The organism is Bradyrhizobium sp. Ec3.3 (assembly GCF_000472925.1).
In the GTDB taxonomy this organism is placed as follows: domain Bacteria; phylum Pseudomonadota; class Alphaproteobacteria; order Rhizobiales; family Xanthobacteraceae; genus Bradyrhizobium.
Map to the genome: position 1 here is coordinate 109,029 of NZ_AXAS01000006.1, position 192,433 is coordinate 301,461.

The window sequence follows — 192,433 nt, forward strand, 5'->3', positions numbered from 1 at the left end:
TGACCCGACCGCAAGCGAAGCATCGGTGGGCGACGTTGCGCCCCTGTTCTTCGGCCGTGTCGTTGGCATGCCCGACGACCTGGACGGTGAAACGGTATCTCTGCGCTTCGATGCGCGGCCGGAAGACTTCGAAGCGCAGAAGGCGGCGCTTGCGGCGGCCATGAAGGTGGCGCCGTATTGGGTCCCGGAGTGGTTCTCTGAAGCCGCGCGGAGCGATCCGGATAGCGTGTTAGAGTCCCGCCCGCAGTTGTGGGCGATTGACCGGACCACGTTGCAGGTGTCCGCGTCCGACATCACCAACGGCGAAGATGGTACGATCACCTTCGATGAAGATAGCGTGTTCTATGACTCCGTGCGCGTGTCGTACGAAGGCTCGCCGCTGCGCACGGTGAACATCACCGCAACGGTGTCATGGACGCAAGCGGCGGCTGGCGAAGTGAACTTATCGCAGTACTGCGGACACGGCGCCGGCTACTCCATCGTGACCTACACGGGCGACGAATTGGCCAAGAACTGGCCCAAGGCGGGCGCGAGCTTCGGCGGCGGGTGGAAGGTCGGGTCTAGCTCCATCGAACAGGTTGGCGGCGGCAAGTCGCTGTGGGCGTGGGGCAACGACGTAGTTACAGGGCAGTTGTTCGAGCCGTGGGACGGAAAAAACGTCCTGTGCCCAACGTGGGCGTTCCCGCAAATCGTGTTGGCCACGAGGTTCCCCGGGCGTTACCTCCGCGTGGCAAAGCAGGTGTGGAAGGGCACACTTACGGCGGCATATGACGCTAGCCGGGACAAGAGCGAAACACTGACATTCTCGATTTCCGCCGACGTGCAGAAGGTGCTTACGGAGCCCGACGACGGCGGGGTGTTGAATTTGTCGTTCCAGTCATCGGATATCGCATCGCCCATCGATCCGGGCGGCGCTCTCCCGATTGGCTCCGTGGTGAAGCGCGACTTTTTCACAAGAGATCGGGGCACGCCTAGTATCGAATTCCTTATCGCCCTTGGGCGCTCGCGGCTGATCGCAGCCGCGCGCTGCGTCCGCGTTAGCTTCGAAGTGTCGTTTCGGGATGCTGTGGACGCACATCTTTCGATGCGCAAGAGCGGCGTGCTTCACGACTCGCGGCTCCCCGGGGGGCTCGCGGGCGGCAAGATTGTCGCGTATCAACTCACGGGCAACGGCGACAGCGGCGAGTTCAAGGGCGCCGTGACGCTCGCGTGCTCCGTCGGCAAGGGCGGCGCAATCGAAGCCGTCGCGGGCACACCTACCTATGTTGAAGAAGGCGTCCTGGAGCCGGGAATTCAGCGCTACGAAGGGCAATACGTGCTCCCCTTCGCGGGCGATGTTGCCTACTCGCCGATTTTGGGGATTCCGCCAGATGACGACGGCTTCGACTTCGAAAAGCTCACTGCGTCCTTTATCGTGAAGCACGTTACAAAGACGCACACGTTTACAGAGCAAGAGGCAATCATTCCGGTATCGGCAGACAAGCCGGAGGAAGTCTTCACCATTCTGAATCAGTACCCGTGCACGTTCCAGATCGATTTGAAGCCGATTTCGTCGGGGCCGTTCGCTAGGAATCTCGGTATCCTAACCACGGACCTGAAGATTGCAAAGACCATCGATCTCGAAGCCGACATGGTGTCGTCATGAGCTTAGAAAAAGTAGTCCGGCCATTCCAAAGCGGTGATGTGTTCTCACCGCGCGTGTTGCCGCCGACGCAGCCCGCTCAAGTCGTCACCGAAACCGACCCGTCCACGCTGGCTTGGAGCGGTGGCAATAGCGGCGACTATGATCAAGGCCCGGACCCGTGGGTGTCGGGCTTTACTTCAAAGTGGATTGAAGACAAGTCGCGGCGTGTAACGGAGCAAGTACGCGTGGAAAACCCGGACGATGCGGAACAATACATCGAAGTGAAGCGCATCAAGCAAGCTGTGTTCAAGCGGCAGGCGACGGGCGAAGAGATCAAGATCGGCATCGATGATTGGGACTGATGATGGTCAAGACATACAAGGGCACGAAAGAGGACCCACTCAAGTTGGACCTGTGGCAGAAGGTCGTAAAGGTCCACTGGGCAACGAAGGGGAACATGTCCCTTAGCGTTAGCGCGGGCATCCATCAGGTGGTGAGCCCGACTCTTTCCGTGACTGTTGGTGGCGTCACGCTTCCGAACGTGCCTGATCCTAGTTCCAAGAGCCTTGGCGCGTCTATGCATACTTCGGACCTTCGGCAGTGGCTACAAGATCACGGTGGCACTTCCGGCGGAGGCGGCGTGTCTATCAACATTTCCGTTCACGGCACATCCCGCGCGGAAGACCCGTTGGCGGGGCCGATTGACGCGTTTTGGGAGTGGTTTATTTCGGCCAACAACGGGGTCAGCTACTCCTATGGGGGCAACGGCGGCTTGTCGGAAGGACACCCCGTCACTTCGCCGGGCGTGGCTCTCGGCACGAATGCCTCACGCACCATCCCTTGGCTTCCATGACGCGGACGTGTCGCGGGCAATCGTTACTGGATTTGAAGGGCAAGAGGCGGTTGGAATCCTCACATTCTCGAAAAGGAATGTTGAGCTATGCCGTATACGCCCACCCTTGTGTTTCGTACGACGGACCCCGACAAGTGGGGCTCCGGCAAAGGCGCCCCGCTGGACGCGGCGGAATTCGACAGCAACACCTACGAACTCAAGAAGGCGATTGAGAGTGTGACGGCGTTGGAGCCGCACGAAATCCAAGCCATCAACCAATCGCCGGACGGCACGCAGATTACTATCGTCCTTGACGGTGGAGCGACGTTCGGCCCGTTCACGCTCCCGGTTGCGTCACTTCATTTTCAAGACGCGTGGCAACCCGATACGGACTACACGAAGAACGACTATTTCATCGAAGCGGACGCCCTGTATTTGGTGTTGCAGAACCACACGTCCGAAGGCGTCTTTTCGCCTACTGCGGGCAGTGGGCTGGGGCCATACTACAAGCTGATTATGCAAGGCGCTTCCGGCGGACGCGGTTCGCTTTGGTATCACGGCAGTGGTGCACCCGGCGCCATCTCCGGTGAAGCCGACAACGACCTGTACTTGGACGATGATTCCGGTGACGTATACACATTCGAAGCCGGGTCTGAATCAGAATCCGGGGCGTGGGTCCTGATCGGCAACATCAAGGGACCCGTTGGACCCAACGGTGCGGCGGGCGCGGACGGAGCCGACGGCGCCAACGGCGCCGATGGTGCGCGCGGATCGCTATGGTACGAAGGCGCGGGCGCGCCCGGCACGATCACTGGCCAAGCCGACGGCGACGTGTATTTGAACACGACCAATGGCGACGTTTACAAGCGGGCATCGGGCGCTTGGACGCTCACGGGCAACATCAAGGGGCTGCAAGGTGACCCCGGCGATCCCGGTGGCCCGGTCGGTCCGGCAGGTGCGGACGGCGCTCGCGGATCGCTGTGGTACACGGGGAGCGGCGCGCCGGGCACCATTTCAGGGCAGGCCAACAACGACCTTTACTTGGATGAAGACACGGGCGACGTGTATGCGCTCGCGTCCGGTACGTGGGGCCTTATCGGCAATATCAAAGGACCGGAGGGTAGCTCCGGAAGCGGAGGCGGCGGAACGGTCGTCACTGACATTCTTTCGCCCGATAAGAGGACGGGCACTCTGCTATCGCAAAAGACGGAGTACAAGAGCGTTGCCGGTTCGGCGACAGTGACGCTTGTTGATTATGCGGGCGAAGGCTATGTGGACACGCTCCTTCTTGCGGGGATGTACAGCAACGTGGCGAGTCTGAGCGGCGGCACGCTGAACGTCTACATTGACGGCAACAGCACGCCCGACATCTCCGTGGGCTTGGACGTGTTTTTCCAGTCTATGTATATGTACGGAGCCGCGACGCCGAACCGCTACTTCCAAAGCAAGTTATTCGGGGCCAACACCGACGGCGGCTCCGTGATGTCCTATATGTCGCGCCTTCCGATTCCGTTCTCAACGCATGTCAAAATCGAAGTCGTCAACGGCTCTAGCTCCGCTATGACGCTGTGGAGCACCGCGACGATTCAAACAGGCGTCACCAACGATTGGCCTCGCACGCGTCGGCTGCACGTTGACACGATCTTGGTCAACGCTCCGGCTGCGAATGCGACCATGATTCCAGTCAATGCGATCGGCAGGGGGCGGCTTGTTGGCATTTGGGCGCTACAGGATGACTTCCCCAACTCTCTGGCACCAAAAGGCGCGGCGTGGGAGGGCAATTGGCGCTTCTATATCGACACCGCCACGAAGGTGTGGAAGGCGTCCACGGCGTTCGCGGCCGGTGACAAGATCATCGACGGCAACGGCAATTTACAGACGGTCACTACTGCGGGCAATAGCGGAAGCTCCGCGCCCACATGGAATCAAGCGGCGGGCGGTACGACGGCCGACGGCAGCGTGACGTGGACGCAGACTCCCGGCGCACCTAATCAGGTGTGGCGCGCGTCGGCGGGCTTCGCTGCTAACATGGCGGTCATTGACTCCAACGGCAACGTGCAGCGCGTTACAACGGCAGGCACTAGCGGAAGCTCCGCGCCAGCGTGGAATGCTACGGTTGGAGGCACGACGGCCGACGGCGGCGTGACGTGGACGAACCAAGGGAACGTGTTTCAAGCGGCAAAATACCAATCCAGCGGCGGCGAAGACTACTTCGGCATGGGCTTCTACGGCGCGGGTTGGGACGCTATGAAGACATCTAACGGTGAGATTGGCACCGGCTTCTGCCTTACGAGTCCGCTCGCGGCTAGTTCGCAGACACGTGCCTTCTACCGCTATCACCTCACGGACCCAATCACTTTCGATACGTCGTTGGTGATCACGTGGCAGGCTGGCGATACGTCGCAAGTGGCGTGGACCGGTGGCTCGCCGAAGATTTGGATTACCGTCTACTACTATACCGAATAGTCCGGGCCCAATCGTTACTGGAATCACTCACGGCGTCGCGTCCATAGTCGCTACGAATTTAAGAACGTAGCTCCCATTTCGCAAAAGGGATTTCGACTATGGACGCGACCGAACAGGGCCTCGCCGTCATCCGTTCATTTGAGGGCCGCGCGCTGAAGGCGTATCGCGACTCCGTGGGTGTTTGGACCATCGGTTACGGCAATACGAATTTCGACGCCTTCGCCGTGCAGTTCCTCGGACAGAAGATCGGCGCCGGGCTCACCATCACCGAAGAGCAAGCGGAGTTCTTGCTCCGGGAATCGCTCTCGCGCAACTACGCTCCCGCCGTCGCAAAGGCGATGCCGAACGCGAAGCCGAATGAGAACGACGCGGGCTTGTCTTTCCACTACAACACGGGTGCCGTCGGCCGCGCCGGATGGGTCGCGCGCTGGCGTGACAAGGCGGCCGATGCCGCGATCCGCGCGGGCCTGATGTCCTGGAACAAGGCGGGCGGCAAGGTGCTGAATGGGCTCACCCGGCGCCGCGCTCGCGAAGCTGACATCATCCTGAAGGGTGATTACGGCCCCGAAGGCCGCACTAAGCCGCCCGTGCTCAACGCCGACGGCCGCGTGATCAAGTCTTCGGAGCCGGATCACCCCTTGGCCGGAACGCCCGGCATGCTGCGCAAGGGCGACACGGGGCCGGACGTTACGGACCTGAATGACGCGCTCGAAGCACTCGGCTTCAGGATTCCGGATCACACGACCTTCGGCGATGCGACCGAACAGGCCGTGTTGCGCGTGCAGACTTCACACCCGCAGTTGTCGGTTGACGGCATCGTGGGGCCGGCGACTCGAGCGGTAATCAACCGCGAAGCCGACATGAAGCGCAAGGTGGCCAACACCGTGAAGACGGGTGGCGCTGGCGGCGTTGCTACCGCTGCGGCCGACGCGGTGAGCGGAGGCGGCGTGCCGGCGGGCGTCTACATCATCGTGGGCGTCGTGGCGCTTGTTGTCATCGGCTACTTCGCTTGGAAGTACCGCGACGAAATCACGGCGATGGCCAAGCGGTAGGGGCGGGACAATGAAGTACAGGATCGTTTTTGAAGTCGAGTTCAACGGCCCGGAGACATTGACGCCGTTCGAAGTCAGCGGCGGCATTGACGCCGTGGAGAGCGCTATGAACTCCGCACTGGACACGCTGACGGACATCATGCCGAAGGCCCCGGCAGATGCGAAGGTGCGCGGCGCCCTTGTTCGCGTCGGGGAGGGGTAGACATGGCCGCGCTAGTTCAAGAGATGTCCAGCGAGGGCGAGGTGCACGGCGGGCCTTGGATGCTGCGCATGTCGTGGCGCTTCGGCCATCGCGTCTACCTGTTCTTGCGGGCGATGGTGTGGCTGATCCTCACCGGCTTGGGCGCGCTCGCGGATCAGTACCAGTTGGTGGACGTGCAGAACTTCGTACGGACCACGTTCGCCAGTAGCACGAAGCTCACGCTGATCGTGGTGGCCGTGACCGTTCTGTGGCTCGCGGTCACGCATCTCACGCGCGGCCAAAAGGGCTTCTCCGCGAAGGGCAATCTTGACGAAGGGGAGTGAATGCGATGCTCTGGGGGCTGGCCATTGGATTCTTGAAGTCGGCGATTGGTCCGGTCTTCGATTTCCTCAACAAGCGCGTTGACGCCAACGCGCGCATTCATCTTTCCGATAACGAGACGCTTCAGCGCGTGGGCTCCACGGTGATTGACGGCGCGTCGAAGGCGGACGAACTGAATGAGAAGCTTCGCGAGAAGGAAGGCCCGTTCTCGCCGATGGTGGTGTGCTCCATTCTTGGCTTCCTCGCGCCGTTCGCGTGGCACACGTGGCAGGTGTGCTTGGATTCGTCGCGGTGGCTTCCGTCCTACGACTTCCTCTTCGGCTTCATCCCCTATCCGGCCGTGTCGGTGCACATCGTGGGGTCATGGCGTGTCGCTGCGCTCCCCGGCCTTTTCGAGACCACCGAACACGCGGTCATTCAATCGCTCTTCATCGGTGCCAGCACCGCCGCTGCGGGCTTCGCGCTGATCAAGGCGGCGCGGCGATGACGGCGAAGCGGAAGAAACCCGCGCCGAAGATTGACCCGGAGGTTATGCGCGCGATCGAATCTGCGGCGGAGAAGGCCGCAAAGCGCGCTGTTAGCCGGGCCATGAAGCAGTTCATGCTTCAGCTTGGCACCAACGCGTCTACGCCTGAAGGCATCCAAGCGAGCCAAGCTGACTCCGCTTTCCTCCACCGTATGCGCGTGACGGCCGAGTCAGTGCCGGGCAAGCTGGGGCTCGCCGCGCTTGGCGCGTTGCTCTCCTTTGTCGGCGGCGTGCTCCTCTATTTCTTCAAATCGTATTTCGACACACATTTTAATTGGAAGTGAGTTTGCGACATGACGCCCGAAGTACCCGTCGAAGAACTGCGGAAGGATGTTGAAGCCTACGTGCAATCCGGCGGCAATCGGTCCGCCGCCGCGCGCATGCGCAAGCTTCCCCGCAAGACCTACACGTATCGGCTAGAGTTGGCGCAAAAGAAACTTGGCATTCAGCTAGGCAAGATCGTGGACGGCCGCGTGGATTACGTGAAGGCCGCGAAGCGCCCGCTCCCGAAGGGCAAGAGCGTCGCGCGCTACATCCTGTCGTCCGTGCAGAACAACACGCATCCGCACCCCGGCTTCGCGAACTTGGAAGCATACGCCGAATGGCTCCGGAGCTTCGGCACGTGCGAAATCATCTTGGGTACGTACTCATACGCCATGGACGCGTACGGCGCGAAGGCCGTCAAACGCGGCACGTATGAGAAGGCGGCGGAGCGCGGCGCCCTTGGCAAGCTGTGGTACGCGCCTGAGTTGGTGCCGTACATCAACGACGACTCCTTGGAGCTTGCGCCGGGCTTGGTGTGGTGCGGCGAGATGAACATCTTGCCGACAGCCACCAACCCGCTCACCGGTCTCGAAGACTACAACGGCCGCAAGTCCAATATCATCCCGCACGCTAAGCACGCGCTCGAATCCGTCGCATCCCTCGCCGACGAACCTACGAAGTTCAACTACGCAACCGGCACGGTCACGCAGCGCAACTACATTCAGAAACGAATCGGCATCATGGCCGAACGCAAGCACAGCTACGGCGGATTGCTTGTCGAAGTGGATGCCGAAGGCAATTGGTACGTTCGCCAACTTCAGATTGGTGCGAAGGGCGAGGTGTACGACATCGGCCCGTCGGGCTACCGCGGCGTGCGCATCGAAGGCGGCAAGGTGGAAGCGATCAAGATCACCGAAGCGTCGTCGCGCTCCTTCCTTGAGGCGATCACGTGGGGCGACATCCATGCGGCGGAGATGGAACTCTGGGTGCGGCAACTCGCGTGGGCGAAGGGCGGCATGCTGGACCAACTCGCGCCGCGAAAACAGTTCTGGCACGACGTGTTTTCAATGCGCAGCCGCAGCCACCACGAAATGCGCAACTTCCATCGCACCTTTGAAAAGTGGGTGAACGACGAAGGCAACGTCGAAGGCGAAATGTTGGTTACGGCGGACTTCATGACCGAAGCCCATCGGCCTTGGCTCGAGTCCGTCGTCGTGCGCTCCAACCATGACCGTCACTTGGACCGTTGGTTGAACGAAGCCCGCATCGAGCGGGACCCGGAGAACGCGCGCTACTATTCCCTCCTTCAGCATCAAATCCTACAGGCCGTCGAAGACGGGGACCGCGACTTCAACGTACTTGAATGGGCGCTCCGCCAAAAGAACATCCCCAAGGCAATCCGCTTCCTGGGGGAAGATGAATCCTACGTGATTTGCCGTACCCGCGACTTCGTGGGCATCGAATGCGGCTTGCACGGCGATCTTGGCCCGAACGGCTCGCGCGGCTCTACGCGCTCCCTGAAGAAGCTGGGACGCCCTGCGAACAAGGCCCACGACCACAAGGCAACGTGGATGGACTCCACGCTGTCGGCCGGTGCGTGCTCCACCAAGTTTCCGTACATGAAGGGGCCGGGCGCGCATTCCGTCTCACACATCGGCAGTTTCGAGAACGGCGCCCGCCAAATCCTGACTTTCTGGCAAGGAAAGTTTCGCGCATGAGCGATCCCCTGAGAGCATATCGCTACGGGACGATAATCGCGGCGCTTTGCATCGTCGTCGCGCATTGCATTTGGCTTTTCGGGTGAGAGGCATGAAACACATGTTAAATGATAGGCAGGTTGCGGCCCTTCGAATTGGCGAACAGGCAATTGAGGATTTGGACTTCCGCGACCGTGACGGTTTAATCGCCAAGGGGCTTGCCGTGAGAGCATGGCCGAAAGCTACTGGCACCGACTGGAAAACATGGCTTACACCAGCCGGTGCGCAGTTGCGCTTGGAACTGTTCAGCCCGTCCGGCGAACCCCGCGCGTGATCCACCGGCGGCCGAAGGTTCGGCCCCGGTGGATTGGGCTCACAAACCCGCTTACCGTCTTGGTGCTGTGGGTGCTGATCGTGAGCGAATTCCGGCGCCATAAGAAGCCCGTGGAGTGGTCGTCCGCTCTGCGGGCTCTTCTACCCCGACGATTCGGAATACCGCATGACGGGGCGCGCTGCGCGCCTATTTGCGCGGCCTGTTGCGTCGCTCATGGACCAGCACAAGGAGGCAAACGACCTACGTCACGGAGTCCGGGTTGACCTTTAGCCGCTCCATTAGCCGCAAGAGGCGGGCCACTGGCTCCGGGATAGTCCCGCCGTTCGCGTAGCCGTTGACCGTACGTAGGGTAACGCCGATGACGTCGGCCGCGTGGCTTTGGTCCCGGAGCTTCAGTCGCTCGCACAGTTTGTTGAATTCGTCGGCGGTCATTGTTTCGTACGGTACACGTGGGCGGAGTGGCGGCCCTTAGGCCGCCTCCTCTTGCTCTTCTCGCCTCTTTTCGATCAGCGCCCGGTTGAGCCTCTTATATTCCTTCTCCATCTTCTTGGGTGCTTTGCGGTAGCAGGCCATCTGGCGGCTGAGGGAATGGAGGGTGTCTTCGATGTCGTAGCTGGTCATCCGCTGTCTCCGTTGTTGATGCGAAGACACTACTACGCAACTTTTGCGTACGCAACGGTTGCGTAGATAGAAGGTTAACGGAGCCCTAACCGGCGGACCTTCCGGCGCCAAGTGACCACACCCCACGCGGTCGCGATCGGCGCGAGCACGACCGCGCATTTGTAGATCGTGAACCACTCCGGTGTGGAGACATCCAGGATTTCAGTCGCGGTGCCCCATAGCGACAGAGCCTCAACCGCCGCGTCGAATGCGTGTAGCTTCATTTGTGTGCGCCCCTGCTTTCTTTTGGGTCGTAGTGCACCGCGTGGGGCTTAACGGCCCGTTAAAGCAGGCTCGCGCCAAAGGTGGGGAAAAAGGTGGGGAAGGATAAAAAACCCGCCAAAAACCCGGGAAACAAGTAAGGCGCGACTGGCATCACCACAGTCGCGCCCTACGTCGCCGGTTTATGGGGCAGGGGGGAATAACCGGCTGCCATGATGACTCCGGCGCACAAGAGTCGTTCCAGGGCGCCGCAAATTATTTTTGATCCCAGTATTTCTCTTGCCTGTCTCTTTTTCGCACACGGTTAAGTGATCGTGACGCCTGAGAACCCCTGACAATCCGGCAGCGTTGTTCCAGTGATCGCCATGGGGCGAGGGACGAACAACCATGTCACAGATCAGCAAAGCGTTTTTAGGCGCGGTCGCCATCTCGTTGACGGTTGGTGCCGTGCAGCTGGCGTCGGGCCACGATCTCGTGCAGCGCTGGCAGGCCGTCGCCGATGAGCCGGGCCACATCGTCAATCGCGCCGGCAAGGCCGACCGCATCGCCAATCCGAGGCCCGCGGCCGTTGCGACCCGCACCGTGTCGATGCGTCTCAACGATCTCGCCGATACGTCAGTGCTGCTGCGTGTTCCCGCGACGATCGAGACCGGCAATGCCAGCCATGCCAAGCCGCCCGTCTTGCTGCAAAAGCAGGGGCGCAAGCCCACGGTCGCCTGCGAGCCCGTCGTCAGCTCGCTGACCGAAATCGCAAAGCTGCTCCAGCCCGGCCGTTGCGTGACCTGATCAGTTCGAATTTTGCCCGATAATTATTCGGCCGGCTCGGGCGAGGCCTCCTCTTCGGGTGTCCCGGCCCGGCTTGCCATGATGCCGAGCGCCACGCCGCCGATCGCAAGGATGGGAAGCAGCCGCTTGACGCCGATGGCGCGGACGATCTGCAAGCCCGTTGCGATCAGCATCGGATCGGACAGCATGCTTTGGGCTGCGGATCGCGCGGCTTTTTCCGCTGCCTGTCGCGCGCGCTTCTCGGTCTCTCGCTTGTAGGCGATGTAGCTGCCGGCGGCGGCCAGCGTGAGCAGGAAGAACACGCCGGCCCCGGCGAGGCATGCCTGCACCGGACCATAGTTTTGCAGCACCAGGATGAAGACTGCGGCGCAGAGAAATGCCGTGGTGATGAAGAGCGCAAGCGCTGCGGCTGCCGCAAGCGAGGTCAGCCGCAGGGTCGTACCCGTCGAGGCACTGATCCCATCGATTATCCGCTGAAACATCGCCCTCGCTCCTCAATCCCTCCCGCCAGCACGGCGATGAAGTTCGGTCCTCTTCGTGGTCTCGGCTTTTAGCGGCGCCAGGCAATGCCGATCAGGAAGCCGATACCGAGCGCAATACCCACGGTCGCGAGCGGGCGCTGCGTGATCGCATCCTCGAGCGTTTCCTCCAGCGAGGTCGCTGCGTCCTGTGCCGCATCCATCATCGCGCTGCCGCGCTCGGAGGCATCATCCATGGCCGAATCCATCTGCTGGCGCGCCTGCTTGTAGCCGCGCCGGGCTTGCTTGCCCGCGGAGTTGGCAAAGGTATTGAGGGCGTCAGTGATCTGTTCGGTGAGGGCGGCGATATCGTTTTTCACGGCTAGGACATCCTTTTCGAGGCGTTCGCGGGTGGCCTTGTCGGTCCAGTCTTTCATTCCTGTTTCGGCATTGGTCATTGACATCGAAAGCTCCGGATCGTTGGCGGTGAGCTAGCCGGAAAAACGTTCCGCCGTGACGGAAGTTCCCCTTGTGGAAACCACTCAGTCGCCTGGTAGTTGCGGCGCATCGGGAGGAAGGAGATGCTCTTTCAGAATGAGCGCGACGATCAGAAGCGGCGATGACAAGAAGGCCCCCATCGGCCCCCACAGCCAGGTCCAGAAGGCGAGCGCGAGGAATACCGCCAGTGCATTCAGTGCCAGCCGCCGGCCGATGATGGTGGGCGTGACGAAATGTCCCTCCAGGAAGGTGAGGCCGCCGAAAGCGACCGCTGCCATCAATCCGCTGCCGAGGGTCGGAAAGGCGATCAGGCCGACCACGACCAGCACGACGAACATCGCGATCGGTCCGATGATCGGGATGAAGTTCAGCGCCGCCGCCAGCGCGCCGAGCCCGGCCGGATTGGGCATGCCGGTCAGCGCACAGACGATCCCGGTGGCGATGCCGACGCCGATATTGATGACCGTCACCGTCACGAGATAGTTGCCGAGATGGACCTCGATCTCGTTGAGGATCCGTAAGGTGCGCAGCCGCGCGTCGCGATCGCTGAAGGTCATGATCAGCGCGCGCCTCAGGTCGCGCCAGCTTGCGATGAACAGGATCAGGGTCGCGAAGAACAGCAGGAATTCGGTGAAGGTCGGCGACAGGAATTCCAGGGTCGGCTGCACCCATTCGAATTTCGGCATCTGGAAGCTCGGCAGGCCTTCCGAACCGCCAACCATTGCTTGCAGCTCCTGCCACAGTGCCAGCGGCCGGTCGAACAAATGCAGCTTGTCCTTGAGCCGTGCGCCGAGCTCCGGCAGGCGGGTGCTCCATTCCATGACCGGCGAAGCGATCAGGGCGACGACGAAGGTGACCATCGCGGTGACCGTGACCACGATCAGCACAGCGGCCAGCGCACGTGGCACCCGTTGCCGTTCCAGTGACGTTGCCGCCGGCGACAGCATGGTGCCGGTGACGAAGGCCATCACGACGGGAAGGAAGAACGGCTTGCCGACATAGAGCACGGCCACGACCGCGATCAGAAGCATACAAGCGAGCGAGAAGGCAACGAACTCGGTGCGCCGGATCACCGGCGGCAGGTCGCTTTTGCTGTCGGGAAGCGGTGCGCCTTCGCTGTCGTTGGAAAGCAGACGTTCACCGGGAAGGACGTGCACAGCCATTCTCCCGCACGAAGCTCACGCTCCGCGCGCGCAAGACTGCTGAAGAACGTGCCTCTGACTGGAAGGTTCCGTCGCGGACTCGTGAAGTTGCCTTCGCTTGACTGTGACCGGCCGGCTGCGCGAGCGCGCGGAACTTGAGTCGTCGCAAGCGCGTTTGTTCGGCCAGCGCATCACCCTGATGCACTTGGATTCAAACGGGGCAGCACATGACACAGTTATCTGCATCCCACCGCCGGCCTTCGCCGCGCGCCTTCACCGCGTTTGCCTTTGCGTCAGCATTGCTGTCGATGCCACTCGATACCGCGAGCGCGCAGACGCTCGGCTTTATGCCAATGCAGCCGCAGGCTTTTCCGCAGGGTTATGCGCGAGGCTATGTAACCGGGCAGCCGCAGGCCTCGGATGATCCGGTCGCCTCGGACGATTCCGTCCTGCCCGAGCGGCTGCGCCGGCAGATCGTCAGCTTCGACGGCAGCCAGCCGGCCGGGACGATCGTGATCGATACCGGCAATACCGTGCTCTACTACGTGCTCGGCCAGGGCCGCGCCATCCGCTACGGTGTCGGTGTCGGGCGCGACGGCTTCACCTGGTCGGGTGTGCAGGCGATCAGCCGCAAGGCGGAATGGCCGGATTGGCATCCGCCGGCGGAGATGATCGCGCGCCAGCCCTATCTGCCGCGCTTTGTCGCTGGCGGCCTCGGCAATCCGCTCGGCGCGCGTGCGATGTATCTGGGCGCGAGCGAGTATCGCATCCACGGCACCAATGACCCCACCACGATCGGGAAGTTCGTCTCCTCGGGCTGCATCCGCATGACCAACGAGGACGTCGTCGATCTCTTCAACCGGGTCAATATCGGCACCAGGGTCGTGGTGCTCCCGAAGAACGCGCCGCTGCTGGCGCGTGGCGGCGATCAGTCGCGCAAAGCGGCGCGCCCGGCCGCGGCGACACTGGCCTCGGGACGCCAGGCGCTCAATCTTTCGCCCGTCTCCCTGAACAGTTCGGCGCCGAGGTAACATGATCGGGCGTTCGACAGTCAAAGTGGCCGGCGGCGCGGCGGTGTTGCTGTTCGCTTCGCTCAGCCTGGCGCTGACGTCGTCGGCGCGCGCGGAGGATTTCCTCTCGGCGCTGTTTGGTGCGTTCGGCGCCCGGCCGCCGCCACAGATCAGGATGCCGTTCCCCACCGACGACATGCCGCGCTACGAGGCGCCGCGGGTGCGTTCCTATGGCGGCGGGCAGGCCTGGTGCGTGCGCACCTGCGATGGACGCCACTTTCCGGCGCAAGGCAACGACAGCGAGAGCAAGGCGCAGAGCTGCAACAGCTTCTGCCCCTCAGCCGAAACTACGCTGGTCTATGGCAGCGACATCGACGAGGCGGTTACGGAAACCGGGCAGGACTATTCCGACCTGCCGAATGCCTACCGCTACCGCAACGAGCTCGTCGCGGGCTGTACTTGCAACGGCAAGGATTCCGTCGGCCTCGCCGCGGTCAAGGTCACGGACGATCCGACCTTGCGCAAGGGCGATATCGTCGCGAGCCCCGGCGGATTGGTGGTCGCCAATCGCAACGCCAGCGACAGGCGTGGCGTCACCATGAACTTCTCGCCGCTGCCGGATTCCGTGCGGGCGAAATTCCGCCACTTGCCCGTGGTGGCGCGGGAGTAGTGCCGATATCGGCGCGCTGGGCTGGTCTCGTGCCCGGCGAGGGCGCGATGATGGATCTCCCCTCTGATTTGCCCGACGCGTTAAACGCCCCTGGCGTCGTTTGAGAGGTCCCGGCTACTTTGCATGGGGTTGTTTTCGACATTTTTGTTGGCACGCCCCGGCTTGTGGGATCATCCCTGCCCCAATCCCGTCATTGCGAGCGAAGCGAAGCAATCCAGAATGTCTCCGCGGCGGGATTCCGGATTGCTTCGTCGCTTCGCTCCTCGCAATGACGGCAATGAACGACATCGAGTGCGCAGCCTACGCCGCGCGGATCTTGCCGAGGAAGTCGGTGACCTGGTGGCCGAGCTGACGGCTCTGGGTCTCCAGCGTTTCCGAGGCGTGCTTGACATTGTCGGCTGCGGCCGCGGCGGCATCCGCATCGGCCTTCACGCCCGTGATATTGTCCGAGACGTTCCTGGTGCCTTGCGCGGCAAATTGCGTGCTGCGTGTGATCTCCTGCGTCGCCGCGCCCTGCTGCTGGACGGCGGTGGCAATCGCGGTCGCGACCTCGTTGACCTCGCCAATGATGCCACCGATTGCCTGGATGGCATTGATGGCATCGCCCGCGACCTTCTGGATGTCGGAGATCTGCTCGGAGATCTCCTCCGTCGCCTTGGCGGTCTGGCTCGCCAGCGACTTCACTTCGGAGGCAACCACGGCAAAGCCGCGGCCGGCTTCACCGGCGCGGGCGGCTTCGATGGTCGCATTGAGCGCGAGCAGGTTGGTTTGCGCGGCAATGGTGTTGATCAACCCGACAACCTCACCGATGCGTCCGGCGGATTTGGCAAGGCCCTGCACGGTGCCGTCGGTCTCCCGCGCCTGGCTGACCGCGCGGCTGGCGATGCCCGCGGCGTGCGCCGCCTGCTGGCTGATGTCGTTGATCGAGGCGCTGAGCTCCTCGGCCGCTGCCGCCACGCTGTCCACGCTCATCGAGGCGTCGTTGGAGGCCTTGCCGGCGACCTGGACGCGGTCGTTGGTCTGGCGTGAGACGGCCGAGAGATCGCCCGAGGTCTTGCGCATTTCTCCGGAGGCCTCACCCAGCTCGCCAAGTGTCTTGCGGATGACGCCCTCGAACTCGCCGACATAGGTTTCGACCGCGCGTTGACGTGCCGCGGCACCTGCATTGCGCTCGCGCTCCTGCGCCTCGATGTTCAGCTTGTCATTGGCCTGCTGCTTGAAGGTTTCCAGCGCGCCGGCGAGCGCGCCGATCTCGTCCTGCCGGTCGAGATAGCCGCTATCGACGGCGAGATCGCCGCCGGCGACCTTCAGCATGGCATCGCGAATATTGACCAGCGGCGTGATGACACGGCGGGTGACGAGCATGATCGCTCCGGCGGTCAGTGCCAAGGCCAGCACCAGGAGCGTGAGCTGCACGATCAGTGCGCGCTGGGCTGCGATGCGCTGCTCCAGTGTATGGCTCTTGGCGGCGTCGAGCGCGGCTTCGGCAACGACGACGGCGCTCGCGAGCCGCGCCACCGTGGCCTGCGTCCACTGATTTGCGGTTAGTTCGGGCTTCTCGCCATTGGCCGCCGCGTTGGCGAGACGATCGCGCAGCGCGAGGTAATCGGGATCGAAATAGGCGGCCTTGGCAGCGGTCATCGCCGAGACGAGTGCCGGCGGCAATTGCATGCCGGAGGTCGACAAATCCAGCGCTTTCCACATAGCGGCGATGCCGCCGACATATTGGATGTAGGCGATTCGGGTCTCGGGCGCGAGACGGCCGGCGCCGATGCCGTTGGAGACGATCAGCGACGCCTCGCCACCGGTGTTGCGAAGCAGCCAGGCATTCTGCTTGATCGCCAGCAACTGGTCGATCATTGCATCCTGGTGATTGACGCTGGCGGCGAGGATATTGGAGGTCTTGTCGAGCGTCTCCAACAGGCCTTGCGTCGTCTCCATATATTCCTTGGCGAGGCTTGTCCGGCGCTGCTCCTTCGGCTTCACCACCTCGTCCCAGAATTGCTTCTGCTCGTCGCCGAGCAGCTTGAACAGGCGGGCAAGCTCGGGCACCAGCGTCGTCGATTGCGGGAAGTCCATGGTCGGCAGCAGCTCGAGCGCGCGTGCCATCGCCGGCATCTCGGCCTCACGCAAGTCGCGCAGGTATTTGTCGATCTCGGCGTCCATCGGCTCCGTCGCGTTGAGGAGCCGCGAGGTCGTCGAGCGGTCGGTGCGCAGATTGTGCATCGCCTTGAAGAGATCGGCGGACGCGTCGGCAATCCGCGAGATGCGGTTTGCGGTCCTGAGACGCTCCCATGACTCGAGGGCGGTGAGGGACAGTGCAATCACCACGCAGACCGACGTGATCGCGATCACCGCCTTGAGCAGCACGGATACGGTCAGACGATTGAGCATCGAAGTCCCCCAATTCCTATTTCAAAGCTCGGAAAGCAGCGCCCCGACAATCGAATCAGGAAGGAGCGGTCTTCAAATCGGCAATGCCCGCCTGCGGCGCGGCGCAAGCGCTTCGGCATTTGGAAGGAAAAGGGTAAAGTTTTAATCAGTAGCTCGGCTGGTAGAAGTACGTATTTACTAGAAGTTGCAACGGGTTGCTTGAATGGAACCGAAGGGCGGGCGCGGCGTTAGGAGTTCGTTAGCAATTTGCCTGAAGGGGGCCTTCCGATGCTCGTTGGCGTACTCGTCACCTTTCTCGTCGTCATCCTCGTTCTTTATCTCATCAACATGCTGCCGATGGACGGCCGCGCCAAGCAGATCGCGCGCGTCATCGTCATCATCATCGGCATCGTCTCGCTGTTGAAGTACCTCACGGTGTTTTAGCGGGGCCCGTTATCCATCTACGGATCTCGCAAAAAACCCCGGCGCGAACCGGGGCTTTTGACGTCTGACAGGCCAGCCGTAATTAACCGGCGGCCTTCGCCTCGCGGCGGCGTGCGGTGAGGATGTATTCGGTGTAGCCGTTCGGCTGCGTGCGGCCCTTGAACACGAGGTCGCAGGCGGCCTTGAAGGCGACGCCGTCGAACGACGGCGCCATCGGCTTGTAGAGCAGGTCACCGGCATTCTGCTTGTCGACGACGACGGCCATGCGCTTGAGCGATTCCATCACCTGCGCTTCGGTGATGACGCCCTGGTGCAGCCAGTTGGCGAGATGCTGGCTCGAGATGCGCAAGGTGGCGCGGTCTTCCATCAGCCCGACGTCGTGGATGTCAGGGACCTTGGAGCAGCCGACGCCCTGGTCGATCCAGCGCACCACATAGCCCAGAATGCCCTGGCAGTTGTTGTCGATCTCCTGCTTGACGTCATCGGGCGCCCAGTTCGACTTCGACACCGGAATGGTGAGGATGTCGGAGAGTTTTGCGCGCGGCCCGCCCTTGGTGAGCTCCTGCTGGCGCGCGATGACGTTGACCTGATGGTAGTGCAGCGCGTGCAGCGTCGCCGCCGTCGGCGAGGGCACCCAGGCGGTGGTGGCGCCGGCCTGCGGATGGGCGAGCTTCTGTTGCAGCATGTCCGCCATCTTGTCGGGCGCCGCCCACATGCCTTTGCCGATCTGGGCGTGGCCGGGCAGGCCGTCGATCAGCCCCATGTCGACGTTCCAGTCCTCATAGGCCTTGATCCATGCCTGCGCCTTCATCTCGTTCTTGCGGATCATCGGCCCCGCTTCCATCGAGGTGTGGATCTCGTCGCCGGTGCGGTCGAGGAAGCCGGTGTTGATGAAGACGATGCGCTTGGAGGCCTGCTGGATGCAGGCCTTGAGGTTGACGGTGGTGCGCCGCTCCTCGTCCATGATGCCGACCTTGAGCGTGTTCTCCGGCAGTGCGAGCATCTGCTCGACGCGGCCGAAGATCTCGCAGGTCAGCGCGACCTCGTCGGGGCCGTGCATCTTCGGCTTGACGATGTAGACCGAGCCGGTGCGGCTGTTGTTGCTCTTGGAAAGACCCTTGAGGTCGTGGATCGCGAGCAGGCCGGTGACGGCCGCATCTAGCAGGCCTTCCGGAATCTCCTCGCCGGTCTCGTCGAGCACCGCATCGGTGAACATGTGGTGACCGCAATTGCGGATCAGGAGCAGGCTGCGGCCGTGCAGCTTCACCTCGCCCTTGCCGTCCGGCGTCTTGTAGCTGCGGTCGGTGTTGAGTGCGCGGGTCAGTGTCTTGCCGCCCTTCTCGAAATCCGCCGACAGCGTGCCGTTCATTAGCCCGAGCGTGTTGCGGTAGACCAGCACCTTGTCCTCGGCATCGACCGCGGCGACGGAGTCTTCCATGTCGAGGATGGTGGAGACGGCCGCCTCCATGATCATGTCGGCAACCCCGGCCGGATCGTCCTTGCCGATCGTGTTGCTGCGGTCGATCTTCACTTCGACATGCAGGCCATTGTTCACGAGCAGCACCGCGGAAGGCGCCGCCACATCGCCCTGGAAGCCCGCGAACTGCGCAGCGTTCTTCGGCGCGGTGGCGTTGCCGCTCTTCAGCTTCACCGCAAGCTGGCCAGCGACCACGCTATAGGCGGTGACGTCGGTGTGGCTGCCGGTCGCGAGCGGCACGGCGGCGTCGAGGAATGCCTTCGCTTTCGCGATGACCTTGTCGCCGCGCGCTTTGCTGTAGCCCTTGGCGGTATCGGCAGCGTCATGCGGGATCGCATCGGTGCCGTAGAAGGCGTCGTAGAGCGAGCCCCAGCGCGCATTCGCTGCGTTCAGCGCGTAGCGCGCATTGGTGAGAGGCACGACGAGCTGAGGCCCGCAGATCTTGCCGATCTCCTCGTCGACATCAGCGGTCTCGACCTTCTGCGTCGCAGGCTCGGGCAAGAGATAGCCGATCTCCTTCAGGAAGGCGGTATAGGCATTGATGTCGAATGGCTTGCCATTGTTCGCGCGGTGCCAGTCGTCGATCTTGGCCTGCAAGCTGTCGCGAACCGCGAGCAGCGCGCGGTTCTTGGGACCCAGATCCTTCACGATCGCGGCAAGCCCAGCCCAGAACGCGTCCGGTGCGATCCCGGTCTTCGGGGCCGCTTCCTTCGCGATGAAGTCGAAGAGAACAGGGGCGATCTTCAAACCATGGGCGTCGTGGCGTTTCATGAGGGGCTTTCTTGTTGGAAATGGCGTTTTTTGGCTGCCTTTGACCCGTCGGCAGCAAAATGCGCCCATAAAGGGCGGCTTTCGAGGCCCTATTAGCCTCAAAACTGGGGCCGTGAGAAGACCCCTAAAGGTCTGTCAAAATGTCAAGATGAGGTGGGTGCCCCACGCACCGTTGTCATTCCCCGCGAAGGCGGGGAATCCAGGCCGCTGCCGCTTCTCCGTATCCCATCGCTGTCTCTGGAATACTGGGTCGCCCGGTCCCGTCTCCGCCAAGGCTCCGACGAGGCTCGCGAACTCTGCTCGCCGAAGCTTCAGCGAAGGCGGCAAGCCGGGCGACGACTTGGAGAAATAGGACAGGCTCAAATATTCGCGGCGAGGTCGACGACCTCGTCGAACAGCACGCCGCTTGCCTTCAGCATCTGCTCGATCGCGTCCGTCGCATCCGCGACCGTACGCGTCGAGGTGTCGATGCTCAGCTCGGCGCCTTGCGGCGTCTGGTAGTCGTTGCCGATGCCGGTGAACGACTGAAGCGCGCCGGAGCGGGCTTTGGCGTAGTGGCCCTTGGGATCACGGCTCTCGCAGACTTCGGCGGGCGTCGCGACGTAGATCTCGCGGAACGTCGTGTCGGCGATGCGGCGCGCGGTGGCGCGGTCCTCGCGCGCGGGCGAGACGGCGGCGACGATCGCGATGTGACCGTTGCGAGCAAGATGCGTCGCGACTTCCGCAAGCCGCCGGATGTTCTCGCTGCGATCGGCGGCGGAGAAGCCGAGATCGCTGTTCAGGCCAGCGCGCAGCGTGTCGCCGTCGAGCAGGATCGGCGAGCCGCCATTCGTGAACAGACGCCGCTCCAGTGCCTTTGCCAGCGTCGACTTGCCGGAGGCGGGAAGGCCGGTGAGCCAGACCACGGCGCCGTTGTGCTGATAGCGCGCGGAGCGCTCGTCGGGACGGAGTGCGGATTCCACCGGCACGATGTCGACCGGCACGGCGCGCTGGCCGGCATCGACCGACAGCACGAGGCCGCCGCCGGCGATGCGCCCTGAGACTTCGATCACCAGCCGCCCGGTGCGCGGGTTCTCGGTATAGGGATCGGTGGCAATCGGATTCGAAAGCGAAATATCGATCTCGCCGACATGGTTGCGGCCGATCGCCTTGTTCTCGCTGCTCTCGAGCTCGCCGGGGTCGACCGCCTTCTCGATCGCAACGACCGTGGCGCGGCTTTCCTTCGGCCCGCAGCGCACCAGGAGCTGATCGCCCTTGGCGAGCGGCTTGTCGTGCAGCCAGAAGATGCGCGCGCGCAGACGCCGCGTCTCACGCGGCGCGGCGCCGGCATGCGCGATGATGTCGCCGCGCTCGACGAACAGCTCGCGGTCGAGCGTGATGCCGACCGAGCGGCCCGCGCCCTGGCGGGTGGCGACCGGCGTCACCGGCCAGCTCTCGACGGTCTTGATCTTGGCGATCTTGCCGGCCGGCATGATCACGATCTCGTCTCCGGCTTTCAGGCTGCCGGATTCGATGCGGCCCGCCACGATGCGGCGATCGTCGAACTTGTAGATCGCCTGCACGGGCAGGCGCAGCGCCAGCGTCTCCAGCGGCCGCGCCGGCTCGAGATGATCGAGCGCCTCGACGACGGTCGGGCCCTTGTACCAGCCGATGCGGTCGGTTCGCTCCGCGACACCGTCGCCGTCGCGAGCCGATATCGGGATCACTGCCGTCGGCGTCACGCCGAGGCCCTTCAGATGCGCTGAAATCTCGTCGCTGATCTCCTTGAAGCGATCGGCGCTGAAATCGACGCGGTCCATCTTGTTGACGACGATCGCGACCTGCTTCACGCCGAGCAGATGCAGGAGATAGCCGTGCCGGCGGGTCTGGTCGCGCACGCCTTCGAGCGCATCGATGATCAGCACCGCGCCGTCGGCCTGCGAGGCGCCGGTGATCATGTTGCGCAGGAATTCCGCGTGGCCGGGCGCGTCGATCAGCACGATGTCGCGCGAATTGGTGCGGAAGCGGATCTGCGTCGTGTCGATGGTGATGCCCTGGTCGCGCTCGGTCTGGAGGGCGTCGAGCAGGAACGACCATTCGAAGGGCATGCCGCGCCGCACACTCACGGCCTTGAGCATCTCGAGCTTGCCCTCGGGCAGGCTGCCGGTCTCATGCAGGAGGCGGCCGACCAGCGTCGACTTGCCGTGGTCGACATGGCCGACGATGACGATGCGGACCTGCGGACGCGTGGTGCCGTTCGGAGTTGCCGGCGTAGCAGAAGTGACGATCATGTTCATAGCCGCGTTGCGTCCTCAGGGATCAGAGATAGCCGGCGACGCGCAGACGCTCGAAGGCGTCCTCGGTCTCGTGGTCGAGCGCACGGCCCGCGCGCTCCGGCACCTTGGTCTGTTCGAGCTCGATCAGGATCTCGTCGATGTTCGACGCAGTCGAATTCACCGGATTGGTGATGTCCTGATCACCCAGCGAGCGATAGCGCTTGCCGTCCTTGGCAAGATACAGCGGAATGATCGGGATGTTCTCGCGCTTGGTGTAGGCCCAGATGTCGGCCTCGGTCCAATGCAGGATCGGGTGGATGCGCAAATGGGCGCCCTGCGGCGGCGAGGCGTTGAAATGGTCCCAGAACTCCGGCGGCTGGTCGCGTACGTCCCAATTGCCCTCCAGGCCGCGCGGCGAGAACACGCGCTCCTTGGCGCGCGTCGCCTCCTCGTCGCGGCGGATGCCGGCGATCAGACCGTCGAAGCCAAATTTGGCGAGTGCCATCTTGAGGCCTTCGGTCTTGCGCGCGGCCGAGCGTGCGGCAGGCGGCAGCGTCGGATCGACGGCATCGATGGGCGGGCAGGGCTCGACGCGCAGGTCGAGATCCCATTCCTTTCCGTAATGATCGCGGAAGCGATACATCTCCGGAAACTTCTTGCCGGTGTCGACATGCAGGGCGGGGAACGGCATGCGGCCAAAGAAGGCCTTCCGCGCAAGCCAGATCATGACGTTGGAGTCTTTGCCCAGCGACCACAGCAGAGCGATCTTCTTCAACCGGGCGAAGGCCTCGCGGAAGATATAGATGCTCTGCGCTTCCAACTGGTCGAGATGGTCCATGCTGGGCGGAAGATCTGCAGAAAATTCTTGCGCGCCGACGCGCCCGATGAGGGCCGGGCTGCTCACTCCGACAGCTGCGGAATCGTCCTTGAGAAGATGCATCTCTGCCACTTTGCGTTTGGAGGCGAAAATTCTATAGTTGCGGCGCGGGAGAGAAGAAAAAATTTTCTCTTTGCGCGCTCGAAATGAGACATATATAGAAAATAATTCCAGTCAACCCCGTAATTGGGGAAGCGAGTACCGTATGCGCTTCTTGCCGGTGTTCCTCGACATCAAGACCGGTCCGGTGGTCCTCATCGGCGCCGGCGAGCTGCTGCGCGCCAAATTGCGCGTGCTCGCGGCCGCCGGCGCGCGTATCCGCGTGCATGCGACGGACAGCAATCACGACCTCAGCGGCGTCGGCGCTGATGATGCGCAACGCGTAACCTTTCTTGCCGGCGATCCGCTGACCGCTGATCTGACCGGCGTCATCGCCATAGTATGCGCAGGCGCGGGTGACATTGGCGTGGCGATGTCGGCGCGCGCGCGGTCGCTCGGGCTGCCCGTCAACGTCATGGACGATCTCGAATATTCGAGCTTCATCTTCCCCGCGATCGTCGACCGCGGCGACGTCGTGGTGGCCGTCGGCACGGGTGGCGCCTCGCCGGTCGTGGCGCGGCGCGTGCGCGAGAAGATCGAAGCGCTGCTGCCCGCCAGAATTGGCGATCTCGCCGAATTCATCGGCGGCTTCCGCAAATCCATTCATGCCGCGATTGCCGAGTTTCCGCTGCGCCGCCGCTTCTGGGAGCGCGTGATCGATGGTCCAATTGGCGCGCTGGTGCTTGCAGGCCGAAAGGCCGAAGCAGAAGCCGCGCTCAAGGCCATCGCCGATCCCTCCGCATTCGCGCTGGCGGACAAGCCGGCGGGGAACGTCGCGCTGGTCGGCGCCGGCCCCGGCGATCCCGATCTCCTCACCATCAAGGCGCTGCGCGCGCTCCAGGATGCCGACGTCGTTTTCTATGACGAGCTGGTGTCACCTGAAATCCTCGATCGTATCCGTCGCGACACGGCGCGCATTCCGGTCGGCCGCCGCGTCGGCAAGCCCGGCATCGGCCAGGACGCCATCAACAAATTGATGATCGAGGCCGCGCAGTCCGGCCAGCGTGTGGTGCGCCTGAAGGGTGGCGATTCCTTCGTATTCGGCCGCGGCGGCGAGGAAGTCGAAGCGCTGCGCGCAGCGGGCGTCGCCTATTCCATCGTGCCCGGCATTACCGCTGGTCTCGGCGCCGCTGCGGATTTCGAGGTGCCGCTCACCTATCGTCACGAAGCGCTTCGCATCACCTTCGTCACCGCGCACAAGGCGCGCGATGCCGAGACCGTGGACTGGTCGACGCTGACCGACACCAGGATGACGGTCGTCGTCTATATGGGCATGACCGCAGCACCCACGGTGCGCGAGGGTCTTCTGGCCGCCGGCCGCTCGCCGGAGACGCCGGTCGGCGTGTTCGCCCGTGTCACGCGCCCCGATGCGCAAGGCGCGATCGGCACGCTTGCCGAGTTGCCCGAGCTCGTCAAACGCCTCGACGGCGGTCCCGCCATTCTCATCATCGGCGATGTGGTCCGGCATGCCGGCGCCTTTCGCCATCAATCCCCCAGGCAAATCATCTCCGAGCTATTGGAAGCTGCCCAATGACCTCTCCGCTTGAACAAAAGAAAATCAAGATCGCCGGCCCCTCGGTGGTGACCGCCAACCGCACCTGGGATGGCATCGTGGTCTATCGTACCGCCGCCAAGGGCTGGTCCGTGGACCTGTCGGATGCCGCGATCGTGCGCAACTCGGATGAGGCCAAGGCGTTGCTAGCAGAGTCGGTAGCCGATGACGTCGGCGCAGTCGGCGCCTATATCGCGCCTGTACAGGTCGACGAGGAAGGCAAGATCCTCCCCGGAAACCTGCGTGAGCAGATCCGCCGCACCGGTGTGACCATCGGATCGCAGGCCCAGGTTTAAGGCACTCTCGATGTACGCTTACGATGAAATCGACCGCACGCTGGTCAACGAGCGGGTCTCGGAATTTCGCGACCAGGTGAAGCGCCGCCTCTCAGGCGAGCTCACCGAGGACGAGTTCAAGATCCTGCGCCTGCAGAACGGCGTCTATCTGCAACTGCACGCCTACATGTTCCGCGTCGCGATCCCCTACGGGACGCTGTCGTCGGAACAATTGCGCCGCCTCGCGCACATCGCGCGTCGCTACGACCGCGGCTATGGCCACTTCACCACGCGGCAGAACATCCAGTTCAACTGGATCAAGCTCGCCGAATTGCCGGATGCGCTCGCCGATCTCGCCGAAGTCGGCATCCATGCGATGCAGACCTCCGGCAACAACATGCGCAACGTCACCTCGGACCAGTGGGCCGGCGTCGCGCCGGGCGAGATCGAGGATCCGCGGATCTGGTCGGAGCTGCTCCGCCAGCACACCACGCTGCATCCGGAGTTCTCGTTCCTGCCGCGCAAATTCAAGATCGCGATCACCGCGTCCGATCACGACCGCGCCGCGATCAAGATCCACGACATCGGCCTGCGCCTCGTCAAGAACGAGAAGGGCGAGACCGGATTCGAGGTGCTGGTCGGCGGCGGGCTCGGCCGCACGCCGTTCATCGCCAAGACCATCAAGCATTTCGTTCATGGCCGCGACATCCTGAGCTATGTCGAGGCGATCTTGCGCGTCTACAACCAGTACGGCCGCCGCGACAACATCTACAAGGCACGTATCAAGATTCTTGTGCACGAGCTCGGCATCGAGAAGTTTTCGCGCGAGGTCGAGGACGAGTGGCAGCACATCCGCAACTCCTCGCTCCAGATCGACGACAGCGTGATCGAGGACATCCGCTCGCGCTTCACCTATCCGGCTTACGAGAAGCTGCCGCATATGCCGGACGAGCTCCGCCAGGCCGCGGCCGATCCGGAGTTCGAGGCGTGGCGGAAGAACTCGGTGGCTCCGCACAAGGTCCAGGGCTACTCGATCGTCACGATCTCGCTGAAGCCGACCGGCGGACCTCCGGGCGATGCCACGGCCGAGCAGATGGACGCGCTCGCCGACCTTGCCGAGAAATACTCGTTCGGCGAGATCCGCGTCGGCCATGAGCAGAACCTGGCGCTGCCGCATGTCGCCAAGCGCGATCTGCCGGCCCTGTGGAAGGCGCTCGACAAGCTCGGGCTGGCCACGCCGAACGTCAACCTGATCACCGACATCATCGCCTGCCCGGGCCTGGATTATTGCTCGCTGGCGAACGCGCGCTCGATCCCGATCGCGCAGGAACTGACGCGCCGCTTTGCCAATCACGAGCTCGCCAACCTGATCGGCCGGCTGCACATCAACATCTCCGGCTGCATCAATGCCTGCGGCCATCACCATGTCGGTCATATCGGTATTCTCGGCGTCGAGAAGAACGGCGAGGAGGTCTACCAGATCACCATCGGCGGCCGCGCCGACGAGAGTGCGGCGCTCGGGACCCTGATCGGGCCCGGCGTGAAGTTCGACGAGGTCGCCGACGTCATCGAGGATGTCGTCGAGGCCTATCTGGCGCTGCGTGAGCGGCCGGAAGAACTCTTTATCGATACCGTGAAGCGCCTCGGCGTCGAACCATTCAAGGAGCGGGTTTATGCCACTCGTTAAGGGCGGAAAGATCGTCGAGGATAGTTTCGTCAAGCTCGACGTCGATGCGCCGCTGCCCGCCGCCGGCGATATCCTGGTACCTGGCGATCGCTTCCTGAAGGATGCGGCCGCCTTGCTCGCGCGTCCCGGCAAGGTCGGCGTGATCTGGCCGAACAACCGCGACATCGACGAGCTGGTGCCGTATCTCGGCAAGCTTGCCGCGGTCGCGCTGGTCTTCCCGACCTTCCGTGACGGTCGCGCCTACAGCCAGTCGCGGCTGCTGCGCGAACGCCACGACTATCGCGGCGAGCTGCGCGCAACGGGCCAAGTGCTGCGTGACCAGTTCGTGTTCATGCTGCGTGCCGGCTTCGATAGCTTCGAGGTGAAGAAGCAGGCCGATGCGGAAGCCTTTACGCAGACCGTGAAGCGCTATTCGGTGTTTTACCAGCCGACCGGCGATGGCCGCATCACGGCGCTGCATCGGCGCATGCAACTGCGCCATTCGGAAGGTGTCGGCACATGAGCGCGATCGCGCCTCAGGAATCATTGCCATCCGCGCCGGCGCTGCCGTCCACCGACGAACTGGATCGCGCGTTGCGCGATGCCTCGCCGGGGGAGGTCGTTGCTGCGGCATTGAAGGTCGTCGGCCGCGAACAATTGGCGGTCGTGTCGTCGTTCGGCACTGAGTCGGCGGCACTGCTCAAGGTGGTGGCCGACGTCGATCCGGCGATCCCGGTGGTCTTCCTCGATACCGGCTGGCTGTTCGAGGAGACGCTCGCCTATCGCGATACATTGATCGCAGCGCTCGGCCTGAAGGATGTGCGCTCGATCACGCCTCTCGAGGAAACGTTGACGCGCGAAGATCCCGACCGCGATCTCTGGTTCTCCAATCCCGACGCCTGCTGCCGGATCCGCAAAGTCGAGCCGCTGGCGCGGGCACTAAAACCGTTCGCCGCATGGATCAACGGCCGCAAGCGTTTTCAGGGCGGCGAGCGTGCCGAGATTGCGGTCGTCGAGGATGACGGCGCGCGGTTGAAGTTCAATCCGTTCGCCAATGTCTCGCGTGACGACATCAAGGCGATCTTCGCGCGTGCCAAATTGCCGCAGCACCCGCTTCAGGCCTCAGGTTTCCTGTCGGTTGGGTGTATGCCTTGCACCAGCCGCGCCGCCGAAGGCGAGGACGAGCGGGCGGGTCGTTGGCGCGGTCGCGCCAAGACAGAATGCGGCATCCACACGATGAAGATTTCGTAGCACAGCCGCGCTACGTCGCCGCAAACAAGAAAATCCGGTTCCGTTGACTTAAGAGCATTTCGACCCGAGTTATGCCCGCATGCCATCGATGACGCCGATGTCGTCGAGGTAAATGGAGATGGATATGATCCGCCGTATCGTTCCGCTCGCGGCAGGCCTCCTCTGGGCAAGCTCGGCTTTCGCTGCTGACATCAACCTCTTGAACGTGTCGTATGATCCGACGCGTGAGCTCTATGTCGAATTCAACAAGGCGTTTGCGACCGCCTATCAGAAGGAGACCGGCAAGAGCGTCGAGATCAAGCAGTCGCATGGCGGCAGCGGATCGCAGGCGCGCGCGGTGATCGACGGACTGCAGGCCGACGTGGTGACGCTCGCGCTCGCCTACGACATCGACGCGATCGCGGCCAAGGGGCTCACCGCTGCCGACTGGCAGAAGCGCCTGCCGCAGAATTCCTCGCCCTATACCTCGACCATCGTGTTCCTGGTGCGCAAGGGCAATCCCAAGGGCATCAAGGACTGGGACGACTTGATCAAGCCAGGCGTTGCCGTGATCACGCCGAACCCGAAGACTTCGGGCGGCGCGCGCTGGAACTACCTTGCCGCCTGGGGCGATGCGCAGAAGAAGTACGGCTCCGTCGACAAGACCAAGGAGTTCATCGGCAAGCTTTACCAGCAGGTGCCGGTGCTCGACACCGGCGCCCGCGGCTCGACTGTGACTTTCGTGGAGCGCGGCGTTGGCGACGTGCTGCTCGCCTGGGAGAACGAGGCGTACCTGGCCCTGAAGGAATTCGGCCCTGAGAAGTTCGAGATCGTGGCACCGCCGCTCTCGATCCTCGCCGAGCCGCCTGTCACGATTGTCGACAAGGTTGCCGACAAGAAGGGCACGCGCAGCGTGGCCGATGCCTATCTGCAATATTGGTATACCAAGGAAGGTCAGGAAATCGCCGCTCGCAATTTCTATCGTCCGCGCGATTCCGAAGTCGCGAAGAAATACGAGAATTCTTTCGCAAAAGTCGAGCTGTTCACGATCGACGACGTTTTCGGCGGGTGGACCAAGGCGCAGAAGGAACATTTCGCCGATGGCGGCGTCTTCGATCAGATCTACAAGAACTGATCGGGCGCTGTCGCAGAGCATGATCCGGAAAAGTGTGAAGCGGTTTTCCGGAAAGATCATGCTCAAACAACAACCTAAAGCGCGATGATGATTCATTCCAATCTCATCGCGCTTTAGGAGGCTTTAGCAGGGGGCCTGGTGAGCGCAATCGCAACACGACGACGGACATTGCCGGGCTTCGGTCTCACGATGGGACTGACGCTGTCCTGGCTGTCGATCATCATCCTGATTCCGCTCGCAGGCCTCTTCCTGCGCACGCTCGAGCTCAGCCCCGAGCAGTTCTGGGCCATTCTCTCCAGCCGCCGGACCCTGAACGCGTTGCGCGTCTCCTTCGGGCTCGCCTTCGCTGCGGCCTGCGTCAATCTCGTGATGGGCAGCATCATCGTCTGGGCGCTGGTGCGCTATCGCTTCCCCGGCCGGCGGCTGTTCGATGCCATCGTCGACGTGCCCTTTGCACTGCCGACCGCGGTCGCCGGCGTTGCGCTGACCTCGCTGTTTGCGGAGAAGGGCTGGCTGGGTGCGCCGCTCGCGGCGCTGGGCATCAAGGTGGCGTTCACGCCGCTCGGCATCTTCATTGCGATGATCTTCATCGGCATCCCCTTCGTGGTGCGCACCGTGCAGCCGGTGCTGCAGGACCTCGATCCCGAGATCGAGGAGGCCGCCGGCAGTCTGGGGGCAAGCCGCTGGCAGACCATCATCCGCGTGATCCTGCCCTCGCTCGGGCCGGCGCTGCTGACGGGCCTGGCGCTCGCCTTCGCGCGCGCCGTCGGTGAGTACGGCTCGGTGATCTTCATCGCCGGCAATCTGCCGAACGTCTCGGAGATCGCGCCGCTCCTCATTGTGATCCGGCTCTCCGAGTTCCGCTATGCCGATGCGACCGCAATTGCGGTCGTCATGCTCATCGTGTCCTTCGTCATCATCTTCGCCGTCAACCGGTTACAGCGCTGGGCGCAGGACCGGATTCCGGTGCATTGAGGGCTGATACGATGACGATGCAGATTGCAGATTCAGTTTCGCTCTCCACGCCCGACGCGAAGGCGCGCCTGCATGCGGTCGCCGCGCGCGAAAACCTTCGTACCGAGCCGAAGGCGGTGCGCATCGCGATCATTTCCGTCGCGGTCCTCTTTCTCACCGTCTTCGTCGTGCTGCCGCTGGTCGTCGTGTTCGCGCGGGCTTTCTCCAAGGGCATCATGGCCTATCTTGCCGCGCTGTCGGAGCCGGAGGCGCTGGCCGCGATCCGGCTGACGCTGCTGGTGGCGGCGATTTCGGTCGGCCTCAATCTCGTGTTCGGTCTGGTCGCGGCCTGGGCGATCGCCAAGTTCGAGTTCAGGGGCAAGACCTTCCTGATCACGCTGATCGACCTGCCGTTCTCGGTCAGTCCCGTGATCTCGGGTCTCGTCTTCGTGCTCCTGTTCGGCGCGCAGGGCTATTTCGGCGGCTGGCTGCGTGACCACAACATCCAGATCCTGTTCGCGGTGCCCGGCATCGCACTTGCGACCACCTTCGTGACTTTCCCGTTCGTTGCGCGCGCGCTGATCCCCTTGATGCAGGAGCAGGGCACGCAGGAGGAGGAGGCTGCGATCTCGCTCGGCGCCTCGGGCCTGCAAACGTTTTTCCGCGTCACCCTGCCGAACATCAAATGGGGCGTGCTCTATGGCGTGCTGCTCTGCAATGCGCGCGCGATGGGCGAGTTCGGCGCGGTCTCCGTCGTCTCCGGCCATATCCGCGGTGAGACCAACACCATGCCGCTCTTGGTCGAGATTCTCTACAACGAATACCAGTTCGTTGCCGCGTTCGCGATCGCCTCGCTGCTCGCGATGCTGGCGCTGATCACCCTGATCGCCAAAACCATTCTCGAACGTCAGCTGGACGAAGGACACGACGCCCGTGACCATTGAAGTCAGGAATCTCGTCAAGAAATTCGGGAGCTTTGCCGCGCTCGACGGCGTCGACCTCAAGGTCGACAATGGCGAGTTGCTCGCGCTGCTCGGGCCGTCCGGTTCCGGCAAGACGACGCTGCTTCGGATCATCGCGGGCCTCGACTGGCCCGACTCCGGCGAAGTCTCCTTCAATGGCGAGGACGCGCTGGCGCGGGGTGCGCGCGAGCGTCATGTCGGTTTCGTGTTCCAGCACTACGCGCTGTTCCGCCACATGACGGTGTTCGAGAACGTCGCCTTCGGCCTGCGCGTGCAGCCGCGTGCGGTTCGGAAGGATGAGGCCGCCATCCGCGCGCGCGTAAAAGAGCTGCTCGATCTCGTGCAGCTCGACTGGCTCGCCGACCGTTATCCGAGCCAGCTTTCGGGCGGCCAGCGCCAGCGTATTGCGCTGGCGCGTGCGCTCGCGATCGAGCCGCGCATCCTGTTGCTCGACGAGCCCTTCGGTGCGCTGGATGCGAAGGTGCGCAAGGAGCTGCGCAAATGGCTGCGCTCGCTGCACCATGAGATCAACGTCACCTCGATCTTCGTCACGCACGACCAGGAGGAGGCGCTCGAAGTCGCCAACCGCGTCGTTGTGATGGACAAGGGCAGGATTGAGCAGATCGGCTCGCCCGATGATGTCTACGACAATCCGGCCACCGCCTTCGTCCATGGTTTCATCGGCGAGTCCATCGTGCTGCCGGTCGAGGTGACGGGCGGCGCGGTACGGCTCGGCGAGCGCCAGCTCAACCTGACAGCCGGAGCGACGGCGTCTGGCGCGTCAAGGCTGTTCGTGCGGCGACACGACATGCTGGTCGGGCCGCCCGGATCGGGCGCCTTCGACGGCGCCGTGCAGCATGTGCGAAATTTTGGTCCCGTTCAGCGGGCCGAGGTTTCCCTGTTCGGTGGCGAGACCATCGAGATCGACGCCCCCCGCGACAAGGAACTGCGACAAGGCGACAGGATCGGCCTTGTACCCCGCCGCTACCGGATCTTTGCGGGTTAGGAAGCCCGTCATTCCTGGGCGTGAGCGCGAACCCGGAATCTCGTGCCACAATCTCGAGATTCCGGGTCTGCGCGTCGCACAGCCCGGAATGACGTCGGTATAATTCTCTGCAAAATTCACCTTTCAGCCACGGTTGGTATGCAACAACGGCCCGTCTTTTTGGGGGCCCTGATTCATGCGCGCTGCGGCCGCAATTCTCATCGCTTTGCTTCTCGCCGGCTGCGCGGGCAACGAAGCGCCGGTCGAACAGCCGTCGATGTATGCCGACATGGCCGTACCAGGCGCGCGGCTCGATGCGCAGGCAGCCGCCGTGATGATCTCGCAGTACCGCCAGAACAACAGCCTCGGTACCCTCATCATCGATCCCGACCTGATGAAACTGGCCGAATCCCAGTCCCAGGCGATGGCGGCCGCCAACAAGATGGACCACGACGTCCGCGCGCCGCTCGCCAAGCGGCTCGCCGCCGGCGGCTATCCGGCGACCGTCGCGGTCGAGAACATCTCGGCCGGCTATCATACGCTGGCGGAAGCATTTTCCGGCTGGCGCGACTCGCCCCCGCACCGGGCCAACATGCTCAAGAGCGGTGTCACAAAATTGGGCATAGCGGCGAGCTATGCTCCGAACACCAAATACAAGGTGTTCTGGACGATGATTCTGGCATCTACCGAGCCCCGATAAGCCAGTCTTGATCCCCAAAACATTGACGCCGCCGTGAACTGGGGTCACGGTGGGCCGCCCTCATTCCATTGATCCCCTCATGACCGATCATCAAGGCCCGGCATCGAACAGAATCCCCGCCAATGCGCAGCGCGTCCTGGTGCTCCAGGGCGGTGGTGCGCTGGGCTCCTATCAAGCGGGCGCCTATCAGTCACTGTGCCATTTCGGCTTCGAGCCGGAATGGGTTGCCGGCATCTCGATCGGCGCGGTCAACGCCGCCATCATTGCCGGCAATGAGGGCCAGACCCGCGTCAAGCGGCTGAAGGAATTCTGGGAGATGGTGTCGGCGCCGGTGCCGTGGAAGCCGATCGGCAAGAGCGATCACAGCCGCGAGCTGTTCAACTCCACGAGTGCGGCGCTGATCGCGACCTTCGGCGTGCCCGGATTCTTCATCCCGCGCGTTCCGCCCGCGCCGCTCTGGCCGCCGGGCCATCCCGAGGCGGAAAGCTATTACGACACCGGACCGCTGAAGAAGACGCTGGAGCGGCTGGTCGATTTCGACCGCATCAACGATCTGAAGACGCGCCTGTCGGTCGGCGCGGTCGGCGTCACCTCCGGCAACTTCCGCTACTTCGACAATTACGAGTTCAAGAAGCTCGGCAAGAAGATCGGCCCTGAGCACATCATGGCGTCCGGCGCGCTGCCGCCAGGCTTTCCCTCCGTCATCATCGAAGGCGAGCATTACTGGGACGGCGGCATCGCATCCAACACGCCGCTCGACTACGTGCTCGATGCCCAAATCGATCGCGACATGTTGATCTTCCAGGTCGACCTGTTCAGCGCGCGGGGCGAATTGCCGACCTCGCTGCTGGACGCCGCCGAGCGCGAGAAGGACATCCGCTATTCCAGCCGCACGCGGATGAACACCGACAAGAACAAGCAGCTGCACAATGCCCGCAGGGCGGTGCGCGACCTGATCAGCAAATTGCCGGATTATCTGAAGAACGATCCCTCCGTCGAATTCCTCGCCAAGGCGGCGCGTGAAAGTACCGTGACCGTCGTGCACCTGATCTACCGCAGCAAGAACTACGAGTCCTCGTCCAAGGACTACGACTTCTCGCATGTCGCCATGGTCGAGCATTGGGAAGCCGGTGTGCGCGACGTGCATCTGTCGATGCGCCACAAGGATTGGCTCGAAAAGCCGCAATCCGGCGAGACCATGGTGACTTACGATCTCACAGGGGACGTACCCGTGCCCCCGGCCTCAACCAGGAGTGAATGATATGGGTAGCTTGTCAGGCAAGAACGCTGTCGTGACCGGATCGACCAGCGGCATCGGGCTCGCTTATGCGCGTGCCTTTGCTGGCGCCGGCGCCAACGTCGTCATCAATGGTTTCGGCTCGCCCGAGGATATCGAGAAGGAGCGTGCCAAGATCGAGTCCGATTTCAAGGTGAAGGCGATCTATTCGCCCGCCGACATGACCAAGCCTGCCGAGATCGCCGAGATGATCGCGCTCGGCGACAAGACCTTCGGCTCGGTCGACGTCCTCGTCAACAATGCCGGCATCCAGTTCGTCTCGCCGATCGAGGAATTCCCGCTCGAGAAGTGGGACCAGATCATCGCGATCAACCTGTCTTCGGCTTTCCATGCCATCCGCGCCGCGGTGCCCGGCATGAAGAAGAAGGGCTGGGGCCGTATCATCAACACGGCGTCGGCGCATTCGCTGGTCGCTTCGCCCTTCAAGTCGGCCTACGTCTCGGCCAAGCACGGCATCGCCGGCCTCACCAAGACCGTGGCGCTCGAAGTTGCGACCCACAAGATCACCTGCAACTGCATCAGCCCCGGCTACGTCTGGACGCCGCTGGTCGAGAAGCAGATTCCGGACACGATGAAGGCGCGCAATCTGACGCGCGAGCAGGTCATCCACGACGTTCTGCTCGATGCGCAGCCGACGAAAGAGTTCGTCACCTCCGAGCAGGTGGCGGCGCTGGCGCTGTTCCTGTGCAGCGACGATGCCGCGCAGATCACCGGCACCAACCTCTCGATCGACGGCGGCTGGACGGCGGAGTAAATCCACTCTCTGTCATGCCCCGCGAAGGCGGGGCATCCAGTACGCCGCGGCCTATCGATTCAATCACAGCCGTCTCGGAGTACTGGATCGCCCGGTCCCGTCTCCGCCAAGGCTCCGACGAGGCTCGCGATGCAGGCGCGCCGAAGCTTCAGCGAAGGCGGCAAGCCGGGCGATGACAGCGAGAGTTGTGCGGCCGTTCTGTGTTCAATGCGTCCAGGCCAGCGCGGTCACGATCGCGGACGACAGGTTCAGCTCGGCAAACATGATCTTGCCTGAGACCACGAAGAGGACGCTGGCAAGCGTCAGGCGAAGCACCGTCTCCGGCACGCGCGTCGCGCTGAAGCTGCCGAGCACGATGCCGGGCAGCGAGCCCATCAGCAGCACGCCCATCAGCGCCCAATCCACGTCACCAAGCGCCCAGTGTCCGGTGCCGGCCACCAGCGTCAGCGGGACGGCGTGTGCGATGTCGGAGCCGACGATGGTCGCCATCGGCAGGCGCGGATAGAGCAGGAGCAGCACGGTCACGCCGACCGCGCCGGCACCGACCGACGAAATCGAGACCAGCACGCCCAGCACGGCACCGGTGACCACGGTCGCGATCGCGGTGGCGCGGTCCTCGACGCGCTCGAGCGAGTGGCGCCAGCGATCCATGATCGTCTTGCGGAAGATCAGCGAGGTTGCGGTGAGCAGCAGCGCGAAGCACAGCACCAGATTGACCAGGCTGCGCTCGGTGTCGCTCTTGAGATCGAGCTTCCAAAGCACGAACAACGTCAGCGCACTCGCCGGAATGCTGCCGCACGCTAGCCGCAGCACCGCGGGCCAATGCACGCTGCGCGACCAGCCATGCACCACGCTGCCGCCCGTCTTGGTGCCGGCGGCGTAGAGCAGGTCGGTCCCGACCGCGGTCGACGGGTGGACACCGAACAACAGGATCAGCAGCGGGGTCATCAGCGAGCCGCCGCCAACGCCGGTCATACCGACAAGCAGGCCGACGCCGAATCCTGAAGCGACGTAGAGCGGGTCAATCATGTCTTGGCGAGTCTAGGTTTATCTCGTTGGTCAAGCAATACGCGTAGAATAAAGTTGCTGCTGACGGCAATGCACCGCGGAAAAATAAGAAGAAACCGTGCGTGGATTGGAGATTGGTGGTGATTTTTGCCCAAATGTCCCCTCCCCACGAAATGACCGTTTTGCGGTGCAGGGCCAAGTCAAACGAAGAAGGGGCTGAAAAGGTTCCGCTCGGGAGAGGCGTTTTTTGCCGTCTATCGGCCGAACGCCAGCACGTGCAGGCCGAGCCGCTGCCGCACGATCCAAAACAACAGCACGGTCTCGAAGGTGAGGGAGATCGAGGTCGCGGCGGCCGCGCCGTGGCCGCCGAAGCGCGGCACCATTGCGATGCAGAGGATGACGTTCATCACGAAGGCGAGCGCGTAGGCGAGCGCGCAGATCTTCTGGTGACCGAGCATGTTGAGGAGACGCTCGACCGGCCCGATCGCGGCGCGTACCACGAGCCCGATCGCGGCGATGAACATGATGTCGTAGCCGATCACGAATTGCGGTCCGAACAGCCAGAGCAGCGGCTTGCCGAGCGCCAGAAGCACGGCGGTCGCGGCGAGCGAGGGCCAGAAGGTCCAATTGATGGCGTGCGTGACATAGGCCGACAGGCGCGTCTTGTCGCCGAGCGCGTTGTATTCGGCAAAGCGATGCGCCGTCGTTGCCGACATAGCGTAGTGGATGAAGGACACCAGCGCCAGCGTCTTCACCACGGCGAAATAGACGCCGACCTCGTCGGAGGGACGGAATTGCTGGAGCACCAGCACGTCGGTGTAGGACAACAGCAGGTAAAAACTCTCGACCAGCAGGATCGGCAGCGAGATCGCAAGCCAGCCGCCAACGTCGTAGGCCTTGGGGCCGTCCTCGACATGATCGGCGAGCTTGCGGTTGAGCACCACCATCTGGCCGGTCATGGCGATCCACACCGCAGCCGCACTCGCCACCATCGCGGCGGTCGCGCCGAGATGAAAGCCGAGCAGGAAGGCGGACGCGGTGATGCCGATGATCAGCGCCTGACGAATGATGAATTGCGGCATCAGGCCGAGCTGCATCCAGTCATGCGCGCGCGCAATGCCGTCCTGGGTGTTGGCGACCACGAATGCCGGCAGCGTCATGCAGCCGATATAGAGCGGCAGCCGTGCGGCCGGATCGATCCATGGCGAGAGCAGGAGGACGACGCCGGCGAGCGCAAGCGAGACCAGGGCCGAGACCACGAAGGTCAGCCAGCGGCTGCCGGAGAGGAAGCCGCGTAGCAGCGCGTGTTCGCCGCTGGTGCGGTATTCCGGAATGATTTTCTGTGCGGAAGCCGAGATGCCGAAATCCATCATGCTGCCGAGCAGCAGCACCCAGGTCCAGACATAGACATAGACGCCGTAGTCGGACGTGCCCATCCAGCGCGCCAGCAGGATCTGCGAGAGATAGGCAAGACCTGCGCTGATCACGCGGATGAGGAAGATGGTACCTGCGAGCCGGCGCGTCAGCGACGCCTCGCTGGTGCCGCCGGTCAACTTGCCGCGCAGCCGCGCAATCAGGCCGGCCGGCCCGGTCCTTGCGGGTTCTGCGTCCATCACGGTCACGTCGAGATCCCCAGGCGTCCCGCATGCTGCGGCAGCCTTCCGACTAGCAACCATTCGTTAAGATTTGGTTGGGTGGCCCCCGCGTGGTCGTCCTGGCGCAAACCAGGACCCATTACCCCAGGCAGAAGTTATTGGAAGGGAGATAACAGCCACCGTGCCGTCAAGCTGCCGCCGGTGGTAATGGGTCCTGGATCTGCGCTCCGCTTCGCTGCGCTTGTCCAGGACGACGCGACGGGTCAATCGAGGTTGATATTGAACTCGTACGACTTCTCCGGCCCCACCAGCGTGAACTTCAACGCGGCACCGTCGGGCTTGGCGCCGGGCGGCAGGCCGTCGAGTTCGAAGGCGAAGCGCTTGACGCCCGCCGGGCTATGCTCAACGGGTGAGGGGACCGGCAGCGCCCAGTCGGGCGTCGGCCCCTCCACGAACAGGTTGACGTCGCGCCCATCGGGCGTGGCCACGTCGACCAGCACCTTCGTCGCGCCCTCGCGCTTGACGTCGCGGATGGTCAGCGGAACGGGATCGCCGACATTGGCGGGCTTCGGCACCGTGTCGAGCGCCGCGAACAGCGCGCCGTCCTCGGTCGAGGCGACGCTGTTGAAGCCGAGCTCGGCGCTGGCCTCGACGGGGATACAGAGCTTTTCGCAGACCGCGTAATTGATTTCGGCGCGCAGGGTCACGGGCTTGTCCGGGACCTTGGCGACGATGCGCAGCGGCAGCACGATCTGGTCGTGATAGCCGATCGAATGGCCACCGGCGCCATCGTCGAATTTCAGCGGCGCCGGCCACAGCACGGTCACAGCTTCGACATTTTCGGACTTGGAGAAGTCGAAACGCGGCGGAACGCCGGAATCGCCAGGCGTGCGCCAATAAGTCTTCCAGCCGTGCTGAAGCTGGAATGCGATGCCGCCGAGCAGCACCGGGCCGCTGCGCGATCCCGCCAAAAGGCGCACGGCGGAATGGCCGTCGCGCTGCCAGGGCGAGGCGTCGTCGGCGCGCGAGGGCTGCGCGGACACGAGCAAGGTTACGGCGACGATGGTCGCGGCGTGCTTGGGAACCATGGTGAGCATAGCACGTCTTTACAGGGTCGGTCCGGCGCAAACCATTGAATTGCTTGTGATGGACGCATCGGAATTGGCTTTGGAATTTGGCTTGGGAGTTAGGCTTGGGGAATTCGGTCCATGCAAGCCTTGATTTGACAGCGGGCAAGCCCGACATCAGGATATGAACCGAGAGGGGAGTGCTTCACCGATGGGTTCTGCAGGCAAGAGAACTGGCGACAGCACCCCGGCGACCGGCCCCGCCGTCCCCAATTCGGCGGGCTATCTCGACGGGCGGCTCTTGATCGCCATGCCGGTCATGGGCGACCCTCGCTTCGAGCGCTCGGTGATCTATCTCTGCGCCCATTCGGCCGAGGGCGCGATGGGCATCATCGTCAATCATCCTGCTGGCAGCATCGATTTTCCGGAGCTGCTGGAGCAACTCGGTATCATCAAGAAGGGCGCGCAGATCGAGCTGCCGGAGAACGCCGAGAGCATGAAGGTATTGCGCGGCGGCCCGGTCGATACGGGGCGCGGCTTCGTGCTGCATTCCAGCGACTTCTACATCGAGAACGCGACGCTGCGAATCGATGACGGTGTCTGCCTCACCGCGACCGTCGACATCCTGCGCGCGATCGCCAACGGCTCCGGCCCGAAGCGTGCCATCCTTGCGCTCGGCTATGCCGGCTGGGCGCCGGGTCAGCTCGAGACCGAGATCCAGAGCAATGGCTGGCTGCATTGCGACGCGGATGCGGATCTGATCTTCGGTGATGACGTCGAAGACAAGTACGCGCGCGCCTTGCGCAAGATCGGCATCGATCCCGGCATGCTCTCGAACGAGGCGGGGCACGCGTAGGTGCGCGCTCGCTGTCACGCCCCGCCACCGGGTCTCGCCTTCGGCGAGCCCGATGACAGGCTCCGGCGGGGCATCCAGTACGCCGTGGCTTATCGATTCTAACACGACCGTCTCGGAGTACTGGATCGCCCGGTCAAGCCGGGCGATGACGCTGTTCATCAGAAAAACCTACTCCGCCGCCTGTTGCTGCACCGTCGGCTCGGTGCCCGCGACCGTCGCGCGGCGCATGTCGCGGGGCTGCGACTGGTCGTAGCGCCGCACGCGGTGCATGGTCTGGCGGTTGTCCCACATCACGAGATCATGCAGCTTCCATTTGTGCACGTAGACGAATTCTCCTTGCGTCGCGTGCTCGTTGAGATCGCGCAGCAGCAGCCGGCCTTCGGGCACGCTCATGCGCACGATCTTGCCGGCATGTGAGGACAGGTACAGCGACTTGCGGCGATGCACCGGGTGCGTGCGCACCAGGCGCTGCAACACCGGTTTGAACATCGCCTTCTCCTCGTCGCTATATTCGGTGAAGCCGAGCGAGCCGCGCGAATACATCAGCGAATGCTCGCAGATCATATCCTCGATCTCCGCCTTGGTTTCGTCATCGAGCGCGTCATAGGCCGCACGCATGTCGGCGAATTCGGTGTTGCCGCCCTTCGGGTTCACCACGCGCGCCGACAGCAGCGAGAACTTTGCAGGGATTGGGCGAAACGAGCTGTCGGAATGCCAGAGGCAATTGCCGAGATTGAACAGATGCGTGCGGCTGTCTTTCGCCAGCGGCTTGCCGTCCTTGCCGAGATTGCTGACATCGTTCAGGCCAGAGCTGAGACGATAGTCCTTCTCCTTGGTGACGGTGCCGCCGCGCGCGTCCTCGCGCTGGCCGAAGTTCAGCGCAAAAGCCATCTGCTGCTCATCGGTGATGTCCTGGTCGTGAAAAACCAGCACCGCGTATTTGTCCATCGCAGCCTCGATCTGGCGCGCCTCATCCGTCGTGAGCGGCTGGCGCAGATCGAGGCCCGAAACCTCGCCGACAAAATGCTTCTGAAGCTGCCGGATGGCGATCGTCATTGCGATTCTCCTGGCGTTCTCCCGGGGCGTGCGAGCGGTTTGCCCGCTCTGTTGGCGAAAAGGCTATCCCCGCGCCTGCCGATGTCAACGCTGTGCGCGCATGGCTCTCACGCGTTCCGTGCCATCAAGCCGCCGTCGACCGGGATCACCGCGCCGGTCAGGAACGAGGCTGCCGGCAGGCACAGGCTCAAGGTCATGTGCGCGACCTCCTCGGGATCGCCGTAACGCCCGAGTGCGGTGCGGCGCTTGGCGTAGATCGTCTTGTGCTCTTCCGGAATCCGGTCGGTGATCGCGGTGCGGATCGGCCCCGGACAGATGCAGTTCACGGTGATGCCCTCGCGGCCGAGCTCGACGGCGAGTGAGCGCGTCAGGCTCGCAACGCCGCCCTTGGCGGCTGAATAGGGGCTGTGCAGCGCGGTAGCGCCGAGCGCCTCGGTGGAGGCGATGTTGACGATGCGCGGGCTCTTCGATTTGCGCAGGTAGGGCAGGGCGGCGCGGACGATGCGCGGATGCGCCGTCAGCATCACCGCGATACCCTTGGCCCAGGCGTCTTCGTAACTTTCGTCGTCGATCGCGACGCGCACGGAAATGCCGGCATTGTTGACGACGATGTCGAGCGCGCCGAAATGCGCGGCGACGTCGCCCACCACGCGGCTGATGTCCTTGGCGTTGGCAACATCGAGCTTCCACGCCTCGGCAGAGCCGCCGCTCGCGGTGATCTCCCTGGCGACGGCTTGCGCGCCATCCGGCTCGTAGTCGGTCACGGCGACATTGGCGCCTTCCGCGCCGAACACGCGTGCAGTCGCGCGACCCATGCCGCTTGCCGCGCCCGTAATGAGAACGGTCAGTCCCCTGACGGACCGGCTGAGCTGCTTGAACTCTGGCATGCTGCTTCCTCGCGCCTGCTCGCTTATTGTTGTCTCATTGACAAGGCTGGCATCGATCCGCACACACGTCAAACAAAGCAAAAGCAAAGGGAGGCCGCGATGAACGAGCTCGATTTCTCAGGTAAGCAGGTGCTGGTCGTCGGCGGTTCCAGCGGCATCGGTAACGGCATCGCACAGGCCTTTCGTGCCAAGGGCGCGCAAGTCGCGGTCTGCGGCACCCGCGCACATGCGAAGGACTATTCAGCGGAAGAAGGCTCGGATCTCACCGGTCTTGTTTATGCCCAGCTCGATGTCAGCGATGCCAGGGCGATCGACGCGTTCAAGCCGTCGTTCGAACGTCTCGACGTGCTGGTGCTGGCACAGGGCGCGGTGATCTATCGCCGCGGCGAATTCGAGATGGCCGGCTTCCGTAGGGTGCTCGAAGTCAATCTCATGAGCCTGATGGCCTGTGCCACGCGCTTTCATCCCATGCTGCGGGATTCGGGGGGATCGCTGATCATCGTCTCCTCGACTGCGGCCTATCACTCCACCATGGGCAATCCGGCCTACAATGCCTCGAAGACCGGCGCGGTTGGATTGACGCGGACGCTGGGCGAGGCCTGGGCCGAGGACGGCATCCGCATCAACGGCATCGCGCCGGGGCTCGTCGATACCAAGATGACCAAAGTCACGACCTCCAATCCGCAGCGGCTCGAGGGCGCGCTGTCACGCATTCCGCTGCGGCGATTGGGCACGCCGGCTGACATGGCGGGTGCGGCCTTGTTCCTGGCTTCGCCGTTGTCGTCCTACATCATCGGCCAGACCATCGTCGTCGACGGCGGGCTCATTCTCTAAAGCGATTGCGGAACCGCGCTGCGGCTGATCGGTTACTTGGGCTGACCCTCGAGGAGGACCAACATGGACAACGATCGGATTGCCGGATCAGCCAAGGAGTTTGCCGGACGCGTCGAAGGTGCGGTCGGTGAGATGACGGGAGACGCGAAGACGCAGGCCTCGGCCAAGGCGCGCGAAGCGGCCGGCACCGTGCAGAACCTGTACGGCCAGGCGAAGGATGCCGCGCGTGATGCCACGGATAGCGCTGCCGGTTACGCGAAGGGCGCCTATGAAGCTGGCCAGGATACATTCCGCGACGGGACGCAGGCACTTGCAAAGAGAGTGCAGGCGAACCCGATCGGCGCGCTGCTGGTCGCCGGCGGCATCGGCTTTGCGCTCGCGCTGTTGATGTCGCGGCCAGCCCGCCGCCCGCCGCCGCGCTGGCGCTACTACAGCTAGCCTACACGAGCCGACTATCGCGGCGCATTGAATTCCGCCGATCGCCCAACGTTGCCCGGCGGACGCGGGATCGCCGGATTGGGATTCGGATTGCGCGGCGGCTGCGGCGCCAGTTGACGCGGCGGCGATGGCGAACCGAAGCCGAAGAAATCGCGCAACGACGGTGACGGCGTTGCCTGTGCCGGTTGCTGCACCGGCGGCTTCTTCGGCGCGAGCTTTGGCGGGGCGATCGCGGCAGCAGCAGCATTCGGCGCAGTCCCCGCGGTTGGATTGGCAGCGCCGCCCTCAGGCGTCGTCGCCGCGACCGGCGTATCGCCCTTGGCCTGCTCGCGACCGACCTCGCGCCGTGGCCAGGCATAGTCGTCGGCGCGGCCTGCCGGAGGCGTCAGCGGCTCGCCCTTCACCAGCGTCTTGGCCGCGAGTGCATCGACGGCGGCCGGACGCGATCCCGGTCCGCCCAACAATTGATCGGCGGAGATCGAGGCCGCAACCAGCGGCACGATCGGCCCGGCAAGCGGCCGCGGCGCGGGCTTGCCGGGCTCGGCGCTGGTGTCCGGCGTTGCCGGCTCGCTCGGCAGTGCGATCGGGCCTGAGCGCCCCGCCAGCAGACGCGTAATCTCGCGCTCGACATAGTGCGCGAGCTTGCGTGCGCCGGCCTTGGTGAAATAGACGCCATCAGAGGTACGGAGCTGACGGATCTGGCCTTCGAAGTCGGGGCCCTTCTGGAGGAAGCGGCCTGCTTCATCGACAAAGCCGTCCCAGACGTCGACATAGGTGATGCCGGCCTTGGCCGCGCCTTCGCGATAGAGCGAGTCCAGGAACAGCATGTCCGCCGTACCCTTCGGACCGCGAATTGCGGGCAGGCCGACCCAGAGCACCGGCACGCCCTTGGCCTTGAGCACGCCGATCAGCTCCTCGATTTTCTTGCCGTAGAGCTCGACCCAGCGGTCGTCGCGGAATTCATAGAGCCCGTTCGGCGAGCGCGCGGTCTTTTCCGGCGCCGCGGTCTGCGGCGCATCGGCATTGTCGGCGTCGTCCTGCGGCAGGTCGGTGTCTGCCGGCTTGTCGTCGGGTTTGGCGGCCGCATCCGGGCCGGGCTTGGTGTCGGTCTTGGCGTCGCCCGGCTTGCCTTGCGGCTTGGCGCGCGCACCCTTGTCGTTCTTCTTGTCGGCAGGCTTGTCGGATTTGTCCGCCGCCGGCTCGCGGATCGCCAGGCGGTCGTTAAGGCCGAGCATGATAACGATGACGTCGGGCTTCTCGGTTTCGAGAATGCCCTTGGCTGCGGCGGCCCAGTCCGAGGGCTCACCCTTTGGCTGGTACTTGATCAGGCCGGACGAGGTCTTGTGCTTGCGGATCACGCCCATGTCGGGCTGCTCGGTGTAGGCGTCTTCCAAACCATAGGCGAGCCAGTCCGCCATGGCGTCGCCGATCACCAGCACATTGCGCTCGGCGACCGTATCGCGCTTGGCCGGTGCCGGCGCGCGAGAAAAATCCTGGCGAGGTGCTTGCTGCTGTGGCTGCTGGAAGGGCGCGAAGAAGTCGCCGCCGAACCAGCCGCCGCCTCCGCTGCGCGGCGGCGCGGGCCGCGACGGTCCGCCGAAGCCGGGGAAGTTGAAGAACTGCGCCGACGCAGGGCCGGCCACCGACACCATGATCGCAAGCGCCGTCCCCAGCGCGATCAACGGGCCGGTCTCGGTCAGGGCCTTGAAAAATGATTTCGGCTTCGACATGCGGTTCTGAGGCGCGCGCCACGGTTTCGGAATAGGCTCGATATAATAACGGAATCGGGCCGCAAACGGGCAGATTTGATTGCGCCATACACCGGGGAACTGCCGCCCTCGTCAAGGGCGGAGGCCGGATTTCATGTTCAGGGTTACTTTCGGGACTGATTTATCGCCCGCGCAGCCGTTCCAGCATGTCGGAGGAGGCAAATCCGTCCGCGGGAGCCCCGATCGAGGCCTGGAAGTTGCGCAGGGCGTCCCGGGTCTGGCCGCCGAACTGGCCGTCAGGTGTGCCCTTGTAGAAGCCACGCTGGGCCAGGAGCTGCTGCAATTCCAGCCGCTCGGCGCGGGACAGTTCCCGCTCCTGCCGCGGCCAGGGCTGCACGAAGGGCTGGCCGCCCCGCAGCCGGTCGGCGAAATGGCCGATCGCCAGCGCATAGGCCTCGGCCGGGTTGTACTTCATGATCACGCGGAAATTCTGGAGCATCAGGAAGCCCGGCCCTTGTGCCCCGGCGGGCGTCAGCAGATAGGCTTTGTCGGCCGGCTGCGGGAAGGGCTGGCTGGTCGCGCGCTTGATCCCAAGCTTCTCCCACTGCGCGATCGTCATTGCCTTGGCCCGATCCGCCAGCATGTAGTTGAAGCCCTGCGGCACCACGACCTCGTAGCCCCAGCTCGCGCCGCTCTGCCAGCCGTCCTTCTTCAGATTGTTGGCGGTGGAGGCGATCAGGTCGGCCGGATTGTCGACCACGTCGCGCCTTCCGTCGCCATCGGCATCCACTGCAAAGCGCTTGAACGCGGTCGGCATGAATTGCGTCGGGCCGAACGCGCCGGCCCAGGAGCCGCGCATCTGATCAGGGTTCAGATCGCCACGGTTGAGGATCTCCAGCGCGGAGAGGAATTCGTCCCTGAAATAGGCCTGGCGGCGGCCGATGCAGGCCAGCGTCGCAGTGGATTGCAGCACGCTGCGGTCGCCCATCTGGGTCGAGTAGTTGGATTCGATGCCCCAGATCGCCGCGATGATATAGCGGTCGACGCCGTAGGCTTTCTCGGTGGCGTCGAACTGCGCCTTGTACTTGGCGAGGATCTCCTTGCCCTTGGCGAGGCGGTTGTCGTTCACGAGGATGTCGAGATAGTCCCAGATCGACTTGGTGAACTCCGGCTGCGAATCCAGCAGATCCATGATGCGCAGGTCGGGCGTGAGCCCGGCGGTGAAGCGCTGAAAATTCTCCTGCGTGATGTTGCGACGTGCGGCATCAGGCCACATCGATGCCACGCAATTGTCAAAATTGGCGGCGGCCTCGCGGATCGCGGCTGCAGTCATCAGGGGATGGCCGGAAGCGCCGTCCTCGCCGCTCCAAGATTGACTTCCCGCCTGCGCGCCGCCTTGGGCCGGCGCGGGCTGCGTAGACGACGGGGTTTGGCCGGAAAAAATGCCGCCGAACAGGTTGGACAGGCCGTTTGATCCCTGCGCACGCGCCTGAAGCGGGCACAGGAGGGCGGCCGCAACCAGGGTTGCGCCGGTCAGTCCTGCAAGTCCTGCCATCGATCGCGTCATGTCCCACCTGTGCGGCCAAAATCCGGCTGCAGGAGGCCCTTGTTACGGTTGCCAATACCTTAACAAAGGTGAAATTTTGTAGGCGGCCCTTTCCTTTGGAATCCCGGGGCAGGGCCCAACATCCGCCTTTGTTACCGGCTGCAAACCGGCTAGCAAGATGTCATTGCTCCACGCCCGCACGTCCCAAGGTATTCGATCAATCCCATGAAAATCCGTAAAGCCGTATTCCCCGTCGCCGGCCTCGGCACCCGCGTGCTGCCCGCCACCAAGGCGATGCCCAAGGAAATGCTCACCATCGTCGACAAGCCGCTGATCCAGTACGTCTATGACGAGGCGAGAGAGGCCGGCATCGAGCATTTCGTCTTCGTCACCGGGCGCAACAAGAACGTCATAGAAGACCATTTCGACCGCATGTTCGAGCTCGACTCTACGCTCGCCGCGCGCGGCAAGAAGGCCGAGCAAGAGGTTTTGGCGCAGAACCAGCCCGAGGCCGGTGCCGTAAGTTTCACCCGCCAGCAGGCGCCGCTCGGCCTCGGACATGCGGTCTGGTGCGCGCGCGACATCGTCGGCAACGAGCCGTTCGCCGTCGTGCTGCCCGATGAGCTCGTGCTCAACACGCCGGGCTGCCTGAAGCAGATGATCGAGGCCGCAAGCCAGCTCGGCGAGAAGTCCAACGTGCTCGCGGTCGAGGCCGTGCCGGACCATCTCACGCATCAATACGGCATCTGTGGCGTTGGAAAACGCACCGGCAGGATCTTCGAGGTCGACGGCATGGTGGAGAAGCCGCCGAAGGGCACCGCGCCCTCCAACCTGTCGATCACCGGCCGCTACATTCTCCAGCCGGAGATCTTCAAGATCCTGGAGACCCAGGAGCGTGGCGCCGGCGGTGAAATCCAGCTCACAGACGCCATGATCGGGCTCGCCAAATCGCAGAAGTTCTATGGCGTCGAGTTCGAAGGCGAGCGCCATGATTGCGGCTCCAAGGCGGGCTTCCTGCGCGCCAACATCGCCTACGCCCTGAAGCGCCCCGAGCTGCGCGACGGCCTGCTCGCGGAGATGAAGAACTATCTGGAGAAGTGATATCGAAGGCGTATACGCATTCGATATCATCCCGGGGCGGTCCGCAGGACCGAACCCCAATGCACAATTGCGCATTGTGGGATCTCGAGATTCCGGGTTCGATGCTTCGCATCGCCCCGGAATGACGGCTTAAACTCACGCCACCAGCGACAGTTTCGGAATGTTTGCGACCACGGACTGATTGCGGCCGCCGGCCTTGGCGGCGTAGAGCGCCTTGTCGGCGGCGGTCACCAGGATGGACCAGTCCATGCCGGCCGCGGGGACGAGGCTGGCGATGCCGCAGGAGACCGTCGTGCTCGCCTGGTCGTCGGACCAGCCCTGCACCTTGCAGCGAATCGTCTCGGCGATCTTGAACGCGGCGGCTTCCGAGGTGTCCGGCAGCAGCACCGCAAATTCCTCACCGCCATAGCGTGCGGGGCAATCGCCGGCGCGGCGCACGGAATCGGAGATGCAGATGGCGATGCCGACCAGCACCTGGTCGCCGGCCTGGTGGCCGAACGTGTCGTTGTAAGCCTTGAAGTGATCGGCATCGATCATCAAGAGCGCGACTGGCGTCTTCTGCCGCATCGCGCGCCGCCATTCGACGTCGATCACGGAATCGAACTTGCGGCGGTTGCGCAGGCCCGTGAGCGCGTCGGTGGTCGCCATCTCCTCGAGCTTGTTCTCCGCCTTGGCGCGCCGGCCGATCTCGCGCGCCAGCACCGCCGTCGAGCCCAGCACGAACAATGCGAGCACCAGCACCACGCCCCCGATGCGCAAGGCCTCCTTCTGCCAGAGCTCGAACACGGCGTTGAGCGGCTTGCCGGCGACGACGAACAGGGGGGGCGTGGTACTGCCGCTGCGGACATAGAGGCGCGGCGTCGTATCCACCGGACCCTGTCCCGCGAACGAACCGCCTTCTTTCAGATTGTCCGCCTTCCAGTTCTGCCGGTCTGCCAGATTTTTGCCGATCACGTCGAGATCGAACGGCCGCCGCATCATGATGGTGCGGTCGCGCTTGAGCACGGTGATGGTGTCCTGCGGATCGAGGCTCAGCCGCTCGAACAGCTCGTGGAAATAGCTGAAGCGGATCGAGCCGGCGACGACCCCCATGAAGCCGCCGTCCTGATCGTTGACCCGCCGGCTCAGCACGATGGCGTAGGCGCCGCGAAACAGCATCGGGCGGCTGATGAACAGCCCTGCATTGGGGTTGTCGCGATGAACCCTGAAATACTCCTCGTCGGCGCGGTTCTCCGGGACCGGGTCGAGCGTGGATGCGTCGATGGTCAGCTTGCCGTCGGCGTCGAACACCTGAATGGCGCCAAAATGCTTGGCGGTCGTGGCGTGGTCGAACAGGATGAGCTGCCGGATCGATTTGCTAACCGTCCCGATCTCGGGCAGCAGCATGTTGCTGGCCACAGCCTTCAGGGACAGGTCGTAGATCTCGATGTTGCGGCTGATGTCGGCCTCGATGGTCGTGGCCAGGTTTTCCAGGGTCTGGCGGGCGAGCGCCTCCTCGCCGCGTCGCATGTCGAGCATCACGTTGACGCAAATGGCGGAAAAGCCGATCACCGTCACGACCGACGAGATGATCAGCAGCTTCGCCGAGATCCGCCACGGCCGCCGGGCCGTGCCTTCGCGCCATCCAGCCAGCATCACTTGCTCCCGACACTAGTGGATGCACCTGAAATCTTGAGTAGTCTTTAAGCTGGGACGCCGGCGTCGCAATCAGTTAAGAAACGGTTTCCGGGGCTAACGCTTTTCGGCAAGGGCGGCCCCCGATGAACGATCGAGGACGACGGTGAACGACTACGACGCGTTGCGCGATTACCTGAAGCGGCAGAAGCAGATGGAGCTCGTGCTGAGCTTTGACCAGATCGAGGAGATCATCGGCGCAGCCCTGCCGCGTGCGGCGCAGCGCGCGTCCTGGTGGGACAGCCTGCGCAGCCCCGACATCCAGATGCCGCAGCGCGAAGCCTGCCTCGCCGCGGGCTTCACCGCGACGCGGATGCCGGACGGCAAGAGCGTGCGGTTCAGGAAGATGCCGAGCGAGAAGCGGCGCTACTAGCTCGCCGCTTCCAGCCGCACTTCCGTGAGCAGGCGCATCGCGGCGTCGGCGTCCATCGGCTCGCCGAAGGCGAAGCCTTGGGCGTATTCGCAGCCGAGCTGGTAGAGCTCGACCGCATCCGAGTCGGTCTCCGCGCCTTCCGCCACTACGTCCATGCCAAGATCGTGCGCCAGCGCGATGATCGATTTCAGGATCACCGGGCGGGTGCCGCGGCTCGTGGTGCGGACGAACGACTGGTCGATCTTGATGGTGTCGAACGGGAAGCGCTGAAGATAGGCGAGCGAGGAATGGCCGGTGCCGAAATCGTCGAGCGACAGCCCGGTGCCGAGCTCGCGGATCCGCGTCAGCATCTGGGCTGCGTGCTCCGGATTCTCCATCACCAGCGATTCCGTCAATTCGAGCTTCAGCGTGCCGCGTGCGACCGAGGAGCGCGACAGCACGGTGCGGATGTCGTGGATGAGGTCGTGGCGCAGCAGTTGCCGCGAGGAGACGTTGACGGATGCGAAGATCGGTTCGCGTGAGCGCATCGCGCGCTGCCAGACCGAGAGCTGCTTTGCGGTCTGGTCGAGCACGAACAGGCCGAGGTCGACGATCAGGCCGGTCTCTTCCGCAATCGTGATGAATTCCGACGGCGACATCCGTCCGAGTTTTGGATGATCCCAGCGCGACAGCGCCTCGAAGCCGGCGATCGAGCGATCTTCCAGCCGCACGATCGGCTGGTAGAGGATCGTCAACTCTTGCCGCTCGATGGCGCGGCGCAGCTCGCTCTCCAGCGTCAGGCGGTCCGTTTTTCGCGCGCGCATCGCGGGCTTATACACATCGATGCGGTCGCCGCCGATGCGCTTGGAATGATACATCGCAAGCTCGGCGTCCTTGATGATCTCATCCGTCAATTGGGTCTGCGGATCGGAGAGCGCGAGGCCGATCGAGGCGGTGAGGAAGATCTCGCGGTCGTTGAAGGCGATCGGCGCGCGGATGGTCTTGCGGATGGTCTCGGCAAAGGCGGTGATGCGGGCCGGATCCTGTTCCGACAAGAGGATCAGGCCGAACTGGTCGCCGGCGAGCCGCGCCAGCGTATCCTGCGGCTTCAGGATGCGGGTGAGGCGGCGGGCGAGTGTGAGCAGGATGGAATCGCCGACCGCGATGCCGACGGAATCGTTGACCTGCTTGAAGCGGTCGAGATCGATCACCATCAGCGTCGGCCGCAGCGTCGGCATGGTCTTGGCGAAATTGGCGACGGCGCCGAGGCGGTCCATGAACAGCTTGCGGTTGGGCAGGCCGGTCAGGTTGTCGTGCACGGAATCGTGCAGCAGGCGCTCTTCGGCATTGCGCAGCTCGGTGACGTCGGTGAGCGTGCCGACGACGCGCGAGACCTCGCCGTCGGAGCCGACCACGGGCCGTGCCTTCAGCGCGAACCACATGAAATGGCCATCCGGAGTGCGCAGGCGGAAATCCTGCACCAGGCGGCCGCGGCGCTGGTCGAGCACGCTGTCGAGCGCGGCGCGGAAGCGATCCTGATCGAGCGGATGCAGCACCTCGAGCCAGGTTGCAGCCGGCCCTTCCAGCGTCCCGCGTTTCAGGCCGAGCAGTGCCTCGGTCTCGGGGCTGGTGAACACCTTGTCGGCGGAAACGTCCCAGTCCCAGATCAGATCGCCGGAGCCGGCGAGCGCGAGCGCCCGCCGCTCGATGTCGGACACGACGCCGGTGGTCGCGCCGCCGCCGGCGAAGGCGTGCTGCATGACCGTGAAGCCGATCAGCATCACGATCAGCACGAGGCCGCCGAGCAGCGCGGGGCCGACGATGTCGTTGGTCACGGAGCCCGCGACCGTCATGCCGGCAGCGACCACCCAGATCACGAGCAGGAACCAGGTCGGGATCAGCAGCACCGCGCGGTCGAAGCCGTGGGTCGAGAGATAGACGATCAGCGCGAAGCCGGCGAAGGCGATCAGCACCAGCGACATGCGCGCAATGCCGGAGGCGACCGCCGGATCGAACAGGGCGAGCGCGACGAGCGAGCCTAAAAAGGCGAGCCAGCCCACGGTGATGTGCGAGTAGCGCACGTGCCAGCGGCTGAGGTTGAGATAGGCAAACAGGAACACCAGCAGTGTCGCGGCCAGAATCGCTTCGCCCGCCGCGCGCCAGATGCGCTCGGCGTTGTTCGACATGTCGAGCACCTTGCCCCAGAAGCCGAAATCGACGCCGATATAGACCAGCACCGCCCAGGCGAGCGCGGCGGCCGCCGGGAACATGATGCTGCCCTTCACCACGAACAGGATGGTGAGCACGAGCGCAAGCAGGCCCGAGATGCCGATCACGATGCCCTGGTAGAGCGTGAACGAGTTGACCTTGTCCTTGTAGGCCTCCGGCTCCCACAGATAGAGCTGCGGCAGCTTGTCGGTACGCAACTCCGCGACGAAGGTGACGACGGAGCCGGGGTCGAGCGTGATGCGGAAGACATCCGCGGTCGCGCTCTCCTGGCGCTCGGGCCGGTCGCCGATCGAGGGCGTGATGGTCGCGATGCGCGACAGCCCGAGGTCGGGCCACAAGAGGCCGGACGAGACGATGCGGTAATGCGGCGCGACGATCAAACGGTCGAGCTGGTCGTCGGTGTTGTTGGCGAGCGCGAATACCACCCAGTTCTGGCCGCCCTCGCGGGCACGCACCTCGATGCGGCGGACGATGCCGTCGGTGCCGGGCGCGGTGGACACCTGGATGCGGTCAGCGTCGCTGCGCTGGTGTTCGAGAACGGCGGTGAGGTCGATCGCGGGCGCGTCGCTGCGGACGCTGACGGCATCGAGCGCGCGTGCAGGCGACGCGGCGACAAGAATCATGAGGCCCAGCGCAATGGGCGCGAGGCACCTGATCAGACGCAAGGTCAGTTCTCCGCGTTCGACGCAAACTCTTCAGTGCTAAGCGAATTTCCGAACGGAACGAGATGGTTCGGCGCTTCACGATAGATGCCACGAAAGCGAGGAAAATCAAAGGGTTTCCGCCGCGCTTGCGGGGCGTGCGGGCTAGACCTCCAACACAATTTTGCCAATATGTGCACTTGTCTCCATCCGCCGGTGCGCGTCCGCCGCCTTTTCCAGCGGGAAAGTGCTGTCCATCAGCGGTTTGATGCGCCCTTCGCGCAAGAGCGGCATCACCTTGGCCTCGATCGCGGCCACCATCGCCGCCTTGTCCGCATTACTACGGGGGCGCAGCGTCGAGCCGGTATGGGTGAGGCGCTTCACCATGACCTTGGCGATGTTGACGTTGACCTTGGGGCCATTGAGGGTTGCGATCTGCACGATGCGGCCGTCGACCGCGGCGGCATCATAGTTGCGGTCGACATAGTCGCCGGCGACCATGTCGAGGATCAGATTGGCGCCGGCATTGCCGGTCTCCGCCTTGACCACGGCGACAAAGTCTTCGTTCCTATAGTTGATCGCGCGGTCGGCGCCGAGCTTGAGGCAGGCATCGATCTTGTCCTGCGAGCCGACGGTGACGATCACCTTTGCGCCGAACGCTTTCGCAAGCTGGATCGCCATGGTGCCGATGCCGGAAGAGCCGCCATGGATCAGCAGCGTCTCGCCGGCCTTCAGGCCGCCGCGCTCGAACACGTTGTGCCAGACCGTCATCAGGGTTTCCGGCAGCGCGCCGGCTTCCTTGATCGACAGCGCCGGCGGCACGCTCATCGCCTGGGCGTCCTGGGCGATGCAGTATTGCGCGTAACCCCCGCCGGCGACGAGCGACATCACCTTGTCGCCAATTTTGTGCCGCTTGGCGTTGCCGCCGACCGCGACCACTTCGCCTGCAACCTCCAGCCCCGGCAGATCGCTGGCGCCGGGCGGCGGCGGGTAGGAACCGGAACGTTGCGCGACGTCGGGCCGGTTCACGCCGGCGGCCATCACCTTGATCAGGATCTCGTCGGGGCCCGGCTGCGGCAGCGCACGCTGCTCCGGCACCAGCACTTCCGGACCGCCGGGCTTGGAGATGGCGACCACGGTCATTTGCGCAGGCAGCTTTTCCATGATTTGTCCTCGATTATCCCTTGGGCCTTATGGGTGCAGGATGAACGAGGCAATGGATTAGCCAGCGGGCCACGCGCTGGCAACCGCTTCGGCTTCGGTTGTGATGGAGGAGCAAACGATGGCGATGGACGACGACGACCGGCCGCGCAAGAAGATCAGCCACGAGATCGGACAGGACCTCTCACTGTTGTCGGTCGAGGAATTGACCGAGCGCATCGCGCTGCTGAAATCCGAGATCGCAAGGCTCGAGGAAGCCGCAACCAAGAAACGCGCCTCGCGCGACGCCGCGAACAGCATTTTCAAGTCGTAGCAACGCGCGCGTCTTGGACGCGTCGGACTGAATTCCCCCGCGTCATTCCGGGTCGGCGCGTCAGCGCCGAGCCCGGAATCCATAACCACAGGCCGTTGAAGCGGGCCGGCTGACAGACCCGGGTTATTCCATCTGCTTGGGGTTATGGATTCTCAGACGCGCAATTGCGCATCATAGCTCGCGACTTCGTCGCGCCCCGGAGTGACGGGTGGAAAAACGTTCCATGAGACCGCTCGGCCAATGGCCGACATGGCTAACGAACCCTCAAAAAATTCGCTCGTTTACGGTCGATTAAGCTTTCGCGATTATGACTGGAACCGTCCTCGTTTGGACACCGAGTGGCTCCTGTCCACTCTGTTTGACGCCTCCCTGTTATCAACTTTCAAAGCCGCCGGTCTCCGGCGGCTCTTTTTTTGCGCCTCACGTGTCCCGCCCTGGTGCAATGAGGCGCGGAAACCATAAACGCGGTTGCCGCTGGACTTCGCGAGGCGCCCGCGCAATGATTTGTTCATCATAAGCCGGCGCCAAAGCCGGATGGTAAACAGTTGCGTAAGGGGCGTTAACCATGGAACGTTTGCAAGCCGACGGCGCTCTCGTTCAACTCAGCGAACGGTTCACCAATTCGGCGGCGTTCAGCGCGTTGTTTCGCGAAGGCATGGACCTGGTGGAGGAGACCGCGGCCTATCTCGACGGCGCGGGCCGTACCGAGGCCAAGGCGCTCGACCGCGCCGTCAGCCTGACCTACGCAACCGAAAGCATGCGCCTCACCACCCGCCTGATGCAGCTTGCCTCCTGGCTGCTGCTGCACCGCGCGGTGAAGGAAGGCGAGATGACACTGGTCCAGGCCAACCGCGAAAAGACCAAGGTCAAGCTGACCGCGGCAGATCCCGGCCCCACCGACACGATCGAGAAGCTGCCGCAGCAATTGCAGGACCTGATCACCCGCTCGATGAGCCTGCAAACGCGCGTGCGCCGCCTCGACACCAGCATCCACACCCCGCCGACGGACCGCATGCCGATCGGCAATCCTCTGGTGCCCCAGCTCAACGCGCTCAAGGCCGCGTTCGAGGGGTAAGCTCAACTCTAACCGTCACCCTGAGGTGCCCGCGAAGCGGGCCTCGAAGAGCGACGGCCCGACTGCTGCGGCCCAAAAAACAAAAACGCCCCTGGTCTCCCGGGGGCGTTTTTCGTCGCGGCCTGATCGGCCGGATCAATCCTTCTTGAGGAAGCCCGAGAACTTCTTCTGGAACCGGGAGACGCGGCCGCCGCGGTCCATGATCTGGGCGGAGCCACCGGTCCAGGCCGGGTGCGACTTCGGGTCGATGTCGAGCTGGAGCTTGTCGCCTTCCTTGCCCCAGGTGGAGCGGGTCTGGTACTCGGTACCGTCGGTCATCACGACGGTAATCGTATGATAATTCGGGTGAATCTCGGCTTTCATGGCAATTCCTCGGCGCCCCGGCGCCTCATTGAGTGGCTAGCGAATGACGGATTTGGGCGGCTCTATACCCCACGAAACCTCGCAAAACAAGCCATTGCGGGGGGCGAACCGGGCTTGCCCCTAAGGGACATCCCGGATTTGCCACTACCCTTGCACCAGCCTATTGGGAGCGGACTAATCCAATGGGTCGGATCTCATGAGCGCACTGGAACGGCTTGATGACCGGTACGTCGATCAGGGCGAGATGAACGCCGCGGACACCCCTTCGATCGAGGCCGAGCTGATCGAGCAGCCGGCCAAAAGCCGCGCAAAGCTGCGGCCGCTGATGGCGCTTGCGCCCTATGTGGGCCGCTATCGCGGACGCGCCGCGCTTGCCTTCGTCGCGCTGACGATTGCCGCGCTGACCACGCTTCTGGTGCCCGTCGCGGTGCGGCGGATGATCGATTTCGGCTTCACGCCGGAAGGCATCGCGCTGATCAACAGCTACTTTGCGGTGATGATCGCGGTCGTCGCTGTGCTCGCCCTCGCCAGCGCTGCGCGCTACTACCTCGTGATGACGATCGGCGAGCGCATCGTCGCCGATCTTCGCCGCGACGTATTCGGCCACCTGCTTTCGCTCTCGCCGACCTTCTTCGACTCTGCGCGCAGCGGCGAGCTGGTCTCGCGGCTCACCGCCGACACCACCCAGATCAAGTCCGCGGTCGGCGCCTCCGTATCGATCGCGCTGCGCAACATGATGATGTTTCTGGGCGCGGTCGCGATGATGGTGATCACGAGCCCACGGCTCTCCGGTTTCGTGCTGCTCGCCATTCCCCTGATCGTGCTGCCGCTTGTCGCCTTCGGGCGCTGGGTGCGGCGGCTGTCGCGCAACGCGCAGGATACGCTTGCGGACGCCTCCGCCTACGCCTCCGAGCTGGTCGGCGCCATCCGCACCGTGCAGGCCTATACCAGCGAGCAGCTCGCCGGAAAGCGCTTCGGCGGCGAGGTCGAGCAGGCCTATGAGGCAGCGCGCACCTCGACCCAGGCGCGCGCGGTGCTCACCGCCATCATCATCTTCATCGTATTCACCAGCGTGGTCGCGATCCTCTGGATCGGCTCGCATGACGTCCTGATCGGCTCGATCACGCCCGGCCGTCTCGGCCAGTTCGTGCTCTACACGGCATTTGCCGCCGCCGGCCTTGGCCAGCTCAGCGAGGTCTGGGGCGAGGTCGCCGCCGCCTCCGGTGCCGCCGAGCGCCTGTTCGAGATCCTGCATGTGCAGCCAGAGATCACCGCGCCGGCAATGCCGCGTGCGCTGCCGTCGCCCGCGCGCGGCGAGGTCGGCTTCGACAGGGTGAGCTTCGCCTATCCGGCGCGGCCCGACGTCAAGGTGCTCGACAGCGTCTCGCTCAACGTGCGCCCCGGCGAGAAGGTCGCGATCGTCGGTCCGTCCGGTGCCGGCAAGAGCACGCTGTTTCATCTGTTGCTGCGGTTCTACGATCCGCGGTCGGGCGCGATTGCGCTCGACGGCGTGCCGGTCAGATCAGTCGATCCGCGCGAACTGCGCGCGCGCATTGCGCTGGTGCCGCAGGAATCGGTGGTGTTCGCGGCCACCGCCCGCGAAAACATCCGCTTCGGCCGGCCCGATGCGACCGACGCCGAGGTCGAGCGCGCCGCCGAGCTTGCGCATGCCGCTGAGTTCATTCGCCGCCTTCCGGAGGGGTTTGAGACCCCGCTCGGCGAGCGCGGCGTGACGCTCTCCGGCGGCCAGCGCCAACGCATCGCGATCGCGCGTGCGATCCTGCGCGATGCACCGCTGCTGCTGCTCGACGAGGCGACGTCCTCGCTGGACGCAGAAAGCGAGACGCTGGTTCAGACCGCGCTGGAAGAGCTGATGAGCCATCGCACCACGATCGTGATCGCCCATCGCCTCGCAACGGTGCTGTCATGCGACCGCATTCTGGTGATGGACCAGGGCCGGATCGTCGAACACGGCACGCATGCCGAGCTGGTCGCAGCCAACGGGCTTTATGCGCGGCTGGCAAGGCTGCAGTTCGAGGGGGCGTGAGTCGTCTTCAAACCAGAACCTCGAAAACAACCCCATGCAAAGTAGCCGAGCGTTCGCCGGCGGCGGGGGCCGAAGTCCCTCAAGCTCCGTCATTTGTGAGCAAGTAGCCGAAAAACTCGGTGTCGTCCTGGCGCAGGCCAGGACCCATAACCCCAGGGAGCGGTTTGGCGAAAGCCGGTCGTTCGGGATTGGCACCGTGCACAACGATAGATTCCGCGGTATGGGTCCTGGCCTGCGCCAGGACGACATTGGGGATGCTTCGTTCCCTGGCAATGACGGCTGAGTGTGGGGCTGGCTGCAGCGCCTACGGCTTCCATTCCATCCGCAGCACCGGACGCCCCGAGGTCGGGTTCACATCATCCCCCGCATGGGCAAAGCCGTTGCGCTCGTAGAAGCGGATGGCGCGGGTGTTGTCCTTGTTGACGAGCAGCGTGACGCCGGTCGGCGAGAGGCGCTTGGCCTCGTCCACCAGAAGCCGCGCCGCATCCGAGCCCCATTGTCCGGGATCGACCACGAGCTGGTCGAGATAGCCTTCGCCGTCGATGGTGACGAAGCCGATCGGCGCGCCATCATCCTGCTCGGCGACGACGATCGCCGCCTTCGGCACGAGGTCCTTGCGCCAGCGCTCGCGCCACCACTCCAGCCGCGCCGCGAAGTCGATCTGCGGATAGGCCTGCTGCCAGGTGCGATGCCACAGCGCGATCGCCGCCGCCTCGTCCTCGGCGCGATAGGGGCGGAGGTGGAAGCTCACTACCGCTCCGTCAGCTTCAGCTCGATGCGGCGGTTGCGCTTGAAGGCGTCCTCGGTGTTGCCGGTGTCGAGCGGCTGGAATTCGGCAAAGCCGGCGGCGACCAGGCGCTCGGCGGGCACGCCGAGCGAGATCAGGTACTGCACCACCGAAATCGCGCGGGCCGATGACAATTCCCAGTTGGATTTGAAGTTGGCGCCGGTGACCGGCCGCACGTCGGTGTGGCCGTCGACGCGGAGCACCCAGGGAATGTCGCTCGGGATCTTGCCGTTGAGCTCATTGAGCGCGCTTGCGACCGTGTCGAGCTCGGTGCGGCCCTCGGGCAGCAGCGTTGCCTGGCCGGTATCGAAGAACACTTCGGACTGGAACACGAAGCGGTCGCCGACGATCCGGATGTCGGGACGGTTGCCGAGGATGGCGCGCAGGCGGCCGAAGAATTCCGAGCGGTAGCGCGACAATTCCTGCACGCGCTGGGCCAAAGCCACGTTGAGGCGAGAACCCAGATCGGCGATCCGCGTCTGCGATTCCTTGTCGCGCTTCTCGGAGGCGTCGAGGGCTTCCTCGAGCGCCGCCAATTGCCGCCGCAGCGCACTGATCTGCTGGTTCAGAACCTCGATCTGTGCCAGCGCCCGTGCGGACACCTGCTTCTCGGAGTCCAGCGCCTTGCTGAGCTCGGTCGTCTTGCCCTGGGCATCGTTGCCGGCGTTGGCGAGGCCTTCATAGAGGCCCTTGAGGCGGTCGCGCTCGGTCTCGGCCGAGGCAAGGCCAGCCTTGAGCTGCGAGACCTGGTCGTCGAGGCTGAGCTTGCCGAGCTTTTCCAGCGACAATAGCTCGTTGAGCTGCGCGATCTTGGCGTTGAGCTGCTCCAGCGCCTTGTCCTTGCCGGTGACCTCCTGCGACAGGAAGAACTGCACGACCAGGAAGACCGAGAGCAGGAACACGATCGACAGCACCAGCGTCGACAGCGCGTCGACGAAACCGGGCCAGTAGTTGAAGGGGCCTTCGCTGCGGCGGGCGCGGGCAAGTGCCATCTCGTTTGTCTCCACTTCCGTGTCCCGGACGCGGTGCAGCGTGCAACGCTGCTCCGCAGAGCCGGGACCCACATCTCAAGTAACGCTGGGCCCCGGCTCAGCAGCGCACCACTGCGTGCTGACTGCGTCCGGGGCAGGGTAGCCCAACGAGTACTCAACTCTTCTCCGGCTGGCGCGCGAGGCGCTCGAGCAGGCGACGGATCTCGCGATTCTGCTCGCCCTGGCCGTCAGCCCATTCGCGGATCATCTGCTGTTCAGTTCGCATATGCGAGACCAGTGCCTGGATGGCCTCGGCAAGGCTCGCCATCGCGGCTGTCGTGCCGCGGCTGGCGTTGCCTTCCTCGAGTACCGAGCGCAGCCGTTCGACGGCAGCCTGAAGCTCGCCCGAGGCCACACCGCCGCCACTGGCGACGGCCGCCACTTCGCCGCTGCCATATTCGCGCACGGTGGTGGCAAGCCAGTCTTCGAGGTCGGTGTAGAAACGGTTCTGGGCCTGGCTCGATTGCAGGTCGAGGAAGCCGAGGATGAGCGAGCCGGCAAGGCCGAACAGCGAGCTGGAGAACGAGATACCCATGCCGCCGAGCGGCGCGGCGAGGCCTTCCTTCAGGGTGTCGAACAGAGCACCGGCGTCGCCGCCAACCTTCAGCCCGTCGATCACCTTGCCGACCGAGCCGACGGTCTCGATCAGACCCCAGAAGGTGCCGAGCAGGCCGAGGAACACCAGCAATCCGGTCATATAGCGGGAGATGTCGCGAGCCTCGTCCAGGCGGGTCGCGATCGAATCAAGCAGGTGCCGCATGGTCTGCTGGGTGATGCTCATGCGCCCGGACCGCTCGCCCCCGAGGATCGCCGCCATCGGGGCCAGCAGTCTCGGATGGCGCGACTGCGCAAGGCCGGGATCGGCGATGCGGAAATTGTTGACCCAGGAGACCTCGGGATAGAGCCGGATGACCTGGCGGAAGGCCAGGATAATGCCGATGAACAGCACGCCGCCGATCAGGGCGTTCAGCCCGGGATTGGCGAAGAAGGCGGTGATGATCTGCTTGTAGAGCACGACCCCGACCAGCGAGCAGAGCACCAGAAACACCAGCATCCGCACCAGGAACACGCTGGGGGAGGACAGTTTGATGTAGTCGATGTCCATGGGGGAGCGGGGCGAAGTGCCAGGCTTCATGGCCGATGTCATCCGTTGCGAAACCTCAAATTGCGGCCCGCACTATGGCACAGCGCGAGCGCAAAAAAAGCTGGGCGGGGTCGATTTCGGGGCTGGGTGGGGGAACTCAAACCTGAAACCGGGCTTTGAAGGTTACGTATTTTGCAAAACTTCGGCGTTTCACAGGCTCAAGTCGGATTTTTTGCATGACGACCTATCTCGGGGCGCTTGCCGTCATCGCGTTGTCGCTTGCGATCTTGATGGCGCTCGCCTGGGTGGTGCGCGAGCTGACCGGCAATTCCGGCTGGGTCGACACCATCTGGAGCTTTTCCATCGGGCTGGTCGGCGCCTCCAGTGCGCTCTGGCCGGCTTTCGGCCATGCGCCCAACGCACGGCAATGGCTGGTCGCGAGCCTGGTGGCACTGTGGTCCGGCCGGCTCGGGATGCATATTGCGATCCGCACCGCTCGCATCTCCGACGATCCGCGCTATGCCGCGTTTGCGAAGGACTGGGGCCTTAACGCGCGGCGGCGGATGTTCATCTTCCTCCAGAACCAGGCGCTGGGCTCGGTGCCGCTGGTGTTCGCGATCTTCGTCGCCGCGCATGTCCCAGAGCCCGCCCTGCGCGTCCAGGATTTCCTGGGCGCGGCGATCCTGCTCGCCGGCATCCTCGGCGAAGGGCTGGCGGACGCGCAGTTGCGGCGGTTCAGGCAGGACCCGGCCAACGCCGTCCAGGTCTGCGATGTCGGCCTGTGGCGCTGGTCGCGGCATCCCAACTACTTCTTCGAATGGCTGTGCTGGCTCGCCTATCCCGTGATCGGCCTTGCGTCCGGCTACGCATGGGGCTGGGCCAGCCTGCTTGCGCCGATCTTGATGTACTGGATCCTGGTCCACGTCACCGGCATCCCGCCACTGGAGGAACAGATGCTGCGCTCGCGCGGCGAGCGCTACCGTGCCTACCAGGCGCGAACCAGCGCCTTCTTTCCCTTGCCGCCCAAAGCGATTGTCCGGGGAGCGACCGCGTGAGCTTCGTCTCCGCCATCATCGGCACCGCCGAGCGCGTGCCTCTGCCCGACGTCGTCGTCCGCGCCGCGATCCAGCGGCTATGCTCGCGCACCGCGACGCGCCTTGCCGACCGCACCGCGGCGGATGACACGGTGTTCGCCGGTCAAATGATGCTGCGGCCGATCGCCGGGTATGCCGATGCCGCCAACACCCAGCACTACGAGGTGCCGTCTGCCTTCTTCGCGGCGGTGCTCGGCCCCAACCGCAAATATTCGTCCTGCTTCTACAAGACTGCTGCGACCACGTTGCAGGAGGCGGAAGAGGAAGCCCTGCGCCAGACCGTCGCCCATGCCGACCTTGCCGACGGGCAGACCATCCTCGAGCTCGGCTGCGGCTGGGGCTCGCTGTCGCTGTGGATGGCGCGGCAGTTCCCCCATGCCGAGGTGACGGCAGTGTCGAACTCGCATTCGCAGCGCGACCATATCGAGGAGGAGGCGCGGCTGCGCGGTCTCAAAAATCTTCGCGTCGTCACGTCTGATATGAACGTGTTCGCGCCCGACCGCCGGTTCGACCGCGTCGTCTCGGTGGAAATGTTCGAGCACATGATGAACTGGCGCAAGCTCTTGACGAACGTCCGCTCCTGGCTCGATGTCGACGGACGCTTCTTCATGCACATCTTCACCCATCGCTCCGGCTCGTATCTCTTCGACCGCACCGACCGCGACGATTGGATCGCGCAGCATTTCTTCACAGGCGGCGTGATGCCGAGCCATCACCTCGTAAGGCAATATCCCGACCTGTTCGAGGTCGAGAAGGAATGGTGCTGGAGCGGCACGCATTATCAGCGCACCGCGAACGACTGGCTGGTCAATTTCGATTCCAACCGGGAGGCCATCGAAGCGATCTTGCGCAAGGTCTATGGCGACGAGACCGTGCTCTGGATGCGGCGCTGGCGCTGGTTCTTCCTCGCCACCGCAGGTCTGTTCGGTTACGCCAACGGCAGCGAATGGGGCGTCAGTCATTACCGGATGAAGGCGGCGGCACAGGGGGCGTGCTCGCGACCCCGCACGCCGTAGAGTGTGCACGAGATCCGCTGTGCCTCTGATCGCGGCGCGATAGCGGAGCTTAGACCGGGTCTGAGTTGGGCCGATACGGGGAGCCTGCGCGCCAAGTTAAACGAGGAACCGGTGGGGCTATCGGAGGGGCCCCGCCAAACCATACTGCGAAGCCCCAGGTTGAGTGAGGGATTCTCCGGATTGAAACCGGTCTTCCAACGGGTCTCAGTCCCTTGATTCAGGTCAAGGGCCTTGCGGATCACGACCCATGTCATTGGGACTTCGAAAGAAATGTCAGATGTCGACTCCGTAAGCGAACTTAACCAGTTCTAGACGTCGGCCGATAGGCAGAATGGCATGAGCGCAGCAGCGAATGCGAACACAACCGACGAGGTGGCGCCCTGGCACGCGATACCTCAGCATGAGGTCGTGGAGCGACTTGCTACCAGCTGCGAGAAAGGGCTTGCTCCGGCTGAGGCCGCTGTCCGACTTCAGAAGTACGGTCAGAACCGCTTGCCCGAAGGGAGGAAACGCGGCTCGTTTGCGAGGCTTCTCGCACAGTTCAACAACATCCTGGTCTACGTGCTGCTCGCCGCAGGGTTCACCAAGTTGATGCTGAACCTGTGGGTCGACGCGGCGATCATCTTTGGCGTGGTCGTTCTCAACGCGCTCCTCGGTTTCATTCAGGAGGGCAAGGCCGAGAAGGCATTGGATTCCATCCGCAACATGCTGACCGCCGAGGCCAGGGCGGTACGCGGTGGGGAAACCCGCATGATCCCCGCGGAGCAGCTTGTCCCGGGGGACGTCGTGCTCCTGGAGTCGGGCGACAAGATTCCTGCGGATCTGCGACTGTTCGAGACAAAGAACCTGCGGACCGAAGAGGCGGCCCTCACTGGTGAATCGGTGCCGGCGGAAAAGAGCGTCGACGCGGTGCCTGCCAACGCGACGGTAGGTGATCGCGAGAACATGGCATTTTCCGGCACCATGGTCGTATCCGGTCGCGCAACCGGATTGGTCGTCGCGACCGGCCCTCAGACCGAACTCGGCCGTATCAACCAGTTGCTCGCCGACGTCAGCCCGCTCGAGACTCCGCTGCTGCGCCAGATCAAGAAATTTGGCTACGCCATCAGCGCGGCAATCGGGGTGATCAGCGTCCTGATCTTCGCCTACGGCAAGTGGGTGAAAGGGATCGACTTTGTGGAGCTCTTCCAGGCAGTCGTCGGCATCGCCGTATCGCTCATCCCGGAAGGACTACCTGCACTTATCACGATCACCCTGGCCATCGGCGTCCAGCGCATGGCCCAGCGCAACGCGATTATCCGGCGGTTGCCCGCAGTCGAGACGCTCGGCTCCGTGTCGCGGATCTGCTCGGACAAGACGGGTACGCTGACGCTCATGGAGATGATGGTGGTGTCCGCCGTCACGGCCGAGTCGGCGTATCAGGTCACCGGCGATGGCTATTCTCCAGTGGGCGAAATCAAGAAGGACGGACAGCCCGCTGGCAAGGATCCGGTCCTCGCGCTGATGGGGCGAGTGTCCCTGCTCTGCAACGACGCGGAGCTGTTCCAGGAGGAGGGCACCTGGAAGGTGGAGGGCGATCCGACCGAGGGCGCGCTCTATCCGTTCGCGGCAAAGCTCGGCATGGATCGGCAGCTCGAGCAGGCTGCATCTCCGCGTATCGACGCCATTCCGTTTGAATCCGAGCACAAGTTTATGGCGACGCTTCAGAGAGATGCGAAGGGCGAGCAAGTCCTGCTCGTCAAGGGCGCCCCGGAAGTCATTCTTGAACATTGCGATCGCCAGCAGACCGACGATGGCCAGTCGAGCCCGCTCGACCGCAATCACTTCTCGAAACAATCGGACAGGCTTGCGGCCCAAGGCGAACGTGTGCTGGCGTTCGCGTGGCTCCAGAACCCGAATGTGAAGGCTGGCGGTCTCACCGCGGCCGATCTGCCAAGGACGCTTGTCCTGCTCGGCCTGATCGGCCTCCTGGACCCGCCGCGCAAGGAGGCCATCGAAGCCGTGAAGGAGTGCCAAGGTGGCGGCATCCGCGTCACCATGATCACCGGCGATCACAAGATCACCGCCGCGGCCATCGCCAAGATGCTTGGGCTCGGCGACGGAAAGACCGCGATCACGGGCGCCGAAATCGAGGACATGGACACCGCGACGCTGCAGGAACGCGTTCGCGCCGTCGACGTCTTCGCGCGCGCCAGCCCCGAACACAAGCTGCGCCTGGTGAAAGCGATCCAGGCCAACAATCAAATCGTGGCGATGACAGGTGACGGTGTGAACGACGCGCCCTCTCTCAAGAAAGCCGACATCGGAGTCGCGATGGGGATCAAAGGCACCGAGGTCACGAAGGAAGCTGCCGAAATGATCCTCGCCGACGATAACTTCGCCTCGATCTCGGCGGCGGTGAAGGAAGGCCGCACCGTCTACAACAATATCGAGAAGGCCATGCTATTCATGCTGCCGACCAACGTCGCGCAGGCGCTGGTCATTGCGGTGGCGATCTTTGTCGGGTTCACCATGCCGATCACGGCCCCGCAAGTGCTCTGGGTCAATATGGTCACGTCGGTCGCGCTCGGCCTGGTCATCTCCTTCGAGCCGCACGAGATCGATGTGATGCACCGGCCGCCGCGCGCAGTAGACCGCCCCATCGTGACCGGCTTCGGGATTTGGCGGATCATCTTCGTCGGCTTGGCGCTCCTTGCTTACACCTTGCTGGCGTTCTTCTGGATGACAGGGCAAGGCGCATCGGATGGGCTTGCCCGAACGGTAGCCGTCAATGCCATCACAATCGGCCAGGTGTTCTATCTGCTGAATAGCCGCTACCTGCTCGATTCGTCGCTCTCCGTGAGGGCGCACTCGGGCAATGCGTACTTGCCGCTCGGCATCGCTGCCGTCGTGATCCTGCAACTGATTTTCACCTACGTACCACCGGTCCAGGCGATGTTTGGCAACGAATCTGTCCCGCTTTGGGTGTGGCCTTGGCTTCTCCTGGGCGGATTGCTGTTCTTCCTCGTGGTCGAGGCCGAAAAGCTTGTCATTCGCTCGTCAAGCTCCTTGCGAAAGATCGTTGTCGCCGCGGAAGCAGGTTCAGGAGACGCCTCGTCTTGAGCCTCAGGAGTCAGGCTTCGCGCGCAAGTTCCGCTCGAGCCGTGGCCAGCTCCTTCTTCTGCTCCGGGCTTACCTTCGGATATGCGAGGTCGAGTTTCTCCACGGCCTCCACGATTGCCGCGGCGACGACAAGACGGGTGAACCATCTGTTGTCGGCCGGCACCACGTACCACGGCGCCTGCTCCGATGCAGTGGCCGTGACCGCCGCTTGGTACGCGCCCATATAATCGGCCCAGTACCTGCGCTCGCGCACGTCCGACGCGGAGAACTTCCAGTTCTTTTCGGGATTGTCGAGGCGCTTCATGAAGCGTTTCTTTTGCTCTGCGCGCGACACATGCAGAAAGAACTTGAGGATGACTGTGCCCTGCCGGGTGAGGTAATCCTCAAAGCGCGCGATGTCGGCCAGCCGTTCGTCCCAGATCCTGCTGCCCACGAACGACGACGGCAGCCTCTGCTGCTTCAGGATATCCTCGTGAACGCGCACAATGAGGACCTCCTCGTAATAGGAACGATTGAAGATTCCGATCCGTCCACGCTCCGGCAGACGCGATGCGTAGCGCCACATGAAGTCATGCGCGAGATCCTCTTGTGAGGGCTGCTTGAACGAAAAGACCTGGCAGCCCTGCGGATTCACCCCCGACATGACGTGTTTAATGGTGCTGTCCTTGCCAGCCGCATCCATGGCCTGGAACACGAGCAGCAGCGACCAACGGTCCTGGGCGTAAAGCATGTCCTGTTCTTCTGCGAGCCATCGAGTGCCCCGCTGCAGAAGATCGGCAGCTTCGCCCTTTTCCATGTTCAGACCGCGCGTGTCGCCGGGGTCGAAGTCCTTCAGCTGAAAGCCCTTGCCGCTGGAGATACGGAAGGGGTGGATGTACTTCTGAATCTGGTCGAGAATCTCTTTTCTCGGCATGGAGTGTCCTCCGTCTTAAGACAAAGACAATCTCGCGCTGCGTGAGAACGGTACGGACCCAAGCCGCACAGCCGGGTTCTGTTCGCGCGCAACTTTGACGTTAAACTTCCTGAGGTCGCCTCGCACCGGTTTATTTTCCCGCGCTCGAAAGCGAGAGCGGCGCAATCGCCGACCTCACCAGAGGTCCGAGTTGGGCCAACAGGCGACATTCGCGAAATGAAAGAGGCCGCCAACTGGGGCGGCCCTACTCTTTAGCGAGCTTCGCTGGCGTTCTGATTTGGCTGCTATTGCCACAATTCTGGCATGTGAACTTGTGCAGGACGGTGCGCTCGGCCTTGATCAACGCCGAATGAATCCAAGTCATCGCGATGCCGCACTTGGCGCAAATAGGTGCGCTCAAACGTTCTGGTTGCTTGAAGATTTCCATCTGAGGATGCCCATTCCTCTGACCGGAACATTCTACCTTGGAGGGCGTGGCCGCTCAAATAACAAAGGTTAGTGTTTCGCTGAGCGTTAAATACGGACCCCAGAGGGCATCTCCAATCGTCCCAGATGCGTTCGCCGCGCCGGCGCTCGTAAAAGCGAACGGTTTTGCCGTTTCGACTATCGCGCATGTTGTGAGCTAGGCGGCGCAGTCCACTCGGGGCCATAACCGGAAGTGGCCGGGCGGGGCAGCGTCGGCGCAAGGGGTAGGCCGAGCGTCTTGGCGTCTTGAGCTTGGTCATTTGAAGCTGTTACCCATTCTGCGTCCCATCCGCGTAGCCGCCGCCAATCTGTGTTCCTGGAGCGAGCAGCCCTTTGCCCGGAACATGATTAATCTCCAGCCTCGTGCCGTCTGGATCCTCGAACAGCACCGAGTAGTAGCCGGGGGCAAAACTGTCGTCTCGTGGTCCGTGAATGATATGTGCGCCGATCTTTACGAGGAAGTCATACGCCTCGTCGACATCGGCACGTTCTCGTGCACGGAAACAGTGGTGATGCAATCCAACAGAGCCCTGGCGGAATCGTTGGCCAACATACTCCTCTGCGGGCGCATGAATGCCGAATCCCGTACGGCCGCCGACGCAATAGAAGGTGTTCGATGTGTCGGCCACGATCGTAAGGCCCATAAACGGTAGCAGTTGTCCGTAGAAGGCACGTGCGGCTGAAAAATTTCCAGCCGTGATGAACGTGTGGGCAACGCCATTGATTTGCATGCTCGGTCCTCCCGCAAATATCATTTCTCGCAATGATCAATTTTACGAACAATACTCTGGGTACGCTGAAGTCCGCTACGCCCTCGGATAGCGGCGCAACAGGGGCAGCGCAGAAGTTGGTCTAGCCTTGACCGATGAGTTCGGCTTGGGGGCAACAGGCGACATCGCGAAACGAAAAAAGAAGCCGCCAACTGAGGCGACCTCAGTCGCCCCAGGCAAATTCTCCGCACAGGCATCGAAACAGGCGAAGCGTCCTACCGTTGCGGGAATCGAGTATCTCGATGAAAAGATGAAGCCTGGCGGCACATCTCGCACAAGAGACCTGCTCGCTCCTTCGGGCCTCGTTGCCCGCGCGCTCATCTGAATCAGTGCGATCCATGGTTTGCGTCCCCAGCTGCGTGCGCCCCCGGCCGCCAAGGTGGGTTGGGTTATGACCTGCGATCCGATTCGGTGCCTTATACTTTGTTACTTTTGCGAGTTGCGACGTCGGCGACCAAGCTCTGAATGCAGTCTTGACGAAAGCATGGCCGCACGATGGAGAGTATGGGGCGCGATGGAACACGGCGGTCGGGGCGCTGAGGTCAATACCGGCGATGAGTCCCGGCTGCGTTCGGCGCGCGCAAAGGATACAGTGTTTTTGATTAGGTTTCTGCCTTGCCCCGGTATCAGGAGGAAAAGATGCGGTTGCCAGTTGCAGTCTCTGTCGTACTGATTCCGGTCACATCGGTCATTGCGCGTGAGCAAGATCAGACCATCTCCGTTGGACCATGGACGATTGCAACTTCATTCAAAGCGGAGAAGTTTGACGGGTGCACGATGAGCCGGTCCGCTAATGATCTCGATATAAAGTTTGCAAGATCCAATGACGGCTTGCGCCTGTTTCTCGATTCATCGAAATGGAAGCTCGAGAGAGGCAAGGCGTACGATGTGACGCTCGTTGCAGGTGCGCGATCAGTCCAGGCAAAAGCGTTGGCTGAAGGCAGGAGCGTAACGATCGCTCTATCGGACCGCCCGCTCAGCGAGAGAGTGCGCACGGCGAATATCCTCCAGGTGAGAGGAGAAGGAGCGACGTTGAAGGTACCACTCGACGGAAGTACTGCGGCCCTTGAACGCCTGGAATCATGTTTTGAGAGAAACAGCCACGCCGACGTTGAGAGTAACCCGTTCGTCGCCCCCAGTCGGAAGCCTTAGCACTTGACCTGGCTTAAACGGCAGTCCCCATCGACCTAGCGCGAGCCGGCATGATCCGTACAAGCAACTATATCGCGGGGAGATCTTCGACCCGCTTCCAGCGGTGGGACAAACACCGCCAAATATCCACCATCGCCTGCGAGCTGATACGTGGCGATCTCGCCATAGCCAACGGCGGATAATTCGCAACGCAACAGCTCAATCGGCGTGCCATGCCTCGAGGTCGGACGCTCGAAATCGACAATTCCGATCCGAGCGCCCGGCTTCAAGGCGGGCGCGAGATTATAGAGAAAGGCGTAGGGCTGGGTTATCTCGTGGTACATGTGCCCGAGGATGGCGGCATCCAGCGAGGAAGCGGGCAGGCGAGGGTCGTGTGGTTCGCCCATCGCGAACTTGACGTTTGCCAGCCCCAGTCGTTCCGTGCGCCTGCTCAGCTCGATGAGGTAATCCCGCATGACGTCCTGGGCGATGATGGCGCCCGTGGAACCAACGACGTACGACAGACGCACCGTGTAGTAGCCGCTGCCAGCACCAATATCGCCGACCGTCATGCCTGGTTTTAGCCCAAGAAGAAGTGCAACCTCTCCGGCTTCATTCAGGGAGTCGCGGTGCTCCTCGGTGGAGCGACTCAGGCTGGCGATCGGCGCAACCGGACGCCTAGGTGAGGGAAACTCCTTTGCAGGGATTCTTGGCGGCGTCAAATAACCAATGTCAGCGGCGAATGCGCGAATTGCGCCCAGCGCCATCACGATCGCCACTGCGCGGACGAGTGTGATCGTCGGGCCGCCAAGCATGAGGCGCGGCCGTCCACTTTGCGAAAGACGTGGCCCCGGGGGCATCTCTCTCCAACCAAACGCCGGAAGAAACGGCTTCGGAAATATAGCCAATCGATCGATTTGCTACGATCCTTTATTCCCGAAACAGCGGCTGCAGCCCGCTGGTGCGATGGTGCAAGCTGCTAACGCGGGTGAGCCCCGCTTCCCTTCTCGCGCCAATGAAGCATTCTATTGCGAGCATCGGCAGCAAAGTTGGCGTTCTGCCGGGCGCACATGTCGCAGAAGGCCATATGCGGACCGATCCAGCGCCGCCGCGCGGTGCTTCCAGTTCAGCCCGGAGGGGAAATCCCCGCAAGACGTCCGGCGCCCGTGATGCCAGCGATGTGACTAATCGTGAAGCCGCTGTTGTTGGGACGGCGCGACCTGGGCCTTACCTAAGCAGGCGCGGCTGTCGATTGGAGAAAAAGCGATGCGTTCTATTTTGGCATTGGGCCTTTTGATCACCCTGTGTGGCTCTGCGAACGCGGCTACAGTGCATCACACGCACCGAGGGCACGCTATCGTTCGTCCCGGTCAGGGCACGATCGCCTCCGACCCCGCTTCGGGTTTTGCCTACGCGCCATCCGGACCGGCGGTCCACTACCGGCCGGCACCGTACGATGATTACAATGGCCCGTATCCGGGAGATTCCCAGGGTTACGCGCCTGGCGAACGCGAGCAGTTTCTCGACAGTGTGAGACGAGGCGGTTAGACCGCCCAAACATATCAGAAGTTGGCCTTGCGGCGCAGGAAGGCCGGGATATCGAGAACGTCCTCCTCGATCCAATTGCGTGCCGTAGAGGAACGGCCGTACGGATCGAGGCCCTGCGGAGCCGCATGGCGCGCAGACTCCGAAGTCGGCTTTGCGGGTCTGCCCTCAGGGTGGCGGGCCGTCGGTGCGGGCGGCGGGCTCTCCAATGGCGGCGGCATCGGTGCGCTGCGCTCAATCCGGTCGGCGACGCGACGGCCGTCGTTGCCCAGCCTGCCGGCGAGTTCCGCGATTGAGCCTTGCGCTTGTTGCACCTGGCGTGCCGGCCCAAGATTATCGATGCCGGTCGCCACCACCGAGACGCGGACTATGCCCTCGAGGCGCTCGTCAAAAGTGGCGCCGACGATGATGTTGGCATCCTGGTCGGCCTCCTCGCGAATGCGGCTGGCAGCTTCGTCGACCTCGAACAGTGTCAGGTCCCTGCCGCCGGTAATGGAGATGATGAGGCCACTGGCTCGCTTGATCGACGGGTCCTCGATCAATGGATTGGAAATCGCGGCCACGGCGGCGTTGAGCACGCGCTTTGCGCCCGAGGCCTCGCCCCTGCCCATCATCGCCTTGCCCTTCTCGTGCATGATGGAGAGAACGTCGGCGAAATCGAGATTGATCAGACCTTCCTTGACGATGAGGTCGCTGATGCAGGCCACACCCGAATAGAGCACTTGATCGGCCAGGGCAAAAGCAGCGGCGAATGTGGTCTTCTCGTTGGCCACCCGGAACAGATTCTGGTTCGGGATGATCAGCAGGGTGTCCACCGCCTTCAGCAGATCCGCGATGCCCGCTTCGGCAAGGCGCATGCGGCGCTGACCCTCGAAGTGAAATGGCTTGGTGACCACACCAATGGTGAGAATGCCAAGCTCGCGCGCGGTCCTGGCTATCACAGGCGCTGCCCCGGTGCCGGTGCCGCCGCCCATGCCGGCAGTCACAAACACCATATGTGCGCCGGTCAAATGATCGCGGATCGCGTCGATCACCTCTTCGGCTGCGGCGCGCCCGACCTCGGGCTGCGAGCCGGCGCCAAGGCCTTTAGTCACCTGGGTGCCCATCTGGATGACGCGCTTGGCGTTCGACATGGTGAGCGCCTGTGCGTCCGTATTGGCGACGATGAAGTCGACGCCTTGTAACCCAGCCGCGATCATGTTGTTGACCGCATTGCCGCCGGCGCCGCCGACCCCGAACACGACAATGCGCGCTTTCAGCTCGCGAAGATCGGTGATGTCAGTCATTTTTGCCTCACGCTTTACTTCGGCGGGTTGGAGAATGTGAGAACTGGGATTGCTACTTGCATGCTCTGCGGTCTGCTTCCACGAGGTCGGCGAGGAGATGCCCCAGTCGGGATGTGGCTTGTCCGTGGCCGTCGGTCGAACCACCGGATCGGTCGCCGGTTCGCAGAGAGCCTTCAAGACGCGCCGCCGCCTCCTTGGCGGCCGTCGCCTCGGCAGTCGCCTGCAGCAGCTCAGTTGTCAGGCGATCGGCGCGCTCTCGCTCCCGCTCGAAATCCGCCCGATGACCGGCTGCTGTTGCTTCGAGCCGCGCGATCTCCACCTGCAGTGCCAGGATCTTTTCTGCTTGCAGCGCGCCGTCGCCTGCTTGCCGACTTCCTGGTCGTCGTGGCGTATGCCGTAGATCGGCGAGATCAATGCTCACCAGTGCCTTTCCGCTATCCGAAAGTGAGCGCGGCAAGCGGCGCCGCTTGGCAAGCGAACGAGCCGCCAATGGCGAGATCTTCAGGCGAGCACCAAGTGCGGCATATGTCAGCGTCTCAATAGGCATCGGCTGTCCTCCTGGGACTGAACCGGGCAGTCGTGTGTGCGCTGATGACGACAGGCTAGGCCGCGATGGTTAACAGATCGTTAACGCGCCGGCTCCTCTCTTCCGCGTACGGGCAACTCGCGCGGACCGCGTGAGTCTGGCGCCTTTTCGGCGAGCCGCAATCTTAACCCAATTTCCAACTACGGCTCGAGCATTGGATCTGCCAACTGATTCGGTGAATGATCGCGATCCCTGAGGTTATTGCCATGGCATTCTTCAAGCGTGAGCTCGGCCCGGTCGAGCGCTTCGAAAGCGCACTGAAAAGCAGACAGGCGGAGCGGCAAAAACTAGTCGACCGGCTGGGCCTCGCCGAATCCGTACTTGCGGAAACACGTGGCGCTGCCGAGCGGCTGGCGATGGCTGGCGCCGGCAATGCCAAGCTCGCGCGTGCGGAGGCCGAGCTGCGTTCGGTTGAGGATCGCGTCAAGACGGCGCGCGCGGCCCTCGGAGAAGCCAACGAACAGATCGTCGCAACCGAGCGTGCACTGGCCGACGCCATTGCGCAGCGCGACCGCGAATTGCTTGCGGATCGTATCGAGGCGCTCGCGGCGGCGATCGATCTGGCCGTCCCGGAATTTGCTTCGGGCGCAGCAGCGCTGGTCGGCGCTGTCGCCAAGGGTGCAGTAACGGTCGCGGAGGCGACGGGCTTCTCCGCCAGCGTGGACGAGGTGCGTCGCGAGGTGCTGTCGGCCGCGGATCTGGTCTGCTGGGAGCTGAGGACACTGGCAGCGCGCACACGGGTGGGCAACGTCAACATCGCGCCGCCGCCGCCCGCCGCCACGCGCCCGCAGCGTCCGGAGGTCGAGCGGCAATTGATCTATACGCTCAATCCGCTCAAGTGGCAGGAGGGCAGCGAGTTGCGCAAAGCGCCTGCCTTCGCCCTGGTCGAGCTGCCGAAGACGCTGCTGCCGATCGCCCTGCGGCACCAGCATGTGGACTATCTCAATGCGAGGCGCGTGCAGACCCTGATGCACGTTCATGGCAGCGGCGGGGGCCAGGACGAGACACCTTGGGACGATCTACAGATCATCGATCTCGATGCGCTTGCCAGCGAGGAGGAGGGCAGTCCGCAAGCTGACGTTGCTTGAGCGCGGCGAGACGCTGACGGTATCCTCGATTGCCTTTGACTCTATCCGGCAACCTTATTCGATCACCTCGTCGACGCGGCGGAGCAAGCTCGCGCGGATATCGATGCCCATCCGAATCCTTGAAACTAGGATCTCGGAACTAAACCGACGTCTCGTCGAGCTATACCGATGCATTAGCCCGAGCGTACCTCCGTACGGTCACTTCATACCTGCGCGCAATGGCCTCGCCCAGGTGCTCGGTGCTACCTAACGAATGCAGAGCGACAAGCAACGGAACCGGCCCGCGAGCAGGCAGTTGCAGGACAAGGTCTGCGGCGTAGCGCCCGCCGGCCTTTCCCTTGATCGAGCCGCGCGTTGCCACTCCAGTTGAGTGTCTACTGCCACAATTGGCTGCGGAGAGTGCGCCATGAAAAACATCGCCGACTTCCTGATGTGGTTTTGGCAAGGGAGCCAGCCCGCGTCCAATACTCGGGTTGCGGCTATGGCCGAAAATCAGGATCGATCCAGCATGGCCGATTTTGTTCGCATCCTGCAGGCCTACGATCAAGACCAGTACGGCAGGAGTTAGGGCGACCGCGTCGGACCGCATTGCGTCCAAGTTTTTTGCACCTGCCGCGTCCGTTCAGGCTCACAAGCGGAAAGTTTCTAATTGATTGCGGAATTTTCCGCTTAGCCGTCAGAAGCCGAGATCATCTACATCTCTGTGCGCACATGCCCGGGCTCGTGACGTTCGCTTGCGATGTTCTGTCGCAGTTGTGGGACCTGGAGCCTGACTCACAAGCCAGTGAGGTCTGAAAACGGCCACGAACTCAGTGCCCTAGCGCGTGTGACATTGAGCCGCCCGTAGCATGCGTTGCGTCGCAGCACGCGCATTCTATCTTGACCGGATCAGCCGCGCGGAATCGCTTCGATATTGTTCCGTGCGTGTTGCTTTGTTCAACAACACCGGGGCACCCCACTTCATGTCAGGACTTCGAGCGCGATCGGCATGCGTTGCAACGATGCTCGCGGCCCTTGCGCCGCTGCTTGCGGGCTGTGATGAATCCAGCTCCGCGGTCTCCGCCGTCCAACCTTCCGAACCCGATGTCAGCATCGTCGTCGTCAAGCCGCAATCGCGCGCCGTGGTGCGCGAGTTGCCCGGCCGCATCGCGCCGACGCGCGTCGCCGAAGTGCGGCCGCGCGTCTCCGGTATCGTCGTCGAGCGTCTGTTCCGCCAGGGCAGCGAGGTGAAGGCGGGAGAAGCGCTCTATCGCATCGATCCGCGGCCGTTCGAGGTCGAGGTGATGGCGAACGAGGCAGGGCTCGCCAAGGCCGAGGCCGCGTTGATGCAGGCGCAGCAGCAGGCGCGCCGCATCGCCACGCTCACCAGCCAGCGTGCCGCCCCCGAAGCCGAGAACGAGAAGGCGATCGCCGCCGAGCGCCAGGCCCAGGCCGAGGTCGAGGGCCGCAAAGCGGAGCTCGCGCGCGCCAAACTCAACCTCGATTACGCCACCGTGCGCGCGCCGATCGACGGCGTCGTTGGTGCGGCGATCGTCAGCGAAGGCGCGCTCGTGGTGCAGAACGAGACCAATCTCGCCACGGTCCAGCAGCTCGATCCGATCTATGCCGACTTCACCCAGTCGGTCACCGAGCTGAACCAGCTTCGCCGCGCCTTCGAGAACGGCGATCTCGACCGCATCGCGGCCGATGCCGCGAAAGTCCGCCTCGTGCTCGACGACAACACGCTCTATTCGCTCGACGGCAAGCTCTTGTTCTCCGACGCCAAGGTCGACGCCCATACCGGCCAGGTGACGCTGCGCGGTGAGTTCCGCAATCCCAAGCGCGAATTGCTGCCGGGCATGTATGTCCGCGTCCGCATCGACCAGGGCATCGATGCCGATGCGATTGCCGTGCCGCAGCAGGCGATCCAGCGCAATGGCGGTGGCGGCAGCGAGGTGTTCGTCGTCAAGGACGACAACCGCATCGCGGTGCAGCCGGTGCGCACCGGCTCGGTGCAGGACGGCATCTGGTTCGTCACCGACGGATTGAGGGCCGGCGACAAGGTCGTGGTCGAAGGCTTCCAGAAATTCGCCGCCGGCGACAAGGTCAAGCCGCAGTCCTGGGCCGAGGCCGATGCGACGGCGGATGCCCAGCACGCCAGGGCCTTGCGGTAACGCGCCATGCCGAGCTTCTTCATCGACAGGCCGATCTTCGCCTGGGTGGTCGCGTTGTTCATCTGCTTGATCGGCGCAATCTCGATCCCGCTATTGCCGATCGCGCAATATCCGATCATCGCGCCGCCCTCGATCTCGATCTCGACCAGCTACCCCGGCGCCTCACCGGAAAACCTCTACAACAGTGTCACGCGGCTGATCGAAGAGGAGCTCAACGGCGCCTCCGGCATCCTCAACTTCGAATCGACCAGCGACTCGCTCGGCCAGGTCGAGATCATCGCCAACTTCGTTCCTGGCACCGACACCGGCGCGGCCTCGGTCGAGGTGCAGAACCGCATCAAGCGTGTCGAGGCGCGGCTGCCGCGCGCGGTGATCCAGCAGGGTATCCTGATCGAGGAAGCATCGAGCGCCGTGCTGCAGATCATCACGCTGAACTCGACCGACGGCAGCCTGGATGAGGTCGGGCTCGGCGACTTCATGATCCGCAACGTGCTCGGCGAGATCCGCCGCATCCCCGGCGTCGGCCGCGCCACGCTCTATTCGACCGAGCGCTCGCTTCGCGTCTGGGTCGATCCGGCAAAGCTCGTCGGCTATGGGCTGACGGCGGATGACGTCAACAAGGCGATCAGCGCGCAGAACGCGCAGGTCGCCTCCGGCAGCATCGGCGCCGAGCCGTCGACGGCCGACCAGCGCATCTCCGCGCTGGTGCTGGTCAAGGGCCAGCTCTCCTCCCCGGATGAGTTCGGCGCCATTATCCTGCGCGCCAATCCCGATGGTTCGACCGTGCGGCTGCGTGACGTCGCGCGCGTCGAGGTCGGTGGCCTCAGCTACCAGTTCAACACCCGCCTGAACGGCAAGCCGACCGCGGGCCTCTCGGTGCTGCTGTCGCCGACCGGCAATGCGCTCGCGACCGCGAGCGCGGTCGAGGCCAAGATGAAGGAGCTGTCGCGCTTCTTCCCGGCCAACATCAGTTACGAGATTCCCTACAACATCACGCCTGTCGTCGAGGCCTCGATCAAGAAGGTGCTATCGACGCTGGTCGAGGCCGTGGTGCTGGTATTCGTGGTGATGTTCTTATTTCTGCAGAACATCCGCTACACCATCATCCCGACCATCGTGGTGCCGGTGGCACTGCTGGGCGCCTGCACCACGCTGCTGCTCGCCGGCTACTCCATCAACATGCTCTCGATGTTCGGCATGGTGCTCGCGGTCGGTATCCTCGTCGACGATGCCATCGTCGTGGTCGAGAACGTCGAGCGCATCATGGCCGAAGAAGGCCTGCCGCCGAAGGAAGCGACGCGCAAGGCGATGTCGCAGATCACGGGCGCCATCATCGGCATCACGCTGGTGCTGATGGCCGTGTTCGTGCCGATGGCGTTCTTCCCGGGCTCGGTCGGCATCATCTACCGCCAGTTCTCCGTCACCATGGTCGCCGCGATCGGCTTCTCGGCCTTCCTCGCGCTGTCGCTGACGCCGGCGCTGTGTGCCACGCTGCTCAAACCCGTCGCGGCCGGCCATGGCCATGCGAAGAAGGGCGTGTTCGGCTGGTTCAACCGCATGCTCGAGGGCGGCAAGCAGGGCTATTCCCGCACCGTCGGCTTCTCGCTGAAGCGCACGGGACGGCTGATGCTGGTCTATGCCGCACTGTTGGTCGGCCTGTCCTGGGCTTTCGTCAACCTGCCCGGCGGCTTCTTGCCCGTCGACGACCAGGGCTTTGTCACCACTGACGTGCAGGCGCCGTCGGATTCGTCCTATGCCCGCACCGAGGCGGTGATCGAGAAGGTCGAGAAATATCTCGCCGAACGCCCCGGCGTGAAGGACGTCACCTTCCTCACCGGCTTCAGCTTCTCGGGTCAGGGCATGAATACCGCGCAGGCCTTCATCACGCTGAAGGATTGGTCGGAGCGCGGCCCGAAGGAGTCTGCCGCCGCGATCGTCTCCGACATCAACCGCGACCTGTCCTCGATCCGTGACGCAAAGATCTCGGCGCTCCAGCCGCCGCCGATCGATAATCTCGGTAACTCCTCGGGCTTTTCGTTCCGCCTCCAGGACCGCGGCCAGAAGGGCTATCCGGCCCTGATGCGCGCCGCCGACCAGCTCATCGCGGAGGCCAATGCGAGTCCCGTGCTGCAAAAGGTCTATATCGAGGGCCTGCCCGAGGCGGGCGTGGTCAATCTCGTGATCGACCGCGAAAAAGCCGGCGCCTTTGGCGTCACCTTCGAGGACATCAACAACACGATCTCGACCAATCTCGGCTCGAACTACATCAACGACTTCCCGAACCGCGGCCGCATGCAGCGCGTCGTGGTGCAGGCCGACGCGCGCGACCGCATGAAGACCGAGGACATCCTCAACTACAATGTCAAGAACAGTCGCGGCCAGCTCGTGCCTTTCTCCTCCTTCGCGACGGTCGAATGGTCGCGCGGGCCGACGCAGATCGCGGGTTTCAACTATTATCCGGCGGTGCGCATCTCGGGCGAGGCAAAGCCCGGCTTCACCTCGGGCGATGCGATCGCCGAGATGGAGAAGCTTGCCGGCAAACTGCCGCGCGGCTTCGGTTATGAATGGACCGGGCAGTCGCTGCAGGAGAAGCTGTCGGGCTCGCAGGCGCCGTTCCTGCTCGCGCTCTCGGTGTTCGTGGTGTTCCTGTGTCTGGCCGCGCTCTATGAGAGCTGGACCATTCCGCTCGCGGTGCTCTTGACCGTGCCGCTCGGCGTCACCGGCGCCGTGATCGCGGCGATGCTGCGCGGGCTTCCGAACGACGTCTATTTTACCGTCGGCCTCATCACCATCATCGGCCTTGCGGCGAAGGATGCGATCCTCATCATCGAGTTCGCCAAGGACTTGCGCAAAGAGGGCAAGCCACTGGTGGAAGCCACCATCGAGGCCTGCCGCCTGCGCTTCCGCCCGATCCTGATGACCGGCCTTGCCTTCATCTGCGGCGTGCTGCCGATGGCGATCGCCCACGGCGCCGGCGGCGCCAGCCAGCAATCGCTCGGCACCGTCGTGATGGGCGGCATGATCGCGGTGGTGATCCTGGCGCTGCTGATGGTGCCGGTGTTCTTCGTCTCCGTGCAGCGCGTGCTGGCGGGAGACAGGGAGCCGAAGGCCGCGAAGGACAGCGAGGCGTATGGGCCGCCGGCGGAGGTTAAGCGATAGCTCCGCGCGAATCCTTACCAAAGCTTCACATTCTCTGACGGAACCCGACGTAGGCAAATCTGATTGCCCGCGGGGTTAGGGGTTCCACGGAGAAATCGTCAAAATGTTGAAGAAGCTTCTTTCCGCTGCTGCTGTCGGCACCGGCGTGCTGATGATGTCGACCTTCACCGCATCGGCGGCAATCGTGTGCCAGGGCCACAGCTGCTGGCACACGCATGAGGCCTACGACTTTCCTCACGAAGCAGGGGTCGTCGTTCACGAGGACAAATGGCACTGGGGCCCGCGCGAAAAGTTTGCGTTCCGCGAGCACGAGGGCCGCGGTTACTGGCGCGGCCGCAAATGGGTGGCGTGGTAACAGCCGCCGTGTGACCTGAGACGGGAGGCCGCGATCTTGCGGCCTCCAAGTCGCGCGACGTCAAACAGGCGTTCGGCTTGCTTTCGCAGGAGCGTCGATCCAGAGTGCATCCCTGGATTGAACATGTGCATTCGCGCCGCGAAAGCACGTACAGCCTGCCGATTGAGAGCATGTGATGCGTCCGACCGACATTGCGATCTCGAACTATCGCTCCATTCGGCGGCTCTCGATACCAATCCATCCCCTGTCCGTCTTCGTGGGCGAGAATGGCGTCGGCAAATCCAATCTCTACAAGTCCTTGTCGCTTTTGCGCGACGCGGCGACCGGGCGGATCACGCGCACGATCGCCGACGAAGGTGGATTGAATTCAGTCTGCTGGTCCGGCATTCGCAAGCGTGGCGAGGATGGGCGACTACGGTTGTCGGCCAGGTTCGACCGTCTCAAATATTCCATCGAGATCGGATTTCCCGGCCCTCTCGAGGCAGCGTTTTCCGGCGAGCCGATGATCAAGGCCGAAACTATCGAGGCGACACAGGGCAAGCGAACGGTTCAGCTGATGGAGCGGAAGAACGCGCTTGTCAGCGTGCGCGGCGAGAGCGGCGCCTGGAGCAGCCACAAGGATGCGGTGCTGCCGTCCGAGACGGCGCTTGCGGGTTTTTCCGATGGCAAGGAATGCCCCGAAAGCGATGTGATCAGAAACGCAATCCTCGGTTGGCGATTCTATCACGACTTTCGTACCGATCCGGCGTCACCGATACGAAAGCCCTGTCTGGCGATCACGACGCCCTCGCTCAGCGCCGATGGAAGCGATCTGGCTGCGGCCCTGGCGACGCTCTATACTATCAGGGAAGACGCCATCGACCTTCAGGACGCCATCCAGGATGCATTCCCGGGCGCTGAGCTCCGCGCCTGGGAAGCGAGCGGCTTGTGCGAGTTTGATCTGCAGCTGGAGGATATGCCGCGGCCGTTTATGAACTATCCGACGGGACGCTGAAAATACATTTGTCTGCTCGCGGTGTTCATGGGTTATCGGCTTCCGCCGTTCATCGCGCTGAACGAACCCGAGACTAGCTTGCATCCCTCGCTCCTGGCGCCCTTGGCCCGGCTGATCGCCAAGGCATCACGCCGCGCCGACATCTGGATCGTCACCCATTCGGAACAGCTGATCGAGGCATTGCGAAGCGAGAGCTCTGTCCCGCTTCGCCGGGTCATCAAGTCGAAAGGGGCTACGACGATCGAGGGCCTGACTCTCGGCGGGGAATATCGCGACGAGGAATCGGGCGATGATGATTCTTAGCCGCGGCAGATCGAGCCACAGCGCTGCCGCGCCAGCGGTTTGTGAAGGGGCAAGTGATCGATGAGAATCGTGGCCGTCATGGCGATCGCTTAAATACTTACGGGCGCTCTCTACGTTTGGCGTGATTTCCGAAAGCCGATCGATAACCAACCCGGCTATGTCAGGTGGGGCGGGATACGGCCCAAGCTGTTCATCATGCTCTACTGGCTCCCCGGTACGCTGTCTTCGGCATGTCGCGGCGGTGTCTTGCGAGATCAAAGCCGTTCCATGGGCAATCTTTGCTGCCCTCACCGTCGCCGGGCTTTACTTCTCGAATATATAATTCCCCGCAGGTAGGGCATCGAGTCCGCCGCTTCCGTCCGTATCCAACGAACGTCTCTGGAATACTGGATCACCCGCTTTCGCGGGTGATCCAGCGGAGAACGTGGCGGCTTATTACGCCGACTTCCGCAAGATCTTCACCAACTCGCCGTGCACGAACTCGTTGCCGCACACGACGTGGCCGGTCACCAGTGCGTCGCCCGGGGTTTCGATGTCGCTGACGGTGCCACCCGCTTCGCGGACCATGATCTGGCCGGCAGCGATGTCCCAGGATTGCAAATTGCGCTCCCAGTAGCCGTCGAGGCGGCCGGCGGCGACGAAGGCGAGGTCGAGGGAGGCGGCGCCGAAACGGCGCAGGCCCGCCACGCGGTCCTGGATCGCGGTCATCTCGCGGCGGAAGGATTCGTGGTCGCCGCGGCCGATATGCGGCAGGCCGCATGCGATGACGCATTCGTTGAGCTGGCGGCGGCCGGCCACCCGCAGGCGCTGGTCGTTGAGGAAGGCGCCCTTGCCGCGCTCGGCGATGTAGAGCTCGTCATTGGCGGGGTTGTAGATCACGCCTGCGATCACGGTACCTTCGCGCGCCAGCGCGATCGAGATCGCGAATTGCGGAATGCCGTGCAGGAAGTTGGTGGTGCCGTCGAGGGGATCGACGATCCAGGTGTGGCTCTTGTCGGTGCCTTCACGCGTGCCGCCTTCCTCGCCGATGAAGCCGTAGCCGGGGCGGGCCTTGGCGAGGTCCTGGTAGAGGATCTCTTCGGCGCGCCTGTCGGCGAGCGAGACGAAATTCGCAGGGCCCTTCAGCGAGACCTGCAAGTGCTCGATCTCGCCGAGATCGCGCTTGAGGCTGCGTCCGGCGCGGCGCGCGGCTTTGACCATGACGTTGATAGTTGCGGAATACAGCATGAGATCAGTCTTGATTTGCGGGAATTCGGCCCTCAAGCGCGATGAGATTGGGATAAACCGTCATCGCGCTTCAGGTTGTTGTTTGAGCATGATCTTTTCGGAAAACCGCTACGCACTTTTCCGGATCATGCTCTAGCCGCTCGATTTGGGGACTGGGTGCCCTGCGGCCGGGCTGGCGTCAAGTCATTTGGTCCCGAGCCATTTCTTGGCGGCGGCCTCGGCCTTGGCCCGGTCCTCGGGGGCCAGATCGCTCAATTGCTTGTCGAGATCGGGTTCGCCCTTGCCGGCGGTTCGGGCGATAAGATGCCATTTGAAACCCTCGATCTTGTCTACCGGCGTACCGTCACCATAAATCAGCACCCAAGCCAGTCGGCTCTGTGCGATTGGGCTACCCTGGCGGGCCGCCTTGCGCAGTAGCGCCACAGCGGCTGGCTTGTTCCTCGGCGTGCCGGTGCCGTTGAATAGCGCGATGGCATATTCGACCTCGGCATCGACATTGTCGGCGAGCGAGGCGGCCTGAAGCAGCCGCACCGCCCGGTCGATGTCCTTCGGCACGCCGGTGCCTTCCTTGTAGAAGGTCGCGAGCGCGTATTGCGCCTCGGGTAGCCCTGCATCTGCGGCCTGGCGCAGCAGCTCGGCCGAGCGCCTGACGTCCTGCGGCAGCGTCTGCCCGTCGAGATAGAGCAGCGCGAGATTGTAGGCGGCCTTTGGCTCGCCGAGCTTGGCGGCTGAGGCGAGCAGTTTTACCGCGTCGCCCTTGTCGATCGAGCCGCCGCGGCCGGCCACGCGCATCATCGCGAGTTCGAACATCGCCTCCCGGTCGCCGGCATCCGACGCGCGTTTGTACCATTCGGCGGCCTTGACATAGTCGCGCTTGATGCCGAGGGCGTTGGAATAGAGCTGGCCCAGCATGGTCATCGCCTTGGGATCGCCGGCTTGCGCTCGCGCGGTAGCAAGGTCGAAGGCGGTCTTGTACTGGCCGCGCTGATAGGCGCCGTACACGAGGTCGGCATTGGAATTGTCTGTCGGCGGCGCCGGGATCACGGTCGCGGCCGGCGGCGGGCTCGGCGAGGCCGAGGGTTTTGGCGCCGGCGCGGCCTCCTTCTTCTTGGTGATCGCGTGCGGCTTGGCCGCAGATTTTTCCTTTGGATTTTCCTTGGGATTTTCTTTGGGTTTCTCGGGCGCAGGGCTCGGCGTTGCCGCCGGCGGCGTCAGCGAGAGCTGCGCGGCCGCAGGCGTGGCGAGGAGTAACAGCGCCAGGAACGATGTGGAAAGCGGGGGCTTCATGATCGGCTGCTAGCCATGCTCCCGGCTTGCGGGCGCTTCCGCATAGGCCTTCTTGATCGCGGCTTCCGCGTCGACCAGCGCAGCCTTCGGCCCGCGCGGGTCGGCCCAGATGAAATCGCCAACCAGCACGAAATCCGCGCCCGCAGCGGCGAACTCGAAGGCTTCCGCCAATGAGGTGGCAAAGCCGACGCAGGGCGGCTCGAACAGCTCTGCCCACCAGTCCAGCCGCTCCGCGATCGCTTGCACCGAGGGGCGCTGGCCGTTTGCGTCGGGCTCGCCGAACAGCACGTAATCCGCGCCCATCTCGCCTGCGCTCATGGAATCATGCCTGGTCGTGAGCCCGCCGACGCCGGCGATGCGGTTCGGCTTCAGCGACGGCATGGCTTCTTCGAGCGCGGCGATGCCGATCAGATGCGCGCCATCGGCGCCGCCGCGCGCGACCAGCTCGACATGGCCGTCGAGCAGCAACGCAGCGCCGGCCTTCTGAACGACCGGCGCCAGCGCCTTCACCCGCGTGATCATCGTGCGCTGGTCTGTTTCCTTCAGTCGCACCAGCACGGCCGCGACATCGGCGGCGGCGAGCAGAGCGGGCAGCTCGCCGAGAAGCGAAGCGGGGTCGTCGACGAGCGGCGTCGCGAGATAAAGCCGCGGCGCCGGGCGCGCGGAAGCGGAATTGTTCGACAAGTCTACGCCGCCTTCTTTTCGAGCCCGCTGTCCCATTCGCCGCGGCTGGCGAGCGCGTTCATCCGCGCGCGATGGGCGAAGGCGCTTTGACCGGCCGCGACGTTTTCCGCCTTGCCCGACCAGGCCTTCTGCGGCGCGGCCTGGAGCGCGCGGCCATAGGAGAAGGTCAGCCGCCACGGCAGCGGGCCAAGCCTGTTCATGGCATCGAGATGCGCGGTTGCCTCCTCGTCGGACTGGCCGCCGGAGAGGAATGCGATGCCGGGCACTGCGGCCGGCACGCACGCCTTCAGCAGACGCACGGTCTTCTCGGCGACCTCCGCGACGGGGGCCTGCTTGGGGCACTTCTTGCCTGAGACTGCCATGTTGGGCTTCAGCACCATGCCTTCGAGCGCGACGCGCTGCACGCGCAATTCCTGGAACGTCTTGTTGAGCACGCGCTGCGTGACGTCATAGCAGCGGTCGATGTCGTGGTCGCCGTCCATCAGTACCTCCGGCTCGACGATCGGCACGATCTGCGTGGCCTGGCACAGCGCCGCGTAGCGCGCCAGCGCATGCGCGTTGACGCTGATGGCCGTCATCGAGGGGATGCCGCTGCCGATGTCGATCACCGCGCGCCATTTGGCGAAGCGGGCGCCGCGCTCATAGTATTTCTTCAGCCGCTCGGCGAGCTTGTCCAGGCCGACGGTAACGAGCTCGCCCGGGCACATCGGCAGTGCCTGCGTGCCCTCATCGACCTTGATGCCGGGAATGGCGCCGCTCGCTTCGATCAGCTTCACCAGCGGGGTGCCATCCTTGGCATTCTGCCAGATCGTCTCGTCATAGAGGATGACGCCGGAGATGTGCTGGCTCATGGCGTCTTTGGAGCGAAACAGCATCTCGCGGTAGTCGCGGCGGTTGTCTTCGGTGGATTCGACACCGATTGCGTCAAAACGTTTCTTGATGGTGCCGGAGGATTCGTCGGCGGCGAGGATGCCCTTGCCGGGCGTAACCATGGCCTGTGCGACCTTGTTGAGCTCAGTCAGATTCATCGAGAGGTCCTCCCAAAACGTTTCTGCCTTGCCCGCGAAAATAGACCGTTCTCGGGCAATTGCCGAGTTAACGTTGGTCGCAGGGTAAAGGGGGGAGATCGTTAGGGTCTGCGTTTTTGACCGGTCTGGGCGACCGCTTACCTCGCCCCGCTTGCGGGGAGAGGTCGCATCGCATCGAAGATGCGATGCGGGTGAGCGGGACTCTCCGCGAATTCGACTGTTACCGCATTTGCTGAGGCGGCCCCTCACCCCAACCCTCTCCCCGCGAGGGGCGGGGAGAGGGAGGGATAGATCACGCAATCTTCGGGTTGAGTTCGCCCTTGGCGTAGCGCTTGGCCATTTCGGCGGTGGTCAGGACGCGCTTGATCTTGGAGGCCTGGCCGGCGGTGTTGAACTCCTGGAGCCGCTGCTTGCACAGCTTGGTCATGGCTTCCATGGCCGGCTTCAGATACTTGCGCGGATCGAACTCTTCCGGGTTGTCCTTCAGGACCTTGCGGATCTGGCCGGTCATCGCCATGCGGTTGTCGGTGTCGATGTTGATCTTGCGCACGCCGTTCTTGATGCCGCGCTGGATCTCGGCGACCGGCACGCCCCAGGTCGGCTTCATCTTGCCGCCGTTGGCGTTGATGATCTCCTGAAGCTCCTGCGGCACCGAGGAGGAGCCGTGCATCACAAGATGCGTGTTCGGCAGCTTGCGGTGGATCTCCTCGATCACGTTCATGGCGAGGATGTCGCCATCCGGCTTGCGGGTGAACTTGTAGGCGCCGTGCGAGGTGCCCATCGCGATCGCGAGCGCGTCGACCTGGGTCTCCTTGACGAACTTCACTGCCTCATCCGGATTGGTCAGGAGCTGGTCGTGCGACAGCTTGCCCTCGGCGCCGTGGCCGTCTTCCTTGTCGCCCATGCCGGTCTCGAGCGAGCCGAGCACGCCGAGTTCGCCTTCCACCGAGATGCCGCCGAGATGGGCCATGTCCGTTACGGTCTTGGTGACGCCGACATTGTAGCCCCAGTCGCCCGGGGTCTTGCCGTCGGCCTTCAGCGAGCCGTCCATCATGACGGAGGTGAAGCCGGCCTGGATCGCGGTCATGCAGGTTGCGGGCTCGTTGCCGTGGTCGAGATGCACGCAGACCGGGATGTGCGGATAGATCTCGGTGACCGCGTCCATCATGTGCTTGAGCATGACGTCATTGGCGTAGGAGCGCGCGCCGCGCGAGGCCTGGATGATGACGGGCGCATCGACCTGGTTGGCCGCGTCCATGATCGCCAGCGCCTGCTCCATGTTGTTGATGTTGAAGGCCGGTACGCCGTAATCGTTCTCCGCCGCATGGTCGAGCAATTGACGCAACGTGATCCGAGCCATCTCTGTTTTTCTCCCGTTTCGGCCTTCCGGCCAACTAACTTACTTTGTGCGCAAAACCTCGACGCCGGGCAGGGGCTTGCCTTCCATCCATTCAAGAAATGCGCCACCGGCGGTCGAGACATAGGTGAAATCGGAGCCGACACCAGCCTGGTTGAGCGCCGCGACGGTGTCGCCACCGCCTGCGATCGAGATCAGCTTCTTGGTTTTGGTGCGTTCGGCGGCGTGCTTGGCGGCCGCCACGGTGCCGCGGTCGAACGGCTGAAGCTCGAAGGCTCCAAGCGGGCCGTTCCAGACCAGCGTTGCCGCATCGTCGATCGCGGCATGGATGCGCACAACCGATTGCGGGCCGACGTCGAGGATCATGCCATCAGCCGGGATCGCATCGAGCCCGTAGGCATGCGAGGGCGCATTGGCGGCGAAATGATAGGCGACGGTGGCGTCGACCGGGAGGATGATCGCGCAGTTCGCGGCCTCGGCCTTCTCCATGATGCGCACCGCCGTTGCGGCGAGATCCTTTTCGGCCAGCGACTTGCCGACCGCAACGCCCTGGGCGTGCAGGAAGGTATTGGCCATGCCGCCGCCGATCACGAGCGCATCGACCTTGCTGACGAGGTTTTCCAGGAGGTCGATCTTGGTCGAGACCTTGGCGCCGCCGATGATCGCGATGACGGGCTTGGTCGGCGCTTCCAGCGCCTTTTCCAGCGCATCCAACTCGGCCTGCATGGTGCGGCCGGCATAGGCCGGCAGCTTGTGGCCGAGGCCCTCGGTCGAGGCGTGGGCGCGGTGCGCGGCGGAGAAGGCGTCATTGACCCAGATGTCGCCGAGCTTTGCCAATTCCGCGACGAAGGTGGGATCGTTCTTCTCTTCCTCTTTGTGGAAGCGGGTATTTTCCAGGCACAGGATGTCGCCGTCGTTCAGCGCCGCCACGGCCTTGGCCGCGGGCTCGCCGATGCAATCGTCGGCAAATGCAACCGGCTTCTTCACGACCTTCGACAGCGCTTCGGCCACCGGCTTGAGCGAGTCCTTGGGGTCGCGTCCCTTCGGCCGGCCGAAATGCGCGAGCAGGATGACCTTGCCGCCCTTGTCGGCGATTTCGGTGATGGTCGGCGCGACGCGCTCGAGCCGCGTTGCGTCGGTGACGCGCCCGTTGTCCATGGGCACGTTGAGATCGACGCGCAGCAGCACGCGCTTGCCCTTCACGTCGACGTCGTCGAGGGTGCGAAATCTGGCCATGTTTCTGATCACTCGTTAACTGGCGACGTTACGGCGCATCGCGCTCAGGTGGATTGCCTTCCTGCCTGGTCGTTACCTTGCTTCCCTGGCGCATGCCGTACGCGATCAATGCGAACAGCAGGATGACGCCAGGAATTCCGATCCAGGCAGGAAGCATCGCGCTCCCTTAGATCACCTTGCTCATCGCAACGGCGGTGTCCGCCATGCGGTTCGAGAAACCCCACTCGTTGTCGTACCAGGACATCACGCGCACCAGCGTGCCGTTCTGCACCTTGGTCTGGTCCTCGTGGAACGTGGAGGAGTGCGGGTCGTGGTTGAAGTCGATCGAGACGTTCGGTGCCGTGGTGTAGCCGAGGATGCCCTTGAGCTGCTGCTCGGAGGCGCGCTTCATCGCCGCGTTGACTTCCTTGGCGTCGGTGGCGCGCTTGGCGACGATCTTGAGGTCGACGACCGAGACGTTCGGGGTCGGCACGCGGATCGCGACGCCGTCGAGCTTGCCCTTCAGCTCCGGCAGCACGAGGCCGATCGCCTTCGCAGCGCCCGTCGAGGTCGGGATCATCGACATCGCCGCGGCGCGGCCGCGGTAGAGATCCTTGTGCAGCGTGTCCAGCGTCGGCTGGTCGCCGGTGTAGGCGTGGATCGTCGTCATGAAGCCCGTCTCGATGCCGACAAGGTCGTTCAGCACCTTGGCGATCGGGGCCAGGCAGTTGGTGGTGCAGGAGCCGTTCGAGACGACCAGATGATTCTTCGTCAGCGTGTCGTGGTTGACACCGTAGACGATGGTTGCGTCGGCGCCGTCGGCGGGTGCGGAGACCAGCACGCGCTTGGCGCCGGCGGTCAGATGCAAGGCGGCCTTGTCCTTCGAGGTGAAGATGCCGGTGCACTCCATCGCGATGTCGACGCCGAGATCTTTCCAGGGCAGCTTCGAAGGATCGCGCTCGGCGGTCACCTTGATCTTGCCGTTGCCGAGATTGATCGTATCGCCGTCGACGGTCACGGTTCCCGGGAAGCGGCCGTGCACGGAGTCGAAGCGGAGCAGATGCGCGTTGGTCTCGACCGGTCCGAGATCATTGATGGCGACCACCTCGACGTCCTTGCGGCCGGACTCCGCGATGGCGCGCAGGATGTTGCGGCCGATGCGGCCAAAACCGTTAATTGCAACGCGGACTGCCATCTTTCGTCTCCTTCAATGACCGTTGTCATCCCGCGGAACGCTAGCTAGCGCGCCTGCGAGGGTTTTTAGGGCGGACGCCCGGTTCGGCCGGGCGGTACTTGATCATATGGGGAGCTTGGTAGTCCTTTTTTCCGGCAAGCTCAACTCTCAGGAAATGCGCTTCAGGACAGCGTTAACTGCAGCCTCGGCGGTAATTCCAAAGTGCTTGAAAAGGTCCTTGGCAGGCGCGCTCGCGCCGAAGGAATGCATGCCGATAAATTCGCCATCCTGGCCGATCACGGCATCCCAGCCCCAGCGGACCGCGGCCTCGATCGCGACCTTGACCGGCGCGTTGCCGATGATGGCGGCACGCTTCGCCTCTGGTTGCGCTAACAAGAGCTCGAGCGAGGGCACCGAGACCACCCGCGTCGGGATGCCGCGCTCGGCGAGCTGCTTTTGGGCGGCGACCGCGATCTCGACCTCGGAGCCCGAGGCGAACAGCGTCGCCTTGGCCTCGCCTTGGGCGGCGACCAGCTCGTAGGCGCCGTACTGGCAGGGGTTCTCGTTCGCGGAGCTGCGGAGCTGCGGCAGGTTCTGGCGCGTCAGTGCGAGCACCGTCGGACCGTCGATACGGTTCAGCGCCAGCTCCCAGCACTCGGCGACCTCGATGGAGTCGCAGGGGCGCAACACGCGCATGTTCGGAATCGCGCGCAGCGCGGCGAGATGCTCGACCGGCTGATGGGTCGGGCCGTCTTCGCCAAGCCCGATGGAATCGTGGGTCATGACGTAGACGACGCCCGCGCCCATCAACGCGGCAATCCGCATCGCAGGCCGCGCGTAATCCGTGAACACCAGGAAGGTCGCGCCGTTCGGCGCGAAGCCGCCGTGCAGGAAGATGCCGTTCATCGCGGCGCACATGCCGTGCTCGCGAATGCCGTAATGGATGAAGCGGCCCTTCGGTGTCTTGGCGGAGAAGGCGATCGCCGACTTCGCCTTGTTGTTGTTGGAGCCGGTGAGGTCGGCCGAACCCGCCAAAAATTCCATCGGCATCGCGGCGGCGATCGCCTCGATCGCGGCTTCCGAGGATTTGCGCGTCGCGACGTTGAGTGGATTTTCCAGAAGGCTCTTCTTGTGCGCCTTCAGCGCCTTCGCGAGTGAGGCGGGGCGCTCATGGCGCAGGCGGCGCTCGAACTCGGCGCGCTTGCGGCTGCCGAGCTCACCAATCCGCGCTTCCCACTCCTGCCGTGCGGCCGCGCCACGGCTGCCAGCCGCGCGCCAGGCCTTGAGCACGTCGTCGGGCACCGAGAACGGCTCGAGCGAGATGCCAAGATTTTCCTTGGCGGCCTTCAGCTCGTCGGCGCCAAGCGCCTCGCCATGCACCTTCGCGGTACCGGCCTTATGCGGCGCGCCATAGCCGATGGTGGTGCGGCAGGCGATCAGCGTTGGCTTGTTGGATTTTTTTGCGCGCGTGATAGCGGCGGTGATTGCGGCCTGGTCCTGGCCGTCGATCTTCTCGGCGGCCCAGCCCGCCGACTTGAAGCGCTTCACCTGGTCGACCGAGTCTGCGATCGAGGTCGGGCCGTCGATCGAGATGCCGTTGTCGTCATAGAGCACGATCAGCTTATTGAGCTTCCAGTGTCCGGCCATGGCGATGGCTTCCTGCGACACGCCTTCCATCAGGTCGCCGTCGGAGGCGAGCACGTAGGTGTGGTGATCGACGATCTTCTTGCCGAACTCCGCCGCGAGCATTTTCTCGGCGAGCGCCATGCCGACTGCGGTGGAAATGCCCTGGCCGAGCGGGCCGGTGGTGGTCTCGATGCCCTTGGTGTGAAAGTTCTCGGGGTGGCCGGGGGTCAGCGATCCCAGCTGGCGGAAGTGTCTGAGCTGGTCCACCGTCATGTCCGGATTGCCGGTCAGGAACAGCAGCGAATAGAGCAGCATCGAGCCGTGGCCGGCCGACAGCACGAAGCGGTCGCGGTCGGGCCAGGCGGGTGCCTGGGCGTCGAATTTCAGGAACTGCGTGAACAGGACGGTCGCGATGTCGGCGGCTCCCATCGGCAGGCCGGGATGGCCGGACTTAGCCCTCTCGACCGCGTCCATCGAGAGCCCGCGGATCGCATTGGCCATACGGGTGGGATCGACCTGCGTCATGTCTGAAATCCGTCTGAAATGAGGCGCTTGGTGGCGGTGTACGCCCGCGCGGGAAGGAGCCTTTCGGCCGCTGGAAGGTCGGGGGCTGGATAGCATCTCGGTTCCGGGAGTCCAAGGCAATCGAACGTCATCCCCGGGCGAAAAGTTGCTCCAAGCGCGATCGGGAAAAGCCCCAACGGTGGTCGCGCGCGACAGGAACCTGTCGGGGCGGGACGCCCGATCCCGATCTATCGGTGCATAGTTTTGCCGCGGCGTTGCGCTTCGCTTCCCTGCCACGTAAATTTCTGCTTCTAAGCGCTTGCCGAACCGAGTCTTTTGCCGAGCGGCAAGTCCTGGTGAAAAGGCCAACACAAGGGTCCGCCGCTGACTGCATGAGCGATCGCGCTGCCAACAGTTCCGCCATGACGGAGTCCGCCGCCGTCGAGATCGAGATCGCGACCCGGAGACTCACGTCGGCGCTCGACGCGCTGGAGAGCGCGGTCGAACGACGGCGCGATGCCGATCGCGACGAGAACGAGCTCGCGACGCGCATCCAGGCGCTGGGCACGGACCGCTCGCGACTCGCCGACGAGCTCGACGGTGCGCTGATGAAGGCGCGCAAGCTCGAGCGCACCAATCGCGAAATTTCCGATCGGCTGGATTCCGCGATCGTCACGATACGTTCGGTGCTCGATACCGGAGAGGACGGATGAGCCACATCAACGTCACCATCAACGGCCGGCAATATCGCATGGCCTGCGAGGAAGGGCAGGAGGTGCGGCTGTTGAAGCTCGCCGAAGGCCTGGAGTCGCGGATCCAGAACCTGCGCGGAAAATTCGGCGAGATTGGTGACGCGCGGCTCACCGTGATGGCGGCACTCACCGCATGCGACGAGCTGGTCGATGCCGGCAACCGCATCCGGACGCTGGAAGCCGAGGTGAACGAGCTGCGGGATTTCCGCAATGCCGCCGCCGAGCGCGCCCGGATGACGCAGACCGCGGTGGTCAATGCGCTGAACGCCGCAGCCGAGCGCATCGAGAAATCGACCCAGGTCCTGAACCGGACCGTCGGCAACGGGATTGCGATCGGTTGACGAAGGAGCGGGCTGGCGATTCGTCAGCGTCGTTGCTAGATTGCGTCAAGCGAAGCTGCGACGCGCGTCAGGAGCCATATATCCCCGGGGCCTTATCGATCCTTTAGGGAACTGTCCCTGGCCGGGCCCGTGGGCTCGGACATATGGTGCCCACCTACTTTCGTAGGGAACTCCGGGATCGAGTGCTTCAACGGCGTTTGCGGCTTCGCGCTTTTGTTTGCCTGGTTTGTGCCTGTCTAATTTGCGTCCCCGACACACTTGCGGTTGAATTTAGTCTCGGTGTCATGCCCCGCGAAAGCGGGGCATCCAGTACGCCGCGCTGTCGAGGTTCATGCTCTGGCGTCTCTGGAATACTGGATCGCCCGCCTTCGCGGGCGATGACGGCAGAACAAGGTTCTGCCTCAGGGAAAACGCTGATGACCAACTCAAAAGCCGAACTCCGTGCCAAGGCTCTCGCCAAGCGCGATGCGCTCAGCGAAAAGAAGCGCACTGCTGCCGCCGCAAAGCTCGGCAAGCGCGGCCTGCCGTTCGAGATCGTACCCGGCAGCATCGTCTCCGGCTATTCGCCGATCCGCAGCGAGATCGATCCGGTGCCCCTGATGCAGAAGCTCGCGGCCGAAGGCGCGCGGCTGGCGCTGCCTTGCGTCACGACGCGCGGCAAGTCATTGATCTTCCGCATCTGGCATCCGAGCGACCGGCTGATGCTCGGCCCGCTCGGCATTCCCGAGCCGTCGCCGGCGGCGGCCGAGGTCATCCCCGACATCATGCTGACGCCGCTTGCCGCGTTCGACCGTCTCGGCCACCGCATCGGCTATGGCGCGGGACATTACGATTTCACCTTCGCGCATTTGCGCAAGACCAAGCATGTCGTCGGCATCGGGCTCGCCTTTGCGGCGCAGGAGATCGATGCTGTTCCCGCACTATCGCACGACGTCGCGCTGGATTATGTGCTAACGGAAACCGACGTGTTCGATTTCCGGAGTTCTGAAGTTGCGCATTCTCTTCGTGGGTGACGTCGTCGGCCGGGCCGGCCGCGCGGCGATCGCCGAGCACCTGCCCAACATGGTCCGTGACTGGTCGCTCGATTTCGTCGTCGTCAACGGTGAAAATTCCGCCGGTGGATTCGGCATCACGGAAGCGATCTATCAGGAGCTGCTCGACGCCGGCGCCGATGCGGTCACGCTCGGCAACCATTCCTGGGACCAGCGCGAGGCGCTGGTGTTCATCGAGCGCGCCGAGCGCCTGGTGCGGCCGGCGAACTATCCGCGCGGCACGCCGGGTCGCGGCGCCGCTCTGGTCGAGACGAAGAACGGCCGTCATGCGCTCGTCGTCAACGCGCTGGGCCGCGTCTTCATGACGCCGTTCGACGATCCCTTCGCGGCGATCGAGCGCGAGCTCGGCGCCTGTCCCCTGCGCGAGGCGGCGGATGCGATCGTGGTCGATTTCCATTGCGAGGCGACCAGCGAGAAGCAGGGCATCGGCTTCTTCTGCGACGGCCGCGCCAGCCTCGTCGTCGGTACGCATACGCATGTGCCGACCGCCGATCACCAGATCCTCCCCGGCGGCACCGCCTACATGACCGATGCCGGCATGACCGGCGACTACGATTCGATCATCGGCATGCAAAAGGAAGAGCCGCTGCGCCGTTTCACCTCCGGCATCCCCTCCGGCCGTTTCGAGCCGGCGATGGGCACGGCGACGCTGAGCGGGGTCGCGGTGGAGACGGATGATGCAACAGGGCTCGCGCTGAAGATTGCGCCGGTGCGCGCAGGTGGTCGGCTCGAGCCGGCGACGCCGAGGTTCTGGTTGAGTTAGAAATCTAGCGCGGCACTGACGCTGCACCCTCTCCCCTTGCGGGAGAGGGTGGCTTCGATGCGAAGCATCGAAGCCGGGTGAGGAGGTCTATCCGCGAGTCACTCTCTCGCAGTGTACCTTGCGGAAGCAACCCCTCATCCGGCGCTTCGCGCCACCTTCTCCCGCAAGGGGAGAAGGGACAGCAGCGCGCGGCTTCACTCCTGCCGGAATCCCATCCGGAAGGCGCCCCAGTGCTTGCCCTTCACGATGATCGGCGAGGACAGATCCTTCATCAGCACGAATTGGCCGCCGCCCATGTCGCGGCGGTAGGTCTGCAGCAGGAACGGCTTTGTGTTCGCCGCGACCTTCCTCACCGCGCGGTCGTTGAACAGGCGGCGGTTGCGGCAATTGGCGTTGTTCCAGACGGGGTCCTTGCCCTGCGGCAGGCGATAGTTCGGATTGTGGGTCGGCAGATAGCCGCCCTTCGCCCAGGCGACGCAGAACACGATGCGCGGGTCCGACTTCTGGATCGGGTCCTGGATCGCCGGCAGAACGCGGTCGGTAAAGTCGACGTAGCTGGTGAGAAATTGCTTGGGATCGGTGCCGGGAATCTCGCGATATGTCTCGTCCATGAGCTGATTGAGCGTGATCTCGCCGCGGTCGATCGCCGCATCGAACTCGGCTGAGATGCGCCTGGCGGTGTCGACGACGACGCTGATCAGCGGCGCGTCCGACGTCTCCACGCCGCTGTCGGCGATCAGCGCGATCAGGCCCTCGGAGGTGTCGAGCAGCTTTGCCACCCGCTCGTCGGCATTCCTGAGATCGCGCGAGGAGAGGTCGACGCCCTTGGCGAGCTCGCTGAGCTCCGAGATCACGGTGTCGCAATGGCCGAGATTGGAGGTCGCGGCGCGCGCGACGCTGTCGATCTCCGCGCCCACGGAGGCAAAGCCCTGCTGCACGCGCGTGATGATGCGGGAGATCTGCTGCGCGCCGTCGCCGGCGTTCTTCGCGCGCAGCGAGGCATCGCCGCTTTCGCCGATCAGGCTGCCGATCTGGCCGTCGAGATCGCGCACGGTATCCGCGATCTGTTGCGTGGCCTGCCGGGTCGCTTCCGCAAGGCTCTTCACCTCGCTCGCCACGACGGCGAAGCCGCGGCCGGCGCTGCCGGCGCGCGCCGCCTCGATCGTGGCGTTGAGCGCGAGCAGGTTGGTCTGCTTCGCAATCGCCTCGATCGAGCCGGAGACCTTGGCGACCTGGCTCAGTGCCGAGCCGACCGCGGCGAGCCGCGCCTCGATGCGAGCGACGGCTGCGACAAGCTCGGAGATGTGGCCAACCGCGGTCTCGACCACGTCGCGCGACTGCGCGATCTCGCCGACCGCGGTGGATGTCGTCGATTGCACCGCCTGCGACGCATTGGCGATCTCGCGATTGGCCGAGACCATCGTCTCTGCCGTCTTCTGCAGATGGTGGAACCGCTCCGACTGGCTGGCAACGCGATTGGCGACCTCCTGGACGTTGCCGGCGATGTCGGCGAGCTCAACCCCGAGGCCGCCGATGCGATCGGCGAGCTGGTCTATGAGGCGTTCGGCCAGCGTCCGGTTGGATGACGTGTCCATGACTGCACGCTGCACGACGGACATATTCGAACTTCCTCCAGCCGGAGTCGACTATCGACTCACAAACGGCATTCCCATTCCCATTTCAAAGCGTGATTCGTTTTAATGCTGATTCGCGCTTTGCCGTCTTGCCTGAGCGTGCACTAAAGCGCGATGAGATTTGGATGAACCGTCATCGCGCTTTAGGTTGTTGTTTGTGCATGATCTTTTCGGAAAACCGCTTCACACTTTTCCAGATCATGCTTTAGAGCTTGTAGGCCGTCCGGAACCCGCCCCAGTGCCGGCCCTGCACGCGGATCGGTACGTCGATCTCGCGCATCATCACCGTGTTGCCGTTGCCCATGTCGCGCGCGTAGCTCTGCACCAGGTAAGAGCGCAGATTGCGCGCCGCAGCGAGGCCCGCCGGGTCGTTGAAGATGCGCCGGTTGCGACTATTCGCTGTGTTCCAGGCGACATCGCCCGGGCGTTGCGGATGCGAATAGATCTTGTTGTGCACCGGCAGGAAGCCGTTGCGGTCGACCATGGCGCAGAACGCCATACGCTGATCCTTCGTCAGGAATGCTTCCTGGAAGGAGGGGAGGGCGCGGTCGGCCCAGTCGAGATATCTCGTGCGGTACTGCTGCGGATTGGTACCGGCGATTTCCGCGTAATCGGTGTCGAAGAGATCGTCGAGCCTGACCTCGCCGCGCGCGACCGCCTGCTCGAAGATCCTCGTCAGCGCGGCGCCCGCTTCCATCGCGCGGGTCACGAATTCCGTGTTCTCTTCGTGGATCGACCAGAGCTTGTCCTCGATTTTTTCGCGCAGCTCGGCGTTCGACGCCTGGAACTGCGTCCGCGCGCCGGCCTTGGACTGCTCGGCGACGCGCAGGCGGCAGGCGCCAATATCCTGGAGCACGCCGTCGATGGTCTCGTGCACCGAAAGCCTCGCGGCATCCGCGCCGCCGATCAGGACGCCGTCCATCGCAATCTCGTAGACCGGTATCGTCTCGCGGCGGCCCTTGATCTCGAGCTTGAGATGGCAGGGCAGGCGCTCGGTCTTGCGGCGGTCGTCGGCGTCGCTCTGCCTGAGCAGCACGGCGCAGCGCGATTTCAGCTTCTGCGCGAACATCGTGACAGCCTTGCCGGCGCTGGAGACGCTTTCGCCATGGGCTTCCGCCGCCTTGGTGGCGGCATCGATCTCGGCGGCGCTGTCGCCGACGGATACGATGAACTTCGATGCGGTTGCCGCGTTGCCGGAGACCTCGCTGGTGGTCGCGGTCTGCTCGGCGACCGCGCCATTGACGGTGTCGAACACCGGGCGGATCGCCTCGATCGCCTGTGAGATGCGGTGCACGGCTTCCGCCGAGCCTGCCGCGTCCTTTTGCAGTGCCTCGATCTTCCTGGTGATCTCCTCGGTCGCGCTCTGGGTCTGCACCGCGAGCGCCTTCACCTCGGTGGCAACGACGGCAAAGCCTTTTCCGGCCGCGCCGGCGCGCGCTGCCTCGATGGTCGAGTTCAGCGCGAGCAGCGTGGTCTGGCGCGCGATCTGCGCGATCAAATTGACGACGTTGCCGATCGCCGCGGAGGATTCGCGCAAGCGGTCAACATTGGCGCGGGCTTCTTGCGCGGCGGCGCTCGCAGCATCCGCAAGCTTGCCGGCCTCGCGGACCTGGGCGCCGATGCCCTGCGCGGACTGGGTGAATTTCTCGGCCGCGCTGGCAAAGGTGGTCGCGGTCGATTGCGCGGCGCTGCTGCGCCCCGTGAGGGCATCGGTGCGCTCGCGGATGGTCGCGAGCGTGTTGGCGGTTGCTTCCGCCCCGCCGGCGACCGATTCGGCGGCGCGCTCGAGCTGGCGGATCATCGCGCCGAGCTCGAGTTCCAGAAGCTCAAGAATTTCCTTGGCTGAATCGCCTTCCGGCGCAGCAGCGGGCTCGGCGACGGCTTGGGCCACCTGCGGCGTAGCCGCAGCCTGTTCCGGCAGACGCTTCCGAAGTAGTCCGAAGGCCATCAGGTCGCTCTTGTCGGGGGACGGGACGTGGATATTTTCACATCCCGAGATGAAGTCAGGGTTAACAGGTGCCTGATGGCGCGGCAGCGGCCCTACAATATTACCTTCAAGTATGCTCTTTCATTCCGGGGGGCTCGCGGCCTATAAGGCCCGCGCTCCATCCCCTTACCTTGGCTGACGATTCCTCAGAGACCACGCATGGCCGGACATTCCCAATTCAAGAACATCATGCACCGCAAGGGGCGGCAGGATGCGCAGAAGTCGAAGCTCTTCGGCAAGCTGGCCCGCGAAATCACCGTCGCGGCCAAGCTCGGCACGCCCGACCCCAACATGAATCCGCGCCTGCGCGCGGCCGTGATCGCGGCGCGCCAGGAGAACATGCCGAAGGACAATATCGAGCGCGCCATCAAGAAGGCGCTCGGCAATGAGGGCGAGAACTATGACGAGATCCGCTACGAGGGCTATGGCCCCGGCGGCGTCGCCGTCATCGTCGAGGCGCTGACCGACAACCGCAACCGCGCCGCTTCCGATATCCGCTCTTTCTTCACAAAATCCGGCGGAAATCTCGGCGAAACCGGCTCGGTCTCCTTTATGTTCGACCGCACCGGCATCATCGAATATGACCGCAGCGTCGCTTCCGACGACGCGGTGCTCGATGCCGCGATCGAGGCCGGTGCAGACGACGTCATCTCGGGCGAGAACGGCCATGAGATCTACGCCTCGACCGAAAGCTACCGCGATGTGGCCAAGGCGCTCGAAGCGAAGTTCGGCGAGCCGCGCAAGGCCGCGCTGATCTGGAAGCCGCAGAACACGGTGGTCGTCGACGACGAGACCGGCGAGAAGCTTCTCAAGCTGATGGACCTGCTCAACGAGCACGACGACGTCCAGAACGTCTATGCCAATTTCGAGATTTCCGACGCGCTGATGGCGAAGATGGGCGGATAAAGCGGCTCTCGTGTCCCGGACGCGGCGCACTGCGAAGCGGTGCGACGCAGAGCCGGGACCCACGCTTCCCAGTCTGCCGATGCAGAGATGGGCCCCGGTTCAGCAGCGCATCACTGCGTGCTGCGCTGCGCCCGGGGCACGAGACCATACTTCCCCGGGGACTTGCGTTCCGTTTCTGTTTCCCTCCCTCCGGCCAGCCGCTATCACTGGCCCATGACCGCGCTCCCGATTCGCCATCCCGTCCGCATCATTGGCATCGACCCCGGCCTGCGCCGCACCGGCTGGGGCGTGATCGAGGCCGACGGCAATCGCCTCGTCTATGTCGCCTGCGGCTCGGTGGAACCGCCTGAGGGCTTGGCGCTGTCGAGCCGGTTGCTCGCGATCCATGAGGGGCTCGCGTCTGTGCTCTCCCACCACAAGCCGATGGAAGCCGCCGTCGAGCAGACCTTCGTCAACAAGGACGGCGTTGCGACGCTCAAACTCGGCCAGGCCCGCGGCGTCGCCATGCTGGCGCCCGCGATGTTCGGCATCACGGTGGCCGAATACGCGCCCAACCAGGTCAAGAAGACCGTGGTCGGCGCCGGTCACGCCGACAAGAACCAGATCGCGGTGATGCTGAAGATCCTGCTGCCCAAAGCCGAGCCGCCGTCGGCGGACGCCGCCGACGCGCTCGCCATCGCCATCACCCACGCCCATCACCGCCAAAGTGCCGCCCTGCGGCTGAAGGTGGTGGGGATATGATCGGCAAGCTCAAGGGCCTGATCGATTCCTACGGCGAGGATTTCGTCATCCTCGACGTCGGCGGCGTCGGCTATCAGGTGCATTGCTCGACCCGCACGCTGCAGCATCTGCCCTCGCCCGGCGAAGCGGCCGTGCTGTCGATCGAGACCTATGTCCGCGAGGACCAGATAAAACTGTTCGGCTTCCGCACCGACCAGGAGCGCGAATGGTTTCGCCTGCTCCAGACCGTGCAGGGGGTCGGCGCCAAGGTTGCGCTCGCGGTGCTCGGCACGCTGCAGCCTTTCGACCTCGCGAACGCGATCGCGCTGCGCGACAAGGCCGCGGTGTCGCGCACGCCGGGCGTAGGTCCCAAGGTGGCCGAGCGCATCGTCACCGAGTTGAAGGACAAGGCGCCGGCCTTTGCCAATGTCGATCCGCACGTCGTTCATCTCGCCGGCGCCGTCGACGACCAGCGTGCCCCGCGGCCCGTCGCGGACGCGATCTCCGCGCTGGTCAATCTCGGCTACGGCCAGCCGCAGGCGGCGGCCGCCATCGCCGCGGCGTCACGCAATGCCGGCGAGAATGCGGAAACCGCGCAGCTCATCCGTTTGGGTCTGAAAGAATTGTCGAAATAGACTATCCTGCGCGGCCCGCTGACTGACGAAGGAATGCATTTTCCGCCATGCTGAGCAACGAAGACAAGGAACTCATCGCCGCCGCGACCGCCGCGATCAGCGAGCGTTATCGCAATGACTGGCAGGAGGTGGGCGCTGCTATGCGCACGCGCGACGGCCGCATCGTCACCGGCGTGAACATCGACGCCTATATCGGCCGCATTGCAGTCTGCGCCGAGGCGATCGCGATCGGACGCGCCATTACGGAGACCGGTGACCGCGGCATCGAGACGATCGTCGCCGTGCGCCATCCCAAGCCGGACGAGCCCGGCGACATCGCCGTCGTCTCACCCTGCGGCATCTGCCGCGAGCTGATCCACGATTACGACGCCAAGGCGCGGGTCATCGTTCCCGACAATGGCCGCGAGCCGAAGGTCGTCAGCATCGGCGAGCTCTTGCCGAACAAATACCGGCGGGGCAACGAGTGAACACCCCCTCCCGCATCGTCACACCCGAGCGCCGCAGCGACGATGTCGGCGATACGGCGCTGCGCCCGCAATCGCTGACCGAATTCGTCGGCCAGCAGCAGGCGCGCAAGAATCTGTCCATCTTCATCGATGCTGCGCGCAAGCGCGGCGAGGCGCTGGATCACGTGCTGTTCGTGGGTCCCCCCGGCCTCGGCAAGACCACGCTGGCGCAGATCGTGGCGCGCGAGCTCGGCGTCGGCTTTCGCGCCACATCGGGCCCTGTGATCGCCAAGGCCGGCGATCTCGCCGCGCTCCTCACCAACCTCGAAGAGCGCGACGTACTCTTCATCGACGAGATCCACCGCCTGAGCCCAGCAGTGGAAGAGGTGCTCTATCCCGCGATGGAGGATTTCCAGCTCGACCTCATCATCGGCGAGGGGCCGGCGGCGCGCTCGGTCAAGATCGAGCTTGCAAAGTTCACCCTCGTCGGCGCGACGACGCGTGCCGGCCTTCTCACCAATCCGCTGCGCGACCGTTTCGGCATCCCGATCCGGCTCAACTTCTATACGGTCGAGGAGCTGGAAGGCATCGTCACCCGCGGCGCGCGCGTGCTCAATGTCGGCATGAGCCCGGATGGCGCCAACGAGATCGCGCGCCGCGCCCGCGGCACGCCGCGCATCGCCGGCCGGCTGCTCAGGCGGGTGCGCGACTTTGCCTCCGCCGCCAACGCTGAAACCATTGATCGCGAGATCGCCGACCATGCGCTGAGCGCGCTGGAGGTCGATGCCGCGGGCCTGGACGCCATGGACCGGCGCTACCTGACGACAATTGCGCTCAATTATGGGGGCGGCCCGGTCGGCGTCGAGACCATGGCCGCCGCGCTGTCCGAGCCGCGCGATGCCATCGAGGACATCATCGAGCCCTATCTGATCCAGTGCGGCTATCTCCAGCGTACCCCGCGCGGCCGTCTCCTCACCACGCATGCCTTCCGCCATCTCGGCCTCACTGAGCCCTCGCGCGATACGGCACAGTTCGGCCTGTTCGGCACGGACGAGAGCGACGACTAAAGCGACGTTGAACCCACCTGTTTCGTGCTCCCACTAATGCGAACGCGCGGCGATCGGGGTCGCTGGCGCAACGCACATTGGCTGGAGTGGGAAGAATGGGGCTGAGTGAGCAAGCAACACTGCTTGAAAGCATCGCGTCCGCACCGCAACTGCGGACGCCCGACGAGACCGAAGCGTTCCTCGATCCGATGCCGCTGGCCGAGCTGGCCTCGATGTGGTGCGCGCTTCAGCGCGTCAGCCGGCGCGACCAGGCCGGCAGCATCTGGGCGCTGAAACTCTATTTCGATCATCTGCCGCATCGTCGCCCGCAGCGCGCGCTCGATCTCATCCTAGACGTGCTGAAGACCGAGACCGACAAGCCGACCGTGATGCAGCTCAACGACAAGTTCTTGCTGGCGCTGCTCTATGCCCATGGCGACGAGGTGATCGGGCGTATCGAGCATGAGGCGAAGCACAATGCGCGGCTGCGCTGGCTGCTCGGGGGCGTACATTTCGGCGACGAGGAGCCGCTGATGCGGCGCATCGCAGGGATTGCCAATCAAGCGGCCTGGCACGCCGATCACCTGGCCCAGCGCACTCCGCGCGAGCTGCTCGATTGCGCCAGCATGTCGCTGTCCGAGCTGGCGCAGGCCTGGATCGAGCAATATTCCAGGTCCGACCGCGACCAGGACGACAATCTGTTCGCGATCATGGATTTCGAGCGCGATTTGCGCGAGGACGATCCCGACCGGATGATCGACCTGATCCTGGAGATCCTCAGGGTGGAGTCCAATCCCGTGCTGCTGTCGGTGCTGGCGGCCGGTCCGCTCGAGGACGTGATCAGCCTGCGCACGATCGACCGCATCGAGCGCGAGGCCCGTGCCGACAGGCGCTTCCATGACTTGCTCGGCGGCGTCTGGTATTACCGGGCGTCCGACGAATTGAAGACGCGTCTGGATGCGCTGGTCGGCGTGAGGGACCGTTAACGTTTCTGCTCACGATCTGCACAAGCGCACCCCAATTCCGCTTCAATCGGAGGACATCAAGGCAAGGCATCACAATCGGTTTCCCATGATCTCTCGTCGCGCTTTCTTTCGGTCCATCGGCGGTCTGTCAGTCGCTGGCGTATCAACGACGGCTTACGGCGTCGGCATCGAGCCGGAGCGGTTGCTGGTCACCCGCTACAACCTGTCGCCGCCGCAATGGCCCGTCGATTTCGATCTGAAGATCGCCGTCATTGCCGATTTGCATGCCTGCGATCCCTGGATGTCGCTCGAACGCATCGCTGGCATCGTCCAACGTACCAATGCGCTCCAGCCCGACATTACCGTGCTGCTCGGCGACTACGTCGTCAGTCAGCGCCATGCCACGCGCGCCATTCCGGCTAGCGAGTGGGCATCGGTGCTGGGCGGGTTGAAAGCGCCGCTCGGAGTGCACGCCATCCTCGGCAATCACGATTATTGGGATGACAAGACCGTGCAGCGCGAGGGCAGGGGACTGCCGGCCGCGCGGATCGCGCTGGAGGCCGCCGGCATTCCCGTCTATGAGAACGACGCAACGCGCCTCACCAAAGCCGGACGTCCGTTCTGGCTCGCCGGGCTTGGTGACCAACTCGCCTATGTGCCGGCGCGCCACTTTCGCCCGATGCGGCGCGTCGGCGTCGACGATCTCAGCGCGACGCTCGCCAAGGTGACCGACAGCGCTCCGCTGATCCTGCTCGCGCACGAACCCGACATCGCTTCGCGCGTGCCGGCGCGCGTCGCGCTGCAATTGTCCGGTCACACCCATGGAGGCCAGGTGCGGCTGCTGGGCTGGTCACCGGCCGCTCCGTCGAGACCAGAACTCGCCTATGGCCACGTCCGCAAGAATTGCGACGTCGTCGTCTCCGGCGGGCTGGGCTGCAGCATCATACCCTTCCGCCTTGGTGTTCCTCCGGAAATCGTACTGGTAACGCTGGGGAACGCGGGGCAGGCGGTGTCATAGCGATGGCTTGCGCGTCGGGCTGATTTGCGCAAAACACGAGCGTGGACAATGAACCAAGGCTCGCGCAGTGACAGTTCATCTCGATGGTGAGATCCGCGAAGGCCGCCACCACATGCAGGTCCGCGTCTACTACGAGGACACGGACTTTTCCGGCATCGTCTATCACGCCAACTATCTGCGCTTCATGGAGCGCGGGCGGACCAACCATCTGCGGCTGATGGGCGCCGAGCAGCAGGCGCTGTTCGAGCAGGTCGAGACGGAAGATGCCGGCTTTGCCTTCGTGGTGCGCTCGATGCATCTGGATTTCCTCAAGCCCGCGCGCATGGACGATGTGCTCGACATCGTGACCTGGCCGATCGCGGTGAAGGGCGCCTCGATCATGCTGGCGCAGGAGGTGCGGCGCGCCGAGGACGTGCTGGTGAAAGCGGAAGTGCGCGTCGCCTTCATCAGCGGCGGCCGCGCCCAGCCGATCCCGAAATCAATCCGGAACCTGATGAAGGCCGACGTGATTACGAAATGAGCCGATAGGGAAGACGGGCCATCGACTTCCAGGCGCGCGAGCGTAGATTTGCGTGTCCCCAACTGATGAGGCCAGCCATGTCGCGTCCGCCGCTTCCGCCCTTCACGAGAGAGACCGCCGCTCAAAAGGCCCGCATGGCCGAGGACGCCTGGAATTCGCGCGACCCGCAGCGTGTCGCGCTGGCCTATACCGAGGACAGCCGCTGGCGCAATCGCTCGGAGGTGTTTTGGGGGCGCGAGGCGATCGTGGCGTTTCTCACCCGCAAATGGGCAAAGGAGCTCGACTATCGGCTGATCAAGGACCTCTGGGCCTATGACGGCAACCGCATCGCTGTGCGCTTCCAGTACGAATGGCACGACACGAGCGGCCAGTGGTATCGCTCTTACGGCAACGAGCAGTGGGAGTTCGACGAGCACGGCCTGATGAAGCGTCGCGAGGCGTCGATCAACGACATCGCCATCGCGGAGAGCGATCGCCGCTTCCACTGGCCTGCACCGGGGCCAAGGCCCGCCGATGTGGCGGGACTGGGCGATAGTCCATTCTAAGACGCATCGACAGAAGCTGAGCTTGGCGCGCTGCACCCTCTCCCCTTGCGGGAGAGGGTGGCTGTGGCCGCATCTCGCGAACTAAGAAGTTGTCGCCCGCCTCGTCAGAAACCTCGTGATCGCGCCACCGAGCTTCGCGCTATCCAGCGGCTCTGACAGCGAGGCCTTGGCGGTGGCAACGACGTTGTCGGGCGCGTGGCCTTCGCGGAGCTCGCAGCAGACTTGCGCGAAGCTCTTGTCGAATTCCGGATGCGGCTGCACGGAGAGCGTCGTGCCGTTGGGGTAGAGCAGGCCGGCATGCGGGGCGAATTCCGAATACAGGATCGTCCGCGCGTCCTGCGGTGGTTCGATGACCTGGTCCTGGTGCGAGCAGGCGATTGCGAGCTGTTCGCCGCCGATGACGCCGTTGTTCGGCGCCACCTGATAGACGTGCCGGCCGATGCCCCAGCCTTTGTCCGACTTGCGCACGGTGCCGCCCAGCGCCTGCGCGATCAGTTGGTGGCCGAAGCAGACGCCGACCATCGGCGTCTTGTTGGCATGGGCGGTGCGTACGAATTCTTCGAGCGGCGCGATCCAGTCGAGCCCGTCATAGACGCCGGCCGCCGCGCCGGTGATCAGGATCGCCTCCAACTGCCGCGGGTCGGGGAGCGCCTCGCCATCGGGGATGCTCACGACGTCGAACGCAGCGGAAGAATCCTCGGTACGGATCATGCGCTCGAACATGTCCGGAAACGAGCCGTGGCGCTCGCGATGTTTGCGAGGGACGGCTCCGGTCTCGATGATGGTGATGCGTGCCATATGCCCTCGAAGAATTGCATCCTCGGCTAAGAACGTGTCCTCGGTTAAGAGATTGTGTGTGCCTGCGCAAGCTCAGTCGCGCTGTGCCTCCTGTGGCGTGCCGCTCTCCAGAAGCCTGCTCTCCTTGCGAACCTCGTTGAGGAAGGCCTTTGCCAGCCGCGACAGCGGCTCTGCTTCCGACCACAGCATATAGGCGACCGCGCGCGTCGTCGGCGCGAACGGCCGCACGACGAGGCCGTTGCCGCCATTTTGCCGCGGCGAAAATGGATCGACCACCGCGGCGCCCACGCCGGCGGCCGCGAGCACGCAGGCCGTGTTGCAGTAGCGCACCTCGACCGTCGGCTGGAAAGGCGCGCCGGCGCGGGCAAAACTGTCGCGCACGGCTTCACCTAACCGTGTGCCGCGCTCGAGCCCGATGAAGGGCAGGCCGACGAGATCGGAGGCGGAGATCACCGGCTGCCCGGCCAGCGGATGCTTTGGCGGCAGCACGCAGACCATCTCGCCGGTGTGCACCACCTCATGCGCGATGCCGGGATGATGCGTGAGCCCGAGCGCGAAGCCGAGCTCGGCGACATGGCTCAGCACGCCCTCGATGATGCCCTCGTAGCGCCGGACATCGAAGAACACCCGCGTCTCCGGACGGCGGCGCAGGAAGCTGGACAGAGCGGAGGGGATGATGCTGTAGGCAAGCGGCGGCGTCGCCACGAGCGACAGATGTCCCGAGCGGTTCTCCCGCAGATCGCGCACGCGGCTTTCGAGCTTGGCATGCAGCGCGAAGATTGCCTCGCTCTCCTTGTAGAGCGCCATCGCTTCGGCGGTCGGAAACAGCCGGTTGTTGACGCGCTCGAACAGCGCAAAGCCGGCCTGCGCCTCCATCGTCTTCAGCGCGTTGCTCACCGCGGGCTGTGACAGCGCCAGCTCGTCCGCTGCCGCGACCGTGGTGCGGTGGCGAATGACGGCACGCAGGATCTCGAGCTGGCGGAGGTTCATATAAGCCCCGATTATACTCTCGGCCAAAATATCATAGCACAATGAATTGCTTTTCAACTCCCGTTTCCGCGTAATGGCCGCGGATTTGCACGCTGGATCAAAGAGTTCCGCCGCCCAACGAGGCAGCAGCGCGCACAGATTGGAGGCAGTCTTGGTTCGTGTCCTTCGCGCCGCCGCCGCCCAGATGGGGCCGACGCAAAAAGCCGATACGCGCGCGCATACGCTTGGCCGGATGCTGAAGCTGCTGGAGGAGGCTGCCGCTCGCGGCGCCAACCTCGTGGTGTTTCCCGAGCTTGCCTTCACCACCTTCTTTCCGCGCTGGCTGCTCGAAGGCGCAGCGCTCGACGAATATTTCGAGCGCGGAATGCCAAACCCGGCCGTGGCAAAGCTGTTCGAGCGCGCGCGTGCGCTCCGCGTCGGCTTCTATGTCGGCTATGCCGAGCTGACGGCGGACGGCCGCCGCTTCAATTGCTCCATCCTGGTCGATCGCGACGGCGAGATTCTCGGCCGCTATCGCAAGGTGCATCTGCCGGGCTCGGTCGAGCCGCGGCCGGGCGCGCGCTATCAGCAGCTCGAGAAGCGTTATTTCGAGTATGGCGACCTCGGCTTTCCCGCCTTCCGCGCCGGCTCGGCCTGGGCCCATGCAATCATGGGCATGATGATCTGCAATGACCGGCGCTGGCCGGAATCCTGGCGCGTGCTCGGCCTGCAAGGCGTCGAGCTCGTCTGCATCGGCTACAATTCGGCGGCCTATGATCCCAATGGCGGCACGACGGAAGACGCCGGCCTTCGCACCTTCCATTCGACGCTGGTGACGCAGGCCAATGCCTATATGAACGCGACCTGGGCGATCTCGGTCGCCAAGGCGGGCGAGGAGGATGGCTCCGGATTGATCGGCGGCTCCTGCATCGTCGATCCCAACGGTCGTATCGTTGCGCAGGCCGAGACGTTGGCCGATGAAGTGATCGTCGCCGACATCGATCTCGACCTCTGCCGCCAGGGCAAGGACAAGATGTTCAACTTCGCCGCCCACCGGCGGCCGGAGCAATACAGGGTGATCACCGAACGCGCCGGCGTCATCGAGCCGGCCGTTCTCGACGCGGATTGACATCAAACGGCCGGTCGCGACGCCAGCCAAGGGAGCTGACATGACACGCCTCTCGCATTTTCTCGGGTTCGCAGCGTTGGCTGCCGTGACGTCCGCGCAGGCGGCCGAGCTTCCGGCGGAGATCAAGCAGGCGGCCAGGTTGAAGCTCACGGTCAACTCGACCTACGCGCCGATGGAATATCGCGATCCCGCAACCAACGAGCTCGTCGGGCTCGACATCGATCTTGCAAACGAGCTCGCCAAGCGGCTCGGCGGCCTCAAGATCGTCTGGAGCGAGACGCCGTTCGCCGAGCTGATCCCCTCGCTCCAGACCAAGCGCGCCGATTTCATCATCAGCGGCATCTCGGACCGTGCCTCGCGGCGCGAGACCGCCGATTTCGTCGACTATCTGACGACAGGCCCGCAGTTCTTCGTGATGGCCGAGAGCGAGGCGAAAGCGGCGACGGATATTTGCGGCAAGAAGGTCGGCACGACGCGCAGCACCAGCTTCCCCGTCGAGATCGAGAAGTGGAGCAAGCAGAATTGCGAGGCGGCCGGCAAGCCGGCAATCCAGTACGTTCCCGGCGAGAACTCGATCGACGTCCGCAACCAGCTCAAGCAGGGCCGCATCGATGCCGCCGTGCAGGGCAGCGAGACCTTGCCTTACGCGCAATCGCAGGAGGCCGGCAAATATCGCGTCGTCGGCGAGCCCTTCGCGAAGGGCTTTCAGGGCATCATGTTCCGCAAAGATGATGCGGCGCTCCGCGAAGTGGTGACGGAAAAGCTCGCCGCCATGATTGCCGATGGATCCTACAAGGCTATTCTCGACAAATGGGGATTGGGTGTGAACGCCGTCGAGAAGCCCTTGATGAACGCGGCGCCGCAATGAAGGCCGCGCCCGCCCTCGCGGAGGGATTTCCCGACCTGTCCGGGCTGCACGTTGCGCGCGAGCCGCACTGGTTTCGCTGGTTCAGCGCGGCGCTGATCGTTCTGGTGCTGGCTGCCATTGGCCGCGCCTTCGCGGGCGGCCAGATCGAATGGTCCTATGTCAGCCGCTTCCTGACGGCGAAAGTGATCCTCGAGGGTATCGTCAACACCATGGTGATGGCCGTGCTCGCGATGGCGCTCGGTATTTTTCTTGGCGTGATCGTAGCGATCATGCGGCTGTCGCCGAACCCGGTGCTGAAGTCGGTCGCTGCCGGCTACACCTGGCTGTTCCGCGGCACTCCGCTGATCCTCCAGCTTCTGTTGTGGTTCAACCTCGCGCTGGTGTTTCCGACCATCGGCATTCCCGGCCTGTGGAGCGCACGCGCCGTCGACGTCATGACGCCGTTCCTCGCAGCGTTGCTCGGGCTCGGCATCAACCAGGGCGCCTACACCTCCGAGGTGATGCGCGCCGGCATGCTGTCGGTCGACATCGGGCAATATGAGGCGGCGCAGGCAATCGGCATGGGACGCTTGCGCGCGCTGCGCCGGATCATTCTGCCGCAGGCGATGCGCGTCGTGATTCCGCCGATCGGCAACGAGTTCATCGGCCTCGTCAAGGCGACCTCGCTCGCCAGCGTCATCCAGTATCCGGAGGTGCTGCACAACGCTGAGAACATCTACTACGCCAACTCGCGCGTGATCGAGCTCCTGATCGTCGCCGGGCTCTGGTATCTCCTGGTGGTGTCGATCCTGACGCCGCTCCAGATGCTGCTCGAGCGACGCTTTGCTCGCGGCACATTGCGGTTTGCCCGATGACAAAACCCCTCGTCGCGATCCGCTCGGTCAGCAAGCATTTTGGAGAGTTTCAAGCTCTCGGAAGTGTCTCGCTCGACGTGTGGCCCGGCGAGGTGATGTGCCTGATCGGCGCGTCCGGCTCGGGCAAGACGACGCTGCTCCGTTGCGTCAACCAGCTCACCGCGATCGACAGCGGCGGCATCTGGCTCGATGGCGAGCTGCTCGGCGTGCGGGAAGAGGGCGGGCGGCTCTATCGTCTGACCGAGCGGCAGATTGCCCGGCAGCGGCTGAAGACCGGCATGGTGTTCCAGCGCTTCAACCTGTTTCCGCACAAGACGGCACTTGAGAACATCACCGAAGGTCCGCTGCAGGTGCAGGGCCGGAAATCCGACGAGGTGCGCGGTGAAGCCATCGAGCTCCTCAGGCGCGTCGGGCTTGCGGCCAAGGCCGATTCCTATCCCGCGCAGCTCTCCGGCGGCCAGCAGCAGCGCGTCGCGATCGCGCGCGCCCTCGCCATGAAACCGATGCTGATGCTGTTCGACGAGCCGACCAGCGCGCTTGATCCCGAGCTCGTCGGCGAGGTGCTCGCGGTCATGAAGGAGCTCGCGCAAAGCGGCATGACCATGATGGTGGTGACGCACGAACTCGGTTTCGCTCGCGAGGTCGCCGATCGTGTCGTCTACATGGACCAGGGCGCGATCGTCGAATCCGGGACGGCATCTGACGTGCTCGGCGCGCCGCGCGAGGCGCGCACCAAAGCTTTTCTTTCCGCGGTGATCTAAAATGGGGGCGTTTCGATGATGAGAGTGTTGGTTGCGGCGGCGCTGGTGTGTGCGACGACGGCATCAGTGATGGCGATCGAGCTGCCGCCTGAGATTGCCAAACGGGGCAGCATCAAGGTCGCGCTGGTGCCGAACTATCCGCCGATGGAGTTCCGCGATCCCGCCACCAACACGCTTTCCGGATTCGACATCGACCTCGGCGAGGCGCTCGGCCGCAAGCTCGGCGTCAAGATCGAATGGCAGGAGACCAGTTTCGCCGAGTTCATGCCGTCGATCTCGACGGGCCGGGTGGACGCCATCCTGTCGGGCTTCACCGATTATGCCAGCAGGCACGAGATCGCGTCTTTCGTCGATTATTTGCGCAGCGGTCCAAAATTCTTCGTGCAGCAGTCGCGCGCGGCTGAGTTCAAGGACATGGCCGCGCTGTGCGGCAAGAAGGTCGGCGCCAGCCGCCGCACCATGTTCCCGGCAGAGATCGCGGCGTGGAGCGAGAAGAATTGCGGCAGCAACCCGATCCAGTTCGTCGGCACGGACGGCTCGGCTGATGCGCGCACGCAGCTCAGGCAAGGCCGCATCGACGCTGCCGTGCAGGGCAACGAGACGCTGCCCTATATCATGGACCTCGAGCCCGGCACCTATGCGCCGGTCGGCGACGCCTTCGCAACGCAGTTCACGGGCATCGCGCTGCCGGTTAAGGAAAAGGCATTGCAGCAGGCGATGGTCGAGGCCATCGATGCGCTGATCGCGGACGGCACCTATCGTACGCTGCTGGCGAAATGGAAACTGAACGACAACGGAATAGAGAAGGCGACCATCAATGCTGGACAGTAAGGCACTCCAGAGCATCCCGCTCGTCCCGGCGAACACCGCGGACCCTGCGCCGCACTATCCCTGGCCAAAGCCCTATACGTCGGCGATGTTCCTGTCGTTCGACGTCGATGCGGAGAGCGCGTGGACCAGCAAGGACGCCGTGCACGCGCAGCGCCTGATCACCATGAGCTACGGCGGCTACGAGGCGCGCGTCGGCACGCCGAAGCTGCTGGAGCTGCTCGATCAGCTCGATCTCAAGGCGACGTTCTTCGTCACGGGATGGTCGGTCGATGCGCACCCCGCCATGGCCGAGTCGATCCTCAAGGCCGGTCACGAGATTGGCCATCACGGCTACCACCACCTCCTGCCCGATCCCGGCGATCCCTGGATCGAGGAGGAGCTGGAGCGTGGCTTTGAGGCGCTGAAGCGCCGGCTCGGCGTCAAGCCGATCGGCTACCGCGCGCCCTATGGCGAGTTCACCGAGGAGCTGCGCGTCGCGCTGGTGCGCCACGGCATCGTCTATACTTCCTCGTTCCGCGATGACGTCAGGCCCTATCGCCATCGCCTCGCCGACGGCAAGCCGGGCACGATCGAGTTGCCGGTGACCGCGAGCTATGACGACTGGATGCACGGCCTCTCCGCCCGCTTCAGCCCGCGTTCCATCTTTCCCAAGGAGCACGTGCTCTCGATCTGGAAGGACGAACTCGACGAGGTCAGGGACTGGGGCGCGATGGTGACGACGGTCTTGCATCCGCAATGCAGCGGACGTCCCATGCGACTTCGTCTGTTGCGAGAATTCTTGACCTACGCAAAATCCTGTCCAGACCTCTGGATCACGACGGGCGAGGCCATCGCCGCGAACTTCCAGCGCCATGAGGCCGCCAAGCGTTGAGCACAGCATGACCCGCCGTCGCATCCTGACGATCAACCCGAACTCCTCCGCGGCGGTCACGGCGGCGATCGACGAAGCGGTCGCGCCGCTCAGGATCTCCGGCGGGCCGGAGATCGTAGTGGTGGGGCTCGCCGAAGGCCCGCCCAGCATCACCTCGCAGCGCGACGCCGACAGCGTCGTCATGCCGCTCGTCAATCGTGTTGCGCGCGAGGATGCCGACGCCTTCGTGCTCGCCTGCTTCAGCGATCCCGGGCTGCATGCGGTGCGCGAGGCGGCAGGCGGCCGCCCGGTGATGGGCATTGCCGAATGGGGCATCTTGCGCGCGCTGACGCTCGGCGAGCGGTTTGGCATCATCGCGCTGTCGCCGCAAAGCATTCGCCGCCAGCAGCGCATGGTGCGGCAGATGGGCGTGGACGGTCGCTATGCCGGAAGCTGGTCGGTCGGCGCAAGCGCGGCGGAAACAGCGAGCGCCGATATCCGTGGGCGCCTGATCGAGGCGGGCCGCGCGCTGGTCACGCAAACCCGCGCCGACGTCGTGGTGATGGGCTGCGCCGGCATGGCCTCGCACCGCGCCGCGATCGAGGACGCGATCGGCGTTCCCGTGGTCGAACCGGCGCAGCAGGCGGTCGCTGCGGCGATCGGCGCGGTGTTGTTGAAAGCATGAAAGGCGGACGATGCATTTTGATCTCCTGATCCGGAACGGCACCTGCGTCACGCCTTGGGGCGAGGAAGCTGCCCATGTCGGCATCTCCGGCGGCCGCATTGCGACGCTGTCCGCGACTTCGGCCGACACGGCCGACCAGGTGATCGACGCCAGCGGCCTTCACGTCCTGCCCGGCCTGATCGACAGCCATGTCCATCTGCGCGATCCCGGCGATGCGACGGTGGAAACGTTGGCGACAGGCACGCGCGCTGCAATACTCGGCGGCATCGCCACGCTGTTCGACATGCCCAACACCAATCCGCCGATCGTCGATCAGGAGCGGCTCGACTGGAAGCGCGGCTACGCGGAAGCGCAGAGCTTTTGCGACATCGGCCTCTACATCGCCGGCGCCAAGACCAATATCGATCAGCTCGCGCATCTCGAAAGCGAGCATGGCGTGTGCGCCATCAAGGTTTTCGCCGGCTCTTCGACCGCGTCGCTGCTTGTCGAGGACGACGAGCACCTGGAAAAGCTGATGCGCGCGGGGCGCCGCCGCATCGCCTATCACAGCGAGGACGAATATCGCCTCCAGGCCCGCAAGCCGATGTTTTCGCGCGGCATGCCGCATCGCTCGCACATGGAGTGGCGCGACGAGGAATGCGCCTTCCTCGGCACGCGCCGCCTGATGGCGCTGGCGCGCAAGACCGGTCGGCCCGCGCATATCCTTCACGTCTCCACGGCGGAGGAGCTCAGCTATTTGCGCGATTATCGCGACGTCGCGACCGTCGAGGTGCTGGTCAACCACCTGACGCAGGTGGCACCGGAGTGCTACGACACGCTGAAAGGCTTCGGCGTGATGAACCCGCCGATCCGCGGCGAGCGGCATCGCGAGGCGAGCTGGGCCGCGCTGCGCGACGGCATCGTCGACACTATCGGCAGCGATCACGCGCCGCATTCGCGCACCGCCAAGGAGTTGCCCTGGCCGGATTGTCCGGCGGGTCTCACCGGCGTGCAGACGCTCGTTCCTGTCATGCTCGATCACGTCAATGCCGGCCGGCTGTCGCTGTCGCGCATGGTCGACCTCATGGCCGCCGGTCCCGCGCGGGTCTACGGCCTCGTCGGCAAGGGGCGGCTCGCCGCCGGTTACGACGCTGACGTCACGCTGGTCGACATGAAGGCGAAGCGCACCATCGAGGACTCCTGGATCGTCTCGCCCTGCGGCTGGACGCCGTTCGCGGGCAAGAAGATCGCGGGCTGGCCAGTCGCCACCATCGTGCGCGGCCACACCGTGATGCGCGACGACGAGGTGCAGGGCGCGCCGATCGGCCGTCTCGCGCGCTTTGCGTCCTAGGAGATTTGTTCGATGCCGATCACTCGCCGCTCCCTGCTCAAGGCCGCAGCCGCAGCGCCAGCACTGTCGCTGCCTCGGATCCTGCGCGCCGAGGAGCAGACCACGCTGCGTTTCATCCCGGTGATCGATCTCGCCTTCGTCGACCCGATCTATTCGACCGCGCAGGTCTCGCGCAATCACGGCTTCATGGTCTACGACACGCTCTACGGCATGAGCGCCTCGCTCCAGGTCTCGCCGCAGATGCTGTCGGGGCATGTCATCTCCAATGACGGGCTCCAGTGGGACCTCACCCTCCGCGACGGCCTGCTCTGGCACGATGGTGAGCGCGTGCTCGCGCGCGATTGCGTCGCTAGCATCCGCCGCTGGGCGGCGCGCGACGGCTTTGGCGGCGAGCTGATGGAGGCAACCGACGAACTCTCGGCTGCCGACGACCGCACCATCCGCTTCCGCCTCAAGCGTCCGTTCCCGCTGTTGCCGCAGGCGCTGGGCAAGGCCGCGATCAACGCCTGCTTCATGATGCCGGAACGGCTCGCAAGCCAGGATCCGTTCAAGCCGCTGACCGAAGTCATCGGCAGCGGTCCGTTCCGCTATCTCGCCGATGAGCGCGTGCAGGGCGCGCGCAACGCCTATGCCCGCTTCGACCGCTACCAGCCGCGCAGCGACGGCAAACCGGATTGGACCGCTGGTCCCAAGATCGTGCATTACGACCGCGTGGTCTGGACCACCACGCCGGACGCCGGCACCGGCGTCGCTGCGCTCCAGACCGGCGAGCAGGACTGGCAGGAAACCACACCGCACGATCTGTTGCCGGTGATCAAGGCTGCCGGTGACATCGAAACGCGTGTGCTCGATCCGCGTGGCTACACCTGCATGCTGCGGCTCAATCATCTCCAGCCGCCGTTCGACAATCCCGCGGTTCGCCGCGCATTGCTGGGCGCGATCGATCAGTCGTCATTCATGACGGCGGTCGCGGGCATCGATCCCGCCTATCAGGTCTCGCCGATCGGATTCTTCGCACCGGGAACGCCGATGGCCAGCGAGGTCGGGCTCGACGTCTTCCGCGGCCCGCGCGACTACGCCAAGGTCAAGGCGGATCTCAAGGCCGCCGGCTACAATGGCGAGAAGGTCGTGCTGCTCGTGCCCACCAATTCGCTGGCGCAGCGCCCGCTCGGTGAGATCGCCGCCGACACGCTGCGCAAGGCCGGCATGAATGTCGAATACGCCGCGCTCGATTTCGCTGTCGTGCTGCAACGCCAGTTGAAGAAGGAGCCGATCGGGCAGGGCGGCTGGAGTGCCGCGGTTGGCAACTGGCAGGGCATCGACTGGCTCAATCCCGCCGGCAACACGAATTTGCGCGGCGAAGGCAAGGTCGCCGGCTGGTACAAGAGCGAGAAGATGGCCGGCTTGCGCAGCCAGTGGTTGGCGGCATCCGAACTTGCCGAGCAGCAACGCATCTGCCGCGAGATCCAGGCGCTGGCGTTCGAGGAGATTCCTTACCTCCCGATCGGCCTGTACAAGCAGCCAACCGCCTATCGCAAGTCCATCACCGGTATTCTCGACGGCACCGCCGTCTTCTGGAACGTACGCCCCGCATGAGCACGATCGCGATCTTCGGCAGCTACGCATTGACGCGCAAGGACGGCGCGCAGCATGTCTTGCGCGACCATTGGGTGCTGGTCGAGGGCAAGACGATCGCCGCGGTTACGCGTGACAAGCCGCGCGCCGATCGGGTCTATGACAAGCCCGGCCGCCTCATCCTGCCGGGGCTGTTGAATCTGCACAACCACTGTTTCAGCGAGGCCGTGGCGCGCAGCCACACCGAAGACGGCAACGGCCGCCGCAACAACCAGAGCATCGTCTACACGGTGCTGCTGCCGCTGACCAAGCGCGGCGCCGATCTGTTGTCGCCGGAAGAACGCCTCGCGGTGGCGCGGCTCGGCATCCTCCAGCTCCTGAAGGGCGGCGCCACCACCGTGATGGAGCCATTCCGCAATTCGATCCCGGAGATGTTCGACGCCGCCGAGGAAATGGGCATCCGCTTCTACGGCGCGCCCTACCTCTTCTCTACCTCCGACGCCAAGGCAGGCCCCGACGGCGTGGTCAGCTATGCCGGCGATGACGGCGTGGCTGATATGGCAACCTGGGACGCGCTGTACCAGCGCTGGAATGGCCGCGGTGAGGGGCGCATCGGCCTTGCGATGAGCCCGCACGCGACAGATACGTGTGGGCCCGATCTGCTCAAGGCGTGCGCGGCGCGAGCGCGTGAGCTTGATGTCCCCATCACGACGCATCTGGCGCAGAGCCGCGCCGAGGTCGAGACCATCGGCAAGCGCTACGGCGGCCGCACGCCGGCGGAATATCTGGATTGGCTTGGCATTCTTGCGCCGGACCTGCTCGCCGCGCACTGCATCGCCAGCACCGATGACGATCTGAAGCTGATGGCCGCGCGCGGCGCGACCGTGCTGAACTGCCCGCGCGTGTTCGCGCGTGCCGGCGTGACTGCGGCATTCAGCCGCTTCGCCGGCCATGGCGTCCGCACTGTGGTCGGCACCGACGGCTACAACATGGACCTGCTCGGCGAGCTCAATGCCGCCTCGCTCATCTCCAAGACGTCGTCGCAGCGCGCCGATGTCGCGAATTCCCCCGAGCTAATCGAGTCGATCACCGCAACCGCCGCCGACATCATCAAGCGGCCCGATCTCGGCCGGATCGCGCCGGGGGCGACCGCCGATCTCACCGTCGTCGATCTGACCCACCCGCATTTGCAGCCGCTGTTCGATGTCAGGCGCGCATTGGTCGCACTCGCCAACCGCGCCAATATCGACCAGGTCATGGTCGACGGCCGCGTGCTCATCGATGCCGGCCGTCTCGTTCATGGCAATGAAGCCGCGATCACGTCGCAAGGCGCGGCTGCGATCGGGAAAATCTGGGATCTGCCGGAAGCGCAGGCCGCCTTCAACGGCTGAGCTGCTCGCATCCTTAGCTATTGCATAGGTGCCCGGCAAAATCGTGGAGCGCGTTGCCATCGGTGGAGTCGATGGCATACAAATTGCTCAACGCTTGAACCCAACCTGTCGATCAGCACGGAGACATCTGGAATGCGTGAGGGAGCCGAAGTGCGGCTTGCCGTCGATATCGGAGGAACGTTCACCGATATCGTGCTGGATGTGGGACAGGAGCGCAAGACGCGCAAGGTGCTGACGACCCCGACACGCCCCGAGCAGGCGGTGCTCGACGGCATCCGTCTCATTCTCACCGACGCGCATGCGCATATCAGCGATATCGACGTCTTCATTCATGGCACGACGCTGGCGACCAACGCCATCATCGAGCGCCGCGGCGCGAGGACCGCGCTGATCGCGACCGAAGGCTTTCGCGACGTGCTCGATATCGGCACTGAGAGCCGCTATGATCAATATGATCTCACCATCGACAAGCCGAAGCCGCTGGCGCCACGTTCCCTGCGCTTCACCGTCCCCGAGCGCGTCGATGCGCATGGCGCGGTGCGGCTACCGCTGGACGAGGCCGCGGTGCGCGCGCTGGTGCCGAAATTGCGTGCGCTGAATGTCGAAAGCATCGCCATCGCTTTCCTGCACTCTTACGCCAATCCCGAGCATGAGCGGCGAACGGCCGCGATCCTCGAGCAGGAGATACCCGGCATCTCCGTGACGATGTCTTCGGCGGTGTGCCCCGAAATCCGCGAGTATGAGCGCACCTCGACCGCTGTCGCCAATGCCTATGTGCAGCCTTTGATCGACGGCTATCTCGCGCGCATGGCAGAGGCGCTGGCGGTCGAGCAGTTCCGCGGCGCGATCTATCTCGTGACTTCCGGCGGTGGTGTCACCTCGATCGAGACGGCGCGGCGCTTTCCGGTACGCCTCGTCGAATCCGGTCCCGCGGGCGGCGCGATCTTCGCGGCGCAGATCGCGGCGCGGCTCGGCGAAAGCAAGGTGCTCTCCTTTGACATGGGCGGCACCACGGCAAAAATCTGCCTGATCGAGAAGTTTCAGCCGGAGACCTCGCGCGTGTTTGAGGTCGATCGCGCCGCGCGCTTTTTGAAGGGTTCGGGCCTGCCAGTGCGCATTCCCGTGATCGAGATGGTGGAGATCGGCGCCGGCGGCGGCTCGATCGCGCGGATCGATGCCATGAAGCGCGTCACCGTCGGTCCCGAGAGTGCGTCGTCTGAGCCTGGCCCGGCCTGCTATGGCCGCGGCGGCACGCGGCCTGCGGTGACCGATGCGGACGTCGCGCTCGGCATGATCGATCCCGACGCCTTTGCCGGCGGCACGATCAAGCTCGATCCGGAGTTGTCGAAGGCGGCATTGCTGCACGATGTCGGTGAGGCGCTGGGCCTGTCGGCGGAGAATGCCGCCTACGCGGTGCACGAGGTCGTCTGCGAGAACATGGCGAGCGCGGCGCGCGTGCACGCGGTCGAGCGCGGCGCGGTGGTCGGCCAGCATACCCTAATCGCCTTCGGCGGCGCCGCGCCGCTGCATGCGGCGCGCGTTGCCGAGAAGATCGGCGTCTCCCGGGTGATCGTCCCGTCCAACGCCGGTGTCGGGTCGGCCGTCGGGTTTCTGGCTGCGCCCATCGCCTATGAGCTGGTGCGCAGCCGCCACGTCCGGCTCGACGAATTCGATACCGCAGCGGTCTCGGATCTCCTGCAGGAGATGGCGACCGAGGCGCGGGCGCTGGTCGAGCCCGGCGCTGCCGGCGCGCCGGTGCGCGAGCGCCGCGCCGCCTTTATGCGCTATGTCGGCCAGGGCCATGAGATCGCGGTCGAGCTGCCGAATCGGCCGCTGACCGCGGCCGATCTCGCTGGCTTGCGAAAATCCTTCGAGACCGATTATGCCGCGATGTTCGAGCGACCGATTCCGGGCGCTGCGATCGAGGTGCTGAGCTGGTCGGTGCTTGCGACCACCGAGCCGCGCAATCCGCCGGTCGTCGATGCCGTCGCGCGCAAGCCGGCCGGCAAGGCATCCGGCAGCCGAAAGTTCTTCGATGGAAGGGCCGGGTGCCTGGTCGAAATCCCCCTGTACCGCCGCGAGGACATGGTGCCGGGCGCGACCATCGCCGGCCCTGCCGTGATCGCGGAAGATGAGACCTCGACTTTCGTTTCGACCAGTTTTGACGCCCACATCGACGGTGCCGGCAGCATCGTCATGGAACGGAAGGCGGCGTGACCATGAATAGCGCAAGCACAAGCCTGATCGATCTTCAGATCATGTGGCACCGGTTGATCGCGGTGGTCGAGGAGCAGGCGCAGGTGCTGCTCCGCACCGCCTTCAGCCCGATCGTGCGCGAATGCGGCGATCTCTCCGCCGGCGTGTTCGACCTCAGGGGGCGCATGCTGGCGCAGGCCGTGACGGGCACGCCGGGTCACGTCAACTCGATGGCGGAATCGGTCAAGCACTTCATCGGGCATTTTCCGCTGGAGACGATGAAGGAGGGGGACGCCTACATCACCAACGATCCCTGGATGGGAACCGGCCATCTCAACGATTTCGTCGTCACCACGTCCTGCTTCAAGAACGGCAAGCTGGTCGCGCTATTCTCCTGCACCAGCCATCTCATGGACATCGGCGGCATCGGCTTCGGGCCTGACGCCACCGACGTCTTCATGGAGGGGCTCTACATCCCCATGCTGAAGCTGATCGATCAGGGCGTCGTCAACGAGACGCTGATGGCGATGATCCGCACCAACACGCGGCTGCCGATCGACACCGAGGGCGACACCTATTCGCTGGCCGGCTGCAACGACGTCGGCTGCGAGCGCCTGGTCGCGATGATGACCGAGTTCGGCATCGACACGCTCGATGAGCTCGGCGACTACATCTGTGACCGTTCGCGCGAGGCCGTGCTCGCCGAGATCGCGAAGCTGCCGAAGGGAAGCTGGCGCAACACTATGATCGTCGACGGCTATGATGCGCCGGTGACGCTATCGGCAATGCTGACGATCTCGGAGAAAGGCATTCACGTCGATTTCACCGGCACTTCGCCGGCCTCGAAGTTCGGCATTAACGTGCCGCTCTCCTACACCACCGCGTACACCGTGTTCGGCCTTGGCTGCGTCGTCGCCTCGGAGATTCCCAACAATGCCGGCTCGCTCTCTCCGCTGACGGTGTCGGCGCCATCAGGTGCGATCCTCAATGCGCCAAAACCTGCGCCGGTGGCTTCGCGCCACATCATCGGCCAGATGCTGCCGGACGTCGTGTTCGGCTGCCTGCGCCAGATCATCCCCGAGCGCGTGCCGGCCGAAGGCACCTCGTGCCTGTGGAATCTCAACGTGCGCGGACAGATGCGTTCCGGCGCCGGGGGCAATTACGGGTTCTCGATGGCGGTGACCAGCAATGGCGGCACCGGCGCGCGCTTTGCCAAGGACGGGCTGTCGGCGACCGCCTATCCGAGCGGCGTGCGCGGCACGCCGGTCGAGATCGCGGAGACGCAGACGCCGCTGATCTTCTGGCGCAAGGAGCTGCGCCCGGATTCCGGCGGCGCGGGGCGAACCCGCGGCGGTCTGGGCCAGATCATCGAGGTCGGCAGCGGCGTCGATGCGCCCTTCGACATCCTGGCGGCGTTCGATCGCATCGATCATCCACCACGCGGCCGCGATGGTGGCCGTGACGGCGAGGCCGGCTATGTCGGGCTGAAGTCCGGCAAGAAAATGCGCGGCAAAGGCTTTCAGCAGGTACCGCCCGAAGATCGCCTCGTCGTGATGACGCCGGGCGGCGCCGGGATCGGCGATCCCCGGGAACGCGAACGGACCAGCGTGCAGGAGGACGTCGAGAGCGGGCTGGTGTCGTCAAAGAACGCGGCTGCGATCTACGGACTCGACGACGTCACGTCGTGATCTGAGTCTCAGGACCCGCCACCCGGCTCCAGCGCCTCGCCGATCGCGAGCGGATGCGCCATGGTCTCGTGCAGCGCGGTGCGATCGAGCTCGCCCTCTGACATGCTGATCACGACGCAGGCGACGCCGTTGCCGATCAGATTGGTGAGCGCGCGGCACTCGCTCATGAACTTGTCGATGCCGACCAGGATCGCGATCGACTGGACCGGGATGTCGGGCACGATGGAGAGCGTCGCCGCCAACGTGATGAAGCCGGCACCGGTCACGCCCGAGGCGCCCTTGGATGTGATCATGGCGATGCCGAGAATGCCGAGCTCCTGCCAGATCGTGAGGTTGGTGTTGGTCGCCTGGGCCAGGAACAGCGTCGCCAGCGTCATGTAGATGTTGGTGCCGTCGAGGTTGAAGCTGTAGCCGGTCGGAATGACGAGGCCGACCACGGAGCGCGAAGCGCCGAGATGCTCCATCTTCTCGATCATCTGCGGCAGCACCGTTTCCGATGACGAGGTGCCGAGCACGATCAAGAGCTCGTCCTTGATGTAGGCGATGAAACGCAGGATCGAGAAGCCTGCGACCCGCGCGATCGCGCCGAGCACGATCAGCACGAACAGGATGCTGGTGAGATAGAACGTGCCGATCAGCGCGACGAGGTTGAGCAGCGAGCCAAGGCCATAGGCGCCGACGGTGAAGGCCATCGCGCCGAATGCGCCGATCGGTGCGACGCGCACGACGATGCGGATAATGCCGAAGAACATCTTTGCGGCCTTGTCGACGGCGTCGACGATCGGCTCGCCGGCCTTGCCGAGGAAGGCGATGGAGAATCCTGACAGGATCGAGATCAGCAGCACCTGGAGGATGTCGCCGCGCGCGATCGCGCCGATATAGCTGTCCGGGATGATCGCCATCAGGTGGGCGACGATGCCCTCTTCCTTGGCCTTGGTGACGTAGGTCGCCACCGACTTCGGATCGATCGTGGAGGGATCGATGTTGAAGCCGTGCCCGGGCTGGAGCACCTCGCCGACGAGCAGGCCGACCGCGAGCGCCACCGTCGAGACCGTCTCGAAATAGACCAGCGCCTTCAGCCCGACCCGGCCGACCCGCTTGAGGTCGCCCATCGAGGAGATGCCATGCACCACGGTGCAGAAGATCACCGGCGCGATCATCATCTTGATCAGCGCGATGAAGCCGTCACCCAGCGGCTTCAGCTCCTTGCCGAGGTCGGGATTGAAATAGCCGACCAGGATCCCGAGCGCGATCGCGATCAGCACCTGGACGTAGAGGATCTTGTACCAGGGTTGATGATGACGATGGACGGCGGGAGGAATCGCGACTGACGTCATGGAGTGCCCCGGATTGCATTGCAGGTCGGTGCCTTTTCATCATGGGCCGTCCGGGGCAGGGCCGACAATCACAATTTCGTCGGCGCGCGAGCCGCAGCGCAGCATCGTCATGCGCTCCTCCATCTGGCAAAGCCGATCGAAGCAGACTACATCCTCAGCCATGGCAAAACGTCCGCTCGAAGATTTCGTCGCCCGGCACCAGCGTCTCTTCGTTCTGACCGGGGCAGGCTGTAGCACCAATTCCGGCATTCCCGATTATCGCGACAACCAGGGCAACTGGAAACGAACCCAGCCGGTCAACTACCAGGCCTTCATGGGTGATCCGCGCACGCGGCAGCGATACTGGGCGCGCAGCCTGATCGGCTGGCGGCGGTTCGGCCAGGCCATGCCCAACGACGCGCATCATGCGCTGGCTCGCCTCGAGGCGAACGGGCAGTGCGAGATGCTGCTGACTCAGAACGTCGACCGGCTGCATCAGTCGGCGGGCCACCGGCAAGTGATCGATCTGCACGGCCGGCTCGATCTCGTTCGCTGCATGGGCTGTGGCGAGAAGACGCCGCGCGACGGATTTCAGCGCTCCCTCGGTCGTGCGAATCCCGCCTGGCTCTCACTCGATGCCGCGGATGCGCCCGATGGCGATGCCGATCTCGAACATGAGGATTTTTTCTCGTTCGACGTGCCGGCCTGCCAAACCTGCGGTGGCATCCTCAAGCCCGATGTCGTGTTCTTCGGCGAGAGCGTGCCGCGCGATGTCGTTGCCTCAGCGCAAGAACATCTGGAGCAGGCCGACGCCATGCTGATCGTCGGCTCATCGCTGATGGTCTATTCCGGCTTCCGCTTCGTGCAGATGGCGGCACGCAAGAGCATTCCGATTGCCGCCGTCAATCTCGGACGCACCCGCGCGGACGATCTGTTGACGCTGAAGGTCGAGGAGCGCTGCGAAGCTGCGCTCGCCTTCCTGCTGTGAGCCGGCGCGAGCAAGCTGCCGCCCGCTGTGGGATTTGTTGACGCTGAAATAGTCAGCGCCACTGACATTCGTGTTCTGCGCGTATTCCCTGATTGCACTCCGCGCGATCCGGCGTACTCTATGCCCGCGAGCGGGAGCAACAGCAGCCAATCAAACAGACCGGACCTCCTTGGGCGATGGGCGCCGAGAGAGACGGAAAGCTGTCGCCGACACACCTTTAGGAACCAAGGAGACGAACCGACACTTGACCGGGCTGCAAGCGTCCGTCGCAGAGACGTTCTGCCAAACACACTGTCAAGAAACACACAAGCGGGAGGAACTGCACATGAAGAATTGGTGGTGCTATTCTGGTCTGCCTCTTGTCGTTGGTGCGACACTCATGGTGTCGCCGGCCTTGGCCCAAACCGTGGACACTGCGCGCATCGACGCTGGCGGCCAGAACGACTGGCTGACCTATCACGGCTCCTACAAGTCCTATCACTACAGCCCGCTCGCGCAGATCAATGCGGGCAATGTCGGCAATCTGGGCGTTGCCTGGATCCACATTCCCGGACGGTCGACTCGCGGCCTGCAATCCATGCCACTCGTGGCCGATGGCGTGCTCTATTACTCGGGTTCCTACAGCAGGGTGTTTGCGCTGAACGGCGCGACCGGCGAGGTGATGTGGAACTTCTTTCCCGAGCTCGATGAGGCGCTCATCAGCAGGCAGACCCATTCTCCTTACAATCGCGGCGTCGCGCTCGGCGAGGGCAAGGTCTTCGTCGGCACGATGGACGGCCGCCTGTTCGGGCTGGATGCGAAGACGGGCAAGGTTCTCTGGGAAACCAAGCTGATCGACTCGCAGAAGCTGACGGTCGGCTTCACCGGTGCGCCGCTTTATGCGAAAGGCACCGTGATCATCGGCGCGCAAGGTGGCGAGTGGCCGGGCCGCGGCCCGATCTTCGCCGTCGATGCCACCACAGGCAAAAAGAAATGGGAATTCCTGACGGTTGCCGGCACCGATGAAGCCATGAAGACATGGGGAAATGATTCGTGGCGTACTGGCGGGGGTGGCGGCTGGATGCCGGGCACCTACGACTCCGAGACCAACACCATCCTCTGGGGCACCGCAAACCCGGCTCCGCTCTACGACTGGTCGGGCAAGGATTACAAGACGCAAGGTGCGCGTCCCGGCGACAATCTCTACACGAGCTCAGTGATCGGTCTGGACATCGATACCGGAAAGCTGAAATTCTATCATCAGGAGCTGCCGCACGACGGTTGGGACTTTGACAGCGCCGTCGGTGAATTCGTCATGCTCGATCGCGACGGCCAGAAGCTGGTGGTGCATCCGAACAAGAGCGGCTACATCTTTGTCTACGATCGCAATCTCGGTTTGAAGAACGTCTGGCGGATTACCGAGAACAGCAATTTCGTCAAGAACATCGACCCAAAGACCGGCGAACTGATCGGTCGGCGTGACTTTGCAGCGGGAAAGGTTGATGAGCCACTGTGCCCGCACATCTCCGGCGGCGTCAGCTTCAATGCTGGCTCCTACAATCCGAAGACGGGCCTCTACTACAAGCTCGGCCAGGAATGGTGCATGACCCTCGAGGTCATGAAGACGACACCGGTGACTGCCCCGCAAGTACAGCTCAATATCGGGGCCGATTTCAAGATTGCGCCTCCTCCAAGCGGGGAGATCTATGGTCATCTCGACGCGCGCGATCCGGTGACTGGCGCCAAGAAGTGGGAGGTCCGTTTCCCCGAGCCGCCGCTTGCGAGCGTCCTGTCGACCGGAGGCAATCTGGTGTTCGTGCCCGACTCGCGCGGTACCATTCATGCCTACGATGCCGAAAGCGGGACCGAGCTGTGGAATCACTCTGACGGCACCGGCCATCAGGGAGGAATCATCAGCTACTCCGCCGGCGGTAAGCAGTATATCGCGGTGACCGCGGGCTTTGGCGGCATGGCGTCGGATGATTATGCGCCGACCTTCGGCGGCGTTTACAAGAGCATGCCGCGCGATGACGGCGCGCTCGTCGTTTACAGCCTGAAATAGGTCTTTTCGGACGGTTGGACGGGGAGCGGGCACAAGCCCGCTCCCCGTGCGTTGGAACGGACAGAGGGGTAGATGGAACATAAAAATGGAGTTCCGCTCCATGCGATTGAATTTGCCGGTGCTGTGGACGGCGGTACTGTCCACGTGCCTTGTGTGTGCCATGCCCGCATCCGCGCAACAGGCTTCCCCGGCGCCAAGCAACGAGGAATTCGATGCCAGGCAACTGTTCGCAACGACCTGTGGCTGGTGTCATTCCGATGGGGGGCGCGCGGCCGGCAAGGGGCCGCAGCTCATGAATACGACTCGCGACGACGATTATATTCGCGACCGCATCAAGCATGGCAAGTCTGGCGCGATGCCTGCGTTCGGCGAGACCTTCAGCGACGCGCAGATCGATGAGATCATAAAGTATATCCGGCAATTGAAGCCGCGCGAGGGGTGAGGCGAAATCCAAGTTTGATCCGAGAACACGAGGCTTTCGGAATGAAGTTGATCCTCTCGCTCATGGTCGGTGCCGCCGTCGCGCTCTCGGCAGCGGCGCAGGCGCGCACCCTGGAGGCGATCCGCTCAGCCGGCGAGATCGGGCTGTGCGCCCATCCCAACTCGCTTCCCTTCGCCAGCAAGGCCGGCGATCCTCCCGGATTTCAGGTCGAATTGGGACGGGCACTGGCACGCGAGCTCGGCGTCTCGCTGAGGCTCGACTGGATCATCACGCAGTATCAGATGCGCAGCGCCACTTGCGATGTGCTTCTCGACGTCATCGCCGATCGTGGGGCGCAAGGCGAAACCCGCCTGCGTATTTCGAAGCCGTATTACCGCACTGGCGTTGCGCTGGCGGTGCCATCGTCCAGCGCACTCACCTCGTTCAAGAGCCTGAACGAGCACACCAAGGTTGGCGTGCAGGTCGGCTCCGTCGCCGCCATGATCATCGGCCAGCGCCGCGTGCCGACGTCGACCTTCGGCTTCGAGAGCGACAGCCTCGACGCCCTTTCGAACAATGAACTGGACGCCGCCGCCGTCACGCCGACGGCGGCGAGCTATTTCAACCTCACGCATCCGGAGAAGCCGCTTCGGATCCTCGCCCGTGACGAGAGCGTGACCGACCTGAACTGGAACGTCGCGGTCGGCATGGTTCGCCCGGACGATGCGTTGCGCGAAGCGATCGATGGGGCGGTCGACCGCTTGCGAGCCGACGGCACGATCGATCGGATCTATCGTCGCTACGGTATCGTCCTCGAGGCACCGAAATAGCCGTGCATCGCAGTTTCGGCAGCCCGCCGGTCAACAGGCGCGACGTCCTCCGAGGACTCGCTGCCGCAGCGGCGCTGGGAGCGGCCCCGGCATCCGGCGGCGAGGCGCGCAGGATCGGCCTCCAGCTCTATACGGTCCGCGACCTCCTGAAGAGCGACTTCGAAGGCACGCTCCGCAAGGTTGCCCGCCTCGGCTATCGCGAGGTGGAGTTCGCCGGCATTCTCGGCCCTGACGTGAAGCGCACAAGCGAGCTCTTGCGCAGCCTTGGCCTTGCCGCCCCGTCGCTGCATCTCGACTACGCGGGCCTGCGCGATAAGACCGAATCATCGTTCGATATCGCCCATTCGCTCGGCAGCCGGTTCGTCGTCTGTCCCTGGCTGGACCCACCAGTGCGACAGACGATCGACGACTGGAAGCGGATCTGCGACGAATTGAACAGGATCGGCGAACTGGCGGCAGGTTCCGCCCTGACCCTCGCCTATCACAATCATGATTTCGAGTTTCGAGAGCTCGCCGGCGGCATGCAGCCCTACGACGTTCTGCTCAGCCGCACTGACGAGCGTGTCGTCAAGCTCGAGCTCGACGTCTACTGGGCGACCAGGGGAGGTCGCGATGCCGCTGATGTCCTGATAGCCCATCCATCGCGATTTCGGCTGGTTCATCTCAAGGACATGGCGAAGGACGGGTCGACCACTGAACTGGGGCGCGGCACGATCGATTTCGCAGGGATATTCGCGGCCCTGCCTGCAAGCGGCGTGCAACACGCCTTCGTCGAGCAGGACGTGTCTGCCGATCCGCTGCACAGCATCGAGACCAGCATCGCCTTCCTTCGCACCCAGCGGTATTTTTCCCGCAGCACGTGATCGTCCCGGCCGTGGCCGGGACGATCTGTTGATCGACGCGACCCATGCCGCCGCCTTCCGCCGCGTCTGCTCAGCCTTGTACAGTTCGAACTCCTCGGCGATCGCCTTCGCGATCGATGGGCGCTGCTTGAGGCGCTCGTAATAGGCCTTCAGATTCGGCCATTTCGCCAGCTCGATCGGCGGCGTCGCCATCGTCCAGTTGATCACCGTGACGAGATAGGCGTCGGCGACGGTGAAGTGGTCGAGCAGGAACTCGCGGCCCTTCAGGTGGTTCTCGACATAGTCAAGTCGCGACAGGTTCTTCTCCAGCGCATAAGCCTTGCTCTCCTGCGGCGACTTGCGATCGAGCACGGGGATGAACAACCCCTTGTGCAGCTCGGTGCCGATGAAGCAGAGCCATTGATGCAGACGCGTGCGGTCGATGCCAGGTCCGGTGCCGAGGCCGGATTGCGGAAAGCGGTCCGCGACATACTGCAGGATCGCTGCGTTCTCGGTCAGCACCACGCCCTCGTCGGTGCGCAGTGTCGGCACCAGGCCGATCGGATTGACGGCGCGGAAGTCGGAGCCGTCATTCAGCACGGTCTTGGTCGGTGAATCGACTTCGAGATAGTTCGCCTCGGCGCCCGCTTCATACAGCGCGACGCGGGTCGCCATCGAGCAGGCGAGCGGCGAGAAATAGAGATCCATGGGGTGCCTCCTTGGGCGTGGTGTCATTTGACCTTGCGTTCGCAACCCGGTCGGATTGATTTTTGTACTGTTCCGCATAATATGGAAGCGGTCAAGGATTATTTTGCGAGATGGTACAAAAATCAAAGGGCCCGCCCATCGCTGCACCCGAGCCGCCGAAGCGGCGCGGCCGGCCGCGCGCCTATGAGCCCGACGTCGCGCTCGGCAAGGCGCTCGACCTGTTCCGCACCCAGGGCTTTGCCGCGACCTCGCTCGACGATCTCAGTGAGGCCACCGGCATGAACCGGCCGAGCCTCTACGGCGCCTTCGGCGACAAGCGCGAGCTCTACATCAAGAGCTATCAGCGTTACCGCGAGCAGGCGCGCGCCTCGATGGTGGAGATCTTTCGCGCGGATCTGCCGCTGCGCGAACGGCTGGAACGCATCTTCGCCTCCGCACTCGCCATCTATCTCTCCGGTGAGACCGGTCCGCGCGGCTGCTTCACGGTGGTGACCGCGGCCTCCGAGGCCGTCGGCGATCCCGAGATCCGCGCCATGGTACTGGACGGCCTGTCCGAGCTCGACAAGGCTTTTGCCAATTGCTTCCGCCGCGCCAAGGAGAAGGGCGAGTTGGCCGACAGCGCCGACCCGGTCGTGCTGGCGCAGCTCGCCTCGGCCACCATCCACACCATCGCCATCCGTTCCCGCGCCCGCGTCCCGCGCAAGGAGCTCGACGCGATCGTGAAGGGAGCGATCGATGTGATGGTGGGGGTGAAAGGCTAACCCTTCGCCGGGACGACAGCGAGAGCTCGGCTACCCCGCCTCCCGCCCGAGTGCCGCCGCAGATGTCGCGGCTTCCCGGAATGCATCGCGAATGGAGCCCAGCAGGGTCTGCACGCGGGCGAGGTTGGAGCGCGTCGCCGGGACAAGTGCCTTGACCCAGAGATCAGGGATATGGAGTTGCGGGAGGAGTTCGACCAGCGCGCCGGTCTTGAGCCGCTCCGCCACTGCGGTGCGCGAAGCGATTGCTATTCCGCTGCCCGCACACAGGCTGTCGATCACGAGCGCGCCGTTGTTCGTCACGAGGTGCGGCCGAACCGCGACCGTCGTCACGCCATTGCGGCCTTCAAAAGTCCAGGCGGGCCCGATAGGCGAAAACACGATGCAGTCGTGATTAACGAGATCGCGGGCATGCCGGGGATGGCCGCGCCGCGCCAGGTAGGAGGGCGCGGCACAAAGCACGCGTTCGAACACGTGCAAGGGCTCCTCGAGCACGCCGTCGAAGGACGACGGCATCATGGTGAGCACGATGTCAAAGCCTTCCTCGACCGGATTGACCGTACGGTCCACCAACACCGCGTCGAGCGTCACGCGCGGATACTTGATCTGAAACGACGACAGCAGTTGCGCGAGGTCGATGACCATCGGTGATGCCGGCGCCTTGATGCGCAATTGGCCCTCGAGCTCGTTCGGCGATCGCATGATCCCCTTCGCCATCTCGTCGTATTCGCGCACGATCTGGCGGATGACGTCGAGATAGCGCTCGCCGACCTCGGTGAGCGCCAGGCGGCGCGTGCTCCGCCGCAACAGCGTGGCCTTCAGCGACCACTCCAATTGTCCGACCCGCTTGGTGATGACGGATGGCGCCACCCCAAGCTGTCGGCCCGCCTCGGAGAAGCTGCCGGCTCGCGCCGTCGCCAAAAATGCCTTCATATTCAAGAGGCTATCGGCCATTTAGTCCAATCCGGAAAAGATCATCGCTCAAAGTAGCTTATTCTCCCTCGTTCTCGAAGGAAATAGATTGCTTGGCGCGATAAGCCGTCACCAGAACAAGCGAAACGGCAACGCGGAGGAACGAGCAATGAGCGCACCCGACGTCATCGATGTCACTGATGTCATCGAGCGCCAGCGCCGTAACGGCCTGGTCCTGACGGTCCTGATCCTGTCGACGACGATGATGTTCCTGGATGGTTACGACCTCCAGGCGATGGCCTTCGCCGCACCGTCGATCATCCGCGCCTGGGGCATCCAGCGGGCCGCGCTCGGGATCGTCTTCAGCGCCGGTATTTTCGGCATTCTCGTCGGCGGCCTCGTGTTCGGATCGCTCGGCGACCGCATCGGCCGCCGGCTATCGATCGTCGCTTCGATGCTGGTGTTCGGCAGCTTCACGCTGGCGACGGTATGGGCGAGCGACATCACGAGCCTGATCGTGCTTCGCTTCCTCGCCGGCATCGGCATCGGCGGCTTGTCGCCTCTGTGCTATGCGCTCAACCTCGAATATGCGCCGAGCCGCTATCGCGGCACGGCGGTCGCAATCATCATGGTTGGCTATGTCGCGGGCAGCAGCATCGGTGGCTTCATCGCCGCCGGTCTCGTGCCGCAGTTTGGCTGGACCATCGTATTCTGGATCGGCGGCGTGCTGCCGCTCCTCGGGGCCGCGCTGTGTTACTTCGCGCTTCCGGAATCGATCAAGTTCCTCGTGGTGCGCAATCGCGAGCCCGCGGAAGTCGCGCGCATCCTGAACCGGATCGAGCCCTCGCTCCAGGCGCACGCGACGACGCACTTCGTCCTTCGCGATGAAGCTTCCGCTGGCAGCGCCGGCACGGGGCTCGTGTCGCAGCTCGCCACGCTGTTCGACGGACGGCTTGCGGTCATCACGCCGTTCCTGTGGGTGGCCTACATCGCAAGCTCGATCACGATGTTCTTCCTCAACAGCTGGACGCCGATCCTGGCGGAGGCGTCCGGGCATACGCCCGCGCAGGCCGCCATGGGCCTGACCGTGTTTAGCCTCGGAGGCGCCGTCGGCGGCCTCACCATTGGCCGGGTGCTCGACCGGTTCGGCGTCATCGCCATTGCGATCGTGCCGCTGATTGCCTCGCCGCTGGTCGCTTCGCTCGTCTGGGCCGGACTTGGTGACAGCACCTACCTCGCGACGATGGTCTGCGTCGGCTTCTTCGTGGTGGGCGGTCACCAGGGCCTGAACAGCTCGGTCGGCCAGTTCTATTCCAGCACCAACCGCACGACGGCCGTCGGCTGGGCCTTGTCGGTCGCCAAGATCGGCTCGATCAGCGGACCGCTGGTCGCCGGGATACTTATCGCGCAGCAGCTGCCGTTCTCGAGCCTGTTCCTGCTCGCCGCACTGCCGCCCCTGGTGGTGGCGGCTTGCGTCCTGGCGCTGGGGATCTCCCAACGCAAGCAAAGCGCGGCGGCGCGCAAGATCGACCAGGCGGCAACAGCCTAGCCGCAATCGCGCGAAGCAACGGAGGCCGAAGATGAGAATACCGTTCGCAGGAGCGATCGATTGCGACCTGCATCCGCCCATGCCCAGCATGGCGCAGTTGCTGCCCTACCTCGATGATTACTGGCGCGACCAGATCACCAACCGTGCGATCGACCGCATGTCGTTCGCCATGATGAGCTATCCGCCGAATGCGCCTGTCAGCGCGCGAGCCGACTGGCGCGCGGCGCAGACCGGACGGAGCGAACTCGACACTCTGCGCACTGATGTCCTCGACGCCTTTGGTCTTTATTTCGGCATCGCCAATGTGATGCACGGCGCGATCGCGCTCCACAACGACGACATGGCGGCGGCGATCTGTCGTGCCGTGAATGACTGGCTACGCGCGGAATGGCTGGACCGCGAGCCGCGGCTGCGCGGCTCGATCCTGGTGACACCGCAGGATCCGGCGCAGGCCGTTGCCGAGATCGAGCGCCTGGCGCCCGACCAACGCTTTGTGCAGGTGCTGCTGCCGGTGATGGGCGAAAAGCTGCTCGGCCGGCGCGAGTTCTTTCCACTGTATGAGGCGGCAGAACGGCACGGGCTCGTCGTTGCCGTGCACGCGGGCAGCACCTATCGCTACGCGCCGACGATCGTGGGCTGGCCGTCCTATCAGTTCGAAGATTACGTGGCGCAGGCACAGGCCTTCGCCAACCAGACGATCAGCCTCGTCGTCGAGGGCGTGTTCCACCGCTTTCCACGGCTAAAGGTGGTGATGCTCGAGTCCGGCGTGAGCTGGCTGCCGATGACCATGTGGCGCACCGACAAGACCTGGCGTGGTGCGCGGCCGGAAGTGCCCTGGGTCGACCGCTGGCCTTCGGAGATCATCCGCGAGCATCTGCGCTTCACCATCCAGCCGTTCGATGCGCCCGACGCGACGGCGGTTGGGCAAACGATCGACCGCATCGGTACCGATCAGGTGCTGCTGTTCTCCACCGACTATCCGCACTGGCAGTTCGACGGCGCTGACGTACTGCCGGACGGGTTGTCGCCGCACTCGCTCATGAAAATCCTCGTGGCGAATGCGCTGGAAACCTATCCTCGTCTGGCGCAGGTCGCGACCACACTCGCCGCCGAGCAGGCGAAGGAGGACGTGCGATGAATGCACCTTTCATCGAACAGAAAGCCCGGCAGAACCTCGCGGTCGTCGATTGCGACATCCATCCGGCGCATCGCACACCCGGCGAACTCTTGCCCTACCTCGAGCCGCGCTGGCGTGAGCACTACCAGACCCATGGCGTGCATGTGCGGCAGGCGCTGCCGAACGCGCTGATGTATCCGCGCATGATGGCTGGCGGCATGCGCGCCGATTCGCTTCCTGAGAATGGCGGCCCTGCGGGGTCCGATCTCGATCTCCTGCGCAAACAGCATCTCGATCCCGTCAATGTCGAGTTCGGCCTGTTGATGGCGCTCAGCAAGGGCGGCATGGAGGAGCGCAATCCCGGTCTTGCGGCGGCGCTGTCGCACGCCACCAATGATTGGCAGATCGACCGCTGGGTGCGCGAGGAACCGCGGCTTCGCGCCGGCATCGTAGTGCCGCAGGAGTTTCCCGAGGCAGCCGTCGCCGAGATCGAACGTTGCGCCGGCGATCGGCGCTATGTGCAGATCATGCTGTCGTCGCGGCCGTCAGATCCGCTCGGCCATCGACGCTACTGGCCGATCTATGAGGCGGCGGAACGCGCCGGCCTGCCGATAGGCCTGCATCCGGTCGGCTACAATGGCGGCCATCCCTCCACCGGCTCCGGTTGGCCGACTTTCTATTTGCAGGAGCATTATGTCTTCGTGGCCTGCATGGAGGCGCTTGCCGCCAGCCTGATCATCGAGGGCGTGTTCGAGCGTTTCCCGAAACTGAAGGTCGTGCTGGTCGAGGGCGGGTTCGGCTGGGCGCCGGCGCTGGCCTGGCGCATGGACAAGCATTTCGAGAAATTCCGCAAGGAGGTGGCGCATCTCAAGCGGCGTCCCTCCGAATATCTGCGCGAGCACATCTGGTGGACGACGCAGCCGATCGAGGAGCCGGCGCAATCGCGCCACATCGTCGAGATCATTGATTGGATCGGCTGGGACCGGCTGCTCTATTCGTCGGACTATCCGCACTGGGACTATGACAATCCGTCCTTTGCTTTCAAATTCCCGATGACCGAGGAGCAGCGCCGCAAGATATTCAGGGACAATGCGATGGCATTGTATCGCCTCACATGAGCCGCCATGTGGTCTGTCCGGCCGCCGAGCTGCCGCCCGGCACGCGCAAGGTCGTCGTCATCGACGGGCGCGAGATCGGCGTGTTCAATGTCGAGGGGCGCCTGCACGCGCTGCTCAACCGCTGTCCGCATGGCGGGGCTGCGATCTGCTCCGGCGTTGTCACCGGCCTCAGCCAGTCGTCGGGTCCCGGCGACTACCGCCTGGAGCGCCGCGGCGAATTCTTGCGCTGTCCCTGGCACGGCTGGGAGTTCGACATGGCGACCGGCCAATCCTGGTGCGATCCGCGCCGCACCAGGGTGCGAAGCTTCGAGGTCAAACGTGAGGCGGGCGGCGATCTCGTGATGGGCCCCTACGTGGCCGAACGATATCCCGTGACGGTCGAGGATACCTATATCGTCGTCGATCTCTGACTGGGGCGAGGGGAGCTCTCTCCCCGGTGTCGTCCTTGGCGCGCTATGCGCCGCCCCTTTCGCGCTCCGCAGTATGCGCCGGTCAGCCGCCGACTACGCCGCCCGGATATGCGCGAGGAAGCGATCGACCTCGTCGCGCAGACGTTGCGACTGGCGGGAGAGCTCGACAGCCGAACCCAGCACCTCCTGCGCCGCCGACCCCGTCGCGGCGATGCCCTGGGTGACGCCGGCGATGTTTTGCGAGACCTCGCCGGTACGAGCTGCCGCCTGCTGGACGTTCTGCGCGATCTCCTGCGTCGCTGTACCCTGCTGGCCTACCGCTGCCGCGATCGCGGCCGAGATCTCGTCGACCTGCTGGATCGTCGCGCAGATCGACTGGATGCCCTGGACCGCGCCAGTTGTCTCGCCTTGCACGGCGGTCACCTGGGCGCCGATCTCCTCCGTCGCCTTTGCGGTTTGCGTCGCCAGCGCCTTGACCTCGGATGCCACCACCGCAAAGCCTCTCCCAGCTTCGCCGGCGCGTGCCGCTTCGATCGTTGCGTTGAGCGCGAGCAGATTGGTCTGGCCAGCAATGCCATTGATGAACGAGACGACATCGCCGATCTTCTGTGCGGCATCGGCAAGGCTCTGCACGCGCGCATTGGACTGCCGTCCGTCGCTCGCGGCGCGGCCGACGACCTCGGTGGCAAGCGCGAGGCGGCGGCTGATCTCGGTCATCGATGACGACAGCTCCTCAGCGGCGGCTGCCACCGTCTGGACGTTCTCCGAGGCCAGCGCCGAGGCCGACGAGACTGCGCGCGTCTGATGTCGCGATTGCTCGACGATGTCGGACATTGAGCGGGCCGTCTGCTCCATCTCGACCGCGGCCGACGATACCGTGTTGACGACATCGCGAATGCTGGCCTCGAAATTGTCGGCGAGCGCTGCAAAGGCGCGCCGCTTCTCCTCTTCGGACTGCGCCTTGGCTTCAAGCTGTTCGGCCTGGAGGCGGTTGAAGCTGACGGCGTTGTCGCGGAACACCGCGACCGCCTTCACCATCGCGCCCACCTCGTCATTCGATTTGCCGAGGGGAATTGCGACGTCGAGCCGTCCGTCCGCGAGTTCTCGCATCGCCGAGGTGATGGACAGGATCGGTCGCGAAATGCTCCGCGCGATGAGGTAGCCGACGATCGCGGCGAGCACGAGCCCGAGGGCGGCGATGCCGAGCGCGAGCCATCGCGCGCGGTCCAGGGACGCCTCATACTCGGCATTGTCCATCACCAGCTCCACCGCGCCGAGCGGCTTGCCGGAAAAATCCTTGATCGGTCCGAGCAGCGCGGCCACCGGCGCGCCGTCGAGCTTTGCTTGGCGGACCGTGAAGACGCCTTCGGCCGCGCGGCCGTAGTCGGCAACTTCGAAGAAGGTCTGTCCCTTCAGCGTTCCGCCGAATAGCCTGAAGCCGCTGCCGTCGGCGAGATGGAAGGCGACGTCGACATGGCGATTGGACTTGAAGTCGTCCAGAAAGGGCTGGCCGAAGGTCAGCCCGAACTCGACGGTGCCGAGATGCTTGCCGTCGTGCGCGATCGGTACCACGCCGCGGATGCCCAGCCCGGCCTGGCCGCCTTCGAGGCCGACGACCACCTTGCGCTCCTGGTTGGCGATCACGACGGTCTTGCGGAAGGAGGAGAGGTCGTCGCCAAATCTTGCCGCCTGATGCACACGCAGGAACGACGTCGCCGGCGGCACGTGAAACTGGAATTGATCGACGCCGTAGTCCGACTTGGTGGCGGCGAAGACCGGTCCGAACAGGCGCACCAGCATGTCACGGTCCTGCCCCGCCATGGCCTCCTGCGTTGCCGGCATGGCGGCAACGACGGCGCTCATCGCCGCGGCGCGGCGGGATTCCTCGGCGATGCGCGATTGCAGGGCATCGTAATGGCTGCGCAGCTCGCGCTGGTCGGCGCGATCGATGATGCCGGAGATGATCCACATCGCGCCGAGCACGGCGAACAGGGCGGTCGCAGCCGCCGTAACCGCCAGGGCGACCGTGATCCGCATTCTGAGCCCAAGGGTCGCCCGCATGTCCTGCTCGTTCCTTCCATGTTGGTCAAAAACGACTATCAATTTCCCGCTAAGAGAGGGTGAACAGGGAGGGACGCGGCTCTGTGCCGCACAATTCGGGAGACGGTTGGCGTCAAAGCACCCGTCCCGGACAAGCGCAGCGAAGCGGAGCGCCGATCCGGGCGCCCCATAACCACGTTGCGGCCCTGCTTCTCTCAGGCAGGCGCCGGGCGCAGTTCTGGCTTTCGCGATACCGAAAGCGTATAGTTTCAGAACACTCGATGGTGTCACGAATGTTCAGTTTCGCACGTGGTTTGGCTCTCGCACTGGTCCTGGTTGCGCTCTGTCTGGGCGAGCGAACGGCCCATGCCCAGGCCGCCCCCGTGCCCTACATGAACTCGGGCTGGCTGATGGGCTGGAGCGACAATCCGGCTTTCGACGCCAGCGATCCGCAGTCCAAGTTCCCAAAGGGCTGGTTTCTCAGCAGCTCACGCGGCAGCACGGCGTGGAGCATGAATGGCTTCGATCAGGCGAGGGCGTTCGGCAATTACGGCTCGCTCTCGTCCGAGGGCGTAAGGTTCGGCTACAACTTCACGAATGCGCCGGTCACGATCTATACCGGCTTCGACACTTTGAAATACAATCTCGGGACCGGCGGTCCGATCACGCCCTTCGACTCCACCTCGCCGACGCTGCCGGGCGGCTATCGCGCCAATGCGGGAATCGAATTCCGTCCGACGTCGAATCTCAGCCTGTCGTTCGGCGCGAGCTTCACCCAGCAGTCGTCCGGACTGGTCGACAGCGACATCAATTCGCCGCTGCCGCCCGGCGCATCGCCGCTAGCTTTCGGCGCTCGCCGCTAGGGCAAAGACGCGCGTCGGCCGGCGTTTCAATATCCGCGCGCCCGATCCACCACATTCTCCAGCGCGGAGCCGGCCTCGAAACGCGCGATCTGCTCCGCGACATAGGCCGAGATTGCATCCGCATCGGTATCGGCCGCGTTGTGCGGCGTCACCACCACCTTCGGATGGCTCCAGAAGCGGCTCGCCGCCGGCAGCGGCTCCTCGACGAACACGTCGAGCGAGGCGGCACCGAGCGTGCCGTCGTCGAGGCAGGCGAGGATGTCCTCCTCATTCTGCAACCCGCCGCGGCCTGCATTGATCAAGACCGGCGCGCCGAGCGGACTGTTACGATTGAGCTTCGTAAAGACCTCGCGGTTGAGGATGCCATGCGTCTGTGGCGTCAGCGGCAACAGGCAGACCAGAATGTCGGTCGCGCGCAGGAACGCGTCCATCTGGCCCGCGCCGTGGAAAGACTCTACGCCATCGACGCTTCGCGGGCTACGGCTCCAGCCCACCACGCGGAAGCCGAGCCGGCGCAGCACGTCGGCCGCGTCCGCGCCCAGCGTGCCGAGCCCCATGATGCCGACCGTGACCGCGTTCGCCGGCCATTGGTGTTTCGGGTCCCAGGCTTTTTCGCGCTGCGACTGCCGCAGGTAAAGCTCCTGTCGATGATGCATCAGCACGTGAAGCACGACATATTCGGTCATGCGTCCGGTGAGATCGGGCACGGCGACGCGGACCAGCGGCACGTCCGGCAGGCTCTTGTCCGCCATCAGCGCGTCGACGCCGGCACCGAGATTGAAGATCGCGCGCAGGTTCGGGAATGCCTTGAGATCGCCCGGAACCGGCTTCCACACCGCGGCATAGTGCACCTCGGCCGGGTCGAGCTCCGTATCAGGCAGCAGCACCACGCGCCGGTCGCCGCAGACCGCTTCAAAACGCGCTTTCCAGCGTTCCGGCAGCCAGTTCTGCTGCTTGCTGTTGATCAGGAGTGCCAGCGCGCCCTTAGTCATTCGTCATGTCCCATCGAGTTCCCGTTCAGGGCCCTCCTTGGCACGAACGCGCGGACATTTCCTGCAAAAAATTTCCGCAAGTCGTGTCGGGGCAGGGCATAGTGCATCGTCTTCATAATAAGAGAAAACAGGACGTACCCATGCTCTATGCCATCCTTTGCTACCACGATGAGGATTTCGTCGGCTCCTGGAGCAAGGAGCAGGACGAAGCCGTGATGAAAAAGCTCGCCGTGGTGCAGGACAAGCTCACCAAGCAGGGACGCCTCGGTCCCGTCGCGCGGCTCCTGCCCACCACGGCGGCGGCGACGCTGCGGAAGGAAGACCCGCCGCTGGTGCTCGACGGTCCCTATGCCGAGACCAAGGAGCAGTTGCTCGGCTTCTACATCGTCGATTGCAAGAACCTCGACGACGCGCTCGACGTCGCGCGCGATCTCGGCGCGGCCAATCCCGGCGGCGCCTATGAGGTGCGTCCCGTCGGTGTGTTCAGGCCGGGAGGGAATTTGACGTGAGCGAGACCGATGCCGCCTGGATCGAGACCGCGCTGACCTCGGCGCGGCCCCAGGCGGTGGGCGCGCTGCTGCGCTATTTCCGCGATCTCGATACCGCGGAAGAAGCGTTCCAGAATGCCTGCCTGCGCGCGCTGAAGACCTGGCCGCAGAACGGGCCGCCACGCGATCCCGCAGCCTGGCTGATCATGGTCGGCCGCAACGTCGCGATCGACGAGGTACGCCGCGCGCGCAAGCAGGAGCCGTTACCCGAGGACGACCAGGCGATCTCCGATCTCGACGATGCCGAAGGGAAGCTTGCCGAGCGGCTCGACGGCTCGCACTATCGCGACGACATTTTGCGGCTGATGTTCATCTGCTGTCATCCGGATCTGCCGGCGACACAGCAGATCGCACTCGCACTGCGCATCGTCTCCGGCCTCACCGTGAAGCAGATCGCGCGCGCCTTCCTGGTCTCGGAAGCGGCGATGGAGCAGCGCATCACCCGCGCCAAGGCCAAGATCGCCGATGCCGGCGTGCCGTTCGAGACACCCGGCGCGATCGAGCGCGGCGAGCGGCTCGCAGCCGTTGCCGCGATTGTCTACCTGATCTTCAACGAAGGCTATTCGGCGAGCGGCGACACCGCCGAGATCCGAAAACCCCTATGCGAGGAGGCGATCCGGCTGGCGCGGCTGTTGTTGCGGCTGTTTCCAGGCGAGCCGGAGATCATGGGGCTGACCGCGCTGTTGCTGTTGCAGCATGCGCGCAGCGCGGCGCGCTTTGCAGCCGACGGCTCGCTGATCCTGCTCGAGGATCAGAACCGCTCGCTGTGGAGCAGCACCATGATCGCCGAGGGGCTCGCGCTGATCGACAAGGCGATGCGCCATCGCAGGAGCGGGCCGTATCAGATCCAGGCGGCGATCGCGGCGCTACATGCCCGCGCCGCGACGCCCGAGGAAACCGACTGGGCGCAGATCGACCTGCTCTATGGAGCGCTCGAGCTCGTGCAGCCCTCTCCGGTGGTGACGCTCAACCGCGCGGTCGCGGTCTCCAAGGTGCGCGGCGCGGAAGCAGCGCTCGCGCTGATCGAGCCCCTAGCGCCGAAGCTTGCCAACTATTTCCACTTCTACGGCGTGCGCGGCGCCTTCCTGATGCAGCTCGGCCGCAACGACGAGGCCCGCGTCGCCTTCGACCGCGCGATTGCGCTCGCCAACACCTCGGCCGAGGCCGCCCACATCCGCATGCATCTCGATCGCCTGATCAGGGACAGCCAGCCAAAGGCGTCCAAAGAGGGCGCGAAGGCGAAGTGATGCCGTTGGGGTCATTCGGGGGCGATGCGAAGCATCGAATCCGGAATCTCGGGATTCCGGGTTCGGTCCTGCGGACCGCCCCGGAATGACACCAAAAAGTCGGCGAGAAAAATTCTCCCCGCACCTGTCGGTCTCGCACTGCTCCCTTCGTCCTTAGGCCAGTCGAAGGGAGCCCGTCATGCTGAAAGCTGTTGCCATTATCGCCCTTGTGCTTGCCGCCGGCATCGCCGGCATTCTGGTCTTCGCCGCCACCAAGCCGGACATGTTTCGCGTCGAACGCACGCTCGCCGTCAAGGCGCCTGCCGATGCCATTTACCCCCTGATCGCCGATTTCCAGCGCTGGACGAGCTGGTCGCCCTACGAAGGGCGCGATCCCGGCATGAAGCGCACCTTCGGCGGGACCGCGCAGGGCAGGGGCGCGACCTATGCCTGGGACGGGAACAAGGACATCGGCGCCGGACGCATGGAAGTTCTCGAAGCGAGCACACCGTCGAAACTCCGCATCAAGCTCGATTTCGAGCGTCCGTTCGAAGGTCACAACATCGCCGAGTTCACGTTTGTGCCGCAAGGCGGTGCAACACTGGTCACATGGGCGATGTACGGTCCGGCCCCGTTCCTGTCCAAGCTGATGCAGGTGTTCGTCAACATGGACAACATGATCGGCAAGGATTTCGAGACCGGCCTCGCCAATCTGAAGAAGCTCACCGAGAAGTAGAAGCCTCACGTCAAGGAGAGACACATGCTCAATCCATACCTGTTCTACCAGGACAAGTGCGAAGCCGCGTTCAACTATTATGCGCGCGCGCTCGGTGGAAAGGTCGAGGCGATGCTGCGCGCCTCCGACGCCCCTCCGGAGATGCCGGCTGCACCCGGCCGCGAAAAGACCATCATGCATGCGCGCATGTCGCTTCCCGATGGCAGCGTCCTGATGGCCTCTGACGCGCCGCCGGAGCATTCGCAGAAGCCGCAGGGCTTTGCGATTTCGCTGACGATCACCAACGTGGCCGATGCCGAACGCAAGTTCAACGCGCTCGCCGATGGCGGCACCGTCACCATGCCCTTCAGCAAGACGTTCTGGGCCAAAGGCTTTGGCATGTGCATCGACCAGTTCGGCATTCCCTGGATGGTGAACTGCCCGGCGGAAGGGATGTGATCCCGCAATTCGATCTGCTGCCAGGCGCTCGCTGCGTTCCCTTCTCCCCTTGCGGGAGAAGGTGGCGCATTCGATTGTCACCTGCACCGTGGATAGATTGCGGCGAGGTCGCGGCCCTTCAGCAGCAATAGCCGCGACGTCAATCCGCCGCGGCTTCTGATCCAGTCGCGCACCGGTGCCGGATAGGCCGCTAGCACCGCCTCGGAGGCCTCCGGCTCGGCATAGAAGCGGCCGCTCCGGTCAACCGAGCGGGCGGCGTGGAAGCCGAGCACCGCGCGCCTGGTGACGCAGATGCGCTCGCCGGGCACCAGACTCAGCACCAGCGTGCAGGCGGAGAGGCAGGGCCCGTCGATCACCACGCGCTCGCCGGACTCGCGCACCTGGTCGAACAGTTCGAGGAACGGCCCAACTCGTCCGCCCGGAGACTGGATGATGCGGATCTCAGCGGACGCGGGCGAGGCGACCAGCAATGCGAATGAGAGCATCCACGCCGTGACCAAGGTGATGCGTCGCATGCAGTGCTCCACAGGCTCGATATCGTAGGCTGGGTTAGCCGAAGGCGTAACCCACCATGCCGAGAGAGATGCGGTGGGTTACGCTTAACCCACCCTACGCAGCGGAACCTACCCGTTCCTCCGCTGTCCGCGCAGCGTCGGCAGGCCGATGCCTGCTGCATCGAAGCCGCCATCGACGGCCAAAATTTGGCCGGTAATGTAGCTCGATCGATCCGAGCACAGGAAAAAGATCGCCTCCGCGAGTTCCTCTTCCAGGCCATAGCGGTTGAGTGGGATGGCATCGTGATAGTCCGCGCGGATCTCCGGCGTGTGCACCTCTTTGGCCATCGCGGTATCGACCGGTCCGGGCGCGACCGCATTGACGCGGATGTTGAGCGCGGCGAGCTCGACCGCGAGCTGCTTCGTCAGATGCGCCAGCCCCGCCTTGCTCGTGCCGTAGGCCGAGCGCAGCGTCGAGGCGCGCACCGCCGAGATCGAGGTGATGTTGACGATGGCGCCGCCGCCGGCCTCGCGCATCAGGGGCACCGCGGCCTTGGTGCCGATGAAGGGCCCGGTGAGGTTGACCTCGAGCACGCGACTCCAGTCCTTGTCCGACGTCTCCATCAGCGGGGCGAACACCGCGATGCCGGCATTGTTGACGAGCGCATCGAGCCGGCCGAAGCGCTGTTCGACCGCCTTCATCGCCGCACCGACCGCCGCGCTATCGGAGATGTCGCAAGTCAGCGCCAGCGTCGTCTCGCCCTGGCCGATCGTGGCGACGGCGTGCGCCAGCAACTCTCCCTCGATGTCGAGCAGCGCCACGCGCCAGCCCTCTGCGAGGAATTTCCTGGCCGTCGCAAGGCCGATGCCGCGCGCGGCTCCGGTGACGAGGGCAACCTTTTGCTGGCTTGAAGTCATCTGCTAATCTGTCCTGTACCCGAAACGCCGGCCACCAGGGCGGACGGTCTTCGCGTCTTTTACTGCGCTTTCGCCCCCGCAAGAAAGGCCTCCGCATGCAGCCCACCGATCCTTCCGCGCTGGAAGAGTGGCGGCCAGGCGTCAAGACCCGCATGCTGGCGTCGGCCCGCTCCGGCGCCACCGCGCTCTGCATCTTCGAGCAGTGGGTCGACCCCGGCGCCGGCGCGCCGACGCACAGCCATTTCGTCGAGGAGGTGCTGACGGTGCGTGAAGGCGAGGCCGAGATCTGGCTCGAGGAGACGCGCGCAAGGGTGATCGCCGGCCAGTCGGTGCTGGTGCCCGCCGGGCGCAAGCACGGCTTCCGCAACGTGGGAACCGTGACGCTGCACGTCCACGCCGTGCTGGCGTCAGCGATCTTCGAGGCGCTGCCGGACGGCGGAAGCGAGATGACGCGGCGCTGGGAACCCGTCTCCGGATGAGGCTTACGCCTTCCGGCTGTCACCTCGCAAAAAATCTCCCTGCGCCTGTCGGGACCGCAACGCCCGATTCGTCTTATTCATGAGCGCCGGTGATCGCGGCCTGACATCAAGAAGAAAGCGGAGCAATGACGATGCGTTTCATGGTGATCGTGAAGGCCAACCGGGACACCGAAGCGGGCAAGATGCCGTCGACGGAGATGCTGGCCGCCATGGGCAAGTTCAACGAGGAAATGGCAAAGGCCGGTGTGATCGAGGCGGGCGAGGGCCTGCATCCGACCGTCAAGGGCGCACGTATCGGATATGGACGCGGCGAGACCAGCGTTACAAGCGGCCCGTTCGACCTCTCTTCCGACCTGGTTGCCGGCTTCTGGCTGATCAAGACCGCGTCGCTGGATGAGGCGATCTCCTGGATGAAGCGTGCGCCGTTCGAGCCCGGCTCCGAGATCGAGATCCGCCAGGTGTTTGCGGCGGAGGATTTCGGCGAAGCCTTCACGCCCGAGCTGCGCGAACAGGAAGAGCGGACACGCGCGGCAGCCGCGAAGAGTTAACCCCATCGTCATTCCGGGCCTGCGCCTCACGGCATCCCGGAGTAACGAAAAATAAGAGGATGCCCTATGCGATTCATGATGCTGATGATCCCGCTCGGCTACGAGACCGCGCCGAAGGACGTTCAACTCGATCCCGAGCGCGTCGCCGCCATGATGCGCTACAACGAGGCGCTCCAGAATGCCGGCGTTCTGATCACGCTCGACGGTTTGCATCCGCCCTCGGCGGGCGCGCGCGTCTCGTTTGCGACCGGCGAGCCGATCGTGACCGACGGCCCCTTTGCCGAGTCCAAGGAAGTCTTGGGGGGCTACTGGATGATCGAGGTCGCTTCGCGCGAGGAAGCGATCGCCTGGGCGAAGAAGTGCCCAGCCTCGCCCAACGAGATCATCGAGATCCGCCAGGTTCAGGAGATGGCCGACTTTTCGCCTGATGTGCAGGAGGCGGCTGCCGGCTTTGCCGAGCTGCGGAAAGGCAGCCAATCCGGCCGCTAGCCAGCGCGATTGCCTTTCGTCAAACAGTCAACGCAACGGAGGAGTGAAGCTCATGAGCACCAACGACACCTATCTCGCCGTCTTCCTCGGCAGCAAGGAGAGCGCGAAGATGGCCGCCTGGAATGCGCTGCCGGAAGCCGAACGCAAGGCGAAGGAGAAGGAAGGCATGGCGGCGTGGCATGCCTGGGTCCAGAAGCACCAGGGCGCGATCCAGGCCATGGGCGGCCCGCTTGGCAAGACCAAGAAGGTCGACGCCAAGGGTGTCGCCGACATCGCCAACGAGATGGGCGCCTTCACCGTGGTCAAAGCCGCCTCGCACGAGGCCGCGGCAAAAATGTTCGAGAACCATCCGCATTTCGCGATCTTCCCGGGGGAGCGGGTCGAGATCATGCCCGTGCTGCCGATCCCTGGTGGTTAGCCGATCTTCGGACACACCCACACGTCGTTCCGGGTTCGCGCTTTGCGCTCCCCGGAATGACGGTGTGTCTGGCCCCGGAATGACTGCGTAACCGTGGAAATACGGGGTTAATCAATCCCCGCCCGCGCTAGTGACCTTCGCGCCCGGCTCATGTAAAAGTCATTCACATGAGCTGGCGCAAGGACGAGCAGCGCCGCGCCGAGCGCGGCTATCATCACGGCAATCTGAAGGAGGCGTTGCTCCAGGCAGCGCTTGGGCTGATCGCCGAGAAGGGCGCGGCCGGCTTCACCTTTGCCGATGCCGCGCGGATGGCCGGCGTCAGCCCGGCCGCTCCCTACCGGCATTTTCGCGACCGCGACGAGTTGCTCTCTTCGATCGCCCAGCGTGGCTTCGAGCAGTTCGAGGCGCGCCTGACCGCCGCCTGGGACGATGGCCGCCCGGACACCGTCACGGCGTTCGAGCGCGTCGGCAAAGCCTATCTCGCCTTCGCGCGCGAAGAGCCCGCTTTCTATTCCGCAATGTTCGAATCCGGCCTGCCCGTCGACGCCAATCCGGCACTGATGGCAGCAGGCGAGCGCGCTTTCGGCGTCATTCGTGCGGCTGCAGAGCGCCTCGCAGCGTTGACGCCGCCGGGTACGCCGCGGCCGCCGGCGATGATGATGGCGCTGCACATCTGGTCGATGTCGCATGGCGTCGCCTCGCTGTTCTCCCGCGGCGATGCCGCCCGGCGCAAGCTGCCGATGACGCCGGATGAGCTGCTCGAAGCCGAGGTGCTGATCTATCTGCGCGGCCTTGGCTTCCCGATCGACCGTCGTACGGCGAAAGGCGCGGAGCCGCCGCCGGTGCCGCCGGAGGCATCCTCCGGTTCGGCCACCTCTCCGGGCGGCCCCTGGGGCAAGCTGAAATAAAGTTGCGCAAATAAATCGGCGGGCCTGTCTGGTGGCCGGCTTGACAAAACCGCGGGATCGGCTACCTATGTAAATGTTATTTACATTCACAACGGCGTGACAGCCGTGATGGAGATGGGAAATGGCCTACACCGCTGATGTCAATCGATGGCGCGGCCCCTCGGACGACCCCTACTACCGCCCCCACATGCTCGATACGCCCTGGCATCCCGGCTGGATTGCCGTGACCATCCTGGGCTTCATCATCTGGTGGCCGATCGGGCTTGCCCTTCTCTTTTTCACACTCGGGAGCAGAAGAATGTCGTGCTGGAGCCACCAGGATCGCTGGCAGAACAAGATGGAGAAGATGCAGTACCGGATGGACCGCATGCGCGACCGCATGGAGCGCCGCGGCTTCGGCTTTGGCTTCGGCCCGCCGTCTTCCGGCAACCGTGCCTTCGACGAGTACCGCACCGAGACTCTCCAGCGGCTCGAGGAAGAGCAGCGCGAGTTCAAGGATTTCCTGACGCGGCTTCGTCACGCCAAGGACAAGGAAGAGTTCGACCAGTTCATGGCGCAGCACAAGAGCCGTCCGACGCCGACGAACGAGCCGCCGACGCAGGGCTGATCTGATCCTCAAAGCCTTCAGGCGCACGCCCCCAAAAGTCCTGATGGCCCCGAGCCGCCCGCCTGCGAACCCCGCAGGCGGGCGGTTTGGTTTTGGGGTAGAACCCAATCTGCGCCAGCCCCGACTAAAGCCCTGACGGTGGGCATTCCGCAAGCCGCGAACAAGGCGCGAACGTGGACGAGGCTGAACGCGAACGGATGAAGCGATGTGCCTTGGCGCTGGATCGCGTAGCGACCGTCTGCCAGAAGGGCAGCTTGGGCATGCTCATCTTGCTCGTATTCTTTCCCAACTGGCCGGCCGGTTTCACGCCGGGGCAGGTGTTCGTCAGTTTCGTGCTGTACCAACTCGCATCCCTCGTGCTGTACCATGCATCGCAGCGGATCATCCCGGAGGCGTTGCACGCATGAGCGTGTTCAGGGTTTCCATCTTCTTCATCCTCTATGTCCTGCCGGTGCTCATCGCGCTCGGCGGCTGGCTCTATGCGCTCGGCGTGCGCAGGCAAGGGCGGCGAGGCGCACAGTAAGCTGCCGCTATTTCGCGCGCGCTGCGAGCTCCTCGGCCGCGCCTTTCGCGGCGCCGGGGCCGGCGTGCACGTGGACCTCTTTCGCAACGATCCGCTCGCCGCATTCGGAGCAGACCAGCACCGGATCGAACATCTTGCCGCAGCTCTTGTGCTGGTGAAGCATGGGGCGGCCGCGCTCGTCCACCATGTGAGTGTCGCCCCAATGCACGATCGCCATCACCACGGGATAGAGATCCAGTCCCTTCTGGGTGAGGATATATTCGTAACGCGTCGGATTCTCCTGATAGGGCGAACGCCTGAGCACGCCGAACCGGACGAGCTTCTTCAGGCGATCGGCGAGGATGTGCCGGGTGACCCCGAGCCGGGACTGAAACTCCTCGAACCGGCGCACGCGCAGAAAGCAGTCGCGCAGGATCAGCAGGCTCCAGCGATCGCCGATCACGGCCACCGTCCTGGCGACCGAGCACTGTTCCTGCTCAAGCGAATCCCACCGCATCCGGTCCGACCCCGAAAAAAACTGAAATTCCAATGCGTTCGTCGTGACTACGATACAAAATTCCAAAATGGAATGAAAGCCCGTGACGAGGCGACCACTTGCCTACGTCTAGGCAAAAATGACGAATTGGTATAAAGTTCTATTTCAGAACTAGTAAGCAATGGACTGCGGGAGTAGCGACCTAGGCTCCAAGCATTTCGGGAGGATGCGATGAAGACGGCAATCGTGATCGGTGTGGGCCCGGACCGCGGGCTCGGCGCCCAGCTCTGCAGGCGGTTTGCTGCCGACGGGCTCAAAGTGATCGTAGCGGGCCGGACCTCGTCCACGCTCGAGGCCGTTGCGAACGCTATCGAAAAATCGGGAGGACAGGCCGTTCCCTTCGTCGCCGACGCCACCAAGGAGAGCGACATCGCCGCGCTGTTCGACGCCGCCGGAAGCGACCTTGATCTCGCAATCTACAACGCCGGCAACAACACGCCCGGCAGGATCATCGAGATGGAAGCCGACTATTTCGAGAACGCCTGGCGTGTCGTCTGCTTCGGCGGCTTCCTGTTCGGCCGCGAGGCGATGCGTCGCATGGTGCCGAAGAAGACCGGCATGCTGCTATTCACCGGCGCCAGCGCCTCGCTGCGCGGGCGCTCCGGCTTTGGCGCTTTCAACTCTGCCAAGGCCAGCCTGCGCACGCTCGCCCAGGCGATGGCCAAGGAATATGCGCCCGACGGCATCCACGTCGCCCATGTCGTGGTCGACGGCGCGATCGCCGGCGACAAGATCATGAACCGCTTCCCCGATGCTGCGAGCCGGCAGGACAGCCTGATCAGCATCGAAGGCATCGTCGATGCGTTCGCCTTCCTCTACCGGCAGCCTGAACGGGCCTGGTCGTTCGAGCTCGACGTGCGGACGTCGAAGGAGAAGTGGTGAGGTCTTGTTCCTTGTCTCACCGATCAGGCGGCAGCCTTGTTCTTGATGGCTCCGACGATTGCGGTGAGGATCGCCCCGCCGGCGCCACCGGCGACGACTTGTGACACGACGCCACCAACGCTCAAGTTTCCAGATTCTGCTGCGGCCATGATCGACGGAAGCAGCAGCGTAATGACCTGGCCGAGCACTCCGCCGCCGACCAGACCCGAAATGACGTTTCCGGCCATTCCGAGATCAAATGTCGGCGAAGACTTGCCCGCGCCAATTCCACCAAGTGCGCCCGAGACGAGGTTGATCAGAATCTGTTCCATGCGGATCTCCCGTACGAGGTCGTCGGGCAGTTCGCCAGCCACTGCAGTCGTCTGACGAGCGGCCCACTCCCGCATCGTCAGGCGGCTTGTGGGCAAAGACAATAGAGTGTGTTGCCGATCGCCCGGTGAAATAAACCCTCGCGCGTGGCACAAGCTGCATAGGGGCGTTTTCAGCTCGGCACTGTCTGCCGAACGGCACTCTGGTAGGGTAGGCAAAGCGACTTGTCCGCCGTAGCTCAACGAGCGAAGGCGGAAGCGTGCCCACCTCGTCTGCTTCCGCAGAAGCGGTGGGCACGGCGCTTCGCGCCTGTGCCCACCCTACGAAGCTCTCAATACCCGGCGGCCAGTCCCGAGTTGCGGCGGGGATCGTTGGCGCCATAGTAGCGGTTGTTGCCGACCGGCTTGCCGTTCAGCGATGGCGCGCCGACGATGATGACCGCCAGATGGTTGGCCGGCTGCGGCGGGCCGAACTTGTGGCCCATGCCTTCCAGAATCTTGCGGGTGTCCGGCGACAGCGCATAGTCTTCGACATTGGTCAGGTCGGGCAGCCATTGCTGATGGATGCGCGGCATGTCGACGGCCTCCTGCGCATTCATGTCGTAGTCGATCGCGTTGATCATGGTCTGCAAGACAGCCGTGATGATGCGGCTGCCGCCGGGCGTGCCTACCACCATGACGGTCTTGCCGTCCTTGGTGACGATGGTCGGGCTCATCGAGGACAGCGGCCGCTTGCCGGGAGCAATGGAATTGGCCTCGCCCTGCACCAGGCCATAGAGGTTCGGCACGCCGACCTTGGCGGTGAAGTCGTCCATTTCATCGTTCAGCAGGACGCCGGTCTTGGCCGCCGTCACCTTGGCGCCGAACCAGTCGTTCAGCGTGTACGTCACCGAAACCGCGTTACCGTCCTTGTCCGCGATCGAATAGTGCGTGGTGTTGCTGCCCTCATGCGGCTCTACGCCCGGCTTGATGTCCTTGGAGATGCCAGCCTTGTTCGGATCGATCACGGCGCGGATCTTGGTCGCGTAATTCTTGTCGAGCAGACGATCGAGCGGGTTCTTCACGAAGTCCGGATCGCCGAGATAGCTGTTGCGGTCCACGTAAGCGTGGCGCATGGCCTCGATCTGGACGTGCACGGCCTGCGCGGAGTGATAGCCCAGCTCCCTCAGCGGATAGCCCTCCACGATATTCAGGATCTCGCAGATGATGACGCCGCCCGAGCTCGGTGGCGGCGCGGAGATCACGTGGTAGCCGCGATAGTCGCATTCGACGGGCGCGAGCTCGCGCGTCTTGTAGCCGTCGAGGTCGTCCTGCGTCAGCAGGCCTTTGCCGGCCTGGCTCGAGGCCACGATGGCGCTGCCGACCCAGCCCTTGTAGAAACCGTCGGTGCCTTTGCTGCTGATCTCGCGCAGGGTCTTGGCGAGCTCCGACTGCACCAGCTTTTCGCCCACCTGGAACGGCTGACCGTTGTTGAGGAAGATGGCGGCCGACGCAGGATCGTCCTGAAAATCCGCGGTGGAGGTAAGCAACAAGTCGATGTCGCCCTGGTCCAGCGCAAAGCCCTGCTCGGCGAGCTGGATCGCGGGGGCGAGCAGATCGGCGCGCTTCATGGTGCCGTACTTTTCGCGCGCATATTCCATGCCCGATACGGATCCCGGCACGCCAACGGCCAGGTGCCCGTTGGTCGAGATGCCCTTGATGACGTTGCCATCCTTGTCGAGATACATGTTGGCGGTCGCCCCCTTGGGCGCTGTCTCGCGGAAATCGAGGAAGGTCTTGCGGCCGTCGGCGAGCTCGATCGTCATGAAGCCACCGCCGCCGAGATTACCGGCTGCCGGATAGACCACCGCCAATGCGTAGCCGACCGCGACTGCGGCATCGACGGCATTGCCGCCGCGCTTGAGCACATCCACGCCCACCTGTGTTGCCAGATGCTGCGCGGACACCACCATGCCGTTTTCCGCGGCGACCGGCGCGACCGATGCCGCACGCGCGGGGCCGAATGTTGTGAGGCTGACCGAGACGATCGCGGCGACGATCCACCGCACGCCTGTTGCTGGTTTCTGCACGGGACGCTCCCTGGGCTGGGCCGGTGAATCCCGGCACATGTTGTTGTCGCCAAGAGAGCTACAGTTTGGGGCTCTAGCAAGGCGGAGGCGCGCGCACCACCGACCTCCAGATTAACCGAGCGATCCGGGAGCACAACGCCGCGAGGTTAGTTGGTCTCGCCCGGAAATTCGCTTGGCGTCACCCAAAAGCCGTAGCCGCAGAGGTCGAAGGGCCTGCGCCACTTGTCGATGTCGACCCCTGGCAGATGATAGTTTGCCTCGCCGGCCGCGATCGTAAAGCCCGATTTGGATTCGATCGCGTCGAGCAGGCGCGACTCGAGCTCCTGCCATCGCTTGCCATAGACTCTCTCGTCCTCGTCGTTTTTGCCGTAGCCGAGATAGCTCTGGTAGAAATTGGCCGCCGAGTTTTCGGCCGGCGGAACGTATTCGCCGGCGAGATTGATGTTGTTCCTTCCGGCGACGAGCGTGAGGCGCGCCTTGCCATCCGTCTTCGCTTGCGCCGGGTGCTTGATGAGCAGGGAGAATCCGCGGCCACACGCGAGCTCGAACACGATCTTGCCGTCCTCGACATAGGCGAGGATGTGCCCGTCATTTCTCTCGTCGTGGTAGGTCCAGCGGCCGGCTTGCGCGGCCGGTGCCGCCGTAATGCATGCCACGACGATGGCGGCAACCAGTTGGGCGGTCCTCATCTCTCCCTCCCTCGGAGCAATGTTCAACACAACGCAAGCTCGGCGCATGACGCTGTTTGGTGCGCCGTGCCGGGCGAATGGTTCAGAGAAGGCGCGGGACTGTCATTGCGAAGCAATCCAAAGTGCATCGCCGGCAAAACTCTGAATTGCGTCGCGCAGCCGAGGCGCGCGCTGACAGGCTCAATCGCGCTGTGACTTCGGTGGCGCCGCGCACTCCGCTCTGCTCCCTCCCCCCTTGCGGGGGAGGGCAGGGGAGGGGGTAGCCCAGGGGAAGGCGTATCCATCGTTGAGAAAACCTCGCGGAGGGAGTCCCCGTGGGGCACCCCCTCCCTGGCTTCCCCGCAAGGGGGAAGGGAACCGACCTTGCTCTGGGCTGACTGCGCTCCCCGAAAGACAATGGCTCCATGCGGGCGGAATGCCGCGCCCATCCCTGCCAAGCCCCTGGCCTGCCTTCCTTTCCGGCAGCCAAATGCGCCCGCGCTAACCCCGCATTAACTATCGGCGGCGTCTGGTAGGGTCGGCAAGTCGCGCCCAATGGCTTAGTCGAGGCCCTTAGTTTTGACATCTTGGCAGGGAAAGCAGACGGCCGGCTTTGGACGGGCCGCTGCAATCCAAAAAGACAAGGCTTTGCGCAGGCTTGGCGACTGCGCGCGACCCGCGCGGCTTTGGGGAACCGGCAGCCATTTTGCTCCCGGAGGACATGGAACGATCGCCTTGAGAGGATACTGCTTATGAATCCGGCCGACGTCGCTCAGTCAGCCCTGCCGGTTGCTGCTTCCGCCGACGTGTCGCTGATTGCGCTGTTCTGGCAGGCTCACTGGATCGTGAAAGGGGTCATGCTGGGTCTGTTGTCCTGCTCGGTCTGGGTCTGGGCGATCGCGATCGACAAGATCTTCCTCTATGCGCGCACCCGCCGCTCGATGGACCGTTTCGAGCAGGCGTTCTGGTCCGGCGAGTCGATCGAAGAGCTCTATCGCACGCTGTCGGCCAAGCCGACCCATTCGATGGCGGCCTGCTTCGTCGCGGCGATGCGTGAGTGGAAGCGCTCGTTCGAAAGCCACGCGCGCTCGGTCGCGGGCCTTCAGATGCGCATCGAGAAGGTGATGAACGTGTCGATCGCGCGCGAGATCGAGCGGCTGGAACGGCGCCTCCTGGTGCTCGCGACCGTCGGCTCCGCCGGCCCCTTCGTCGGCCTGTTCGGCACCGTCTGGGGCATCATGTCGAGCTTCCAGTCGATCGCGGCTTCGAAGAATACCTCTCTGGCGGTGGTGGCGCCCGGCATCGCCGAGGCGCTGTTTGCGACGGCAATCGGCCTTATCGCCGCCATTCCTGCCACTATTTTCTACAATAAGTTCACCTCCGAGGTGAACCGGCAGGCCCAGCGGCTCGAGGGCTTTGCAGATGAATTTTCAGCCATCCTGTCCCGTCAGATCGACGAGCGTGGGTGAGGGGCACTATAGTGAAGACCATCGTGGGCTCTAGATCATGGCGATGAACGTAGCCAGTTCGTCCGGTGGCGGCGGCCGCCGCAGCCGGCGCAAATCGGTCATGGCCGAGATCAACGTCACGCCGATGGTCGACGTGATGCTGGTGCTGCTCATCATCTTCATGGTCGCAGCGCCGCTGATGACGTCGAATATCGACATCGACCTGCCGGTCGCCAACGGCGGCAGGTCGATCTCCTCGAACGCGCCGCCCTTGACGCTATCGGTGAAGCGGACGACCGGCGGCTGCAATTCGAATGTGGAATTGTATCTCGGCGACAGTCCGATCTCGGCTGCGGATCTCCAGCCCAAGATCGAGGCGATCAAGGAGACGCGGTCCGACGCCGAACGGGTCGTCTATCTGCGCGGTGACAAGGACGTCTGCTACACCGACATGATGAAGCTGCTGGGGCAGGTGCGCGCCGCCGGCTTCAAGGCCAATATCGTGATTATCCCGGAGCAGGGATGAAGGTCAAAGTCGACAAGACTGTTGTTGCGTCGATTGTTCTCCACGTCCTCGTGATCGGCTGGGGGCTGATCTCCTTTAGCTCGCGCGCCCTCGAAGTGCCGGAAGAGTCCGTCATTCCGGTCGATATTTCATTGGATCAGCCGGCCAAGGCAACCGCCGGCGTGCAGACCGCCGAAAAGGACAAGCAGAAGCCCAAGGTCGACAAGGTTGCTCCGGAAGTGACGCCGCCCGAGGAGTCCCAGGGCAAGATCACGACCAAGAAGGAGCTGATCCAGACCAACACGACGCCTCCGCCGCCGCCGAAGGTGGTGGAGAAGCCCGTTGAGAAGAAGCCGGATCCGCCGAAGCCGGTTCAGGAAAGTAAGGCCAAGGAAGAGAGCAAGCCGGCCGACAAGAAGCCCGAGGAAAAGATCGATCCGATCGCCGACGCCTTGAACAAGCCGGAGAAGGAGAAGAAGCCGCCGCCGCCCAAGCAGCAGGAGGCCAAGCCCCAGCCGCCGAAGCCGAAGGACCGGCCGTTCAATCCGATGGACATCATGGCCAAGCTCGAGGACAAGCGCGATCCGACGCGGCACGAGATGACGGGCGCGACGCCGAATGCGACCAGTGCACTGGGAACGCAGAACGGCAAGGACACCGCGATCGTCGCGACGTGGAAGGGTGCGTTCGTCGCCGCCGTCAGGCGCTGCTTCAGATTCCCCTACAACGGGCAGGATGCGGATCAGTTCGAGGTCGATATCGACATCCAGATGCGTCCGGACGGCACGGTTGCCTCCTCGCCAACGATCGTCGCCGTGCGCGGACCGTCGCGCTCGGTCGGCACGGCGATGGCCGAGAGCGCAAAACGCGCGGTCGAGGAGTGCCAGGCCTATGCATTCCTGCCCAAGGCGCAATACGACACCTGGAAATACATTCCGATGACGTTCGGCCTCAAAGATATGCTGTAAGCGTGAAAAGACATAACTCAGATGAATAAGATGCGACTGCTTTCTCGACGTGGGTTCATCATCGCCGCAGGATCGACCGCCACCGTGCTGGCCGGCCGCTCCGCATTTGCGCAGGGGCGCCTCAAAGTCGACCCGACCGAATTCCAGCCGATTCCGATCGCGATCCCGAATTTCGTGGCAGGCTCGCCGTCTGACGGCGAGGTCGGCGCCGGCGTGACGCAGGTGATCACCAACAACCTGAAGCGCTCGGGCCTGTTCAATCCGATCGATCAGGCGGCTTATCTCGAGCGGATAACCAATATCGACGTCGCGCCGCAATTCCAGAGCTGGAAGCAGATCAATGCCCAGGCGCTGGTTACCGGCCGCATGACGCGCCAGCCGGACGGTCGGCTCAAGGCCGAATTCCGCCTGTGGGACGTCGTCTCGGGCCAGCAGCTCACCGGCCAGCAATATTTCACCTCGCCGGAATACTGGCGCCGCATCTCTCACATCATCTCCGACCAGATCTATCAGCGCCTCACCGGCGAGACGGGCTATTTCGACAGCCGCGTCGTCTTCGTGGACGAGAGCGGGCCGAAGGAGCGCCGCGTCAAGAAGCTCGCGATCATGGACCAGGACGGCGCAAATGTGCGCTATCTGACGCGCGGCTCGGACCTCGTGCTGACGCCGCGCTTCTCGCCGAACTCGCAAGAGATCACCTACATGGAGTTCGGCCAGGGCGATCCGAAGGTCTATCTCTACAACATCGAAACCGGACAGCGCGAAATCGTCGGCAATTTCCCCGGCATGACCTTTGCGCCGCGGTTCTCGCCGGACGGCCAGCGCGTCATCATGAGCCTCCAGCAGGGCGGCAACTCCAACCTGTTCGTGATGGATCTGCGCTCGCGCTCGACCACGCGCCTCACCGACACGCCGGCGATCGATACTTCTCCTTCGTACTCACCTGATGGCACCCGCATCTGCTTCGAGTCCGATCGCGGCGGCAGGCCGCAGATCTATGTGATGCCTGCGGGCGGCGGCCAGGCGCAGCGCATCTCCTTCTCGAAGGACGACACCAATGCCAGCTATTCGACGCCGGTGTGGTCGCCGCGCGGCGACTACATCGCGTTCACCCGGCAGGGCGGCGGACAGTTCTCGATCGGCATCATCAAGCCCGATGGCAGTGGCGAGCGCCTTCTCACCTCGGGCTTCCACAACGAGGGACCGACGTTCGCGCCGAATGGCCGCGTCGTGATGTTCTTCCGCGATCCCGGCGGCAATGGTGGGCCGTCGCTGTTCAGCGTCGACATCTCGGGGCGCAACGAGCAGCGCGTGCCGACACCGGGCTACGCATCCGACCCCGCCTGGTCGCCGTTGCTGTCCTCAACGTCAGGCCAGTAAACCGCCGGCAGCGCGCGTGTTCGCGCGCTCCTTTTCTCGCGGAAAATCTGCGAGCTTTGCTTTTCCGGCAAACATTCGTTCATCCTGAGCTGGGTAAAATTTTCCTAGTCAGTTGATTTGTCATATGAATTTTGATCGCACGCGTTGCAAAACAACGCGAACTTAACGATGTTCCCTCAGAAAGACTTCATACCGGCTGGGTAAAAGTACGCAGCAAACAGGGCGCGTACCACCGAAATGCAGCTCGCATCCGAGAGTGCAAAGACCGATCAGGAAGCCTCCCCGACGATTCGCGCGGCGTTGATCGATTCGCTGTTCCAAGACCCTGGCCCATTGTTCGCCGGCGCGCTTTGCGCTGCAGTTGCTGCACTGATGACGGCGTTGAAGACCGGGAACGTGTGGCTGTGGCCGTGCGTGGGGCTTTTGATACTAAGCGGCGCCGGCCGCGCCATTGATGTTGGCCAATTTCAAAATCAACGATCGAAGCTGTCGCCGAAGGATGTGATCGGGTGGGAAATTCGCTACCAGATCGGTGCGATGGCGTATGCTGCTGCGCTTGGGTTGTGGTGCATCATTGCATTGATCGGCAGCGACGACGCGGTGGCACATATGATCGCCACTTCGGTCACACTTTGCTACATGGCCGCCGGTGGTGCTCGTACCTATGGTCGTCCTTGGATCTTTCACATCCAAGTGCTGCTGGCGTGTGGCCCGCTCACGCTCGGATTGGCCTTGCAAGGCGGTCCATATTACATCGTGATGGCGTTCCTGAACGTACTGTTCTTCTTCGCCCTCAAGCAGCTTTCCACCAGTCTGCAGGCGATGTTCGTGCGCGCCTTGCTGGCCCGCGAGCGAGAGGCATCGCTTGCGAGCCAGTTCGATACCGCGCTGAACAATATGCCTCACGGATTATGCATGTTCCGCGCCGACGGCGTGCTGGCGGTGATGAATCGTCGCTTCGCCGATCTGATGGAGCTGTCGGACGATGTGGTCAAGCGCTGCGCTAGCGCCGCCAACATCATTTCCGCATGCGTTGCGTCAGGCGCGATCTCGGCGGAGAGCGGCAATCTGATCCTGTGCGAGATCGAGGACGCGAGGATCCGCGAAATCACCACCACCGACCCCGATCTGCAGCGCGGGCGGACCCTGTCCTGGACGTTCCAGCCGATGGCCGACGGCGGCACGGTCATGCTGATCGAGGACATCACCGAGCGCAAGAACGCCGAAGCCCGGATCAGCCATCTCGCCCGCTATGACGAGCTGACGACACTGCCCAACCGCGTCAATTTCCGCGACGAGATCGAGCGTCTTCTCGCGATTTCGCAGCATTCCGAGCGCCTTTCGGCGCTGCTGTTCGTCGATCTCGACCAGTTCAAGCAGGTCAACGACACGCTTGGCCACCCCTGCGGCGACCAGCTCCTGTGCGCGGTGGCGAACCGCCTGCGCGAGATGCTGCGCCCCGAAGATTTCGTCGCCCGCTTCGGCGGCGATGAGTTCGTCGTGTTCCAGCAGAACCTCAATTCGCCCGAGGATGCCGCGGCGCTTGCCCGCCGCATCGTCGAGCGGCTCAGCGAGCGCTACCGCATCGACAATCATCTGGTCGAGATCGGCGCCAGTGTCGGCATCGCACTGACCTCGCCCGAGGGCTCCAGCGCCGATACGCTTTTGAAGAATGCCGACATGGCGCTCTACCGCGCCAAGGCCGACGGCCGCGGCACCTTCTGCTTCTTCCGCGACGAGATGGCGGCAACCGTCGAGGCCCGCCGTATCCTCGAGCTCGATCTGCGCAAGGCGCTGGCCAACGAGGAGTTCGAGCTGTTCTACCAGCCGCTGGTCAATCTGAAGTCCGGCAAGATCACCACCTGCGAGGCCCTGCTGCGCTGGAACCATCCGGTGCGTGGCACCGTCTCACCGGTCGACATCATTCCGGTCGCCGAGGATATGGGACTGATCGTGGATCTCGGCCGCTGGATCCTGCGCCGGGCCTGCATGGAATGCATGAAGTGGCCGGAAGCGGTCAGCGTCGCCGTCAACTTCTCGCCGCAGCAATTCCACCAGCGCGATGTGCTCAGCGAGATCCGCTATGCGCTCGAGGTCTCAGGGCTCCCGGCCCATCGCCTCGAGATCGAGATCACCGAGTCCTCCCTGCTGCGCAATACGCAGCTCACGCATGACATCCTGTCGCAGTTGCACGCGCTCGGGGTCAGCATCTCGCTCGATGATTTCGGCACCGGCTATTCGAGCCTCAGCTACCTGCATAACTTCCCGATGCAGAAGGTGAAGATCGACCGCTCCTTCCTCGAAGGCATCGACACCGACCGGCCGCTGACGCTGCTGCGCGGCGTGGCGCGACTGTCCGCCGACCTCGGCATGTCAGTGGTGGTCGAGGGCATCGAGACCAACGAGCAGCTCGAACTGATCAGCGCCGACGGCACCATCACTGAGGGCCAGGGGTATCTGTTCAGCCGCCCTGTCCCAGCCGTGCGGATGCGCCAGCTGCTGAATGCCTCCCATGGCCGGCGCGGCGAGGATCATCTCCAGGTTGTCGGCTCGCGCTCCTTCGCCTGATATCTTTCTCTCCTCGCTAAAATGTCGATCGAGGCGCGAATCCGTAATTCTACGGGGTTAACCCTAAAATAGTGATTGTTTTGCTTAATCATTAAGGAGCTGTTAATAAATTGCCGCACGCGCCAAAGTTGTTGACGTTTAGGAGTATCGTATGGAGTCTGCCGCCGCCCAGCCTGTGGTCCCGGCGCGGACGTGGGATCCGATGGAAAATGTCGACTATCGGCTCGTGGAAACGCCGGAGGAGTGGGAAGAGGTCAATAGTCTCCGCTATCGGGCCTATCTGCGCGAAGGCGCCATCCTTCCGTCCGAGTCGGAGCGGGTTACTGACCGTTACGACGATCTGCCCAACAGTTTTACGTTCGCGGTCTACATTCGAGGAGAGCTGTACAGCTCGATCAGGATCAGTGTCCTGACCTCAAAGTGGCGCGATTCGCTCTCGTCGGAGATGTTCAGCGATCTGCTTCATCCTGAACTCGATCGGGGCAAGATTATCATCGACCCGACCCGCTTCGTGGCGGACCCTGAAAAGGTGAAGAAATTCCCGGAACTGCCGTATGTCACGGTGCGCCTTGGCTACATCGCCTGCGGTCATTTCAATGCGGATATCGGGCTTGCCAATGTTCGCGCTGAACACCGCGCGTTCTACCGGCGGGTCTTCCTGCAAGAGCCTTGGGGGCAGCCGCGGCTGTATCCCGGATTGATTAAGCCGGTCGGACTTATGGCGGCCCATTATCCGAGCATCCGAGAAAGGGTGTTCCATCGATTCCCCTTCATGCGATCCAGCGCCTTCGAGCGCCGAATGCTGTTTCAGCGCCGATCTGGAAGCAAACTTCCCCAGTTAGACGAGACCAAGAGCGCAGAGCTCGTGTCGCTTCAGGCGATGTCCTTGGGGGCCAAGTAGGCCATTCCAGGAGGTGTTCCTCAGTCGAGGCCCGGCCAGGTTTCCACGTCCGCAGCTTCTTTCCGATCTGAAGTGGCTTGCCTTCACCATCACGCCACATTTACAACCCATTAACCATCGCGGTTGCTTTTCGCCGATCGGGGGCATTTGACCGGCCGTAGCAACGTCCCATCAAGGTTGACGGAACGTTCGCTTAACCAACCCCCTGTAGACCGGACGGCAGTGGACTAACGTGAGCGTGGAGGCTCCGGAATGAAACATCCTATGCGTATCCTCCAGGGATTGAAGCTGGTCGCGGTGGTTGCCGTCGCGCTGTCGATGGGCGCCTGCGCCAACAAGAACCTTGCTTCGGATGCGATGGCCAACGCTGCTACGCCGGGCAGCCAGCAGGATTTCGTCGTGAACGTGGGCGACCGCGTGTTCTTCGAGAGCGATCAGACCGATCTGACGCCGCAGGCGATCGTCACGCTGGAGAAGCAGGCGCAGTGGCTCCAGAGCTATCCGCGCTACTCCTTCACCATCGAAGGTCATGCGGATGAACGCGGAACCCGCGAATACAATATCGCGCTCGGCGCGCGCCGTGCCCAGTCGGTCCGCTCGTTCCTGGCTTCGCGCGGCATCGACCCGAACCGCATGCGCACCATCTCGTACGGCAAGGAGCGGCCGGTCGCCGTCTGTAACGACATCTCCTGCTGGTCGCAGAACCGTCGTGCCGTCACCGTGCTGAACGCGAGCTCCTGAGCGAGGCGTCGTTCCGTCAAGGAAACCTGACCAAGGAAACCTGATTTGCCGGCGCCCCCTTGGGCGCCGGTTTCGTTTCACGGACCAAGTCATAGAAAGCCCTTGGTACCAGTCACATTTTTGGCGTACTCCCACTCTCAATGTTTCGCGCGGCGAGTTGTCCGCCGCGTGCCACGTCGCTTTCGTCGTCAGGGCAAGATGTCATCCAGATTCCAGGCTTTTACCGGCACCGTGGCGATCGCCGCGCTGCTTTCGCTGTGCTCGCCCGCCTTCGCGCAGTCGGACGATGCCGACCCGGAGATGCGGATCGAGCGGCTTGAGAACCAGCTGCGCCAGCTCACTGGCCAGAACGAAGAGCTGCAGTACCGCAACCGCCAGCTCGAGGAGCGCCTCCGGCAGCTCGAAGGTGGCGCGCAAGGAGCCCCCGGACAGGGGCCGGCACAGCCTAATGTCGCGGCTGCCCCGCCCATGCAACCCGCGCCGGGTTATCGGCAACAGCAGCAGCCGGTGCAGCAGCCAGCCTATGAGCCGCAGGTCGCTGCGCCCGCACCGATCGTGCAGGAGCAGCCGGCGCCGGGAGCGCCCGGCACCCGCCGGCGTGGCGATGCGTTCGATCCGAATCAAAATCCCAATGCCCCCGGTGCGCCGCGCGCGCTCGGCGGCGGTCAGCAGCCGATGGCGGCGGGAGCACCGGTCGGCGCGCCCGGCGGCCGCGGCGCCGGCGAGCCGCTCGACCTTGGCAACACCGGCGGACGCTATCCGCAAGCGGCAGCGCCGGCCGCGCAGCCCGGCTATCCGGCGGCGCAGCCAGGTTATCCGGCGCCGGCCGCAGGCGGCGGTCTGGCGACCCAGCCGCCCTCGCAATCGCCGCGCGACGAGTTCGACCTCGGTATCGGCTACATGCAGCGCAAGGACTATGCGCTGGCCGAGCAGACCATGAAGACCTTTACGCAGAAATATCCGAGCGATCCCCTGCTCGGCGACGCCCAGTACTGGCTCGGCGAGAGCTACTTCCAGCGTCAGCAATATCGTGATGCCGCAGAGGCCTTCCTCGCCGTCACCACGAAATATGACAAGTCCGCAAAAGCTCCGGACTCCCTGCTGCGGCTCGGCCAATCGCTGGCCGCGCTGAAGGAGAAGGAAGCCGCCTGCGCCGCTTTCGGCGAGGTCGGCCGCAAATTCCCGCGCGCCTCAGCCGGCGTCAAGGCCGCCGTCGATCGCGAGCAGAAGCGGGTGAAGTGCTAGCCGCTTTGCCTCATTGGAGCGTTTTCCAGCGAAGTGGACACCGGTTCGCGTGAAGAGCCACGTTCCGATTCAATCGGAAAGGAAACGGCTCTAGAGCGCTGACAATGCGGATGGCGCTGCGCTAAATAGGCGCGCCATCCTGCGGGCAGCGTCATGTCAGACGACGACAATTCTCCGATCTCGGCGCGCGAGGCGAAGCTGCTCTTCGCCGACTTAAGACGCGCGCCGGCGCTCGTGCTTGCGGTTTCGGGCGGGCCGGATTCCGTCGCGCTGATGTGGCTTGCCGCGCGCTGGCGCAAGACTCTCGCGAGAGGCCCACGGCTGATCGCAGTCACTGTCGATCATGGCCTCCGGCCGCAAGCGGCGCGCGAGGCGCGTGACGTCAAGAAGCTGGCGCAGTCGCTCGATCTGCCGCATCGGACGATGCGCTGGACCGGCGCCAAGCCGAAGACCGGTCTGCCCGCCGCCGCGCGCGACGCGCGCTACCGCCTGCTGATGCAGGCCGCGCGCGCGGCTGGAGCGAGCCATGTGCTCACCGCGCATACCCGTGACGACCAGGCCGAGACTTTGCTGATGCGATTGTTGCGCGGCAGCGGCATCGCCGGTCTGTCCGCGATGGCGCCCGTCACGGAGCGGGACGGGATCGCGCTGGCGCGTCCGCTGCTCGATGTGCCGAAGGCGCAGCTGATCGCGACCCTGAAGCGCGCCAATATCGCTTTCGCTGACGATCCAACCAACCGCGACACCGCCTTCACGCGCCCGCGGCTGCGGGCGCTTTTGCCGCAGCTTGCTGCCGAAGGCGGCAACGCGCGCAATCTGGCGCGGCTCGCGGCGCGGCTCGCCCGTGCCAATGCCGCCGTCGACGTGCTGGCCGACGGCGCCGAGCGCTTTCTCGCTCTGAGGGATCGCGATCGCCCGCCGCCCGATGCGCCTGCGCGAAGCTTCGAAGTCTCGACCTTCGCCACACTGCCCGAGGAGGTGCGTTTGCGGCTCCTGATGCGGGCGATCGACGCTGTCGGGCGCGAGGGGCCGGCGGAACTTGGCAAGGTCGAGTCCCTTTTGGCGGTCCTCGACCGCGGTATTGCCGAGCGCATGGGCCGTCGCGCCGTCGGAACCAGTCGGCCGCACGTCAAGCAGACGCTCGCCGGGGCCCTCATCAGCCTGTCCCGGGGGCGCATCCTGATCGAGCCGGCGCCGGCCCGGCGTGTCAGGGCCGGATCATGACACCGGCTCGCTCGCCTTGCCCCTCAGGACACCTTAACCAGGCTTAACCAGGCCGGAAAAACCCAGCCTGCCCCGCCATTATTTCCGCGGGAATCGGGCTAAGATGGGATAAATAGTCCCATCTCGTTCCCTTGGCAGCGACCGGGGCGGCACCTAAATTGTATGCGTCTAACCGAGAGGATTCCTTGGGGATTTTCTCTAGCTTGCCCAAGGAATAGGGCCGCGATCCGCGCGACCACGAAGGAAGATCGATGAACGCCAATCTGCGCAATTTCGCCCTCTGGGTCATCATTGTCTTGCTGCTATTGGCGTTGTTCACGCTCTTCCAGAATCCCGGCCAGCGCGCCTCCTCCCAGGACATCGCCTTCTCGCAGCTCCTGAGCGAGGTCGATCGGGGCAATGTGCGCGACGTTGTGATCCAGGGACCGGAGATTCACGGGACGTTCACCAACGGCTCGAGCTTCCAGACCTATGCCCCCAACGACCCGACGCTGGTGAAGCGCCTCTACGACAGCAAGGTCCAGATCACCGCGAAGGCGCCCGGCGACAACGTGCCGTGGTTCGTCTCGCTGCTGGTCTCCTGGCTGCCCTTCATCGCGCTGATCGGCGTGTGGATCTTCCTGTCGCGCCAGATGCAGGGCGGCGCCGGCAAGGCGATGGGCTTCGGCAAGTCGCGCGCCAAGATGCTGACCGAGGCGCACGGCCGCGTCACCTTCGAGGACGTCGCCGGCGTCGACGAGGCCAAGCAGGACCTCCAGGAGATCGTCGAATTCCTGCGCGATCCCGGCAAATTCCAGCGTCTCGGCGGCCGTATTCCGCGCGGCGTGCTGCTGGTCGGCCCCCCCGGCACCGGCAAGACGCTGATCGCGCGCGCGGTCGCGGGCGAAGCCAACGTGCCGTTCTTCACCATTTCCGGTTCCGACTTCGTCGAGATGTTCGTCGGCGTCGGTGCCTCGCGCGTGCGCGACATGTTCGAGCAGGCCAAGAAGAACGCGCCCTGCATCATCTTCATCGACGAAATCGATGCCGTCGGTCGTCACCGTGGCGCCGGCCTCGGCGGCGGCAATGACGAGCGCGAACAGACGCTGAACCAGTTGCTGGTCGAGATGGACGGCTTCGAGGCGAACGAGGGCGTGATCCTGATCGCCGCGACCAACCGTCCCGACGTGCTCGATCCCGCGCTGCTGCGTCCCGGCCGCTTCGACCGCCAGGTCGTGGTGCCCAATCCGGATGTCGTCGGCCGCGAGCAGATTTTGAAGGTTCACGTCCGCAAGGTGCCGCTCGCGCCGGATATCAACCTCAAGACCATCGCGCGCGGCACGCCCGGCTTCTCCGGCGCCGACCTGATGAATCTCGTCAACGAGGCTGCCTTGACTGCCGCCCGCCGCAACAAGCGGATGGTGACCCAGGCGGAGTTCGAGGAAGCCAAGGACAAGGTGATGATGGGCGCCGAGCGCAAGTCGCTCGTCATGACCGAGGAAGAGAAGCTGCTGACGGCCTATCACGAGGGCGGCCACGCCATCGTCGGCCTCAATGTCCCGGCGACCGATCCGATCCACAAGGCGACCATCATTCCGCGCGGCCGCGCGCTCGGCATGGTCATGCAGCTGCCCGAACGCGACAAGCTGTCGATGTCGCTGGAGCAGATGACCTCGCGCCTCGCCATCATGATGGGCGGCCGCGTCGCCGAAGAGCTGATCTTCGGCCGCGAGAAGGTGACCTCGGGTGCCGCATCCGACATCGAGCAGGCCACGCGCCTTGCCCGCATGATGGTGACGCGCTGGGGCCTGTCGGAAGAACTCGGCACGGTCTCCTACGGCGAGAACCAGGACGAGGTATTTTTGGGCATGTCGGTGTCGCGGACGCAGAATGCTTCCGAGGCGACCGTCCAGAAGATCGACTCCGAGATCAAGCGCCTGGTCGAGGAGGGCTACAAGGAGGCGACCCGCATTCTCACCGAGAAGCATGCCGACCTCGAAGCGCTGGCCAAGGGCCTGCTCGAGTTCGAGACGCTGACGGGGGATGAGATCGTCGATCTCCTCAAGGGCAAGAAGCCGAACCGCGAGTCCGTGCTCGAGCCGAGCACGCCGCGCGCTTCCGCGGTGCCGCCGGCCGGCAAGTCGCGCCCGCGGCCCGATCCGGATCCCGGCCTGGAGCCGCAGCCGCAGGCGTAATCGTAAGCGGCCGATCGAATTGAAAAACGCGGCGGCAACGCCGCGTTTTTTGTTGGCGATGGTGGTCTGCGACGCGGGCAACTCGGCACCCCGTCATTGCGAGCCACCCGGGCCGCACGAAGCGCGGCCCGGGTGGCTCGCAATTGTCGGTGTTGGTGCAGCTGTGCTCGAAACTCAGGTCTCGTGCCCCGGACGCAGCGCAGCGCCCCTTCGGCGGTGCGCTGCAGAGCCGGGGCCTATGCAGCGGCGGTTTGCGCGGCCTTCTGGGTCCCGGCTCTGCGCCGCAACGCCAAGAGCGTTGCGGCGCGTCCGGGACACGAGAGCGAGGAAGTTCGTCACTCACACTCGGTCATTGCGAGCCAACCGAGCAGGTGTGGGCGGGCAAAGGCGCGCACGCGCCGTGCCAATCATCTCTCGGTAACAGCGACAGAAGTGGTTGGCACGCTCGCGCTTTGCCCACGCTACAACTGAGGTTCGCAGAAGGACTGTCGATGTCTGCTCGGTGCCAACAGCAAACTAAGCGTCGGCCGGCGAGGGACGATGCTTCAGCCAATAGTCGATCTGCCACCCCTCGTAGCCAAGCAATTCGCCAAAGCGCCGTTCGCGGTTGTCGGCCCAAGCTCCGGGTTCGTTCAGGAGCGTAAGCATGGCATCAATCCGCCACTCGTGGCCCGGTAAGGCGTAGAACAGCATCCGATATTCCAGCTGTGGCAGGTCAGGGCATGCTCCAATCGCTTCGCGTCTTATCAGGTGGCCAACGGCAACATGCCTGTCGAACATCCGCCAATATCGAATACAGATGTCTGGCTCACGACCGACGAACTCCATGAAATATGCGAGGGGCTTGACGCCCCTCAGCATTAGGCCGAGTTCTCTATTGGTGTGAACCAAATAGGGCAGCTGACGAAGCCATTCGGAAGGCATGTTGGGCATGTTGACCGCACAACGTTGATTTCTGCCAAGGGGCAAACGGCGAAACGACCGGAGCGTCCACCTAAGTCTGCATCACCTTTAGAAGCGGCATCTCATTTAAAGTACAAGCCCTACAGTTCCATCCTCAATTCGATGACGTCGCAGCCCCGCCGTCCGCATCGTCCCGCACGTGGATCACCGCGATGTCGTCGGCATAGATCCGTTTCCAACCCTTGAGGTGATCGAGGATCTGCGGGCCCGGGGCATCGGCAACCAGCAGCGTCGCGTCGATCTTATATTCGTCGAGCAGGCGCGGCAGAATCTCGGGCTGCTTCCCTTCGGTCGCCTTGAAGAAGTCCATGACGAATTTCTCGCCATAGAGCTCGGCGCGGCCGTCGACGAAGACCGGGACATCGCGCGAGATCAGATAGCCTCCGAACTGGTAGGCGTTGAAGATGCGCTGCACCTTGCGTTGTTCGAGCACGTCGACCGCGGCGACGGGCGTCTGAAACATCGTGAACGCGAAGCGGTGATGTCCCATATAGATCACCGTCGAGGTCCAGCCAGCTGCCACGATCATCAGCGCGCCCGTCACGGTGACGTAGCGAGCCGGCCAGATTTCGTCATTGCCCGAGTCCGGTGCGGGGCGCGGTGACAATTGCCCGAGCGGCTTTGCCAGCACGAGCGGCACCAGGAACGCAAATGCCTCGATGCTCCTGACATGCGTCAGCGCGCTCCAGGTCAGGAACAGGATCAGGAAAATTCGCGGCGCCGACAGCACGAGGCCGCGATAGAAGCCGATGGCGATAAGGCCGAGCAGCGCGCCTTCGAACGCCGAGAACGAGGCGAAATTCGCCGGCATCCACTCGAAGATCACCGTCAGCAGTTCGCCGAGGTTGAGGATGTTGGTCGCGCCCCATAGCGTCCTCCAGCCATACGGCGTGGCGCAGCTTGCGATCAGCGCGGCGATGCCGAACAGCACCCAGCGCAGGAATAGCTGGATCCGTCGTCCTTTCTCGGCGTGCTCGACCGCCTCGAGCGCGATCGGGCCGATCAACGCCAGGCCCAGCACGAAGCCGCCATGCAGGTTCGCCCACAACGCCATCAACGGCAGCCAGAGCCATGACGGCGCGCTCCGGCGATCGGCGGCCGCCATCAACACGCCGGCCCACAGCACCATGACGGGCAGCGCCAGGATGTGCGGACGCGCCAGAAGGTGATGCAGCGACAAGACCAGCGCCAGCATCGCGAACAGCACCGAGCGCGGAAGCTCGAGATGCGCGTCGAGCAGATAGACGAAGATTGTGACAGTGAGCGCGATCCCGACCGTCGTGAGGATCACCGGTCCCGCCCAGCCCCATTGCGCATAGGAGCTCGCGAACGCTACTTGCGACAGCCATGAGGTGGAGATCCAGGGCTGGCCCGACCGCGTGAAGGAATAGATGTCCGTACAGGGCAGCGCGCGATGATCGAGAATCCATTGGCCGATCTTGATCTGCCAGAACGAGTCGGAATCCTGGAGCAGCGTGTCGCCGATAAAGAGGAAGCAAAGATAGGCGCCCGCGCCGACGCAGAGCGGCACCAGGACTCGCGCGCGGCTCTGCATGGCCATGCTGTAGGTAGAGGAGAGGGACATTCCGCCTCGTCGTTTCTGCCGGACGTTGATCCTGCCGGCTTCCAAAGCATGATCCGGAAAAGTGTGAAGCGGTTTTCCCTCGCGACAAACGCGGAACGCGTTTGCGCGGAGATCATGCTCAAACAAGAACCTAAAGCGCGATGACGCTTCATCGCGCTTTAGCGGGCGGCATTGGACCATGACGGTCATAACTTCGAGTAAACCGGCACAGATGCGGCGGGTATGTTTCCGGACGATTTAACCGATTGTTTTCAATTTCGATTTACCATCGCGGAATACACGCAAACCGCTGCATGTTTCCGCGGACGAATTAACTGCGGTGCAATTCTTTGTCGCTACGGTCTGTTCCATGGTCGCGCGGCGCTGGGAAGCCGGTCAGACCAGACTAGTTGTAGCCTTTGTGTACACTTTGGAGCACTCTATGAAGAACCTCGTTGCGCGCTTTGTGAAGGATGAATCCGGCGCCACCGCTATTGAATACGGTCTGATCGCCGCCGGCATCGCGCTGGCCATCATCACCGTGGTCAATAACCTCGGCACCTCGCTGAACTCCAAGTTCGGCTCGATCTCGTCCAGCCTGAAGTAAGTTCGGACGATCGACGTGAATTCGAAGAGCCCCGGGATTCCGGGGCTCTTTCATTTCAGCCGCTGCGCGCGATTTTCTTGAGGGGAATGCAGCATGGCCGAACTCGCCTTGAGCCCGCCGTCAGGCCTGCGGCCAGGCTCGGCGCCGTCCGTGCTGTTCAACGTCTGCCTCGTGCTGCTCGTCCTCACGCTGCTGCATTTCCCGCTCGCCTATATTTCGCATTCCTGGATCTACGACGCGAACGGGCTGGGTAACCCCACCGATTTCGTGAACGTGTGGGCCGCCGGCAGGCTGGCACTCGACGGCCACGCGATACAGGCGTGGGACTGGCAGGTGCAGAAGCAGGTCGAGGTCGCCGTGTTGGGTCAGGATTTTGCCGGCTATTTCGCCTGGCACTATCCGCCGCCGTTCCTGTTCGTCGCCGCCTTCCTCGCGCAATTTCCCTATGCCGTGGCTTTCGCGGGCTGGGCCTTCGCCAGCATGCTGCCCTATGTCGCGCTGGTGCGCGCGATCGTCGGGCGCAGCTTCGGTGTCATGCTTGCGATCGCGTTTCCGGCGACCTTCGACAATCTCGCGATCGGGCAGAACGGTTTTCTGACCGCCAGCCTGATCGGCGGCACGCTGTATCTATTGCCGCGCCATAAGGTGCTTGCTGGAATCTGTCTGGGCCTTCTCACCTACAAGCCGCAATACGGAATCTTGTTTCCGCTCGTCCTTGTCGCAAGCGGTGAATGGAAAGTCTTCGTCTCGGCGGCCATCACTGCCGTGTCCATTGCGCTCGCGTCGATGCTTGTCTTTGGCGTCGAGAGTTGGGTTGCCTTCTTCCATTGGATGCCGATGATCTCGAAGGCGGTTCTCTCCGAAGGTTCGGAATCCTGGCTGAGGCTCCAGAGCGTGTTCGCGATGGTGCGCTGTCTCGGCGGCAACGAGACGCTTGGCTGGGTGCTGCAGGCGGTGGTGGCTGCTGCTGTCGCGATCGGGCTCGTGCTGATTTGGCGCAGCAAGGTGCCTTATGCGCTGAAGGCGGCTGCGCTTGCGACCGGCACGCTGCTGTGCTCGCCCTACACGTACATGTATGATTTCGCGGTGCTGGCCATTCCCGTCGCCTGGCTTGTGCGCGCCGGATATGATGATGGCTTCCGTGCTTACGAGCCTCCTGCGCTCGGCCTCGTGCTTGCGCTGCTTGCGAGCTTTCCGTTTCTGAAAATCCCGGTCGGGCTTGCGGCGACGTTGATCGTTGCCGCACTCATCGTCGCCCGTGCGGTCGCCGATTGGCGTGACCTGCCGGCGTCCCCGCCGGGCCATGCCTCGTCTCTTGCCTCGTCCCTTGCCTCTTCGTGAGTTGGCAGGTCAGCTCGCACATTTGAGGTCTTGTCATCCGCTCTGAATAGTTGTTCAGTTCTTGCGGGGCGATTTGCAGCGAAAACAGTGGAAGAAGCGTTCGGCCGAAACGGGCGGCCAGGCGCGTGGGACAGGAAGCGCGCCATGGTTTACCGGCGGACCCATCAAGTGGTGAAACGCCTCGCCGCCCGGCGTAGCGCCATTCTGGCGGCGGCGCGGGAGGCGGCAGCGGAAGGCGGTATGGTGGCGGTGCAGATCGCCCCGGTCGCGATCAGGGCCAACGTCGCAGCGGGAACGGTTTACCGCTATTTCCCCTCAAAAGCCGACCTGATCTCCGAGCTGATCGCCGAAGTGTCGCGCGACGAGCTTGCCGCGATTCGCCGGGCGGCCGACGCCGCGCCCGGTCCGTCCTCGGCGCTGGCGGCCGCTGTCACCACGGTTGCGGTGCACACGCTTTCCCAGCGCAAGCTCGCCTGGGGCATTCTGGCCGAGCCCGTCGACGTCGATGTCAGCGCCTCCAGGCTTGCGAGCCGGCGCGAGATCGCGGGCGAAATCGCCTCCCGGATCGACGCCGCCGTGCGTGCCGGTCATCTGCCGGCGCAGGACACCGCGCTAGCCGCAACGGCGCTGCTCGGCGCGCTGCACGAGGCGCTGGTCGGGCCGCTCGCGCCCGACAATCTGGAGGATCCGGTCAAGCTGCGCGATGCCGTGCAGACGGTCACGCTGCTGGCGCTGCGTGCCGTGGGCGTCATGGATGCCCGCGCCCGTGGCCTCGTGGTGCAGCAGACGGTGTTGCCGGCGAAGGCGCTGGTGGGCGCTTAAGTGGAAGTTGTCATTCCGGGGAGCGCGCAAAGCGAGAGCCCGGAATCTCGCGTCACAATCTCCGGTTCCGGGTTCGCCCGCGCTTTGCGCGGACGCCCCGGAAAGAGACGGGATGTTACATATTCGCGTCGCCCTCGGGGCCGACGGAGGCGATCCGCACCATGTTGGTGGTGCCGGGGATGCCGAGCGGCACGCCGGCGACGATGATCACGCGCTGGCCGGCGCGGACAAAGCCATCGCGAAACGCGATCTGGCCGGCGCGGCTGACCATGTCGTCCTGGTCGCGCGCGTCTTCCGCCACCACGCAATGCACGCCCCAGACCACCGCGAGCTTGCGTCCCGTCGTGATGTTCGGCGTGATCGCCACGATCGGCGGCTTCGGCCGTTCGCGTGCCACCCGGATCGCGGTCGAGCCGGAGCTGGTCCAGCAGATCAGTGCTGGCAGGTCGAGCGTCTCGGCCATCACGCGCGCGGCGTCGGCGATCGCATCGCCTGCGGTCGCTTCCGGGTCCGGCCGCTGGGCGGTGAGCACGGAGCGATAGGTCGGGTCGCGCTCGACCTCCTCGCCGATGCGGTTCATGGTCGAAACCGCCTCGACCGGGAACTTGCCGGCAGCCGATTCGGCCGACAGCATGATGGCGTCGGCGCCTTCATAGACGGCAGTCGCGACGTCAGAGACTTCGGCGCGGGTCGGCACCGGCGACTGGATCATGGATTCCAGCATCTGGGTGGCGATCACCACCGGCTTGCCGGCGCCGCGCGCCATCCGCGTCATCTGCTTCTGCAGGCTCGGCACGCGCTCCAGCGGCAGCTCGACGCCGAGATCGCCGCGCGCCACCATCAGCGCGTCGGAGGCCTCGATGATGTCGGCGAGGCGGTCGATCGCCTGCGGCTTCTCGATCTTGGCCATCACGGCGGCACGGCCGCGGATCATCTTCTTGGCTTCAAGCACGTCATCGGCGCGCTGTACGAAGGACAGCGCGATCCAGTCGATGCCGGTGGTCACCGCAGCCTCGAGGTCGGCGCGGTCCTTCTGGGTCATCGCCGAGACCGGCAGGTCGGTATCGGGCAGGCTGACGCCCTTGCGGTCCGACATCTTGCCGCCGACCACGACACGCGTCACCGCGTGTTCTTTCGAGGTCTGCTCCGCGATCAGCCGCACCTTGCCGTCATCGAGCAAGAGCGCATGGCCGGGCCGGAGCGCGGCCAGGATCTCCGGGTGCGGAAGGTAGACGCGGGTCGTGTCGCCCGGCGCCTTGTCGGAGTCCAGCGTGAAGGTCTGGCCGTTCTGGAGTTGCACGGCTCCTTCGGCGAACGAGCCGAGCCGGAGCTTCGGCCCCTGAAGGTCGACCAGGATGCCGATCGGCCGCCCGTAGCTGGATTCGACATTGCGGATCGTCGCCACCAGCTCCCGCATCTTGTCATGCGGGGTGTGGCTCATATTGATGCGAAAGATGTCTGCACCGGCCTCGAACAGGCGGCGGATCGTCGCGAGGTCCGAAGAGGCAGGTCCCAGGGTCGCGAGAATCTTGATACGGCGAAGTCGCCTCATGGCTTATTTCCAGGCGGGGGCGGGGGTGCTGGCGCAAGGCCAGGAGAGCCCGGGGGCGTAGCACCCGGCGGGCTATTGGGCAAACCCGGAACGCCGCCACCCGGGCCAACCGGGCCCGGCAGACCAGGTACCCGCTGTTGCGAGGGCTGTTCGTTGGCGTCGGTCAGCTGCACCGTCCAGGCGCGCTGCTCGCCGGTATCGACCTCGAAATAGCCGGTCCGGTCATAGCCGCGGGCGAGGCAGTCCTCGGTGCCGCGGATGGTGAATTCCTTGTCCCGCGAGCACATGAAGGCCTGGCCCGACCATTCGCCGCCGCGGTCGTAGTCGATCGCGTAGATGTAATAGTAGCGCGCGACCAGCGTGCCCCGCAGCAGCGTCTCGCAGGAGCGGGACGAGATGTTCCACCAGCCCTCCGTGGTCCACCCATCGGCGTCCTTGTAGCCCAGCGCGATCCCGACCCGGCTCGAAGTGTTGTTGCAGAGGCGGAAGTCGGCCGATGCGGGGCTGGTCGACAGACATAGCACGGCGATCGCCAGCGCCGGGGCGAGGCGGACGAGCCATGTGGAGAGGCGCTGGAAGGCGGGAGATTCGGCGATCATAGTCGCGGGAAGCTATATCAGATCATTGACGATTTGGCGTAGGGCGCGGGAACTGCCTTAGGACGGTTCAAGGGCCTCGTTTGCACCGTGATATGGCAAAATCTGTGACAAAGGCCTACCTAGTCCGTAAATGGTCAGTCCGGACAGTGAGGTCATCGTCATGCCAATCGACGACAAAACCAGAACAGAGCTCGAGGCAGCGGCCTTCCGGCGCCTGGTCGAGCATCTGAAGACGCGGACCGACGTCCAGAACATCGATCTGATGAATCTCGCCGGCTTCTGCCGTAATTGCCTGTCCAATTGGCTGAAGGACGCCGCCGACTCAAAAGGGGTGCCGCTCAGCAAGGACGAGAGCCGCGAGGCGGTCTATGGCATGCCCTACGAGACCTGGAAGGCGAAGTACCAGGGCACGGCCACGCCTGAGCAGCTCGAAGCCATGAAGAAGGTCCATCCCGGGCATTGAGCCGGTCAGGTTCGTCATTCCGGGGCGCCGAAGGCGAACTCGGAATCTCGAGATTCCGGGCTCGATGCGTTGCATCGCTCCGAAATGACACAGGTTTGGGGCACGACCATCTGCTCCGCCGCATCTCTTGTGGGTGCGCTGTGGACGAGCGCGATGCTGCCTTGACGTAACGGCTGCCAAACCTAAGGGTCAAACCAGCACGCGCGGTGCGAGGTCGCCGGCGTTACCTCACCTTGCCAATTCCATCAGGAGTACGAGATGGCCATTGCTACCGCCGTCGACGAAGAAGCGCCCGCCACGAAATTCGCCAAGGATCAGCTCCGCTCCATCATCGAGCGCATTGAGCGGCTGGAGGAAGAGAAGAAGGCGATCTCCGACGACATCCGCGACGTCTATGCCGAGAGCAAGGGCAACGGCTACGACGTGAAGGCGCTGCGCACCATCGTGCGCCTGCGCAAGCAGGACCCCAACGAGCGCGCCGAGGCCGAAACGATCCTCGAGACCTACATGCAGGCGCTGGGAATGCTCTGAGGGGCCGGCACGGCCTTTCAATTGCAGCGCACCAAACCTAGGCAAAATCCGCTTCTCTGCTAAGCTGCTCGGTGAAGGGACCGAGCAATGGATGCGCCTGGACCAGAGCGCCGGCTCGCCGCAGTCCTCGCCGCTGACATGGTCGGCTATAGTCGTCTCATGGAGGCCGACGAGGCGGGCACGCTTGCGCGCCTCAAGACCCACCGGATCGAGCTCATCGATCCGGTCATCAGTCGCAACCGCGGACGCATCATCAAGACCACGGGCGACGGTCTGCTCGTCGAATTCCACAGCGTCGTCGATGCCGTGCTGTGTGCGGCCGAGGTTCAGCGCCGCATGGGTCGGCGTAATGCCGATGTTGCGCCGGGACGGTGGATACAGTTTCGCATCGGCATCAATCTGGGCGACGTGATCGTCGACGAGAACGACATTTTCGGCGATGGCGTCAACGTCGCGGCCCGGCTGGAGGCGCTGGCCGAACCTGGCGGCATCTGCATCTCGAGCGCCGTTCGCGATCAGCTTGGCCAGCGTCTCGATGGCGTCGAATTCGACGATCTCGGCGAGCAGAACGTCAAGAACATCGTGCGGCCCATCCGCGTGTACCGAGTCCGGCTGCACGAGGAGACGGCCGACGCGCCTGACGGCACGACGGACACCGCCCCCGCGCCGGGCGTTCCGAAGAAGCCTTCGATCGCGGTGCTGCCCTTCGCCAACATGAGCGGCGATCCGGAGCAGGAGTTTTTCGCTGACGGCCTGACCGAAGACATCATCACCGAGCTGTCGCGCTTCCACGATCTACTCGTCATCTCCCGCAACTCGGCCTTCGTGTACAAGGGCAAGGCGGTGAAGGTGCAGGACGTCGCCCGCGAGTTCGGCGTCGACTATGTCGTCGAAGGGAGCGTGCGAAAGGCGGGAGGGCGCGTGCGCGTCACCGTGCAGCTGATCGACGCCGAGACCGACCGGCACATCTGGGCGGATCGCTATGACCGCGAGCTCGAGGATATCTTTGCGATCCAGGACGAGATGACCCGCGCGATCGCCTCGACGCTGCCCGGCCGCGTCGAGGCGGCGAGCCACGATCGCGCGAAACGCAAGCCGACCGACAACATGGCGGCCTATGAATGCGTGCTCGCCGCCAAGATCCTGCACCACCGCTCGAACCGCGACGACAACGCGCAGGCGCAGTCTCTGCTCGACCGGGCGCTTTCGCTCGACGCGAACTACGCCCACGCGCATGCCTGGAAAGCATGCGTCCTCGGCCAGACCTGGGTTTACGGCTGGTGTGCGGATCGCGACCTGACTTTCCAGCACGTGTCTTCCGAGCTGGAGACGGCGCTGGCGCTCGACGACAATGACAGCGACGTCCACCGCATCCTCGCCGCGCTCAACCTGAACCGCGACGACCATGACAGGGCCACCTATCATCAGGAGCGGGCGCTCGCGCTCAACCCGAACTATGATCTCGTGGTGGTGCAGCAGGGCGAGCTGCTGACCTGGCTCGGCCGGCCGGAGGAAGGTGTCGACTGGATCAAGAAGGCGATGCGGCTCAACCCCTATCACCCCGAGCGCTTCTGGAGCCATCTCGGGCGTGCTTATTATTGTGCCGAGAAATATGCCGAAGCCGCCGAAGCCTTTTCACGGATCACACGGCCCGATCATACTCATCATGCATTCCTGGCCGCGATCTTCGCGCAAATGGGCAATGCGGTTGCGGCAGGCGCTCACGCGGCCGAGGTTCTCAAGCGCGAGCCGGCATTTTCGGTAGCCAATCATCTCACCACCCAGCACTATAAGCGCGAGGTCGATCGTCAGCGCTACGAGACGGGCCTTCGCGGGGCCGGCCTGCCGGCCTAAACCATCAAGGGGGGAGCGTGACTGAGCCGCCATTACCGCGCGAGGTGAGCCGAGCCTTCGAGGCTTTTCCGCCGCTGGTGCGCCGGCGACTTCTCGACGTCCGCAAGCTGATCTTTGCAACGGCCAAGGCGCATGACGACGTCGGTCCGCTGACCGAGACGCTGAAATGGGGCGAGCCGTCCTATCTGACCGAGCGAAGCGGAAGCGGCAGCACCATCCGGCTCGGTCGCGTGAAGGAGTCCGATGATCATGCCGCAGTTCTGTTCAACTGCAAGACAACGCTGATCGAGAGTTTTCGCGAGCGGTTTCCAAACCAGTTCGAATATAGGCAGAACCGCGCGCTGCTGTTGCCGCTGGCGGGCGCGCTGGCGAAGCAGCCGCTCGCGGTCTGCCTGTCGCTGGCGCTCACATATCACCTCGACCGCCGCGGCCGGAGATAGTTCCGACGTCGTCCTGCCGAAAGCCCATGGGCTTTCGGCAGGACGACGTCGAATTTGCGGAGAGTGGGGAGGAGCAATCAGCGCAGCGCGGCGGTGCGCACCACGAAGGACGTCGTCTCGAGCTTGGTGGTCGCCGAGCCCGAGAAGCTGTCGCAGGACATGCCCTGCATCGGATCGTCCGTGAAGCCCATCGCGATGACGGCCTGGGGCTTGACGAAATAGGCGCGCATCGCGGCCATGTCGACATCGCCCATCAGCGTCACCGACATCGAGCGGCTGGCGCTCGGCGCCAGCATCACGATCTTGAGCCACATGCTCTCGCCCTTGGCGGCGGAGAGTCGCGTCGAGGTGGCGATCATGCCCTGCGCGCCCTTCGCAACGACGGTGTTGATCTCGGTCGCCTGGGCGAGGCTGCGGGTCGCGGAACTGGGGCGGCCCGCGCGCGGGATCGGCGCGGAGGCGGCGACGACGTTGGCGCGGTCAACCGGAGAAGCGGCGGCCGGCGCATAGGCCAGCGCCTGGTAGGCCGAGGAAGAAACGCTTGCGGTCGCCTGCGGATCGGTCGCCGAGGCCAGCGCCTGGCGTGCCCTGAGCGCCGCGACCTGGGCCGGCGTCGCCTGCTGTGGAGCCGCCGGCGCATCCCAGAAGCCGCGGGCGTTGATGATGTCGGCGGGCGTCTGCGGCTTCGTTTCAGTTGATTTGGCCTCAGCCGATTTGTCGGCGGCAGGAGCTGCCTTCGGCTTGGCCGGCTGCACGACCTGCATGTCGGCCGCGGCGAGTTGGAGCGCGGCCGCAACTTGCGGCTTGGCGCGCGGCGTCGGCACCGGATCGGCGGTCTTCTCAGTGGTCTTGGCAGGCGCGGCTGCCGCAACCACGGTCGGCGCCGCCGGCTTCGCACTGACGGCCGGCGCGCCCTCGTCATCCTCGTCGCTGCTGGGGGCCGACTTGCCCCTGAACAGCGCCGCCAGGAAGCCCGGCTTGCCGATCGTCGCGGCGTCGTCGCCATTGCCGCGCCGCTCGATGTCGGCCCTGGCGAGCTCATAGCCCTTCAGCGGCGTGCCATCGGTCGGCAGGTGCACCGTACGGCCGTCCGGGAAGACACGGGCGAGCTGGTCATGCGTCATGCGCGGCCAGTGCCGGATGCTGCCGGTGTCCAGATGTACGAAAGGCGAGCCGGAGGTCGGGTAGAAGCCGACACCGCCGCGTTGCAGGCGGAGCCCCGCGAAGCGGATCTGCTCCAGTGGCACGCCGGGAATGTAGAAGTCCATCGCATGGCCCAGCATGTGCTGGCTGAAGCGCGCCACTCCTGATGAGCGGCGGCGGAGCATGGCGTTGGTGGCGGGGGAGCGGTAGGAGGAGACGATCTGGATCGGCTGCTTGCCGTCGACGTCGCGATAGACTTCCCAGAGGATATCGAAGAGGTGGCGGTCCATCACGGTCTCGTCCTGGCTGCGCCAGTCACGGAGATAGTGATTGAGCTGCTTCAGCGCGGCCTCGTCATAGCGCCCGTCGCGCTTGAAGGTGACGGTGAGGTCTTCGCCGGAATGGGTATGGTGGAAGGAGAGGGTGCGGGTCTCGTTCAGCGCGGTCGCATCGTGAACGGAGCCGGCGCCGGCAAGCAAAAGCAGCGAGGTCAGGCCGATCCGGGATCCGGCCCTGATTCCCGCATGGGACAACGACACCGCAACGAATTGGCGTGCGAAACCAGCCAGCACGAATGAGCCCACCCAGTCGACGAGCGTTCAATGGACTCTCCCGCCAACCCCGCTAGCGCGCGAAAGAGGATGAACGCTTTCTTAAAGCGAGAAGGTTAATTTGAAGTTTACCTTCCCGCCCCCAACCCCAACGAAATCCCAAGAGGGATCCCAAGTTGAAAACCCAAGTCGAAAACCCAAGTCGAAAAACCCAAGTCAGGGTACAGACCTAACCGGTCGAGTGTGGCGAAAAAACGCCCCTCGCGGCGGATCTGGTGGAGAATGGTTAACGTTAAACGATCCCGTCAGATGACGGGACCGTTGATTTCATTGAGGAATTTATTCTTAGGCGCGAGGCCCGCTGGTAGGGATCAGCGGGTGAAAACGCGCTGTTGACGCCGGCCGACCGGAGCCGGCGGCGGGGTCGGCGCGCCGAACAGCCGCTCGAAGAACGACGGGCCGGACGAAAAGCCGCCACCGAAGCCACTGTTCGCCACCGCGACGCCGGAGGGCAGGGTCGTGGCAGGCCGCGAGTAGCTCGGCTGGGAATGCGCGACGACGTTCTCGAGGTCCTTGCCGCGGCCGTTCTTCAGGATGTTGATCATGGTCGCGTCGCGGCCATAGACGTCCTTGCGGAATTGCAGCTTGCCGCCGTCATCCACGAACGCGGTCTGGTAGGTGATGTTGACCGGGATCGGGGTGGGGAATTTCAGGTCGATCTCGCTGGAGCCGTACATGCCGCGGATGCGCTCCGGCGTGTAGTGCTCGTTCGGCATCGCGATATTGAGCAGCACCGAGGCATACTGATCCGGATTCTGCACCCGCATGCAGCCATGACTGAATGCACGGTCTTCCCTAGCGAACAGATGCTTGTCCGGCGTGTCGTGCTGATAGACCAGGAACTTGTTCGGGAAGTTGAAGCGGATGCGGCCGAGCGCGTTGGCTTCACCCGGCGGCTGCGAGATGTGCACGGAGCCGTCGCGGTTCTGCTCGAGGCGCAGGCCCATGCGCTGGAGCACGGTCGGGTCCTGCTGCAGTGCCGGCAGATATTCGTTGTAGACGATCGACGGCGGCACGTTCCAGGTCGGGTTGACCGTGATGTACTTCATCGTCTCGCTGAGCAGCGGGGTGGCGTGCGTGCCCGGCTTGCCGGTGACGACGCGGGTGGTCCAGACCTGCTGTCCGCGCTGCATCACCTTCAGCGTGTAGTCGGGAATGTTGAGGATGACATAGGCGTCGCCGAGCGACGGCACGCCGAGGTCGCGCGGCAGCCAGCGCCAGCGCTCCATGTTCGCGAGCACGGTGTCGATCTGCTTGTCGCGCTTCGGGCTGTTCAGCGCCCTCACGGTCGGCGCATCGAGCACGCCGGTCGCCTTCATCTCGGCGCCGTCCTGGAGTTTCCGCACGGCTTCCGCAACCGTTGCGTCATAGTGGTCGTCGTTGGCGTTCTCGGTGATGCCGAGCTTGGCGCGGAGCTGCGGCACGCGCGGATCCTGCACTACGACTTCCGCCTGCTTCTTGCCGCGCGCCGGCGTATACTTCAGCGCCGGGCCATCGGTGATCTCGATCACCGGGCCTTCGCCCTGGCCGCGGAGCTGGGCGAGCTTCGCCTTGAGCTCCTTGTAGAGCTTCTGCGGCGGGTTGTAGCTGTCGAGCGTCGCCGACGCATCAGTCGCGGTCGTGACCTTGGTCAGCACCTCGCTCGGGTCGATCGGATGCTCGGGATAGAGGATATCGGCGCTGACCTGCGACCAGTGCATGCGGCCGCTCTGCGCCTGGCGCGCATAGTCCAGCATGCTGGCGGTGAGCTTGAGCTCGGCCTCGGCGAGCGCATCGGGCGTCGTGGCCGCGGCGAAATCCGGTACCGGGTAGTCGGCGGCGTTGAGGCCGTCGGAGGCCGCATCCTTCAGCCGCGCGATCACGCCCTTGGCGGCGGCGGAGAGGCTGCCGCCCTGCGTCCAGACCGGCGCGAAGTCGCGCCCGCCGTAAAACTTCTCGACGGCGGCGCGCTCGTTCTTGCGATCGAAATAGCGCGAGCTCTTGGCGCTGAGCGCGTCCTTGATCTTGTCGGCAACCGGCTGGTCGGCGGCGGGAACGTTGCTCGCGGCCTTCACCGGCTCGGAGGCCGGCTCCTTGGCGACATCCTTCGGCGGCTCGGCTGGTGCTGCAGCGGTCGCAGGCGCCGCGGGAGCGGCCGGCGCGGTCGCAGCCTCGGTTTTCGTCGGTTCAGTTTTGGCGGGTTCGGACTTCGCCGTCTCGCTCTTCGGCGCCTCAGTGGCGGGCGTCGTGGCGACGTCGGAAGGTTTGGTCTCTACTTTCTCGGGCGCCGTTGTGGCTTCCGCCTTCACGGGCTCCTTGCTGGTCGCGTCCTTGGCCGGCTCCTGCACCGTGGCCGTGGTGTCGAGCTTGATGTCGGCGGCGGTCGGCGGCGGGACGTTGGCCGGTTCGGGGCGCGGGATCGCGGCTTCGATCGCGAGCTCCGCGGCGCTGCTGCGCGCCTGGTCCTGGGCCAGGGCCGAAGTGGCGGACACCGTGAGGAAGGTCGCCGCGACCGTCATCAGCACGCGGTCGAAGCCTGCACGGTGGTTCAAACAGTCACGCATTGTGTCGCACCCCGGGTGAACTGCCCCTCTTGGAGCAGCTTCGTTATCGTCTATGAGCTTCGGCTAACCGCGCCGGCTTCTCGAAAGTTGCACGCCTGCACGCCACGACTCTCTATACGTACGCAGACGATATACAGGCCCCGTTTTTGCAGCCAGCGCTACCCGGGACAACTCACGACAAACTGACTTCAAGGAAGCCTCTTGGCAACGGATTGTGCGCTTCTGCCACGCGCTTTTCCCTTTGTCTGTCACTTCCCGGTCACGGTTCAAATCGTACGCAATGCGAAGGACTTGCGCTCCGTTTGGGCCACAATAGAGAACGTCGTTGCGCGAGCCCGCTCAGTGCGTCTCCTCACCGCTTTTGCCGCCATGTCCTTGGACTCCGGCTTCGTCGAGTTTGCGGTAGAGCGTGGAGCGGCCAATTTTGAGGCGGCGCGCGACCTCCGACATCTGTCCGCGGTAATGCGAGATCGCGAAGCGGATGATTTCGTTTTCCATTTCCTCCAGGGGCCGTACTTCTCCGGTGCTGGTCAGCATCGCGAGCGAGCCGGCGGCAGGCAACGGGGCGATCGGTATTTCGTTACCTGAGATCATGGCGGGGACTGTGGACGCGACCGGCTCCAGGATCAGCGGGGCCGTCGGGGCGTCGCTCATCTGATGCGGATGCCCGGCGAGCAGCGGGAAATCGTCCAGACCAAGCTGGTCGCCCTCGCTCATGACCACCGCGCGATAGACCGCGTTCTCGAGCTGGCGGATGTTGCCGGGCCAGTCGAGCGTGGCGAGATGCGCCATCGCCTCGCCGCTGATGCCGGTGATCGGGCGGTTCTCTTCGGCAGCGAACCGCGCCAGGAAATGCCGCAAGAGATGCGGGATGTCCTCGCGCCGCGCGCGCAGGCTTGGGATCGTCAGCGGCAGCACGTGAAGGCGGTAGAACAGGTCCTCGCGGAAGTGGCCCTGCTTCACCCGGTCCAGGAGCTTGCGGTTGGTCGCGGAGATGATGCGGACGTCGACCTTGACCGGCTTGCGGCCGCCGACGGCCTCGACCGCGCTTTCCTGCAGCGCGCGCAACAGCTTGACCTGCGCGGTCAGCGGCAGCTCGCTGACCTCGTCCAGAAACAGGGTGCCGCCATGGGCCTCGACGAATTTGCCGGCGTGCCGTTCGGTCGCGCCGGTGAAGGCGCCCTTCTCATGGCCGAACAGGATCGATTCGACGAGATTGTCGGGAATCGCGCCGCAATTGACCGCGACGAACGGCTTTGCCTTGCGCTCGCCGCTGCCATGGATGGCGCGCGCGAACATCTCCTTGCCGACGCCGGAGTCGCCTTCGATCAGGACGGGAATCGAAGAATTTGCCGCCTTCTGCGCGGCACGCATCACATGCGCCATCGCGTCGCTGCGCGTGATGATGTCGGAAAACGTCAGCCGGCCCTCGCGGCTGTGCCGGATGCGCTGCAATTCGCCCTTCAGCGCGGACGCGTTGAGCGCGTTGCGCAAGGAGACCTGGAGCCGCTCCATGCCGACCGGCTTGACCACGAAGTCGGCCGCGCCTGCACGCATCGCCGAGATCACGTTGTCGATGCCGCCATGCGCGGTCTGTACGATGACGGGCACGCTGAGGCCCGCCTCGCGGATCTTTGCCAGGACGCCCATACCGTCGAGGCCGGGCATCACGAGATCGAGGATGACGGCGTCGACCGCCGGTGCGTCGGGGGCGGTGAGGGCGGCCAGCGCGGCATCGCCGGAATCGACGATGATCGTTTCATAGCCGCATTTCTGCACCATGTTCTCGACCAGGCGGCGCGCGACGGCGTCGTCATCGGCAATCAAAATACTGGCAGCCATGGTGTTCCCCGCACGCTACAACTATCTGTCTCGAATCGGGGCACTCTGGCCGAAGCCGATTAACGCACTCTTAAACCTTGCTGACCCCATCCATTGCGAACGTTGAACACAGGTTTCCAGCACAATGACTTCGCGCTTCAAGTCCCCTCTTAACAAGTCCGCTCTTAACAAGCCCGCTTCTAGCACGTCTGTTCTCCGCAAGCCGAACACCAGAAAAGCCACCGCCAAAGCAAAACCCTCCGGCAAAGCTCCAACCAAAGCCGGCAAGCTTCCGGAGTGGAACCTCGCCGATCTCTATTCCGGGATCACCGCGCCGGAAGTGGCGCGCGATCTGGAGAAGATGGATGCCGATTGCGTCGCGTTCGAGACCGACTACAAGGGCAAGCTCGCGACAGGGACAGCAAAGGAAGATGGCGGAAAATGGCTCGCGGAGGCCGTGCGGCGTTACGAGGCGATCGACGATCTCGCCGGCCGGCTCGGCTCCTTTGCCGGGCTCGTGCATGCCGGCGACAGTGTTGATCCCAAGATTTCAAAGTTTTACGGCGACGTGTCGGAGCGGCTGACGGCCGCCTCCACCCATCTTCTGTTCTTCGCGCTCGAGCTCAACCGGATCGATGACGATATTTTGACCCGCGCGATGCAGGCTTCCGAGCTCGCGCATTACCGCCCCTGGATCGAGGATCTGCGCAAGGAGAAGCCGTATCAGCTCGACGACAAGCTCGAGCAGCTCTTCCTGGAAAAGGCGCAGACCGGCTATTCGGCCTGGAACAGGCTGTTCGACCAGACCATCTCCGGCCTGCGCTTCAAGGTCGGCGCCAAAGAGCTTGCGATCGAGCCGACGCTGAATCTCCTGCAGGACCGCGACGGCGCCAAGCGCAAGACCGCGGCGGAAGCCTTGGCAAAAACCTTCAAGGCCAATGAGCGTACCTTCGCGCTGATCACCAACACGCTTGCCAAGGACAAGGACATCTCCGACCGCTGGCGCGGCTTCAAGGACGTCGCGGATTCCCGCCATCTGAACAACCGCGTCGAGCGCGAGGTGGTGGATGCACTGGTCGCCTCGGTGCGCGCGGCCTATCCGAGACTGTCGCATCGCTACTACGGACTGAAGGCGCGCTGGTTCAAGAAGAAGCGGCTCGCCTATTGGGATCGCAACGCGCCGCTGCCCTTTGCCGCGACCGACACCATTGCCTGGCCCGAGGCGAGGAACATGGTGCTGACGGCCTATCGCGGCTTCTCGCCCAAGATGGCCGACATCGCCGAGCGCTTCTTCAGCGATCGCTGGATCGATGCGCCGGTCCGTCCCGGCAAGGCGCCGGGCGCCTTCTCGCATCCGACCACGCCGTCGGCGCACCCTTACGTGCTGATGAACTATCAGGGCAAGCCGCGCGACGTGATGACGCTTGCGCACGAGCTCGGCCACGGCGTGCACCAGGTGCTGGCGGCCAGGAACGGCGCGCTGATGGCGCCGACGCCGCTGACGTTGGCCGAGACCGCCAGCGTCTTCGGGGAGATGCTCACGTTCAAGCGGCTCCTTGCACAGACCAAGAATGCAAAACAGCGCCAGGCGCTGCTCGCCGGCAAGGTCGAGGACATGATTAACACCGTGGTGCGGCAGATCGCGTTCTATTCGTTCGAGCGCGCCGTGCATAGCGAGCGCAAGAATGGCGAGCTCACCGCGACCCGCCTCGGCGAGATCTGGCTTTCGGTGCAGGGCGAAAGCTTGGGTCCCGCGATCGAGATCAAGGCGGGCTACGAGAATTACTGGATGTACATCCCGCACTTCATCCATTCGCCGTTCTATGTCTACGCCTATGCGTTCGGCGACTGCCTCGTGAACTCGCTCTATGCGGTCTACGAGAATGCCGCTGAGGGCTTTGCCGAGCGCTATCTCGACATGCTCGCTGCCGGCGGCACCAAGCATTATTCCGAGCTGCTGCGCCCGTTCGGGCTCGATGCCAAGGATCCCAAGTTCTGGGACGGCGGCCTGAGCGTCATCGCCGGCATGATCGACGAGCTGGAGGCGATGGGCTGAAGCGGCCTGGCCGCGTCAGCCCTCTCAACGGGATTGGTCCGCGTCTCATGGCTGCGACATTTTTTCGCGAGCTCGGCTATGAGCTCGTGGACGCAGTGCCGCAGGTGCCTCCCGTCTCGGTGGAACCGGTCTCGAACGACGTCATTGCCCTGCAGTTCAGCGCATCTTGCAGCCTTCGCGCCCTCTTTTTTCTTTTTCAGCCCGCGCATTTCCAGGCGACCTTCGAGACAGGTCTGGAGACCCTGCTACGTGGGATTGAACGTTCGCGCGGGCGGCAAGACTAATTCGTATAAGGTTTTCAAAGTCCATTTTACAACCAGTGATTGCTTATCGCTCTACCGTTGGGGGAGAGCATGCTTGATCAGGTCCAGTCGACTGCCCCGCTAGAAGCCCGGAAAGCCGCATCCGCCGACGATAGGCCCTGGTGCGAAAAGCATGACCGGATCGTTCGCGACGAGATCGAAGCCATCAACACGCGTCGCGAGGGCACGCGCCAGCTCCGGATCGACGATCTGCAACCCTGCCAGATGCTCGACGTCACGGGCCTCGCCCTGTCCGGTGGCGGGATCCGCTCCTCGGCCCTCTGTCTCGGCGTTCTCCAGGCGCTGAACCATCACAACCTGTTCGGCCGGATCGACTATTTGTCGACCGTATCGGGCGGCGGATATATCGGCACCTCGCTCGGTGCGACGATGACCGTCGCAAGACGCTTTGTTTTCGGAGAACGGCCGGCGGGCGACACGGCGACCGCCTGCGAGATCAGCGATACGCCGTCGGTCGGGCACATCAGGAACTACTCCAACTATCTGATCCCCGCCGGCGTGCGCGATCTCCTGACCGGGATAGCGATCGTGGTGCGCGGGTTGATCGCCAATATCGGCCTCACCCTGCCGATCGTCCTGATGCTGGCTGCGGTCACGATCTGGTCGACGCCGACGCGTCATTGCCTGACAGTCGCGACCCTGTTCGGCGTCGCCATCAGCGATGACAAATTGTGTGAGCTGCACGATTTCAGCATCGTGAACCGTTACGGGTTTACGACTGTCGGCGCCGTTCTCGCGCTGATCCTGCTTGCCTGTAGCGGGCTGACCTATCTGAGTTCTCGGTCCGAGAGGGGAAGCGGGCCAAGCATCGTATTCGCCTATCTCGCCGGCATCGCGCTCCTCGTCGGCGTCGCCTGCGACTTCGCCCGCCTGCTTCAGGTGAAGAACTTCGCTTTGACGCTGGCGATCGGGATTCTCGGGGTCGTCCTATTCTTCATTTGGGCAGTTGTCCGATCATTTGCCAGTCCGGAGAAGCGTCAGGAATTCCGCTCGCACCTGCCAAGCGCAGGCGCAACCTTCCTCGTGGTGCTGGCAGTGAACGCCTTCTTCGAATTTCAGCCCTTCATGCTGCGCGAAATGTTCGATGCGGCCGATAGCAGCGTGATCGGCGGGCCGGTTGCCGGCGCTACGATCACCTGGATCAAGTCGCTCGCAGCCATTGCCGCGCCGATCGGCGTGTTCGTCACGGCTTTCCGGCAGCAGTTCGCCGAGCTCCTGAAGGGAAACGGCGTGTCCTCGCAGTGGGGATCGCTGGTGCTTGCAATCGTCGCCAAGGCCGCACTCTGGATCGCAGGCCTGGCGTTGCCTCTGATCATCTGGGTCGCGTACTTGTATTTGTCGTACTGGGGTATCGCCAATGACCTGTTCGAACGATGCCCACCGTCCCCCACCCAGCGCGAATGCCTCGTCAGTGCCAGGTCGGCCGCTTCCTCGCAGGGAAGCCTCGCCGGCAAAATCCAGTTCGACGCAGATTCCGGGACCTTGTCCGCCGAAATCAAACCGAAGGCAGCGCCCCGCGTTGTGGATGACACGGAGCGGCTGACGCCGACCTGGCACGCCCCCGGATGGCTGCTGTCCGCCGCAAAGCGGGTGGGCGACATCTTCCACGCACAATTCCCTAGCCAGTTCCAGGGGAAGGCTTCAGAGCTTGCTTATTCCTTCAGTCTGCCGATGGTCATCCTGTATGTCTTGACGGGCGCCTTGCTGTTGATCGTCTCGTTGCTTCTGACGCCGAACGCGAACTCACTGCACAGGCTCTACCGTGACCGGCTGAGCAAGGCGTTCCTGTTCGATCCGACCCGGTCCGCCGACGGCGATATCGCGCGCGCGGAAGCCAGTCTCGACCAGGGCCGCGATTTCAAGCCGCTCGACCGCATGAAGCTGAGCGACCTCTATGCCGTCGCCAACGCCGACGACCCGAATGCCGGGCCGAAGCTGAGCGCGCCCTACCACCTGATCAACACCGCGCTGAACATCCAGGGATCGGATTTCGCCAACAGGCGCGGCCGCAATGCCGACTTCTTCGTGTTTTCGCCGCGCAACGTCGGCAGCGAGGCGACCGGATACGCGACGACCCTGGCCCTCGAGAAAGTCGAGCAAAGTCTCGACCTTGCTACCGCCATGGCGATCTCGGGAGCTGCAGCATCCTCCAACATGGGATCGAGCTCGATCAAGGCTTTGACGCCGACGCTCGCCCTTCTCAACGTACGGCTCGGCTATTGGCTGCGGAATCCGCGTTACGTGAATGCGCGCTCGTTCCATCGTTTCTCGCCGCTCTATTTCTGGTCCGAAATCTCCGGTCGCCTCTACGAGAACAGCGATGGGGTTTATCTCACCGACGGTGGGCACATCGAAAATCTCGGCGTCTACGAGCTGTTGCGCCGGCGTTGCAGAGTGATCGTCGCCGTGGACGCAGAGGCGGACACGCCCATGAATTTTGCTTCGCTGATGACGCTGCAGCGCTACGCCCGCATCGATCTCGGCGTCAGGATCGATCTGCCGTGGACGCCGATCCGCGAGCGCACGCGTGCGTTGATGGCGCGCAATACCAGCGGCGAGCCGCCCCCTTGTCAGCATCGGCGTGATGATGGGCCGCAGGATGACGTTCACGTCGCGATCGGCACGATCGACTATGGCGGCGGCGACCAAGGTTTTCTCGTCTACATCAAGTCGTCCCTGACCGGTGACGAGAACGACTACATTCGCGACTATGCGCGGCGCCACGCCACCTTCCCGCACGAGACCACGGGCGATCAGTTCTTCTCCGAGGAGCAGTTCGAGGTCTACCGCGCGCTCGGGTTCCACATGACCCACGGCTTCCTGTGCGGCGACAATCCCGTGGCGGTCGGGTCCGGCGTCGATCCCCGCACAGCCAGATTTACCGACGTCGGCGAGCCGGCGATCGACGCCGTCCGCGGGGCGCTCGGCTTGCCGGTGCAGCAGCCTCAAATTGCGCCCGTCATGGTCACCGCGCTTGATCAGGGCTAGGCGGCGGCCGTCTTCCCCGGTCCCGACAATCAGGATTCCAAATGAGCCGATTTGCGGGAAAACTGCGCAGCTGTGCCGTTGCCCTGCCCGGCGGATTGCGGTAATGCCAGCCGGGAATTCGACTTTCGACTGGGGACATCCATGGCTGACCATAGCGAAGTGGCGTACACCACCGCCGACGGCAACGACTACGTTGCCCACGAGCAGACCTATGAGGGCTTCATCAAGCTGGTGAAGTATGGCACGGCCACGGTCGCGCTCATCGTCATCCTGATGGCGATCTTCCTGACCTGATCCATCGTCGGCTGCACCGCCAAAGGCGGCGGTTGCTCAGAAAATTTGCATCCAAGCCGGTTCTAAAACCGGTATCCAACGTTGCGGGAGTAACGCTAAGTTCGCGTGCGCGCTTTCCCGCGCCGCCGGAGGGCCCATGAAGATTGCCGTTGCCAAGGAAATCGATCCGTCCGAGCCGCGGGTCGCCGCTTCGCCGGATACGGTGAAGAAGTTCAAGGCTCTGGGCGCCGAGATCGCCGTCGAGCCCGGTGCCGGCGTCAAGTCGGGCCTGCTCGATTCCGACTACACCGCCGCCGGTGCCACCGTCAGTGCCGATGCGCTTGCTGATGCCGACATCATCATCAAGGTGAAGCGCCCCGAGGCGTCCGAGCTTGGCCAGTACAAGCGCGGCGCGCTGGTCGTCGCCATCATGGACCCCTACGGCAATGACACCGCGCTGAAGACGATGGCCGATGCCGGTATCGCTGCCTTCGCCATGGAGCTGATGCCGCGCATCACGCGCGCCCAGGTGATGGACGTGCTGTCGTCGCAGGCGAACCTTGCCGGCTACCGTGCCGTGATCGAGGGCGCCGAAGCCTTCGGTCGCGCCTTCCCGATGATGATGACCGCGGCCGGCACCGTGCCCGCCGCAAAAGTGTTCGTGATGGGCGTCGGCGTCGCCGGCCTCCAGGCGATCGCGACCGCGCGCCGTCTCGGCGCCATCGTTACCGCGACCGACGTGCGCCCTGCCACCAAGGAGCAGGTCGAATCGCTCGGTGCCAAATTCCTTGCCGTCGAGGACGAGGAGTTCAAGAACGCGCAGACCGCCGGCGGCTACGCCAAGGAAATGTCCAAGGAGTACCAGGCCAAGCAGGCCGCGCTGACCGCCGAGCACATCAAGAAGCAGGACATCGTGATCACGACGGCGCTGATCCCGGGCCGGCCCGCGCCGAAGCTCGTCAGTGCGGAGATGGTCAAGTCGATGAAGCCGGGTTCGGTGCTGGTCGACCTCGCCGTCGAGCGCGGCGGCAATGTCGAGGGCGCCAAGCCGGGCGAGGTCGTCGATCTCGATGGCATCAAGATCGTCGGCTACACCAATGTCGCCGGCCGCGTCGCCGCGTCGGCCTCCGGCCTCTACGCGCGCAACCTGTTTTCCTTCATCGAGACCATGATCGACAAGAAAGAGAAGAAGCTTGCCGTGAACTGGGACGACGAGCTCGTGAAGGCGACCGCGCTGACCAAGGACGGCGCCGTCATCCACCCGAACTTCCAGCCGAAAGCCTAGAGGAGAGAAACCATGGAGCATGTCGCACAGGTCGTCGATCCCTTCATCTTCCGGCTGTCGATTTTCGTGCTGGCGGTGTTCGTCGGCTATTTCGTGGTGTGGTCGGTGACCCCGGCGCTGCATACGCCGCTGATGAGCGTCACCAACGCGATCTCCTCGGTGATCGTGGTCGGCGCGCTGCTCGCGGGCGGCGTTGCGAATGTGTCGAGCGGCTCGGGCTGGGCGCGGGGCTTCGGCTTCGTCGCGCTGATCTTTGCCTGCATCAATATCTTCGGCGGCTTCCTTGTCACCCAGCGCATGCTGGCGATGTACAAGAAGAAGGCCAAGTAAGCGGCCACCTCGGGCTGATGGGATAGATGGGGACCTGAGATGAACGCCAATCTCTCTGCATTGTTGTATCTCGTGGCGGGGGTGCTGTTCATCCTGTCACTGCGCGGGCTGTCGAGCCCGGCCTCTTCGCGCCAGGGCAATCTGTTCGGCATGATCGGCATGGCGATCGCGGTCGCCACCACGCTTGCCAACCATCCGCCGGCCGACGGCCTTGCCTGGCTGCTCGTCATCGTCGGCATCGCCATTGGTGCCGCGATCGGCGCGGTCATCGCACGCCGCGTGCCGATGACCTCGATGCCGGAGCTGGTCGCGGCCTTCCACTCGCTGGTCGGCATGGCCGCGGTGCTGGTCGCCGCCGGCGCGTTCTATGCGCCGGAAGCCTTCGACATCGGCACTCCCGGCAACATCCACACCCAGAGCCTGGTCGAAATGTCGCTCGGCGTCGCCATCGGCGCGCTGACCTTCACCGGCTCGGTGATCGCGTTCCTGAAGCTGTCGGCCCGCATGAGCGGCGCGCCGATCATCCTTCCGGCGCGGCATGTCATCAACATCGCGCTCGCGGTCGCGCTGGTCGCCTGCATCGTCGGGCTCGTGGTCACCGGCAGCCCGGTATTCTTCTGGCTCAACGTTATCCTGGCGCTCGCGCTCGGCGTGCTCATGATCATCCCGATCGGCGGCGCCGACATGCCGGTCGTGATCTCGATGCTGAACTCCTATTCGGGATGGGCCGCGGCCGGCATCGGCTTCACGCTCGGCAACTCCGCGCTGATCATCACCGGCGCGCTGGTCGGTTCATCCGGCGCGATCCTGTCCTACATCATGTGCCACGCGATGAACCGGTCCTTCATCTCGGTCATCCTCGGCGGCTTCGGCGGCGAGACCGCGGCGGCCGGCGGCGCGACCGGTGAGCAGAAGCCGGCGAAGCTCGGTTCGGCCGACGATGCCGCCTTCATCATGAAGAATGCTTCCAAGGTCATCATCGTGCCCGGCTACGGCATGGCGGTGGCGCAGGCCCAGCACGCGTTGCGCGAGATGGCGGACATGCTGAAGAAGGAAGGCGTCGAGGTGAAGTACGCGATCCACCCGGTCGCGGGCCGCATGCCCGGCCACATGAACGTGCTCCTGGCCGAAGCCAACGTGCCCTATGACGAGGTGTTCGAGCTCGAGGACATCAACTCCGAATTCGCGCAGGCCGACATCGCCTTCGTGATCGGCGCCAACGACGTCACCAACCCTGCCGCCGAAGAGGACAAGACCTCGCCGATCTACGGCATGCCGGTGCTCCAGGTCTGGAAGGCGGGCACGGTGATGTTCATCAAGCGCTCGCTGGCCTCGGGTTACGCCGGCATCGACAATCCGCTGTTCTATCGCGACAACACCATGATGCTGCTCGGCGACGCCAAGAAGGTCACCGAGAACATCGTCAAGGCGATGTAACAACGCGCTAGGAGCGGACGGTGGCCATCAACAAGGAATGGCACCGGTCCCATCGCATGCCGCCCAAAGCGACACTCAAGGCGGCGACGCGGGCGCAGCGCATCGAATGGCACGTGGCCCACAGGGCGGCGTGCGGTTGCCGCGAGATTCCGGCAAGCATACGGTCCGACGTCCTGAAATTGCTGCGAAGCCGTCGCAAGGCTTGAGCTAAGGATCGGCTGTGCAGCCATGACATTCCTGAAGTGGATCGCGATCGTCATCGCGACCGGCTATCTCGCCGGTCTCGTCGTGCTGTATGTGAGGCAGCGCGACATGCTGTTCCCGATCCCGCCGGTCGGTCGAACGCTGCCTGATGCCGCAGGCTTTCCCGAGGCGGAAGAGCACGTGCTCACGACATCGGACGGCGAAAAGGTCATCATCTGGCACGTGCCGGCAAAGCCTGGCCGTCCCGTGATCCTCTTCTTCCCCGGCAATGGCGATTTTCTTGCCGGCCTCGTCAGCCGCTTCAGGGCGATGACGGCTGACGGCACCGGCCTCGTCGCGCTGTCCTATCGCGGCTATGCCGGCTCCGGCGGTGCGCCGAGCGAACAGGGCCTGCTGCGCGATGCCGCGGCCGCCTATGCCTTCACCACCGCGCGCTATGCGGCGGAACGGATCGTCGTCTGGGGCTTCTCGCTTGGGAGCGGCGTGGCCGTCGCGGTTGCATCCGAGCATCCGATAGGCAAATTGATCCTGGAAGCGCCGTACACCTCGACGGTCGACGTCGCTGCGTCGGCATTCTGGTTCGTTCCGGTCCGCCTCCTGATGCGCGATCGGTTTCGCTCCGACGAGCGGATTGCGCGCGTCACGGTGCCGCTGCTGATCATGCATGGCGCCAATGACCTTGTCATTCCCATTGTCTTCGGAGAGCGTCTGTTCGCGCTCGCGCACGAGCCAAAACAGTTCGTACGCTTTCCGGGCGGCGGACACGATAATCTCGATTCCTTCGGTGCGATCGAAACGGCGAGGCACTTCATTGCATCCTAGACGCCTCGTCCCGAGATGCGTGGGTCCGCTCATCGCTTTGATCTTCGCGCTGTTGCCGCAGCAGGCCTCTGCCGCGGCCGGGCTCGACGGCGCGGCGATGCGCTGGCCCTACGCGCTGCCGTTTGCCGGCCTCCTGCTGTCGATCGCGCTCGGGCCGCTCTTCTTTCCGAAGTTCTGGCATCACCATTACGGCAAGATCGCCGCCGCCTGGTCGGTGCTGGCGCTCATCTCGCTGGTCTGGCTCGCAGGCGGCATGGCGACGCTGGGCGCGCTCGTTCACGCCATGCTTGCCGAATATCTCGGCTTCATCGTGCTGCTGTTCTCGCTCTATGTCGTGGCCGGCGGCATCCTCATCAGCGGCGACATCAAGGGCACGCCGGGAGTCAATACCGGCATCCTCGCGCTGGGTACGCTGATGGCCAGCGTCGTCGGCACCACGGGCGCTGCGATGATCCTGATCCGCCCGCTGATCCGCGCCAATCGACAGCGGCGCACCAACGCCCATGTCGTCATCTTCTTCATCATCCTGGTCGCCAATGTCGGTGGCGCGCTGAGCCCGCTCGGCGATCCCCCGCTGTTCGTCGGCTTCCTGCATGGCGTCGACTTCTTCTGGACCACGCGGAATCTCTGGCTCCAGACGGCGATCGTTGCGGGATTCCTGCTCGCGATCTTCGTCGTCGTCGATGTCTGGCGGTTTCGCGGCGAGCCGTTGTCCACCGGCACAGGACCCGGAGAGCCGCTGAGGCTCCGCGGCCTCATCAATCTCCCGCTGATCGCCGCCATCGTCGCGAGCCTGCTCGTGTCGGCGATGTGGAAACCGGGCATCGCGTTCGACATTCTCGGAACCAGGCTGGAGCTGGAGAGCATCGTCCGCAATGTGGTGCTGCTGGCGATTGCGGGTCTGTCGGTGTGGCTGACGCCCGACGAGCACCGGCAGGCCAATGGCTTCACCTGGGAGCCGATCCGCGAGGTCGCAAAGCTCTTTGCGGCAATCTTCGTCGCCATCATTCCGGTCATCGCCATGCTCGATGCCGGCCATCACGGTGCGTTCGCCTGGCTGTTGTCGGCGGTGACGGCGCCGGACGGGAGCCCGCGCGAGGTGGCCTATTTCTGGTTCACCGGATTGATGTCGGCTTTCCTCGACAATGCGCCGACCTACCTGTTGTTCTTCGAGCTCGCCGGCGGCGATCCGCAGGTGTTGATGAACGAGCTCTCCGGCACGCTTGCCTCGATCTCCATGGGGGCGGTCTACATGGGGGCGCTCACCTATATCGGCAACGCGCCGAATTTCATGGTGAGCAGCATTGCGAACGAGAGCGGCATCGAGATGCCGAGCTTCTTCGGCTATCTGTTGCGCGCGGGCGCGGTGCTGATCCCGCTGTTCCTGCTGCTCACCATCCTGCCGGTTGCGCCGATCCTGCACTGGCATTGAATCTGCTGGCCGATTTGGTACGTCTCGGGTGACGCAACTGGAAGACATTGATGAGCGCGCATAGCCCGATGCCCCGGTCGGCCTGGATCTTTCCCGCGCTGGCCGTGCTGTTGTTCGTTGCCGTGACGGCGGCGGACTACACATTCACGCTGTCGCCCGGCGGCTTCGTTTTCGCAATTGTCCTGTTGGTGATCCTGTTCGGCACGGTGTTCGCGGCCGTTCATCATGCCGAAGTGATCGCCGAACGGGTCGGCGAGCCCTATGGAACGCTGGTGCTGACGCTCGCGGTGACGATCATCGAGGTGGCGCTGATCACCACGATCATGCTGGGCGAGAAGCCGGCCCCGGAGCTGGCGCGCGACACCGTGTTCGCGGTCGTCATGATCGTCTGCAACGGGCTGGTCGGCGTCTGCGTGTTCATCGGCGGCCTGCGCTATCGCGAACAGGGCTTTCAAGTCTCCGGCGCCAACGTCTATCTCAGCGTGCTGTTTGCGCTCGCGACCATCACGCTGATCATGCCGAACTACACGGTCACCACGCCGGGACCGTTCTACTCGTCGATCCAGCTCGGCTTCGTCGACGTCGTCACGCTCGCGCTCTACGGCGTGTTCCTCTACACCCAGACCGTCCTGCACCGGGATTACTTCGTCAACGAGGCCGCGGAAGGCGAGGGCGGTGAGGCCCATCTGTCGGGCGGGCTGTTCCTGCTCAGCGTCGTGCTGCTCCTGATCTCGCTCTTGGCCGTGGTGCTGCTGGCGAAGAAGTTCTCGCTGGTGGTCGACGCGGTCGCAGCCAGGATCGGTGCGCCGCCGGCGTTCGCGGGCCTGCTCGTCGCGCTCCTGATCCTGTTGCCCGAGGGCGTCTCAGCGATTGCCGCTGCGCGCAAGAACGACCTCCAGAAGAGCATCAATCTGGCGCTGGGCTCCTCGCTCGCGACCATCGGGCTGACGATCCCGGCGGTCGGCATCGCCACCTATGCACTCGACAAGGAGCTCGAGCTCGGCCTCAGCCCCCAGGGCAGCGTCCTGCTGCTCCTGACCTTCTTCCTAAGCATGCTGACCTTCGGCACCGGCAGAACCAACGTCCTGTTCGGACTGGTCCATATGGTGGTATTTGCCGTCTACGTGTTCATGGTCTTCGTGCCATAAGCATGATCCGGACCCGGAGGGCCGCGTTAGCGCAAAGTGTGAAGCGGTTTTCCGAAAAGATCATGCGCAAACAACAACCTAAAGCGCGATGACGAATCATCGCGCTTTTGTTGGGGGAACGGGAATGCTGGCCGCCAAATCCGAGGTTCAGGTCGACAACGACGAGGTCCGGGTCACCGAGTGGCGGCTCCCGCCCGGCGGCGCCACCGGTCATCACATTCACGGGATGGACTACGTGATTGTTCCCGTCACCGCGGGTGAGATGACCATCGTGGCACCTACTGGCGAGCGCTCCAAGGCGCAGCTTTCGGCGGGCAAGTCCTACTTCCGCAAGGCCGGTGTCGCGCACGACGTGCTTAACGAAACTGCAACAGAGATCGTGTTCCTTGAAGTCGAGCTGAAACCGTAAAAGTGGCTTGCCAATTGCCACCGATCCGTCGCAGTTGATCCCTTACTATTGCCTCAAAGTTCCCGCATCAGACCGTGTGGGGAGTGGCCGGAATGCTGAAATACCTGACTAAAATCTCCATGGATATCTTCCCCTCGGTGCTCGCGACGATCATCGGGGCGTACATCGTTAATCACTACATCAACGCCCGGCCGGCCCCCGACACTCCCGCTGCCGCGGTTGCCCCTGCCCAGACCAAGAAGGATGCCAAGCCTGCCGAGGTCGCGAATCTCCCCGCGCCCGGAGTGAAGGCCAAGGGCATTTCCGAGAAGGGCATCTCCGAGAAGGGCATTTCCGAGAAGACCGTGACGGACAAGCCGGCGGCCGAGAAGCCGGCTGACAACAAGGCCGCTGACCAGCCGACCGAGACCAAGCCCGCTGACGCCGAGACCGCCGCCGCTCCCGCCACGCCGCGCGGCCGGCCAACGCCTTCCCGCGACAGCAAGGCCATGGCCAAGGCAACGCCTGCCCAGGCCGCCAGTGCCCCGGTCGTTACTGCACCGGCCTCCGAGACCACTCAGGCTCCGGCGTCGACTGGCGCGACCCCTGACGCCAACGATCTCGCCCGCGCAGCGATCGAGCGGCTGCGCAAGTCGCCCGAGGCTGCCCCGCAGGAGACGGCCCATGCGGGCGAAGCCCCGCGCGTTCAGGAGGCGCCACGGCTCGTGACGGCGGCTCCGCCTTCCGTGCGGCCGCTGCCGCCGCCGATCACGGTATCGACGCCGGGTCCGGAGGCTTATGGTTCCCCGACGTCGTCGAACCCGCCTTACACCGCGTCCGTCGGCTCGGATGATGCGAATCGGCTGACACCGCCGGCCGATATCCCGGTCCCGGTGGTGATCGCACCGCCGCTCGATCTGCGGGCCGATGCGGCCGGCCCCATGCCGAAGGCAAAGACCAACGTCGCCGACGAGATGCTGTCAGGCGTCAAGTCGATGTTCCACGCGGTCCTGCCGAAGGGCGTCACCCCCGACTAGTTGTGGCCTGTCAGGAGGTTGTCCATCTGGTCTGAACCGAGGAAGCTGAGGTTGCGAAGCTTCAGTGTTCCAAGGAGAGACCAGATGAACGTCCACAAGAATGCGCCTTTGACGCCCAAAGGTCGAGAGGCGATGGTCCGAAGCGTGGCGCAAGGCGGGCTCAGCCAGGCTGGCGCGGCCGATCTGTTCAATACGACACCGAAGACGGTGGCCAAATGGGTCAAGCGGTTCCGCGCAGAAGGTGTGGAGGGATTGCGTGATC

184 protein-coding genes, 1 other RNA gene and 2 pseudogenes (1 of these 187 running past the window's edge) are annotated in these 192,433 nt (G+C 64.1%); 126 read left to right on the plus strand and 61 right to left on the minus strand.

Annotated elements, in window-relative coordinates; all coding sequences use genetic code 11:
* From YUU_RS0107080 to YUU_RS0107130, 11 genes are all read left to right on the plus strand, one after another.
* Nucleotides 1–1,645 carry the 3' portion of a hypothetical protein gene (locus tag YUU_RS0107080; protein WP_027521765.1) on the plus strand. The gene continues 215 nt to the left of window position 1, outside the view, so only the last 1,645 of its 1,860 coding nucleotides appear in the window; its start codon lies off the left edge, out of view; it ends in the stop codon at nucleotides 1,643–1,645.
* The gene (locus YUU_RS58405; RefSeq protein WP_156944144.1) at nucleotides 1,642–1,986 is read left to right on the plus strand and encodes a hypothetical protein; all 345 of its coding nucleotides are present in this window, start codon (nucleotides 1,642–1,644) and stop codon (nucleotides 1,984–1,986) included. Before YUU_RS0107080 ends, YUU_RS58405 begins: the two co-directional genes overlap by 4 nt.
* Nucleotides 1,986–2,477, plus strand: a complete 492-nt coding sequence (locus YUU_RS0107090; RefSeq protein WP_027521766.1) for a hypothetical protein — start codon at nucleotides 1,986–1,988, stop codon at nucleotides 2,475–2,477. The genes YUU_RS58405 and YUU_RS0107090 overlap by 1 nt, the downstream gene beginning before the upstream one ends.
* Before the next feature lie 87 nt (nucleotides 2,478–2,564).
* Nucleotides 2,565–4,922, plus strand: coding sequence for a DUF2961 domain-containing protein (locus tag YUU_RS0107095; RefSeq protein ID WP_027521767.1), 2,358 nt, complete (start codon nucleotides 2,565–2,567; stop codon nucleotides 4,920–4,922).
* Between the two features lie 98 nt (nucleotides 4,923–5,020).
* The gene (locus YUU_RS0107100; RefSeq protein ID WP_027521768.1) at nucleotides 5,021–5,974 is read left to right on the plus strand and encodes a glycoside hydrolase family protein; all 954 of its coding nucleotides are present in this window, start codon (nucleotides 5,021–5,023) and stop codon (nucleotides 5,972–5,974) included.
* 10 nt (nucleotides 5,975–5,984) lie between these two features.
* Complete coding sequence (locus tag YUU_RS0107105) at nucleotides 5,985–6,176, plus strand: hypothetical protein (protein ID WP_027521769.1); 192 nt, start codon at nucleotides 5,985–5,987, stop codon at nucleotides 6,174–6,176.
* Nucleotides 6,177–6,178: 2 nt separating this feature from the next.
* The gene (locus YUU_RS0107110) at nucleotides 6,179–6,499 is read left to right on the plus strand and encodes a hypothetical protein (RefSeq protein WP_027521770.1); all 321 of its coding nucleotides are present in this window, start codon (nucleotides 6,179–6,181) and stop codon (nucleotides 6,497–6,499) included.
* Between the two features lie 5 nt (nucleotides 6,500–6,504).
* On the plus strand, nucleotides 6,505–6,984 hold the full coding sequence (locus YUU_RS0107115; protein WP_198031709.1) for a hypothetical protein: 480 nt from the start codon (nucleotides 6,505–6,507) through the stop codon (nucleotides 6,982–6,984).
* Complete coding sequence (locus YUU_RS0107120) at nucleotides 6,981–7,307, plus strand: hypothetical protein (RefSeq protein WP_027521772.1); 327 nt, start codon at nucleotides 6,981–6,983, stop codon at nucleotides 7,305–7,307. Before YUU_RS0107115 ends, YUU_RS0107120 begins: the two co-directional genes overlap by 4 nt.
* 9 nt (nucleotides 7,308–7,316) lie before the next feature.
* A complete protein-coding gene (locus YUU_RS0107125; protein ID WP_027521773.1) occupies nucleotides 7,317–9,005 on the plus strand; it encodes a hypothetical protein in 1,689 nt (562 codons plus the stop codon).
* Between the two features lie 91 nt (nucleotides 9,006–9,096).
* Nucleotides 9,097–9,318, plus strand: a complete 222-nt coding sequence (locus YUU_RS0107130; RefSeq protein WP_027521774.1) for a hypothetical protein — start codon at nucleotides 9,097–9,099, stop codon at nucleotides 9,316–9,318.
* Between the two features lie 240 nt (nucleotides 9,319–9,558).
* On the opposite strand, the gene YUU_RS0107135 is transcribed toward YUU_RS0107130, so the two are convergent.
* From YUU_RS0107135 to YUU_RS0107145, 3 genes are all read right to left on the minus strand, one after another.
* Nucleotides 9,559–9,750 (minus strand): DNA-binding transcriptional regulator, encoded by a 192-nt coding sequence (locus YUU_RS0107135; RefSeq protein WP_027521775.1) that lies wholly within the window; start codon nucleotides 9,748–9,750, stop codon nucleotides 9,559–9,561.
* 36 nt (nucleotides 9,751–9,786) lie between these two features.
* Nucleotides 9,787–9,939 carry a hypothetical protein gene (locus YUU_RS58410; protein ID WP_156944145.1) on the minus strand — a complete coding sequence of 51 codons (153 nt, stop codon included), beginning with the start codon at nucleotides 9,937–9,939 and terminating at the stop codon, nucleotides 9,787–9,789.
* Between the two features lie 74 nt (nucleotides 9,940–10,013).
* Nucleotides 10,014–10,202 (minus strand): hypothetical protein, encoded by a 189-nt coding sequence (locus YUU_RS0107145; RefSeq protein WP_027521776.1) that lies wholly within the window; start codon nucleotides 10,200–10,202, stop codon nucleotides 10,014–10,016.
* A 385-nt stretch (nucleotides 10,203–10,587) separates the two neighbouring features.
* On the opposite strand from YUU_RS0107145, the gene YUU_RS0107150 reads away from it, so the two are divergent.
* Nucleotides 10,588–10,986, plus strand: a complete 399-nt coding sequence (locus YUU_RS0107150; RefSeq protein WP_027521777.1) for a hypothetical protein — start codon at nucleotides 10,588–10,590, stop codon at nucleotides 10,984–10,986.
* A gap of 23 nt (nucleotides 10,987–11,009) precedes the next feature.
* On the opposite strand, the gene YUU_RS0107155 is transcribed toward YUU_RS0107150, so the two are convergent.
* From YUU_RS0107155 to YUU_RS0107165, 3 genes are all read right to left on the minus strand, one after another.
* Complete coding sequence (locus YUU_RS0107155; protein ID WP_027521778.1) at nucleotides 11,010–11,468, minus strand: hypothetical protein; 459 nt, start codon at nucleotides 11,466–11,468, stop codon at nucleotides 11,010–11,012.
* Between the two features lie 68 nt (nucleotides 11,469–11,536).
* A complete protein-coding gene (locus tag YUU_RS0107160) occupies nucleotides 11,537–11,908 on the minus strand; it encodes a YqjD family protein (protein WP_027521779.1) in 372 nt (123 codons plus the stop codon).
* Nucleotides 11,909–11,986: 78 nt separating this feature from the next.
* Complete coding sequence (locus YUU_RS0107165; protein ID WP_027521780.1) at nucleotides 11,987–13,099, minus strand: AI-2E family transporter; 1,113 nt, start codon at nucleotides 13,097–13,099, stop codon at nucleotides 11,987–11,989.
* A 212-nt stretch (nucleotides 13,100–13,311) separates the two neighbouring features.
* On the opposite strand from YUU_RS0107165, the gene YUU_RS0107170 reads away from it, so the two are divergent.
* Together YUU_RS0107170 and YUU_RS0107175 are read left to right on the plus strand one after the other, a co-directional pair.
* On the plus strand, nucleotides 13,312–14,115 hold the full coding sequence (locus tag YUU_RS0107170; protein ID WP_027521781.1) for a L,D-transpeptidase: 804 nt from the start codon (nucleotides 13,312–13,314) through the stop codon (nucleotides 14,113–14,115).
* Between the two features lies 1 nt (nucleotide 14,116).
* Nucleotides 14,117–14,764, plus strand: a complete 648-nt coding sequence (locus tag YUU_RS0107175) for a DUF2865 domain-containing protein (RefSeq protein WP_027521782.1) — start codon at nucleotides 14,117–14,119, stop codon at nucleotides 14,762–14,764.
* 300 nt (nucleotides 14,765–15,064) lie between these two features.
* On the opposite strand, the gene YUU_RS0107180 is transcribed toward YUU_RS0107175, so the two are convergent.
* Nucleotides 15,065–17,158 carry a methyl-accepting chemotaxis protein gene (locus YUU_RS0107180; protein WP_027521783.1) on the minus strand — a complete coding sequence of 698 codons (2,094 nt, stop codon included), beginning with the start codon at nucleotides 17,156–17,158 and terminating at the stop codon, nucleotides 15,065–15,067.
* A gap of 267 nt (nucleotides 17,159–17,425) precedes the next feature.
* On the opposite strand from YUU_RS0107180, the gene YUU_RS58415 reads away from it, so the two are divergent.
* Nucleotides 17,426–17,581 (plus strand): Thivi_2564 family membrane protein, encoded by a 156-nt coding sequence (locus tag YUU_RS58415; RefSeq protein WP_100235107.1) that lies wholly within the window; start codon nucleotides 17,426–17,428, stop codon nucleotides 17,579–17,581.
* Between the two features lie 82 nt (nucleotides 17,582–17,663).
* On the opposite strand, the gene YUU_RS0107190 is transcribed toward YUU_RS58415, so the two are convergent.
* The 3 genes from YUU_RS0107190 to cysD all read right to left on the minus strand — a co-directional run bounded on the left by YUU_RS0107190 (nucleotide 17,664) and on the right by cysD (nucleotide 22,922).
* Nucleotides 17,664–19,829 carry a malate synthase G gene (locus YUU_RS0107190; protein ID WP_027521784.1) on the minus strand — a complete coding sequence of 722 codons (2,166 nt, stop codon included), beginning with the start codon at nucleotides 19,827–19,829 and terminating at the stop codon, nucleotides 17,664–17,666.
* A gap of 359 nt (nucleotides 19,830–20,188) precedes the next feature.
* Nucleotides 20,189–22,105 (minus strand): adenylyl-sulfate kinase, encoded by a 1,917-nt coding sequence (gene cysC / locus YUU_RS0107195; RefSeq protein WP_027521785.1) that lies wholly within the window; start codon nucleotides 22,103–22,105, stop codon nucleotides 20,189–20,191.
* Between the two features lie 22 nt (nucleotides 22,106–22,127).
* Entirely contained in the window at nucleotides 22,128–22,922 is a 795-nt protein-coding gene (gene cysD, locus YUU_RS0107200; protein WP_027521786.1) for a sulfate adenylyltransferase subunit CysD, read from the minus strand.
* A 244-nt stretch (nucleotides 22,923–23,166) separates the two neighbouring features.
* Here cysD and cysG point away from each other — a divergent pair, with 244 nt between their 5' ends.
* The 12 genes from cysG (at nucleotide 23,167) to YUU_RS0107260 (ending at nucleotide 34,570) form a co-directional block, all read left to right on the plus strand.
* Nucleotides 23,167–24,594 (plus strand): siroheme synthase CysG, encoded by a 1,428-nt coding sequence (gene cysG / locus YUU_RS0107205; RefSeq protein ID WP_027521787.1) that lies wholly within the window; start codon nucleotides 23,167–23,169, stop codon nucleotides 24,592–24,594.
* Nucleotides 24,591–24,908: a DUF2849 domain-containing protein gene (locus YUU_RS0107210; RefSeq protein ID WP_027521788.1), complete on the plus strand. Its 318-nt coding sequence runs from the start codon at nucleotides 24,591–24,593 to the stop codon at nucleotides 24,906–24,908. Before cysG ends, YUU_RS0107210 begins: the two co-directional genes overlap by 4 nt.
* Before the next feature lie 10 nt (nucleotides 24,909–24,918).
* A complete protein-coding gene (locus YUU_RS0107215; protein WP_027521789.1) occupies nucleotides 24,919–26,574 on the plus strand; it encodes a nitrite/sulfite reductase in 1,656 nt (551 codons plus the stop codon).
* Nucleotides 26,561–27,076, plus strand: coding sequence for a DUF934 domain-containing protein (locus YUU_RS0107220; RefSeq protein ID WP_027521790.1), 516 nt, complete (start codon nucleotides 26,561–26,563; stop codon nucleotides 27,074–27,076). Before YUU_RS0107215 ends, YUU_RS0107220 begins: the two co-directional genes overlap by 14 nt.
* Entirely contained in the window at nucleotides 27,073–27,804 is a 732-nt protein-coding gene (locus YUU_RS0107225; RefSeq protein ID WP_027521791.1) for a phosphoadenylyl-sulfate reductase, read from the plus strand. Before YUU_RS0107220 ends, YUU_RS0107225 begins: the two co-directional genes overlap by 4 nt.
* A 112-nt stretch (nucleotides 27,805–27,916) precedes the next feature.
* The gene (locus tag YUU_RS0107230) at nucleotides 27,917–28,918 is read left to right on the plus strand and encodes a sulfate ABC transporter substrate-binding protein (RefSeq protein ID WP_156944147.1); all 1,002 of its coding nucleotides are present in this window, start codon (nucleotides 27,917–27,919) and stop codon (nucleotides 28,916–28,918) included.
* Nucleotides 28,919–29,056: 138 nt separating this feature from the next.
* The gene (gene cysT / locus YUU_RS0107235; RefSeq protein ID WP_084801337.1) at nucleotides 29,057–29,893 is read left to right on the plus strand and encodes a sulfate ABC transporter permease subunit CysT; all 837 of its coding nucleotides are present in this window, start codon (nucleotides 29,057–29,059) and stop codon (nucleotides 29,891–29,893) included.
* Between the two features lie 11 nt (nucleotides 29,894–29,904).
* On the plus strand, nucleotides 29,905–30,816 hold the full coding sequence (gene cysW, locus YUU_RS0107240) for a sulfate ABC transporter permease subunit CysW (protein WP_027521794.1): 912 nt from the start codon (nucleotides 29,905–29,907) through the stop codon (nucleotides 30,814–30,816).
* On the plus strand, nucleotides 30,806–31,840 hold the full coding sequence (locus YUU_RS0107245; RefSeq protein ID WP_027521795.1) for a sulfate/molybdate ABC transporter ATP-binding protein: 1,035 nt from the start codon (nucleotides 30,806–30,808) through the stop codon (nucleotides 31,838–31,840). Before cysW ends, YUU_RS0107245 begins: the two co-directional genes overlap by 11 nt.
* 175 nt (nucleotides 31,841–32,015) lie before the next feature.
* Nucleotides 32,016–32,519 carry a CAP domain-containing protein gene (locus YUU_RS0107250; protein WP_027521796.1) on the plus strand — a complete coding sequence of 168 codons (504 nt, stop codon included), beginning with the start codon at nucleotides 32,016–32,018 and terminating at the stop codon, nucleotides 32,517–32,519.
* A 79-nt stretch (nucleotides 32,520–32,598) separates the two neighbouring features.
* On the plus strand, nucleotides 32,599–33,780 hold the full coding sequence (locus YUU_RS0107255) for a patatin-like phospholipase family protein (RefSeq protein ID WP_027521797.1): 1,182 nt from the start codon (nucleotides 32,599–32,601) through the stop codon (nucleotides 33,778–33,780).
* A gap of 1 nt (nucleotide 33,781) precedes the next feature.
* The gene (locus tag YUU_RS0107260; protein ID WP_027521798.1) at nucleotides 33,782–34,570 is read left to right on the plus strand and encodes a 3-hydroxybutyrate dehydrogenase; all 789 of its coding nucleotides are present in this window, start codon (nucleotides 33,782–33,784) and stop codon (nucleotides 34,568–34,570) included.
* 204 nt (nucleotides 34,571–34,774) lie between these two features.
* Here YUU_RS0107260 and YUU_RS0107265 read toward each other — a convergent pair whose 3' ends face one another.
* The 3 genes from YUU_RS0107265 to YUU_RS0107275 form a co-directional block, all read right to left on the minus strand.
* Nucleotides 34,775–35,599: a sulfite exporter TauE/SafE family protein gene (locus tag YUU_RS0107265; protein ID WP_027521799.1), complete on the minus strand. Its 825-nt coding sequence runs from the start codon at nucleotides 35,597–35,599 to the stop codon at nucleotides 34,775–34,777.
* Nucleotides 35,600–35,832: 233 nt separating this feature from the next.
* A complete protein-coding gene (locus tag YUU_RS0107270; RefSeq protein WP_027521800.1) occupies nucleotides 35,833–37,200 on the minus strand; it encodes an oligosaccharide flippase family protein in 1,368 nt (455 codons plus the stop codon).
* A gap of 236 nt (nucleotides 37,201–37,436) precedes the next feature.
* Nucleotides 37,437–38,270 (minus strand): protein-disulfide reductase DsbD domain-containing protein, encoded by an 834-nt coding sequence (locus YUU_RS0107275; protein ID WP_027521801.1) that lies wholly within the window; start codon nucleotides 38,268–38,270, stop codon nucleotides 37,437–37,439.
* A gap of 181 nt (nucleotides 38,271–38,451) precedes the next feature.
* Here YUU_RS0107275 and YUU_RS0107280 point away from each other — a divergent pair, with 181 nt between their 5' ends.
* Entirely contained in the window at nucleotides 38,452–39,096 is a 645-nt protein-coding gene (locus YUU_RS0107280; protein WP_027521802.1) for a YqgE/AlgH family protein, read from the plus strand.
* Between the two features lie 168 nt (nucleotides 39,097–39,264).
* Here YUU_RS0107280 and YUU_RS0107285 read toward each other — a convergent pair whose 3' ends face one another.
* Both YUU_RS0107285 and YUU_RS0107290 read right to left on the minus strand, forming a co-directional pair.
* Nucleotides 39,265–40,152 (minus strand): TauD/TfdA family dioxygenase, encoded by an 888-nt coding sequence (locus tag YUU_RS0107285; protein WP_027521803.1) that lies wholly within the window; start codon nucleotides 40,150–40,152, stop codon nucleotides 39,265–39,267.
* A 107-nt stretch (nucleotides 40,153–40,259) separates the two neighbouring features.
* Nucleotides 40,260–41,039: an SDR family NAD(P)-dependent oxidoreductase gene (locus YUU_RS0107290; protein WP_027521804.1), complete on the minus strand. Its 780-nt coding sequence runs from the start codon at nucleotides 41,037–41,039 to the stop codon at nucleotides 40,260–40,262.
* A 99-nt stretch (nucleotides 41,040–41,138) separates the two neighbouring features.
* On the opposite strand from YUU_RS0107290, the gene YUU_RS0107295 reads away from it, so the two are divergent.
* Together YUU_RS0107295 and YUU_RS0107300 are read left to right on the plus strand one after the other, a co-directional pair.
* Entirely contained in the window at nucleotides 41,139–41,873 is a 735-nt protein-coding gene (locus tag YUU_RS0107295; RefSeq protein ID WP_027521805.1) for an SDR family NAD(P)-dependent oxidoreductase, read from the plus strand.
* Between the two features lie 63 nt (nucleotides 41,874–41,936).
* Entirely contained in the window at nucleotides 41,937–42,311 is a 375-nt protein-coding gene (locus YUU_RS0107300; RefSeq protein ID WP_027521806.1) for a CsbD family protein, read from the plus strand.
* Nucleotides 42,312–42,325: 14 nt separating this feature from the next.
* Here YUU_RS0107300 and YUU_RS0107305 read toward each other — a convergent pair whose 3' ends face one another.
* Entirely contained in the window at nucleotides 42,326–44,041 is a 1,716-nt protein-coding gene (locus tag YUU_RS0107305; RefSeq protein ID WP_027521807.1) for an SGNH family hydrolase, read from the minus strand.
* Nucleotides 44,042–44,201: 160 nt separating this feature from the next.
* Entirely contained in the window at nucleotides 44,202–45,587 is a 1,386-nt protein-coding gene (locus tag YUU_RS0107310; protein ID WP_198031710.1) for a lytic murein transglycosylase, read from the minus strand.
* Between the two features lie 204 nt (nucleotides 45,588–45,791).
* Here YUU_RS0107310 and YUU_RS0107315 point away from each other — a divergent pair, with 204 nt between their 5' ends.
* Complete coding sequence (locus YUU_RS0107315) at nucleotides 45,792–46,667, plus strand: UTP--glucose-1-phosphate uridylyltransferase (RefSeq protein WP_027521809.1); 876 nt, start codon at nucleotides 45,792–45,794, stop codon at nucleotides 46,665–46,667.
* A gap of 135 nt (nucleotides 46,668–46,802) precedes the next feature.
* Here the strand turns inward: YUU_RS0107315 and YUU_RS0107320 are convergent, their stop codons facing one another.
* On the minus strand, nucleotides 46,803–48,302 hold the full coding sequence (locus tag YUU_RS0107320) for a sensor domain-containing diguanylate cyclase (RefSeq protein ID WP_027521810.1): 1,500 nt from the start codon (nucleotides 48,300–48,302) through the stop codon (nucleotides 46,803–46,805).
* A gap of 145 nt (nucleotides 48,303–48,447) precedes the next feature.
* Here YUU_RS0107320 and YUU_RS0107325 point away from each other — a divergent pair, with 145 nt between their 5' ends.
* Nucleotides 48,448–48,714, plus strand: coding sequence for a hypothetical protein (locus tag YUU_RS0107325; RefSeq protein WP_027521811.1), 267 nt, complete (start codon nucleotides 48,448–48,450; stop codon nucleotides 48,712–48,714).
* Here YUU_RS0107325 and YUU_RS0107330 read toward each other — a convergent pair.
* Nucleotides 48,711–51,587 carry an EAL domain-containing protein gene (locus YUU_RS0107330; protein ID WP_027521812.1) on the minus strand — a complete coding sequence of 959 codons (2,877 nt, stop codon included), beginning with the start codon at nucleotides 51,585–51,587 and terminating at the stop codon, nucleotides 48,711–48,713. The two genes, YUU_RS0107325 and YUU_RS0107330, sit on opposite strands and share 4 nt — an antisense overlap.
* Nucleotides 51,588–51,728: 141 nt before the next feature.
* Nucleotides 51,729–52,727 (minus strand): NAD(P)H-quinone oxidoreductase, encoded by a 999-nt coding sequence (locus tag YUU_RS0107335; RefSeq protein ID WP_027521813.1) that lies wholly within the window; start codon nucleotides 52,725–52,727, stop codon nucleotides 51,729–51,731.
* 118 nt (nucleotides 52,728–52,845) lie between these two features.
* Between YUU_RS0107335 and YUU_RS0107340 the strand changes: the two genes are divergently transcribed.
* Both YUU_RS0107340 and YUU_RS0107345 read left to right on the plus strand, forming a co-directional pair.
* Nucleotides 52,846–53,037: a DUF1192 domain-containing protein gene (locus YUU_RS0107340; RefSeq protein ID WP_027521814.1), complete on the plus strand. Its 192-nt coding sequence runs from the start codon at nucleotides 52,846–52,848 to the stop codon at nucleotides 53,035–53,037.
* A 565-nt stretch (nucleotides 53,038–53,602) separates the two neighbouring features.
* Nucleotides 53,603–54,112, plus strand: coding sequence for a DUF1465 family protein (locus YUU_RS0107345; protein WP_027521815.1), 510 nt, complete (start codon nucleotides 53,603–53,605; stop codon nucleotides 54,110–54,112).
* A 135-nt stretch (nucleotides 54,113–54,247) separates the two neighbouring features.
* Here YUU_RS0107345 and rpmE read toward each other — a convergent pair whose 3' ends face one another.
* Nucleotides 54,248–54,475: a 50S ribosomal protein L31 gene (gene rpmE, locus YUU_RS0107350; protein WP_027521816.1), complete on the minus strand. Its 228-nt coding sequence runs from the start codon at nucleotides 54,473–54,475 to the stop codon at nucleotides 54,248–54,250.
* A gap of 196 nt (nucleotides 54,476–54,671) precedes the next feature.
* Here rpmE and YUU_RS0107355 point away from each other — a divergent pair, with 196 nt between their 5' ends.
* Nucleotides 54,672–56,522: an ABC transporter ATP-binding protein/permease gene (locus YUU_RS0107355; protein WP_027521817.1), complete on the plus strand. Its 1,851-nt coding sequence runs from the start codon at nucleotides 54,672–54,674 to the stop codon at nucleotides 56,520–56,522.
* Between the two features lie 304 nt (nucleotides 56,523–56,826).
* Here the strand turns inward: YUU_RS0107355 and YUU_RS0107360 are convergent, their stop codons facing one another.
* The 3 genes from YUU_RS0107360 to YUU_RS0107370 all read right to left on the minus strand — a co-directional run bounded on the left by YUU_RS0107360 (nucleotide 56,827) and on the right by YUU_RS0107370 (nucleotide 59,475).
* Nucleotides 56,827–57,273, minus strand: coding sequence for a GNAT family N-acetyltransferase (locus YUU_RS0107360; protein WP_027521818.1), 447 nt, complete (start codon nucleotides 57,271–57,273; stop codon nucleotides 56,827–56,829).
* Entirely contained in the window at nucleotides 57,273–58,301 is a 1,029-nt protein-coding gene (locus YUU_RS0107365; RefSeq protein WP_027521819.1) for a peptidoglycan -binding protein, read from the minus strand. Before YUU_RS0107365 ends, YUU_RS0107360 begins: the two co-directional genes overlap by 1 nt.
* Before the next feature lie 154 nt (nucleotides 58,302–58,455).
* The gene (locus YUU_RS0107370) at nucleotides 58,456–59,475 is read right to left on the minus strand and encodes a hypothetical protein (RefSeq protein WP_027521820.1); all 1,020 of its coding nucleotides are present in this window, start codon (nucleotides 59,473–59,475) and stop codon (nucleotides 58,456–58,458) included.
* Nucleotides 59,476–59,660: 185 nt separating this feature from the next.
* Between YUU_RS0107370 and YUU_RS0107375 the strand changes: the two genes are divergently transcribed.
* The 3 genes from YUU_RS0107375 to YUU_RS0107385 all read left to right on the plus strand — a co-directional run bounded on the left by YUU_RS0107375 (nucleotide 59,661) and on the right by YUU_RS0107385 (nucleotide 64,636).
* Nucleotides 59,661–60,479, plus strand: coding sequence for a DUF1295 domain-containing protein (locus tag YUU_RS0107375; RefSeq protein WP_027521821.1), 819 nt, complete (start codon nucleotides 59,661–59,663; stop codon nucleotides 60,477–60,479).
* Entirely contained in the window at nucleotides 60,476–61,534 is a 1,059-nt protein-coding gene (locus YUU_RS50205; protein WP_035661463.1) for a cyclopropane-fatty-acyl-phospholipid synthase family protein, read from the plus strand. The genes YUU_RS0107375 and YUU_RS50205 overlap by 4 nt, the downstream gene beginning before the upstream one ends.
* Before the next feature lie 336 nt (nucleotides 61,535–61,870).
* Entirely contained in the window at nucleotides 61,871–64,636 is a 2,766-nt protein-coding gene (locus tag YUU_RS0107385) for an HAD-IC family P-type ATPase (RefSeq protein ID WP_027521822.1), read from the plus strand.
* Between the two features lie 10 nt (nucleotides 64,637–64,646).
* On the opposite strand, the gene YUU_RS0107390 is transcribed toward YUU_RS0107385, so the two are convergent.
* The gene (locus YUU_RS0107390) at nucleotides 64,647–65,549 is read right to left on the minus strand and encodes a polyphosphate kinase 2 family protein (protein WP_027521823.1); all 903 of its coding nucleotides are present in this window, start codon (nucleotides 65,547–65,549) and stop codon (nucleotides 64,647–64,649) included.
* 734 nt (nucleotides 65,550–66,283) lie between these two features.
* Nucleotides 66,284–66,745: a VOC family protein gene (locus YUU_RS0107400; RefSeq protein WP_035661467.1), complete on the minus strand. Its 462-nt coding sequence runs from the start codon at nucleotides 66,743–66,745 to the stop codon at nucleotides 66,284–66,286.
* A 127-nt stretch (nucleotides 66,746–66,872) separates the two neighbouring features.
* Between YUU_RS0107400 and YUU_RS58425 the strand changes: the two genes are divergently transcribed.
* Together YUU_RS58425 and YUU_RS0107405 are read left to right on the plus strand one after the other, a co-directional pair.
* Entirely contained in the window at nucleotides 66,873–67,109 is a 237-nt protein-coding gene (locus YUU_RS58425; protein WP_156944151.1) for a hypothetical protein, read from the plus strand.
* A 314-nt stretch (nucleotides 67,110–67,423) separates the two neighbouring features.
* Nucleotides 67,424–67,936: a hypothetical protein gene (locus YUU_RS0107405; protein ID WP_156944152.1), complete on the plus strand. Its 513-nt coding sequence runs from the start codon at nucleotides 67,424–67,426 to the stop codon at nucleotides 67,934–67,936.
* Nucleotides 67,937–67,971: 35 nt separating this feature from the next.
* Here the strand turns inward: YUU_RS0107405 and YUU_RS0107410 are convergent, their stop codons facing one another.
* The 3 genes from YUU_RS0107410 to YUU_RS56100 form a co-directional block, all read right to left on the minus strand.
* Nucleotides 67,972–68,730, minus strand: coding sequence for a class I SAM-dependent methyltransferase (locus YUU_RS0107410; RefSeq protein WP_245287962.1), 759 nt, complete (start codon nucleotides 68,728–68,730; stop codon nucleotides 67,972–67,974).
* A gap of 747 nt (nucleotides 68,731–69,477) precedes the next feature.
* Nucleotides 69,478–70,746: a cell division protein FtsZ gene (gene ftsZ, locus YUU_RS0107415; protein WP_027521828.1), complete on the minus strand. Its 1,269-nt coding sequence runs from the start codon at nucleotides 70,744–70,746 to the stop codon at nucleotides 69,478–69,480.
* 52 nt (nucleotides 70,747–70,798) lie between these two features.
* Nucleotides 70,799–71,293 carry a hypothetical protein gene (locus YUU_RS56100; RefSeq protein ID WP_084801338.1) on the minus strand — a complete coding sequence of 165 codons (495 nt, stop codon included), beginning with the start codon at nucleotides 71,291–71,293 and terminating at the stop codon, nucleotides 70,799–70,801.
* Nucleotides 71,294–71,538: 245 nt separating this feature from the next.
* On the opposite strand from YUU_RS56100, the gene YUU_RS0107425 reads away from it, so the two are divergent.
* The 6 genes and pseudogenes from YUU_RS0107425 to YUU_RS50210 all read left to right on the plus strand — a co-directional run bounded on the left by YUU_RS0107425 (nucleotide 71,539) and on the right by YUU_RS50210 (nucleotide 79,384).
* Complete coding sequence (locus YUU_RS0107425; RefSeq protein WP_027521830.1) at nucleotides 71,539–72,420, plus strand: hypothetical protein; 882 nt, start codon at nucleotides 71,539–71,541, stop codon at nucleotides 72,418–72,420.
* A 406-nt stretch (nucleotides 72,421–72,826) separates the two neighbouring features.
* Nucleotides 72,827–72,988, plus strand: coding sequence for a hypothetical protein (locus YUU_RS60105; protein WP_198031711.1), 162 nt, complete (start codon nucleotides 72,827–72,829; stop codon nucleotides 72,986–72,988).
* 394 nt (nucleotides 72,989–73,382) lie between these two features.
* Complete coding sequence (locus tag YUU_RS0107435) at nucleotides 73,383–74,573, plus strand: efflux RND transporter periplasmic adaptor subunit (protein ID WP_051389643.1); 1,191 nt, start codon at nucleotides 73,383–73,385, stop codon at nucleotides 74,571–74,573.
* Between the two features lie 6 nt (nucleotides 74,574–74,579).
* Nucleotides 74,580–77,732, plus strand: coding sequence for a multidrug efflux RND transporter permease subunit (locus YUU_RS0107440; RefSeq protein ID WP_027521832.1), 3,153 nt, complete (start codon nucleotides 74,580–74,582; stop codon nucleotides 77,730–77,732).
* A 103-nt stretch (nucleotides 77,733–77,835) separates the two neighbouring features.
* Nucleotides 77,836–78,087 carry a hypothetical protein gene (locus YUU_RS0107445; RefSeq protein WP_027521833.1) on the plus strand — a complete coding sequence of 84 codons (252 nt, stop codon included), beginning with the start codon at nucleotides 77,836–77,838 and terminating at the stop codon, nucleotides 78,085–78,087.
* Nucleotides 78,088–78,262: 175 nt separating this feature from the next.
* Nucleotides 78,263–79,384 (plus strand): annotated as a pseudogene (locus YUU_RS50210) (AAA family ATPase).
* Nucleotides 79,385–79,819: 435 nt separating this feature from the next.
* Here the strand turns inward: YUU_RS50210 and YUU_RS0107460 are convergent.
* From YUU_RS0107460 to tkt, 8 genes are all read right to left on the minus strand, one after another.
* The gene (locus YUU_RS0107460) at nucleotides 79,820–80,611 is read right to left on the minus strand and encodes an inositol monophosphatase family protein (protein ID WP_027521834.1); all 792 of its coding nucleotides are present in this window, start codon (nucleotides 80,609–80,611) and stop codon (nucleotides 79,820–79,822) included.
* Between the two features lie 183 nt (nucleotides 80,612–80,794).
* On the minus strand, nucleotides 80,795–81,898 hold the full coding sequence (locus YUU_RS0107465; RefSeq protein ID WP_027521835.1) for a tetratricopeptide repeat protein: 1,104 nt from the start codon (nucleotides 81,896–81,898) through the stop codon (nucleotides 80,795–80,797).
* A 9-nt stretch (nucleotides 81,899–81,907) separates the two neighbouring features.
* Nucleotides 81,908–82,582 carry a thiamine phosphate synthase gene (locus YUU_RS0107470; protein WP_027521836.1) on the minus strand — a complete coding sequence of 225 codons (675 nt, stop codon included), beginning with the start codon at nucleotides 82,580–82,582 and terminating at the stop codon, nucleotides 81,908–81,910.
* Between the two features lie 2 nt (nucleotides 82,583–82,584).
* Nucleotides 82,585–83,610: a class I fructose-bisphosphate aldolase gene (locus tag YUU_RS0107475; protein WP_027521837.1), complete on the minus strand. Its 1,026-nt coding sequence runs from the start codon at nucleotides 83,608–83,610 to the stop codon at nucleotides 82,585–82,587.
* 292 nt (nucleotides 83,611–83,902) lie between these two features.
* On the minus strand, nucleotides 83,903–84,970 hold the full coding sequence (gene fba / locus YUU_RS0107480; RefSeq protein WP_027521838.1) for a class II fructose-bisphosphate aldolase: 1,068 nt from the start codon (nucleotides 84,968–84,970) through the stop codon (nucleotides 83,903–83,905).
* A gap of 39 nt (nucleotides 84,971–85,009) precedes the next feature.
* Complete coding sequence (gene pgk, locus YUU_RS0107485) at nucleotides 85,010–86,203, minus strand: phosphoglycerate kinase (protein ID WP_027521839.1); 1,194 nt, start codon at nucleotides 86,201–86,203, stop codon at nucleotides 85,010–85,012.
* A gap of 166 nt (nucleotides 86,204–86,369) precedes the next feature.
* A complete protein-coding gene (gene gap, locus YUU_RS0107495) occupies nucleotides 86,370–87,377 on the minus strand; it encodes a type I glyceraldehyde-3-phosphate dehydrogenase (protein WP_027521840.1) in 1,008 nt (335 codons plus the stop codon).
* Between the two features lie 147 nt (nucleotides 87,378–87,524).
* Nucleotides 87,525–89,507, minus strand: coding sequence for a transketolase (gene tkt, locus YUU_RS0107500; protein ID WP_027521841.1), 1,983 nt, complete (start codon nucleotides 89,505–89,507; stop codon nucleotides 87,525–87,527).
* A 371-nt stretch (nucleotides 89,508–89,878) separates the two neighbouring features.
* Here tkt and YUU_RS0107505 point away from each other — a divergent pair, with 371 nt between their 5' ends.
* The 5 genes from YUU_RS0107505 (at nucleotide 89,879) to YUU_RS0107520 (ending at nucleotide 92,394) form a co-directional block, all read left to right on the plus strand.
* A complete protein-coding gene (locus YUU_RS0107505; RefSeq protein WP_027521842.1) occupies nucleotides 89,879–90,199 on the plus strand; it encodes a DUF4164 domain-containing protein in 321 nt (106 codons plus the stop codon).
* Nucleotides 90,196–90,579 carry a cell division protein ZapA gene (locus YUU_RS0107510; protein WP_027521843.1) on the plus strand — a complete coding sequence of 128 codons (384 nt, stop codon included), beginning with the start codon at nucleotides 90,196–90,198 and terminating at the stop codon, nucleotides 90,577–90,579. Before YUU_RS0107505 ends, YUU_RS0107510 begins: the two co-directional genes overlap by 4 nt.
* A 49-nt stretch (nucleotides 90,580–90,628) precedes the next feature.
* A non-coding RNA gene (gene ssrS, locus YUU_RS55765) (6S RNA) lies at nucleotides 90,629–90,789 on the plus strand.
* Nucleotides 90,790–90,995: 206 nt separating this feature from the next.
* Nucleotides 90,996–91,592: a 5-formyltetrahydrofolate cyclo-ligase gene (locus YUU_RS0107515; protein WP_027521844.1), complete on the plus strand. Its 597-nt coding sequence runs from the start codon at nucleotides 90,996–90,998 to the stop codon at nucleotides 91,590–91,592.
* Nucleotides 91,570–92,394, plus strand: a complete 825-nt coding sequence (locus YUU_RS0107520) for a TIGR00282 family metallophosphoesterase (protein WP_027521845.1) — start codon at nucleotides 91,570–91,572, stop codon at nucleotides 92,392–92,394. Before YUU_RS0107515 ends, YUU_RS0107520 begins: the two co-directional genes overlap by 23 nt.
* A 194-nt stretch (nucleotides 92,395–92,588) precedes the next feature.
* Here the strand turns inward: YUU_RS0107520 and YUU_RS0107525 are convergent, their stop codons facing one another.
* Both YUU_RS0107525 and YUU_RS0107530 read right to left on the minus strand, forming a co-directional pair.
* A complete protein-coding gene (locus YUU_RS0107525) occupies nucleotides 92,589–94,013 on the minus strand; it encodes a methyl-accepting chemotaxis protein (RefSeq protein WP_027521846.1) in 1,425 nt (474 codons plus the stop codon).
* 220 nt (nucleotides 94,014–94,233) lie between these two features.
* Nucleotides 94,234–95,976: a methyl-accepting chemotaxis protein gene (locus YUU_RS0107530; protein ID WP_027521847.1), complete on the minus strand. Its 1,743-nt coding sequence runs from the start codon at nucleotides 95,974–95,976 to the stop codon at nucleotides 94,234–94,236.
* 198 nt (nucleotides 95,977–96,174) lie between these two features.
* Between YUU_RS0107530 and YUU_RS0107535 the strand changes: the two genes are divergently transcribed.
* From YUU_RS0107535 to YUU_RS0107575, 9 genes are all read left to right on the plus strand, one after another.
* A complete protein-coding gene (locus YUU_RS0107535; RefSeq protein WP_027521848.1) occupies nucleotides 96,175–96,921 on the plus strand; it encodes a YebC/PmpR family DNA-binding transcriptional regulator in 747 nt (248 codons plus the stop codon).
* A gap of 213 nt (nucleotides 96,922–97,134) precedes the next feature.
* Entirely contained in the window at nucleotides 97,135–97,662 is a 528-nt protein-coding gene (gene ruvC, locus YUU_RS0107540; protein ID WP_027521849.1) for a crossover junction endodeoxyribonuclease RuvC, read from the plus strand.
* On the plus strand, nucleotides 97,659–98,276 hold the full coding sequence (gene ruvA / locus YUU_RS0107545) for a Holliday junction branch migration protein RuvA (RefSeq protein ID WP_027521850.1): 618 nt from the start codon (nucleotides 97,659–97,661) through the stop codon (nucleotides 98,274–98,276). Before ruvC ends, ruvA begins: the two co-directional genes overlap by 4 nt.
* Nucleotides 98,277–98,323: 47 nt before the next feature.
* A complete protein-coding gene (locus tag YUU_RS0107550) occupies nucleotides 98,324–98,743 on the plus strand; it encodes a cytidine deaminase (RefSeq protein WP_027521851.1) in 420 nt (139 codons plus the stop codon).
* Nucleotides 98,740–99,789: a Holliday junction branch migration DNA helicase RuvB gene (gene ruvB, locus YUU_RS0107555; RefSeq protein ID WP_027521852.1), complete on the plus strand. Its 1,050-nt coding sequence runs from the start codon at nucleotides 98,740–98,742 to the stop codon at nucleotides 99,787–99,789. Before YUU_RS0107550 ends, ruvB begins: the two co-directional genes overlap by 4 nt.
* 95 nt (nucleotides 99,790–99,884) lie before the next feature.
* Complete coding sequence (locus YUU_RS0107560) at nucleotides 99,885–100,754, plus strand: DUF6869 domain-containing protein (protein ID WP_027521853.1); 870 nt, start codon at nucleotides 99,885–99,887, stop codon at nucleotides 100,752–100,754.
* Nucleotides 100,755–100,839: 85 nt separating this feature from the next.
* Nucleotides 100,840–101,751, plus strand: coding sequence for a metallophosphoesterase (locus tag YUU_RS0107565; RefSeq protein WP_027521854.1), 912 nt, complete (start codon nucleotides 100,840–100,842; stop codon nucleotides 101,749–101,751).
* Nucleotides 101,752–101,863: 112 nt separating this feature from the next.
* The gene (gene ybgC, locus YUU_RS0107570) at nucleotides 101,864–102,271 is read left to right on the plus strand and encodes a tol-pal system-associated acyl-CoA thioesterase (protein ID WP_051389640.1); all 408 of its coding nucleotides are present in this window, start codon (nucleotides 101,864–101,866) and stop codon (nucleotides 102,269–102,271) included.
* A gap of 77 nt (nucleotides 102,272–102,348) precedes the next feature.
* Nucleotides 102,349–102,816, plus strand: a complete 468-nt coding sequence (locus YUU_RS0107575; protein ID WP_027521856.1) for a nuclear transport factor 2 family protein — start codon at nucleotides 102,349–102,351, stop codon at nucleotides 102,814–102,816.
* 81 nt (nucleotides 102,817–102,897) lie between these two features.
* Here the strand turns inward: YUU_RS0107575 and YUU_RS0107580 are convergent, their stop codons facing one another.
* The gene (locus YUU_RS0107580) at nucleotides 102,898–103,614 is read right to left on the minus strand and encodes a type 1 glutamine amidotransferase (RefSeq protein WP_027521857.1); all 717 of its coding nucleotides are present in this window, start codon (nucleotides 103,612–103,614) and stop codon (nucleotides 102,898–102,900) included.
* A gap of 72 nt (nucleotides 103,615–103,686) precedes the next feature.
* Nucleotides 103,687–104,604, minus strand: a complete 918-nt coding sequence (locus tag YUU_RS0107585) for a LysR family transcriptional regulator (RefSeq protein ID WP_027521858.1) — start codon at nucleotides 104,602–104,604, stop codon at nucleotides 103,687–103,689.
* Nucleotides 104,605–104,755: 151 nt separating this feature from the next.
* Here YUU_RS0107585 and YUU_RS0107590 point away from each other — a divergent pair, with 151 nt between their 5' ends.
* The 12 genes from YUU_RS0107590 (at nucleotide 104,756) to YUU_RS0107645 (ending at nucleotide 118,741) form a co-directional block, all read left to right on the plus strand.
* Nucleotides 104,756–105,712, plus strand: a complete 957-nt coding sequence (locus tag YUU_RS0107590) for an N-carbamoyl-D-amino-acid hydrolase (RefSeq protein ID WP_084801340.1) — start codon at nucleotides 104,756–104,758, stop codon at nucleotides 105,710–105,712.
* Between the two features lie 40 nt (nucleotides 105,713–105,752).
* On the plus strand, nucleotides 105,753–106,580 hold the full coding sequence (locus YUU_RS0107595; RefSeq protein WP_027521860.1) for an ABC transporter substrate-binding protein: 828 nt from the start codon (nucleotides 105,753–105,755) through the stop codon (nucleotides 106,578–106,580).
* Nucleotides 106,577–107,434: an amino acid ABC transporter permease gene (locus tag YUU_RS0107600; protein WP_027521861.1), complete on the plus strand. Its 858-nt coding sequence runs from the start codon at nucleotides 106,577–106,579 to the stop codon at nucleotides 107,432–107,434. The genes YUU_RS0107595 and YUU_RS0107600 overlap by 4 nt, the downstream gene beginning before the upstream one ends.
* Entirely contained in the window at nucleotides 107,431–108,195 is a 765-nt protein-coding gene (locus YUU_RS0107605; protein WP_027521862.1) for an amino acid ABC transporter ATP-binding protein, read from the plus strand. The genes YUU_RS0107600 and YUU_RS0107605 overlap by 4 nt, the downstream gene beginning before the upstream one ends.
* A gap of 15 nt (nucleotides 108,196–108,210) precedes the next feature.
* Nucleotides 108,211–109,026 (plus strand): ABC transporter substrate-binding protein, encoded by an 816-nt coding sequence (locus YUU_RS0107610; protein ID WP_027521863.1) that lies wholly within the window; start codon nucleotides 108,211–108,213, stop codon nucleotides 109,024–109,026.
* Nucleotides 109,013–109,897 (plus strand): polysaccharide deacetylase, encoded by an 885-nt coding sequence (locus YUU_RS0107615; protein ID WP_027521864.1) that lies wholly within the window; start codon nucleotides 109,013–109,015, stop codon nucleotides 109,895–109,897. Before YUU_RS0107610 ends, YUU_RS0107615 begins: the two co-directional genes overlap by 14 nt.
* A gap of 7 nt (nucleotides 109,898–109,904) precedes the next feature.
* A complete protein-coding gene (locus YUU_RS0107620) occupies nucleotides 109,905–110,561 on the plus strand; it encodes an aspartate/glutamate racemase family protein (protein ID WP_027521865.1) in 657 nt (218 codons plus the stop codon).
* Nucleotides 110,562–110,571: 10 nt separating this feature from the next.
* Nucleotides 110,572–111,891, plus strand: a complete 1,320-nt coding sequence (locus YUU_RS0107625; RefSeq protein ID WP_027521866.1) for a dihydroorotase — start codon at nucleotides 110,572–110,574, stop codon at nucleotides 111,889–111,891.
* 12 nt (nucleotides 111,892–111,903) lie between these two features.
* Nucleotides 111,904–113,487, plus strand: coding sequence for an ABC transporter substrate-binding protein (locus YUU_RS0107630; protein ID WP_027521867.1), 1,584 nt, complete (start codon nucleotides 111,904–111,906; stop codon nucleotides 113,485–113,487).
* On the plus strand, nucleotides 113,484–114,857 hold the full coding sequence (locus tag YUU_RS0107635; RefSeq protein ID WP_027521868.1) for an amidohydrolase family protein: 1,374 nt from the start codon (nucleotides 113,484–113,486) through the stop codon (nucleotides 114,855–114,857). Before YUU_RS0107630 ends, YUU_RS0107635 begins: the two co-directional genes overlap by 4 nt.
* 132 nt (nucleotides 114,858–114,989) lie before the next feature.
* Nucleotides 114,990–117,074 carry a hydantoinase/oxoprolinase family protein gene (locus tag YUU_RS0107640; protein WP_027521869.1) on the plus strand — a complete coding sequence of 695 codons (2,085 nt, stop codon included), beginning with the start codon at nucleotides 114,990–114,992 and terminating at the stop codon, nucleotides 117,072–117,074.
* Nucleotides 117,075–117,076: 2 nt separating this feature from the next.
* A complete protein-coding gene (locus tag YUU_RS0107645; RefSeq protein WP_027521870.1) occupies nucleotides 117,077–118,741 on the plus strand; it encodes a hydantoinase B/oxoprolinase family protein in 1,665 nt (554 codons plus the stop codon).
* 8 nt (nucleotides 118,742–118,749) lie between these two features.
* Here the strand turns inward: YUU_RS0107645 and YUU_RS0107650 are convergent, their stop codons facing one another.
* Nucleotides 118,750–120,078, minus strand: coding sequence for a dicarboxylate/amino acid:cation symporter (locus YUU_RS0107650; RefSeq protein ID WP_027521871.1), 1,329 nt, complete (start codon nucleotides 120,076–120,078; stop codon nucleotides 118,750–118,752).
* Between the two features lie 39 nt (nucleotides 120,079–120,117).
* Nucleotides 120,118–120,240, minus strand: coding sequence for a hypothetical protein (locus YUU_RS62305; protein WP_256375270.1), 123 nt, complete (start codon nucleotides 120,238–120,240; stop codon nucleotides 120,118–120,120).
* Here YUU_RS62305 and YUU_RS0107660 point away from each other — a divergent pair.
* From YUU_RS0107660 to YUU_RS0107675, 4 genes are all read left to right on the plus strand, one after another.
* On the plus strand, nucleotides 120,239–121,045 hold the full coding sequence (locus tag YUU_RS0107660; protein ID WP_027521872.1) for an NAD-dependent protein deacetylase: 807 nt from the start codon (nucleotides 120,239–120,241) through the stop codon (nucleotides 121,043–121,045). The genes YUU_RS62305 and YUU_RS0107660 overlap by 2 nt on opposite strands.
* 325 nt (nucleotides 121,046–121,370) lie before the next feature.
* The gene (locus YUU_RS0107665) at nucleotides 121,371–123,086 is read left to right on the plus strand and encodes a PQQ-binding-like beta-propeller repeat protein (protein WP_027521873.1); all 1,716 of its coding nucleotides are present in this window, start codon (nucleotides 121,371–121,373) and stop codon (nucleotides 123,084–123,086) included.
* Nucleotides 123,087–123,171: 85 nt separating this feature from the next.
* The gene (locus tag YUU_RS56105) at nucleotides 123,172–123,528 is read left to right on the plus strand and encodes a cytochrome c (RefSeq protein WP_084801342.1); all 357 of its coding nucleotides are present in this window, start codon (nucleotides 123,172–123,174) and stop codon (nucleotides 123,526–123,528) included.
* A gap of 41 nt (nucleotides 123,529–123,569) precedes the next feature.
* Entirely contained in the window at nucleotides 123,570–124,337 is a 768-nt protein-coding gene (locus YUU_RS0107675; RefSeq protein ID WP_027521875.1) for an ABC transporter substrate-binding protein, read from the plus strand.
* Here YUU_RS0107675 and YUU_RS61040 read toward each other — a convergent pair.
* Nucleotides 124,307–124,627, minus strand: a complete 321-nt coding sequence (locus tag YUU_RS61040; RefSeq protein WP_027521876.1) for a hypothetical protein — start codon at nucleotides 124,625–124,627, stop codon at nucleotides 124,307–124,309. The genes YUU_RS0107675 and YUU_RS61040 overlap by 31 nt on opposite strands.
* Here YUU_RS61040 and YUU_RS56110 point away from each other — a divergent pair.
* A complete protein-coding gene (locus YUU_RS56110) occupies nucleotides 124,541–125,200 on the plus strand; it encodes a sugar phosphate isomerase/epimerase (RefSeq protein ID WP_245287964.1) in 660 nt (219 codons plus the stop codon). The two genes, YUU_RS61040 and YUU_RS56110, sit on opposite strands and share 87 nt — an antisense overlap.
* 45 nt (nucleotides 125,201–125,245) lie before the next feature.
* Here YUU_RS56110 and YUU_RS50215 read toward each other — a convergent pair.
* A pseudogene (locus YUU_RS50215) lies at nucleotides 125,246–125,887 on the minus strand (glutathione binding-like protein); the annotation flags it as partial.
* Nucleotides 125,888–125,997: 110 nt separating this feature from the next.
* On the opposite strand from YUU_RS50215, the gene YUU_RS0107690 reads away from it, so the two are divergent.
* On the plus strand, nucleotides 125,998–126,648 hold the full coding sequence (locus YUU_RS0107690) for a TetR/AcrR family transcriptional regulator (protein WP_027521877.1): 651 nt from the start codon (nucleotides 125,998–126,000) through the stop codon (nucleotides 126,646–126,648).
* Nucleotides 126,649–126,678: 30 nt separating this feature from the next.
* Here YUU_RS0107690 and YUU_RS0107695 read toward each other — a convergent pair whose 3' ends face one another.
* Nucleotides 126,679–127,599: a LysR family transcriptional regulator gene (locus YUU_RS0107695; RefSeq protein WP_027521878.1), complete on the minus strand. Its 921-nt coding sequence runs from the start codon at nucleotides 127,597–127,599 to the stop codon at nucleotides 126,679–126,681.
* A 127-nt stretch (nucleotides 127,600–127,726) separates the two neighbouring features.
* Here YUU_RS0107695 and YUU_RS0107700 point away from each other — a divergent pair, with 127 nt between their 5' ends.
* From YUU_RS0107700 to YUU_RS0107715, 4 genes are read left to right on the plus strand one after another with little or no spacing between them, the layout of a single operon-like run.
* Nucleotides 127,727–129,106: an MFS transporter gene (locus YUU_RS0107700; RefSeq protein WP_027521879.1), complete on the plus strand. Its 1,380-nt coding sequence runs from the start codon at nucleotides 127,727–127,729 to the stop codon at nucleotides 129,104–129,106.
* 31 nt (nucleotides 129,107–129,137) lie between these two features.
* Complete coding sequence (locus YUU_RS0107705; protein ID WP_027521880.1) at nucleotides 129,138–130,244, plus strand: amidohydrolase family protein; 1,107 nt, start codon at nucleotides 129,138–129,140, stop codon at nucleotides 130,242–130,244.
* Entirely contained in the window at nucleotides 130,241–131,341 is a 1,101-nt protein-coding gene (locus tag YUU_RS0107710; RefSeq protein WP_027521881.1) for an amidohydrolase family protein, read from the plus strand. The genes YUU_RS0107705 and YUU_RS0107710 overlap by 4 nt, the downstream gene beginning before the upstream one ends.
* Complete coding sequence (locus YUU_RS0107715; RefSeq protein ID WP_027521882.1) at nucleotides 131,338–131,751, plus strand: Rieske (2Fe-2S) protein; 414 nt, start codon at nucleotides 131,338–131,340, stop codon at nucleotides 131,749–131,751. Before YUU_RS0107710 ends, YUU_RS0107715 begins: the two co-directional genes overlap by 4 nt.
* Nucleotides 131,752–131,844: 93 nt before the next feature.
* Here the strand turns inward: YUU_RS0107715 and YUU_RS0107720 are convergent, their stop codons facing one another.
* Nucleotides 131,845–133,812 carry a methyl-accepting chemotaxis protein gene (locus YUU_RS0107720; protein WP_027521883.1) on the minus strand — a complete coding sequence of 656 codons (1,968 nt, stop codon included), beginning with the start codon at nucleotides 133,810–133,812 and terminating at the stop codon, nucleotides 131,845–131,847.
* A gap of 272 nt (nucleotides 133,813–134,084) precedes the next feature.
* Here YUU_RS0107720 and YUU_RS0107725 point away from each other — a divergent pair, with 272 nt between their 5' ends.
* A complete protein-coding gene (locus YUU_RS0107725) occupies nucleotides 134,085–134,654 on the plus strand; it encodes a hypothetical protein (protein WP_027521884.1) in 570 nt (189 codons plus the stop codon).
* A gap of 26 nt (nucleotides 134,655–134,680) precedes the next feature.
* Here the strand turns inward: YUU_RS0107725 and YUU_RS0107730 are convergent, their stop codons facing one another.
* Nucleotides 134,681–135,646, minus strand: coding sequence for a glyoxylate/hydroxypyruvate reductase A (locus YUU_RS0107730; protein ID WP_027521885.1), 966 nt, complete (start codon nucleotides 135,644–135,646; stop codon nucleotides 134,681–134,683).
* A 140-nt stretch (nucleotides 135,647–135,786) separates the two neighbouring features.
* Between YUU_RS0107730 and YUU_RS0107735 the strand changes: the two genes are divergently transcribed.
* From YUU_RS0107735 to YUU_RS0107750, 4 genes are all read left to right on the plus strand, one after another.
* Nucleotides 135,787–136,155 (plus strand): YciI family protein, encoded by a 369-nt coding sequence (locus YUU_RS0107735; RefSeq protein ID WP_027521886.1) that lies wholly within the window; start codon nucleotides 135,787–135,789, stop codon nucleotides 136,153–136,155.
* Nucleotides 136,152–137,441: an RNA polymerase sigma factor gene (locus YUU_RS0107740; protein ID WP_027521887.1), complete on the plus strand. Its 1,290-nt coding sequence runs from the start codon at nucleotides 136,152–136,154 to the stop codon at nucleotides 137,439–137,441. The genes YUU_RS0107735 and YUU_RS0107740 overlap by 4 nt, the downstream gene beginning before the upstream one ends.
* 178 nt (nucleotides 137,442–137,619) lie before the next feature.
* Nucleotides 137,620–138,156 carry an SRPBCC family protein gene (locus YUU_RS0107745; protein WP_027521888.1) on the plus strand — a complete coding sequence of 179 codons (537 nt, stop codon included), beginning with the start codon at nucleotides 137,620–137,622 and terminating at the stop codon, nucleotides 138,154–138,156.
* Nucleotides 138,157–138,180: 24 nt separating this feature from the next.
* The gene (locus YUU_RS0107750) at nucleotides 138,181–138,594 is read left to right on the plus strand and encodes a VOC family protein (RefSeq protein ID WP_027521889.1); all 414 of its coding nucleotides are present in this window, start codon (nucleotides 138,181–138,183) and stop codon (nucleotides 138,592–138,594) included.
* Nucleotides 138,595–138,671: 77 nt separating this feature from the next.
* Here YUU_RS0107750 and YUU_RS0107755 read toward each other — a convergent pair whose 3' ends face one another.
* Nucleotides 138,672–139,109 (minus strand): hypothetical protein, encoded by a 438-nt coding sequence (locus YUU_RS0107755; protein ID WP_027521890.1) that lies wholly within the window; start codon nucleotides 139,107–139,109, stop codon nucleotides 138,672–138,674.
* 108 nt (nucleotides 139,110–139,217) lie between these two features.
* The gene (locus tag YUU_RS0107760; RefSeq protein WP_027521891.1) at nucleotides 139,218–140,006 is read right to left on the minus strand and encodes an SDR family NAD(P)-dependent oxidoreductase; all 789 of its coding nucleotides are present in this window, start codon (nucleotides 140,004–140,006) and stop codon (nucleotides 139,218–139,220) included.
* Between the two features lie 95 nt (nucleotides 140,007–140,101).
* Between YUU_RS0107760 and YUU_RS0107765 the strand changes: the two genes are divergently transcribed.
* From YUU_RS0107765 to YUU_RS0107795, 7 genes are all read left to right on the plus strand, one after another.
* Nucleotides 140,102–140,485 carry a cupin domain-containing protein gene (locus YUU_RS0107765; protein WP_035661480.1) on the plus strand — a complete coding sequence of 128 codons (384 nt, stop codon included), beginning with the start codon at nucleotides 140,102–140,104 and terminating at the stop codon, nucleotides 140,483–140,485.
* A 131-nt stretch (nucleotides 140,486–140,616) separates the two neighbouring features.
* Nucleotides 140,617–141,033, plus strand: coding sequence for a YciI family protein (locus tag YUU_RS0107770; RefSeq protein WP_027521893.1), 417 nt, complete (start codon nucleotides 140,617–140,619; stop codon nucleotides 141,031–141,033).
* A gap of 66 nt (nucleotides 141,034–141,099) precedes the next feature.
* Entirely contained in the window at nucleotides 141,100–141,522 is a 423-nt protein-coding gene (locus tag YUU_RS0107775; protein ID WP_027521894.1) for a YciI family protein, read from the plus strand.
* Nucleotides 141,523–141,574: 52 nt separating this feature from the next.
* Nucleotides 141,575–141,940, plus strand: coding sequence for a hypothetical protein (locus YUU_RS0107780; protein ID WP_027521895.1), 366 nt, complete (start codon nucleotides 141,575–141,577; stop codon nucleotides 141,938–141,940).
* Nucleotides 141,941–142,107: 167 nt separating this feature from the next.
* On the plus strand, nucleotides 142,108–142,848 hold the full coding sequence (locus YUU_RS0107785; RefSeq protein ID WP_027521896.1) for a TetR/AcrR family transcriptional regulator: 741 nt from the start codon (nucleotides 142,108–142,110) through the stop codon (nucleotides 142,846–142,848).
* 121 nt (nucleotides 142,849–142,969) lie between these two features.
* The gene (locus YUU_RS0107790) at nucleotides 142,970–143,455 is read left to right on the plus strand and encodes a DUF2852 domain-containing protein (protein WP_027521897.1); all 486 of its coding nucleotides are present in this window, start codon (nucleotides 142,970–142,972) and stop codon (nucleotides 143,453–143,455) included.
* Between the two features lie 173 nt (nucleotides 143,456–143,628).
* Nucleotides 143,629–143,862: a hypothetical protein gene (locus YUU_RS0107795; protein ID WP_156944155.1), complete on the plus strand. Its 234-nt coding sequence runs from the start codon at nucleotides 143,629–143,631 to the stop codon at nucleotides 143,860–143,862.
* A 123-nt stretch (nucleotides 143,863–143,985) separates the two neighbouring features.
* On the opposite strand, the gene YUU_RS0107805 is transcribed toward YUU_RS0107795, so the two are convergent.
* Nucleotides 143,986–144,474 (minus strand): helix-turn-helix domain-containing protein, encoded by a 489-nt coding sequence (locus tag YUU_RS0107805; protein ID WP_027521899.1) that lies wholly within the window; start codon nucleotides 144,472–144,474, stop codon nucleotides 143,986–143,988.
* Between the two features lie 210 nt (nucleotides 144,475–144,684).
* Between YUU_RS0107805 and YUU_RS0107810 the strand changes: the two genes are divergently transcribed.
* On the plus strand, nucleotides 144,685–145,395 hold the full coding sequence (locus YUU_RS0107810) for an SDR family NAD(P)-dependent oxidoreductase (protein ID WP_027521900.1): 711 nt from the start codon (nucleotides 144,685–144,687) through the stop codon (nucleotides 145,393–145,395).
* A gap of 23 nt (nucleotides 145,396–145,418) precedes the next feature.
* Here the strand turns inward: YUU_RS0107810 and YUU_RS0107815 are convergent, their stop codons facing one another.
* The 3 genes from YUU_RS0107815 to YUU_RS0107825 all read right to left on the minus strand — a co-directional run bounded on the left by YUU_RS0107815 (nucleotide 145,419) and on the right by YUU_RS0107825 (nucleotide 148,461).
* On the minus strand, nucleotides 145,419–145,706 hold the full coding sequence (locus tag YUU_RS0107815; RefSeq protein ID WP_027521901.1) for a hypothetical protein: 288 nt from the start codon (nucleotides 145,704–145,706) through the stop codon (nucleotides 145,419–145,421).
* 329 nt (nucleotides 145,707–146,035) lie between these two features.
* A complete protein-coding gene (ggt, locus tag YUU_RS0107820) occupies nucleotides 146,036–147,772 on the minus strand; it encodes a gamma-glutamyltransferase (RefSeq protein ID WP_027521902.1) in 1,737 nt (578 codons plus the stop codon).
* 146 nt (nucleotides 147,773–147,918) lie between these two features.
* Nucleotides 147,919–148,461, minus strand: a complete 543-nt coding sequence (locus YUU_RS0107825; protein ID WP_027521903.1) for a hypothetical protein — start codon at nucleotides 148,459–148,461, stop codon at nucleotides 147,919–147,921.
* Nucleotides 148,462–149,192: 731 nt separating this feature from the next.
* Here YUU_RS0107825 and tolQ point away from each other — a divergent pair.
* From tolQ to ftsH, 10 genes are all read left to right on the plus strand, one after another.
* Nucleotides 149,193–149,909: a protein TolQ gene (tolQ, locus tag YUU_RS0107830; RefSeq protein WP_027521904.1), complete on the plus strand. Its 717-nt coding sequence runs from the start codon at nucleotides 149,193–149,195 to the stop codon at nucleotides 149,907–149,909.
* 37 nt (nucleotides 149,910–149,946) lie between these two features.
* Entirely contained in the window at nucleotides 149,947–150,414 is a 468-nt protein-coding gene (locus YUU_RS0107835; RefSeq protein ID WP_027521905.1) for a biopolymer transporter ExbD, read from the plus strand.
* Complete coding sequence (locus YUU_RS0107840) at nucleotides 150,411–151,361, plus strand: cell envelope integrity/translocation protein TolA (RefSeq protein WP_027521906.1); 951 nt, start codon at nucleotides 150,411–150,413, stop codon at nucleotides 151,359–151,361. Before YUU_RS0107835 ends, YUU_RS0107840 begins: the two co-directional genes overlap by 4 nt.
* A 21-nt stretch (nucleotides 151,362–151,382) precedes the next feature.
* Nucleotides 151,383–152,741: a Tol-Pal system beta propeller repeat protein TolB gene (gene tolB / locus YUU_RS0107845; protein ID WP_027521907.1), complete on the plus strand. Its 1,359-nt coding sequence runs from the start codon at nucleotides 151,383–151,385 to the stop codon at nucleotides 152,739–152,741.
* Between the two features lie 237 nt (nucleotides 152,742–152,978).
* Nucleotides 152,979–155,309 carry a bifunctional diguanylate cyclase/phosphodiesterase gene (locus tag YUU_RS0107850; protein WP_027521908.1) on the plus strand — a complete coding sequence of 777 codons (2,331 nt, stop codon included), beginning with the start codon at nucleotides 152,979–152,981 and terminating at the stop codon, nucleotides 155,307–155,309.
* 151 nt (nucleotides 155,310–155,460) lie between these two features.
* The gene (locus YUU_RS50220) at nucleotides 155,461–156,210 is read left to right on the plus strand and encodes a hypothetical protein (protein ID WP_084801343.1); all 750 of its coding nucleotides are present in this window, start codon (nucleotides 155,461–155,463) and stop codon (nucleotides 156,208–156,210) included.
* Between the two features lie 252 nt (nucleotides 156,211–156,462).
* Nucleotides 156,463–156,951 (plus strand): peptidoglycan-associated lipoprotein Pal, encoded by a 489-nt coding sequence (gene pal / locus YUU_RS0107860; protein WP_027521909.1) that lies wholly within the window; start codon nucleotides 156,463–156,465, stop codon nucleotides 156,949–156,951.
* Between the two features lie 198 nt (nucleotides 156,952–157,149).
* Nucleotides 157,150–158,196 (plus strand): tol-pal system protein YbgF, encoded by a 1,047-nt coding sequence (gene ybgF / locus YUU_RS0107865; RefSeq protein WP_027521910.1) that lies wholly within the window; start codon nucleotides 157,150–157,152, stop codon nucleotides 158,194–158,196.
* A gap of 153 nt (nucleotides 158,197–158,349) precedes the next feature.
* Entirely contained in the window at nucleotides 158,350–159,420 is a 1,071-nt protein-coding gene (gene tilS / locus YUU_RS0107870) for a tRNA lysidine(34) synthetase TilS (RefSeq protein ID WP_027521911.1), read from the plus strand.
* A 251-nt stretch (nucleotides 159,421–159,671) separates the two neighbouring features.
* A complete protein-coding gene (gene ftsH / locus YUU_RS0107875; protein ID WP_027521912.1) occupies nucleotides 159,672–161,594 on the plus strand; it encodes an ATP-dependent zinc metalloprotease FtsH in 1,923 nt (640 codons plus the stop codon).
* Nucleotides 161,595–162,110: 516 nt separating this feature from the next.
* Here the strand turns inward: ftsH and YUU_RS0107880 are convergent.
* Both YUU_RS0107880 and YUU_RS0107885 read right to left on the minus strand, forming a co-directional pair.
* Entirely contained in the window at nucleotides 162,111–162,527 is a 417-nt protein-coding gene (locus YUU_RS0107880; protein ID WP_027521913.1) for a hypothetical protein, read from the minus strand.
* A 124-nt stretch (nucleotides 162,528–162,651) separates the two neighbouring features.
* Entirely contained in the window at nucleotides 162,652–164,142 is a 1,491-nt protein-coding gene (locus YUU_RS0107885) for a hypothetical protein (protein WP_027521914.1), read from the minus strand.
* Nucleotides 164,143–164,563: 421 nt separating this feature from the next.
* Here YUU_RS0107885 and YUU_RS0107890 point away from each other — a divergent pair, with 421 nt between their 5' ends.
* The 3 genes from YUU_RS0107890 to YUU_RS0107900 all read left to right on the plus strand — a co-directional run bounded on the left by YUU_RS0107890 (nucleotide 164,564) and on the right by YUU_RS0107900 (nucleotide 166,891).
* Entirely contained in the window at nucleotides 164,564–164,728 is a 165-nt protein-coding gene (locus YUU_RS0107890) for a Flp family type IVb pilin (RefSeq protein WP_027521915.1), read from the plus strand.
* 93 nt (nucleotides 164,729–164,821) lie between these two features.
* Nucleotides 164,822–166,069, plus strand: a complete 1,248-nt coding sequence (locus tag YUU_RS0107895; protein ID WP_027521916.1) for a glycosyltransferase family 87 protein — start codon at nucleotides 164,822–164,824, stop codon at nucleotides 166,067–166,069.
* Nucleotides 166,070–166,213: 144 nt separating this feature from the next.
* A complete protein-coding gene (locus YUU_RS0107900) occupies nucleotides 166,214–166,891 on the plus strand; it encodes a TetR/AcrR family transcriptional regulator (protein ID WP_027521917.1) in 678 nt (225 codons plus the stop codon).
* A gap of 115 nt (nucleotides 166,892–167,006) precedes the next feature.
* Here YUU_RS0107900 and pyk read toward each other — a convergent pair whose 3' ends face one another.
* Nucleotides 167,007–168,443, minus strand: coding sequence for a pyruvate kinase (gene pyk, locus YUU_RS0107905; protein ID WP_027521918.1), 1,437 nt, complete (start codon nucleotides 168,441–168,443; stop codon nucleotides 167,007–167,009).
* A complete protein-coding gene (locus YUU_RS0107910; RefSeq protein WP_027521919.1) occupies nucleotides 168,440–169,042 on the minus strand; it encodes a DUF1036 domain-containing protein in 603 nt (200 codons plus the stop codon). The genes pyk and YUU_RS0107910 overlap by 4 nt, the downstream gene beginning before the upstream one ends.
* A 160-nt stretch (nucleotides 169,043–169,202) precedes the next feature.
* Between YUU_RS0107910 and YUU_RS0107915 the strand changes: the two genes are divergently transcribed.
* The 4 genes from YUU_RS0107915 to YUU_RS0107930 all read left to right on the plus strand — a co-directional run bounded on the left by YUU_RS0107915 (nucleotide 169,203) and on the right by YUU_RS0107930 (nucleotide 172,330).
* Nucleotides 169,203–169,505, plus strand: a complete 303-nt coding sequence (locus YUU_RS0107915) for a DUF1244 domain-containing protein (protein WP_027521920.1) — start codon at nucleotides 169,203–169,205, stop codon at nucleotides 169,503–169,505.
* 258 nt (nucleotides 169,506–169,763) lie between these two features.
* Complete coding sequence (locus YUU_RS0107920; RefSeq protein ID WP_027521921.1) at nucleotides 169,764–170,036, plus strand: DUF2312 domain-containing protein; 273 nt, start codon at nucleotides 169,764–169,766, stop codon at nucleotides 170,034–170,036.
* A gap of 87 nt (nucleotides 170,037–170,123) precedes the next feature.
* Nucleotides 170,124–171,890, plus strand: coding sequence for an adenylate/guanylate cyclase domain-containing protein (locus YUU_RS0107925; RefSeq protein ID WP_027521922.1), 1,767 nt, complete (start codon nucleotides 170,124–170,126; stop codon nucleotides 171,888–171,890).
* A gap of 17 nt (nucleotides 171,891–171,907) precedes the next feature.
* Nucleotides 171,908–172,330: a DUF1801 domain-containing protein gene (locus tag YUU_RS0107930; protein WP_027521923.1), complete on the plus strand. Its 423-nt coding sequence runs from the start codon at nucleotides 171,908–171,910 to the stop codon at nucleotides 172,328–172,330.
* A 77-nt stretch (nucleotides 172,331–172,407) separates the two neighbouring features.
* Here the strand turns inward: YUU_RS0107930 and YUU_RS0107935 are convergent, their stop codons facing one another.
* The 3 genes from YUU_RS0107935 to YUU_RS0107945 all read right to left on the minus strand — a co-directional run bounded on the left by YUU_RS0107935 (nucleotide 172,408) and on the right by YUU_RS0107945 (nucleotide 178,469).
* Nucleotides 172,408–174,045, minus strand: coding sequence for a DUF882 domain-containing protein (locus YUU_RS0107935; RefSeq protein ID WP_245287963.1), 1,638 nt, complete (start codon nucleotides 174,043–174,045; stop codon nucleotides 172,408–172,410).
* 350 nt (nucleotides 174,046–174,395) lie between these two features.
* Nucleotides 174,396–176,627 (minus strand): murein L,D-transpeptidase, encoded by a 2,232-nt coding sequence (locus YUU_RS0107940; protein WP_027521925.1) that lies wholly within the window; start codon nucleotides 176,625–176,627, stop codon nucleotides 174,396–174,398.
* A 339-nt stretch (nucleotides 176,628–176,966) separates the two neighbouring features.
* Nucleotides 176,967–178,469: a sigma-54 dependent transcriptional regulator gene (locus tag YUU_RS0107945; RefSeq protein ID WP_027521926.1), complete on the minus strand. Its 1,503-nt coding sequence runs from the start codon at nucleotides 178,467–178,469 to the stop codon at nucleotides 176,967–176,969.
* Between the two features lie 124 nt (nucleotides 178,470–178,593).
* Between YUU_RS0107945 and YUU_RS0107950 the strand changes: the two genes are divergently transcribed.
* The 14 genes from YUU_RS0107950 to YUU_RS56115 all read left to right on the plus strand — a co-directional run.
* The gene (locus YUU_RS0107950; protein WP_027521927.1) at nucleotides 178,594–180,504 is read left to right on the plus strand and encodes a M3 family oligoendopeptidase; all 1,911 of its coding nucleotides are present in this window, start codon (nucleotides 178,594–178,596) and stop codon (nucleotides 180,502–180,504) included.
* Between the two features lie 47 nt (nucleotides 180,505–180,551).
* A complete protein-coding gene (locus YUU_RS0107955) occupies nucleotides 180,552–180,788 on the plus strand; it encodes a hypothetical protein (protein ID WP_027521928.1) in 237 nt (78 codons plus the stop codon).
* Nucleotides 180,789–180,857: 69 nt separating this feature from the next.
* Nucleotides 180,858–183,815: a cell division protein gene (locus YUU_RS0107960; protein ID WP_027521929.1), complete on the plus strand. Its 2,958-nt coding sequence runs from the start codon at nucleotides 180,858–180,860 to the stop codon at nucleotides 183,813–183,815.
* A gap of 141 nt (nucleotides 183,816–183,956) precedes the next feature.
* Nucleotides 183,957–184,109 carry an aa3-type cytochrome c oxidase subunit IV gene (locus YUU_RS0107965; RefSeq protein WP_027521930.1) on the plus strand — a complete coding sequence of 51 codons (153 nt, stop codon included), beginning with the start codon at nucleotides 183,957–183,959 and terminating at the stop codon, nucleotides 184,107–184,109.
* Between the two features lie 136 nt (nucleotides 184,110–184,245).
* Nucleotides 184,246–185,373, plus strand: coding sequence for a Re/Si-specific NAD(P)(+) transhydrogenase subunit alpha (locus tag YUU_RS0107970; RefSeq protein ID WP_027521931.1), 1,128 nt, complete (start codon nucleotides 184,246–184,248; stop codon nucleotides 185,371–185,373).
* Nucleotides 185,374–185,385: 12 nt separating this feature from the next.
* Nucleotides 185,386–185,703 (plus strand): proton-translocating transhydrogenase family protein, encoded by a 318-nt coding sequence (locus YUU_RS0107975; RefSeq protein WP_027521932.1) that lies wholly within the window; start codon nucleotides 185,386–185,388, stop codon nucleotides 185,701–185,703.
* A 39-nt stretch (nucleotides 185,704–185,742) separates the two neighbouring features.
* The gene (locus YUU_RS0107980) at nucleotides 185,743–187,140 is read left to right on the plus strand and encodes an NAD(P)(+) transhydrogenase (Re/Si-specific) subunit beta (RefSeq protein WP_027521933.1); all 1,398 of its coding nucleotides are present in this window, start codon (nucleotides 185,743–185,745) and stop codon (nucleotides 187,138–187,140) included.
* Between the two features lie 20 nt (nucleotides 187,141–187,160).
* Nucleotides 187,161–187,346 carry a hypothetical protein gene (locus tag YUU_RS0107985; protein WP_027521934.1) on the plus strand — a complete coding sequence of 62 codons (186 nt, stop codon included), beginning with the start codon at nucleotides 187,161–187,163 and terminating at the stop codon, nucleotides 187,344–187,346.
* Between the two features lie 22 nt (nucleotides 187,347–187,368).
* Nucleotides 187,369–188,166, plus strand: coding sequence for an alpha/beta hydrolase (locus YUU_RS0107990; protein WP_027521935.1), 798 nt, complete (start codon nucleotides 187,369–187,371; stop codon nucleotides 188,164–188,166).
* A 97-nt stretch (nucleotides 188,167–188,263) separates the two neighbouring features.
* Entirely contained in the window at nucleotides 188,264–189,598 is a 1,335-nt protein-coding gene (locus tag YUU_RS0107995) for a sodium:proton antiporter (protein ID WP_371260474.1), read from the plus strand.
* A gap of 50 nt (nucleotides 189,599–189,648) precedes the next feature.
* Nucleotides 189,649–190,746 carry a calcium:proton antiporter gene (locus YUU_RS0108000; RefSeq protein ID WP_027521937.1) on the plus strand — a complete coding sequence of 366 codons (1,098 nt, stop codon included), beginning with the start codon at nucleotides 189,649–189,651 and terminating at the stop codon, nucleotides 190,744–190,746.
* A gap of 124 nt (nucleotides 190,747–190,870) precedes the next feature.
* On the plus strand, nucleotides 190,871–191,155 hold the full coding sequence (locus tag YUU_RS0108005; protein WP_027521938.1) for a cupin domain-containing protein: 285 nt from the start codon (nucleotides 190,871–190,873) through the stop codon (nucleotides 191,153–191,155).
* 92 nt (nucleotides 191,156–191,247) lie between these two features.
* Nucleotides 191,248–192,171, plus strand: coding sequence for a hypothetical protein (locus tag YUU_RS0108010; protein WP_027521939.1), 924 nt, complete (start codon nucleotides 191,248–191,250; stop codon nucleotides 192,169–192,171).
* Nucleotides 192,172–192,255: 84 nt separating this feature from the next.
* Nucleotides 192,256–192,433: helix-turn-helix domain-containing protein (locus tag YUU_RS56115; RefSeq protein WP_035661571.1), on the plus strand; the 178-nt coding region annotated here is incomplete at its 3' end.

Coding starts and splice junctions, on each gene's coding strand:
- YUU_RS60105 (WP_198031711.1), top strand. CDS start 72,827: ATGAAAAACATCGCCGACTTCCTGATGTGGTTTTGGCAAGGGAGCCAG.
- YUU_RS0107750 (WP_027521889.1), top strand. CDS start 138,181: ATGCTCAATCCATACCTGTTCTACCAGGACAAGTGCGAAGCCGCGTTC.
- YUU_RS0107100 (WP_027521768.1), top strand. CDS start 5,021: ATGGACGCGACCGAACAGGGCCTCGCCGTCATCCGTTCATTTGAGGGC.
- YUU_RS0107440 (WP_027521832.1), top strand. CDS start 74,580: ATGCCGAGCTTCTTCATCGACAGGCCGATCTTCGCCTGGGTGGTCGCG.
- YUU_RS0107565 (WP_027521854.1), top strand. CDS start 100,840: ATGATCTCTCGTCGCGCTTTCTTTCGGTCCATCGGCGGTCTGTCAGTC.
- YUU_RS0107320 (WP_027521810.1), bottom strand. CDS start 48,302: ATGCTGGCTGGATGGCGCGAAGGCACGGCCCGGCGGCCGTGGCGGATC.
- YUU_RS0107530 (WP_027521847.1), bottom strand. CDS start 95,976: ATGGCCTTCGGACTACTTCGGAAGCGTCTGCCGGAACAGGCTGCGGCT.
- YUU_RS0107805 (WP_027521899.1), bottom strand. CDS start 144,474: ATGCGGTGGGATTCGCTTGAGCAGGAACAGTGCTCGGTCGCCAGGACG.
- YUU_RS0107345 (WP_027521815.1), top strand. CDS start 53,603: ATGGAACGTTTGCAAGCCGACGGCGCTCTCGTTCAACTCAGCGAACGG.
- YUU_RS0107385 (WP_027521822.1), top strand. CDS start 61,871: ATGAGCGCAGCAGCGAATGCGAACACAACCGACGAGGTGGCGCCCTGG.
- YUU_RS0107580 (WP_027521857.1), bottom strand. CDS start 103,614: ATGGCACGCATCACCATCATCGAGACCGGAGCCGTCCCTCGCAAACAT.
- YUU_RS0107940 (WP_027521925.1), bottom strand. CDS start 176,627: ATGCGTGACTGTTTGAACCACCGTGCAGGCTTCGACCGCGTGCTGATG.
- YUU_RS0107995 (WP_371260474.1), top strand. CDS start 188,264: ATGCGCTGGCCCTACGCGCTGCCGTTTGCCGGCCTCCTGCTGTCGATC.
- YUU_RS0107755 (WP_027521890.1), bottom strand. CDS start 139,109: ATGCGACGCATCACCTTGGTCACGGCGTGGATGCTCTCATTCGCATTG.
- YUU_RS61040 (WP_027521876.1), bottom strand. CDS start 124,627: ATGCAGCGACGGGGCGGCAAGGCCAAGGCTGCGCAAGAGCTCGCTTGT.
- YUU_RS0107660 (WP_027521872.1), top strand. CDS start 120,239: ATGGCAAAACGTCCGCTCGAAGATTTCGTCGCCCGGCACCAGCGTCTC.
- YUU_RS0107225 (WP_027521791.1), top strand. CDS start 27,073: ATGAGCGCGATCGCGCCTCAGGAATCATTGCCATCCGCGCCGGCGCTG.
- YUU_RS0107275 (WP_027521801.1), bottom strand. CDS start 38,270: ATGCTCACCATGGTTCCCAAGCACGCCGCGACCATCGTCGCCGTAACC.
- YUU_RS0107095 (WP_027521767.1), top strand. CDS start 2,565: ATGCCGTATACGCCCACCCTTGTGTTTCGTACGACGGACCCCGACAAG.
- cysG (WP_027521787.1), top strand. CDS start 23,167: ATGCGCTTCTTGCCGGTGTTCCTCGACATCAAGACCGGTCCGGTGGTC.
- tilS (WP_027521911.1), top strand. CDS start 158,350: ATGTCAGACGACGACAATTCTCCGATCTCGGCGCGCGAGGCGAAGCTG.
- YUU_RS0107960 (WP_027521929.1), top strand. CDS start 180,858: ATGCTTGATCAGGTCCAGTCGACTGCCCCGCTAGAAGCCCGGAAAGCC.
- YUU_RS0107585 (WP_027521858.1), bottom strand. CDS start 104,604: ATGAACCTCCGCCAGCTCGAGATCCTGCGTGCCGTCATTCGCCACCGC.
- YUU_RS0107305 (WP_027521807.1), bottom strand. CDS start 44,041: ATGTCGAAGCCGAAATCATTTTTCAAGGCCCTGACCGAGACCGGCCCG.
- YUU_RS0107600 (WP_027521861.1), top strand. CDS start 106,577: ATGAAGGCCGCGCCCGCCCTCGCGGAGGGATTTCCCGACCTGTCCGGG.
- YUU_RS0107120 (WP_027521772.1), top strand. CDS start 6,981: ATGACGGCGAAGCGGAAGAAACCCGCGCCGAAGATTGACCCGGAGGTT.
- YUU_RS0107130 (WP_027521774.1), top strand. CDS start 9,097: ATGAAACACATGTTAAATGATAGGCAGGTTGCGGCCCTTCGAATTGGC.
- YUU_RS0107950 (WP_027521927.1), top strand. CDS start 178,594: ATGACTTCGCGCTTCAAGTCCCCTCTTAACAAGTCCGCTCTTAACAAG.
- ruvA (WP_027521850.1), top strand. CDS start 97,659: ATGATCGGCAAGCTCAAGGGCCTGATCGATTCCTACGGCGAGGATTTC.
- YUU_RS0107365 (WP_027521819.1), bottom strand. CDS start 58,301: ATGGCACTTGCCCGCGCCCGCCGCAGCGAAGGCCCCTTCAACTACTGG.
- YUU_RS0107990 (WP_027521935.1), top strand. CDS start 187,369: ATGACATTCCTGAAGTGGATCGCGATCGTCATCGCGACCGGCTATCTC.
- YUU_RS0108000 (WP_027521937.1), top strand. CDS start 189,649: ATGAGCGCGCATAGCCCGATGCCCCGGTCGGCCTGGATCTTTCCCGCG.
- YUU_RS0107790 (WP_027521897.1), top strand. CDS start 142,970: ATGGCCTACACCGCTGATGTCAATCGATGGCGCGGCCCCTCGGACGAC.
- YUU_RS0107560 (WP_027521853.1), top strand. CDS start 99,885: ATGGGGCTGAGTGAGCAAGCAACACTGCTTGAAAGCATCGCGTCCGCA.
- tolQ (WP_027521904.1), top strand. CDS start 149,193: ATGAATCCGGCCGACGTCGCTCAGTCAGCCCTGCCGGTTGCTGCTTCC.
- YUU_RS0107300 (WP_027521806.1), top strand. CDS start 41,937: ATGGACAACGATCGGATTGCCGGATCAGCCAAGGAGTTTGCCGGACGC.
- YUU_RS0107720 (WP_027521883.1), bottom strand. CDS start 133,812: ATGCGGGCGACCCTTGGGCTCAGAATGCGGATCACGGTCGCCCTGGCG.
- YUU_RS0107630 (WP_027521867.1), top strand. CDS start 111,904: ATGCCGATCACTCGCCGCTCCCTGCTCAAGGCCGCAGCCGCAGCGCCA.
- YUU_RS0107595 (WP_027521860.1), top strand. CDS start 105,753: ATGACACGCCTCTCGCATTTTCTCGGGTTCGCAGCGTTGGCTGCCGTG.
- ruvC (WP_027521849.1), top strand. CDS start 97,135: ATGACCGCGCTCCCGATTCGCCATCCCGTCCGCATCATTGGCATCGAC.
- YUU_RS0107890 (WP_027521915.1), top strand. CDS start 164,564: ATGAAGAACCTCGTTGCGCGCTTTGTGAAGGATGAATCCGGCGCCACC.
- YUU_RS0107850 (WP_027521908.1), top strand. CDS start 152,979: ATGCAGCTCGCATCCGAGAGTGCAAAGACCGATCAGGAAGCCTCCCCG.
- pyk (WP_027521918.1), bottom strand. CDS start 168,443: ATGAGGCGACTTCGCCGTATCAAGATTCTCGCGACCCTGGGACCTGCC.
- YUU_RS0107840 (WP_027521906.1), top strand. CDS start 150,411: ATGAAGGTCAAAGTCGACAAGACTGTTGTTGCGTCGATTGTTCTCCAC.
- YUU_RS0107125 (WP_027521773.1), top strand. CDS start 7,317: ATGACGCCCGAAGTACCCGTCGAAGAACTGCGGAAGGATGTTGAAGCC.
- YUU_RS0107965 (WP_027521930.1), top strand. CDS start 183,957: ATGGCTGACCATAGCGAAGTGGCGTACACCACCGCCGACGGCAACGAC.
- YUU_RS0107615 (WP_027521864.1), top strand. CDS start 109,013: ATGCTGGACAGTAAGGCACTCCAGAGCATCCCGCTCGTCCCGGCGAAC.
- YUU_RS58405 (WP_156944144.1), top strand. CDS start 1,642: ATGAGCTTAGAAAAAGTAGTCCGGCCATTCCAAAGCGGTGATGTGTTC.
- ybgC (WP_051389640.1), top strand. CDS start 101,864: ATGCAGGTCCGCGTCTACTACGAGGACACGGACTTTTCCGGCATCGTC.
- YUU_RS0107375 (WP_027521821.1), top strand. CDS start 59,661: ATGACGACCTATCTCGGGGCGCTTGCCGTCATCGCGTTGTCGCTTGCG.
- YUU_RS0107310 (WP_198031710.1), bottom strand. CDS start 45,587: ATGACGCGATCGATGGCAGGACTTGCAGGACTGACCGGCGCAACCCTG.
- YUU_RS0107445 (WP_027521833.1), top strand. CDS start 77,836: ATGTTGAAGAAGCTTCTTTCCGCTGCTGCTGTCGGCACCGGCGTGCTG.
- YUU_RS0107370 (WP_027521820.1), bottom strand. CDS start 59,475: ATGAAGCCTGGCACTTCGCCCCGCTCCCCCATGGACATCGACTACATC.
- YUU_RS0107880 (WP_027521913.1), bottom strand. CDS start 162,527: ATGCCCAACATGCCTTCCGAATGGCTTCGTCAGCTGCCCTATTTGGTT.
- YUU_RS0108010 (WP_027521939.1), top strand. CDS start 191,248: ATGCTGAAATACCTGACTAAAATCTCCATGGATATCTTCCCCTCGGTG.
- YUU_RS0107255 (WP_027521797.1), top strand. CDS start 32,599: ATGACCGATCATCAAGGCCCGGCATCGAACAGAATCCCCGCCAATGCG.
- YUU_RS0107760 (WP_027521891.1), bottom strand. CDS start 140,006: ATGACTTCAAGCCAGCAAAAGGTTGCCCTCGTCACCGGAGCCGCGCGC.
- ftsZ (WP_027521828.1), bottom strand. CDS start 70,746: ATGACTGACATCACCGATCTTCGCGAGCTGAAAGCGCGCATTGTCGTG.
- YUU_RS0107405 (WP_156944152.1), top strand. CDS start 67,424: ATGCGGTTGCCAGTTGCAGTCTCTGTCGTACTGATTCCGGTCACATCG.
- YUU_RS0107400 (WP_035661467.1), bottom strand. CDS start 66,745: ATGCAAATCAATGGCGTTGCCCACACGTTCATCACGGCTGGAAATTTT.
- YUU_RS0107160 (WP_027521779.1), bottom strand. CDS start 11,908: ATGTCAATGACCAATGCCGAAACAGGAATGAAAGACTGGACCGACAAG.
- rpmE (WP_027521816.1), bottom strand. CDS start 54,475: ATGAAAGCCGAGATTCACCCGAATTATCATACGATTACCGTCGTGATG.
- YUU_RS0107410 (WP_245287962.1), bottom strand. CDS start 68,730: ATGCTTGGCGGCCCGACGATCACACTCGTCCGCGCAGTGGCGATCGTG.
- YUU_RS0107815 (WP_027521901.1), bottom strand. CDS start 145,706: ATGGAACAGATTCTGATCAACCTCGTCTCGGGCGCACTTGGTGGAATT.
- YUU_RS0107690 (WP_027521877.1), top strand. CDS start 125,998: ATGGTACAAAAATCAAAGGGCCCGCCCATCGCTGCACCCGAGCCGCCG.
- YUU_RS0107315 (WP_027521809.1), top strand. CDS start 45,792: ATGAAAATCCGTAAAGCCGTATTCCCCGTCGCCGGCCTCGGCACCCGC.
- YUU_RS0107645 (WP_027521870.1), top strand. CDS start 117,077: ATGAATAGCGCAAGCACAAGCCTGATCGATCTTCAGATCATGTGGCAC.
- YUU_RS0107780 (WP_027521895.1), top strand. CDS start 141,575: ATGAGCACCAACGACACCTATCTCGCCGTCTTCCTCGGCAGCAAGGAG.
- YUU_RS0107735 (WP_027521886.1), top strand. CDS start 135,787: ATGCTCTATGCCATCCTTTGCTACCACGATGAGGATTTCGTCGGCTCC.
- YUU_RS0107150 (WP_027521777.1), top strand. CDS start 10,588: ATGTCACAGATCAGCAAAGCGTTTTTAGGCGCGGTCGCCATCTCGTTG.
- YUU_RS0107175 (WP_027521782.1), top strand. CDS start 14,117: ATGATCGGGCGTTCGACAGTCAAAGTGGCCGGCGGCGCGGCGGTGTTG.
- tkt (WP_027521841.1), bottom strand. CDS start 89,507: ATGACGCAGGTCGATCCCACCCGTATGGCCAATGCGATCCGCGGGCTC.
- YUU_RS0107650 (WP_027521871.1), bottom strand. CDS start 120,078: ATGACGTCAGTCGCGATTCCTCCCGCCGTCCATCGTCATCATCAACCC.
- YUU_RS0107885 (WP_027521914.1), bottom strand. CDS start 164,142: ATGTCCCTCTCCTCTACCTACAGCATGGCCATGCAGAGCCGCGCGCGA.
- YUU_RS0107105 (WP_027521769.1), top strand. CDS start 5,985: ATGAAGTACAGGATCGTTTTTGAAGTCGAGTTCAACGGCCCGGAGACA.
- YUU_RS0107510 (WP_027521843.1), top strand. CDS start 90,196: ATGAGCCACATCAACGTCACCATCAACGGCCGGCAATATCGCATGGCC.
- YUU_RS0107745 (WP_027521888.1), top strand. CDS start 137,620: ATGCTGAAAGCTGTTGCCATTATCGCCCTTGTGCTTGCCGCCGGCATC.
- tolB (WP_027521907.1), top strand. CDS start 151,383: ATGAATAAGATGCGACTGCTTTCTCGACGTGGGTTCATCATCGCCGCA.
- YUU_RS0107775 (WP_027521894.1), top strand. CDS start 141,100: ATGCGATTCATGATGCTGATGATCCCGCTCGGCTACGAGACCGCGCCG.
- YUU_RS0107610 (WP_027521863.1), top strand. CDS start 108,211: ATGATGAGAGTGTTGGTTGCGGCGGCGCTGGTGTGTGCGACGACGGCA.
- YUU_RS0107895 (WP_027521916.1), top strand. CDS start 164,822: ATGGCCGAACTCGCCTTGAGCCCGCCGTCAGGCCTGCGGCCAGGCTCG.
- YUU_RS58410 (WP_156944145.1), bottom strand. CDS start 9,939: ATGACCAGCTACGACATCGAAGACACCCTCCATTCCCTCAGCCGCCAG.
- YUU_RS0107910 (WP_027521919.1), bottom strand. CDS start 169,042: ATGATCGCCGAATCTCCCGCCTTCCAGCGCCTCTCCACATGGCTCGTC.
- ybgF (WP_027521910.1), top strand. CDS start 157,150: ATGTCATCCAGATTCCAGGCTTTTACCGGCACCGTGGCGATCGCCGCG.
- cysC (WP_027521785.1), bottom strand. CDS start 22,105: ATGAACATGATCGTCACTTCTGCTACGCCGGCAACTCCGAACGGCACC.
- YUU_RS0107810 (WP_027521900.1), top strand. CDS start 144,685: ATGAAGACGGCAATCGTGATCGGTGTGGGCCCGGACCGCGGGCTCGGC.
- YUU_RS0107945 (WP_027521926.1), bottom strand. CDS start 178,469: ATGGCTGCCAGTATTTTGATTGCCGATGACGACGCCGTCGCGCGCCGC.
- YUU_RS0107730 (WP_027521885.1), bottom strand. CDS start 135,646: ATGACTAAGGGCGCGCTGGCACTCCTGATCAACAGCAAGCAGCAGAAC.
- pal (WP_027521909.1), top strand. CDS start 156,463: ATGAAACATCCTATGCGTATCCTCCAGGGATTGAAGCTGGTCGCGGTG.
- YUU_RS0107550 (WP_027521851.1), top strand. CDS start 98,324: ATGCTGAGCAACGAAGACAAGGAACTCATCGCCGCCGCGACCGCCGCG.
- YUU_RS0107925 (WP_027521922.1), top strand. CDS start 170,124: ATGGATGCGCCTGGACCAGAGCGCCGGCTCGCCGCAGTCCTCGCCGCT.
- YUU_RS0107180 (WP_027521783.1), bottom strand. CDS start 17,158: ATGCTCAATCGTCTGACCGTATCCGTGCTGCTCAAGGCGGTGATCGCG.
- YUU_RS0108005 (WP_027521938.1), top strand. CDS start 190,871: ATGCTGGCCGCCAAATCCGAGGTTCAGGTCGACAACGACGAGGTCCGG.
- YUU_RS0107435 (WP_051389643.1), top strand. CDS start 73,383: ATGTCAGGACTTCGAGCGCGATCGGCATGCGTTGCAACGATGCTCGCG.
- YUU_RS0107970 (WP_027521931.1), top strand. CDS start 184,246: ATGAAGATTGCCGTTGCCAAGGAAATCGATCCGTCCGAGCCGCGGGTC.
- YUU_RS0107620 (WP_027521865.1), top strand. CDS start 109,905: ATGACCCGCCGTCGCATCCTGACGATCAACCCGAACTCCTCCGCGGCG.
- YUU_RS58415 (WP_100235107.1), top strand. CDS start 17,426: ATGCTCGTTGGCGTACTCGTCACCTTTCTCGTCGTCATCCTCGTTCTT.
- YUU_RS0107155 (WP_027521778.1), bottom strand. CDS start 11,468: ATGTTTCAGCGGATAATCGATGGGATCAGTGCCTCGACGGGTACGACC.
- YUU_RS0107355 (WP_027521817.1), top strand. CDS start 54,672: ATGAGCGCACTGGAACGGCTTGATGACCGGTACGTCGATCAGGGCGAG.
- YUU_RS50220 (WP_084801343.1), top strand. CDS start 155,461: ATGGAGTCTGCCGCCGCCCAGCCTGTGGTCCCGGCGCGGACGTGGGAT.
- YUU_RS0107825 (WP_027521903.1), bottom strand. CDS start 148,461: ATGAGGACCGCCCAACTGGTTGCCGCCATCGTCGTGGCATGCATTACG.
- YUU_RS0107220 (WP_027521790.1), top strand. CDS start 26,561: ATGCCACTCGTTAAGGGCGGAAAGATCGTCGAGGATAGTTTCGTCAAG.
- YUU_RS56105 (WP_084801342.1), top strand. CDS start 123,172: ATGGAGTTCCGCTCCATGCGATTGAATTTGCCGGTGCTGTGGACGGCG.
- YUU_RS0107505 (WP_027521842.1), top strand. CDS start 89,879: ATGAGCGATCGCGCTGCCAACAGTTCCGCCATGACGGAGTCCGCCGCC.
- YUU_RS0107725 (WP_027521884.1), top strand. CDS start 134,085: ATGTTCAGTTTCGCACGTGGTTTGGCTCTCGCACTGGTCCTGGTTGCG.
- YUU_RS0107705 (WP_027521880.1), top strand. CDS start 129,138: ATGAGAATACCGTTCGCAGGAGCGATCGATTGCGACCTGCATCCGCCC.
- gap (WP_027521840.1), bottom strand. CDS start 87,377: ATGGCAGTCCGCGTTGCAATTAACGGTTTTGGCCGCATCGGCCGCAAC.
- YUU_RS0107285 (WP_027521803.1), bottom strand. CDS start 40,152: ATGACGATCGCCATCCGGCAGCTTCAGAAGCATTTTGTCGGCGAGGTT.
- YUU_RS0107575 (WP_027521856.1), top strand. CDS start 102,349: ATGTCGCGTCCGCCGCTTCCGCCCTTCACGAGAGAGACCGCCGCTCAA.
- YUU_RS0107955 (WP_027521928.1), top strand. CDS start 180,552: ATGGCTGCGACATTTTTTCGCGAGCTCGGCTATGAGCTCGTGGACGCA.
- YUU_RS0107170 (WP_027521781.1), top strand. CDS start 13,312: ATGACACAGTTATCTGCATCCCACCGCCGGCCTTCGCCGCGCGCCTTC.
- YUU_RS0107975 (WP_027521932.1), top strand. CDS start 185,386: ATGGAGCATGTCGCACAGGTCGTCGATCCCTTCATCTTCCGGCTGTCG.
- YUU_RS0107920 (WP_027521921.1), top strand. CDS start 169,764: ATGGCCATTGCTACCGCCGTCGACGAAGAAGCGCCCGCCACGAAATTC.
- YUU_RS0107210 (WP_027521788.1), top strand. CDS start 24,591: ATGACCTCTCCGCTTGAACAAAAGAAAATCAAGATCGCCGGCCCCTCG.
- YUU_RS0107915 (WP_027521920.1), top strand. CDS start 169,203: ATGCCAATCGACGACAAAACCAGAACAGAGCTCGAGGCAGCGGCCTTC.
- cysD (WP_027521786.1), bottom strand. CDS start 22,922: ATGGACCATCTCGACCAGTTGGAAGCGCAGAGCATCTATATCTTCCGC.
- YUU_RS0107770 (WP_027521893.1), top strand. CDS start 140,617: ATGCGTTTCATGGTGATCGTGAAGGCCAACCGGGACACCGAAGCGGGC.
- YUU_RS0107460 (WP_027521834.1), bottom strand. CDS start 80,611: ATGCTGTATTCCGCAACTATCAACGTCATGGTCAAAGCCGCGCGCCGC.
- YUU_RS62305 (WP_256375270.1), bottom strand. CDS start 120,240: ATGGCTGAGGATGTAGTCTGCTTCGATCGGCTTTGCCAGATGGAGGAG.
- YUU_RS0107135 (WP_027521775.1), bottom strand. CDS start 9,750: ATGACCGCCGACGAATTCAACAAACTGTGCGAGCGACTGAAGCTCCGG.
- YUU_RS0107340 (WP_027521814.1), top strand. CDS start 52,846: ATGGCGATGGACGACGACGACCGGCCGCGCAAGAAGATCAGCCACGAG.
- YUU_RS0107115 (WP_198031709.1), top strand. CDS start 6,505: ATGCTCTGGGGGCTGGCCATTGGATTCTTGAAGTCGGCGATTGGTCCG.
- YUU_RS0107515 (WP_027521844.1), top strand. CDS start 90,996: ATGACCAACTCAAAAGCCGAACTCCGTGCCAAGGCTCTCGCCAAGCGC.
- ftsH (WP_027521912.1), top strand. CDS start 159,672: ATGAACGCCAATCTGCGCAATTTCGCCCTCTGGGTCATCATTGTCTTG.
- YUU_RS0107765 (WP_035661480.1), top strand. CDS start 140,102: ATGCAGCCCACCGATCCTTCCGCGCTGGAAGAGTGGCGGCCAGGCGTC.
- YUU_RS0107110 (WP_027521770.1), top strand. CDS start 6,179: ATGGCCGCGCTAGTTCAAGAGATGTCCAGCGAGGGCGAGGTGCACGGC.
- YUU_RS0107260 (WP_027521798.1), top strand. CDS start 33,782: ATGGGTAGCTTGTCAGGCAAGAACGCTGTCGTGACCGGATCGACCAGC.
- YUU_RS0107715 (WP_027521882.1), top strand. CDS start 131,338: ATGAGCCGCCATGTGGTCTGTCCGGCCGCCGAGCTGCCGCCCGGCACG.
- YUU_RS0107785 (WP_027521896.1), top strand. CDS start 142,108: ATGAGCTGGCGCAAGGACGAGCAGCGCCGCGCCGAGCGCGGCTATCAT.
- YUU_RS0107145 (WP_027521776.1), bottom strand. CDS start 10,202: ATGAAGCTACACGCATTCGACGCGGCGGTTGAGGCTCTGTCGCTATGG.
- YUU_RS0107535 (WP_027521848.1), top strand. CDS start 96,175: ATGGCCGGACATTCCCAATTCAAGAACATCATGCACCGCAAGGGGCGG.
- YUU_RS0107700 (WP_027521879.1), top strand. CDS start 127,727: ATGAGCGCACCCGACGTCATCGATGTCACTGATGTCATCGAGCGCCAG.
- YUU_RS0107675 (WP_027521875.1), top strand. CDS start 123,570: ATGAAGTTGATCCTCTCGCTCATGGTCGGTGCCGCCGTCGCGCTCTCG.
- YUU_RS56100 (WP_084801338.1), bottom strand. CDS start 71,293: ATGCCTATTGAGACGCTGACATATGCCGCACTTGGTGCTCGCCTGAAG.
- YUU_RS0107290 (WP_027521804.1), bottom strand. CDS start 41,039: ATGCCAGAGTTCAAGCAGCTCAGCCGGTCCGTCAGGGGACTGACCGTT.
- YUU_RS0107190 (WP_027521784.1), bottom strand. CDS start 19,829: ATGAAACGCCACGACGCCCATGGTTTGAAGATCGCCCCTGTTCTCTTC.
- YUU_RS0107215 (WP_027521789.1), top strand. CDS start 24,919: ATGTACGCTTACGATGAAATCGACCGCACGCTGGTCAACGAGCGGGTC.
- YUU_RS0107710 (WP_027521881.1), top strand. CDS start 130,241: ATGAATGCACCTTTCATCGAACAGAAAGCCCGGCAGAACCTCGCGGTC.
- YUU_RS0107265 (WP_027521799.1), bottom strand. CDS start 35,599: ATGATTGACCCGCTCTACGTCGCTTCAGGATTCGGCGTCGGCCTGCTT.
- YUU_RS0107695 (WP_027521878.1), bottom strand. CDS start 127,599: ATGGCCGATAGCCTCTTGAATATGAAGGCATTTTTGGCGACGGCGCGA.
- YUU_RS0107625 (WP_027521866.1), top strand. CDS start 110,572: ATGCATTTTGATCTCCTGATCCGGAACGGCACCTGCGTCACGCCTTGG.
- YUU_RS0107605 (WP_027521862.1), top strand. CDS start 107,431: ATGACAAAACCCCTCGTCGCGATCCGCTCGGTCAGCAAGCATTTTGGA.
- YUU_RS0107640 (WP_027521869.1), top strand. CDS start 114,990: ATGCGTGAGGGAGCCGAAGTGCGGCTTGCCGTCGATATCGGAGGAACG.
- YUU_RS0107465 (WP_027521835.1), bottom strand. CDS start 81,898: ATGAAGCCCCCGCTTTCCACATCGTTCCTGGCGCTGTTACTCCTCGCC.
- YUU_RS0107425 (WP_027521830.1), top strand. CDS start 71,539: ATGGCATTCTTCAAGCGTGAGCTCGGCCCGGTCGAGCGCTTCGAAAGC.
- cysW (WP_027521794.1), top strand. CDS start 29,905: ATGACGATGCAGATTGCAGATTCAGTTTCGCTCTCCACGCCCGACGCG.
- YUU_RS0107090 (WP_027521766.1), top strand. CDS start 1,986: ATGATGGTCAAGACATACAAGGGCACGAAAGAGGACCCACTCAAGTTG.
- fba (WP_027521838.1), bottom strand. CDS start 84,970: ATGGCTCGGATCACGTTGCGTCAATTGCTCGACCATGCGGCGGAGAAC.
- YUU_RS0107665 (WP_027521873.1), top strand. CDS start 121,371: ATGAAGAATTGGTGGTGCTATTCTGGTCTGCCTCTTGTCGTTGGTGCG.
- YUU_RS0107635 (WP_027521868.1), top strand. CDS start 113,484: ATGAGCACGATCGCGATCTTCGGCAGCTACGCATTGACGCGCAAGGAC.
- YUU_RS0107980 (WP_027521933.1), top strand. CDS start 185,743: ATGAACGCCAATCTCTCTGCATTGTTGTATCTCGTGGCGGGGGTGCTG.
- YUU_RS0107390 (WP_027521823.1), bottom strand. CDS start 65,549: ATGCCGAGAAAAGAGATTCTCGACCAGATTCAGAAGTACATCCACCCC.
- YUU_RS0107335 (WP_027521813.1), bottom strand. CDS start 52,727: ATGGAAAAGCTGCCTGCGCAAATGACCGTGGTCGCCATCTCCAAGCCC.
- YUU_RS0107475 (WP_027521837.1), bottom strand. CDS start 83,610: ATGAATCTGACTGAGCTCAACAAGGTCGCACAGGCCATGGTTACGCCC.
- YUU_RS0107835 (WP_027521905.1), top strand. CDS start 149,947: ATGGCGATGAACGTAGCCAGTTCGTCCGGTGGCGGCGGCCGCCGCAGC.
- YUU_RS0107900 (WP_027521917.1), top strand. CDS start 166,214: ATGGTTTACCGGCGGACCCATCAAGTGGTGAAACGCCTCGCCGCCCGG.
- YUU_RS0107280 (WP_027521802.1), top strand. CDS start 38,452: ATGGGTTCTGCAGGCAAGAGAACTGGCGACAGCACCCCGGCGACCGGC.
- YUU_RS0107295 (WP_027521805.1), top strand. CDS start 41,139: ATGAACGAGCTCGATTTCTCAGGTAAGCAGGTGCTGGTCGTCGGCGGT.
- pgk (WP_027521839.1), bottom strand. CDS start 86,203: ATGGCCAGATTTCGCACCCTCGACGACGTCGACGTGAAGGGCAAGCGC.
- YUU_RS0107230 (WP_156944147.1), top strand. CDS start 27,917: ATGGAGATGGATATGATCCGCCGTATCGTTCCGCTCGCGGCAGGCCTC.
- YUU_RS0107525 (WP_027521846.1), bottom strand. CDS start 94,013: ATGTCCGTCGTGCAGCGTGCAGTCATGGACACGTCATCCAACCGGACG.
- YUU_RS0107250 (WP_027521796.1), top strand. CDS start 32,016: ATGCGCGCTGCGGCCGCAATTCTCATCGCTTTGCTTCTCGCCGGCTGC.